Raw genomic sequence first — 230686 nt, 5'->3', positions numbered from 1 at the left:
AATCCAGCTTGCTTAAAGTGTCAAACAGCTTTTCAATTTTCGCTAGAAAATTCATTGTAAGCGTTGTTGTTTTATCGATATGAACATGATCATAATTTGTATTTATCAAGGTGGTAAAAAGCACCTCTAAATCTCCTTGAGATAAATCGCACCATTCGGCGAAATAGTTTAGAAGCTCTTCTTTTCCTGCTCCAGCTTTAGAATCGATAAAATTTTTCATCACTCGAGCAAACGAAACAACCGTACTCAACATAGAAGCGGGATGCTGATGCAATGAAAACCAGCGAAACTGCGTTAGACAATTCCCCAAGAAATAACTTGTGTTGTCTGACAATTGCATCACGGTTTGAGCAAGAACACCTGTCTGCTGGAATCGATTAATTTTCTGAGAAATTTGAACCGAATAAATCTCAATCTGACCAAACGATCTTGCAATTTCTGCCTGCATGTCGGCTAGTTTTGAATTACAGCTTACGGTAACCGAGGCAGGAATATAATTTTCATCCAGAACTGTGGTATCGCCAATCAAAATTTTTCCGATTGCCAGATAAAAACCTCCATAACCAATCCCTGAACGAAATTCTTCTGCTTTAATTAAATGAAGTTTGTATTCTGGCTGTGTAAATGGATATCTTGGCGGAACCTCATCTGGATCGGGTTCGCCAAACGGAATTCTTTTTCTGGAATTAACCGAAATACAGGCAAGCAATTCTAATTGTTCTCCTTCTTTAATTTCGTAAGTATCCTCAGGATACGGAACCTGGAGATCTAATGTATCTGTATTTGCTTTACTTATTTCGATTCTAGAACCGTTTGGCGTAATAGCATGACATTCTTCTACACGAACTCTTAATAGTTTGTGATTGTCAATCCCCAAAGTAATTTTGGTCGATTCTTTGCTGTGATTTCCTGAGTCCAGCAAACCGTAGCTAATAGGCGTAGTATGAATTCCGACTGCGTCATTGACCAATTCGGAAACGTTGTCCTGCATGGCCAAGAAATGATTTTTATTGATTTTCATTCCGTCTATCCAGTTTACCGGAAAATGATTTAATTTTTCTATCATGATTTATTCTTTATACTTTTTTAAGTTTATTCCATAGTAAAATGCCTCATGTAATTAGATTATTTGAGGTTTTTAGGTAATTATTAGCAGTGGTGGCTAGTTAATTACTTTTATTTGTTTTTGGAAATTGTTTTTGGTGATGTTGTATAATATTGATTATGTGTCTATTAAAACACATAATCAATATTATTACTGTCCTCTTAATTTATTTTCTACTCTAAGTATAGCATTATCATAAACAGTATTTTCTTTTAACTCTTTAGCTAATTTGTAATAGTTTAAGGCTCCTTGAAAATCATTATCGTTTTCAAATATTTTAGCAATATTGAAATAAGCACTAGCTTTAGTTGTATTGACAGAATTTCCAGAAGCATATGTTATGGCTTTTCGATTGGCATATATAGCTTCTGCTTTAAAACCTTTTTTTATGTACATCAAACCTAAATTTCCGTAGGCCTGTCCAAAAGTTGGATAATATTCTAAAGCTTGTTTATAAAAACTTAATGCCATATCAATGTCTTTGCTCTGATAGGCTAAATCTCCTTTTTGATTTAATTGTAGTGCTTTCTTTTTATCCTCATTTGAAACATAAACCTGTTCTTCGGTATTATCATAAGAGCTTTCAATACCTATTTCCTGCTCAGATTTAGAAATTATAGTATTGATGTCTATAATCTCTCCATTACCATTGATTTTAAATAAGTTCCAAATATTTCCTTTTTTATTTTTAGGAATGTAGTACGTTTTAACTAATGACTGCCCTACATACACAAAGACTTTTGCATCACTGTTTGATAGTTGAAAAGAATTTGAATTTCCTCTATTCGAATAATCGTGTACAAAATAATGATAGGTTTGTCCAAACTTTTTATTTTCGATTGTTATCGTTTCCGGCCCATAGCTATCTGTATCATCAACATCTAAATTAGCCGAGCTTCCTTTTTTATGCTGAAAGTAAATGTGGCTCCCTGGAAAACTTAAATGCGAATCTAGATCTTCTGGATATCTACCCCAGTTCAAAACAATTCTCATTCCGTCTAAGTTTTTCATTACTGGACTTAATGCGTATGTCAAATCATTGCAGGGGCATTTTACTACCAAACTCGAATAGTTCTCTTTTTTAATGATTAATAATGTATTGGAGTCATCTTGAAAACCACCATTAATTACAGCTTTACCTTGACTATTGGTTAATTTTTTGGCTGATGATTCTCCATTACGCTGGATCATTACCTCTGCATTATCTAGTACCTTGTCTTTTTCTACTGCTGACAAAACTTGTATAGAAATATTTTGACTCATTACATTTCCTGTAATTGCCAAGGCTAAAAAGGACATTAAAAAATTTATTCTCATTTATAATTATTGTTTAATTTAATACCATAGCAAAATGCCTCATGTAATTGGATTACGTGAGGTTTTTAGTAATTATTAGCAGTGGTAGCTAGTAATTAATTTTTATTTGTTTTTGGAAATTGTTTGCGGTGGTATTGGGGAAAATGATATATTAGTCTTACAAAGTTAAAGGTTTAATCTTTTATTTAAAAGTCTTAATGAGAATCTGCATTTTTTTTAATATTAAAATAGGATTGTTAATCAAACTTATAATTTTCTCCTACTATATTATGAAGTTTTGCAATAAAAAATTTTAATTTAATTAGTAAATTAATATCAATATTTTGTGGTTTTCCAAAAGAAAAATAAACTTCTAAAGCTCTCAATGGAAAATTGAGACTAAAGCTGTCATTTATACTATTCAATTTCTTTTCTAACTTTACTAGAATGTTAAAAGTATTAATATCTAAATTCTCCATATTTAAATTAAAATGTTTGACTATGTAACTTTTATTTGATATTGGAATTTCAAAATTTGATACTACAAAAACTGCCAATTCTTTATAAGCTTCTAACATTAATTTATCTTCAGAAACATTAAAACTTCGATTCCCTACTAAGAATCTAACATCTGATATCAATATTGCTATTATATTATAATTTTCACACATAACTTTTCTTTAAAATGATATATTTAATCCACGCTGCTCCCACAAGAATCCTTTCGTGTGGTACGCTCTACTTACACATTAAACATCCTAAAAACAATTACATCATCAACTAATCATTTTAATATATTAAACCTTTTTAAAACTAGAATTCTACCGGCATAATACAACACGAAAGGATTCGTGCGGGAGCGGGGAAATTCACCATGACTATTTAATTATTTTTAACTACTATAGTACCTTTCTTATCAATAATGTAAGATTTGAAAAAAATATTCTTTTCATTTATATTTTTTCTTTTGTATAGACTGATTACATAATCCTTTGAAATATTAAATTGAGTAATTGATTTTCCATCCATTAATCCTATTTCTAAAGAAGAAATTACTTTATTACCACTAAGAACTATTAAATCATATGATTCTATATCTGAATCAGTATTACATAAAATCATAGGTTGATAATCATCAATTTTTGGAAGATACATATAATCACTTGGATGGAAATTATTACCAAAAACTCCTGCAATGATATCATCTTCTTTAAAAAAATATTTTGGATAATTATTATTGCATTTTATACTATCATATGGATTTATACATGCTTTATAATATTCATCAAATTCTATCGGTAAAACCGAATATCTAATTTTTTCATTGGAAATATTTTTTTTAATTTCCTTTTTTTCTATTTGACATAAATTGAAGATATCATTTTGAGATAATATGCTTTTATCAAAATCTAATTCTATTGGGGTATCTAGATCAGCACTTGTATTGTATAATTTATGATCATTAACATTTAGAACTAACCAAGCAATTGTACTTTCGACAATTTGTTTAATCTTAGGGTTTTCAGATACGTTATTTTCAATGTATACTTGAATAGTTATATTATCACCTTCAATTCTATCTATTTTAGTTAAAAAGTCATTTTGTCCTCTTAAATCTAATTTACTTGATTTAACAATTTGGTAAATAATGTCACCACACGTTGTTTTTTGACTCTCAGTTGAGGTATCTTTTAATGAATCATTTTGCTTTTCAAATTTGGAATTTTTACAGCTTATTAAAATCAATGATATTACTACTATAAGTATTTTTTTCATGTTAAAATTCTTTTCTACTTTCTCTTGGATTTTCTTATATGCTTTTTACTATCGATTGACTAGTAAACCTTTTTTCAGGATGAGAAAGCAAACATTTTATTCCAATCTTAATTTACTTTTGTGAACATATCCCATATTATTTTCTTTTGTACTTACATAAAACCAATCTCCTGATACATCAATAATAGAAACTTCATCTCCTGTCTTTATTTTTTGTAAAATTTTAGAGATTGTGTTTTTTTCTTTTCGCAAATTAGTATAACCGTCAGAATCCTGTATTACACGATTTGCCATCGGAGGACTTTCTCTGATATAATCATTTAATAATGGATATCCATAAGCCTTATACTTTTTCAATTTATTCAAATATTCAGGGTTATTTTCTAACACATTACTAACCGCTCCATCTTTCAAATCTCCTTTTTTTCTTGCTTGATAAATCATTTTTTCAAGTAAAAAAGAAATATCTTCTTCCCTATTTCCCTCATATCTTTTTATATAGTCTGGATTATTTTTATCAATCAAAATTTCAATAAATCCAGAATCATAAATAGGTGATTTTGGATAAATATCTAAATAACTTTCAAATAGCTCTTTTCTTAATTCCCAATTTCCACGAACTCCATGTCTTCCAAAAAAAAGATTAAATAAGTCACTCATATTTTCTTCAGAATCTTTAAATATATAATTTAGATATTCTTTTTCTTGATCCGTATTCCCCTTGTATCCAAAATATACAATTAGAGAACCTAAATAACTATTATCATTATGAAGCTTTAAATAACTAAATGCCATCTTATCATTATAGAAAATATATTTATTTAGATAAACAAACGCTAGTGGATCATTATAATTATCTCCACCTGTAGGATCAGGATACCATAAAATAAATCTTTTGTCTTTAATTGCAATTGGATACAATTCTTGTGAATCTGTAATTATTGTCCTTGGATTTATTTCTACTTCTTTTTCATTTGGATATAAATTTAAATCTAAGCCAAAAACTTCTTTTACTTTGTTATTATAAATCGTTTCAGAAGGAAAAATAAAACCATTTTTTCTTAAAATTTCATAATATTTATCTGTTTCATTTCTTTTTTCTCCTAATACTGTTTTTAGATTATCATTTTTTATTAATTTATTTTCCTTCTTTTTCGAATTACAAGAATTTAAAAAAAATAACACCAAAAAGAACAGAGTGAAAATTATTACTTTTTTCATTACATTTTCTTTTACAAATTTTCCTCAGCCGACAAAAACATAACTAGACTTTTTTATTTCTTTTATTCAACTTTTATTTTGGTTTTATAGACATATCCTTTTTTCCTTTCTTTAGTTTGTACGAGCCACCAATCTCCAGAATTATCTAAAATTTCTATTTCAGAACCAGTACTTATTTTCTGTAAAATCTCAGATGATGAATTTTTCTCTTTTCGCAAATTTGTATAACCATCTGAATCTAATATACTGCCAAACTTAGTGGGTTGATTTTCAAATTGCAGAACATGATATATTTTTGTATATTTTTTAAGTACTGGAAATTCAAAATCTTTTAATCTATTTATCAAAGTTGAATCCTCTACATAAAAATTATTTAAAGCTCTATAAGCCATATTTACATGTGTATCTTCATTATCATGTATTTTAAGAACTGTTTCTAACAGATATCCCAATGTTTCATCATATAATTTATCAGGAATAGTTTTTTTTATCTCCGTCTTCTTTTTAAATAAAAAGTATGAAAGATCAATTATAAAATCAGGATTTTTTAATGCTATATCAGAAATTATTTTTTTTCTAATTACTTCCGTTTTACCTTTATTATTATACCAAAGCAAATGAAATTTGAAATCATCATTAAAATCATCAATATTTTTAATGTTTTGTATTAAACTCTTCTTTAATAAATCATTCTTTTCATAATCAAAGTATATTACAACATTTTCTAATCTATCTTTATCGCTAATTATTTTTGATATCGTTTCTACATCATCATAAAATAGAATTTTATTGTAATATACAAAGTCTTTGTTATAGTCATCTTCCATACCTTCGTTCAATATCTCTGAAAATGCATCTCCTGCCCCATCGATGTTACCTCGATCTAATGAATAAGTATCAATAAATCTTTCACTAATAATAGCACTAACACTATTAGGTATATTTAGATCATTATATTGTGAAGTATCTAAATTAACTCCAAAATAATCAACAATTCTATTTTGAAAATCTTCATAACTTGGATATTTATAGTTGTTATCTTTTAGCAACTTATTCATCAATGGTACATATCTTTTGTATAATGTATCCTGGTATAATTTTGTCAATTTATCTGTTTCCATCTTTTCTTTTCTTGTCTTAGAATTACAACTAATCAATACACTTGTGATAATAATTAAAATAATAAATGTGTTTTTCATTACTGTTTACTGTTTTGCATTCTTTGAATAATTTCTTTTTACATCTTTTGAATCAATTTCAAAATCATATTCCTTATATACGTCCTTTATATTAGTGACTTCCTCTAAATATAAATTGATTTTTTTTCCACTATTTTTCAACTTATTATATTGCTCAACCAAAACTTTCATATCGGCATTATAAACCCTCATACATCCATAAGTAAACTCCAAATAACTATTATCATTGATAGTATTTCCTTGTCTATGAGTATGTCCACTATGTATTGCTATACCACTTCTCCCCTTTTTAGTTGCTTCTAAAGCATCCCCACTTATTCCTGTGACTTTGATTAAACCATGATTACCATAACTCGATTCTCCTATGTGTACCTTTTCATACCAAGAACTCCACAGCCCTTTGGGAGTGCTTCCATGTCCTTCTGGTATCATTATAGCATTATTAGTAGTACCCATTGCTAGTACATAACATTTGAACAAAATCTCTTTATCATCAAATAAAACTAAAAGTCCTTCATTTCTTCGATCATTAGGAACAATAACATCAATGTATGCAACTTTAGAATCTGCTACATATGCATTATCATATGTTTTTAATTTATTTTTATCCTTGTTAATATTTTTCCCCCAAGTGCAATCTTTAATTTTAAATATTTTTGATGTGACATTATCAAATACTTTTTGTTTTTCTTCATAATTTGAAGAATTGTTTCCGTTCTTGTCTTTTATCTTAACATCATTTCCAACTTTAGGACATATTTTTCTTATTACATCTGTAGTTCCGTTTGCAATTGTATTTAAACCTTTCCATTTAAAAAAAGCCATTGAAGATAAAACTGCAGTCCTTACATCTGTTCCTACTAATTCAGGATGCTTTACAATATCCGAACCCGATTTTAACGTATAAGTATTTGCATATTCGTATCCTGCCCTTCCTGTCAGTTGCAATAATCCTCGTCCTCTAAAATCCCAACCATCATTACCTCCTTTATTTCCTAAATCTTTACCAGTTTTATAATCTGGCATATAAGCCCAATTGGCAATATTTCTTTCATTTTCTAGAGTAACATCCACTGCTCTTGGATCTTTTCTATCTGCAATTTTTCTTCCCCATTCCTTTGCTTTTTTTCTGCCTTCTTCTGTTTGAAATTTACCAAAAGTGTCAATCAAACTTTGATAGTACCAATTAAAGCTTTCCCCATTTTTTAACTTCAAATTCAAACCAGTTTCAACCCTTGCCTGTGCAAAAAAGTGAGCTTTGTTCCAACAAGTATCCATTCCTAGCTCCTTCATATACGTATTGTATGTATCAGCGACAGCTTTACGCATACTAAAAGTGGCATTAGGAAATATTTCTTTTAAGTCATCTTGAGAACTATCCACTCTAATAGGTTTCTCACAATTTGGACACGTTCCTTTTTCCTTTTCCTTTTTATCATCCTCACTCCATTGAAAAAACTTCAAAACCTTATTAAAAATTTCAACAGCATCTTGTTTAAAGACCTGGTTGTCAACATCTACAACTTTGCTTTTTTTAGTGGTATGATCTTGCAATACTTCTACTTCTGCATAAAGTTCAAATTCTGAACCTTCTCCTATATAACCTCCTCCTTTACTTCTTGGGATTTGATTAAGAGGAACAACTACAGCATATAGATTTGATTTTATAGTAAATTTTTCATCAAATAATAAATCATCCGAAATCTTATCTTCATCGTATAATTTAAGTCTTATTTCTTTACTTATTAAGCCCGTAGAGTTTATCCAAACTTTAATCTGTTTTTCCTTAAAAACACCTTTTATTGCATGTCCAGCAGTGTCTGTAATACTTACAGAATTAATTTTTCCCTGAGCTGTTTTAGAAGTTTGGGATGTCTTCGGTTTTGCAGTTTCTGTTTTAGGCTGTTGTACAGGTACATTGTTTTTAGCCTGTTCTTTGGGAGTTGTTTTTCCTTTATAGGGTGTTACAGGTATATCAGTTTCTGTAACATCAACATTATTACTTGATATCTTGTCTTTTTTTAAGCCAGTTGTAGCATAGTAGGTATGTGTTTTGTTTCCCATCGAAGCAATATTGCCTATACTGGGTTTTAATACAAAATCAATATCTGCTTTACCATTTTTTACAGTTCCAGAACGGGTTTCAATTATATTTCTCGGGTTGGCATTTTCATGTCCTTTCTTCCCACTAAGGTCTTCTTCCCAAAGTGTTACGTAAACAGTACGTTTTTCCATATCCAAACAATGAACGCGTGCTTTTAGGGTTTGCCCGTAAGATAAAGGTTTTGTTACTTTTTTCCCGCTCTTGTCCAATAAGTCTATATCCTCGACTTTTGGGTTTTGAGCCGTATGTGTTTTTATATCAAGACGTGCTGTTTCTTCGCCTCTTTTTACCAAAATTCGAATGCCGTTTCTGGTTAAACTCTTTTGAAAGAATGTGTATGATATTTTCTTGCCTGTTTTATCATTTTCTTTGGTTTTGCGCCACCTTCTGTTCTCCAGCACATACACTTCCCATTTTACAGGATGCTCAAAACTAGCAGTGCCGACAGTTGCAGTATTTTGATAAGGCAGTACCGAAAGAATAGTATCACTTACTGTGTAAAACTCTTCAACTCCTACAACAGGATTAGGGTTACCAATTATTTTAAAATCTGACATACTATTTTATTTTATTTGCAAATAGAATCACTCTCGTCTAAACTCTCCTTAAATTTTGCTGTATCAACCATTGGGTTTAACTGGTTGTTTACTTGTGGCTTTGCTTTTTGGGCATTTTGCTTACTCACTTCTGCTTTTTGACCATGTTTGTAAACAGTAATGCAATCGGCTCCTCCAATAGGACAAGTGGCTTTACTGTCTTCCAGTAATATTTTTCCCTGATTGCTTAAGGTTACTTTTTCATAGAAACCGCTCCATTTTGTAATTACTGCCTGACATGGCAAATAATCGCCGCTTCCGTTGGGTTGCATTTTGCATTTCCCGAAGGTGTTTTTCTCTAATGTCTGACTAATTTCTTTGTCTGTAGCAATGAGTTTTTTATCTGCATCTTTATCATTAGCATAATGCTTTTGCTGCGATTTTACTTTTAATATATCTGCTTTTTGATCTACGCTAAATTTACATTTAAGCGAAGCTCCCTGAACTACTGCATGTTTCTCACTCATTGTCTTACATTTTTGAATATCACACTCGTTTGACTACTCTATTTTTATTCTTTAATTTTGAGTTTCTTCTTTCTTTAAAGGTTCAATTTGTATAATCACTTTTATTGGCTCATCATACTCGATACTGCATTCTAAATTTACCTTTTCGATACAATAACTATATTCATCAAGAAAATACAAAGCATGGAACTTTCCTTTCCAAGGATCAAATTCAAAACTGGTTTCGCCTTCAGTATCAACATAATCTCCTTTTTGCTCCACTTTTACCAAATTTGATTCATCTAAAACCAGATCTATCTTTTGTTCTACTGCAAACTTCGATTCTTCCTCTTTTTCTAATGGAAAAAAAACTTCATTCTGAAAGGAATAACTCGATGTGTAACCTATATAAATTCCGTTAAAAAAAGTTCTTAAAAAAAAATCAGAAGCAAGAGCATCAAATAATGTTTCAGAATTATCCAGAGCATATTCTGTCTGTTCTATATAATTTTCTGCAACCTCTCCTTCAAAATAATCTAAAACTGCTTCTTTTGCCTCCTTCCATCGGTTATCTATTTCATCATAATTGTAAATGTCAATCCACTTTCCTGATTCATCTGCAACAATTTTTAAAGGGTAAAGAACTTCTCCCGTTTTAGCTTCTAATTCATCCATAACTGTGTCTGGCATCTTATTGTTTACCTGAACATCTTTTCTGTTTATTTCAAACAAATGATATTTGTTTCTATCTGTAGCAAGCCATTTTACGCTTACTTTCATTTCAATTGTATCTGCTTCGTCTCCAAAAACAGTTGTATAGTTAACCTGATACTCTTTATTAATTTTGTCTGCAACAAATGGCAGTGTATAATTACTTGCTAAGCTTACTTTTTGATTTTTTTTCTCTGTTTTTTCCTTTCGTTCTTCAATAGTTTTTTCGGATGCCAAAATCAGAAACTTCAAGTGGCTTTTAAAATCTGCTTCTATTAAATCAGGAATTTCACAGTACATATTATGATACCATCTAAGATCCTCAGCTTCCACACCAAGATCACGAGCTACACTTTCGAGCGTATCACCTTTCTTTATTTTATAGGTACGAAACTTGTCGTATGATGACTCTTCGGGCTGATCTCTGTAATACATACTATCTCTAAAAAATTAAACTTCAGGCTCTTTTTCTTTTGTTTTAGGCTTAGGCTCAAACATAAAACCTTCTTTATCCTTATCTTTTTTATTTACTTTGATTTCTTCTTTTTTCTGTCTTTTACAGATAATAACTGAATTCTCCGTAATACCATTCATTCCTAAAGTGTATTTGGCATCTACATATTTTGCAGCTTGATACCATTTTGGTTGTAAAAAAAACACCCAGCTGCAATTTTCTCCGTCTTGCTTTAAATCAATTTTACTTTCGGCATTGTGTTCATTATAACCTGAAACAGTATGGTAGAACAAAGCTCCAAAGTCAATTCGTACTGGGCCTTTAGATCTTATTGAGGTATATTTTGTGTCGTTTTCTTTTTTCTGGATTAATAATGTTATCAGCAGTAAATCTTTCATCTGAACATTTTCAATTTCTGGGAAAGGATTTTTTCTTTCGGGAATTTTCCACGTAACATATTCTCGTGCAGGTATCTGCATCATATACTCAAAAACAATGTAAATTCCTGTAGGAACAAAAAGTAAGATAAAATGGGAGCACATTATAAATGTCATTTCGATCCCGTTTAATGCTGTATAAATAATCGCAAATAAAACACTTGAATAAAGCACCACCAATACTGCAAACAAAAGCTCTACTGCTACACTTCTAGCGTTAAACTCTTTAAAATACCAGCGATACAGCCATACATGTAAAATCCCAAATAATAAAGTAGCTATTTGGTAAAACATAAACTCGTCTGAGAGTTCATTGAATAGTTTATTATATCCTAAAAATGCTACTAAAGCATAGAGAAGTGCAAAAGAAAAAACATAGATGTAAAACTTTCTTTTATATTGTGCTGCGAATTCTTTTACTTTATCACTAAACAGTAATGTTAGTATAGCACAAAGCGCTATTACAACTACTATAAAGACGATGAGTTTTACATCAATAAGTGCTAATAAATGTTTTTTAACCATTTTTAAATTCGTGTTGTATACCCTAACACAGGCTGTTTATTAAAATTAAATTCTTCTGTTTCATGATTCATTATCAAAACTGTTTTTGGTTCTACTTCCATCGGGAAGAAATGCTCATAAAAACAATCTATAAATCTTTTTATTGATCCGTTGTGTATATAACTCTCAAAGGAATTATTCATAATTGGACCAATTTTTATTGTTACGTTCATCGAATAATCCATGTATTTATTCCCGCAGATAAAATCGACTCCTAACCTATTTTCTCCTAAATTAATCTGTTCATTTTCTTCGCTGTATTCTTTTGAACTTGTAATTATATATTCTACTTTTTCTTCAATAATAGTCTCCAGACAGCGGCAGGACAGATCAATATCTCCAACGATTTTATAAGCATAAGGCAGCAATTGTATAAACTTTGAGACCAAAACGGCGGGATAATTTTTTGATAATCCCCAAAAGTCATAGAAAAAATCAAGGGGTTTACTGCCATTTAGTTTATACAAAAAGCTTTTCTCAACACTTTCAATTTTTGTTCGGTAATGAAAAATTTCATTTTCAAAAGGATCAAAAAAACTGCGCGCTTCATTTTCCTGTTTTTTTTGATGTTTATGTTCCTTAATCATCTGGCGGACAGACTTGTCTGTTTTGTTTTCAGACAAACTATGCACAAATCCTTCAGGCAGAGAATCATACATGCTGTCACGAGACAAAAGCATTGTAACATAATCATGCCTAATATAATTATCGTCCTGAATTACAGCACTTAAAACATCTTTTCTGAAAGCTCTTGAAAACTGTCCTTGATTTGAAATGGTAATTTCATCAGCAGAAATAACCTCTTTTTCTATTAGTTCGTTAGCAATAATTTCTGCTCGAATATCATAAGAAATGCTTTCTATTTCCTGTACTATATTTTCAAGATCTTTATTATTTTTTTCTTGTATCTTCATTTATTCGCCCTGCTCCTATATATCGCAATTGAAAATATTCATCGTTAAAATTGTAAATCCCTAAACCTTTATCTGTGCAGGCCAAAATTCTGTCATTGTGCAGATACAAAGCCACATCTGAAATGGGATGATCTTTATCGTATCTAAAAAAAACCAGATCGCCTTCGGCCAAAAATGTACGTCCAGTAAAAATCTGAATAGACTTTGATTTCCACATTCCTGCCGGATCTTTAGGCAGTGTAACTTTATAAACATCACTATACAGAGATTGAAGAAAATAAGAACAGTCTATTCCTTTTTTAGAAAAACTCTTTTCCTTATATGGCGTATTAAGCCATGGGTCAAAATAAGAATAGAGTTTATAATTGGTAATCTTATTGGGCATAACTGCTAATACAATTGAGTACTTCTCTTTTAGATATAAAACTTCATCACTTAGATTTTCAGAATTATCATTAACAACGGTTTTATTTTTTAAACCTGTTTCTTCCATTTCCGCATCTTTTTTGAGTAACTCTAGTGAGTAATCATATTTAAAAGGAATTTGTGAAATATATTTTTTTCCAGTACATCCAAAGCATATAGCAACAAGCAACAGAACAAATAACTGTTTCATTTTTTAGTATTAATAATTAGAAAATTTGAATGCCCTTATTAGATTTTTTTACAACCAAAATGAGATAGAAGTGGTATTTCTCATTTATAACAAGAGACATTAAAATAGGTATAGGTTTACAAATATAAAATAATATTTTAAACATTTATAAGATTTTACATATAATATTAAAATAAATAAACTTATTTTTGCCATTATTATATACAAGCCTAAAATGAACACTAAAAAAATAGACAGCAGAATCATACTTTTTTTTAGTATTATTCTTCTTATAGCAATTGTATCTTTTCTAATACAATTTTTTAAACATGTAGATTGCAATGATGTGAAGTATTATATATTCTCTGATCATTCGCAAAGTGAAGAACCTGTTGAATTTTATGACAGGACACCCAATGCTAAGTCCTGGAAATGGGATTTTGGAGACGGCTCTAATATAGACACTAGAAGACATACTTTTCATACTTATAAAAAGCCTGGCAAATATATTGTAACCCTTACCATCAATGGAGAATGCACTCATACCAAAGAACTAGTTCTTACAGATAAATACTTATTAGACAAACTAGGAACTCCTAAAATCATAACTTCAAAAGTAATTACAGTTGGGCAGGCAACTTATTTTAATTCTATCTCAGAAAATGCAAAAACCTGGGAATGGGGTTTTGGCGAAGGAAGAGGAGTTATTGAAACATCTTCTAATCCTGTATATACTTTTTTAACTCCGGGAGAAAAGACGATCACTCTTGTTATTAATGGAGATTTCAGCAGGGTTGCAAAAAAAGTAATTTATGTACATCCAAAAGTAATTAAAAAGACAAATCCACTGGATGTAACTTCTTACGTGTATGAAAAAAATGCTGAATCTTTCAGCCTGCCAAGGGGCTCTGTAAAAAAAGATCCTCTAGACGATATGCTGCAATATGTTCCTGTAGCGCCAAAAAACAAAACTCAAAAAGACAGTATTACGCCAATTAAAAAAGCGCCTAAAATATCTGAAGATCAATTTGAGATCCTATTAAACAAAGTTGCAGAAGGAAGTAAAGTAAAAGATGATTTTGCTGATTTTTTATGTGATGATCTAGATGTTCCAGTTGTAAAAAATGATAAAGATTTATTGACTTTTTCTCAATTATGCGCTTCATTAAAAGGAAAAAAAATAAAGATAGAATCGATACGTCTTAACAAAGATAAACAGACAAATTGTGTTAAAGGAATAAACATCAGTTATAAAGTAAAAAAGTATCTGATATGGTCTAAAGATTAATTTTGGTATGGAAGAAGAAAAAAATGTTTTCAGCACAGAACTATTAAGTGCACTCGAAATTGCTAAAAAAATTGCTAAAGCCAATTTAAATAAATATTACTCAGCACCTCATTTACTCAAAGCCATTCTAACTCGTGATTTATCACTTTTGAAACGTCTTGAAAACATGAATAAAGATGTATATTATCTTGACGAATGGGCAGATGTACGAATAGAAGAAGAACCAAAAACAACAAATGTTCTTGATGCAGAACCTAGTGATTTAATTGACGAAATTATTAAAGAAGCTGAATCAATAAGAATAGCATTGAATGAAGAGGAAATTAGTCTTTATGCCATAATTACGGCTATTAGTTCTCCTGGTGTAGCATTTTCGTTTGATCAAATGAAAACGTATCCTATATCGCGAAATGAATTATTGGAAGAAATAGAAACAATTCCGCAAAATACTACATTCTCGAAACAAGAAATTAAAAAAGGTTTTTTAAGTAAATATTGTATTCATAAAAACGCCGAAAAGAAAAAAAACAAAGTTTTTGCGGTAGGACGTGAATCAGAATTAAATACCATTAAAGAAATTTTATGCCGCTTCTCTAAGCCAAATGTTTTATTAATTGGAGATAGAGGCATTGGAAAATCAATTCTAATTGACACGTTAATTCAAAATATAACTGATAACCAAGTTCCTGATATATTAATCAAAACACAGCTGTTTGAATTAGATTTATCTTCGTTAATCGCTGGTGCATCATACAAAGGTGAAATTGAGGATCGCTTAAAAAACTGTATTCACGAATTACAGCAGTTTCCTAAGTCCATACTTATTATTGAAGAAATTCATACTTTATTGGATAAAAATGGCGGTGACTCAGGAGTTTCCAACATTTTAAAAAGTGAGATGGCAAAAGGTTTAAATATTATTGCAACCTCGACGATAGATGAATTTTCAAAAAGAATAGAAAAAGAACAAGGTCTTGCTGGAATGTTTGAAATTGTCAAACTAGAAGAGGCAAATGATGAAACATTATTTCGAATGATTCGAGAATCTATCAAAATTTATCAGGAACATCATAAAATTCAAATTGACAACGAAACCATTTCAGAATCAATACGATTATCTAGAAGGTATTTAAAAGAAAAAAGTCTTCCAGAATCAGCAATTAATTTGATTGATCATACAATGTCGGTTTTAAAAACTTCAGGTGAGACTTTTTTAAAAGAAAAAGGAGCACTTCAAAACAAATTGGCTGTTTTAAAAAACAATGACGCCAATTTATCTGAAGAACAATTAATTAAAGAATGTCACTGGTTTTTAGCAGACATATTACAAAAAACTACCTTTTTAATGATTGCTGAAGAAGAAAATGAAACAAAACAATTAGAATCTTCTGCAGCTTTAATTAATCAAATAACAGTTCTTTTAAGCACTCTTGAAATAAGAGCTTTGGACAAAAGAAGCCACATTGAAGCTTTTGATCTTTCTTTAGTCATTGCTCAAAAAACGGGTATTCCCGCAGGCAAACTAAATGAAGAAGAAAAACAGAAACTAAGCACCATTGAAGAGGTCTTAAACCAAAGAGTTATTGGTCAGGATCATTGTATTTCGACCGTTGCAGGCTCAATTTTAGAATCAAGATCGGGATTGAGCAAGGCTGGACAGCCTATTGCATCATTCTTCTTTTTAGGCCCAACAGGAACCGGGAAAACAGAGTTAGCCAAATCTTTAGCTGAATTCCTTTTTCAAGATGAAAATGCTATTATCCGATTTGATATGTCTGAATTTAAAGAAGAACATTCTGCAGCACTGCTCTATGGCGCGCCTCCTGGATATGTTGGTTATGAAGAGGGCGGCTTGTTGGTAAACAAGATCAGACAAAAACCCTACTCCATTGTTTTATTTGATGAGATTGAAAAAGCACATCCTTCTGTTTTTGATGTTTTTCTTCAAATAATGGATGAAGGAAAATTGCATGACCGCTTAGGAAAGGAAGGCGATTTCTCGAATGCAATTATTCTTTTTACCTCAAATATTGGTGCAGATCATATTGTGACCACTTTTAATAACGGTGAAATTCCGACTTCAAGTTCTTTAATGGAAATTATGGCAAATTATTTCAGACCTGAATTTTTGGGACGCTTAACAGAAATTGTACCTTTTGCGCCTATCAGCAAAGAAAATGCGTTGAAAATATTTGAAATTCACCTTAAGAAAGAGTTCATGGATTTGCTGAAAAATATCAATATTAGAGTCGAAATTCCGATCGAAGCAAAACTTTATCTTGCTGAAAATGGTTACAATGCCAAATATGGAGCAAGACCAATTAAAAGCATTATTAGAACACATTTAAGAAGACCTTTAGCAAAAAAAATAATTTCTGGTGAAGTGCAAGACGGAGATACAATTTCTGTCAGCATCGAAAACAACGAAGTAAAATGGGTTAAAGAAGAAACCGTTTCTCTTTAAAATTAGACTTCGACAATTTTATATAAAAAAAACGCTAAGAAATCAATCTTAGCGTTTTTTGCTATTTATTCTAAAATCAAACCAATCTGGCCATCATCTTCTAATTCTGTTTCGACTGAATCATCTTCTGGCAATTCTGGTTTTTCTGGAACTTCTTCTACAGGTTCTTCAAAAGGAAGCGGTTCCAACAAATTAACTTGTTTTAATTTATCTGCTGTTAATTGATTCCCTAAAGCTTTAAAACCTTTTACAGCAATAAAATCTTCAACATCAATATGTAAATCTTCTTTTTGAACTCCTTTTACTTTTGCAAAAACTAATTGCGCTACAGGACGATAATCCGTTGATACAATTTCTAGCTGCGAATTTGGATGATCTGTAATAAAACTTTCTTCTTTACCTTCATTTTCTACTAAGAAACGTTTTAAGAAATAACGTTCTTTTTCTCCATCATAATAAATCGCCGAAATTGGTTTTTTAGGTTTCCATTTTTCCAAAACGATCATATCTTCCTCAAAATGAGTAGATAATTCTGGAATAATAACTTTTAATTTTCCAGTCTGACTGATTACTAAAATTTTATCACTTGGTTTAAATTCTCCAAGCAATTCTCCTCTAGCATCAACATTCAAACGTTTAACAGTATCATCAAACCAAACTTTTCTTGGCAATAAAGTCGAAATCCCCTTTTCTTTTAATTCAATTTTTTTTATCGGATATTTGGTCACTAAATTTCCTTTAGAACCACGTCCTTTAATTGCCAATTTAGCAAAATCAATATCGAATTTCAGTTTTTTAATAGTTCCTATTTGACGCAATAAAATAGTTACAACCTCAGCTTCTCCATTCGGATTATGTGAAAAATACACAACTTGCGAACCATTTGTTCCGTTTGTTAAATCGTACGCTTTATCACGCGTCACACCCGAAACATTGAAACGCTTGATATATGACGGACCAGATTTTCCATCACGATACATCATGTTATAAATAGTACGCTTATCACTCTTATCAAAAACAGCAGCGTGTATAATATCTTTTCCAATAAAAGTTTTGGCATCGACTTTTGTAATCATCAATGTTCCGTCTCGTAAAAACACAATGACATCATCAATATCAGAACAATCACCTACATATTCGTCTTTCTTTAAACTTGTCCCTACGAATCCTTCTTCGCGGTTTACATATAGTTTTGTGTTACGTAGAACTACTTTTGTAGCTTCAACGTTATCAAAAACACGAAGTTCTGTCTGGCGCTCACGGCCTTTTCCGTATTTCTCTTTTAATTTAGTGAAGTATGCAATGGCAAAATCTGTTAAATGTTCCAGATTATGCTCTACCTCTTTCATTTCTTCTTCTAACCTCGAAATCAATTCATCGGCTTTATCAGAATCGAAACGCGTAATACGAATCATCGGAATTTGAGTCAAACGCTGTAAATCTTCATCAGTAATATCTCTGACAAATGATTTTTTGAAAGGCTCAAAACGATCGTATAAATATTTGTAAAGTGATTCTCTGTCTCCATATAATTTGAAGTCGATATACATTTCTTCACGAATGAAGATTTTTTCTAAAGTAGAGAAATGCCACTTATTTTTTAATTCTTCTAACTGAATTTCTAATTCCTGACGAAGTAAATCAACTGTTCTGTGTGTTGAAATTTTCAACATTTCAGAAACACCAATAAACAATGGCTTATTATCCTCGATAACACAACCTAAAGGTGCTACAGAAGTTTCGCAAGCTGTAAAAGCAAACAAAGCATCAATTGTTTTATCTGGAGAAACCCCTGGGAAAAGATGAATTAAAATCTCAACATCGGCAGCAGTGTTATCTTCGATTTTCTTGATTTTGATTTTACCTTTTTCATTGGCTTTCAAAATACTATCAATCAAACTTGATGTATTGGTAGAAAACGGAATTTGCGTAATCACCAAGGTATTTTTGTCTAATTGCGAAATTTTAGCACGCACACGCACACGTCCGCCACGAAGTCCATCATTATAGTTCGACACATCGGCAATACCTTGTGTCATGAAATCAGGATATAATGTAAAAGGCTTACCCTTTAGAATTTTGATCGAAGCATCTATTAATTCATTGAAGTTATGAGGCAGTACTTTTGTCGAAAGTCCAACCGCAATACCTTCCGCTCCTTGCGCTAGAAGTAAAGGAAATTTTACAGGAAGATTGTTTGGTTCAGCACGACGACCGTCATACGAAACACCCCAATCAGTAATTTTTGGAGAATACAAAACCTCCAAAGCAAATTTAGATAAACGTGCCTCAATATAACGCGAAGCTGCTGCTCCATCACCCGTTAAGATATTTCCCCAGTTTCCCTGGCAGTCAATCAATAAATCTTTCTGACCAATTTGTACCATAGCGTCACCAATACTTGCATCTCCGTGTGGGTGATACTGCATGGTATGACCAACAACATTGGCAACTTTATTATAACGGCCATCATCCAGCTCTTTTAAAGAGTGCATAATACGACGCTGAACCGGTTTGAATCCGTCCTCGATAGCAGGAACTGCACGTTCCAAGATTACATACGAAGCATAATCCAAAAACCAGTCTTTGTACATTCCCGTTACTTTAGTAATAACGTCTTCTCCCTCTTCTTCCTTATTTTCGTAAAAATGCTGCCCCTCGAAATTCTTTGCATCTACATTTATAATATCATCTGAATCATCTTGATTTTCATCAAATTGATTTTCATCTGAATTATTCTCGTCGTCGTTTGGAATGATGTTATCGTCTTCTTCGTCTTTCATTATATATGCTGAATTTATTTCAGTAAACTATTTCTTTTATTCATAATCTTCGTCAAAATATTTGATTCCAGCTTTTTTAAAAAGCTCTTCCATTTGACTAAAGCAAAAGCCATTGTAATTTTCAAGGTTTTTCGATTCTCTAAAACCTCTACACGACAAACAAAGCTCTTTATAACCAATTATTCTATTTTTTTTATCTCTGAAAAGTATCACATGTCGTGGCATATAACAATCTGCAGGCAACTCTTCTACCTGACAACTATCCTGAGACATTAATTCCAGTAATTCTGTTTTCAATACTGAATTTAATAATACTCTTTCTTTTACTTTTGTACTATCAAAATTCAATTTATGATCAACAACTAGATCTTTTGTATATTTATTATCTTTTTTCGTAATTTTTCTATCCCATCGCATTCGGTCTTCATAAGACAAAACCTCAACTTTAGATAAATTCTTTAAAGGAAAATCTCTTTTATTAATTATTTTGCTTACTGATTTTACAATTGGAATTCCTTCATTTTCGGTTGACACTTCCTTTTTTTCATATTTACAAGAAACTAAGATTACAACAACTAATAAAAATATTTTTCTCATTTTTATAATCTATTTACTTTCCAGAAGTTCTTTTAAAACTTCAACACTTGGTAAAACGGTCTTATATTTACTAGCAAAAATCTGCTCGTTGTTTTCTGGCAAAGTATATTTTACAACAGCTTCACTTTTAGTCTGGCAAAGCACAATTCCGATGGTTTTGTTTTCATCTTCCAATCTCATTTCTCTATCATAATAGTTGACATACATTTGCATTTGACCTAAATCCTGATGTTTTAATTCACCAATTTTCAAATCTATAAGGACAAAACATCTCAATATTCTATTGTAAAAAACCAAATCAATTCTAAAATGCTTATCATCAAAAGTAATTCTTTCCTGTCTTCCAACAAAAGTAAAACCATGACCTAATTCTAGCAAAAATTGCTCTAGTTTACTAATAATTTCTTCTTCTAATTGCGATTCAGAATATTGATGTAATTCGGGTAATCCTAGAAACTCAAGTATATAAGGATCTTTGATAACATCTTTCGGTTTTTCAATAATCTGCCCTTGCTCTGAAAGTTTTAAGATTCCTTCTTTATCTCTGCTTAATGTTAATCTTGTATAAAGTGCGGTATCATATTGGCGTTTTAGTTCTCGTACACTCCAATTGTGTTTTTCAGCTTCGATTTTGTAAAAACGTCTTTCTTTTTCATCATCAATTCGCATTAAAAAGACATAATGAGTAAATGTTAATTTAAAAAACGAAGCCAATGTTTGGTAATCCAGACTTTTGAATTCCGCAGTCACTGACTGCGTTTTTTCAGATTTGAATTCCTCAGTCAGTGACTGGGGTTTTTGAATTTGCAAAATCCTAGTCAGTGACTCGGATTTTGAATAAGTCAAATAAAACTTTCTAATATTCTCTAAATTAACTACCGAAAATCCTTTTCCAAACTCTTTAGTCAATTGTTTAGAAAGATCTGTTAGAAGTTTTTTACCATATTCTGCCCTATCTTTTCCGTTTTGTTCTTCCTCAACAATTATTCTTCCAATTTCAAAATAAGTAATTGTCATTGTTGAATTTACGGTACGCAAAACCTGTTGTCGAGCATTTTGCAATAACTCGGCGACTTGTTGGAAAATAACTTTATTTTGAAGGCCGTCTGACATTTAGTATTCTAAAATTATTAAACTTCTTCAAGTTCATCAATCTCAACCTTCAAATTCTTGATAATAAACTCTTGTCTGTCTGGCGTATTTTTCCCCATATAAAAAGATAACAACTGTTCAATCGAAGTATGTTTATCCATCATAACTGGATCAAGGCGGATCGTGTCTCCAATAAAATTCTTGAACTCATCTGGCGAAATCTCTCCTAAACCTTTAAATCGGGTGATTTCTGGTTTTGGTTTCAGCTTTTCAATAGCATCTTTTCTTTCTTCTTCAGAATAACAATAAATCGTTTCTTTTTTGTTTCGAACTCTGAAAAGTGGTGTTTGTAAAATATACAAATGCCCTTCTTTGATTAACTCAGGGAAAAACTGCAAAAAGAAAGTAATTAAAAGCAAGCGAATGTGCATGCCGTCGACATCGGCATCGGTTGCAATTACGATGTTATTGTAACGTAATTTTTCTAATCCGTCTTCAATATCAAGCGCTGCTTGCAGTAAGTTGAATTCTTCGTTTTCATACACAATTTTTTTCGTCATTCCGTATGAGTTCAAAGGCTTTCCACGCAAACTGAAAACCGCTTGTGTGTTTACATCACGCGATTTTGTAATCGATCCGGAAGCCGAATCTCCCTCGGTAATAAAAAGCGTACTTTCTAAGTTTCTTGGGTTTTTGGTATCTGGAAGATGCGCACGGCAGTCTCTTAATTTTTTATTGTGAAGATTCGCTTTTTTAGCACGATCTGTTGCCAGTTTTCTAATTCCTGATAATTCTTTACGCTCACGTTCTGCCTGAAGAATTTTACGAAGTAAAGCCTCAGCAGTTGTTGGATTTTTATGCAGGTAATTATCAAGCTTTGTTTTGATAAAATCGTTTACGAAAGTACGAACAGAAACCGCTGGTGTTCCATCATCAGAACCCATATCTGTAGAACCTAATTTTGTTTTGGTTTGAGACTCAAAAACTGGCTCCATCACTTTAATACTAATCGCACTCACAATCGATTTACGAACATCTGATGCTTCGAAATTCTTATTGTAAAACTCACGAATTGTTTTTACAACGGCTTCACGATACGCCGCTAAGTGCGTTCCTCCTTGTGTTGTATTCTGACCATTCACAAAAGAGTGGTATTCTTCACTGTACTGCGTTTTACTGTGTGTAAGCGCAACCTCAATATCATGCTCTTTTAAGTGGATAATTGGATATTCTAAATCTTCTTCGCTAATTGTTTCTTCTAATAAATCACGAAGTCCGTTTTCTGAATAGTATTTTTCTCCATTAAAAATAATAGTCAAACCATTGTTTAAGTAACAATAGTTTTTGACCATTTTGATTACATATTCTAAACGGAATTTATAGTTTTTGAAGATTGTTTCGTCTGGCGTAAAAGTTACTTTTGTTCCTTTACGTTTTGTAGTATCAATTACATCTTCTTCTGAAACTAAATTTCCAGCAGAAAACTCCGCTGCTTTTTGTTTATCATCACGAACAGATTCTACACGGAAATAGTTCGAAAGCGCATTTACCGCTTTTGTTCCGACACCGTTCAAACCAACCGATTTTTGGAAAGCTTTAGAATCGTACTTTCCTCCTGTATTCATTTTCGAAACTACATCAACCACTTTCCCTAACGGAATTCCACGTCCGTAATCACGAACTGAAACCGTTTTATCCCTGATAGTCACCTCAATAGTTTTCCCTGAGCCCATTACGAACTCATCGATACAGTTGTCTAAAACCTCTTTTAATAAAATGTAAATACCATCATCTGGAGAAGAACCGTCTCCAAGTTTTCCGATATACATTCCGGGACGCATACGGATATGTTCTTTCCAATCAAGCGAACGAATATTATCTTCGGTATATTGATTTTGCTCTAGCATATATGAATTTAGGATTTTTTGCTAATGTACCATTTCTTAACAAAAAATAAAAGCGTATTTTCTTTTTGTTATGAATAATAACAGTTTAAAATCTATTTAAACTAATTTTTAAAAAAAACAGGGGCTAAAAAGATGAAAAAACTGCTTTTTCGGCAAAGAAATACTATTTGATTCCGAGTACTTCCTTCGCTAAAGCAATCATTTCGGGCGTTCCCGTATTTTTATTTTTTTCATCAGAAAGTTTCACTACACCCTGCCAATGTAAATTATCTGGTTTTGTATCCGTCAATTTAATCACCATATTCATGGCAGGAAGCCCTACATCATTAGTGAAATTTGTTCCGATTCCGAAAGACATTTTTATTTTGTCTTGACAAAAATCAACGATCGTTTTTACTTTTTCGTAATTAAGAGAATCCGAAAAAACTATAGCTTTCGATTTTGGATCAATTCCCATCTTGGTATAATGCGAAATCACTTTTTGAGCAAATTCTATCGGGTCACCGCTGTCATGTCGAACGCCGTCAAAAAGTTTGGAATATTTTTTATCAAATTGATTGAAAAATATTTCTGTGGTATAAGTATCCGTTAAAGCAATTCCGAGGTCGCCGCCGTATACTTGAGTCCAATGTTCCAAACTTATCAAATTAGCCATTTTAAAACCATATTGTGCAGCATGAAACATAAACCATTCGTGTGCATGAGTTCCTAACGGACGTTTATTATTGAGCATTGCAAAATGCACATTGCTGGTTCCCATAAAACTCTGACCTCCAAAAGTATTCAAGGTGTCATTAACAAGAACATGAACATCATAAGAATGACGACGTCTTGTACCAAATTCTAAAACGGAAACACCCAGCTTATTGTAATTATCAATTTTATCTTTGGTAAGATTTTTAATTGCTTCATCATTTAAGCGAATTAAATGATTTGATTTATAAAAAAGCTCTGAAATTAAAGACATTAACGGAACTTCCCATAAAATTGTTCTGTACCAAAACCCTTCAACGGTAACTTTAATTTCTGAACCTTCCTGCGAAATTTGTACTTCAGAAGGATCAAAACTATACCCTTGCAGAAAATCTAAATAAGTGGGATCAAGATAAGGGCAATAATGCGATAGATAATTTTTTTCTTCTTTTGTTAAACGAAGATCAGCCAAAGCATCAACAGAACGTCGAAGCAAATCTGCAAAACCTTCAGGAAAAATATGCTTTCCTCTGTTTATAAATCCATAACGAACTTTTGCCTTTGGAAAAAGCCGTATTACAGCATGCTGCATCGTAAATTTATAAAAATCATTATCTAAGATTGATTTCAAAAAAGTAGTCTCCATAGGTTGTTAATTCAAATCCTGAATTGCTAAGATACGGCAATTCGATAAAAGGAAAAAACACTGCTAAATAAACCTTTTCAGAATTTACTTTTTAATTATTTTAAAAGAAACAATACTGTTTGTATTAACATAAATAGTAATATAATCTCCGATATTTTTGTCGTAAGCGATTTGAAATTCTAAACTGCCTCGTTTTTCTCTTGAGTTTTGAATTTTAACAGGCTGATTCTTTTTATTAAGATAAAAAACCTGATCGAATTTTGAAATATTTTTGATTTCAAAAGTAATTTTGTCGCCAAATTTTGCACCAATAATTCCAGAAACCGGCAATTTAACTTTATAATCTTCTTCTATTGTTTTATTGTAAATTAAAGGCCCGTTAAGAAAATCTTCTTTACTTAATTTATTTCCTAAGTACGAACCTGAATCTGGAAAGTGTTTTGCAAAAAAATAATCAGGATCAGTATCAAAATAAACAGGTGTAAAATCATTTACCATTTTTCCTTTGTTGCTGTCATAATATCCTTGTCCCCAAGTAACATCAACTAAGCGCCATTTTTTATCAATCAAAACAATATTCCAAGCATGATTTGAAGAAGTTGTTTTTCTTCCAATATCAGCCAATCTGGTTTTAGAATCTCCGCGAATTATTTCAGATTTAAGACCAACCAATTCAGCCAAATGTTGATACAAAGCTGTAAATCCTTCGCAAACTGCTATTCTTGAAGTAAAAGTTTTTTGAAGCATTTTATCATTCAACGCTTTAATTTTACGTTGCTTCTCTGCTTCTGTTGAATATGAAAAACCTTGTGCTTTGGGCGGATTTAAAAAAGCATTGTAATCGTACTTTATATTAAAAGCCATCCAACTGTAAATCGCTCGTGCTTTATCATAATCAGAATTGAAGTCGGTTTCAATTTTTTCTGCTAGTTTTTCTGTTGATGCAAATTTGTTTGGATATTTTGCAACAATTCTGTCAACTTCACTAATTTTTTGTGCAAAAGCGTAATTCAAAAAAATACTGTTCAACAGCAGGAATATAAAAGCAATCTTTTTTTGCGGCATTGATTAAAAACTTGATTTGATAATATCTTTCAGTTCTTTATCTAACTCTGCATTTGAGATTTTATTTTCTTCTAAATCAAAATTGGCATTAAAAGCAGGTAATGAAAATGTCGCTTTTATTTGTGCTCCATATCTTGGTAAAGCATTATTGGCAATTTCTAAAACTGATGCTCCGCCTCGCACTCCAGGTGAAGTTGCTAATAACAACATTGGCTTTTGCTGAAAAATTTCTTTCATTATTCTTGAACACCAATCAAAAAGGTTTTTAAATGCTGCGGAATAATTTCCATTATTCTCTGCCAAAGAAACTACTAAAAGATCTGCGCTTTCTATTTTAACCAAAAAAGCTTTTGCAAGTTCATGCTGACCAATATGTTTTTCTAAATCAACACTAAACAGCGGCATTGCAAAATCATTTAAATCTAAAACTTCTACATCAGCATTTTCAAATAAACTTGATGCATAAGTTGCTAAATGTTTATTGATTGACTGTGTACTGTTACTTCCTCCAAACGCTATTATTTTCATATTGTGGTATTTTTTTTTAGTTATTCTCGATTTCAAAAATCTCTTTTTGTATTTCCACAGAGTATTCATTTGGAGAAATACTGCCGCCAAAAGTTTTCGCATAAACCTTAGTGAATTCAGCACCAAAGTATAAAATAATGGCGGAATAATACACCCAGACCAATATTATAATTACGGAACCAGCTGCACCATATACACTGGCAATTGTCGAATTTCCTAAATAAAGCCCAATCGCAAATTTACCTATCATAAATAAAACTGCGGTGCAGGAAGCGCCAATAAAAGCATCTTTCCATTTGATAACTCCATCAGGTAAAGTTCGGAATATAATTGCAAAAAGCAATGTAATACTTGCTAAAACAATTACTAAATTTATAATATAAAAGAGGTACACAGTAGTATCTGGCAAATAAAGTTTTAATCGTGCGTTTAAAACATCGAGTGTGGCATTTAGCATCAAACTCACAAGCATTAAGAATCCAACAGTTACAATCATTGAAAATGACATTATTCTGTTTTGAATAAACTTTTTCAAACCTTTATTGGGTTTTGCCCGTAATCCCCAAATGTAATTGATTGAGCTCTGAATTTCGGCAAAAACTCCCGAAGCTCCAATTAAGAGCATTATAACTCCAAAAACCGTTACAAATACATTGCTGTCTGATAATTGAACATTTTTGATTGCTTCTTGAATTTGTACCGCAGCATTATTCCCAACCAATCTATTAATTTGACCATATAATTGCCCTGTGACCGCTTCTTCTCCAAAAAAAACGCCGCAAATAGTAATTATAATTATCAATAACGGAGGTAATGCAAAAATGGTATAGTACGATAATGCTGCGCTTAACTTTATAGCATTGTCATCATTAAATTCTAAAAATGTTGTTTTTAATAAATACCAGGATTTTGAAAATATATTTTGATTTTTCATCTGCTCATTCTTTGAGATTCTCTCAAATTTAAGCATTTAAGAAAAAAAATCAATTCTTGTATTGTAAAGGAATTTTATATTTTTTCCATGTCTCAGTTCGAGACTTTTTTATATTCTTGATCGTAACCTAGATTTTTAATTTTCAAAATATTTTTAAATTCTTTTCTTGTTGGTTTTATCAAATATGACATTGAATCAATTACTCTAGCCTTTATCGCTGTAACAGAATCCAGTTTGTTTAAATCACCAGGCAAATAGATATTTTTGAATTTAAGCTTATTTTTCTCTAGAGAAAGAAACTCAATATCCCAAAAAATGGAATCCCGAGTACTTAATATCAATTCCCCATTAATCCGTTTTGCTTTTTGATTATATGAAAATCGAAAAATAGTATCTAAATACACTTCTGTCAATTCTAATGAATCGCCTTTTGGACACATGTATATACTTTGTTTAGAATCTTTTCTGATTATTTTATTTTTAAAAATTAAAAAATCGGATTTCATAGAATCTATCTTGTTTTTATGTATTTTATATTTTGCAAAGTACGTTGCTATAATACGATCTTCATCAATTTTTAAAAAAGTCGAATCTTCATTTTTGTATATCCCTCTAAATTTATGAGGAAACCTATCTAACTCAACATCATTATCTGGTTGAGGACTTTCAAAATAGAAAAAGAAACAGTCAGGACATGGACGCATTCTAACTTTTTTACAAGATCCTAGTGCAATTATTACGACGATTAATAAGATTGCTTTTCTCATAACTCAACTATTGATAATGACAAAAAATCCCTTTATCGTAAACTGTCCATAAACTCGCTTTTTGATTTGCTGCTTTCAAGGCGCAGTTTGCCCAAGTATTACAGGTATAAAAAAGACTGTAACTTCCTTTTGCTTCATAAAAAGCATCTCTTTTTCCGTAACTGTGACCTTCAATCCATTCTGGTTTTGTTGGATTATTGAAACTACCAGAAATATAAGTAACTAAGTTTTGATAATTTTCTTTCGAAATTAAAATACGCTTGCAGTCTTCTCCTTCTTGCAATTGCTTATAAAATGTAGTATGCACGGCAGATGAACTTACTCCAAATGCAGCTTTTAATGCCGTGCTTGCTTTTAAATCTGACCATTCTGGTGTATCGAGATAAAAACCTTTGTCGCCCCAGCCGAAAGCGATAAAATTCATTATTGAATCTTTTGATTGGGTTTGATTAAATTGAATTTCATTTCGCCAGTCTTTGATTTCATTTTTTATCGGAACGACAATATCGGTATGAACACCGTTTGAAAGAATGTAAATTGGAATCGCATTTTCTTCTTCGACTTTTGCAATATCTGAATTCACGGTGATTTTCGAAATAATTAAAACTGATGAAATGTACAAAGCCAGAAAAGTGAAAATTCCGAAAAGTGTCCAGCCTATAAATTTGAAAGATTTTTTTAGCATTTTGATTGATTGGTTTTAGATTAGTTATTGGTTAATTTTTCTCTAACCAATTTTTGAGCCAAAAATTTTGATCGCAGAAAATGGTACACGGATTTTACAGATTCGCTTTCGCGAAAGCGTCGATTTAAATGATTTTTTTATTTTTTTTGTCATTTCGACTGAAAGGAGAAATCACACGAGAAACTCGCTAAATATTGACGATTCTCTTTATGGATTCACGAGTGTGATTTCTCCTTTCAGTCGAAATGACAAACTTGTGGTTATTCATTTTAAAACATAAAAAAAACTGCTGAATCTCTCCAGCAGTTTTAGTCTATTCTCTTTCTTCTTTATTCTTTTCTTTAAAAAAAATTAAACGTTGAAACGGAAGTGCATTACATCTCCATCTTTCACCACATATTCTTTTCCTTCAACTTTAAATTTTCCAGCTTCTTTTGCTTTTGCCTCAGAACCGTATTGAACGTAATCTTCGTACGAAATCACTTCTGCACGGATGAAACCTTTTTCAAAATCAGTGTGGATAACTCCAGCAGCTTGAGGCGCTGTAGCTCCAATATTGATTGTCCAAGCACGAACTTCTTTTACACCAGCTGTAAAGTAAGTTTGCTGCTTTAATAATTTGTAAGCTGCACGAATTAAAACTGATGCTCCCGGCTCAGTTAATCCCATATCTTCTAGAAAAACTTGACGTTCTTCGTAACTTTCTAATTCTGTAATATCTGCCTCTGCTCCTACTGAAAGAATAATAACTTCAGCTTCTTCATCTTTTACTAGTTCACGAACTTGGTCAACATATTTATTTCCGTTTACTGCTGAACTTTCGTCAACATTACAAACATATAAAACTGGTTTTGCAGTAATTAATTGAAAAGCTTCCATAAGAACTTCTTCATCATTGTTTTGAGGAATAATTGTTCTTGCAGATTTTGCTTGCAATAAGGCTTCTCTAATTCTGTTTAACAAAGCTTCTTCTGTTTGAGCTTCTTTGTTTCCAGTTTTTGCAGCACGTTTCACTTTTTCTAAACGTTTTTCGATCGTTTCTAAGTCTTTTAACTGTAACTCGATATCGATAGTTTCTTTATCACGAATTGGGTTTACATTTCCGTCAACGTGTACAATATTATCATTATCAAAACAACGCAAAACGTGAATAATTGCATTACACTCTCTAATGTTTCCTAAAAACTGATTTCCAAGACCTTCACCTTTACTTGCACCTTTTACCAAACCTGCAATATCCACGATATCTACCGTCGCCATTTGTACACGCTCTGGTTTTACCAATTCTTCCAATTTATTGATTCTTGGATCTGGAACGTTTACAACACCAATATTAGGTTCGATTGTACAAAACGGAAAGTTAGCACTTTGCGCTTTTGCATTAGATAAACAATTAAATAATGTTGATTTTCCAACATTTGGTAATCCTACAATTCCTGCTTTCATCTGTTGTTTCTATTTACTTTTAGTAGACTCCAAATTTCTAGAGTCAAGCCACTAAGCGGTATTACTTAATGGATTATAATTTTAAGTTTTTCTTTCTCTTTATGCCAAAATGATATTTTTGGGCTTTAAAATTTTGCAAATATAAGATTTAATAGCTCTTAAGCGAAGTAAAAATGTTTATTAATAAAATTACTTTTATTCAACTGCTTATTTTTTTTTCAAAACTCGAGAAATCATGCTTCTAAATAATAATTTTACAAAAAAAATCCTGAAGTTCATTCAGGATTTTTTTTTGTTATTTTAATCAAAACTACATTTTAAACTCTAAGGAACTTACAATTGCCTTTTCTTCATCTGTAGCTGTTAATCCTGAAATATCCCAGTAATTGGTTAGGATTTTATTCTTTTTATTAAAAAGCGATTTCTCTTTAAAAACGTCACTTTCCTTATAAGTGAAATTTTGTTTACTAAAACTTGTTGTTGTAAAGCTATTACGCACTTGAATCTTTTTAACTGCGTCTTTTAAAATAAGATTATAAGCTATTTCTTCGTTTGAGCTCAACAAATAATAATTCTTGCCATCAAATCTATAATCCACTTTTACAAAAGACTTTGTAATATTTTTTGAATTTACAGTCGTGTTTTCTTCTATTTTATCAATATTTTTCGGAGTTGCATCAATTGTAAACTCTAGAATAAGTTTCTTTTCTGGATCGTAAATAATTTCAAAACTATCAATTGCTTCTTTTGCTTTCTCCAAAGGTGTAATTGTCATTACATAGTAATCTTTATTTTTGGAATGACCTTTTATAATAAAATCGTATTCTTTTTTTGCTTTTGAGCTTAAGAGCGGTTCAAAATATTTTAAGTTCGAATAATTCTCCATGATATTATTCAAATTATAACCTTTTAAATCTGCACTTACGTCTGTTTCTAATATCCCGTAAGATCTGTTTTGTTCTACCAAAAGCGTTGTTTCTGCTTTTTTCTGATTTCCAACAAACTGAAAATTTACAAGCCCGTCATTATAATAAGAATATTGATTATCGAGCATAAAAAACTCTCTTACATACACTTTCAGCCTATAAGATGCGGCCAACATATGCATAGAGTTAGAAACTATTTTTTGAAGTACTTTTTGAGGTGATTGTTTAGACAAAACAACTTCATCTAGTTTATTATTCTTACTGTTTAGATAAACCACAAAATTATTCTCTTTTAAAGAAGTCCATCGAATGGTTAAACTCTCATAATTAGTTTCAGAAACCTGTATATTAGATCCTCCGTTTAACACAAAAACAGCTTTACCATCTTTATTAGTTAATAAAATCTGTTTGGTTTTCAAAACAACAATCGTAGCATTTTCAATAGGCAATTGCGTTTCTATATCTTTTACAACTATAGAATGCTCCTCGTTTTGTGCAGAAATACTAGTACCGAATAACACAATACATAGAAGTATAATTTTCCTCATAGGCAATCTTAAATTTTCAACTAAAGTATTAATTTTATTCTTACAATTTCAAAAAATTAAAAATCAAAAACATTAAAAACCAACAAAATAGCCTATTTACAAAAGCAAAATTTTGAGCAAAAAAAATCCTGAATATTATATTCAGGATTTTTTTTATCATTTATTTAGAAAGATTATGCATCTCCATGTAAAAACGCTTGTCTGTTTAACAAAGTTTCTTCGTCTTCTACATGATTATCATCTGGTACACAACAATCAACAGGACACACAGCAGCACATTGAGGTTCATCATGAAAACCTTTACATTCTGTACATTTTCCTGGAACAATATAATAGATCTCGTCAGAAATTGGAGTTTGTGCATCTTCTGCATCAACTTCAGTTCCGTCTGGTAAAATTACTTTTCCTGAAAGACTAGTTCCGTCTTTGTATCTCCAATCATCAGCTCCTTCATAAATTGCTGTATTTGGGCATTCTGGTTCGCAAGCCCCACAATTAATACATTCGTCTGTTATAATTATTGCCATTTTATTCTTGATTTCGAGTTAAAAGTTATCAGATTTCCATTAAAAATGTCAAACATTTTATTCGGCTTTGCCTTATAACTTAATATAGCTTATTTTTGTGCAAAATTACAATCAAAACCTTTCATATACAAACATTATGACATTAGAAACAAAAAAAAGTGTTTTTGTTGAATTAGGAAAATTTTTAAGTCAGTTTTCTGAAAAGGAATCCGTGAAAAAATCTGACGTTTTACACAATGAAACTTTTTTTAATGATTTTGAAAAACTAATAACATTATCACAATCTCACAATGGCTGGTATACTCCTGAACAGGTTTTCTTTGCCATAAAATCATGGGCAGATGCTTTAACGGAAGAAAACATTGAAAAATGGCTTTCTAATTACTCGTCTGAGTTTGCTCAAAACGATAAAAAAGAAAAAACTGTTGCCTTAATTCTAGCCGGGAATATACCATTAGTTGGTTTTCATGATTTTTTATCTGTTATAATAACTGGAAACAGAGCTTTAATAAAAACGTCATCTAATGATCAGCATTTATTGCCGTTTTTAGCCAAATATTTAATTGCTGTTGATAAAAATTTAAAAGATAAAATCACTTTCGTTGAAGGAAAATTAGAAAATTTTGATGCTGTAATCGCTACAGGAAGCAACAATACAGCACGATATTTTGAATATTATTTTAAAGATAAACCTTCAATCATCAGAAAAAATAGAAATTCGGCTGCGATACTAAACGGAAAAGAAACTCATGAAGAATTAGAAGCTCTTGGTGAAGATATTTTTAGATATTTTGGTTTAGGATGCCGCAATGTTTCTAAGCTTTTTGTACCAAAAGGCTATTCATTTGATGCTTTCTTTCAAGCGGTTTTTAAATATCAGGATGTTATTCATTACGAAAAATACGCTAACAATTACGATTACAACAAAGCGGTTTTTTTAATGAGTAATTTTAAATTGCTAGACAATGGCTTTTTGACTCTTAAAGAAGATTCTAGTTATGCCTCACCTATTTCGAGTGTTTTTTATGAATATTATGAAGATATTGAAAGTTTACAAACTCGTCTTGAAGCAGACGAAGAGCAAATACAATGTATTGTAAGCAATAATTTGATTAAAAACAGTACTGCATTTGGTCAAAGTCAGAATCCTCAATTGTGGGATTATGCAGATAACGTTGATACTATAACGTTTTTGTTAACAACAAAGTAATAAAATGTTCAAATATTTCGAATAATTTATCGCTTTTTCAGCTCCTATTGCCGAAATTTGCGTCTTTAAAATTTCGACTATTAACAACAACCATGAAAAAACACAACTACAGCGCAGGACCAAGTATTTTACCTCAGGAAGTTTTTGAGAAGGCATCAAAAGCAGTTTTAAATTTTAATGATTCAGGATTATCGATTCTTGAAATTTCACACCGAAGCAAAGATTTCGTTGCTGTAATGGATGAAGCTCGTTCGCTTGCTTTAGAATTATTAGGACTTCAAGGAAAAGGATATCAAGCCTTATTTTTACAAGGTGGTGCAAGTACAGCATTCTTAATGGCTCCTTACAACTTGATGAAAGAAAATGGAAAAGCGGCTTATTTAGATTCAGGAACTTGGGCGGCAGCAGCTATTAAAGAAGCTAAGTTTTTTGGAGAAACTGTTATCGTAGGATCTTCGAAAGAAGAAAATTACAATCATATTCCAAAAGGATACGAAATACCATCTGATGCAGATTATTTTCACTGCACAAGTAATAATACCATTTTTGGAACTCAAATGAAAGACTTTCCAGCAACTAATGTTCCTGTTGTCTGCGATATGAGTTCTGATATTTTTTCACGTCAATTAGATTTCTCAAAATTTGATTTAATTTATGCTGGAGCTCAAAAAAACATGGGACCTGCAGGAACTACATTGGTAGTAATTAAAGAAGAAATTTTAGAAAAAAACGGAAGAACAATTCCTAGCATGTTAGATTACGCTAAACATATTAAAGCAGAAAGTATGTACAATACTCCGCCTGTTTTTGCAGTATATGTTTCGTTATTAACTTTACAATGGATTAAAGAAAAAGGCGGAATTGCAGCTGTTGAGAAATTAAACGATGCAAAAGCGGCTTTACTTTATGCTGAAATCGACAGAAACCCATTATTCAAAGGTGCGGCTGCTGTAGAGGATCGTTCTAATATGAATGTAACTTTCTTATTGAACAATGCTGATCATACTGCAATATTTGATGCTTTATGGAAAGAAGCAGGAATTTCTGGATTGCCAGGACACCGTTCTGTTGGCGGTTACAGAGCTTCTATTTACAATGCTATGCCAATTGAAAGCGTTCAGGTTTTAGTTGATGTAATGAAAGCATTAGAATCTAAGGTTTAATTTTTTTTCGGTTAATCGTTAATTTGTTTAACTGTTTAATCGTCAAAAAAAACTTCCTTTAAAATATCAAAAAAGAAAAATCAAATAGCTGGTTTGTCGATTAAACAATTTAACGATTAACCAAATAAACAATAAACACACAATGAAAGTATTAGCTAACGACGGAATTTCTAAAAGTGGAATTCTAGCCTTAGAAAAAGGTGGTTTTGAAGTTATAACTACAAAAGTAGCACAAGAACAAGTAGCAAATTTTGTAAACGAAAATAATGTTGACGTAGTTTTAGTTCGTTCTGCAACTAAAGTTCGTAAAGATATTATCGACGCTTGCCCTGGTCTAAAAATTATTGGCCGCGGTGGAGTTGGTATGGACAATATCGATGTTGACTATGCAAAAAGCAAAGGAATTCATGTAATAAATACTCCAGCTTCATCATCAGAATCTGTTGCTGAATTGGTATTTGGACACTTATTTTCTGGTGTTCGTTTTTTACATGATTCTAACAGAAATATGCCTCTTGAAGGAGATTCAAACTTTGACGGTTTGAAAAAAGCTTACGCTAACGGAACTGAATTAAGAGGAAAAACTCTTGGTATTGTTGGTATTGGACGTATTGGTCAAGCTACTGCAAAAATGGCGCTTGGTTTAGGTATGAAAGTTATCGCTGCTGACAGCTTTATCCCGCAAGTTGATGTAAAAGTGGAATTTTTTGACGGACAATCTATCACAACTACAATCGTTTCTCAATCATTAGAATCTTTATTCAAAGAAGCTGATTTCATTACATTACACGTTCCTGCTCAAAATGGTTATATCATTGGAGAAAAAGAACTTGAAATCATGAAAGACGGCGTTGGAATTGTAAACTGTGCTCGTGGCGGGGTTATCGATGAAGTAGCTTTAGTAAAAGCTTTAGATTCAGGAAAAGTTGCTTTTGCTGGTTTAGATGTTTTCGAAAGCGAACCAAAACCAGAAATGGCAATTTTAATGCATTCTAAAATTTCTCTTACACCGCACATTGGTGCTGCAACAGGAGAAGCACAAGACAGAATTGGTACTGAATTAGCTTCGCAAATTATTACTTTATTGAGCTAATTAATTATATCTAAATTATTTAGAAGGGATTTATTAACATCGTTTAATAGATCCCTTTCTTTTTTTGATTAAATTTGAGTTCTAATCTAAACTCTTTAAATCATGTTTGAACAATTAACTCAATTAGTACAGCAATACGGAGGTAACGCTGTTGTTAACAATACAGCTATCCCAAACGAACACAATGAAGCAGTAATAAGCGAAACAAGTACTTCGATATTTGCAGGACTTCAAAAAATTGCATCTGAAGGCGGTGGTGAGCAGCTAGCAGGTTTATTTAACGGAAGTTCTCCAATAGACAGTTCGAATCCTGTAGTACAGCAAATCTCGCAGCAATTAACTGGAAGCTTGGGCGAAAAATTTGGTTTAAGCAGTGCAGATTCTTCTGGTGTAGCTTCAAACATGATTCCACAAATCTTAAATTCGCTGGTTAATAAAGCAAAAGATCCAAACGACAGCAGTTTTCAAATTACAGATATTATCAATTCAATTTCTGGAAACAGCGGACAGGCTTCAAATATCATGGACACTATTTCTAAATACGGAATGCAGTTTGGTTTAGACCAAAATAACGACGGAAAAGTTGATATTGCAGATGCTGCAGCCTTAACCAAAAGTGGCGGATTAGGAGGTTTACTAGGAAAGTTATTTGGAAAATAAACAAGTCTTTTAGTTCCAAATTTATAAAGGAACGCAGGCTTAAAATATAAAATTCAAAAGCTGTTTTACTAAAAGTAAAACAGCTTTTTTTATAAAAAACACCTCTAAACTTTTACAGATTTGAACTTCTGAACCTCTTATACAAAAGTTAAATAGCAAGCTCTTCTGCTGATTTATTCGTAAATTTAGATTTGAATTTCAAATACTATGAAAAAATATATTTCCATATTCGTTTTTATTCTAACTATAGTTGCTTGTTCTACAGCCTCAAAAAATGTTGCTGTTACCGATAATCCTATTAAGAAAGGAAACGATACTGTTAGAATTGCAAATGATTCGTTAGAATATGAAGTTATAATAATAGATAACGGTTTTAATACTTGGCTTGCTTCTAGAGCTTATCCGCGAAATTATTACTCTTTAACGTACCTAGAAAATAAGAATTATTTGTATGTAACCGAATGGAACAACAGAGCTATGCAGCCACAACGTTACAATCCAAATTTATACGAAATGACGATCGATTACCGACGAGATATACATTATGGTTACGAAGTAAATTACCTGATCTACAATTATATGATTTATTTTCAAAATACTTACAAACAAAAGCTTTGGGGTTATGTCCCATCAAGATAATATAGTATATTTGTAATCATTACAAATAGCAATGAATAGATTAAAGAAACGTTGGGGAATTACCTCAAATTTACAAGCCATTATTATACTTATAGTTTTTGCCATTACAGGATCGGCATCTGCTTGGCTCTCTAAACCTTTTTGTATTTGGTTAGGCATTACCAAAGAGGATTTTGGTATTTGGTTTACCTTAATTCGTCTTATTATTATTTTTCCAATTTATCAAGTTTTATTGGTTGGTATTGGAACCATTTTTGGGCAGTTTAAATTCTTTTGGAACTTCGAAAAGAAAATGCTTAAAAACATGGGACTGGGATTCTTGTTTAAAGACTAAATTTTCATACGTTCTTTCGAAAAGAAATACGTATAAATCCAAGTAAGTGTAAAAGAAGGAATAATGTCTGTAAACGGAATTATCTCTTCAAGAAAAGTCAAAACTCCAGCTACTTTTCCAATACGTCCTTTATACATTCTGCTCATAATAAGAGCCGCAATTGGCGCCCAAATAACGTCTGAAAATTCGCCGATTAAAGGAATTGAAAATGAAATCATACCAATTCCATCCAAAATTAAACCAATTATTAATTTTGACATTCTGTTGTCTTCTACAACTGTTGTTTCTTCTATTTCCATCATATTCACCTTTATTTTTTTCTAACTACTGCAAATAATGCACCAAAATTTCCGTCAGTTTGAATCCACTTTTCCGAAGGCACATAAGCTCTCGATACAAAACCGTCTAAATACAAAGCATTCTTGCATCCCAAGCCTTTAAAATACGCTGCAAAATCATAAAAATTTATTTCCTTTTTAGACAATACAAAAACTACATTTCCATTTGGCAGAATTCCAACACCGTTTCTAATATTCAAGTTAGAAGAACCTTCTTTAAATTCGGGATGTATTTTTCCATCAATAACCAGCATAGGACCTGATTGCGTGGCATACTTTACTTTTGCATTATTTTGAAACTGTTCTGTTTTACAAATTACAGGTACATTTCCTGTTGTTATGTAAAATACTCCGTTAGGTTTTAAATAAAAATTTCCAACATCGTTTGTTGTATCTAATGCTGTTAATACTTTTTGTTTCTCGATATAAAGTCCTTGAGGCGAATTTTCTTTATTATACATTCCCGCATTCATCGCAAAATCTAAAACCAGATTTTGTTTTTCAATCCAGTCTTTTAAATTTTGAATGCTTTTAAATTTTTCGCCATTCTCGTTTTTCCAAAACAATCTCAAATCTTGCTTTTTAACATCGATTGTATATACTACAAAAGAATTTTTATCATAAACTTTTGCACTTATAAAAATAATCAATATTGCCGCCGTAAGCAAAAATAGCTTTAATTTCATGTTCAATAAAACCTTCATAAAAACCATATAAAATTTCATCACTAATTTATGTTGTTTTTCTCACAAACAAACTATTTACTGCATTAAAAATGTTATTCATAAAATTCTGTTACAACCCATTTTTATATCGACAGATTCTTTGTTTCTTTGTAAAAACAGTTTCACTACATGATACACGCAAAAAACATACATAAATTCTACGATAAACTTGAAGTTTTAAAGGGAGTTGATTTACATATTAAAAAAGGCGAAATTGTTTCGATCGTTGGAGCTTCTGGTGCAGGAAAAACAACTTTATTACAAATTTTAGGAACTTTAGATAAACCAGACAGTAATCCTGATTCATCATTAACCATTAATGGCGAAAATGTTTTGAAACTGCAAGATGTTGAAACTGATAATTCAAAAGAAGAAAGAAAATTTAAGATCATTACTTGGGCAAGTTCGATTTACATCATACTTCTGGCTGTTTTTTTACTGTTTTTCAGAACTAAAATCTTCGACGAAATAGTACGATTAATTACAATTGGCGCTTTATTTTTACCAATAGTTTTAATGCTTGTTTATTATACAAGATATTTCAAAAAGAAAAGCAAAAAGGACAAAATACTATCCGATTTTAGAAATTTGAATCTTGGATTTATTTTTCAGTTTCATCAATTATTACCAGAATTCACTGCTTTAGAAAACGTTTGTATTCCCGCTTTTATGGCTAACAAACCAAAAGCTGAAACGGAAAAGGAAGCTAAAAGAATCTTAGAATATCTTGGTCTATCACACAGAATCAATCACAAACCAAACGAACTTTCGGGCGGAGAGCAACAGCGTGTTGCGGTTGCAAGAGCTTTAATCAATAAACCAGATGTTATTTTTGCCGATGAACCTTCTGGAAACCTCGACACACATTCGGCAGAAAATTTACATCAATTGTTTTTTCAGCTTCGTGACGAATTTGGGCAGACTTTTGTAATTGTAACTCACAATGAAGAATTAGCGAATATGGCTGATAGAAAATTAATTATGGTCGACGGCCAAATTAGTAATTAGGTTTCCTAATTATTTGAATATTTCATTTGAACATGAACCAAAAAGAACTTAAAGAATTTCTTGACGAAAAAGTCATTCAATATAACAATCAGGATTTTATTGAAAGTGATCCCGTTCAGATTCCCCATTTATTTACTCAAAAAGAAGATATTGAGATTGCAGGTTTTCTGAGCGCTTCAATTGCTTGGGGAAATCGCAAAATGATTATCAAAAATTCGCATAAAATGATGGAATTAATGGGTAGCACACCTTACGATTTTGTCATGTCACATTCTGAAGATAATTTAGCCGATTTAGAAACTTTTGTGCACCGCACTTTCAACGGTAAAGATTTTGGCGGATTCATTAAAGGTTTACAACATATTTACAAAAACCATAACGGACTTGAAGCTGTATTTGCCAAAAATCAGGAAAAAGACAGTTTGCAAAAAAGTATAAGCGAATTCAAAAAAATATTTTTCGAAATCGATCATTTACCTCGAACACAAAAACATATTTCAGATCCGCTGAATAATTCGGCAGCAAAACGAATTAATATGTAAACAAGGATAATTAAGGAAGTTTATTTTTTAGGCCAAATGCATGATGCGTAATCAGCATTGCCATTCCCTATAGGCAATCTTTTTAAACAATGTTCCTCGGGATTGAATATTGCTTCTTTTTGAAGTATAAAATTAATTAGAGGAACAGATAATTCTGCTCCAACAGCTTTTCTTATTTTTATTAAAAGCCATCCAATATCAATAATTTGATTAAGCCAGATTGTTGCCTCTTCAATTGTTATTACTAAATGAGGTGGGTCAAAGTGCATCATATGATTTCTTAGCTCTCGTAAATTATTGACATTTTGCATGTAATCTTCTGCTCCAAGATGATTTCCAGAAATCTTATATATCCATCCAATTTTATCATCAAACTTTCTGCCATGCCTAATACCAAGTTTTTTTTCATCAAAGTTCCAATTAGGTAAAGGATTATATTGTGCCTTTATATATATTTGATGCAGTGTAATCTCAATAAGAGATATACTGTCACTAATTAATGCCCTTAAATCAAAAAAACAATCATCTGTTAATGCTTCATGAGAATTATTTATTAGTTTGGTTCTATATCTAACTATTCGATGCAATAACTGAGGTTGTAAACTTGTATACGTGTGTCCTTCTCTAATTAATTTTGGTGTAATTGGATAATCTTCTCCATATATTTGTTTGGTATATCCATCTGCAATAGTCAATCCTTCTGGAGCAGTATGGTCATGGACATGAAAATTTATTTTACCTTCAAAAGTAGAATCAAGCCAAAAACACTTAAATACGGGTAACTGAAAAACCTCTGTATCGAAATATCCTTCTTCCCTTATGAATTTAGCTATTTCTACATAATTTACTGGTTTACTTGTTATATCGTTGTTTGCGATATCCTTACCATGAATATTATATAAGTTTTTATCTTTTCGCCACTGATTAAGAGATAACTCTCTATTAAAAATCTGATTACAAATTAATAAACTTGCTTGACTCATACTTCCTGTTCGCGGAGTTTGAGAAAAAATAATATATTGATGATTGTTTAACATATTTCAAATACTTTTTTATATCTGAAATATAAACAAATATTGCATTTAGAAGAAAGTTAATATTAAATTTATCAATTATTGTAATTTAATGAATATATGAAATCATCAGGTGAAGTTGCCGCTATTTTTGGATATAATAAACAATATAATGTATTTGCTGTTGAAATTTATGACTCGTTACTAAATAACGATTTAGAATGGGTGGAGCTTGCTAGTAATGATGCGGGGAAATTAGATGATGTATTAATAGGTTCTAAAAAAGAAGTAAAGGCATATCAAGTAAAAGATATTACTGGCAATCTGACATATCAAAAGTTTACTGATTCTGATACTGAAAGTATTTTCAAAGGTTGTTATAAAGGATGGCTTTACCTAAAAGAAAAATATCCTGAAAAGAAAATATTAGCCAAATATATTTCGAATGAATTACCTTCATCAAGTGATAAAATTTCAAAATTCATTGGTACAAAAACACCTTCTTTTAAAGAATTTATTCAATTATTCTGGAATCGAATTAAAATTGAAAATCTAGAAGTAGATGAGATTTCTTCTCAGTGGAAAGAAGTCTTTAACGAATTAAAAATGAAAACTAACTCAAGTGATGCTAATTTAATTGAGTTTATTAAATCTTTTGATTTTGTGCTAAATAATGATTACAAAGTTTATGAAAATATGTTAGGGAATAATAATTCTCAACGATATAGGGACATAGAAAAAATCTCTAAACATATTTTTAAAGTTATTGGTACACAAGGAACAACAAGATACGAAAGAGTAGAATTTCTAAAAGAATTTGGGTTATTGTCACGCTATGAAACTCATTTTAAGCATTCTTTTTTTGTTGATGAAGAGCATTATCAGCCAATAACAGATACAATTCAAAAGTTAGAATTTGTAATTAATAATACCCTAAAAGGATATATTGCTGTAATTGGCAATGCTGGTTCAGGAAAATCAACTTTATTAACAAAATGGTTAAAAGACCGTAAGGAAAAAGTATTACGGTATTATGCATATATAAACAAAGAAATGAATGGCGAATACGGTTATCGAGGTGAAGCTGAAATTTTCCTTAAAGACCTTTTAATTCAAATTAGAGAGCATCAATATTCTTCAGTAGAAAACTTACCTTCAGAGACTTTGCCTGAATTACAAAAACAACTTTCCTATGAACTTGAAAAATTTAAAAATGAAGGGAGAAAGGTTTTTATAATTGTAGACGGGTTAGACCATATTGAACGAGAACAAAATGTTAATAAAAGTTTAATTGACATTTTACCTATACCAAACCAAATCCCAGATAATGTATATTTTATTTTAGGTACAAGAACCACTAGAAACTTAGCGAATTTACCTGAGCGAATTAAAATTAGCTTGGAAGATGAGGGAAGAACTATTATAATTAACCCACTTTCTCCTAGTCAAATTCAAAAATTGCTCAAATCTCATAAGATATATCTAAACAACAGTCAATTAGCAAATTTAAATACAAACACGCTTGGGCATCCTTTATTTCTTCGTTACACTATTGAAGAATTACAGAATGTTTCAAAAGAATCTTATGATAGCCTAATTGATAATAAAAGCTTCAAAGGAGATATATATGAAGAGTATAAAATATTTTGGAACAAAAATAAATTAGAAGATAACTTTATAAACATTCTTGGTATAATATCAAGATTTCGATACTCATATATTGACATAAATTTACTTCCAAAATTTGTGAGTTCGAGAGCAGACTGGAATAAAGTTGAAAAATTATCAGAACATTTCTTCTATAAGAAAAATAATATATGGCAGTTTTTTCATAATAGCTTTAAAGAATTTTTAAAGGACGAAACAGCCAAAAATTATATTACAAATCAATATGATGAAAAGATTGACACTGGATTTCATTTGAGAATTTACGATGTGATAGCTAATTCAAATGCAGACTATAAGTGGAATGTTTTATTTCATTTATATCATGGTAAGAATTACGATGAATTACTTTCTATTGCAACCCAAGATTTTTTTAGAGAGCAATGGTTTGATTTTAGAAATCATAGAAATATTTACGATGATATTAAAATCGCTTCTGATACTTCATATATACAAAACTCTTCTAAAAAACTTTTTGAATATATTTTAGCACATTCTGAATTGACACAAAGAATTAATAACTTTTATCCAAGTGATTACTTTAGAACATTTCATCAATTAAATAAAATAGATATAGCAAATTCTTTCATATTTGATAATACAGAACTACTCGTTTCAAATTCTAAAGTCCTAGAATATGCATTGGAAATTTATAAAAAAGGAAATCATGCGTTAGCTTTTGACTTACTAAAAAAAGCTGAACCCGTTTATCTCCTAAATATTACTAAAGAAGTTTCTCCTAATCGTTATGATAGAGATGAACTAGCAGAAGTAGATGAAGTAGAATTAATCAAAAATTGGGCAATTTTATCTAGTTTATTTTATCCCACAAAAAAGATTTTTGAAAAAGTTTCCACTATCAAGATAATAGTTGATGAAAGGAGAGGAAATACAGAAAGAAATATTCTACAAGAAATTAGTGATGAAATAACAGATTTTTTAGTTGAATTAGAAGACTGGGAGAAACTAAATAACCTTTACTCATTTATAAATAAAAATCCAGAAATTAATATTTTTCATTTTTGTTTTGAAACAGTTTGGCAACTTGATAATAATAATGATTTATATGGTTTATGTTTAAACGACTTACGAAAATGGAGTTATGATGAGGATGTAAATCCTATAAATAGAAGATTAGCTTTAGTTGAAATATTTATAAATAAAAATCTAGAGGAAGGGAAAAAAAGATTTGATAAACTAAAACACCCAAAAGAAATTAAAATAAATGACAATTATTTATATGGAACTCTAGATTATGTTTATGATTATTCTAGACTATTTTACATTATTTCAAAAGAGTTTGATGTTGACTCTTCATTATTAGTTCCTAATTTAAACAAAGAAATACTTCTAGGCTTCTATTCAGAATTTGCCGAGTTAGGAAAGTCAAGCGCATATATCTACTGTGGAAATAGTGATGCTTCAACAGGTTTTATATTTCGATTCAAACAAATATTAGGATATTTTAATTATTCTCATTTAGACTATGATTATGACTACAGTATTCAACAAAATAAAGCTGAACTAATTAATTTAGTGTTACTTGTCAGTTCTAGGATATCAACAGATTTTTTCAATCAAATTCTAAATGAAATATCAATTGCATGGCAAAAAAACTTAAAGCACTGGAGCAGAAAAGATAAGCAAGAAGTAATTGAATTTGTCATAGACTCAAAGATAAACATTGATTGGTGTTCTAAAGAATTAAATATATTGAACAAAGAATTGTTTGAATATGGAGATACTTATTCAAGAATTGAGAATGGTGTCAAACAGATAGAATTGCTATCATTATTAAATAAGATTGACGAAGGAGAAGAAATTCTAAATAAACTTATGGAAATTTCGTTTGATATAAATCATGAAAAAGATTCGCAACTAGATGATATCATTAATTGGTTTGAGAAAAAGGAGAATATCGATTCTAAAGAGATTGAATTTTATATTAATTGTCTTGATTCTATTAATCAAAAGACTAGTAGGGCTTCTGAAAACATTGCTAAAAAATTACTCAACTTAGCACTACCTAGAGGTAATGGTTTTGAGATTTTTAAATATCTTTTGTTTGAAGGACAAGTTAATTTTAATGATAGTTTAGAAATCTTATTAATTCATTTTTTAAATGTATTTCCTGAACACAGTACTTTATTCAGTAAAATGTTTACTCGTATAATTCTAAATTTTGACAATGATTATTCTTATAGAACTTCTTTCATTGAGGAATTATTTAATCGTAATTTATCACAATTAGAATTAAATTTTTTAGTCAATGAAATTGCCATACATAGTGTTTTTGAGCACCGTCAATCTTATTATAGTTTAATAAAAAAATATACAGAGAAAAATCATTTAGAATTTGTTATGCAAATAACCTCTACAAATGATAACAATAGAAATGATGATTATTCTCATCTAAAGCTAAAAGGAGAAGTTACCATTAATAAAAAAGATGTTCTCGAGCGAATAAATTCTTATAATGATATTATTGAACTGTTAGAACAAGAAGATAGGAATAGTTATTTTAAATGGTCTACTCCAGTTGTTAAGATTATTGATAAATTAAAAAGTAATGAGATTAGAAAAATTAAAGAGAAAAAAAACTTTGACAGTATAGAGCTCGTTAAAATTGCAAAAGCTTATGATGAGAGTAGGAATGATGTTGAATTTACAAAAGAACTTCTAGATGAAGCTATCAAAAAATCATCTTCTTCTGGATGGTTCAAGTATTATGATGGAGGAAGCAAGTTAGAGACATATAAACTACTAAAAACCATTGATAATAATACAAGTAAATTAGTTTTTAAAGATTTTGTTTCAAACATTGATATAGTAGATTCTAAGCTTATTAATGTAGTACATGAAATACTTGCCTTAATTGATGATGATTTTAGTTTTTCTAGCTATTATGATATTTTAGAGTCATATAAAAATGAATTACTGAAAACACATTACAACGAATCGACTACTCCAAATATCGATGGAAATTTAAGTAATGAAGATTTTTTTTATGAGACAATAAAATTTTTAATAGGATTTCCAACAAATTTTGATGATGTCATATTTGAAATTTTTATCGAAGAATTGGATAAAAACAAAAAAATAATAGAAAAAATTTTAAATCATCTTTATCATGAAAAATATGACTATCAATTTATAAAATTATTGTCAGCAATAAGCTTAAAAGATTTAAAATTTGTTAAATCTTATGAAACCAATGTCATAGAATTTTTAAATCATTCACGATTCGATATTCACAGAATCGCAGTGAGGATTTTAGAACGTTTACAAATTAATTATAAAAAATTATTTAATCGAAAAACTACACAGATTCCATTGGCATACAAACTAGAGTTTGAATATAAACCTGAATTAGTAGTTTCTGAAAAAGAAAAAATTAAGAGGCTTAATAAAACAGGTTATTTAAGAGAAACAAATGACCCAATCGAATATTGTAATTTATATAAATTAGAAATTAAGACTTTATCAAAAGGAACAGGGTTCCAAATTATAAATTTAGCTACACGTATAGTTGATTTAGGGGATAAATTTTTAAACCAACCCGATTGGTATAAGAATTTATCAGAAAAAGAAATCAGAGATATTTACAAGCATCGATTTGATTTAAAAGTTTCATATAGAAGACCAAGATATCAAAAGGTATGGGCTGGGTTGATGATTGTTGTTAAAGAACTTTGGGAACTGAATCTAATAGATAGAAGTCATGCTAATTTTTTATCAAACCAATTTGACGAAAACTTATATTTCGTTAAACCTGAAATGAAACCATCATTTATTTCATCAATAATAAAAGAAGATAATTATGTTCCTTTTGCAAATGAAAAATGGGTATCTGAATTATCGTTAAAGTATCTATCAGATAACTTGAAACTAACTGATAATGAGTTTTATGTCATTGCTGAGCACTCATTGATAGAAGGTCAAGGAGATGGTCACACACAAGAGACGAGACAATCATTTGTCGATTTTGAGAGAGTTGATTTTAATGATGATTTTATAATTTTTGAAAAGGTTTATAATCAACTTATTTCAGATTACGCTAATATTGAAATTGATGGGTTATGTTTCTATAATTTTCAATTGACTGTAGATAAGAAAGTAAACTGGCTAGCTTTTAACCCAGAAATTGCTGTTCTTATGGGTCTTGAATTGAGTAGAGATGGTATATTTAGATGGGTTGACAAAGAGAATACTATTGTAATTGAATCGGTATTCTGGCAGAATAATGACGAAACAAACAAAAGTAGGAATCTTCATTCAGAATGTGGTCATGGATGGTATGTTCGAATTACTAAAGCGGGAATCGAAAAATTAAAAGAGTTAGAATTATATCCTCAATATCATCATCAAAAAATATCTCGAAATTTAACTTTTATTCAAAATAGATATAATACATACATTGAAAATAAAAACGATATTGATAACATTGTAGAAATAGATTTATTAGAGTTATAAATCAAAAGATGTACTTTCAAAAACTGTACTCAATGGATACTATAATTTTCAACCTTTATTAAATAGATTATCTTTGCTGAAATTATTTATAAAAGAAGTATAAAAATGTTTGAAATAAAAAAAGACGAGTTAAAAGACTTTCTTGATTCAAAAGTAGTTCAATATAATACAATAGATTTCATAGAACCCGACCCAATAAGTGTACCTCATAGATACTCTTTAAAAGAAGACGTTGAAATTGCGGGTTTTTTAGCTTCAACAATAGCTTGGGGTAATCGAAAAATGATTACAAAAAATGGTCATAGAATGATGGACTTGTTGGGGAATTCACCTTATGATTTTGTAATGAGCCATAAAGAAAACCAGCTAGAAAGATTAGAGGGCTTCGTTCATCGTACATTTAATTCAGAGGATTTTGTATATTTTATAAAAGCTTTGAATCACATTTATTCAAACAAAGGAGGATTAGAAGCAATTTTCACTAAATATCAAACAGAAGATTCATTACAGCAATCAATTCATGAGTTTAATAAAATTTTTTTTGAGATACCTCATCAATCTAGAACTAGAAAACATGTTGCTGACCCTTTAAAAGGTTCTGTTGCGAAAAGAATAAATATGTGTTTAAGATGGTTTGTAAGAAATGATAATGCAGGGGTAGATTTAGGTATTTGGAAAGACATACCTATGTCTAAACTTTCCTGTCCTTTAGATATTCATTCTGGAAATGTGGCACGTAAGTTAGGGCTTTTAGAAAGAAAACAAAATGACGGAAAGGCTTTATTAGAACTAGATACTAATTTAAGACTTCTTGACCCTAAAGACCCTGTAAAATACGATTTTGCCTTATTTGGTTTGGGAATTTTTGAAGGATTCTGAGAAATACAGACTAGCTGGAACTTAAAAAGTTTCTATTAATTTTAATTGAATTCCTTTATCAGTAACCTTTTCAATTTTAACCTTTACTTTTTTGTTTTTTACAAATGCTTCTTTGTAAGAACTTTTTAAATGGTTTGGTAAACTATTTTTATGTAATAAGCCATCAGTACCATCTTGCATGCGAATAAAAATTCCAAAATCGGTTATATTTGTTACACTACCATCTAAAATCTTACCAATAAGATTTTTAGTTTTTCCACTAAGATGTTCTTCAATTAGAGAAATTCTTTCAGCTATATTTTTACCATCATAAGATTGCATAGTATAAAACTCAACAATTGCTCCTTTTAAATTCTCAATTGATTTCATCTTTTTTACTAAATCTTTTTTATGAAATTCTATTAAATTATTATGTTCATCTTTTATACGTCCTATTTTTCCATTTTTGTGAATTGAAATAATTGAGCCTTTTCTTTTAGGATGTTTGCCATACCTTTCATTTGACCAAAAAATATTTGCATCATGCATTATTTCTTTTATAGTTCGCAATGATGTTTTGTCAATTTTATAATAGAGAAATAACTTATTATATTCTGCTTTTTCTTTCCATTCATTTTCTTTAAGAATCGCACAAATTAATTCCGCTAATATCTTGCCTTCTTCTTGTCTTTTTAGTTTAAAGAGAATGCGAGCCTGAAGCAAATATAAACCAATAAGAAAGTGAGGTTCATTACCATGAAATATTGCATCAACGGCATGTTTCCACGCTTTTATATAATCCTTTTTTTCGAAGTAGATTTCAGAGATATCTCGATACAAAAACCATTTATCATTACCTGCTTTACTTTCCAAAAGTTCTTTAAATAATTCTTCACTTTTTTCATGATTACCTAAACCATCTTCTGACAATGCAATTCTCATTTTAAACCACAAATCATTATTATAATGAAATTTAGAAAGCAACTCTAATCCCTTTGTACAAGACTCTATACAAGATTCAAAATACCCTAATTTTAGGAGGGCTTTAGTTTTTAGCGCAAAATATTTTTCAAGGTCTGATGATAATTCTACATCTCCTCTTGATGAAGTCTCTATTGTTTTTGATTTGTTTGATAACAATGAATAATCTAATACCGATAAAAGTTCATTTATCTTAGTTGCGTTAAAGAGATTCTCCGCATGAGCATCACAAAGTTTCAAAACTGAAATAGTCGTAGGACAAGGATAAGAATCTTCTTCTATCAAGCATTTTTGAGGTGAATGATGTACTAAGTCTTCTATAAATTTTTCATTTTCTAGTAAATCGATTCTACTTTTACCTTTAACACATTTGTCAAAAATCAACCAACCGTATAAATTAGTAACTTTCTCATCTTTGATTTTTTTTGCAATTTCTGTAGCTAAAGATAAATTTAGAAAAGTTGATACTCTCATGGCTTTTAAAGTATAAAAAGCATCCCAAACACTAAATTGCTCTGGATAAACTTCCCATAATTCTTGATATACCTTTACCGCTTCGTTAGGGTTGGTACTTACTAATGCTTTTGCTTTTTCTTCAAAATCTCGTTTAGTATTCATCAATAAGCCATTTTTTAAGATTCTCACCTAAACTGTCATTAGATTTTTCTAGCATTATGAACTGACTAATAAAACCGTCATTGCTATACCACACTTTAAATTTTGCATTTTCTAAATTTGAATTAATTCTGAAAACATCTTGATTATTATGTGATTCTATTATTTTTAACTCAAAATCTTTTTCTAAGAGTTTCTTCTTCCATTTTCCATAAACTTTTCCTCTAAAGTCGGTTGGCATGGAAAGAGATTTTTCATTTTCACTTGCAGATTTAAATAAGTCTTCAATAAAATTATTAATGTTTGATTCATTTTCACCTTCACTTTTCTCTATTCTAATAGATGAAACTGTCCAATTGTCTTTTATTCCTTTATTATTTATGGCAATAATTAAATGTTTATTATCAGTACTTGGAATTGAAAAATTAATCTTAGTTAGGTATTCTCCATTTTGACTTACAGATTCTAATAAATAACCATTAAGTTCAAATAGTTTCGCTAGTTCACAAATACTACCTTTTACACTTTCTTTTAGTGTATCTGGTACTTTATCTTTAAATCTATTTTCAATGGTGTAATTATCAAATGACAAAAATGTCTTTTTAGGTTTAGATGAATTATTATTTTCTACTGTTGTGTCTTCAAAATAAGTTTCCATTAAAGGATTTATAATTTGAGGATTTGCGATTCTCAAGATACCAGAAGTTGTTGTAATCCCAGAATATAACCAACGGAAATACTCTGAATTTTTAATTCCTCTGTTTTCACCCTGATATGAGTTCATAATAACATTGGTAAAAGTAGAACCTATACATTTGTGAACAGTTAGAGCCCAACCATAATTTGCATAAACGGCATTTACGAGTGGATTTGTCTGAATTATATTTGAAAGAATTCTACTTTTGAATCTTTTTAAGTAAATATCTTGCAACTGTCTAAGCTCTCTTTGCTTTTGGTCTAATTTAGTTTTTACTTTTTCACCTTTCTTGTAATTTTCATTTAGACTTTTCTCTTCATTAAATAATTGTTTATACAATTTATCTTGTGTGAGTTGAATATGCTCGTAAGAATCTTCAAATGGTTGTTCTTTTATATTGGAAGCAACAATCTGATTTACAAACACACGAAAAGCAATTTGTTCTTCTTTTGAAAGCTTGTCATCACTATTAAAATAATTATTTAGTAACCAAACTTCTGTTGTAGACTTGTTCTGCAAATTAAGACAGTTCACTTTGATTTTCGTGAAGTGTAATGATATTGGCGCTGTAGCTTGTCTAAGTGGTATAGTTTGAGTAATTGATTCCCCAATTTCCTCAACAAGAAGAAACATACCGTTATGTAATTTGATTGGTTGTCCAAAACCACTTTTGTCAATAATATTGATATTATTATTAACAATTAGTAAATCATTTTTGGCTAATTCTCTTCCATTTTTAAGGCAATTTGTTTTAATCCATCGATTAATTCTCTTTGCATCTCTATTAGAGAAAACCAATACTGTATTAATTGGTTCCGAATTAATTGGAACAGTAAACCATTCTGTTAAATATTTAGGAATAGTATCTTTATCTATTTCTACTAGGTCATTTGGTTTCCAGGGATATTCGAGGTCATTAAACAACTTATTCTCAATTCCTTTTGCAAGTTTGTTTCTTAATTCAAGTTTACCATCAATACTTTCATTAAGTGTTTGATGTCTGTGATAGTATATTTTACCATCATATAATTCTGCTATTGTATTAAGATTAATTGCGGAATCAATATCCTTTCCATAAGTCAAAGAGTAAGGGTCACCTATACAAATTAGTTTTCGTTTTGTTTTTTCTAAATTGAGAAAGTTAAATAAGTCCTCCAATAACCTGCCCGAACCAAATCTTAATAATTCTGATTGATGTAAGCTTCTTGATACCAAATGTGCTTCATGTAATATAATTACTGCTGATTGGTCAATAGTATCATCTGGACGGATTGGTATAACTTCTTGTAATTGTTCTTCATACAATTTATCCTTTTCAGTATTATTCTCTCTTTCAAGTGTTTTAGGAGCGCCACCATAAATTGAATTGTATAAACTTTGTAATTCGAATCCCAAACGTAATGATACTTTTCTTCCAATTCTAGCAGAATGAATCCATATTTCTGTTTGTGGAATATTGAAGTTTAATGCTTCTGATAAAATGTATTGCGCCCAATTATCTCTGTCTACAGTGGACATCGATTCGAGAACTAAAATACCGCTAGTATCTGTTTTCAAAAACTCAGAGATAGCAGTTTCTACTTTTTCCTCAATTTCAAAAGTACGTTCTACAAGAGACTTAACTTTAGGAAGTTCAATGTGCTCTAACCAATCTTCAGCATTAAATATTTTTAATAATGCATCAGCAGTAGTTTTTGAATATTTGTTATCACTCGAATAATCGTAAAGAAATGTACCCAAATTAGACTCTTGCGTTACCTTATAAAATGGAATTTCCTTCGGAACACTATTTTCAATAATTAAGGAATCTGAAAATATATTTAATATACAAGTTTTGTTTTCTTGGAGTAAATTATTTAGGTAAATCTCCGAACGAATAATTTCTTTGAAAGCTTCTCTATAAGAATTTAGTTGTTTAAAAGGATTGATAAACTTATTACCAGCCTTCACTAATGTTCTTTCATTATCATAATCTGATTCGGTATACCATTGAGATGTCTCAAAATCAGTTTTATTGTTTGGAAATATTAATTTTCCTCCATAAACTTTAAAATCGATGATTATAAAACCATAGTCATAGAGTAAAATAGCATCAGCACGGAAGCGTGAATATTTTTCGTTGAATGGATTTCCAATTAAAATACCTGTCCATTCTTTTTGCTTAAAAAGTATTTTTAAAGACGATGCAACTCGGCGGAATTGTTCATTTTCATGAATATGATAAGCTCTATTATGTTTAACTTCTAATGCCATAACTTTCCATAAAGAATCTATAATTTTACAAATAATGAATTACTCACAAGTAAAGAAAAAAATATTATTTTTCAGTTGGTTTAGGCAGATAATATGGAAGTTTAACCACATAAAAGTTTATTATATAGTGTTTGAAGGTGTACAACTTCCCAAACGTTTTTCTTGATTGGTTTATATAAGCAAATATATAAATAATCAAATTTGATTTTTAATTTCACCCAAAAACACGTAATTATACCTATTACTAACTGTTAATTAAATCGTCAAAGAACAAATATCAATTTTTAACAACTAGCTCTATTATGGAAAACCATATTTTGTTCGAATAGAGAAATCTTAGTATACAGAATTTCAATAATCTTAAATTTTTGATATATCAAAAATATTAATAACAATTTCTAACATGGAAAATGCAATTCTATTAAACAATTTATCACCAGCGGAATTAGAAGAAATTATCAAAAAAGCTGTTAAAACTCAATTAGAAGAATTTAAAAAAAACAATGGTAATCCTGATGAATTACTAACTAGGTCTGAAGCCTGTAGTTATTTGAAAATCAATATGACGACTTTATGGAATTGGTCAAAAAAAGGGAAAATAATTTCTTATGGCATCGGTAACAGAGTTTATTATAAGAAATATGAGTTGTTAGAGAGTTTAGTTAGATTAAATTGAATCGTCTAATTATCAGTAACTTCTTATTGCGAATAAGGAACATGAATTCAAAAAACGACATTAATATCGACCAAAATAATATTGAAGGTTAAAAATCAAGTAATTCGCTTAAGGTTATTCCAAGCCCTTTTGAAATTTCAAGGAGATATAGGTAGGTAGGATTAAATTCTCCAGCTTCAACCTTATGAATTGACTGTTGGTCTTTTAATATGCTTAAACCAAGTTTAGCTTGTGATAACCCACGAGCTAATCTTAATTGCTTAATACGCAATCCCAAACGTTTTAAATCCTCAACATTGTCCATAAACTATATTTCAAGACAATTTGAGGATAATGCGTATTTTTTTTAACATACTATAGTATGTTAATTTTATTTTTTACTTATGTTTGCTAAAATTTTAAAATGATAGCAAAAAGTAAATGATTTGATTTTTACTAAAGTGTAATAAAGTTTTTATTTAATTCTTAAACAGTTATAAATTAAAGATAAAATGATTAAAAGTATTAGAATTGGGATTTTAGGACTAATTTCTTTACTCTTTACTTATTGCCAAGAGAGAGAGAAACCTAAAAAGATTGAAATAAAAAAAGCACAAAAGAAATATGAGAATATCAATTACTCAAAGATTGATAGCTCACTTTTTCGTTTAAGCGGTGATGGTTATCAAAGATTAGATGAAAATTGGATGAAAAGAAGAAGACTTAGATTTAAAGAATTAGGAATAGATACAACAATTTTTAATGATTGGTCAACTAATAGCATTATAGAAACGAATCTGGATGATGATAATGTAAAAGATTATATTGTTATTGCTAAGAGTCAATCCAATGCTCCAACAGATATTCATTATGCGATTATTGCTGTTTTAGGAAAATCTTTCAAGAGTTACCAGCTTCCAGATTGTTCTTGGTCAACCAAGGATTTGGAAGACTTACCAAATGAATATTCAGATGATTTCGGTTTTACTGAATATGAATTACCTATGGTGAGATTAGAGAAAAATGAAAATGTTACTACAGTATACTGTCATTCAAACCGAAATGTAGATTCTTATAATTCATATTATTATGACACTGAAAAAAAACATTTTGAAACTATTACTTATGACTAAGTTTCTTTATTTTTTATTGTTTTTAGTTTTGTTTATCTCTTGTGAAAAATCTAAAAGCTCAATTTCTTCTTTAGATGCGAAGATTAAAAATGAAGTTAAGTTAGATACTACAATTTATCCTTATGAATTAATTAATCTTGGTATTGAACCTCATATCAAAGAGTTGTCAAATGAATTAGTAGAGTACGGAAAAAAAACTCATCCCTATTGGCCTAAATGGTATTTGATAGAAAATGATTTTGATAACGATGGAAAAAAAGACAGAGTCTATTTAATAAAAGGGCTTAGGGAGAATGGTGTTGAAGACAAATATTTTTTGCTTTATTTTAAAAAGAAAAGAGTTGGTTATGAAAATTCTGTTCAAATTGATTGGTTTTCTAAACCAGGAATAGTAGAGCTAAAAAATGGCGCATTATCAGTAAATTTTGGTAATAATGAGAATGAAAGATATGGATGCAAAGATGGTAAATGGGAAAAAGTACCTATCCCTATAAATAACTATATATCACAAGATGCAGGTCAATTTTTTCAAGGGCAAAAGATAAAGAATAATGAAAAAATAATTAAGATTAATTGGGGGAAAGAAATTAGGGTAAATTACACTAGAGATATGAGCTATCAAGGTAGTCGTTATGCATCTAAATCATACAAAGTGCCAACTGGAAAAAAATGGATTTTACTTTATATAAATGAAGATTTTACATTTGAAGAAGATGGACTTGTATTAGGTTCTATTCCCAATTTATTTATCGATAACAAAGAGCAAAAATTTTATGGGAGGCAATTTTCCCACTCAAATAATATTAATTTATCAAGAGCTAAAGATGAAAACTTTAAATACTATTCAGGCTCTGTCATTAAAGCAGTTTCTAGCAGAACAAATGGAAAGGGAATGGGTAACAATTTTGTAGATTATCTTGGTGAAATCTGGTTTTTGGAAATTAATGAGTAAATTTTTCAGAATATTATATGAATAAAATACTTTTTAATTTTTTCATAGTTTTCTTGCTTATACTCTTTTTGTTAACAAGATGTAGTAAGGAAGATTTAAATATAACTAAATCTATTGGAAGTGAACAAATTGACTCGTCGTCTACCGAGATTTATAGTAAAACTTATAAAGTAAGTTGTTTGAATTGTGGAAAAGTAATTAATGGATTTGGATATGAAATGATTTCCGCAGAAAAATGTGTTAAATGTGAGATAGAAAATTCTATTGATTGTTCTTTTTGTAGTGAGGATTGCGGTTTAGAACATGATAAGAAATCAGATGCAAAATATAATAAAATACTTAATGAATATGGTTATGACTCTATAAAATCCACTAAAAACAGTCGTGATAATGTTGATGAATATAATGTTGGAAGTGACGGAATGATTTATGAGCAAAAGAAATGTTCGCTATGTAATGGAGCAGGTATTGAAACAAATATAACTACTGGAAAAGTTCAAAGTAGAGTCTGCCCTATGTGTCAGGGCAGAGGAGTTAAGAGTTATTGATTTTATTTCAATAAATTTCTGTTTTTCATTACTTTTTTCACTTTAATTATAGTTGCAGAAGAAGCACCTGTTATTTGCGAAATTTCGCGAATAGTTAGTCCTTTTATTATCTTTTTCTGGATGGCTTGGTGGCGCTCTAGTAATTTTTCATCACTTTGAACTGTTCCAATTTTTCTACCTGAATATTTTCCCAAGGCACGTGCAATTAAAATTCCTTCAGAACTTCTTTCCTTAATTTTTAAACGCTCTAATTCCGATATTGAGCCCATACAAGCTACCACAAGCTTGGCCATAGGGTTTTCTTTGCCGTCTTCAAGTAATGTTGAAAATCCTTCTTTTAAGGATTGAAGGTTAATACCGTTGTTTGTGAAAATTTGAATAGTATTTAAAATGTCTTGTAAAGACCTTCCGATTCTGTCTAAAGAATCGATGCAGATTGTGTTTAATTCTGAATTATTTGAAGTTACGGTTTCAAATAATTTTATAGCTTCTGGTCGTTGCATAAATGGAATATTGCCTTGAATCTTGTCTAAAAAAACATTCTTCGAATCATAGCCATATTGTTTTTTAAAATTCTCGTGCTGTCTGGCGCCAGATTGTGTAATTGATGAAATTCTGGAATAAAAATAAATCATAATATTTTGTTTATGGTAGATTTTGTTTCAAATTTAGGGTTCAAATTATTTTGAAACAATCGAACCGTTTTACTTGATGTTTCGTTTTCATAATAGTTTTAAAAAATGGGTATAGTCTAAAACTAAAACAGGAATCAAATTTACCTTCCTTCAATCCAATCGATAACGGGAACTAACATATCACAATATGCTCCTTCAAAGGTTTTAACGACTTCACGATTTTTGTTGATGAATATTATTGTATAATCGTCGACCCAACGAAGACAAACTTTTACCCATCCTTTGTGCTTTAATCCATTTACTTGAAAAGCTAAGCCACCTTCGAATTCTTTGCTTTCGCTGATTGCCGAAAAGTTTTTAGCTCCCCATGCCATTAAAGCACTTCTGTCTGAGTAATTAATTTGTTCTAATATTGTATGTGCAATTTGCATTGTTCTTGCTGATGTTTCCATTTTTTTTCTTAATTACGTTAGTCTAATGCTCCAAAGCTTTTTATGTATTCTTCATCTGTTTTAGGATTCCAGAAGCTTTCAAATTGGATTCCAGTTACAGAATTAGTTCTAATTAGTTCTCCAAGGTTTTTAATTGATTTTACCGATAGTGTTCCACAATCTGTCCAAACTTGATTTATTCTAAAATCATTTCCTTTTGACTCTTCGTTTAAAATAGCATTGCCAAAATCTTTTAGACTAAAATATGGTCTATAGCCATTTTTGGTTACCAATTGAAGAGTTAGTCCTTTTAGGCTTTCTTTTATTTCTCTTAATTCTAATTTAAAGTCTGTCGCTGTCATAAATCAAGTTTTGCTTTATTATTACATAACAAAGTAAAGTAATATTTTACTTAAAAGCAAATTTTACTTTATTTTTATTTTAATAAATTAAGCTGCGCTTTATTTTTTTGTTTTTTTTGATTATCTTTGGATTTGAATAAAACTGAAATGGAAATACTACGACTAAAAGAATTGATGAATTTGAAAGGAATTTCAAGAGATGAGCTTGCGAGTAAGGTTGGTGTAAGCATGACAACAATATCTAATATTTCATCAGAAAAAAATTTGCCAACAATAAATTTGTTGCTTCAGTTGGCAGAAGCACTTGATGTTGATGTAAGGGAGATGTTCGTTCCTACTAAAGGAACCTCTATCGCTCAAAGTGAGATTGATGAAGCTAAAAGTTTTATTGAAAAAGGTTTAATGATTTTAGAAGGAAATAAAACCAATAAGGTCTAAAAAGCTAGTTTAAGCTTAAAAAAATAGAAAAAATTACTTTATGGCATAAAGAGAACTCAGCTAAACGTTCAATTACCCTAAAATAAAGGGGTTTTGGAGCTAAAATTGTTTTTTAATACGTGCTCTTTTATTTCAAAATTGTATCAAAATATGCTGTTTAAGTACAGAAAATTGTCAAAAAATGTCAAAAATATTTTTTTGGCATCATGGGTCTGTATAGGGCAGTATTTTTTTTTTGTGTATATAAAAGAGAAGTAACTGATGAATTTATTTTTACCTAGTTTTTTTTACTACGGGGGGAGGGGGTAAAAAAAATCATACATAGGGAGGGGATGTTGTTTACTTTTTATGGAGATGTCATATATTTATTTTAGTGGTTTATTATCACAGCTGGGTTCCAAGTGGGTTGCTCCATTTGGTTCTCTCACCAGCATAATAATTTGAGAGGAATATTAAAGAGAGAATAAAATTATGACCAAATACAACAAGTTTAGAACTTTCTGTTTACCTAAAGAAATGGTAGACCAGCTTATTATTTCATCATATTTATCGCCACTGGAAGAGAACAAAATTCCTGAAGTTATAGTTGGATTATCTGTAATTAATGAGATTATTTCGAAAAGTAATCAAATTAGAAAATTAGAAAACTATCCTTTTCATTGTATTCCAATGGATTCAAAATTTCTTAAAGTTAAATTTGGTTATGATTATAAATTATATTTTCATTGGTTGCTATCTAATAATATAGTTTGGAGAGATACATATTATAGTGGTAAAACAACTTACTATTATTTAAATTCTATTAAATCTTATATTGATAATTCTTACTTTTTATTAAAAGAAAATGATTTAAAATTAGATGATGTTATCTATACCTATTGTATACATAAAGAGATTGAAATAACTCAGTTAAGTGCTGATATTAAAGGGATAGATGTGATTGGAAAAGATAGGATTTACAATAATTGGTATAAAATTAGAATCCCTATAACTGCCTTAAACAAGAAATTCTTAGTTAGAGATTATGAAAATGATTCAATAGAAATTAATAATGCTCCAAAGCATATAAAACAGATGGGAAGTTATTATAGAAATAATCTTTCTATTAGATTTGATGACGCAATTAAGTATGCAGAAGAAAGATATTTATACGAGCTGTCAGAAGCTAAAACACAGGAAGAAGAATACACGTCATTTAAAAGATATTCGTCTCGTATTTCAAGTATAAATGCAATTAACAACGGTAAGCAAAATAAAACATTGCGCTTCAAACGAAATGGTACAAACAAACGCTTGGACACTAATTTAACAAATATGGCTTCTGATTTGAGACCGTTTATCATGGGATATGAAAATATGTCTTATCTAGATTTAAATAACTCCCAACCAGTGCTTTTTAATATTTTATTAAATAAATACAAAAATGATGCTTCACAAAGTCTTTTACATGAAATTGATAGCTATTTTAATTTCACCACTAGTGGTAAATGGTATGAAAAACTAATGGAATTATATAGTCTTTCTAGAAATGATTGCAAAAAAATTTGGATGGAAATCGCATATTCTAAAAATCAACATTTTAAAGAGCATAAAAATATTTTTAAAAAAGAATTTCCGTCAATTTATGCTATTATTGAAAATGTAAAAAAAGTAAATTATAGCGCGTTTGCTATCGAACTTCAAAGTATTGAAAGTAAAATATTTATTGATGAAATTTCTAGAGAGTTGGTTAACAATCAAATCATACCCTTTACGATGCATGATGGATTACTTGTAAAGAAAGAAATGGAGACAAAATGTCTTGAAATAATGGAGAGAGTTTTAAAAAAACACCTAGGCGTTGTGCCTGTAATCAGTATTGGATAGAGTTCCGTAGATTTAATTCAAAATAAAATCTTCTAAAGAATTATAAAAAAGGTACCTGTTTGAAAGACATACTCTTTTGTAAATTTTAGCTAGTATCAGAGCTGGTACGAATTACAAAAGAGCATGTCTTTTAGTGCTAGTTTATATATTTTCCTCTTTTTTTGTTTTCCACCATTGTCTTAATTCAATAATTTTAGGCTCACCAATATTTATAAGTCCTTTTCCTGATTCAAGCTTTTTGATTTCTGTTTCTAATTTGTATTTACTAATCGGTGTCCCAACAAAATTAGTGATAGCTTTATAGTCCTTATTTTGCACATTCAAACAAATAGGAAGTTGTACTTGTGAAGCAAAATCAAAGTCTTTTGTTTTATAATCTTCAACACCTTGTGAGAGCATTACAATTATTACACCTTTTGACCTTAAAAGTCTTAAAAGTTCCTCAAGTGCTTTTCTAGCATTTTTGTTTTTTAAATAAATATGAGCTTCATCTATGACAATCACATAGCGTATTGGAAAAATATGGTCATGTGGTTCACAATCATTTGTAGAACTAAAATAAGTATTAAAATATCTCAATAATAAAAACACAACTAACTGTCTTAAAGTGTCAGATAAAGCTGGTGGAAGATTGAGATATAAACTTTTATCTAAAATATCCGTATTGTTTGGACTGCAATTAAAAATATTGGTTGTTAAATCTTGAATTCCTGCAAATAACGTATCTGGTTTTTTATTATTTTCTTCATAATATTCTTCAAGATTTTCAAATAATTCATTTATTGTTGGATAAGTACCATTTTTACTGTCGAATAAATCGGTAATAACATTCGTTAGAATGTTTTTTTGTGCAACTCCAACGCTAGGAACAAAAGTAGCTATTGTGTCAACAAATGCTTTAATACTAAAAGGCCTTTGTCTTTCATCCAAACTTATTGATAACAATGGGTTAAATTCAATTCCTCCATCATTTACAATATCTACAAACTTACATTTTGTAGCATCTAAAAAAGATTTTAATTGCTCTGGATTTCCTTCTCCTTTGTAATCAAAAAAGATAAATTTTAGTTCATTATTTGTGTTTTTAGAAATTTGATATAAAATATCTTTTATTAACTGGGTTTTGCCTGAACCTGCCATTCCTGCAATGGCCATATTTCTATTGTCAAACTCTCTTAAGTCATTAATTTTTATGATAATTTTTTCTCCTTCCGCAGTTTGTCCTAAGTCAAAAATTAAAGGGTCTTTAAACTCTTTAACTTGAATGTTTTTTGATGAAAAGTTGGTTTTGATTATGTTTTTTCTTAAATCAAGACCGCTTTTAACAAATTTTAAAAGAATATCAATATGGTCGCCTTTTGAAATGTTAGCATTTTCAATTTTATTATTCCAAATATCTAAACCGTGATTTAAATGAAGTTTAAATAATTTTATAAACTCATCTTCAAATGTGTTTTTACCATAATGTTGGTCAAGAATAGATTTAAAAATTATTGTATTAGACCCGCTTCCTATAACAGTCCCAAAAATAGCTTTATCATCTCTAAATTCTTTACCATCAGAAGTTGGAATGACCTCTTTTTCAATATCAAACATTTTACCTGATAACAAACTATTGGAAAATGCAATACGAGGAACTATACCGTCATTTTTAAAATTGTATAATGTTTTTAGCTTATACAATAATTCGTCATTTTCTTTACTTATTTTAATTCTCATAGCTTTGGAAATAACCTGTTTTCAAATTTGTGTTTGCCCCATCATTATATAATAGATAGGATTTGGAAATGCTTGCTGAAATATCCTTGTATCTTTTAGGTGTAATCTCACTGTTTGTAGAGAATAAAACAACTTGTTCAGAAAGAGCAGGATAATAACTTTTAGTAATATTATCTCTATGCTCTTCATCAAGTCTACCAAGAGGTGTATCTATAAATATTGGTAAACTTTGTATTGATTCGTTTAATATTGCTTTGATTAAGCACGAAATATAAATTTGTTTTTCACCAGAGGATAAACTCTCTTTTCTAATTTCATTATCGTCTTGGTCTAAAAGAGTTATTTTCATTCCTTGGCCAGATGCTAAAATGGTTACTTTTACATCTTCTATAAACTTGCTTTTGTTTTCTTCACTTCCAAGTTTATGCATCAATGCCTTAAGTTCACTTAGAATTGTTGTTTCTAGACTCTCTTTATGCTTGTTTTTTTGCTCTTCTAGGAAGAGATTTAAGCAATCAATGTATTTTTGACTTTCCGTTATTTTGAGTTTATTTAGAGCATTAATATCAACCTTTTTAACCAATAGAGACAATTGTTGGTTTAGTCTGATTATGTCTCCTTTTAATCTGTTTATTTGTTGATTGTTCTCTCCAATTTTTCTGTTGTTTTCTGTGATATTATAATCTGCTGTTTCTTTTTTGGATGAATAGTCTAAAATCAATTCATCTTCTAAATCAGCATCAACTTTACTTAAAGTTTTATTTAATTCTGCAATTGTAATTCTAGTTTTGTTGAATTCTTCAATAGTAGTTTCAAATAAATCTTTCGATTGAGAATTAACTAGATTAATGGCATCATAAATTAAATTCCTTTCGGAATTGTTTAAATCTTGTTCAAAATCTAATTCTTGGTAATCTCCATTTGCACTAAATAATTCAGAACCCAGATTTTTAGCCTTTTCATAGTAAAAAAGCTTATCCTTAAATGACATTGTAGAATTTTCTGGTTCAGGTGGCTTATTAAAAAGGAGTTCAATGAAATTCTCTATTTTTTCTGAATTTTCTTTTGATGAGTTTTGTGTGATTTTATTTTTCTCTTGAATTTCAAGATGTTCACTAACTTCTTCAAGTTTTCCTGTTAAAATAGCTAATGGAATTATTTCACTTAATTCATTAAATCTTTCAGATAGTTCATACTCTTTTGTTTTTAACTTCTCTATTTCTGATAAAATAGATTCTCTATCGAAAGTTGTATTACCTTGTTTACTGTGTTGAGAAATTAGATTATCGTATTGGCGTATTGTCTTTTTATAACCATCTATTTCTTTAAGCTTTTCTGCATTTTCTTCTTCGAGTCTATCTATATTTATGTTAGAGAGTTCTATAGCTTTTTCTTTATCTACAATTTCTTCTTGTAGATTTTTGGTTGCACCTTCTTTTTTTAGGGTGTTGATATAAAATTCAATATCTTCAATAAGTGTGTCATATGTATCTAATCCCAAAATTTTACCTAAAGCATCATTTATAAAACTACCTTCTTCTTTAATTGATAAGTTGGCAATTTCAGATATTTTTTCTGCATCAAAGAACACAAATTTCGCAGCATCTATAGGGATAATATAATCATTGATAAAATTAATCTTATCAGCTTCATCATCAAAGATTTCAATATTTGTATTTGGGTCAGAAATAGAAAGTTTTTCATTCATACTTGTAACATTAAATGTTCTAGTAATTAATACACTTTCTGAATTGGAGTTTAATTCCTTTACTTCAGGTAACTGAATATCTGATACTACTATGCTTACAGAAAATACATCCTTATTTTCTTTTCTTGCAGTCCAATTAATGGATTGTTGCATAAAAGATGAATAATTCTTTTCTTTTTGGATTTCCTTTTTAAAGTTATCGTCAATTTGTGATATTTTTTCACCATAAAGACACCAAACTATTGATAATAAAAAATTTGTTTTACCATAACCATTTCTACCGCCAATCAATATTATGTTCTGGTCAGAATTAGTTGATAAATCAATATTAACAGCATCATAATATTGCCTGAAATTGTTAATTTCTATGTTTGATAATTTCATTTTATAGCTTTTTCAATAACATCATTAATTTTTTGCTGATGATAATTATTTCTTTTCAGCAACTTTTTTGTTTTAACAGATTCTAATAGAATTTCAATTGATTCAAAATTAACTTCTGAACCATTGCAGATTTCTTTTAGTCTCTGACTTTGCAATAATTTAGTTTCTTTTATTTTCATATTTTAATTTTTTGAAAAAGTTTTGCAACTTCGATAAATTTAATTTCTTCTAGATTGTCAAGTTCATTTGCTTCAAAAAGTTTACGTTGTTTATAATAAAATTGGTATAAATTTTCCTCACCATCTTTATTTGCTGATGGTAGTCTATGATTTGTCGAAATAAACACTATTAATTCTTCGTATTTTTCCTGTGAGTTTAATCTTCTTCTACCATTTGTAATTGGATGTTTTGTCAGTAAACTATTTAATTTCTCCATCTTGTTTTCCTCAAGGTTTCCTTTTTTTTGTTTGGATTGTTGCAAATTAATCCAGCGGTAAAGTTTTATTTCCTCTTCAGGGACTCCATTTGAAAACGGAAGTCTTTGTTTAATTGAAATAAAATTTTGAAGTATTTCAAACGTCTCTTCCCAAGTCTTTATATCAGTTCTTGTTACTTCTGATAATTTTTTGAAGTCAGATTCATATTTTTTCGAAGCTAATCCAATATGAGAATCTTTATAAAAAATATATAAACCAGACTCATCAAGTTTTAAATTTTGTAAAATACTGTACTGACTAGATTTCGGGCGATATTTTAAAACGTATTCAGTTATGTTTGAAATATGTTTTGGTGTAGAAAATTGCATTAAATATTCCTCGACAATATCTCTTATAGTCCCTCCTTTAAAATTTTCTAATTCATTTTCCCATTTTTTTAATCCAAATACACTTTTTCTGCCAACAGGAACAAAACCATGTATCCGCTTCATTGAAACTCTTATTTTGGCTTCTTCAGTATTATAATTTGGATGAAGTTCTATTACCTTCTCAAAAATTTCTTTAACCTTTGATGGTTTCCCTAATTGTTGAAGAGCTTCATAAGCATATTCGTGTACTTGTCTACTGCTATTTCTTTTAAAATCTAGATTTTCATCTAAATCAAGATATATTTCAAATTCGTCATTGATTACTCTCTCACAGATTGGAGACAATAAATCTAACATTTTGATATTATTGTTTGTTAGAAATTTAGATAAATAGCTTTTAAAATTAAAAGAATAAGACTCCTCAATTCTAGCACTTAATCTGCTAGAAATATCATCCATAAAAAAAGTGAAATCAATTTCTGAAGCTAATTTTTTATCTATTAAATAGAAATTATTCCAATTGTGCTTATTGCGTGAATTAAAGTATTTGAATTGTAATATATCTTCATAATCTCCAATTAGAGTAAAACGGTTGTGTAGATATGCGGAAAGTATGTAAATGATAAATTCTCTGGAAAAATGGGTATGATTTAAATTATTGATTTTTTCCAAAATATCAGTATTAATTTCTATATAACTAGATTCAGTATCAATATTGTACTTTTGAAATAAATCGTCATTGAAATTAGAAATAAAAAGAAGGTTGCTAAATAAATCTTCAAGGCAATTTTTTCTTATTTGTCTAACCCTTTCTCTAGATAAGTCAACTTGTTCAGCAATTTCATCAAGAGTTAATTCTTTTTGATGATTGTACAGTTTTAAGCCTTTCTTAACTACTATTGTTTTTGTTTCATCAAAAAAAGCATTTTGATTAAATAGAAAGTCTGTAAGAAGAAAAATAGATTCTGATTCCAATATTTCACTAGGAACAAATGGAATTCCGAAAGTTTGTTGTATTAAATATTTGTTTTTTAGCGCAATTAAATATTTTTCATCTGTTGTTTGACTAACTTCAAATATAAAGTCTTTAATAATTGAAATATTAACTTCTAATTCAGGAACACATTTAGCTCCAACATTTTTTATGTCATTGACGTTAAAGCTTTCGGAAAGTAGTATTTTTTCAGTATAGTTTTTAACCTTTAAATTGTTTTTTAAATACATTGCTATTGCATTCTTACTTCTTACTGATAAGCTATTTGTTTTTACAAAAATGAAGCTATTTATTACTTCTCTTTGTACTCTAGTTAAATTTAATACTATCTCTTTTAAAGCATTCTCTTTTTTTATTTCAATTTCTCTATTTTCAATGTAATCGTTTTTATATTTAGTACATGTCTTAACTAATTCTAAATTTGATTTACTACCGCAGTTTCGAAGTTTTTCAAAGGATTTATTTTGGTAATAATAATTTAAAATATCTAATATAGAGTGTAATTTGTTGTATTTACAAACGTGATAAGTCCTAACGCTTATTTCGTTTCTTTTAAAGATTTCGTCAATAGTTATTATGTTTTGCAAATCAATTTTTTGTTTGGTTCTAAAATACGACTATTATATTTCTTGATTTTACGGCTTTCCGTAATTCTTTTAAACTTTTGGTAAAAAAGTTTTTTACAATTTTATTGATGAATCTAAATGTGCCGTTTCTAATGTTCATTTCAAGCCCGTTTGTAACAATTGCTTTAGTTCTACATTTATTAAGTTTATGAAAACAAACTTTCTAAGCAATACGAAAATACAGATTAAAACGATAATTCAATTAAACAAGAATTGTATTACTATCCAGTGCTTTCTTGGTAATAATCTCTTAATGTTATTATTTGTAAACTAGTGCAACTAATTTTTTTCCTCTGGAATTTTTCGCTTAGAAAAAATGAATAAATAAAAAAATTACCATCTATATTACCTTTTTTAAATATTTTATATTTTTGAGGAAATAAAAACATTTTATGCTTGCTATTTATTGTCGTACATCCAAAAACAAAGAAGAGGGAACTGACTATTCAATTGAAACTCAGCAACAGGGTGGTATAAAACTAGCTAATCAATTAGGGCTACAATACAAATTTTATATTGATGAAGGTATGAGTGGAACTTTGATTATTGAGGATAGACCAGCTCTAGCTGATATGATGTCAGATTTAAAAAAAGGTATTATAACAAATATTTACTGCATTGACCAGTCAAGAATTGAGCGTAATTCAATTGTTTGGGATATTTTTTCTGCTGAGTGCATTACACATAAATGCAATTATTATCCAAACGGAATCGAATTTGATTTAACTAATGATGAAAGTGTTTTTAATTCTAAGCTTATGTCTCTAGTCAATTCATACTATGCTAAAATAACATCCAGAAAAGTAAAATTAGCTAATTATAATAAAACACTAAAAGGAAAAACGCACGGGATGAAGCCTTACGGATATCAACGTGACGAAGAGAATAATTTTGAAATTTTTGAAGAAGAAGCTCAGTATGTTCGTAAGATGTTTGAGTTATCTCTAAAAGGAGTTGGAACTTATACAATTGCTAATATTTTAAATGAAGAAGGCGCTCCTACAAAATTTAATAGATTTAAAGGTAAAATAAAAAGAAAAGATGACTATACAAAGAATGTCATCGAATTTGAAAAAAGTGACGTAAAATGGCGTGGAAATGTTATTCATGACATGCTAAGAAATCCCATCTATAAAGGCATACGAGTATGGAATAAAGGTGAAATTGATAAAAGGATTGATGTCAAAATAAATGTGCAAATAATCGATGATGACCTTTGGGAAAAGGTTAATATGAATCTATCTACAAACATTAAGAATGTGGGTAAAAAAGCAGAATATCATTATTTATTAAATGGAATAATTACATGTGGACACTGTGGAAATGAGGTTTTAGGTAAAAAGAGACCTCAAGGGAATGATAACTCTTACAAGTGTAAAGGAAAAAGACCACCACATAAAAATTGCGACGATAGCAGAGCTATTTCACTTCCAAAACTTGAAAATTTTATCATTCAACATTTATTTAAAACAAAAAAACTTAAAGATTTATTGATTGAAGCCCCAAAGAATAACTTATCAATTCCTCTTAGAGAAAAATTAGAGAAAAAAAAGAAAGAGCTAATTATATTGGATAAGCAGGTTGAACGTTTAATAAAATTGCTAAAAGACCCTGAATTGGAGAATGATGAAATTTTCAAAAATGACTATAAATTATCGAAAACTAAAAAACTAAAAATAAGCTCAGAAATAGAAGAACTCCAGATAAAAGTTTTAGAAATGGAAAATGAAACAAGAAGTTCAAGAGCTAAAACTTTAATAGAAACATACACTGATGATATTCAATTTATTGAAATCAAGCGTTTGGTGCATTTACTAATTGAAAATATCATAATAAAACATACTAAAGAAGAGAAATCTGGATATTATTCTTTGGTAATAAAGTATAAAGGTTATTCCGAGCAATCATTTTTTTTGACAAATTGGAAAGCTTTGAATTGGATGTGGCATTCTTATTACCGAGAAAAAGCAACTGATGAAGAACAACTTACTGAAGACTTAACAATTTATGAAGAGACTCTGGCTATATTAGGAAAGCCAGCACTTACTGTTGATGAGAAAATCGATTTTATGGGATTTGAATCGTCATCTAGTGTGCTTGAAATTATAGAACTTAGTCCTAAAGAATTAATTCAATTCGATTAGTCATCCTAATTACCTTTGCTTACATGTATTTACGCTGGATGGTTCGCCAAGATACAAAAGGTGTCGATTTAGGAATCTGGAAATCTATTTCCCCATCCGTATTATCTTGTCCGCTTGATGTTCATTCAGGAAATGTAGCCAGAAAATTAGGTATTTTAGAGCGAAAACAAAACGATGGTAAAGCACTTGCTCAATTAGATCAAAAATTACGCGAAATGGATGCTCAAGATCCTGTAAAATACGATTTTGCTTTGTTTGGTTTAGGTGTTTTTGAAGGGTTTTAAGTTCCTTAAATTCGTTATCAAACTGAGTGATCCTGAAACTTCAGGCAATCGTAAAATGCTTCAGCGGGGCAAAATATCTATAGCAATTATACACACCGTGATTTCAAGCTCCAGAGGAGCGAAATATGTATTGTTTAAAAATATATCGCTCCTCTGGAGCTTTTTGTGAATGGAAACAAACTGCGCTACAAATATTCAGTTCCGGTGGAGCTTTCTCTGCAAATAAAAAATTAGTGGATAACTGATATTTAATCAAAAATTACAAAATCGACAAAAAACCATCATTTTAACGTACATTTGCACAAAATTTAATGCAAATGAGCACTTTCGAAAAATTCAATCTTCCAAAATCATTACAAAAAGCAATCGACGAACTGGGATTTGTTACGCCAACTCCTATTCAGGAAAAATCTTTCTCTGTAATCATGTCTGGACGCGATATGATGGGAATTGCACAAACCGGTACTGGTAAAACATTTGCCTATTTACTGCCTCTTTTAAAATTATACAAATTTACAAATACCAATACTCCAAAAATTGTTGTACTTGTTCCAACTCGTGAATTAGTCGTTCAAGTTGTTGAAGAAGTTGAAAAACTGACTAAATATATGTCGGTTAAAACACTTGGAATTTATGGAGGTGTAAACATCAATACACAAAAAAAAGCCGTTTACGAAGGTGTTGATATTCTAGTTGGAACTCCTGGACGTACAATGGATTTAGCTTTAGATGCTGTTGTTCGTTTTGATGACACTCAAAAATTAGTAATTGATGAGTTTGACGAAATGCTTAATTTAGGTTTTCGTACGCAATTGACAGCGCTTTTGGCAATGATGAAAGCAAAACGCCAAAACATCTTATTCTCTGCAACAATGACAGATGAAGTAGATGATATTTTGAATGATTATTTTGATTTTCCTGAAGAGGTTACACTTGCAGCATCTGGAACACCACTAGAAAAAATTACTCAAATTACTTATAATGTTCCAAATTTCAACACAAAAGTAAACCTTCTAAAACATTTGCTTCAAACTGATGAAAGCATGGATCGTGTTTTAGTTTTTGTAAACAATAAAAAGATCTCGGATATGCTTCATACCCGAATTGAAGAAGATTTTGACGGACAATTTGGTGTAATTCACTCTAATAAATCTCAAAATTACCGTTTGAGTACAATGGCTGAATTTCAAGAAGGAAATCTTCGCGGTTTGATTACTACAGATATTATGGCGAGAGGTTTAGATATTTCTGATATTTCTCACGTTATTAACTTCGAGCTTCCAGAATTACCAGAATTATACATGCACAGAATTGGTCGTACAGGTCGTGCTGATGCAACTGGAACTGCAATTAGTTTTGTAACTCCTAGAGAGGAAGAATTTAAAATTGAAGTCGAAGTTTTAATGAACCAAGAACTTGAAATCACTGATTTCCCTGAAGAAGTTGAAATTTCATCAAAACTAATTGAACCTGAAAAAGACAAGCAGCCAATTAAGTTTTTAATGAAAAAAGTAAAACTTGAAGGTGACGGAGCTTTTCACGAAAAATCTAAAAAGAATAAAAAAGTTAATCTTGGCGGTCCTTCAAAAACAAAAAAGAAAACGCACGGTTCTGTCAATCGAAATATGTTGAAAACGAGAGATAAGAAGAGAAAAGATAGTAACAAATAAAATTTTTAGACGCTAAGGTTCTGAGGGACTAAGGTGCTAAGTTTTTTTTCAAAATTATAAAAGGCTCAAAAGATTCAAGTAAAACTTTGAATCTTTTGAGCCTTTATCTTAGTATCTAAGAACCTTAGTCACTCAGAACCTCAAAAAACTATATCTTCGTAAAAACCAACCCAACAGGCGAACACAATTGCATTCTTCTTCCTGTATCCGTAATTTTTCCAGTTGCGATATCTCTTTTAAAAATAACAATATCATTGGTGTACTGATGTCCTACTAACAAGTAATTTCCAGTTGGATCAATTGCAAAATCTCTCGGTCCTTTTCCTAAAGTACTTTGCTGTTCTACTAATTCTATACTTCCATTTTTTAGAATTTTATAAACTGAAATTGCATTAACATCTACACGATCAGAAACGTATAAAAAATTTCCATCAGGCGAAATCTTTATCGCTGCAGCACCTGTGCCTCCTTTAAAACCTTTTGGCAAAATACTAGTTTCAGCAATTACTTTTAAACTTCCTGTTTTGCTGTCATAACTAAACGTTGTCAATGTTCCGTCTAATTCCTGAACCAGATAAACAAATTTACCATCTTTACTAAAAGTCAAATGTCTTGGGCCGCTTGCAGGTTTTACATCTACACTTCCTTTTAATGTTAATATTTCGTTTTTAGCAATTGGATTGTATTTATAAATAAAAACTTTATCCAAACCTAAATCATTCGCCAATACAAACTTTTTATCTGGCGAAAAACAAACCATATGCACATGTGCTTTTTCTTGACGAGCTGCATTTGGTCCTTTTCCTTGATGCTGAACTAATTGTTGTCCCTCAGAAATACTACCATCAGCATTTTTCTTAAAAACAGCGATGCTTCCACCAGAATAATTTGCTATAATCACATTTTTATCATCATTAATCAAATGACAGGGATCTGCTCCTAAAGCATCATTTTTATTCAAAAAAGTAACCTTTCCTAAAGCTGAATCATAACTAAAAGCACTTACAGCACTTTGATCTCCGTTTTCATTTACAGCATAAATAAACTTATTATCTGCTGAGACTGACAAATAGCTTGGGCTGACTACATTTTCTGAAGAGCCTTTTAATTTAAACTCTCCCGAATCAGCATTAAATTCATAAACGTAAATTCCGTTACTTGGGCAGGTATTCGTATAAGTTCCTACTAATAAATTAAATTTATTTTGAGCCTTAGCAGCTGTAAATACTAAAGCTGAAAATAACACTAGATATATTTTTTTCATACTTAATTTTTTGAATACGCTAAAATACGCATTTATATCATTTTTGTCATTACAAATAGAGCCTTAAAAGTTACATTTTTCAAAAAGGATTTCCACTATATATGTCATACAACTTCATTTTAAAATGCTTTAAATACTTTTTACTTATAATCTCTATATGAACTTATATGGTTCAATTAAAAAATTTGTATTTTTGACCAGCATCTTCGCGAAAAACAAAACGTAGTGAAGTAAATCGAAGCCAGAATGCATTTTAAACATCCCGAAATTCTATACTTCCTTTTTTTATTGATCGTTCCAATTTTGGTTCATTTATTTCAATTACGACGTTTTAAAACCTCTTATTTCACCAATGTTCGTTTCTTAAAAGAACTTGCCATTCAAACTCGTAAAAGTTCGAAAATCAAAAAACGACTATTACTGGCAACTCGCCTTTTATTACTTACATGTATTATTACAGCCTTTGCACAACCTTTTTTTGAAGCCAAAGACAGTAAAAATGCTTCAAATGAAATGTATATTATTCTAGATAATTCGTTTAGTATGCAGGCAAAAGGAAAAAAAGGAGAATTGCTAAAACGAGCTGTTCAGGAATTATTAGAAAATACGCCTGAAACTGCACAATTTTCATTGCTGACAAACACCGAAAATTATTGGAATACCGATATTAAATCGGCTAAAAGTGCCTTACAAAACTTAAAATACAGCGCAACGCCATTTGAACTCTCGTCGATTATGGCAAAAATAAAAGCACATAAATCAGCACATAAAAAGGATATTGTAATTATTTCTGATGCTGTTGGCTTGACGGAAAATGACGTAAAAAATATTGATCCCGAAGAAAAACCTTATTTCATTGTTCCTGAAGCAGAACAAAAAAATAATGTTTCTATTGACAGCGTTTACATCAATCAGACATTAGAAAATTTTTACGAAATAACGGTTGACTTATCTGGTTATGGAGAAGATTTTAAGCCTATTTCGACTTCTTTATACAATCAAAACAAATTAATTGCTAAAACAATTATCAATTTTGATGCAAAGAAAAAGAAAATCAACTTTACCATTCCCAAAGAAGCTTTTCATGGTTATGCTTCTATTGAAGACAATGGTTTAACCTATGACAACAAACTGTTTTTCAGCATTTCTAAAAACAAAAAAACTAACGTAATCAGCATCGGAGAACCTGAAAAAAGTAATTTCTTATCTAGAATTTATACTTCTGCCGAATTCAATTATAATAATTACGCAATTGGTTCTCTAGACTATAATAGTTTAGAAAAGCAAAATACAATCATCTTAAACGAGTTAGTTGAAATTCCGCAAGCCTTGCAAACTACTTTAAAGGCTTTTGTTTCTAAAGGCGGGAATTTAGTTGTAATTCCTTCTGAAAAAAGTTCAATTTCAAATTTAAATTCGTTTTTAGGAAATTTTGGAAAAGTTCAATTTAATACGCTAAAAGCGCAAAATAAATTAATTACCAAAATCAATTTTGATCATCCTTTGTTTTCAGGTGTTTTTGAGAATAAAATCACAAATTTTCAATATCCAAAAACAAGCAATTCATTTGATGTTTCAAGTCCTTATCCAGCCGTTTTATCTTATGAAGATCAAACTGCATTTGTAACAGCAATTCAAAATCAAGTTTCTGGAATTACCGTTTTTTCGGCACCAATAAATACAACAAATTCAAACTTTCAGCAATCGCCATTGATTGTTCCGTTATTTTATAAAATGGGACAAAATAATCAGAAAACAGGAGTCAATGCCTTGACTATTGGTAACAATCAACCTTATTTCGTAGATGTTTTATTAAGTAAAGATGCAATTCTAGAAGTAAAAGGAACTGACGATTCTTTCATTCCGATTCAGCAGATACTAAACAATAAAGTAAAACTGACTTTTAATGATTTTCCTGAAACAGCTGGAAATTACAGCATTTTTGACAAAAAAGAATGGGTTGAAAATTTAAGTTTTAATTACAAACGATCAGAAAGTGATTTAAGCCAGGTAAATACCAATGTCGTTTCTAACTTTAAAACTGCAGATACAATTTCGACCATTTTTAATACCTTACAAACTGAGCGCACAGACAGCCAAATTTGGAAATGGTTTGTTATCTTTGCACTGTTATTTTTAGCATTAGAAATGGCGATTATAAAATTCGTGAAGTAATTTTTTTAGCATGTTTGTCATTTCGACGAAGGAGAAATCACACAAGCTGCGAACATACTGCACAGAAAATTGGATGCGATTTCTCCTTCGTCGAAATGACAAAAGTTGAATCTGTAAATAAAAAAATAAATTTCTCTACATATGAAAATAATCATCAAAAGCGCCAAAATTATCGACTCAAAAAGTCCGTTTCATAACCAGACTGTTGATCTTTTAATTGCAGATGGTTTAATAGAAAAAATAGGCGTTTCACTTCCAAATGATAATGCAACAGAGGTAAAATTCGATAATCTTCATGTTTCTCAAGGATGGTTTGACAGCAGTGTTTCGCTTGGAGAACCAGGTTATGAAGATCGAGAAACTATCGCAAACGGACTAAACGTTGCGGCAAAAAGCGGTTTTACAGCAATTGCTCTCCAGCCAAACTCCTTCCCTATTATTGACAATCAATCTCAGGTAAATTTTGTGAAAAATAAAGCAAATGGTTTTGCAACAGAAATTTTCCCAATTGGAGCTTTAACAAAAGCCAGTGAAGGAAAAGATATGGCAGAGTTGTTTGATATGAAAAAAGCCGGTGCTGTTGCTTTTGGAGATTACAACAAAAGCATTGATAATGCCAATCTATTAAAAATTGCTTTGCAATACGTTCAGGATTTTGACGGTTTGGTAATTACTTATTCGCAAGACCCAAACATAAAAGGAAACGGCGTTGCAAACGAAGGAATTGTTTCGACTCGTTTAGGATTAAAAGGGATTCCTGATTTAGCTGAAGAACTTCAAATATCTCGAAACTTATTTTTACTGGAATATGCAGGCGGAAAACTTCATATTCCAACAATTTCTACTGCGAAGTCAGTTCAATTAATTAGAGAAGCTAAAGCAAAAGGTTTAAACGTAACTGCAAGTGCATCTGCGCATCATTTGGTTTTAACAGATGAAAAACTAGATGGTTTTGACACTCGTTTTAAAGTTACTCCGCCTTTACGTACTGAAGTTGACAGACAGGCTTTACTTAACGGAATTGCTGATGGGACTATCGATATGATTACTTCTGACCACAATCCTATTGATATCGAATTCAAGAAAATGGAATTTGATACGGCAAAAAATGGAACTATTGGTTTAGAAAGTGCTTTTGGAGCTTTATTGACTGTTTTACCTTTAGAAACTGTAGTTTCAAAACTAACTTTTGGAAGAGCTGTTTTTGGACTTGAAAATAATACAATTGCCGAAGGTTCTAAAGCAAACTTAACTTTCTTTACTCCAGAAGGAAAATCGACTTTTACTAAAGAAAATATCCTTTCAAAATCTAAAAATTCTGCCTTTTTAGGAACTGAAATCAAAGGTTCTGTGTACGGAATTTTAAATCAAAATCAACTTGTTACAAAATAATACAATGAACAATACAATTGAAGAAGGAAAATCTATCGCTATTACCAGTTATATTTTAATTATTGGCGTTTTGATAGCGATGTCTATGAATTCTGAAAACAAAAACAGCTTTGCTTCTTTTCATATCCGTCAAGCTTTAGGATTATCGCTTACTTTTATTTCTTTCGGAGCAATTATCAGCAATTTTGACAGCTTTTTTATCACTTTTCCAATGTGGATCTGCATTTCAATTCTTTGGACTTTTGGCATTTTTAATGCGATACAAGGACAGACAAAGCCTATTCCGTTAGTGGGAGAACTTTTTCAAAAATGGTTTAAATCTATCGGTTAACTTAAATTTAAAAAAACAAATCCGTTGAAATCAGCGTTTTCGCTTTAGCGAATCTGTTTTATCAGCGTATAAAATTTGAACACGGATGACGCAGATTTGCAAGCAAAAACGCTGATTTCAACAGATTTTTTATAGTAACATCACCAACAAACTTTGTCAAAGTTGAAAACTGAAAACCTAGACTGAGACTGAGAACTAACAATTCACAATTAAAAAATGAATCTATCTTTAGAATATAAAATAAGAGAACCAAAAGTTATTTTAGACAAAAACCCTCTTTTGCTTTTATTACACGGTTATGGCAGCAATGAAGCCGACTTATTTTCATTTGCAACTGAACTTCCTGATAATTATTATATCATTTCGGCAAGAGCGCCTTATGATTTACAATATGGTGCTTACGCTTGGTACGCTATTAATTTTGATGCTGACCAAAATAAATTTTCAGATAACGAACAAGCTAAAACTTCAAGAGATATAATTGCCAATTTTATTGACGAATTAGTTGTCAATTATCCTATTGATGCTAATAATGTGACTTTAATTGGTTTTAGCCAAGGTTCAATTTTAAGTTATGCAACTGCACTTTCTTATCCTGAAAAAATTCAAAGAGTTGTGGCGATGAGCGGTTATTTTAATGAAGAAATCATCAAAGATGGTTTTGAGAAAAACGACTTTAAAAACCTAAAAATATTCGCTTCACACGGAACTGTAGATCAAGTTATTCCGATTGAATGGGCTAGAAAAACTCCAGCGATTTTAGACAAACTAAATATTCCAGTCACTTATAAAGAATATCCTGTTGGTCATGGTGTTGCGCCACAGAATTTCTTCGATTTTAAGAATTGGCTTTCGGTATAAAAGAAAAAAGTGAGATGTAGAATGGTAATACCAAAATACATCTCACTTTTTTACTCTTTATTTTTTTCTTATTGTCCTGTATAAACAATCTTTCCAGCTTTTTTCAGAACGTAACCTTTCCACGGAATTAGCTCTAGATCATCTTTCTTCCAAGAATCGCCTTCGGATTTTCTTTCTAAAATGATAGATTCTTTTTGAGTATCAAGAAAAAGTTCTGCTTTGTTTCCATCAAAAATAACATATGCAGCTGTGGTGTATGTTTTTCCATCTTCTGCATGATTTAATCTTGTACCTTCAAATATTCGGATACATTCTTTTTTTAATGTTGACCAAGTGTAGCCGGCAGAAGCTTTACATCCGTGAGAATCAGAATCTCCACCTACAACTGTTTCTTTTTCTGTCTCTTTAGAAGTTACTTTATCCTGAGAAACCTTTTTTGCACAAGAAAATGTTCCGGCAATAATCAAAAACAAAAATATTTTTTTCATAATCCTATTAAATTTAAATTGATAAAAAAACAGGATAACACAATCCTATTTTTGATACAACCAAGTTTGGTTTACTTCAAAGGTAATATTATCATCATTATCAACAAAGTATTTTAACAAGACTTCCCCCCATAATTCACCATTACTGTAATCAGCAATAATCCAACGGTGGTTTAAAATCTTTACTTTATTGATAATAAATTTGTTTGGTCCAATTTGATCTTGTCCTGTATATGGATTCCCTTTTGGGTTTGCATTAAAATCTAATAATTTCTCAGTTACAACTGGAATCAATTTTTCAAATAAAATTACTTTTCCTCCAGAAGCACTGTTATCAAAGTAATTTTGGGCATTTTCATTATGTTCAAGAGAAAAATAATTTGCATCAGCCAATTGCGTTTTTACCAATTGAATACTGTCTCTTAGCTTTTTAGTCGTTTTATCATATCTTTCCTGCCCGAATTTTACTTCGCTGCTATAAAACATATACGTAAAAACATTCATTAATATCGCAAGGATAAAAAGATAAAGCATTAGGGATTTTTTCATTTTTATGGAATAATTAAATTGTAATTTCTAAGTTATCGTAAGCCAGAAAAACATTTTCTGGAAGTTGTTTCTGCACTTCTTCGTGAAAACCTAAAACATGGCTGATATGCGTTAAATAAGCCTTTTCGGGTTTTACGAGATTAATAAAATCAAGTGCTTCTTGTAAGTTAAAGTGCGTATCGTGAGGTTCAACGCGTAAAGCATTCACAACCAAAACTTTCAATCCTTTAAGCTTTTCGACTTCGGCAGTTTCAATTGTTTTCACATCAGTCAAATAGGCAAAATCATCGATTCTATATCCAAAAACCTGCAAATCACCGTGCATTACATTTATCGGAATCGCCATTTTATCGCCAACGGCAAAAGGTTTGTCATTTTCGACTTCGATCGTTTTTACGCTTGGAGCGCCTGGATATTTATTTACCGTCTCGAAAACATAATCAAAACGGCGTCTTAAATTACCTAGTACACGCTCATGTCCGTAAATAGGAATTTCGCCTTGTCTAAAATTAAACGGACGAATATCATCTAAACCTGCTGTATGATCTGCATGTTCGTGAGTAAATAAAATAGCATCGAGTTTGCGGCATCCGCAGGAAAGCATTTGCTGCCTGAAATCAGGACCGCAATCGATTACAAATGAGTGCTCGTTCCAAGTAATCCAAATGGATACGCGGAGCCTTTTGTCCTTAGCATCAGTGCTTTTGCAAACAGGATGATCCACTCCGATAATCGGAATGCCTTGAGAAGTACCAGTACCTAAAAAATAGACCTTCAATTGAACTTAATTTTTTTACAAAAATAGGATTATTTCTCTTTCATTAGAAGCCTAATTTACTAACTTTGTAACAAATCTATTTAAAATAAAATGGGTACAGAAATAAAACTCAAAGGTGACAAGGTCATCGAACAGATTCCCTCTATAAAAGACAAAGCTTTACGCATTAATTTAAACGAAAACATTTACGGAACATTTGCAGAAATTGGCGCTGGACAAGAGACAGTTAGACATTTTTTCAGATCCGGAGGTTCTTCAGGAACTATTGCAAAGGCTATGTCTGCCTATGACAAAGATTTTAGTGATGCTATTTACGGAATTGAAACTGACGGCCGTTACGTAACCGAAGAACGTTTAAAAAAGATGTTAACTCTCGAAGGACAAATCATCGAAGAGCGTTTAAGCAGAGAAAAACATCCCACAAAACTTTTCTTTAGTTATGCCAATACAGTTGCAACTATAGATTTTGCCAAACAATTTAAAGGACACGGCTGGGTAGGAATTAGATACCAAATTGAACCAGACGAAGCTTATAACGAAATTATTCTTCACATTCGTTTTAGAGAAACTGACGCTAGATTACAACAAGAAACACTTGGAATTTTAGGTGTAAACTTAATTTACGGTGCTTTTTACAAATATAATGATCCAAAACGTTTACTTCGATATTTGTACGATCACTTAGACAAAGATCAATTAGAAATCGATACTATCAATTTCTCTGGACCTCGTTTTGCTGATGTTGACAATCGTTTGATGAGTTTACAATTGGTTAAAAACGGAATGACGGATGCGGTTATGTTTAATCCTGAAGGAAAAAACATTTTGCCTGCTGCCATTTTGTACAAAAAGAACCTTTTAGCTTTAAGAGGAAGTTTTCGCCCGGTTACAAAGGTAAACATGGATATGTACGAGAAATCGTTGAAGATGTTTCTTGAAGAAAACAAGGTTGAAAAAGATAATACATTAGTTATTTTCGAAATTACACTTTCGAATTTACGTTCTGACGGTGAAATCGACGAACGTGACTTTATGGACAGAGCTGAATTACTTTGCTCACTTGGTCAAACAGTAATGATTTCGAATTTCCAAGAATACTATAAAGTGGTTGAATATTTTGCTAACTATACTAAAGCTCGTATGGGATTAGCAATGGGTGTAAATAACCTTGTCGATATTTTTGACGAGAAGTATTACAGACACTTAAGCGGTGGAATTCTAGAGGCTTTTGGGAAATTATTCTACAGAGATATGAAAGTTTTCCTTTATCCAATGCTGGATGAAAATGGAGAATTAATGAATTCAACTAATTTAAAAGTACATCCAAGAATGAAAGAACTTTACAAATTCTTCAAATTCAACGGAAAAGTGGTTGACATTACAGATTATGACCCGCACAACTTAGAGGTTTTTTCTCGCGAGATTTTAAAAATGATCAATCAAGGCAAAAAAGGATGGGAACATATGCTTCCGCCGGGTATTGCAGAAATTATAAAAGAACACCATTTGTTTGGATATCATCCTCAAACGGAATTAGAACAAAATGCTTAATTAAAAAGTCCCTTATTGGGACTTTTTTTTGTTTCATCAGGTTCTGGAATGCGTAAAATTTACCGCAAAGCACGCTAAGTTTTTTATATGGAAGCTTAAAAAAAAACGCAAGGTTCGCAAAGCTTTGTCAATAATCAGCTTTGCGAACCTTGCGTTTTTCAAAATCACACCAAGAAAACTTAGCGTGCTTTGCGGTAAATTTTTCTTCTGTTCGAAAGAACATAATACTTGAAACAAAAACTACTTCAATATCTGCGCAGCGTGTTCTTTTGTTTTTACTTTTTCGATTACTTCTTCAATAATTCCCTTTTCATTAATTACAAAAGTTGTTCTGTGAATTCCGTCGTATTCTCTTCCCATGAACTTTTTTGGCCCCCAAACTCCAAATGCATTGATTACTGATTTATCTTCATCTGCTAACAACGGAAAAGGAAATTCGTATTTATCTTTAAATTTCAATTGTGCCTTCTGACTATCTGCACTCACGCCCAAAAGTTCGTAATTATTCGCTTTAAAGCGTTCAAAATTATCTCTCAAATCACAAGCTTCAGCCGTACAACCAGGTGTGCTTGCTTTTGGATAAAAGAAAACTACTAATTTTTTTCCAGTATAATCTGCTAGTTTATGTGACTTCCCATCTTGATCTATTCCTGAAAAACTTGGTGCTTTATCGCCTGCTTTTAATGTTGTCATATCTTTTTATTTTAAATTTTAGATTTCAGATTATTGATTAAACAAAGATAATCACAACTCTTAACTCATAACTTATAATTCATTATTTTTACGTTCTTAAAAATAAGGAAATGAATAAAGAAGCTCGCGTACAATTTGTTATAAACACTTTAAAAGAACTCTACCCTACTATACCTGTACCGCTTGATCATAAAGATCCTTATACACTGCTAATTGCCGTATTACTTTCAGCACAATGTACTGATGTTCGCGTTAACCAAATTACTCCTCTTTTGTTTGCAAAAGCTGATAATCCGTATGACATGGTAAAAATGTCTGTAGAAGAAATTAAAGAAATTATTCGACCATGCGGTTTATCTCCAATGAAATCTAAAGGAATTCATGGTTTGTCTGAAATTTTAATTGAAAAACACAATGGAGAGGTTCCGCAAAGTTTTGAAGCATTAGAAGAATTACCAGCTGTAGGTCATAAAACAGCAAGTGTTGTAATGTCTCAAGCTTTTGGAGTTCCCGCTTTTCCTGTAGACACACATATACATAGATTGATGTACAGATGGAATCTTTCGAATGGAAAAAATGTTACTCAGACTGAAAAAGACGCTAAACGATTATTTCCTAAAGAAATATGGAATGATCTTCATTTACAGATTATTTGGTACGGACGTGAATATTCGCCTGCTCGAGGCTGGAGTTTAGAGAAAGATATTATAACAAAAACAGTTGGAAAAAAATCTATTATTGAAGAAATGACAAAAGTGACAAAATAGAAAAAAGGCACAAAGTTTAAAACCTTTGTGCCTTTTATATTTTTATTTCTTTATACCTTAAAAACTACATACTGCCTTTTAACGCATTATATTCTTTTGTCATATCAAGCGATCTATAAACTCCTAAAAGTGTTTTAGTCGCTTCTGAATTTTTTGGTTCAATAGTAAGCACTTTCTTTAGATACGGAATCGCACTGCGGGTTACATCATCTTTTACAGCACTCAATTTATCATATTTCTTCATTTCTGCCGGCGTTGTTCCTAAAGATGAAATTTCATCGGCTAAATCTTTTTTCTGCTGTAATTTTAAGTACGCTAAATTTATATAAGCGTCGATATAATTCGGATTCAATTCCAAAACATAATTATAAATCATTTCTGCTTTAGAATACTCTTTCTTTTCTAGATAGGAATAAGCTAGATTATTATTAATCTCAATCTTTTTTGAAGGAACTGATTCTGTTCTTGGCTTTTCATATACTCCTTGCTGAATAGCGGCTTCTCGGGCTTTTGGCGAAACAAACATGTCTTCTTCTTTTGTTTTCTTGTTTGTTGCGTAGTACAAAACTCCTTTTCCCGAAAAATTGATTTTTTTGAGCTGCTCATAATATCGTATTGCTGAATCAAAATCTCTTGCATTTACAGATGAAGATGCGGCATTAAACAAGTTCAATGTATCTTTTTTATCAAACAAATAAACTTTATAACTTTTCTCTGCGCTTTCTTTAAATTTGCCTGCATTAAAATCGGTCATTGCGCCATTGACCAAATTAGATTTCATCTCTTTTAGCGCCAAATTTGCTTTAATAGTAAATTTAAATTTACCTGATTCATTTTCGTATAAAAATACATCCTGATAAGCTTGTGATGCCAATGTAAAATTATTGGCTGCATCAATGTTTTTTCCAGCTAAATCTTTTAATACATTTCCTTTTAAAAAGTAATAATCAGATTTATCCTCATCAGAAGCATTAAGTATAAGATATTCTGTTTTATTTAAAATTGCCAAAGCTTCCGGACTTTTTCCCTTGTCATACAAGGACTGTGCTTCTTTGATTTTATCTTTTTGAGCAAATGCTCCAATTGTTACCAATAGAAGAGTTGATAACAGAATTAGTTTTCTTTTCATTTTTGGTTAGTTTTGGTTGGTTGTTAAATAGACTTAATGGCTGTTTAGTAAAAGAATGAGCATCAAAAAAGAAGATGCCAAAACTTTTATTTAATATGCTCTGGCACGCACATTAAAAAACAAAAAACTCTTTTCCATCAAAAGAATAGTAGAAACCAACAATGATCCCTGCTATTATCTATCTGACTTACAACAAACAAAACAACGGAGTGTAATTTTTTTCCATAGATTATCGGTGATTTGGGTTAAACGTTTTTCTTAAATATTAACATTTCTAGATAAAAATGAGTTTCTACACTTTAATAATAAAAACTTCATATTTTAATACTATCAATGAAATAAATAATACTTTTTAACTAAACTAAAATTAAATCTCGAACAAATAAAGAAAACCTGATTAAAATATGAAAATTTAACAATACAGAATAAAACTATACAAAAAATCTGATATTGTTTGTATAGTAAAAAAGACTGAGATTCCTTTTTTTGCCATTTAAAATTAAAAATCATCAGATTGATGCGGTCAATTACCAGTGAGTTTAGTAAAATAAAAAACTCACTATCTGTATTTAAATACAAATAGTGAGCTTTCAACCAAAACGACCATTTGGTTTTCTTTCGAAATAAACATCCGACTGGGCAAGCGGGCTGTTTAATTTGCTATAATTTCAAAACTTTTATTTTCAATTTTCACAACAGTTAAAGCTTGTGAATAATTCAACAAAAAAGAAACTACTTCTTTTTTAGGTTTTAAATCTTTAGCAGCTGCTGCTTTTTTTGAGTAAATTTTCGCCATACCAATAAAATGTTTTATACTAGTATAACGAGCTTATATTCAAAATAGTATTAGTTGGTCAAAATAATTTGATGTTTGTCGATAATTTTTCTCAAATTCATCAATGCATAACGCATTCTTCCTAATGCAGTATTAATACTTACATCTGTTAACTCAGAGATTTCTTTAAAACTCATATCCTGATACATTCTCATTACCAAAACTTCTTTTTGATCGTCTGGCAGCTCTTCGATTAATCTTTTTAAATCAACTTCAACTTGATCTAAAATCATTTTACTTTCAATGTTTAGCGAATCATCAGACATGATTGAGAAAATCGAAAACTCTTCGGTTTCTCTATACATTGGCATTTTCTTGGTTTTGCGAAAATGATCCACAATTAAGTTGTGTGATATACGCATAACCCAAGGCAAAAACTTGCCTTCTTCATTATATGAATTGCTTTTTAAAGTTTTGATAACTTTAATAAATGTGTCTTGAAAAATATCGTTTGAAATATCTCTATCAGCAATCTTTGAATATATAAAACCATATATCTTAGATTCGTGTCTTTTTATCAATGTCGCAAGGGCACTTTCGTTGCCTTCGACATAATTTTTCACTAATAGAGCGTCTGGAATATGCAGATCAGCCATAATACTTACTTTTTTAGGTTCTATAATTTTGGAGTAAATTTTCTAAAAAGTAATTTTATTGTATAGGCGTATCTTTTTTATAATGTTAATATTGTGACCAAATTTAACAAATTATTATTTTAAAAAGCAAACAAATGCAATAATAATTAACATTTAACCGTTAAGTTTTTTAACACATCGTTCTATTTTGTTTTAAATCATTAAAAAAAATGGAAATTTTAGTAAGTTTAATGCTTTTCAAAAACAAGCATAAATAACTTACATTTAAATATTTACACTGCTCAAATCTGCATTATTTCTAAATTTCGCGGTGAGTTCTTTATTGATATACCCTTACGTAATCTATATAAAACTTTTGCGGAAAAATCGCATCGTCTACTTCTGGACCTCCAAAATTTCCTCCAACTGCCAAATTCAAAATAATATAAAATGGTTTATCAAAAGGCCAGGTATCTTCGTTTTTCACAGAAGGATTAAAGGTATAAACTAAAGTTTTATCTACAAAAAAATCAATTTTATCTTTATCCCACTCAATAGCATACACATGATAACCTTCTTCAATATTTAAAAACTCAGTTCTTTTTGTGTTGATTGTATTCCCGTGACTGTCTTGCGTATGAAGCGTCGTGTAAACCATGTGAGGATCTCTCCCTATATATTCCAGAATATCAATTTCACCGCTTTTTGGCCATTGCACCTCGTCAATATTAGCGCCAAGCATCCAGAAAGCAGGCCATATACCTTGTCCAACAGGTAATTTTGCCCTTGCTTCTATCCTGCCGTATTTAAACTCTTTCTTGCCTTTAGTTGTAATTTTTGTCGAAGTATATTTATTTCCTTCTTTCCTGGCTTCGATTACCAAATTACCATCTTTTACTTCGTGATTAATTTTGGTATAAATCTGCCTTTCATTATTACCAAAACCACACGAATTCGGACAGCCGTCTCCAAGTTCAAAATTCCAAAACTTTTCATTTATCTCTTTCTTATTGAAGTTTTCTTCCCATACCAGTTTTCTCTTTACTTCTTGTGCGTATGAAAAACTACAAATGAGCATTAATAGAACTACTTTATTCATAACTATTACTTTAGAAATTATTAAAACTGTTCTAAAATAGAATATTTCCTAAACACTAGCCGTTTTTTAATCAAAAAATTTGGCATTCGAAATTGGAGCTAACAATGTGATTCTGTTAAAATTTGGAACAATATCCTTAACTAAACTCAATTCAAAATTGATTACTTTTGTAAAAATTGACATTTTTTATGCAAATCGATCTTTCTACACTCGACCCAAAACAAAATATTATAATAAAAGGAGCACAAGTACATAATTTAAAAAATGTAGATGTTGCTATTCCGCGAAATAAACTGGTTGTAATTACAGGTCTTTCGGGATCAGGAAAATCAAGTTTAGCATTTGATACTTTATATGCCGAAGGACAACGTCGTTATGTAGAAAGTTTATCTTCATACGCACGTCAGTTTTTGGGGCGTTTAGACAAACCTAAAGTAGAATATATTAAAGGTATTGCGCCGGCAATTGCAATTGAGCAAAAAGTGAATACTACAAATGCTCGTTCTACTGTAGGAACTTCTACAGAAATCTACGATTATATTAAACTTTTGTTTGCCAGAATCGGACGCACTTATTCTCCTGTTTCTGGTCAAGAAGTTAAAAAAAACACTGTTTCTGATGTGGTTTCTGATGTAAAAACATTGGAAATCGATAGTAAATGGCTGCTTCTTGCTCCTATTCATCTGGAAGAAGGGCGACAGCTCGAAGATAAACTTAAAGTATTATTACAACAAGGTTTTGCTCGTATTCTCGTCGAAAATGAAATGGTACGTTTAGATGAATTTTCAGCAGAAAACCTACATCAATTAGACAATAAAGATATTTTATTAATTATCGATCGTATTGTTGTAAAGGAAGAGGAAGAGTTTTTCAATCGTCTTGCTGATGCTGTTCAAACAGCTTTTTTTGAAGGAAAAGGAATTTGTTATCTTCAGGAATTGGGTTCAGATAAACGATTTTCTTATTCTAATAATTTCGAATTAGACGGTATTACTTTTCTAGAACCAAATGTTCACTTATTCAGCTTTAATAATCCGTATGGTGCCTGCCCTGTTTGTGAAGGTTACGGAAATATAATTGGCATCGATGCTGATTTGGTTGTTCCTAATACTTCGCTTTCTATTTTTGAAAGTGCTATTTATCCTTGGCGAGGCGAAAGTATGAGCTGGTACAAAGATGAATTAGTAAAACATGCCTATAAATTTGATTTCCCAATTCACAAACCTTATTTCGAACTTTCTGACAGTCAAAAAGACTTAATTTGGACAGGAAATCAATATTTTCAAGGTCTAAACAGCTTTTTTAAAGAACTTGAAGAGAAAAACTATAAAATACAAAATCGTGTAATGCTGTCGCGTTACCGCGGAAAAACGAAATGTCACGCTTGTCGCGGAAAACGTCTTCGCGAGGAAGCTTCATATGTAAAAATCAACGAAAAAACAGTTTCAGATTTAGTTGATTTGCCAATTAAGCATTTAGTTACTTTTTTCAAAAATATCGATTTAAATACTTACGAGCAGCAAATTGCGAAACGTTTGATGGTCGAAATCAATAATCGTTTATCGTTTTTAACCGAAGTTGGTTTGGATTATCTTACCTTAAACCGAAACTCTTCGACACTTTCGGGAGGAGAATCGCAGCGTATTAATCTAGCTACTTCGTTAGGAAGCAGCTTGGTTGGTTCGATGTACATTCTAGACGAACCTAGTATTGGACTTCACCCAAAAGATTCTGAAAGGCTAATTAAGGTTTTACTTTCGCTGCGTGATTTAGGCAACACTGTAATTGTGGTAGAACACGATGAGGATATTATGAAAGCGGCTGATATGATTATTGATATTGGTCCTGAAGCAGGAACTTTTGGTGGAAAACTAGTAGCACAGGGAACTTATGAAGAAATCCTAAAATCAGATTCGCTTACTTCTAAGTATTTGAATGGAGATTTAGAGATTTCAGTTCCGCAGAGAAGAAGAAAATTCAAAAATCATATTGATATTATTGGTGCAAGAGAGAATAACTTAAAGAATATCAATATTACTTTTCCTTTAGATATTTTAACTGTTGTAACTGGAGTTTCTGGAAGTGGAAAAAGTACTTTGATTAAGAAAATTCTATTTCCTGCTATGCAGAAAAAACTGGAAAATGCTGCTGAAAAAGCAGGACAATTTAGTGAAATTAAAGGCTCTTTCTCACAAATAAAACACATTGAATATGTAGATCAAAACCCGATTGGTAGAAGTTCCAGATCAAATCCTGTAACTTATATTAAGGCTTATGACGATATTCGTGATTTGTATGCTAAAGAAAAATTATCAAAAATAAGAGGTTATCAGGCGAAACATTTCTCTTTTAATGTTGACGGAGGACGCTGTGAAACTTGTAAAGGAGAAGGTTCTATAAATGTTGAAATGGTATTTATGGCTGATGTTTCTCTGCCTTGTGAAACCTGCGGCGGAAAACGATTCAAAAAAGAAATCTTAGAGATTAATTTTGACGATAAAAACATCAACGATATTCTTACGATGACCATTGATGATGCTATTGCTTTCTTTGAAAAAAACAAGCAGACAAAAATCACGCAAAAATTACAGCCTTTACAAGATGTTGGTTTAGGCTATGTTCAATTAGGACAATCATCCTCTACTCTTTCGGGCGGTGAAGCACAGCGTATTAAACTGGCTTCATTTTTAGTAAAAGGAGCAACAAAAGATAAAGCTCTATTTGTTTTTGATGAACCTACAACCGGACTTCATTTTCATGACATTAAAAAGCTGATGGCTTCATTTGATGCTTTAATCGAAAAAGGTCATTCGATAATTGTGATTGAACATAATCTTGATTTGATTAAATGTGCGGACTGGATTATCGATTTGGGACCTGAAGGCGGAGAAAACGGCGGTCATTTATTGGCTGCAGGAACTCCTGAAGAAATTGTTAAAGTAAAAGAATCTGTTACTGGAATTTATTTGAAAGATAAACTGTAGTTTCCTGCACTTCAAAAAAAAGCCATAAATTATATCAGCTTATGATATTAATTTATGGCTTTATTATTTTAAAATTAGGAATGTTTACGCCAGTAAACATTTTTCTTCAAAAGGAAAACCATCTTCATCGATGGCAACTAGTACTTTTTTTTGTTTTGAGGCCTCAATTGTAAGATACAGCCATGCAAATGACCATAATCCGAGGGTTAAACAAAAAATAATAAAATTCAAACCGTGGTTAACTGCTTTACCGCCCTTTGAAAGAACTGCGAAAAGTAATTCATCATTTCTTTCTTCTAATACAAATCCGTTATGAACTTTGTTTGAAATCATATTCGAAAACACCTGTACACTTTGTTCCGGACTGAGCTGATTGTTTTTCATAATCCTTCATTTTGGTTTAGTCTGTATGCGAAATTTTCTAAATTCTCAACAATTCCCAATTAAGTACTGCATTCAAAAACAAACATCAGCAGAGCCTTTTTATATTCTATTAAACCATTTAGTTTTTTTTCAATAAAATGGAACGTTAAAAATTTAACCTAAAATTATATTTTAAAATTAAAACTACAAAATAAACAACTGTTAAAATTGACTCTTTAAAACAGTATATCAATACATTAACAATAACTTAATCTTTATTTCCAATGTTAAATGATGAAGGTTTATAATCACTTTTTAAATAATTTTCAGGTATAGTAGTCATATTGCCGTCTCGTAAAGCACTATAATGCGGCGACATAATTTCGATTCCAGCTTCATTAAAAGAATCTTGAATATTTTGATGTAATGAAGAATAAATTAAAGGCTGTTTTGTAGGTTCTTTTGTATAAACGTTTATTTGATACGATACATAAAAATCGTCTAAACTAGTTTGTAAAACAAAAGGCGGCGGCGTCTGCTCGATCATTTGTGTTTTTAATGCTGCATCTATTAAAGCCTTATGAATATCTTTCCACGGAACATCATATCCAATAGTAACTGTAGTATGAATTAATAAACCATTATTAACCTGTTTCGTATTTGATGAATAATTGGTTGACGTACTTGATAAAACTGTTGAGTTGGGAATAGTTATATCTTCAAATTTAGGCGTTCTAATTCTGGTAACTAAAGCTGTTTTTTCGATTACTTCACCGCTTACATCTCCAATTTTTATAAAATCACCTATTTTAAACGGACGCATATACGTAATTACTAAACCTGCAACCATATTCGCAATTGCGTTTGAAGAACCTAATGAGAATAAAACCCCGACAAATACAGACACTCCTTTGAAAATTGGTGATTCTGAACCAGGTAAATACGGAAAAATTATAACTACCATAAAGGCAAGCAATAGAAATCTAACAATATTAAATGTCGGCATTGCCCAATCGTTGTAGAAACCGTCAATTTTAATATTCTCTTTTTTAATTTCTTCAAAAAAGAACTTAATCACTTTTATGGTATATCTAAAAATAACAACGATAACTATAATGGTGACTAAACTTGGCAGAAAGTCGACAAACCCCATAACGGCAGATTTTGCCGGCGTAAGAATCCAACGCAGTAATGTTGTCGTGTAAGCTTCTGTAGCAGGAAAAATGCTGAACAACAGCGGAAGTGAAAGGTAAACTATTAAAACTAGAATAATTCCTTTTACAAAACTATACAACTGCATTGCGAGCGCCTGCTGCTTTTGAGGCGATAAAATTTTAATATTATTATAATTAAAGCCTTTAAAATACTTGTCGCTGTTTTTTAGAATATAGAGTTTTACTCTGTTAAAAAGTTTACCAACAAAATACAAGATACTGCCAATAATCAAAATCAACAGAGCTGTGTACCCAAGTCTTTTTGGCAGCATTGAATAGTTTTCATTTTGATAAACTATTGCTTTCTTTATTAAAGACAAATTGCGTTTTGCAATAAATTCTTGTGTCTGATTTTCAGCTTTTGCATCAACTTCAAGGATTGACATAATAATAAAATCATCTTTATAAACTATGTCTTGTGAAATATCTGAAGGACTAATTACAAGCGAATCTGGATCAAAAAGTGAATCCTCATAAAGTTTTCTAATTTTTTCGGTAATCGCTTTCGCCCTGTTTTCGGCAGAAAAAGACCCTACTTTGTTATAAACAAAGAATAATGTATCCTTAAAAGGATTTATAGGATATTTTACTTGTTTTAGTTCAACAGCGGCATTTTTTGATGAATGCAGGCTGTCTTTTTGAGTAAAAGCAAATGATGAAAATAAAACAATGAAAAGCGCTAAAAAACAAAGTAATTTCTTTTTCATATGATGTTAGCTGTAAATGGTCCTTTCTAACAAATATAAAAACAAAATAGCTTCAAATTTAAATTACTTTGTTGTTTCGCAATAAAATCGTATTAAATTTTAATTCCAATTTTCTTTAAAATGGTATCTATTACTTTATTAATATCCGGCGAAATATTAAATTTATAATTCAGATAAACATATAAAATGGTTACCAAAACTGATTTCAAAGCAATACTAATCAATTGATAAAATGGAAATTCCCAGAAATAAAATAATAGAAACAAAACAAAAGTTAATACCATTGATGAAATTGTCTCTTTTGTAAAAGGGTACAAATGAAGTTTTTTTACCACAAAAAGAAGTTTTGCTAAACTGTACAGGGTAATTGACAGTAAAGTTGCAAAAGCCGAACCGAATATTCCAAAAATTGGAATAAAAATCATGTTTAAAATGACAGTAAGAACAACCAACATTAAACCAAGGTACAAAACCATTCGGTAGTATTTTGTATTAAAAATAATGGCATTATTGTTTCCTAAAATCAAGTCAAAATATTTTGATAAACCAATCATAAATACAACCGAAATTCCGCCGCTGTATTCTTTAGGCACCAATTCGTAAAGCTGATTAATATTGACAAAAATACACAGCATTACAAATCCGCCTACCATTTGTAAATTGATAGAAGTCTTTTTGTAAAGTATATTCAATTCGTCATACTTATTTTCATGCATTAATTTTGCCGTTATCGGATAAACAATTTGATGCATCGCACGACTTGGCACAGAAATCACCAAAGCAATGTAAGTTGCCACAGAATAGAAAGCAATATTCTCAATCTGCATATATTGGTTCAGCATCATCTTATCACCATCTAAAAGCAAATTAGCTACACTTCCTGATAAAATAATATAAAAGGTATATATTAATATTTCTTTTGTATTTGCCGGTATTGTAAACTGAAAAGTTGGTTTCTGAATACTGAATGCATATAACATTGTTATCAAGAATGCCAAAAAATATAAACCTGCTGTTGCGTACACAAAACCTTCTACGCTAAGCCAATCATAATAAACGCCTATTAATAGGAATAATGAAAATAATCGCAATCCAACTTCTTTTACAAAGTTTCCAAAAACGGAATGCATATTTACTCGCAGCCAGGCATAAAAAATTTCAAAATATGCCATACATAACCCTATAAATGGTATTAACCAGATATAACTTTTTACAATTGCATTCTTTTTTGATACGAAGAATAAAATTTCGTCATAAAACACAAGGCCAATCAATAAAATTGGAATTATTAACAACAGAGGAAATAAAACAGTAAAGGATAAAAAACGGGATTTTTCTTCTTCGGTTTTATACTGCGAATAAAATTTCACTAACGTATTTTGCATTCCAATCGCAAACAAAGGCATGATAACATTTGCGCAAGATGTCACATAATTAGTTAAACCATAAAAGGTTGCCCCTAAAAAAACAGGATATAAATAAAGTGTATTAATGGCTCCAATTCCGAAACCTATATAGGTAATAATAGTATTTTTGAAAGACTGATTTAAGACAATACCCATTTGCGGATTTATGAATTTAGATTTTAAATTTAGCGTACTATGATTCTTTAATCAACTGTGCTAATTGTTTGGTAAGGTTTTTTCTTGAATATTGCTGTAAACCAACACCATAAGATTGTAATTTTCCTTCCAAAAATTGATTATAAAAGTCCAAAATTACACTTTTTAGTTTCACTTTTTCAGAATAATCAAAAAATACTCCTGTATTGGTTTCTGTAATAATATCGGCAAAATCAGAACCTTGTGGACCAATCGCAATTATTGGTCGATTGGAGACCATGTATTCAAACAATTTTCCTGGTATAATACTTTTAGTATCCTCTGAGTTTATTTCGATTAAAAGTAAAACCTGTGACTTTTTTTGATGCGCGATTGCTTCATTATGCGAAACATATCCTAAAAGATTTAAATAATCATTCAGTTTAAATTCTTCGATAGAATCTAAAACTTCCTGACTTACGGCACCAATTAATTTAATTTCTAAATGCTTTTTAAAATCTGGTATTTCGTTAACTAGTTCAACAAGACATTCCCATAAAAATTTTGGGTTTCTCTCTGATAAAAATGAACCAATGTGTGCTAGAGTAAACTTCGTGTCTAGTGGTTCTTTCTCTACTTTTTCAAGATCATAACCATTTGTAATTACCGATATTGGTTTATTGGTAATCGCTTGAAATTCTGTTTTTGTAGTTTTACTTGTTACAATAATAGTATCAGCTGTATTAAGAACTTTATGTTCTAAATTTTTATGCTTTTTTGCTGCATAATTTGACAAACGAAGTGATTTGTGATAACCAATCGTTGTCCAAGGATCACGAAAATCTGCAAACCATTTTACATTTAGTTTTTCTTTTAATTCTAAACCAATTAAATGCAGACTATGCGGCGGCCCCGATGTTACGATCGTATCAATATTATTTTCTTTAATATATTTTTCCAGATAAGAAACTGAAGGTTTTACCCAAAAAACACGTGCATCGGGAATAAAAAGATTCCCACGAACCCAAAGAAAAGTCTTATCTAAAAATGTCTGCTTTTTTTTATGCGGAAAAATTCCCGAGCTAATCTTCTTCGTTTTATTTTTTGAAAAAATAGAAGCCAATTGATAAGGTTCCCAAATTTTATTTTTTAGTACAATGACTTTATCAGATATTTCACTTACCAAACCTTCATCTACAATTGGATAAGTAGGGTTCTCTGGAACATAAATAATAGGTTGAACATCAAATTCTGGAAGATATTTTACAAATTTCAACCAACGCTGTACTCCCGGTCCTCCTGCTGGTGGAAAATAGTACGTGATAATTAAGAGCTTCTTTTGTTCCAAGGAAAATTGTTTATTGTTTAAAAGTGTAAATATTTAGAAGTTATTTAAGACATGGCAATCATTTTAATTGATCTTACTCTAAATCATATGAAAACCTAATTTAAAAACAAACAAGAGTTTTAGTTTTCTGTTTTCTTACTTTTTCTTTCAAAATAAATCCCGCCAATTAAAAGCAACACCATTCCTATTGAACTAGCCAAGTTAATTATTCCTCCTGTTTTTACAACTTGAGGTTCAAACTTAAACTCAATAGTATGTTTTCCTGCAGGAACTTCCATAGCTCTTAAAACATAATCAACAGGAAAATGATCTGTCAACTGACCGTCAACATAAGCATTCCAGCCATTTTTATAATACATTTCAGAGAAAACAGCCAAAGCATCTCCTTTACTGTCTGATTGGTATTTAATATAATTTGGCTTATATTTTACCACTTTAATTGTTCCAGTTGTATCCCATTGTTTTTTTAATCGGGCGTTTCTAAATTTACCTTCATGCTCACGAACATTGAATACTGCAACTTTTTTAGTATCGATATAATTCAAAGCTTTCATTACATCGTCTGGTTTATTTACAAGTTTTACTGAACTTACAAACCAAGCGTTTCCATTTGCATCAGGGTTTTGAGTTGGAATATCTTTACCCTGCTTATCTGTTTGAATAACATACTTAACATTTAACATATTAAGTATTTCCAAATTCATGTTTTTATTTTTATTCGCTAATTGGTAATCAAATAACTGTTGTATTCTTCTTGGTTTTGCAGCATGGTAACCACCAATAGAATGATGAAAATAAGAAGCTCTTGCACTTGACATGTTTCCGCTCATTTCAAAAACTCTGTAATGTGTAGTATCCTTTAATATTTCAATATCTGAGGGTGTTTCCTGAAATGGAGCAGCAATCTGTACAGGGCTCACAAAATCTTTAGCTGAAACATATTTTTTATCGACAAAAAACAAATCAAAAATCATCAGCACAGCAACAATTATTAAAGCTGTAGTCTGAGAAAATTTATTTTTAATAAATAACCATAAAACTCCAAAAGTTACAACTATAAAAAATCCAGATCGAAGTAAATCTGCAGAGTATAATGACATTCTATCTTCCTTCAAAGCATCAACAAAAGCTGGTCCGTAACTTTCTAAAAAGTACTGATCATTCATTCCTGTAAAGTGAAAAGAACTTTTTGCAATTACTAAAATAGCTATGATTCCCAAACCAAAAACACCTGTCTGAATTAAAGCTTTTTGCTGTAGTTTTGGCTCTTCTTTAGCTTTAAAGAACGATTGTAATCCCATTACTGCAAGTACAGGGAAACATAATTCTAAAATTACTTGAATAGAAGATACTGCTCTAAACTTATCATACATGGGAACATAATCTATAAAAAAGTCTGTCAGAAAAGAGACGTTTTTTCCCCATGAAAGAACTAATGAAACCAATGCTCCTGAAAGAAATACGTATTTTATCTTTCTATCATCAATAAACAATGCTAAAACTGCCAAGAAAAAAACAACAACTCCAATATAAGCTGGCGCTGCAACAATAGGCTGGTCTCCCCAATATGCAGGCATACCTGATACAAAATCTTCAGCTTGGCTTGCCGGCACGCCCTGCTCTATCATAAACGAATACATACGACTGTCAACACCAACATTTTCATGGTTTGAACCTCCAAAAAGTCTCGGCGCAATTAAATTAAAACTTTCTGCAATTCCGTAACTATATTCGGTAATATATTCTCTACTTAAAGCATTTTCGTTTGTCTTTTTAGTTCCATCAGGATTAAAAGTTAATTCGCTGTTACTACGAGTACTAAATTTAGCATATTCGCTGGTAGCCATTAAATTAGCTGCATTGGCACCAATAGCAAAAATTCCCGCTACAGCCAGAGTACCTATCGCAGTTAAAAGCGGTTTGTATTCTTTATTCTTTATAAAAGTGAAAGCAAAATAACCTGAAAGTATCAATAAGAAAATCAATAAATAATAGGTCATTTGAAAGTGATTCGCATTAACTTCTAATGCAACCGCAAACATGGTGAGCAGACCTCCCCAAATATATTTTTTTTGAAAAACAAGTATAAATCCAGCAATAACAAGGGGCATATAGGCAATTGCATGCGCTTTTGCATTATGACCAACTCCAAGAATTATAATTAAATAGGTCGAAAATCCGAATGCAAGTGCACCGATAAAAGCTTTTAATGGATCTGTTTTTAAAACCAATAACAATCCATAAAACCCAAAGAAATATAGAAAAAGATAATCTGCAGGACGTGGTAAAAAACGTAAAAGATCGTCAATTTTACCAACAAAATCATTAGGATAATTTGCTCCTAACTGATAAGTAGGCATTCCGCCAAAAGCAGAATTTGTCCAATAAGGTTCTGTATGTTCAGCAGCCCTGAAGTCATTCTGCTCTTTTGCCATTCCGGTATATTGAGCAATATCTGACTGAAAAATCTGTTTTCCTTGCAGAACAGGATAAAAATAAACTAATGATACAAGAATAAAACCCAGAATTACAAGGGCATGCGGATAGAACTTATTTACTATTTTCAATTTTGGCAGGTTTGGTTAAATGATGAATCCTATTTTTTAGGATACAAACTTAATCTATTTCTTCGTAATCAACATAATCCCCAACCTTTTTGGTTTCGCGAGGATTTTTTGCATTAGCGGTATCGATGATTATCTCATCTTTTGTAGTATTACGAGTTTGCTGCCAAGAATTATCTTGACTATATTGTTGTTGTCTCTGAAAATTTTCTCCTGCCTTTTCAACTGCTTTTTTTACCAATACCGGCAAAAAGATTCTAGCTAAAAATTTAAAAATATAATAAAATGCTATTATATAACATATAGCTTTTATTAAACCTGAAAAAGATGCTTCTTGCATAATTGTATAATTTTTGTCAAAATTAATAAATCCATTGTTTAAAATTAAAATATCAATCTTAAATAAATAATAAAATATAGTACATTTGAAATGCGTTATAGCTTTTTAATCAAAAAATACATTTATGTTGAAAATTAAAAACTTACTTTCTACATCTATTCTTTTAATACCACAATTTTTCTTTGCTCAATACACTGATGTAATAAACTCAAACAGACCTGGCGAAACTATGTCTGCTTATGCTGTTGGAAAATCTGTTATTCAAGCAGAAATTGGTGTTTATGGTATTAAAGAAAAACACGATTTATTAAACTACGACGCAAGTGGTTTTGGCACCGATTTTACACTAAGATATGGTGCTTTTTTAGAGCAATTAGAATTTATTGTTGATTTACAATATCAAATGGAAAACTTTGATACTCCATATACCAGCTACAAAAAAAACAATTTCAGACAAACTGTTTTAGGGGCTAAATATTTAATTTACGATCCTTACAAAAATTATAAAGCCGAAGTAAACATCTACAGCTATAAAGCCAATCGCAGTTTTAAATGGCGTGAGCTAATTCCTGCGGTTTCGATATTTGCAGGAGCAAATTTTGTTGGTGCCGACAATCCTTATTATTTCTCTCCTAATGGCGAGATTTCTCCAAAAGTTGCCTTGGTTACACAAAACTTATTTGGAGGCGGAAGATGGGTTTTTGTAACCAATATTATTGCTGATTATATTGGTACTGATTATCCAAGTTATGGTTATGTATTAACTTTAACACACGGATTTAATGCTAAATGGTCCGGGTTTGTTGAAAATCAAGGATACAAAAGTGATTTCTATAGCGATGCAATTGTTCGCGGCGGTGCGGCATATCTTTTATCACCAAATATGCAGATAGATGCTTCGATAAGCACTAATTTTAAAAATACTCCATCTGTTTTATATGGCGGTGTTGGTTTTTCTTGGCGTTACGACGGCTGGTATAAAGAAAAACAAATCGAGGTTAAAAACAATGAAAGAGCTAAAAAGAATCCAGAAAATGAAAAAGAGATAGACTATCAGGCAAGAGAAAGAAAACGCAAGGCTAAATACGAGTAAATTTTAATAACCAAACTCTCTGTACTAAGAGATTTTTTATAATACCACCTTAATGATTACAATTAAAGAAGCTAAAACTAAAAAAGAACTAACTGAATATATCAAATTTCCGTTTTCGTTATACAAAGACAATCAGTATTGGGTTCCGCCTATTATTGCTGATGAATTAGAGTCTTTTGATAAAACAAAAAATCCTGCGTTTGATAATGCCGAAGCTTACTTTTATATTGCTTACAAGAACAATGAAATTGTGGGAAGAATTACAGCAATTATCAATTGGGCCGAAGTAAACAATCAGCACAAAAGAAAAGTTCGTTTTGGATGGTTTGATGTAATTGATGATATTGAGGTTACAAAAGCGCTACTCGAAAAAGTATATGAATTAGGAAGAAAACATAACCTTGAACATGCCGAAGGCCCAATGGGTTTTTCTAATTTAGATAAAGTTGGTGTTCTTACAGAAGGTTTTGATCAAGTTGGAACTATGATTACTTGGTACAATAATCCGTATTATGTAACTCATTTTGAAAAACTAGGTTTTCAGGTTGAAAAAGAATACATCGAAAGCATATTTCCTTTTTCGAATGTAAAACCAGAATTTTTCCTTAAAGCACAGGCTTTAATCAAAAAACGTTATGAACTTAGGGCTTTAAATTTCACTAAAACAAAGGATATTATGCCGCATGTCGACAAAATGTTTGATTTGTTTAATGAAAGTTATGCCAAATTAGCTTCGTTTGTGGCAATTTCAGATGTTCAAAAAGAGTATTTCAAAAAGAAATATATCAGTTTTATCAATCCTGAATACATAAAATTCGTGGTTGATAAAGATGATAATTTAGTCGCTTTTAGTATTGTTATGCCAAGTTTTACTGAAGCGCTGCAGAAAGCAAAAGGAAAACTTTTCCCATTTGGTTTTCTTCATCTTTTAAAAGCTAGAAAAAAGAGTAAAGACGTGGTTTTCTACCTTATTGGTGTTCACCCAGATTACCAAAACAAAGGAGTTACCGCAATTATTTTTGATGAATATTTTAAAACTTTCTCTGAAAAAGGAATTGTAAATTGTATCAGAACTCCAGAATTAGCAGAAAATACTGCCATTCATTTACTATGGAAAAACTTTGACCCAAAAATTCACTGTCAAAGAAAAACATATTTAAAATACCTTTAAAAGTATTTAGTTATAAAAATCAATATTTGATTTGAAAACATAAAAAAATCCATTCGCAATAAACGAATGGATTTTTTGTATCGATAACATTTTACTATTCTACTTTACAATCTGTCTTAGTCAATATGTTTTTTTGATCAAACTTCAATTTGGTTTTATCCTTAAAAGTTACTTTATCGTTAGCTTGAATAACATCTCCAAACCCTTCTATTAGCGCTCCGTCTTTTTGTAGAAATGCAACTTCTCTCACAGATGAAACTCCTTCTGAGGTAAAAGTATAATCAGCAATAAGTGTATCGCCTTTCATGTTCCCTATCAAAGTTCCTTCATTTTTATCTTTTCCAGATATACTATAATTTAATTTTCCGTTTACCTCTTGGTGCGAGTTTACATTAAAACTCAATTCAATCACATTGCCATTTGCTCTTAAAGCATAACATTGATCACCTGCAGGTTCTTCTATTTGAACCTCTTTTGGAGCGTTTGGAGCAATTTGAACCGGTTCTGTATCTGCCGTTTTTTTACAAGAAACTAAAACAGTCAAAATTAGAGTCGTTAGTATAAGTAGCTTTTTCATAATTATTTATTTAATTTTCTGATTACAAATTTAAAGTTACTTCAAATAAAAAAAATCCATTCGTATAACGGAATGGATTTTTTTACATAATTTCCATTTAAGGAAACATTATTTTTTAAATTAACTACGAAACGTCAACAGTTGTACGCTCTGCAATTTCTTTATAAGTTCCGCTAACTAATTTTTCACGAATCGCTTCAAATGCAGTTAATGTTTCTTCGATATCAGCTAAAGTATGTGAAGCTGTTGGAATCATTCTTAACAAAATAATTCCTTTTGGAATAACTGGATAAACAACAATAGAAAGGAAAATACCGTAATTTTCTCTTAAATCGTTTACCATTACCATTGCTTCAGGAATACTTCCTTCTAAATAAACTGGTGTAATACAAGTGTTTGTGTCACCAATATTAAACCCTTTATCTTTAAGTCCGTTTTGCAATGCATTTACATTTTCCCAAAGTTTATCTTTGATTGAAGATGAATTACGCAATAATTCTAAACGTTTCAATGAACCAATTGTTTGGATCATTGGAAGCGCTTTAGCAAACATTTGCGAACGTAAGTTGTATTTTAAATAATCAATAATATTTTTATCTGCTGCAACAAAAGCACCAATATTAGCCATTGATTTTGCAAAAGTAGAGAAGTAAACATCAATATCGTCTTGAACTCCCTGCTCCTCACCTGCTCCAGCACCTGTTTTACCAAGAGTACCAAAACCGTGTGCATCATCAACTAATAAACGGAAATTGTATTTTTGCTTCATTGCAACAATTTCTTTCAATTTACCTTGTTGTCCGCGCATTCCAAAAACACCTTCAGTAATAAATAAAATACCTCCGCCAGTTTCTTCGGCCATTTTTGTAGCACGCTGCAGGTTTTTCTCCATACTTTCAAGATCATTGTGCTTGTAAGTAAAACGTTTACCCATATGCAAACGAACTCCATCAATGATACAAGCATGCGAATCAACATCATAAACAATGATGTCATTTTTAGTTACCAATGCATCAATGATAGAAACCATTCCTTGGTAACCAAAATTTAATAAATAAGCTGATTCTTTCATTACAAAAGAAGCCAATTCATTTTCTAATTGCTCGTGATAAGTTGTGTGTCCAGACATCATACGAGCTCCCATTGGATAAGCTGCTCCAAATTGAATTGCTGCATCAGTATCTGCCTTACGAACTTCTGGGTGATTTGCTAAACCTAAATAATCATTTAAACTCCAGTTTAGGATATTTTTTCCGTGAAATGTCATTCTAGGACCTAACTCTCCTTCTAACTTTGGGAAAACATAATAACCTTCTGCTTGAGAAGCCCATTTTCCTAAAGGTCCTTTATTTTCTTGAATTCTTTCGAATAAATCTTTTACCATAATATAGTGTAGTAATATTTTTAACTTAATCAGCGAGCAAAAATAATCATTATTATTCTAAAATTCAGACAGTCATTTATTTTTATTTTAAAAAAAAGCCTTGATTCATAAATAAATTTGCTCCCATTTGAATTCTGCAAATCAAGAAAAAAAAACTCAAAAACCAAAGTTATCAATGTTGTAGTTTTTGGTATTTTTTTTATATTTGATACACAAAGCATTCTTTTTATATTTTTTTAACAGTCTGATTTAGTTTTTTAGTGCTGTTTTTTATTTCTGTTTTTTTATCCCCGAATAGTTGCCTTTTTTTTTGAATAGTATAACCATTTTGAGTTAATATAATTTTACCAAAAAATGATAATTCTACAATTAATTAAGCGAAATATTAGTAACCGTTCTATGACTTTTATCATAATAAAAGACAAAATAGTCTTTTATTTTTGATTAAAATTTAAAATGAAAACAAAACCAATTACTTATGGAAAAGAAACATACCATTCAGATTAAAATGAGTCTCTTTTTAAGCGTACTTTTTATTGCTCTCTTTTTTGGAAGCTGTAAAAAAGAAGAAGCTAAAAACTATGCAGATATCATGACCGAAGGAGAAATGAATGCAGAACTTACTGCCCCTCCTATGGTTCCAAAACCAGTTGGAAACAGAACTGCTATGAAGCTAAAACTTAACATGGAAATTAAAGAACAAGAAGGTACAATGACCGATGGCGTAAAATATACGTATTGGACTTTTGGAGGATCTGTACCGGGAAGTTTTATTAGAACACGTGTTGGAGATGAAGTCGAATTTCACTTAAAAAATCATCCAGACAACAAACTGCCTCATAATATAGACTTACATGCCGTAACTGGTCCGGGCGGTGGCGCAACCTCATCACTTGTGGCTCCAGGACATGAAAAAGTTTTTAGTTTTAAAGTAATTAATCCAGGCTTATATGTTTACCATTGTGCTACTGCTCCGGTAGGAATGCATATTGCAAATGGTATGTATGGTTTAATTCTAGTGGAACCTGAAGGCGGACTTCCTCCTGTTGACAAGGAATACTACGTTATGCAGGGAGATTTTTACACTCAAGGAGAATATGGCGCAAAAGGATTGCAAGCATTTGATATGAACAAGGCTGTAAAAGAAACTCCAGATTATGTAGTATTTAATGGAAAAGTAGGGTCTTTAACAAACGGCGGCGAATTGACTGCTAAAGTAGGCGAAACTGTTCGTTTATATGTTGGTAATGGAGGTCCTAACTTAGTTTCTTCTTTCCACGTTATTGGTGAAATATTCGACAGTGTTCATGTTGAAGGCGGAAGTACAATCAATAAAAATGTACAAACAACCTTAATTCCAGCGGGTGGAGCTGCCATTGTCGATTTTAAAGTTGAAACTCCGGGAACTTTTATATTAGTTGACCACTCTATTTTTAGAGCCTTTAACAAAGGTGCTTTAGGAATGCTGAAAGTGGAAGGAAAAGAAAATAAAAACATTTATTCAGGAACAATTCAAGAAGGTATTTATTTACCTGAAGGCGGAACTATTCAGAAAATGCCGGGAAGCTCAGCTGCAAAAACAGCAATTCCAAAACGTACCGTTGCTGAAAAAATTAATATTGGAAAAGAAATTTTTGGAACGACTTGTTTTGCCTGTCATCAATCTGAAGGACAAGGAATCCCTGGAACTTTCCCTCCTCTAGCAAAATCAGATTATTTAAATGCTGATCCAAAACGTTCTATCAATACTATTTTACACGGTTTAACAGGTGAGGTAACTGTGAATGGCAAAAAATACAACAATGTAATGCCAGCTCAGAATTTATCTGATGATGAAATAGCAAATGTTCTTACTTACATCTATAACAGCTGGGGTAATAATAAAACGGAAGTAACGCCAGAAATGGTAAAAGCGCTAAGATAACAGCAACATTTTTCGCATGAAAAAAAACATTTTCATTCTTATTCTTTTCTTGATGCTTACAGGATTAAAAGCGCAAGAATCTGGAATGGTTCCGATAAAAGAGGGTTCATTTGTCCCTCTTTACGGAGCCACCTCCAAAAAACCTGTAGTTGTAAAATCGTTCTACATGGATATTTATCCTGTTACAAATAGTGAGTTTTTAAACTTCGTCAAAAAAAATCCTTCGTATGCAAAATCTAAAATAAAAGGGATTTTTGCCGACAAAAGTTATTTGTCGTATTGGACTAATGATTTTGATTTTGGAAGTGCAAATCCTAAATCACCTGTAACAAGTGTTTCTTGGTTTGCTGCCAAAAAATACTGCGAATGCCAAGGAAAACGATTACCTGCAATGGATGAATGGGAATATGTGGCTATGGCCGATGAAAAAAAAGTTGATGCCAGAACTAAAAAACAATTCAATGAATACATCTTATCTTGGTATGAGAAATCGAGAACTTACGAAAATCAAATTGGAAAAACTTTCAAAAATTATTGGGGAGTTTACGATATGCATGGTTTAGTTTGGGAATGGACGTCAGATTTTAACAGCATTTTTTTATCTGGAGAATCAAGAAAAGATAAAAGCAGTGACAAGAATTTATTCTGCGGAAGCGGTTCTGTAAATGCAACAGATTTGATGGATTATGCGGCATTTATGCGTTACGCTTTTAGAGGAAGTCTTAAAGCACAGTATTCTACTCGAAATCTAGGTTTTAGATGTGCCAGCGATACAAACCCAAAATGATAACTTAAATTACTTTCAAATGAAAAAAACAATTATCGCTGTATTTATTCTCTTATTCTCTTTGCAAAGTTGTAAAGAGTCTGACAAGAAAAAAGATTCAGTACCTGTAAACAAAGAAATTAGTGATTTATCAATTTACAATTTGCCCTCAAAATGGACAACTCAGGACGGAAAAGATATTGAATTGAAAAGTCTAAAAGGAAACGTTCTTGTTATGGTTATGATTTACACCAGTTGTAAAGCTGCCTGCCCAAGATTAGTGGCAGATATGAGAGATATTGAATCGAAACTTAATAAAAGTACAAAACAGCATGTAAAACTTATTTTAGTGAGTATTGATCCCAAAACTGACACTCCAAAAAAACTAAAAGATTTCGCAATTGCTAATAAAATGAATCAAGATCCCTGGTTGTTTTTACGATCATCAGAAGAAAACACTCGTGAGTTTGCCGCAGTTTTGGCCGTTAATTACAAGCAGATCTCTCCAATAGATTTTTCGCATTCCAATATTATAAGCGTTTTTAATCCAGATGGAGAATTAATATTTCAGCAGGAAGGTTTGGGCGTAAACAATGACAAAACCATAACAACAATAAATCAAGAAGCAGAAAAAATTTAGAAATAGTAAATAGGTTGATTAGTAGAAAAACAAGAGTAGATTTTAGGAATGGATCGGCTCTTGTTTTTTGTTTATAAAGCCTTTAGATATATGTCGCCCTGCTGGGGCTTTTACATGTCGCAGACGAACATTCTATAAATATACCGTCCCTCTGGGACTTCTCATCTGAATGTTTTTTTATTATTGAAATTATCATTAAAATATATCTGTCTGATCAATAGCTTCGGAGAAGCTAAATATTTATAGACAATATTATATTCAGGTTTTAAAGCTCCAGCGGAGCGATATATCCTATTCAATACAATTCCAAAATGTGTTGCTCCGCAGAGGCTTTTACGTGTCGCAGACAAACATTCTATAAATATATTGCCCCTCTGGGACTTTTTTATTTTACGAATGATCTTTTCTTATTGAAGTCATCATTAAAACTAATCCCAAAACAAGAAGCAAGCTGAATATCAAGATACTTTGATAATAAAATGCTATCGTGCCTTTTCCAAAAAAGAAAAACCCACCTTGAAAAAACAACAAAACTTCTGTCGCAATATATCCTAAAATAAAACACTTTGCTCCATTTTTCATTACAGAAGAATCACCTGAAAGCATTTTATTTTGGACTAATATTCCAAACAAAAAACCTGTTATAATTCCTAAAGTTGTTAAGTGAATAAAGCCAATTACAAAATTTCTAATTTGATGTGAAACTTCGGCAATATTTGGTAAAATTGTCAATAATTGAATCCCGATTTTCAGGAATAAAGAACACAAAGCTAAACTATAAAATAACGTTGCCGTTCGATTCAAATTGGCTTTAAAATCGATTATTTGAGGTTTAAGCATTTTGTAGAAGTAAATAAAAGCGAGCAATTGCAATACAACTCCAAGAGTATTAATCCAATTCAAAATGTTATTTTCTACAAACCATCGAATAGGAAATGCAACTGTTAAAAAGATAGAAATAATCAAAAGAGAGTAAAACATCTTGAACTTTCGTTTATCAATTGCATGTTGAAATTGTTTTAGAAACAACGCTAAAACGGCAAACAAAAACCAGCCGTTAAACTGAAAATGAAGAAAAAACTGAATGGCTATTTGATAAAATGCACTTTGTTTGCCAAGTGTACTAACTGCAGGGCCTAAACACCAAACTCCAAAGGTAGACAAAACCATAAACAAAACAGACGATTTTAAAAATCTGACGGCAGGAGTTTTATCTTTAAAACTATCTTTCCAAACCAATCTGCAAAAAAGATAACTCAATAAAATATGCATTGTCGAAAAAATGATCGAAAACAAGGCATAACCCTTAACAGGAAAAGTAACCATCATTCCGATAACCGCAATTTCGGTACACCAAAACAAACGGCCATAAATAGGCTTCTCACTTTTTTCTTTCGGAATAAAAAAGTGTACAATTAAAACATAAACCATCATATAAACCCAGCCCAGCATTGCCACATGAGAATGTGCATGAAGCAGAAAACTATAGTTTATAAAGTCTAAAGGAAAAAGATATACATACCGCATTAACAACCCGAAAACACAAGCAATCAAGAAATTAAAAAAGCAGCAAATAATCCAGTTTTTTTGAGAATACATTTTAAAAAATTCCATTTTAAGAATATTAAAAGTAGTAAATAGTTGCCATAAAAAACACCGATAATACTCAATACTTTGACATTTATCGGTGTTTTCGACTATTAAAATTTAATCGTTATTCTACTTCAACAAATTCTTTCTCCAGAGCAACAGCTTTGGGAAACAAGATATTATTCTCTAAATGAATATGTTTATGTAAATCTTCCTCAAACTCTTTAAGCATTGCAAAAGTTACTCTGTACGTTGTACAAGCATCTGCAGGAGGTGTATAATTATTTGTCAGACTCGCAATTTCTCTAAAACGTTCTCCTTCATTGTCATGTTCATGCATCATCATTGCAATTGGGTTTGATACAGTACCAAACGAAGGCTGTGATAAAACTCCATCAGATTCTTTTGTTTTAACCATTCTCTTTACAAAAGGGAATAAAACTAATTCCTCTTTTTTCATATGCTGAGACAATTCTCCTGCACAACCTATAAACAACTCATTTATTCTAAATAACTCAGGATGGTTTGCTCCGTGTACTTTGCATAATTTATCTAAAAATGCCAGAAGAGTCTGCGATTTTTCTTCTACATAACGATGATGTGTTTTCTCAATATAATCTGCCAATAAATCTAAAGGCCAAGAATTAAAGTCTATCGAACCATTATTTTCAGATTGTAAAACCTCATAAACACTTTGCAGTAAAGCATCAGAATCTATTTTTTGTTTTTCGCATACTTCAGTAACTGTTCTGTTTCCTTTACAGCAAAAATCAATTCTATATTTTGAAAATACTGCAGCTGTTCTAAAATCCTGAGCTACAAAAGATCCGATTGTTTTATTTTTTAAATTTTCCATGATAATCAATTTTTAATTTTTATTTGTTTTTATTTTTTAAGGTCAGGTCAAATACAAACCAAGCCATTGTTATAAATCCGATTCCGAATATAGAATCTCCTATTGCACGAAGCCATTTTAAGGTAATCATTGCCGGTTGCTGCATTAACTCAGAAGAACGAGCATACCACATACCGTGATCAATACTTTCGATTGCCTGCCAAACTCCAATTGGAAGTAAACTCAATATTGCCATCAAGAACAAACCAATATTTAAGCTCCAAAAAGTAATTTTAAGCAGTTTAGTATTCCAGTTTACATTTCTATATAAACTTCTCAATACAAATAATACTAAACCTATTCCTAGCATTCCATAAACCCCAAACAAAGCGGTATGTCCGTGTAATGGCGTAGTATTTAAACCTTGTACATAATAAAGTGCGATTGGAGGATTGATAATAAATCCGAAAATTCCAGCTCCTAGAAAATTCCAAAATGCTACAGAAATCATAAAATAAATCGGCCATTTGTAATCAGCAATCCATTGTGTTGATTTTGAAATTTTATAGTTTTGATACGCTTCAAATCCAATTAAAGTTAAAGGCACAACTTCTAATGCGCTGAAAGTAGCTCCTAATGCCATAATTGCGGTTGGAGTTCCTGAGAAGTACAAATGGTGAAAAGTTCCCAAAATACCTCCTGACATGAAAATAATCGTTGCAAACAAAACATTCAATGTTGCCGTTTTAGTTTTCAATAATCCTAGGCGAACAAACAAGAAAGCAATAACCACCGTTGCAAATACTTCAAAGAATCCTTCAACCCAAAGGTGAACAACCCACCATCTCCAATATTCAGCAATAGCCAGATTGGTTTGTCTTCCCCACATTAAACCAGCTCCATAAAACATTGCAATTGCAGTACAAGAAACTAGGAATAAAATGATTAGATTTTTTTCTTCTGTTTTTTTCTTTAAAACTGGTATTAATGGACGAATCATTAAAGCAAGCCATAAAAATAATCCAACCAAAAGGAAAATCTGCCAAAAACGACCTAAATCAACATATTCATAACCTTGATGACCAAACCAGAAGTTTTGTACTAAATTCAGTTTCTGCATTACACCAAACCATTGTCCAGCCATTGAACCCAAAACAATTATCAATAAAGCAACGAATAAGAAGTTTACTCCAAAACATTGAAATTTAGGATCTTTACCTGAAACTGCTGGCGCAATATACAGTCCAGTTGCCAGCCAAGCTGTTGCGATCCAGAAAATAGCCAATTGTGTATGCCATGTTCTTGTTACGGCATAAGGTAAAATTTGATCGATTGGAATACCGTACAAACCATTTCCTTCAACACCATAATGAGCCGTTATTATCCCGAACACCATTTGTAAAATCATTAACAAACTAACGATCCAGAAATATTTTGTAACCAACCCCATTGATGGAGTTTTACCTTGTTTAATGATTGGATCTTCTTTTGGAAGCGGAAATTCTTCCTCTTCACCTGATTTTGCATGATAAAACACTAAAATACCAACACTTAAAATCAATAAGATGATACTAACACCAGACCAAGCTAAAAGTTCTTTTGTTGCTTTATTGCCTACTAATTCATCTGCCGGCCAATTGTGCGTATACGAAATATCCGCATCAGGACGATTTGTAACCGTTGCCCATGTTGCCCAGAAGAAAAACGCATTCATTTTATGCATTTTCTCTTCATCTTTAATAGAGTTTTTAGGAATTGCATATTCCTCTCTCAGTTTATCGAATTTTGGATCATTGGTAAAAAGACCTTTATAATATTCGCTCAAACCTTCAATTGCCGCAACACGGTTTTCAGATATAGTAAGAACTCCTGTATTGGGATCATATCGATTAGTTCGTACATCTTTTTGCAAACGAACTTTTAAGGCCGATTGTTTTTCCTCATCAAGTTCATCAAACTTTTTATTAAAGTCTTGTTGGGCAAATTTATCCAGTATAAAAACTGCCTCGCGATGCAGCCAATCTGCCGTCCAATCTGGCGCAACATAAGCACCGTGACCCCAAATTGAGCCAACTTCCTGTCCGCCTATACTCTGCCATATATTTTGTCCGTCCTTAATTTCTTCTTCAGAAAAAATAACTTTACCGCCATCAGAAACAATCTCTTTTGGTACCGGTGGAGCTTGTTGATAAATTTCGTAGCCGTAATAACCTAATACAGAAAACGATATAGCCATTACTAAAATAAAGACTATCCACAATTTTTTTTCTCTTTTCATTTCTTTTCAATTCAATAAAAGACATTTTTATCTTTTATTTGTTTTTAAAAAAACTCCAAATCTTGTTTAATGGATTCGGAGTTTTGGTTATTTACTCAACAATCAATACACCTTTCATCATAGCCACGTGACCAGGGAAAGAGCAGATAAATGGATATGATCCTTTTTTATCAATTGTAAACTCAATTGTATCCTCTTCTCCTCCTCCTAATAATTTAGTGTGAGCAATAATTGAAGCTTTTTCAGATTCTGGAATAAAATCAGTTGCTTTAGCATCATTCGCTTTCAAAGCAAAAGCCGCTTGATCTGTACCTTCTTGAAGAATAACTAGATTATGTCCCATTGCTTCTTTTGGGATTTTACCAACATGTTTTAAAGTAAGCGTTATTGGTTTTCCTGCAACTGCTTTCAATTCATTGGTGCTAAACTGCATTTGGTCGTTTCCTTCAATAACTAATACATTTTCTGCAGTTGAAGTTACTGGAGCAGCTTCTCCTTCTGTTGAAGTTTCTGTTTGCTCTTCAACTGGTGCAGTTTCTTTTTTACCGCAAGAAGTTATTGTTAAAAATCCCATTAGGATCAATAGTGAAATTTTGGTTTTTGTATTCATTTTTTATAGGTATTTATTTAATATTAATCGTTTATATTCAATGTCTTTAAAAAAAAGTCTCCTGATTTTACTCCTAATGCCAGCTGTTCGAGAGTAGTTTTAGTCAACATCTCTAAAAGCAAGCCTCTAATCTTTTTAAAATCATGATGAACTGGACACGGATGCTCTTCAGAACATTCTTTTAATCCAATACCGCAGCCTCTATAAATTTTATCCCCATCAATGGCATCTACAATCTGAATTAATTTTATTGTTTTTAATGCCTCATTCGAAACTTCAAATCCTCCCCCAACTCCTTTAGCCGAATGAATTATTCCGCTTTTAGTCAAAATCTGCATAATCTTAGCCGTAAACGGTTCCGGAGAGTCAATTTCCTTTGCCACATCCTTTATTCCAACCCTTATTCCCTTTGTAGATTTCGTTGCAATAAAAATAGAAGCCCTAATTCCGTACTCACACGCTTTTGAAAACATATCTCATTAATTAATTCCATACAAAATTATCTAATTTTATTATAAAAGACAAATTTATCTTTAATTAATTTTCTAAAACAAAAACTTATTTATAACCAAAATAATTTAGAACCGCTAAAACACTTATTTGACCTAAAATTCATATAAAAACCAATTTTAATTTTAACTTTGAGAATACTAATTTTTCTAATATTGAAATAATGGCTTTAAGCAACTCAAAAGATCTAAAATTAGCTGTTCTTATCGATGCAGATAATGTTCCTTACAGCAATGTAAAAGGCATGATGGAAGAGATCGCAAAGTTTGGCACACCAACTACAAAACGTATTTATGCTGATTGGACGAAGCCAAATGCAAACGGATGGAAATCTGTATTATTGGAGCATGCCATTACTCCTATTCAACAATATAGTTATACAGTTGGAAAAAATTCATCGGATTCTGCTTTAATTATTGATGCCATGGATTTACTTTATTCAGGAAAACTCGACGGCTTTTGCATCGTATCAAGCGACAGCGATTTTACCCGTTTGGCGGTACGACTTCGAGAATCTGGTATGAAAGTAATTGGTATAGGCGAAAAGAAAACTCCAAGTTCTTTTATTGCTGCCTGCGACAGATTTATCTATATTGAAGTTTTAGACGGTGCAATTCAGAAAAAGAAACCGAAAACGGTTGTTGCTGCTGATACTAAAAAACTGGTTGAAAAACCTGCAGAAAAAGCATTGCATAAAATTGATAAACAAACTATTGAACTTATTGAAGCTACTATTGAAGACATTGAAGATGATGACGGCTGGGCATTTTTGGGTGATGTTGGAAATCTGATCGTAAAAAAGAAACCTGAATTTGATCCAAGAAATTACGGATTTTCTAAGCTTACGCCAATGCTAAAATCACTTACGGATATTCTAGAAATCGATGAAAGAGAGTCTGACAAAAAAGGTATTAAACATGTCTATGTTAGATTACGATTCAACTAATTAAAATTTTACCTTATTAATACTTTAAAAACATGAGAAAAAAATTCTTTATCTACGGATTCTTATTGTTTCTAATTGTTGCAGCAATTTACTATTATACTGGACGCGGTTTTTTATTAGTAATAATTCTTCCAATATTATTACTTGTTGGTGCTTACAATGCATCTCAAGAAAAACATGCTATTTTAAGAAATTTCCCGGTTTTGGGATATTTCAGATATTTATTTGAAATGATCGCGCCCGAAATTCAGCAATATTTTATTGAAAGATCTACTGACGGAAAACCTTTTTCCAGAAACCAACGCTCATTAGTTTACCAAAGAGCTAAAAATATCGATTCTAGTACTCCTTTTGGAACACAGCAAAATTTAAACACTGAAAGCTATGAGGGAATAAAACATTCAATTTTCCCTGCTAAAGTTAACGAAGAATTACCTCGTGTTTTAGTAGGTGGAAAAGATTGCAAACAACCTTACTCTGCTTCTTTATTTAATGTTTCTGCAATGAGTTTTGGTTCGCTTAGCGAAAATGCCGTTCGTGCTATAAATATTGGTGCTCAAAAAGGGAATTTTTATCAAAATACTGGAGAAGGCGGATTAACTGAATTTCATCTTGCCGGCGGAGGCGATATTACTTGGCAAATTGGTACAGGCTATTTTGGCTGTCGTGATGCCGAAGGAAATTTCAGCCCAGAAAATTTCTCTGAAAAGGCAAATCTTCCAAACGTAAAAATGATTGAAATTAAACTTTCTCAAGGCGCAAAACCAGGACATGGAGGCGTACTTCCAGCAAAAAAAAATACGGAACAAATTGCAAAAATTAGAGGAGTTCAACCGCATACAATGATTCTTTCACCTCCGGGTCATCATGCTTTTTCTGATTCTAAAGGTTTGATTCACTTTATTGCACAGTTACGAGAATTATCAAACGGAAAACCTATTGGTTTTAAATTATGTATTGGTAACACGGCTGAATTTGAAGCAATCTGCCACGAAATGATTGCGGAAGATATTTATCCTGATTTTATAACTATTGATGGTGCCGAAGGAGGAACTGGCGCTGCTCCTTTAGAATTTGCTGATGGTGTAGGAATGCCATTTGAACCTGCTTTAATATTCGTAAACAAAACATTGATTGGATTAAATATTCGTGACAAAATACGCATTATTGGAAGCGGAAAAATTATTTCTGGGTATTCTATTCTGCACGCCATTGCTTTAGGTGCTGATATCTGTAACAGTGCTCGAGGTTTTATGTTTTCTTTAGGCTGTATTCAAGCTTTACGTTGTCATAATAACGAATGCCCAACAGGAGTTGCTACACAAAACAAAATGCTGATGAAAGGTTTGGTCGTTACAGATAAATCAGATCGTGTGTATCATTTTCATAAAAATACACTTCATTCTGCCAACGAACTTTTGGCTGCAGCAGGAAAAACTTCTTTTGCCGATGTAGATATTAATATATTTATGCGTGGTGATGAGTTTACCAATTTATCAGAGCTCTATTTTCCAGATAACCTGACAAATGTTACCAAAATAAATTAAACAAAAATGCCTCTTTATTATTAAAGAGGCATTTTTATTATAACTCAAACTTTACCAAAATAACTATTGAGTACACTCAATAATTATTTTATAAAACGCATCGAATAAGTTTAATTCAGTAGTTCTGGCAACGTTTCTTTATTTATAATCTGTTTTACAAAAACGGTATTATCATCTGCCAAAAAATAGGCATCAAACTGAATCCCTTCTTCTACCAGATCTTTAGGAATTTGATTTTTCTTTATCATTTCCTTCAATAATTTATCAAACGCAATACCTGCCGCTAATTTGTTAGGAGCGTTTTGTTCTAAATTAGTTTCAAATCGCAGTTCAATTTTATCATCATTAATATATCCTCGAGCTGTTGTCAGTGTAACATTTTCACTTTTAAAAGCTGGTGCCGCAGCATTATAAGAAGTAACAAACTCCTGAAGTTTTTGTTTCGCATTTTTACAGCTTACAACCATTAATACCATTATAACCGCAAGCGAAATTTGAGTGATTTTCTTTAGCATAATCTATTTTATTTAATTTTTTGAAGTCTTAAAAGTGCTTCAAGATAATAATAATCTGTGTAATTTATCGAATTTGTAAATTCATAAAATAAAGCAGACCTGTTTATAGTTTCATTTATTTCTAACTCCTTTTCATTATAATTTAAAATTTTGCAAAGAGAGACAACTTAAAAGATTAATCGTAATTTTGCTTGAAGCAAAAAAATAAACTTGAACAAAACCCGAATACAATATTCCGTTTTACTTCTGACCATTATTCTTTTGGGAATTCTTTCAAGGAAAATCTCATTTATTCCGTTATGGATTGGTGATTTTCTATATGCGATTATGATTTATTTTCTGGTTCGAATCTTGTTTATCGGTAAAAAAACCATTTTTATAATAATCTATTCTCTACTAATATGTTACAGCATTGAGTTCTTGCAGCTTTATCAAAGCGGCTGGATCACAGCACTCAGAAAAACACTTTTTGGAAGATACGTTTTAGGACAAGGTTTTCTTTGGAGTGATATTCTTGCTTATACATTTGGAATAGCTTTTATCTTTTTAATCGAAAAATTCACTTTAAAATATTACACCCATGAAACTCGTTTTCGCTTCAAATAATTTAAATAAAATCAAAGAAATTCAAAGTATTCTTAACGGATCTATTCAGCTTTTAAGCTTAGAAGATATTGGCTGTCATGAAGAAATTCCAGAAACAGCAGATACAATTGAAGGCAACGCGATTTTAAAGGCTAATTATGTAACTGAAAAGTATGGTTACGACTGTTTTGCAGATGATACTGGATTAGAAGTAAAAGCTTTAAATGGAGAACCAGGCGTTTATTCGGCAAGATATGCAGGTGAGCAAAAAAATGCTGATGATAACATGAATAAACTTTTGGATGCTCTGAAAAAAGAAGAAGATCGCAGTGCACAGTTCAAGACCGTTATTGCATTAAATTTAAATGGTGCTCAACATCTTTTTACCGGCTTGGCAAAAGGAACTATTACTTTGAATAAAACTGGAAATCATGGTTTTGGGTACGATCCTATTTTTCAACCCGAAAATTACAGTGAGACTTTTGCTGAATTATCAGCTGAAGTTAAAAATAAAATCAGCCATCGTGCAAAGGCAACCGAGCAACTTATTGATTTCCTGAACAGAACAAAATAATTGTTTAAAATACAACATTTTAAGGAACAAAATTGATATTTCAAGACGTTTTTTTTTCGATTTCTTTCAAAAAATCATTTTACACTAAACATAACTTTTTGATAATCAAATCATAACAAATACATAATTCTTAAAATTGCATTAGTTTATCTGAATAATTAACAGTAATTTTGCACCCTATTTTAAAAACACATATGAATAAATTTGAACAATTAGGATTGAATGAATCGTTACTGAAGGCGATTTTAGATCTAGGATTTGAAAATCCGTCAGAGGTACAGGAAAAGGCGATTCCCCTATTATTGGAAAAAGACACGGATATGGTTGCGTTGGCTCAAACAGGGACAGGGAAAACGGCAGCTTTCGGTTTTCCGCTAATTCAAAAAATTGATGCCGACAACAGAAATACACAAGCATTAGTTTTATCGCCAACACGCGAGCTTTGTTTACAGATTACTAACGAACTTAAAAACTACTCTAAATACGAAAAAGGTATTAATGTGGTAGCAGTTTACGGAGGAGCTAGTATTACAGAGCAGGCAAGAGAAATAAAAAGAGGAGCACAAATTATTGTAGCTACTCCAGGAAGAATGCAAGACATGATTAACAGAGGTTTAGTTAACATTAAAAACATAGATTACTGTGTTCTTGATGAGGCTGACGAAATGTTAAACATGGGATTCTACGAAGATATCGTATCTATTTTATCAGATACTCCAGACGAAAAAAGCACATGGTTGTTCTCTGCAACAATGCCGCAAGAGGTTGCTAGAATTGCAAAACAATTCATGAGCGAGCCTGTAGAAATTACTGTTGGAGCTAAAAACTCTGGTTCATCTACAGTTTCTCACGAATTTTACTTAGTAAATGCTCGTGATCGTTACGAAGCTTTAAAACGTTTGGCAGATGCTAACCCAGATATTTTCTCTGTGGTTTTCTGTCGTACAAAAAGAGATACTCAGGCTATTGCCGAAAAACTTATCGAAGATGGATACAGCGCGGCTGCATTGCACGGAGATTTATCTCAAGCACAGCGTGATGGTGTAATGAAATCTTTCCGCGGAAGACAAATTCAGATGCTTGTTGCTACTGATGTTGCTGCACGTGGTATTGATGTTGATAACGTAACTCACGTTGTAAACTACCAATTACCTGATGAGATCGAAACGTACAACCACCGTTCAGGACGTACTGGTAGAGCTGGAAAATTAGGAACTTCTATTGTAATCGTTACAAAAAGTGAGTTACGTAAAATTTCTTCTATCGAAAGAATCATCAAACAAAAATTCGAAGAAAAAACAATTCCATCTGGAATTGAAATCTGCGAAATTCAATTATTACACTTAGCTAATAAAATTAAAGATACTGAGGTTGATCACGAAATTGACAACTATTTACCAGCAATCAACAATGTTCTTGAAGATTTATCTAAAGAAGAATTGATTAAGAAAATGGTTTCAGTAGAATTTAATCGTTTTATTGCTTACTACAAAAAGAACAGAGACATTTCATCTCAATCTTCAGGAGAAAGACGCGAAAGAAACGATTCTGAGCCAAGAGAATTCAATAATAATGGAGCAGTTCGTTATTTTGTAAACATTGGATCAAGAGACAATTTCGATTGGATGTCACTTAAAGATTACCTGAAAGAAACATTAGATTTAGGTCGTGATGATGTTTTCAAGGTAGATGTAAAAGAAGGTTTCTCTTTCTTTAACACAGATCCTGAGCATACTGATAAAGTAATGGAAGTATTAAACAACGTTCAATTAGAAGGACGTCGTATTAATGTTGAAATCTCTAAAAATGACGGAGGCGGAAGACGCGACCACAATAACCGTGGCGGCGGAAGAAGTTCTGGACCAAGAAGAGAAGGGAACTTTGCTCCAAGACGCGAAGGTTCTGGCGGAGGATTTAGAAGCGACAGAAACTCTGCTCCTAGAGAAGGTGGTTTTAGAAGCGACAGAAACTCATCTGCTCCTCGTAGAGAAGGTGGCTTCAAAAGAAACGAAGGTGGTTCTGATAGAGCTCCAAGACGTTCTGAAAGCTTTGGTGATTCACCAAGACCAAGAAGACCAAGAAGAGATTAATTCTTTAATATCTTAAAATATAAAATCCCAAATTCCAGACATAATTGGAATTTGGGATTTTTTTTACTTTTAAGAATCTAATCACTAAAAATGACTTTTGTAATCCAAAACAATGTAATTTAAACTTCCTTATCCTTTTTTATTTAAATACTAAAAGCAACGCTGCTGTCTTTGTTAATTTTCTTATAATTATATTCGAAGACTGCGAAATATTTAATCTCTATTTACTACTTTTAGTGCTTTAAATCAGGATATGAAATATTTCGCAGTTTTCTTTTTTATGCTATTCTCTACCGTTAGTTTTGCGCAGGACATCGAGCCTACAACCCCGCAAAGAGTTTCGGGTTATATTATAAACGACGATAGTAAACAACCTCTTCCAAACGTAAACATCATCAACACCAACAAGGTACGCGGCGCAAAATCTGACGCAAAAGGGTATTTTGAAATTGATGTGCAGCCTAATGACACTATTCACTTTTCTTTACTAGGATTTCAATCTCTTAGAATTAGAGTAACAAATGACTGGATAAAAAATAAAGTTACCCGCATTCAGCTTACCGAAAAAGCGATCGCGCTTGAAGAAGTTATTATCGCTCCTTTTACTTTAACAGGATATCTCGAGGTTGACTCAAAATTAATTCCTACAAAAGAAAATTATCGTTACAGTATTTCTGGTCTTACGCAAGGTTATGAAGCGGGTGAATATTCTCCAAATGCTTTTGGAAAAGTATTAGGTTCTATTTTCAATCCAGCCGATATGCTTTATAATTTCTTTGGAAAAAATGGAAAAGAACTCAAGAAACTGAAGGATATGAAGAAAGATGACACGATTAGAAACTTGCTAGAAACTAAATATGACCGTGAAACCATTGCTGTACTTTTAGGAATAAGCAAGGATGAAATCCCTGAAATTATGCACCGTTGTAACTATTCAGATGCTTTTATTCAAACAGCAAATGACCTTCAAATTTTAGATGCCATCAGCGGTTGTTATGAACAATATAAAGTACTTAAAAGGAATTAAAATTTTACTCTTACCATAAATACAGAAATCCTCAATTTTAAATTGGGGATTTTTTTATGCTCTTTAGGATTTTAAAAAGCTATATTTACCTATTAATCAATTAAAAAACAACTACGAATGGCAAAAGGTCAGGATGCTAAAAAAACAGCAAAAAAAGAACCGTTAAAAACGGCTAAAGAAAAGAAAGAGGAAAAAAGAGAAAAGAAAAATTCTCCTAAAAGAGACTAGAAACTAGTGTTCAGTGGGCAGTTTTTTTAGTGTACAGATTTATTGGCACTAAAAAGTGTTCAGTGATCCGTTTTTTTTAGTGTACAGAATTTAAAAAGTGTTCAGCTTTTAAGATATCAGAAAACTGATTACTAAAAAACTGAACACTAAAATACTATTATTTAACTGGAATATTAGAAAGAATTTCTAATACAAATTTCCAATATTTTTGAGCAGATGAAATACTAGCTCTTTCATCTGGTGAGTGTGCACCATGAATTGTTGGTCCAAAAGAAATCATATCCATTTCAGGGTAATTTGTTCCTAAAATTCCACATTCTAAACCGGCATGACAAGCTACAACTTTTGGCTGTTCACCATTTTGCTTTTCGTAAATTTCTTTTAAAACTTCTAAAATTTCTGAATTCACGTTTGGCGTCCATCCAGGATAAGATCCAGAAAGATCTACCTCGCATCCAACCAATTCAAATGCTGAACGCAAAGAATTTGCCAAATCAAATTTAGAAGATTCAACAGAAGAACGAGTTAAACATCCTACCAATATCTCACCGTCTTTTATGATTACACGAGCAATATTATTTGATGTTTCAACCAAATCAGCCATATCAGCGCTCATTCTATAAACACCATTGTGAGCTGCATAAATTGCTCTAATAATACCTTCCTGAACACCTAAATCCATTACTTTTTCAGGTAAATCAGTCTTAACGATTTCTATCGATAAGTTTGGTTCAGTAGTTTTATATTCAGCTTTAATATCATTAATGATTTCCTGCATATCAAAAAGATACGCTTCATCAAACATTTCAGAAATAATCACCTTTGCAACACTTTCTCTTGGAATTGCATTTCGAAGACTTCCTCCGTTGATTTCTGCAATTTGTAAACCAAAGTTTTCAAAAGCATCAAATAACAAACGATTCATAATTTTATTAGCATTCCCTAATCCTTTATGAATATCCATTCCTGAATGACCTCCATTTAATCCTTTTACAGTAATAGAATACCCCACAGAACCTTCTGGAACTTCTTCATCGTGATATGTTCTTGTAGCTGTTACATCAATTCCTCCAGCGCATCCTATATCAATTTCATCGTCTTCTTCAGTATCCAAATTCAATAAAATTTGACCTTGAAGAATTCCTCCTTTTAGGTTTAATGCTCCGGTCATACCCGTTTCTTCATCGATTGTAAACAAAGCTTCTATTGCAGGATGTGCAATTGTTTTACTTTCTAAAACTGCCATGATTGTAGCAACTCCAAGTCCGTTATCTGCACCAAGCGTTGTACCGCGAGCACGAACCCAGTCACCATCTACATACATATCAATTCCCTGCTTATCAAAATCAAAAACAGTATCTGCATTTTTCTGGTGCACCATATCAAGATGCCCCTGCATTACGATTGCTTTTCGATTCTCCATTCCCGGAGTTGCAGGTTTTCTAATGATTACGTTTCTAATTTCGTCTTCAAAAGTTTCTAAACCTAAGCTGTTTCCAAAGTTTTTCATGAACTCGATTACACGCTCTTCTTTTTTTGATGGACGTGGAACTGCATTTAAATCTGCAAATTTGTTCCAAAGTTCTTTTGGTTCCAGATTTCTTATTTCCTGACTCATTATATTTTGTTTGATGTTTAACAATTAAGATTGTCAAAGTTACAAAGTTTATACTTTTTTTCGCCACGAATTTCACGAATTAGCACTAATTGTATTGAATTAAAATACAATTTCAACAACACTAAAGACTCTTGCGTAATTTGAAAAACATTAATTAATGAAAATTATAGGAATTCGCATTTAACTTTTTTATCAATCGATATTGTATTTATATTTACGTATTCAAAATTTAAACTGTGAAATCAAAATACATTCTGCCATTATTTTTACTTGTACAAATTATTGTTTTAAAAATTCTGCCTTATTTTTCAGATTATGTCGAAGGTTTTTACAGCAACAATTTGTTTGTTAGAATTTCGCACTTCTCAAGAACACTTTTAGGAAAAATTCCCTTTTCTGTAGGCGATTGTATTTATGCAGTCCTTATACTTTCCGCAATAACTTGGTTTTGGAAAATACGTAAAACATGGAGAGCTGATTGGAAAGATCATATTTTAACGATTTTGGGTAAAATTTCAATCTTTTATTTTTTCTTTCATCTTTTATGGGCTTTCAATTATTATCGTGAGCCTCTTTTCGTAAAAATGGAAATCAAAAGAGAATATACTGATGCTGATCTTTTAGCTTTCACAAAACGATTAATCGCTAAAACCAATGAAGTTCAGTATGAAATCACAAAAAATAAAAATGAAAAAATTGTTTTTCCGTATTCGCAAAAAGAATCTTTTAAAATGATTTTAAACGGCTATAACAACTTAGCACAAGAACATCCTTACTTTAAATATGAAATTCTAAGTGTTAAAAAATCACTTTTCAGTACACCATTAACTTATATGGGTTTTGGCGGTTATTTAAATCCTTTTACTAACGAAGCTCAAATTAATGATTTACTGCCAATGTATAATTTTCCGCAAACCACAGCTCACGAAATGGCACATCAGATTGGTTTTGCTAGTGAAAATGAATGTAATTTTATTGGTGTTTTAGCATCTGTTAAAAACAACAATCCTTATTACCAATATGCAGGTTATAGCTTTACATTACATTACTGCTTAAGTATTTGGAAGTATAAAAACGAAAAAATCTTTACTATTCTAAAGAGACAAGTAAATCCTGGAATTTTAAAAAACTATCAGGAAAGTCAGGATTTCTGGAAACAATATGATACTTTTATTGATGAAGGTTTCCATTTTATTTATGATAGTTTCTTAAAATCAAACAATCAGAAAGACGGAATGGACAGTTATAGCAAATTTGTAGATTTGATGGTCAATTATTATAAAAAACGAATTTTATAACTTTTACAAAAATAATTTCTGCGAAAAAATGAAAATAATAGATATAAATAATGGTAACTTCCATTTAAGTACTAATGAAATCATTACGAGCAAAGACTCTTACTCAAAAGTTCTTACTTTTGAATCTGTAGCCCATACTGAAGATATGGGAAATAGCTATGAATGGATTTATTTTAGAAACATACATATTGATAATTTTTATTTTTTCGTGGCAGTATCTTTTTATAAGAAAAAAATAAAGTCAGTAAATTTTAGTTTTACATTAAAACCTCAAGAAAAAGATTGGGACAATTGGAATGAAAAAGAAGAGTTACAGCTAAAAAAAATGTTTGATCTATGGCTAGATAATAATATTGGAGAAAAAACAAATTTTAATTGGGGTAAGATTAACTCTTATTATGATAAAAGAGAGCAAACCTCAGGAATAAGAATTGAGTATAATTAAAAAGTCATTTTATCTGTAACAAAATTAATTCCAACACTACTAATACTTTTATGACCGAAAACCTAGAACAATCATTTGTTACGCAATTGCAGGCAAATCAGAATATAATCCACAAAATTTGTCGATTATATACTGCCGGCGAAGATGCACACAAAGATTTGTTTCAGGAAATCACCATTCAGCTCTGGAAAGCGTATCCAAAATTTAGAGGCGACAGTAAATTTTCGACTTGGACTTATCGCGTTGCTTTAAATACAGCAATTACTCTCTATCGCAAAACCAAAAGGACTATATCTACCGTAGATTACGAAAGTCATCAGCATTTTGTAAAAGATGTTGACTACAACTATGAAGAAGAAGAGCAGATTAAATTAATGTACAAAGCTGTTTATCAGCTAAACGATATCGAAAAAGCATTGGTCTTTATGTATTTAGAAGATAAAGACTATCAAGAAATAGCTGAAACTCTAGGAATCAGCGAAGTGAATGCGCGCGTGAAAATGAACAGAATTAAAGGGAAACTTAAAAAAATATTAAATCCTTAAAAATTATTATGAAAGAACTGGATTTACTAAAAAAAGACTGGAAAAAGAACTCGGATTCTTTTGAGCAAATTTCTGAACAAGAAATCTACAAAATGATTCATAAAAAATCATCTTCTATTGTGAAGTGGATTTTAATTATAAGCATTCTGGAAATTTCCTTTTGGACTTTCTCCAATTTATTTATCAATACTGATGATGTTTTACAAAAAATGAATCATCCGGAAATTGTGGCTGCACTTGAATACTTGACTTATATGAATTATTTAGTGGGATTAATTTTTGTATACATTTTCTATAAAAACTATACAACAATTTCGACTACAGTGGCTACCAAATCTTTAATGAGTACCATTTTAAGAACTAGAAAAACAGTTCAATATTATGTTTGGTACAATTTAGGAATGATTGTAGTTTCCTCTATTTTCAGTTTTTTTATAGGATATGTCTACAATCCAGATATGGCTTTTTTCCAAGAAAAACTTGCCCAAGATGGTAAAGCGATGCTTTTTACAGTTGGAATTTTAATTTTTGTAATACTTGGCTTCTTTGGATTATTCTGGTGTTTCTATAGATTACTGTACGGAACTCTTTTACGAAGATTATACGCAAACTACAAGGAATTGAAGAAAATTGATTTTTAGTTTAGTGGCAAAGGTGCAGAGAGGCAAAGGCTCAAAGGTTTTTCTTTAAATAACTGGATTAAGATACCAAGCTACTAAGCCATTTTTTAAACTTGAAACTTGACACGAGGCTTTAGCCGAATTGGCGAAGCAAACAAAAAAAAATTAAAATTTAATATCCATTTTCTGGAGCTTTATAACTCCATCTTCTCATTTCATTAAGTTCTTCCTCAACTTTAATCTCTTCGGCAGGAATTACTTTTAAAAATGATGGATGCTGTTCGATTGCATATTCGACTTTTTCTACAATTTGTTCAATTGTATCGTTTTCATAATCAATCTCAAGTGGTTCTTTTATAATAAAAGACTGCAGAATGTTTTTCTTTTTTAAACGAAGTCCTTTTTTATCAAACGAACGACGAAATCCATCAATAACAATAGGAACCACAATAGGTTTATGCTGTTTTATAATATGCGCTGTTCCTTTACGAACGGGCTTAAATGACTTAGTTGTTCCTTGCGGAAATGTTATAACCCATCCATCCTCGAGAGCAATACGAATATTTTCGGTATCGTTTGGATTAACATCACGTTTTTCAGTAACATCGACACCTTTTGAGCGCCAAGTTCTTTCAACTGTAATTGCTCCAACATAAGCTAAAATTCTTGGCAGTAAACCAGCCTGCATTGTCTCTTTGGCAGCGACATAATACAAATTCATTTTAGGCTGCCACAAATAACCAATGTTCTTAATAGTGTCTTGACGTCCGCTTAAACTTGCGTTAAACACATGAAACATTGCTACAACATCGGCAAAATAAGTTTGGTGATTAGAAATAAACAATACATTATTATCTGGCAATGTTTTAATGATTTCAGATCCTTCAATCTGCAATTCATTAAAACCTCTGTATCTTCGGTGCGTCATAGCTCCCAAGATTCGGATTAACCATTTCTTGATAAATAATATATGTCCGAAAGGATTTCGTTTAAACAATCCCATAACTTTATTTTCTGTTTTTGAGGTTAGGACGCAAACATACAAAAATAAATCGTTTAGCAGTACTTTTAGGCAATTTCAAAAATAAACTACTATAAACATGAATATCAAATTGTTAAATTAAAAATTTCATAATTTATTTTCAAAACTAGTTTTTAAGACATCTCTCAATTCACTTAAAATCATTGCTGTTGCTCCCCAGACAATGTGATTTTGAATATTAAATGCAGGAACTAAAACATCATTTGCATAAGAAGTTGATAATGTGGCTTCGATTATAATTTCGTCGCTTAAAAAAACAGACAATGGCAGTTCTATAATTGCAGCGACTTCGCGAATATCTGGATAAAACGACAATTCTTCATTTGAAATTCCTAAAAACGGATGCACCAAAAAATTACTTGGCGGAATATACATTGGTGTAAAATCCTTTATAACTTCTATTTTTTCTGGAGCTACACCAATTTCTTCATGCGTTTCTCTTAATGCGGTTTCTCTAAAATCTAAATCTGTGTTTTCATATTTCCCGCCGGGAAAAGCAATTTGCGATGAATGTACACCATTATAGGCGTTTCTAACAATCAAAACCAAATGTGTTTTATCCTTTTTTGGATACAACAGCATCATAACAGCTGCTATTCTGGGATTCTTTGTCTCTAGATTAATATTTTTTAAAGCTTCAAGACGTTCTTTTGGAGCCATTTTCATGTGTGCTAATTCTGCCGGCAGTTCAATCGGAATTAAATTAGGAACAAATTTCAAAAAGTCTTGAAAATCCATATTCAAAGTTTATTTTTGTATTATTAGATTCTGTTTAGATTTTATCTCTCCTTTTTTTACTGATTATTTCTCGCTATATTTAGTTAAACTAATAAAAAATAAATTCATTATTCTTTCTAAATTTGCCTCATCTATCAAGAAATAATCTCATACAAATTCTGATATATAAAATCTAAACAGAATCTCAAATTAAAATATAAATATACTCTAGAAAATGCGGTTCTACAAGTTTTCTAAAGCAAAGCCATAAAAATAAAATGTATAGTAAAGAAGAATCACAAAGAATAAAAAGAGAATTTTGGGTTGCTTTTGCCGAAAAATACCCAAGAAAATGGGTTCTTTATGATACCAAGATAAAAGATTTCTCTTTTAAATTTTATGTCGATAATAAAAAAGCTCAAGTTTTAATTGACATCGAGCAACGAAGTGATGAAAAACGAAATGCTTACTTTGAAAAATTAGAAGCTTTAAAAAATATTCTTGATGAAGAATTCATCAAAGATTTAGTTTTTGAAAAAAATCACACTTTAGAAAGCGGTAAAACGATTAGTAGAATCTGGGTCGAGAAAACTGGAGTAGGTTTCAGTAATCGCAACAATTGGGACGCCATTTTTGATTTCTTCAACGAAAAAATGCATGCTCTCGAAATGTTTTATCTAGAATATGATGAATTTATTAAGGATGTTGATGCTTAAGGAAGGCGCTAAGGTTCTGAGATGCTAAGGTTCTAAGGTTTTTTTATACATTAAAAATATTGTAAACAATTATATGATCGTCATAATTGATGTACAGCTGTTTGCGATAATCTTGCTTTTTACGTGTTATAATTGAAAGTTTGCACTCCTTTCCGTCATTGTCTTTGCACATAAAGGAATACACAATATCAGTATCATTTTCTTCGCGTTCGATATAATCTAATATCTTAAAAAGCTGAATTTCTTGCGAGTACACCACAATTCTGTGTTTGTCTGTATCTAAAACAACCGAAAGATTTACTAAATCAAGATTGGACCACTCGCCCCATTTTCCTTTTTCTGTTTTTTCTAACACACTAAAACCCGAAGTTTTAAAATGATACGATTGACCTTGAGCATAATGCATTCCAAAACCTAAAAACAATAATAATACTAAATAAGTGCGTATAGAATTCATATAAATTTCTTGCGGATAATTAAAACTCAAATGTAGCTTTTTCTTTGCGGGCAGATTCAAAATCGGCTATCATTTCTTGAATAATTTGCTCTACAGGCAAAATTTCGTGAATTAATCCTGCGACCTGTCCAATCTCTAATTCGCCTTCTTCAAGATCACCTTCAAACATTCCTCTTTTTGCTCTGGCTCTGCCTAATAGCTGAACTAATTCTTCTTTAGATGGACATTTTTCATATAATTCCTGGACATCTTGATAGAATTTATTTTTCACTAGTCGAACAGGAGCTAATTCCTTCAATGTCAATTGAGTTCCTCCTTCTTTTATATTAACTATCGTTTGCTTAAAATTATTGTGAGCAGAAGATTCTATTGAAGCGGCAAAACGACTTCCAACCTGAACACCATCGGCACCCAAAATCATTGCTGCAAGCATTCCTCTTCCTGTTGCAATTCCACCCGCAGCGATAATAGGAATCTGTACTTTTTCTTTCACCATTGGAATCAAAGTTAACGTTGTCGTTTCTTCACGTCCATTATGACCTCCAGCTTCAAAACCTTCAGCAACAATAGCATCAACTCCGGCTTCTTGGGCTTTTAAGGCAAAAACACTGCTGCTTACTACGTGAACTACCGTAATTCCTTTTTCTTTTAAAAATGAAGTCCATGTTTTAGGATTTCCAGCAGAAGTAAAAACGATTTTAACGCCTTCTTCAACCACAATATTCATTATATCTTCAATATTTGGATACAACATAGGAATATTAACCCCAAATGGTTTGTCTGTCGCTTTTTTACATTTCTGAATATGTTCTCTTAAAACTTCAGGATACATTGATCCAGCGCCTATTAGACCTAAACCGCCAGAATTACTAACAGCCGAAGCCAGTTTGTAACCGCTGTTCCAGATCATGCCGCCTTGTATTATTGGATATTTTATACTGAAGAGTTTGGTAATTTTGTTCATGCAGATTGGGCTGTTATTGTTTAATTATTTTTCCTGTTTTATGCAGACCTTCACTATCAAAAATATAAAAGTAAAGTCCGCTGGTTAGAGTTTCTACAGAAAGTAATGGATTTTGATTGGTGATTTCTTTTTCTATCAATTTCTGCCCTAAAATAGAGTAAATTGATACTGATGCTTTAGGATTAGTAAATGAGAAAGAAATATTTGTTTGAACTGGATTTGGATAGACCAAAAAATCGGAAGTAGATTGAAACGCTTCTACACCCAGAGTTGAGCCAAAGTTTGGAATTCCATACCCATAATTATTATCAGGATTTGTATAGCGATCTGCAGACTGCAGTATCATTTGTCTAATTTCTTTGTTGTTTTTTAATGGAAAAGCCTGCCATAAACAAGCTGCCATTCCTGCCATTATTGGACAAGCAAAAGAAGTTCCGTTTGCTGTTCCAATATTTCCTGCTGCATTAGAAACAACTGCCGCAACACCTTGTGCCATAACATCCGGCTTAATTCGATTATCAAAACTTGGTCCGATAGAACTTGAACCGGCTTTTGTTTTTGAAGCATTAACTGAACCTACGGTAATAACTGAAACTGCATCTGCGGGGCCGCCAATATGCGGTTCTGCAGTTGTTCCTTCGTTTCCGGCTGCAGCCAAAACAATTATTCCCTTACTAAAAGCTATTTCTGCACCTCTTGAAATAAAATTTGTTGTGCCATTCATATCGCTGTAGGTATGACTATAACTTGGCTCGTCATATCCAAAATACCCTAATGAGGTTGTAATAATATCAGCTCCAAAAGCATCTGCCTGCTCAGCCGCTTCAACCCAATACGATTCTTCAACAGGATTCTCGCTGGCATTATCTTCTGTAATAAACAAATAATAAGAAGCATCTGGTGCAGTTCCCACCAAAGAATTTTCAGTATAACCGCCCATTGTAGATAAAACTGAGGTTCCATGACTATTCCCAGAATAAAAATCAGCACTTCTATTTACATAGTCGTAACCGCCTAAAATCAAATTATTATCTCTTAATCTCTTAAAAGGCTGTGTTGTATTTACTCCCGGAAAACCTCCGTCTAAAACAGCAATTATTTTACCTGAACCTGTATAGTTTTGTTGATGCAGTACTTGCCCATTCAACATTTGAATTTGATTTGCAGAATTCCCGTAAGCGTAATCAATTGTAGTATTTAGCTTTTCTTTTGTTTTTGCCGCAGCATGAGCCGCCGCAGGTTTTGCTGTTGTGTTCAAAGCTTTATTAGCAAAAACTATTTTATCAATAAAGGTAAATGATTTTAACGCCGTTATATTTACTTGCGTTCCTCTAACGTGAATTGCATTAAGCCATTTTGACTGCGCCATTACAGAAATCCCCGTGCTTGCTTTAACCTGATTTACATAGGTTATCTCAATAGGAACATCTGAAACATTTAAGGCAATATTTTGTTTTGTACGACGGTCTAAAGCTCGTTGTGATAATGTTTGCGATGGATTATTAAAAAAGTCCTGAGCATTTGGCTTTCCTGTAAAATATACCCAAGCATCTTCACCTTGAGCAAATGCCAAAGTGGAAACGAATATTAAAAGAAAAACAAAATAATGTCGCATAAATACTTTTTTAAAAGGAAAACCCCGTAAAAAAGTATAAAGCTAAGAAATTACTCCCGAACCAACTAATTCATTTTCTAAATACCAAGCTACAAACTGACCTTCGGTAATGGCAGATTGAGGCTCTTCAAAACGAACATACATTCCATCTTCAAATTGATGCAAAGTGGCTTTTTGCAAAGGCTGACGGTAACGAATTCTAGCCATTACTTCCATCGTTTCACCAGTTTTCAAAGTCAAATCTGTGCGAATCCAATGTATTTCAGATTTCCCAACAAACAAGGCTTTTTTAAATAAACCTGGATGATTGCTCGTTAATCCTGTATAAATAGTATTGGTATCAACATCAGTCGCAATAACAAACAAAGGATCTGTGGTACCTCCAACATTTAAACCTTTTCGTTGTCCGTTAGTAAAATAATGTGCTCCTTGATGATTACCCATTATTTTTCCCATTGTTGGAATATATTTCGGTTTTTGAGCTTCTAATTTTAATTCTTCTTCAAGTGATAAACCAGTTGGTTTTTCGATATTGTAAATTGGATCGTTTTTATCGATCTGAACAATTTTACCTTCTTTTGGCTGTAATTTTTGCTGTAAAAATTCTGGCAGGCGTACTTTTCCAATAAAGCATAATCCTTGCGAATCTTTCTTTTCGGCTGTAACCAATTCCATTTCAGCAGCTATTTCACGAACTTCTGGTTTAGTTAAAGCTCCAATTGGGAACAAAGCTTTTGATAATTGTTCTTGCGATAATTGACATAAAAAGTAAGATTGATCTTTGTTTACATCATTTCCGGCAACTAATTGACATACCGTTTTTCCATTAACTTCAATTTCACTTTTTTGGCAATAATGTCCAGTTGCAACATAATCTGCACCAAGACTTAATGCAATTTTCATAAAAACATCAAATTTGATTTCGCGATTACAAAGAACATCAGGATTTGGAGTTCTTCCTTTTTCATATTCATTGAACATATAGTCAACGATTTTTTCTTTGTATTGTTCGCTTAAATCAACAGTTTGAAACGGTATGCCAAGTTTTTCAGCTACTAATAAAGCATCATTACTATCTTCTAACCAAGGACATTCGTTAGAAATAGTAACTGAGTCATCGTGCCAATTTTTCATAAAAAGCCCAATAACTTCGTATCCTTGCTGCTGTAATAAATAAGCTGCAACACTAGAATCTACTCCACCTGAAAGACCAACAACTACACGTTTCATTTTAAAATGTTTATATTTTACAAGGGTGCAAAGGTAAGCCAAATTATAGATAATTGCAGTAGTTTTAATTGGTTTATATAATCCTGCGGTAGATAAAACTTATTGTTTAATTAATTACTTTTATTATTCAATAAAATCGTCATGCAAAAATACATTTACACTCTGTTATTCTATTTTGTTTTGATGTCTTTAAGTGCTCAAAAGCACTCGTCAACGCTATCAGATTATGAAGCTTTTAAGGCATTTAGAGGAAAACCTTTGTCTGATAAATTTTCGAATATAGAATCTGTAAAAGTAATCTATGATTTACGAAAACAGAAAATGTATTATTTCAACAGTACGTTGATTCCTCTTCATTATGATTTCGCACTAAATTATCTGCATTACAATCAAGATTTAGAAGTTTTTAATAATGAAAACTACAGCAATACTCAAAAAGACCGTGATTTTTTACTCGGAAATTTAAATCATATTAAAGGAACTGACAAATGGATTTTTGAATTGGCAGCTTCAGATCATATGCCGATTCCGCTTATAGAACGTTTTTTTAATCTTGTAACAAACTCGACTTTTATTGGAAAAAATTTAAAATTCTATTTGAACAATCCCGAGCAAATGGAATGGTTTCAGCAGAATAAGTTTAAAATTCCCTGCGTAAAATCAGATTATATTTTTAATGAACTTATCTACCAAGAAGTGGTTTCTGGGAATAATGTCGGCATTTTAAAACAATACAAAATCAAAGATTTAGGAAGCCGAAAACCAAACTCAAACGAAATTGTAATTTTAGACGGTACACCCGATGTTTTACCCAACGTAAGAGGGATTATTGTAAATGAGCTGCAAACACCGCTGAGCCATTTAGTTCTATTAGGCAAAAACCGAAAGATTCCTATTATGGCTTATACAAAGGTTTTTAAAGATGAAAACATCAATAAACTGCTTTCAAAAAAAGTGGAATTAAAAATTGAGGTTGATACTTTTTTCATCAAAGAAACCGATAAAAAGATAGTAGAAAAGGTAAATTCAAAAAAGAAGAAACTTACTATTGACAACACCGTTACTGATCTCGTTGATTTATCAAAAATCCCAAAAAAGGGAGTGAATTATATTGGATCAAAAGCTCAAAATATGGCATATTTGATAGCTGTTTCGAAAGAAATTCCATTTAAAACACCAGAAAATGCACATGCAATTCCGTTTTATTTTTATACAAAACACATTCAGAAAGAATCAATTTCACCATTAATAAATGACCTTTTAAATTCTTCAAAAAAAGATTCAACTGTTTGGGTAAACAAGCAATTGAAAAAAATTAGAGATGCCATTAAAAAAGAACCTGTCGACCCTGAATTAATAGCAAAATTAAATCTTGTTTTTAAAAATGCTCAATTCAAAAATTTTAGATTTCGCTCCTCAACTAATGCCGAAGATCTTGATGATTTTAATGGCGCAGGATTATACGATTCTAAAACCGGAATTTTAGGCGACAGTATTAAAACTTTTGAAAAAGCGATTAAACAAGTCTGGGCAAGTGTTTGGAACGAGGCTTCCTATAACGAAAGAGAACTTTTTGGAATCGATCAGCATAATATTGCAATGGGAGTTTTAGTACACCGCTCTTTTCCTGATGAATTAGCCAATGGTGTTATCATTACAAAAAACATCTTTAGAGAAAACTTTCCAGGTATTACAGTCAATATCCAAAAAGGCGAAAACTCTGTTGTAAAACCCGAAAAAGGCGAAATCTGTGAGCAATTTGTTGCTTATCATTTTAATTCTGGAACTAATGATGACGATTTTGATATTGATTATACTTCGATTTCAAATTTAAACAATAACGAGCCTTTGCTGAGCCGAAAAGAAATGAGCAGGCTTTTTCTTGTGAGCAGTAAAATTGAAGAAAAAATGTATCGTTACTGGCGAAAAAACACCTATCATCCAGTTGATATCGAATTTAAAATTGTGGGAGAAAACAGAGATCTTTATATCAAACAGGTTAGACCGTTTAACGAATAATCAATAAAAAACCAACAGATCGATTTCGTTTGAAACGGTATTGACCAAAACAATTTTAAAGTCAAAATCTTCAAGATTAATTTTTTCTTGAATTGCTTTTCTAACATTTCCATTCTCTAAAGAAAAATTACTTATCAGCGGGATTTTTACATCTACAGTATTCAAATACTTTGAAGCTTTTTTATTGACTATCATCGAAGCTGCGATATAAAAACCGATTATTATAAGTTGAAAAAATAAAAGAATCTCTATTTTTTCGAAAGGATACATAATATCTAAAATCGAAAGCGTTATGGTAGCAAAAAGAAAAATTATTGCATTTACAGTAAAAGATTGTGTTCTAAATCTTAGAATAGAAAAAATGGCAAACAAGCCAAAACCAATTCCAACTCCAATTTCAATTTTAGTAAACAAATAACATAGTGAAAAAGTACAAAGTCCAACAATAACCATCAGTGGATTTATGGTTTCATTATCTTTTCTGTTAGAGAAAAAATACAAAAGCAGAATTGAAAAAAACAATAGTAAAAATCGTCCAACAAGTTCGTTTAAATCCATTTACTTAAAGTATTAGTAAATCAAATTTAGAAAAAAGTTTGCTACAAATTTCTAATTTTAGATTAAACAAAAAAAGTCTGCCACGAATTACACCAATTTGCACAAATTTTCATTAAAAAAACAATTCGTGGAAATTAGGGAAATTCGCGGCAAAAAAATACGCTGCAGTAAATTCTTTATTCTTTTATTGGTTTTGAGTCTGCTTGATAACTACTTTTAGGATCACTCATATTAACTTCTTTCAATAGCTTTCCGTTGGTATAAAACTGCCACATTCCAGCTTTTTTACCGTTTACAAACTTCCCTTTTGAAGCTACTGCTCCATCAGAATCATAAAAAACAGCATCTCCGTTATACAAATTATCTTTATAAGTTGTTTGTTCTAAAAGTTTTCCATTTTGCCCGTATTTTTTATAAACCCCATCTTTAGATCCATTCTTATAGGTCATTTCTTCGGCAATTTTCGAATCAGGATAATAAATTAATTTCATCCCTTCCAATTTTCCATTTTTGTAGTTTTCAAGCATCATAACTACTTTAGAAGCTTTATGATAATACTTCCATTCGCCTTCATGCGCTTTTCCAACCTCTTTGCCTTCGCTTACCTTATTTTTACTCTGATCAAAAAATGTAGTGTACGAACTTCCATCATTTGCTGTAAAATCACGTGTTGCAATAACATCGCCTTTTTTGGTATCATCAAAAAATTTAAAAACACCTGTCTCTTTTCCGTGACTGAATGTTCCTTCATAACGAGGACGTTTAGATACTTCATAAACTCCTTTCCAAACTCCATCTTTCTTACCATTTGCGTCATTTTTATTAAAATCTTGTGCAGATAAAAAACAGGTGCTTAAGAAAAGTAATCCTACTATTATTTTTTTATAAATCATATTGTAATCAATTTTAAACTTTAACGAAAATGAGGTTCATAAAGTATAGCATAGATATAAAAAAATCTCGACTGAATCGAGATTTTTTTACTTTCTTATTTCTTTTTATTCTGTGCTTTTGCAGCTTCTTGCTGCTCCATTACATCTTGAAGACGCTGCTGAAACTTACTTGGTTTCTTTGGCTCTCTCAATTTGTTTTCTTGAATTTGAGCATGAATTTTATCGCTGTCTACAATGTAGTTTTTAATTACAAACATGATTCCTATTGTAATTAAATTAGAGATAAAGTTGTATAAACTTAAACCAGCACCATAACTATTGAAGAAAATTAACATCATTAATGGCGAAACATAAATCATGATTTTCATCATTTTTGCCATGTCCGGCATACCTTCTTGCTGAGGCGCTGCCATTTGTTGATCTCCTGAAGTCATTTTCATATAGAAGAAAATTGCAATTGCCGCCAAAATTGGGAACAAACTAATATGATCACCATACAATGGAATATGAAAAGGCAGCTTTGCAATTGCATCAAAAGATGATAAATCGTCTGCCCAAAGGAAACCTTTTTGTCTCAACTCAAAAGCTGATGGAAAGAACTGGAATGATGCATACATAAATGGAAGCTGGATCAATGCCGGGATACATCCTGCCATTGGGTTAACCCCTGCTTTATTGTAAAGTTTCATTGTTTCTTGTTGTTTCTTCATTGGGTCTTTTTTGAATTTTTCTCCCAACTCTGTAATCTCTGGACGTAAAACTTTCATTTTAGCCTGTGACAAGAATGACTTATAAGTAATTGGCGACATAGCCAATTTAATAATTATTGTAAAAATGATAATAGCAATTCCTAAAGACAATCCAACTGTTGAACTTAAGAATCCAAATAATGGAATAAAAATAAGTCTATTAATCCAACCGAAAATTCCCCAACCTAAAGGAATGATTTTCTCAAAATTTTTATCGTACGATTTTAATACTTTATAATCTGCTGGTCCAAAATACCAACTCATTTTATAATCAACTTCACCATTAGAAAACGCTAAAGGCACATTGGTTTTAAATTGTTTAGTGAAAACAGTATCGATTTTTTCATCATTTACCAAATTAGTAGACTCTAATTTAGAAGTTGCAAATGGTTTTTCAGTTAACAAAATAGATGTGAAAAAGTGTTGTTTGTAAGCTATAAAACTTACTTTTTCAACAGTTTCTTCTTCATGTTTACCTAAACCTGCATAATTTATCTTACCATCTTCATGCTCATAATAAATTTCAGCATAACGGTTTTCATAAGAAATACTCTTTTCGTTTCTATATGTCTTTAAATCCCATTCTAAATCCAATGGCTTAGCAGAATTTAAAACTCTATTTAATCCTTGAGAACGGATATCAAAACCAACTAAATAATCGTTTGGTTTTAATACATATTTGTACTCTAAGAATTCATTAGCTCCCGCTTTCAAACGCATCGATAAAACCTGATCTGCACCAATTTTTTCTAAAGTTGGTTCAAAAAATAAATCTTTAGAATTTAAAGTTCTATTGTCAATCGTTTGTAACTTAATATTTAAACTAGCATTATTATCTTTGATTAATTCAACTAATTGTCCTGAATTTTTCTCAAATTTTTTGAATTCTTTAAGCGTAGCTTCAACTATATAACCACCTTTATTAGCGATTTTAAGTTTAATCTTTTCGTTTTCAATTGTTGTAAAAGACTCTTTTGCAGAAGGAAGTGCAGCTGAATATGCGAAACCACCTAATGTTTTTTGCAATTGCGCTAATTGTAATGTATCACCAGGAGTTGATGCAACGGTTGATGCAACAGCAGTTTTTGCTTTATCGGCCTGAGCTTGAGCTTCTTGTTTAGCAACTAATTCTTTCTTGGCTTTCTCAGCAGCAATTTCTTTCTCAGAAGGCTGATTTTGATACATTATCCAAATCAAAATTCCGAATATCAATACAAAACCAATGATTGAATTAAGGTCTATTTTTTTTTCTTCCATTATAATTTAAAAAAGTTATTCGTTGAAGCTATTAGTAATGAGTTTAACTCAAAAGTTACATCTTCTAGAATATTAATTATTATTTTTTATGCGCATTTACTGCAGCTGCCACAAAGTTTACGAAAATTGGATGTGGGTTTGCAACTGTACTCTTATATTCTGGATGGTATTGTACACCAATAAAGAATGGGTGATTTTCCAGCTCTACAATCTCTACTAATCCTGTATCAGGATTAACTCCAGAAGCTTTTAAACCTGCTTTTTGCAATTCATCAGCATATTTGTTATTGTACTCATAACGGTGACGGTGACGCTCTGAAATTGTTGTTTCACCATATATTTTATGTGCTAAAGTATTTGGTTTAATATCACATTTCCAAGCTCCAAGACGCATTGTACCACCTTTGTCCGTAACTGTTTTTTGCTCTTCCATTAAATTTACAACTGGATGAGCTGTTTTTTCATTCATCTCTGTTGAGTTAGCATCTGCATAACCTAAAATATTTCTAGAATATTCGATAACAGACATCTGCATTCCTAAACAAATTCCGAAAAACGGAATGTTATTTTCACGTGCATAACGAACTGCTTCAATTTTTCCTTCAATACCTCTTTCTCCAAAACCTGGAGCAACTAAAACTCCATCAAGAGTTCCTAATTTCTCTTCGATATTATCAGCATTAATATGCTCTGAGTGAATAGAAATTACGTTTACTTTAGTTTCATTTGCAGCTCCTGCATGAATAAACGCCTCTAAAATAGATTTGTAACAATCCTGCATTTCTACATATTTTCCAATCAAACCAATATTAACGGTATGTTTTGGATTTTTTAATCTGCGTAAAAAAGTATTCCAGTTTTTTAAATCTGGAGACGCTTTTTTAGGTAAATCTAATTTTTTCAAAGCCACAACATCTAATCCTTCTTCAAGCATTAAATTTGGAACTTCGTATATTGTTGAAGCATCGATCGATTGAATTACTGCTTCTTTTTTAACATTGCAAAACAAAGCTAGTTTTTGACGTAATTCCTGAGACAATTCATGCTCTGTTCTACATACTAAAATATCAGCTTTAATACCGCTTTCCATCAATGTTTTTACAGAGTGCTGTGTTGGTTTTGTTTTCAACTCACCTGCGGCAGCCAAATAAGGAACTAATGTTAAATGAATAACAATTCCGTTATTTTCACCTAATTCCCAAACTAATTGACGAACAGATTCTATATAAGGTAAAGATTCAATATCGCCTACAGTTCCACCAATTTCAGTAATAACAATATCGTAATCGCCAGATTTACCCAGCAATTGCATTCTGTCTTTGATTTCGTTTGTAATATGAGGAACAACTTGAACTGTTTTTCCTAGAAACTCTCCTCTTCTTTCTTTTTCAATTACCGAAAGATAAACTCTTCCTGTAGTTACGTTATTTGCCTGAGAAGTAGGAACATTCAAGAAACGTTCGTAGTGACCTAAATCTAAATCTGTTTCAGCTCCATCATCAGTTACATAACATTCTCCATGCTCATACGGATTCAAAGTACCTGGATCCACGTTAATATACGGGTCAAATTTTTGAATTGTTGTACGATATCCTCTTCCTTGTAACAATTTTGCTAAAGATGCCGCGATAATACCTTTTCCTAATGAAGAAGTCACACCTCCTGTAACAAAAATATATTTTGTTTGATTCATTCTGTTGTTGTTTGTATGTAGTTGTGTAAAAAACTTGGCAAAAGTACAAATTTAATTAGACAATTTATCAATTCGAGAATGAGATAATTTGCAAATTTTTAAACAGAACGATTACTTGGTTTTGTAATCGATAATTTTAACTTTTTATTAGAGATTTTTTTGAGGATTATCTCTAAAAAGATATTGTGTAGTTTATTTTTCTATAAAATTCGATTTTAATAAAGCTTGCTTTTTTCATGAAACGAAAGTACTATTCTAAAAACTTAATGGAATAGCCCATTTTTCCCATAAATCTACATTTACACCTTTATTTTTAGCTGAAATATAGCTGGCCGAATTTTTAAAAACAGACATAACCTCATCTTTGATAGCTGAAACATCTTCCTGATTTCCTGTAACTTTAAGCACTTCTATATTTAAAGCATCAGCCTTACTTATTCCTATTTGTACATATACCTTTCGACCTACTGCTTTCTTCCCTAGTATCTTAGAATTCCTTAATTCCTTTGCGATATAATTAACGAATTTTGAACTTAACACTCCTTTTTCACAAAGTAAATACTCTTTATCTTTATAGATAAATTTAGGCTTTTCGTCAACATCGTTTACTGACATGATTGAACCATTTCTAAAATTCGGGCAATTTTCTTTTATTGCCTTTAATGCTTCTCCGTCATTCAATAAATAAGCCTGATAAAAATGTTCGCAGGCATTTTCGCGCTCTCCCAACGCTAGCTCAGAAGCGGCTAGATTATACCAAAAATTTCTATTTTTCTCATCAAGCTTTACTGCTTGTGAATAAATATCTTTTGCTAATGTAAAGTTATTTTCTGAAAAAGCTTTTTCGCCATCAATCATAATTTTCTTTTCATCACTAGTCTGAGAAAAAGAACTTTGAGTAAACAAAATAACAAATAAATGCAACTTTAAAAAATTTCCAACATTTCTTTGCTTTAATTTAAAAACTGATATTTTCACTTGTCTATTTTTTTTAAAATAACTCTTTTCATTTCCAAATTAACAAAGACTATTTCAATTTATATCTCAAATTATCAAAAAATCGTTCTATTAATCTTCTATCTTCCGTAACAATTTCTGCAGTTCCTTTTGCTTCGGCATGAAAGTTTAATTCTACCCCATAATTGGTTTTCAAACCTGATGGCAGAATAACATCTACAAGATAAGAATTGATTTTATTCTGGTTATCTGAAAGCGTTTGTTGATTTGTTGCAAGTGAAATCCTTTTCACCTTTCCTTTTATTGAGCCATACTCATTATACGGATAATTATTCAACTTAATAATTACACCTTGCCCAGCCTTTACTTTTCCTGCACCATTTTCTGGTAAATTAACCTGACCTATTAATTCATTATTGTCTGGCACGATTTTAAACAATTCTTGTCCCGATTGAATATAGTCGTTACTTTTAATAAAATTCAAAAAATCGACTTTACCATTAATAGGAGAGACAAAAACATAAGTACGTTCCCATTTTTTTACGGCATCTATTAAATCATAGTAACTGTTGAACAAATTAACAACTAGTTCTCTTTCTTTTACCGCTTTTTCAATTGCGATAACTTGGCTTTTGTTTTGAGTTTCTTTTATTTGATAATTTGTATTATTAATTTCTTTGTCAATAGCATTGTAGTCCAAAATACTATTGGCTTTTGCAATAATAGATCGCTCAATATCTGCTTTTGAAGTTACCTCTTTCTCAAACAATATCGAATCCTTTTTGAAAAGACTCTGCGATATTTTGTATTTGATTTCTTGATTTTTAAAATCGCTTTTTAATTGAGAAAACTTACTTTGCTGTAACTCCAATAACTTTTGATTTATCTGCTTTTGAAACTCATAAGGCTGTTGTACTGAGTAATCTAAATATTGATATAGTGAATTTAAAAAATTAAAATATTTGTTGTTTATTTCACCCAAAGATAAATTTTCAGGAAACAAATGACGATGTTCATTGTAAGTAATCTGGTGAATATTAGTCTTAAAGAGCAACTTATCTAATAATTGAACATCATTTAAATTTGCTTCATTCTTTATATACGCTAAATATGTTCCTGCATTTACTTTTACTCCTGATTTGTTTTTTAATAAAATGATATTTCCCGAAGTCGAAGCAATCAGCTTTACTGGAGCTTGTTGTGTATTGATAACAATCTGCCCGGATAAAATTGATGGATATTTAATTAACCAGCCAAAGAGAAGCAAAAGCAAAACCAATCCAATAACAATTCCGCTGATTGTTGTACCAAATTTAGTTGGCATTCTTTCGATTATTGAAGCAGCTTCTTCAGTTCTATTTTCATTAAGTGTTTTATGAAATCCTTTACTAGCCATTTACCGTATCTCCCATTTGCGTTTTAACTAATTGATAATAGTGCCCGTTTTCGCGAGTCATTAACATATCATGATTTCCTATTTCGGTGATATATCCATTTTTCAATACTATAATTTGATCTGCTTTGCGAATTGTACTTAATCTATGCGCTACAACAATTACAGTTTTATTTTTAAATATTTCTTCCAATGCAACAACAATTTTTTGTTCATTAATGACATCAAGTGAATTAGTTGCTTCATCAAAAAACAGATAATCGGGATCTTTATACAAAGCTCTTGCAATAAGAACACGCTGTTTTTGTCCGCCACTCAGGCCTCTTCCATTTTCTCCCATCATTGTTTGATACCCTTTTGGCATTGCTTCAATTTCAGTTGCTATGTTTGCAGCTGTTACTGCTTTTTTCAATCTTTCATAATCAATATTTTCATCGTCTAAAACAATATTATTTTGAATAGTATCACTAAAAATCTTACCATCCTGCATTACTGCACCACAACTTTCTCTCCACTGTTTTAAATTAATATTCTGGATATTTAAATTTCCCATCGAAAGTTCTCCATGAGTAGGTTTGTACAATCTTAGAATTAATTTCAACAAAGTGGTTTTTCCGCTTCCGCTGTCACCAACAATTGCAGTAACCTTACCTTCAGGAATCATGAGCGATAGATTACTTAAAATATAATCACCATTACGACTATACTGAAAACTTACATTTCTTAAAAACAAACTTTTATTCTCTGGCAGTTTTATATTATTATTAATATCATTTTCTTCTTCGTTCTCCAATTCATGAATTTCATTTAAGCGTAAGAAACTTATCTTAGCATATTGCCCTGATTGTATAAAAGAAATAAACTGCATAACGGGTCCATTTAACATTCCAATTATAAATTGAGTAGAGATCATTACCCCAAAAGTTATATCGCCTTTGATTACAGATTTTGCGCAATAAAAGGTAATTACCAAATTGGTTAATTGATTGATAAATTGTGCTCCCAGATTTTGGGCATTTGTAATTCGTAATATCTTTTGATCAATTTTAAACAATTGAACCTGCAAAGCTTCCCATTTCCATCTTTTCTGCTTTTCGTAATTATTGATTTTAATATCCTGAATACTTCCTATTGTTTCTACCCAATAACTTTGATTTTTAGTATGAACATCAAAATACTCCCAATCCAGTTTTTTTCTAAATCTCAAAAAGAATAAGACCCAGCTAATAAATAATATACTCCCAATGACATAAATCAAACATAAAATAGGGCTGTATATAAACAAAATAATTCCAAAAATGAAAAAGGTTAAAATGGAAAAAATAAAATTAAGAGAATTATTCATTATAAAATCACGAATACGTTCATGATCTTGTGCTCGCTGTAAAATATCTCCAATTAATTTATTCTCGAAGAAAGTAATTGGCAGTTTCATTAATTTAATTAGATAGTCTGATATTAATGAAATATTGATTCTTGAGGTAAGATGAAGCAAGATCCAATCACGTATCATATTGCTTAGCAGAATACTGACAATGATTGTGATATTAGCAATTAGAACAAGATCAATAAAATCTAAATCGTTAGTCTGAATTCCAACATCTATAACGGCTTTTGAAATAAAAGGCAAAAATGCCTGTAAAACTGTTACGATCAGCATTACCACAAATAAGTTTATAAAACTTTTTTTGTAAGGGGTAAAATAACCTAAGAAATTTTCAAATGTTTTTCGTCTTTCAATTTTATCATTTATTGAACGCTGTTTAAAATCAGCCATTGGCTCTATTGCTAAAACTGCTCCGGTTTTAGATTCTTTCAGCCAGCCATTTTTAAAATTTTCATGAGAGTATTTCAATAAACCCTTTGCAGGATCTGAAACAAATACTTGCTTATGATTTATTTTGTAAACTACAATAAAATGATTATCCTGCCAGTGTATAATACATGGCAGTGGAATTGTTTTTAAGGTATTAAAATCTGTCTTAATACTCTTAGTACGCAGACTTATTTTTTCGCAGGCATCACTTAAATCTAAAAAACTAACTCCTTCTCTAGTAATGCCGCATAAATCGCGTAAAAAAGGCAGGCTGTAAAACCTGCCGTAATATTTAGCAATTATTTTTATACAAGTAGGCCCACAATCTTTTGCATCCAGCTGGTACTCGTGAGGAAAATTGAACATTTATGTATCTTATTTCTTTAGTAATTCAAAAATCTCTCCTTCACTTGTATCATAACGGATCAACCCTTCCTTTTTATCCCAATAAAAAGATTTTAGATATCCTCTTCCAAAGCTTTTCGCATTTATTCCATCTTCAAAAACATATACGTTTGTATATTTTCTTTTAGTTGTTTTTAGTACACACCACGTTTCTTTGGAAAGTAAATTTGCAAATGCTTGTGAATAAGACAAACCAAAAAGCCTAAAACTAGGATTAAAAATTTTATCTGCTTCGTCTTTACTTATAAAAATTCCTCCCTCACAATATGATTCATTATTACAGTTTTTTAACTTAAAAGTAATAAACATTATTTCAGGTTGCATTGGACCTATTCCATAATAATTACAATCACTATTGTTATGTTGTTTTACTTTTTCGGCAACTACAAGAGTATCCAAATGACCTAAATTACTTTTAAAAATCATAGTTTGTCCTTTTTCATAAACTGAAAACCATTCTTTCTCTTCATTGGTCAAGTTTGTTTCTATGCATTTACCACAAGAATTTAAAAGCAGCAGAAATAAAATTAAAATCCAAAATATATTATTTTTCATCTTACCTTGGGTTTGGAACTACTTTTAAGGCTGCTATCATCGTACCTAAGCTATGACCTCCTAAATTATCGCCATTTGTATCCAGTTCATCTCACAACAGAAGCTTATTTTTTACTTTTTGATAAGTATTCATTTGCCAACTCTTTTGTTTTTCGATCTAAAATTTTATTATTAGAAGTAAGAATATCATAAACATCAAATGAAGCTTTCTTATAATTGTATTTGTTAGACATTATCATCGCATGATATAAGAAACCTGTAAACTTTTGCTCTCCAACATAGTATATACCCTTTAATTCATTATATGCAATGGTATCTCCATTATTTAAGGCTAAATTATCTAGACTATCCATTAATTTTTTATTGTATAATTTTTCTCTAAAATAACTTGCAGAATTTGTCGTTTTTGTAGTATCTATACTTTTCTTATTACAAGAAATAATCAGAAAGCTTAAAAAAAGAATATAAAATTTCATGTCTTTTTATCTTAAATTATTATAAATTCTTTTTAAACGCTTCAACTACTAAATCTTTATATTTTTTTGTCTACAGAATATAATGTGCAGAAATTATCATTATTGATTATATAACCTTATAAAATCTTTTATTAACAAAAAAATCAGACCGAGCATAATAATTGTTGTAGCTATATAAAACCTTACAGACAAACTCTTTGAATAGCTGTTTTTCTTACTGAAATCCTTTGGATTATGAACTTTAATTAGCATTATTAACCAAAAAATTACATATACTAATACTAAACAAAAATGCATTATCCAATCTTCATATTTATATTTCATATGTTTTATTGTTGTATAGATCTCATATAATCAACCCAGTGATTTGAAGCTACAGTGTACATCTCTATCAACGCATTATCAGCACCAGCAACTACTCCTCTTTTCTGAATAATCATTTCACAATTTTTAACAACTCAAAAACTTCTCCATCAACCATATCATAGCGAATCAAGCCAGCCTTTTTTATCCCAACAAAAAGATTTCAAAAAATTACTGCCATAACTATTGCAATTTAAGTTATCTTCAAAATAACAAACATCTGAATATTCAAGTTCTACATAATCAAAATTTACTTTTTTAGTTATCATTTTATTTGATCCTGAGTTAAGGGAGAATTCTAACCCAAAAATTCTAAAAAAAGGTAGCGCTTCTTGATTTGGTTGATCTTTACTAATCATTATAATCGCTTCACAGAAATCTTTATTTTTACAAACCTTTGACCTTAAATTAATATTTAACATATTATTCTGAATAGTCCCTATTTCAAACCAGTTACAATCTTTATTCCCAAAAGTTTCCATTTTATCCGTTACTAAAAGAGAATCAATATTACCTAAGTTACTTTTAAAAACTATTGTTTGTCCTTTTTCATAAACAGAGAACCACGCACGTTCTTCTTTTGTCAGGTTGGTTTCTACACATTTACCACAAGAATTTATGACAATAGAAAACAGAATAATGACTAAAACAATTATTCTTCTTTTTAGAACAATCATTTTGTAATTTTTAACAATTCAAAAATCTCCCCCTCATGAGATTCATATCTAATCAAGCCCTCTTTTTTATCCCAATAAAAAGATTTTAAATAATTATTTCCAAAATTATTTGCATTCACTTTATCCTCGAAATATAAAGCATAGGGATATGTTTTATTATTAGAAGTCAATTTTACAGATTTCATTATAGGCTCTTCTGTTTGATATATTTTAGAATACATCAAACCTAAAAAGCTAAAACTAGGAAAACTTTTTTCATCCTGTTTATCTTTACTAATTGAAATCCCACCTGTACAATAGGGCTCATTCCTACAAATTTTAGATTTTAAATCGATATTGATTATATTATTCTGTATTGTTCCAATTTCATACCAGTTACATTCTTTATTTCCAAATATTTCAGTTTTATTAGTTACAACTAAAGTATCAATATTACCTAAATTACTTTTAAAAACTATGATTTGCCCTTTTTCATATGCTTTGAACCATATACGCTCTTCATCTGTTAAATGTGTTTCAACACAATTACATGATGCAAGAATAATTAACATCAAAAAACTCAACCTTTTTATCATCATATAAAATATTATGGATTCTTTTTAAGTGATTCAATCACAGAATCAATACTATGCCCATTTATTGTTCCTGCTGTATTTGTCGGCGATAAAAAATGTTTTTCACCTCCCGCAGTCGGCAATAATAAACTAGATGATTGCAATGCATTTAGTGGATCTGTAGTCATTATATATGCATTAGTATCAGAAATAAATCCAATTCCTAAAACTATTGCTGTTGAATAACTTAAGCCTGCTGCATTAAAAGTCGTTGCACTTTCTCCCGTAGCACGAGCATTGGCTTCCGCCAATCCCCCTCCTAATGAATGACCTGCAAAAGACAAAGCATCTCCAAATAGGGCTTTTAGTGCCTTTGCATTATTTACAGATTCTTGATATTGCAACGAAATTCCTGCCTGTTGAATCACATCAGCAGCTACATCTGCTACACTGCTTTCTGTCCCTGCAGTTACATAACAATATTGCTTTTTTCCGTTTATTGTCTTTTCATACAATTGTGATCTAAAACCAGAACCTAGATTATTGTAACTTAAACCAGTTGCAATTTTTGAAACTTCCCAACCATTAAGATCTTTTTCAGTTACTGCATCTCCATAAACAGCTTTAGACAGGTATGCAGCTTCAAGAGCCGTGGGCTTAAAAGCGCTTCCATGAATAGCCATACCCAACGAAGTTGGCGTCGAAGCCCCATTACTATAAGTATCACTTGTTACACCGGAATTGTTTATAAAAAGTGTCACATTATCAATTACTGTCCCTATAGGTATAGTACTTGGTCCTTTATAGTTGTTTTGTACATTTACATTATCTAATATCGTACCATACAACTGAATATTATTTTGCTGCTGCCCTGCGAGGGTTGTTTCATTTAAAATAAAAGTGAGTGCCTGATCACCAGAAAGCATACCATTATTTTTAAAAGCAAAAGTCAAATAACGATCAATAGCATATGGATCATTTGTTGTTAAACCATTATTAGTAAAACTCCAACCTGCATTGTAATTACTTCCTGAACTGCTTCCTCCATATGAACCTCCTCCATAAGAACCTCCAGTATATGATGAGTTATTATAAGAAGAACTTCCATAAGAACCTAATTGGGAAAAATTATTAGCACTTCCGCTAACAAAAGGACCTTGTCCAAATCCAGTCATCCCAAAGCCGCTGCCACCACTAGAATAATCAAAATCCGTATCATCTGAAGGTCCTAATTGATCCAGTTTATTAGCACCACCTCCAAGAATATTCCTTCTTTCTTCTCTTTTCATATTATTTTCTAATTCTGAAAAATTTACCTTTCTAGTTCTCATACAATATCAAATAAAAGTTAATTCCTACAAACATATACTTTTTTTGGATATAAAAAACAATAAATGTATTTTTTTTCTTATTTTATTAAACAAAAACCATAATGAACCAAATCAAAAGAAGTTTTAAAATGACAATTAATATTATTCCAAAACAAAAAAATCTCATCGTACTTGATGAGATTTTGAAAAATTAAATTTTATTTTAATGACTTAGGATACTGCTTCTTTATATTTCGAATCAGTTCTTCTAACCCGTTTAACTTCAATTCGTAAATAAGCTGTAATTGCTGCCCTAATTCTCCTTTTGGAAATCCTTTATTATGATACCAAACCACATAATATTCAGGTAAATCTATTAAAAAACGACCTTCGTATTTTCCGAAAGGCATTTTGGTATGGGCTAATTTTATGAGAAGTTTTTTGTCTTGTTCCATTTTTTTTAAGAAGAAAGAAGCAAGAGAAGAGAATATAGATTCATTCTCTTTCTTGCTTCTATTTTGTACAAAGCTATTATTATTTTTTATTATTCCACTACTCCCGACAACTATCGAGATAGAAGATTTTAAAAAATTTTCGCCACGAATTCACGAATTAAGTTGAGTACAATTCGTGAATTAGTGGCGAATAAAAACTTAATCTTAGTGCCTCAGAACCTTAGTGCCTTAGCATCTTAGTAATGCCATCTCACAAAAGCTTCCATAGCTGCATAAGTAGCCAAACCTAATTGGTGATACAAAGCTGCTGTTTCTGCATTTCTGTCTTCGGCTCTCTGCCAGAACTCTCTAGCATCTGTTCCTTGAAAAACAACACCGTCTTTTTGAGATTGGTGTTTAAAGATTCCGTGACGTTTAGCTAAAACTTGGTCTGGACTCATTGGTACGGCCATTTCAACCTCGTCAATTCCCCATTCCTGCCAAGCTCCGCGGTATAACCATAACCAACAGTCATCCATGAATGATTTTGGTTTTAAAGCTTTTACTGCTTCAAAAATAGCATCTAAACAAACTTTGTGTGTTCCGTGTGGATCTGCTAAATCTCCTGCTGCATAGATTTGGTGCGGTTTAATTTTTTCAATTAAATCCATTGTTAACTGAATGTCTTCCTGCCCAATTGGTTTTTTCTCAATTGTTCCTGTTTCATAAAACGGAAGTTCCATGAAATGAATCTGCTCGTCTGGCAATCCAACAAAATGACTTGTTGCTCTCGCCTCACCTTTTCTGATCAATCCTTTAATGTAACGTACTTCAGGAATATCAATTTCACTATTCTTTTTATTCTCTAAGAATGTTTGTGCTTTTTTGTAGATGTTATCAGCCTCTTCGCTTTTGATTCCGAATTTTTCGTTGTAATCAATTACGAATCTAGCAAAACGCAGTGCTTCATCATCAGCAACAGCAATATTTCCAGAAGTTTGATATGCTACGTGTACTTCATGTCCTTGCTCTTGCAAACGCATGAAAGTTCCTCCCATACTAATGATGTCATCATCTGGATGCGGGCTGAAAATCAAGACACGTTTTTTAGCAGGCTCTGCTCTTTCAGGACGATTTGCATCATCTGAATTTGGTTTCCCGCCTGGCCAGCCTGTAATTGTATTTTGTAATTTATTAAAAATCTTAATATTAGTATCGTATGCCGGACCTGAATCAGCTAATAAATCGCTCATTCCGTTCTCGATATAATCAGCATCAGTAAGCATTAAAATTGGTTTTTTAAGATCTAATGCCAATCCTAAAACTGCTTTTCTTGTTAATTTATCAGTCCATTCAATTTTCTCAACAAGCCAAGGTTTGTTGATTCTTGTAAGTTTTGAAGATGCTTCTTTATCTAAAATAAAAACGGCATTATTGTGTTCTTGCAAGAAAGAAGCTGGAACACGATTTGTAACTTCGTCTTCAACTGATCTTTTTACAATATTTGCTTTTCCTTCACCCCAAGCTAGTAAGATAACTCTTTTGGCTTCCATGATTTTTTTAACTCCAAGCGTAATTGCAGTTCTTGGTGTATTGTTCAATCCAAAAAAGTCTTTACTTGCCGCTACTCTAGTAATATGATCTAAAGCTACTAAACGTGTTTTAGAGTTTTGAAGCGAACCTGATTCGTTAAAACCGATATGTCCGTTTCCTCCAATTCCTAAAATCTGTAAATCGATTCCGCCTAAAGCTTCAATTTTTGCTTCGTATTCGTGGCAATAGTCAGCAATTTGTTCTTTAGTTAAAAGTCCATCAGGAACATGGGCGTTCTCTGGTAAAATATCGACATGATCAAAAAGTAATTCTTTCATAAAACGAACATAACTATTGATAGAATTTGGTTCCATCGGGTAATATTCATCTAAGTTGAAACTGATTACGTTTTTAAAACTCAAGCCTTCCTCTTTATGCAATCGAACTAGTTCAGCATAAAGTCCTTTTGGAGAAGAACCTGTTGCAAGACCTAGAATACAAGGTTGATTTTCTTTTTGTTTCGATTGAATTAAAGCTGCAATTTCTTGAGCAACTGCTTTTGAAGCTTCGTTCGAATTTTCAAAAACAACTGTGTTGATGTTTTCGAATCGCTTTTCGAAACCTGTTGCTTTGTCGATTTTACTTTTTAACATGATATAGTAGTTTATTATAATTTCTCATTATTCACCAACTTCTATATTTATGACCTTTTACTGCATAAAAAAGAATCATTAAATAAGATGGCAGCAGCATTAAATAAGCAATTTGGTTTCCGCTTTTAGAAACCGCCTGCGTTCCATCTGCGATATTTGATGCGTTTATAGTTTCTGTAATCAGACCGTAAAACAAAGGAAAGATTGCACCGCCAATGATACCCATAATCAAAATGGCACTTCCTATTTTTGTATATCCGCCTAGATCTTCAAGCGCCATTGGCCAAATTGCAGGCCAGCAAAGTGCATTTGCCAAACCTAGTAATGCTACTAAAAGTATTACAACTGGCAAATTTGGAACTCCCGGCAATTGTACCATTATATTTGGCGAGATCAAAACGATTGCTAAAACCAAAATTATACCTAAAACTCCTGAAGCTTTTAAAGCAGTTACCTGAGAAAGGTATTTTGGGATTAGTGATATTCCTAAAATATATCCCACAACCATTGCCGACATTGTAAATGAAGTTAATTTTAAATAAAAATTCCCATCATCACCATAAACTCCCAATTGTTTTCCGAAACCTCCTATAGAATCTCCGGCTAAAACTTCGGCTGCTAAATAAAGCATCAAAGTTACAACTCCTAATACTAATTGTGGGCGTTTAAATGCGTTTTTAATTTGCTTAAAAATACTCAAATTTGTTATATTTCCATCTTCATCCAAATCAATTTCAGGAAGCGGTGATAATTTTACCAATATTGCAAGAACCACAATAATTAGCCCCATATAAATATACGGTGTCTGTAATTGCAAAGCTAAAGCATTTAAAGCGTTTGCTTTTGAAGCTGAATCCAACAGCGCAATTTTATCTGCAGTAAAGTCCTGCATGTTTGACAACACTAAAGCTGTTAATATAATTGGCGCAACAAATCCGGCCATCTTATTTGCAATTCCTAAAACACTAATTCTTGCAGCAGCACTTTCTCTAGGTCCTATTACAACTACATACGGGTTTGCTGCTGTTTGTAATATAGCCAAACCAGTTCCCATGATAAATAAAGCGATCAAAAACAATAAGAAAGTTCTGCTTTCTGCAGCTGGGTAAAACATAAATGCTCCAGCGGCTATGATAAGTAATCCTAATGAAATACCATTTTTATAACCTACTTTTTCGATTACCCAAGAGGATGGAACTGCCATTACAAAATAGGCAATGTAGAAAGCAAAAGTTACAAAATACGCTTGAGAAGAGGTTAATTCGCAAGCTAATTCAAAAAACGGAATTAGTGGTCCGTTTAACCACGTTACAAATCCGAGAATAAAAAACAAAGCGGTCAGAATGACCATTGGAATAATTGCACTCCTTTTGTTTATTTGTATGGCGCTTTCAATGTTTGACATAATACTTTTGGGTTGATAGTTAATAGTTTTTTTATTTTCAACCTAAATTTAGTACCAACACTCACAATCGGTATGCGTATTTTATGCATTTTTATGCATTTTTTTTGCATTGCAAAAGTAATCTAATATGTTGTATTCTGCCCTAAATTAGATATAAATTTTTTGTTAATTTTTATTCCCAGTTCAAAACTGGGTAATACTTTTTAAGATATTCTTTTACTTCTGCAATATCTTCTTTTGCGGTTAAATCGGGAACATGTTCTGAAAATGGAATTCCTAATGTTGTTCCAGGGTTTTCTTTTACTGAGTTCAAAAGCACTGTAGGAAGCTCTTTTTCATCGCGTTCTGGATTTACCGGACAATTTTTAAGATGTGTATACAAAGTACTTCCGTTAAATTTAAAAGCATTCATACTTACTCTTATTTTTCCATCAACGTCTTTATAATTTTCTAAATCGGCTGCTGTTGGTTTCTCTAGAATATCCAATAACTGATTATTCTCGTCTAATTTAGCGATTGCAAAACGCGAAATTCTTTCAAGCGGAAAATCGAGCGCATCACGATCGTAACTGATAAATGCATTTGGACTATTTGTTTCACGAAGTGCTCGCAAGGCTTCTGCTGAATATAAATTATCGCTGTTGCAAACTGAATATTCTTGCAGGTTTAACTCAGGAAACTGCATTACGGCTTGAAACAAAGCATCAGCAGTGCCAAATGGTTTTACTCTTCCTTCAGGAATATATTGTACTGCAAATGAAATATTGAGTCCATGAAAATCATTATCTACATTTTTACTTCCGTAAAACTCTTTAAATAACTCTCCCTGTTCTCCTATAATAATATAGATATTGGTATAACCTGCTTTTTTTGCATTTAATAAAAGATAATCTAATAAAGGTCTTCCGCTTGAACCAACTCCTATTAGACCTTTACTTCTTTCATTGGCTTGCGCTATTTCTTCGGGTGATAAATTATCTAAAACTGCTTCTTTTTTCATACGGGATGATGCTCCGCCCGCAAGAATAACTAAATTGTTGTGCATACTTATTTTTTAAATTTCAATGTTTTCTATAGTTCTTACTCCCGGATCTACATTTACAGCATATGCCTCCTGTGCTCCAGCGTCTAAAATAGCTTTGATTACTGAGTCTTCAATTTGCGGATCTGCAATTACCACAATACTTCCGCCGCCGCCAGAACCTACAATTTTAGCTCCGTAAGCACCAGCTCTCAAGGCAGCATTAATCATAGCATCAATTCGAGGAACTGTAATTTTTAATAAATCACGTAAAACTTCGTGATGCTGATTCATTAATTCTCCAATTTTTTTAAGATCTAAAACTGGTTTTTCAAACTCTTTTAAAGCTTCTTTTGTATAGTGATAATTTTTAAGAGCAGCTTCAAAAAACGGAATTAAACGATCTGGCAGACAATTTCGATAGCGATCAAAATCTTCAATTTTTGAGGCATGCAGATCAAAATCTGGGAAATTTTGTTTGACAATACCTATTGACATCAATGCATTTCCTTTTATTTCTCCGATCAAACCAATTGTTTCTTTAGGAACTCCCGAAACTCCCGTGATTAAGCCTTTTAATCCTGTTCCAATAATTCTATAAGAAAAAGGTTGTTTTGTATTAATATACACGATGTTTCCTACTCCAATACTAAAATGATCCATCATTCCGCCCGGTTCTCCATGTTCTAAAACTTCAGATTCATATCCCAATTTCGACAGGAATTCAGGAGTCACTTCATGATCAATTCCAAAGGCATCGATTAAAAAACGAATCCAAGCCATCAATAAGGCTGACGAACTTGATGTTCCAGAGTTTATTGGAATATCGCCGGTAATTGTAATATTATAACCTGTGTTTGGCACACAACCGTATCTGCGCAGTACGCGCAGTGATGAAGCAAAATAATCACGAGGCTCTAGTTTCTCAAAAGCAGCGTTAATATCAATGGTTCTAACTTCATCAATGTCGATCATGTTTAGAACAAAAGTATTGGAGTTATTTTGTTCTGCGGTTAGTTTTATATTTCGATCTATTGCACAGGCAATAACAGGCAATCCTAAATAATCTTGATGATCTCCAAAGAGACATGTCCGACCTGGGGCTAATGAAGTAATTTTTTTCATTTAAAAAGAGTCATTAAATCATTATATAACAATAGTTTATAATGATTTCTTGGTTATGGATATTTTTTTGATTTTCAATTTTAACTCCACGAAACTATCGATTATATTTTTATAAAACAAGTAAAATTAAAAAAATGTGCTCGAACACACTTTAAAAATGTCCTCGAGCACACTAAATAATTATGAAGTGCTATTTTAAATAATCAAATCAAAGTTTCTATATTTGCTTATATGGATAAAAAGTACACAATTAAGGATATTGCAAAAATGGCAGGAGTTTCTAAAGGAACTGTTGACAGAGTCTTGCATAACAGAGGGAAGGTTTCTCCTACAGCACTTGACAAAATAAACGAGGTTTTGAATGTGATTAACTATGAACCTAACTTAATTGCTCGCAATTTAAAAAACAATAAGATTTATCGTATTTGTGTTTTGCTGCCTGATCCAGAAATAGATCCGTACTGGCTGCCATGTGTAAATGGTATTCAAGATGCAAAAACCGAGTTTAAGGCTTACAGCGTTATTATTGAAACGCACTATTTTAATCCAGAAAGTACTAAATCATTTTTAAGCACTAACGAAAAAATTATCAATCAATCGCCTGATGCTGTTTTAATAGCGCCTTTATTTCATAAAGAAACTCTTGAAATTATTAAACAGTACGACGAATTGAATATTATGGTTAATACTTTTAATAACCAGGTTGAATCTTCTTCTATCAAGAGTTTTGTTGGGCAAGATTTGTACAAAAGCGGTCGTGTTGCTGCTAGTTTAATGAATTTGATTTTGCCAAAAGGTCAAATTGCAATTATACATATTGACGAGAGCCTTAAAAATGCAGTTCACATGCAGAAAAAGGAGCAAGGTTTTAGAAATTATTTTGAAGAGAAAAATCTTTCTGATTTCAATTTAACGACTTTAAAATTAAAACACTCTAACATCGAGACTAAATTCACCGCTTTTTTAGAGGAGAATCCTAATTTGAGCGGTATTTTTATCACGACTTCTAAAGCGTATCAAATAGCTTCTCTATTGACTTCTACAAAAGATAAAAAAATCGCAATTATTGGTTATGATTTAATTGAAAAGAATGTAAACTTCTTGAATCAAGGATTAGTTCATTTTTTAATTCATCAAAATCAAAAAAGACAAGCTTATTTAGGTGTCAGCACTTTAGTCGAACACTTTTTATTTAGAAAAGATATTCCTGAAACTATTTTACTGCCTATCGATATTATTAATGTCGAAAATGCTTCGTTTTACGCTTAATCCGTTTTGTTGCGAAGACACTACGTTTTTTTTTGAAATCATATATACACTAAAAGTCTAATCTGCTAAATCTGCAAACCAAAAATGGCACGCAAATTTAGCAGATTAGTTTTTTTTTATTAAAACCTCTGAACCTCTGCCTCTTTGAACCTTTGGACCTTTTTTTCATAAAAACCTATTTCATCAAAATAAATCTGCCAAAAGAAGAAGCAATGTGAAAATTAGGCGTTTCGGTATTTGGATTTACCCATGAAATCCAGGTTGGCTCGTATGCTCCATTTCCTGCTTTAGAAAATTTAGCTCGGTACACACCGGTTTCAATTACGTTATTTTGAATCAAATCTAATTCTTCAAGTGATTTTATACTAATCTTACCTTCCACGGTAAAAGACTTTTCATCTTTTAAAGCTTTTAAGTGTAAATTATCTTTTGGCCAATTCCAATTAAAATCAAATTTTCTGTCTGGGTAAGCCTCAAAATCCATAGTTCTTGTTTCAGCATCCATTTCGAGACAATAATAAGGACTTAATTTCTCATCTTTTCTAAAAAAGAGCTCTACTCTATCTGAGTTTCCGATACTATCAATACTATCATCTTTTTTATCAATATAAACATCAGTATCAAAAACTCTAAAATTAAAAAAGAGATTTTCAAGATCCCAGCAAGCTCTAAATTCAATTTTAGAAATAGAATCACTTTTCCAAGGAGAACAAAAATCAGTCAAACAGTTTGCTTTTTCCCAGGTCTTAAAATCTAAAATTTCATCAGAATTTTGCTCTTGTTTCTCTACTAAAATTACTTGATATTCTTTCACAATTATATTTCTTAAAATTTGTTAATTTTTTATTTCTTCAAAAATAGAAAATGACACAAAAAAGGTCATTTTTTTTTGCTTTTTTCGAGATTACTAAAGTAGTTTAAAATTCAAGAAAAAAAACACAACTCAAATAAAAATAAAATTGCCTAAAATTGTTTTAAAGCAATAAGAAAAGCCTGATGAATTATCATTTGACCTATATTATCATTACGAATTTCATAAAGTTTTAATAAAACAACACCAACAATAGCCACAAACAACCATTTCAAGTAAAAAACCCTCAAATTTGCTGATCTTTTTAATCGCTGCTTAATTTGTAGATATTCTATCTTTTTAAGTAAAAAAAAATGTTTTATGTAATTTTATGTGCTCGAGAACATTTTTTTTATGTGTTCGAGCACATTTTTTATGTTTTTTCTTGTTTAGTAAAAATATAATCGATAGTTTCGTTATATAATAATCTTAAAAATAAGTTAATTAAAGTCTTTTTTAAGCATTTTTAACTCTTATAAAAATGACCAAAAACGAGTAAAAACGCTAAAATTAGGTCAAAAATAAAGGGTGTATTTATAGACGAAAAACGACTCAATTATAATTCAAAAAAAGAGGAAACCTAAATTTAAAACCAAGTAAAAAGAAAAGAAAACCTACAAAACAAAAAACACAATTTTTATTAACCAAAAAAACCAATTAAGAGTATGAAATTATTAACCCAAAAAAAACCAAGAGACTTTCGGATTAACAATTTATCCGGGAAAGAAATTAAACTCACGATTCTTTCGTTGTTAGTTTTCACATTTCAAGCTTCGGCAGCGACTTCTGTAAGTGTGTCTTCTAAAACCAATACTTCGTTGTTTTTTGAAAAAACGGTAAAGGGTAAAGTAACAGATCAAAACGGACTTCCCTTGCCAGGTGTAAACGTAACCATAAAAGGCACCAAAACGGGCGTTCAAACTGATGTTGACGGAAGTTTTGCTATTACAGTTCCAGATAGTGCTACTAAACTTGTTATAACATACATTGGTATGGAAGACCAAGAGGTAACAATAGGAAGTGCACCTCTTAAAATTGTCATGAAAGAAGCTGGTCAAAAATTAGAGGAAGTTGTTATTGGATATGGAAAAGCCAGAAAAAAAGACCTTACTGGTTCTGTGAGTTCTGTTGGAAAAGACAATTTAAATTTAGGAGGAACTATTGCTAATGTTGGACAAGCTCTTCAAGGTCGTGCCTCTGGAGTTCAAGTACAGCAAAACAGTTATGCTCCAGGAACTACTCCAAATGTTGTCATTAGAGGAGGAAACTCTATTAACAATTCAAATGGGCCATTATATGTTGTTGATGGTTTTATTACAAGTTCAGGAGGTTCTATCAGTCCAAACGATATTGAAAACATTCAGATATTAAAAGACGCTTCTTCTACTGCTATTTATGGTTCAAGAGGAGCAAATGGTGTAATCTTGATTACGACTAAAAAAGGAAAATTAGGTAAAATGCAGGTTGAAGCAGAGATTTCTGATGGTTTTCAAAACATCATTAATAAACCTACATTACTAACCGGTCAGCAATTTGTTGATATTCAAAATGCAATTCAACTTGAAAACGGAAGACCTCCTCTTTTTCCAGCGAGTCTTCCTGTAGCGAATACGAATTGGTTTGATGCTGCAACACGCCCAGGTGAAGTACTAAACAGATCTCTTACTTTTAGCGGAAGCGATCAAACATCTAAATTTTTTCTTTCTGGAAATTACATCAAACAAACCGGAGCCATTGAAAATACTGATTTCGAAAGATACAGTGTGAGAATGGGAGGCGAAAAAAGATTTAACAGCAAATTAAATATGGGTACCAATTTTTATGGTGCCGCAACAGAAGGAAACAATAGTGACTTTGGAGATAATATTCTATCGCCAATGTTTTCAATTCAAACTGCCTACCCTAATCTCCCGATTTATAATGCTGACGGAACTTACAATAAGTACTTAGGTAAGGATAACGCACTAGCCCTTTTATTAGAGCCTACAGATCATATTATCAATAGAATGGTTAACGGTAATATGTTTTTAGACTATGAAATCATCAAAGGCTTAACGTATCATTTTGGCGCAGGCGCTGAATGGCAGGAAAATATTGAAGGAAAATATACACCAAGAACATTAACAGCAGGAGCTGCTTTGAAAGGAACTGGTTCTGAAGAAAATAAAACTTATTTTAGATGGAGTACTGAACAATATTTGACTTATAAGTTTAATATTAAAGAACAGCATGCTATAACAGCAATGATTGGTACTTCTAATCAAAAAGATACTTACGAAAGAATGAAAGCTTCTGGATCTGGATTTTCTAGTGATGTATTGACTTACTATAACCTGCAAGGTGCTGAAGTGTATTTGAAACCAGAAACACAAAAATTGGAGACAAAATTAACTTCTTACTTCGGAAGGTTAAATTATGCCTTTAACGATAAATACTTAGCTTCATTTACACTGAGAAGAGACGGTTCTTCTCGTTTTGGACCAAATAATAAATACGGAACATTCCCTTCTGGTGCTATTGCATGGAAAATCTCTAATGAACCTTTTATGCAAAAAGTAAATTCTGTTTCAGAACTTAAATTAAGAGTAAGTTACGGTATTACAGGAAATGACGGTATTGGAGATTATGCGTACATGAACACATTAAAATCTTGGGGTGCAACAATTGCTCCTGATAGTTTCGTAGGTGCCAATGAACCTGAAAACTTACCAAATCCTAATTTAAAATGGGAAGAAACAGCCCAAACTAACATAGGTTTAGACATGGGATTTTTAGACAGTAAAATAACGGCAACGATTGATGTGTACAAAAAGAGAACTACAGATGCGTTGATCAGAGTGCCTGTTGGCGGATGGTGGGGTTTTAACAATCAAACCATGAACTCTGGAGTTATTGACAACCAAGGTATTGAACTAGGAATTACCACTACAAACTATAGAAATGATAAATTTCTGTGGACAACTTCCTTGAATGTTGCTTACAATAAACAAGAAGTTATATCTCTAGCTGATAATGTTAAAATTATTAGTACTAATACTTCTAACCCAAGCGGAACGGTTTCTGGAAGAGAATTTACAAGATTAGAGCCAGGAAAAGAAATGGGAGTATTGTACGGATTTAAATATGCCGGCGTAATCAAAACTGGAGAAGTTTATGCACCGCAGCCTTTGTCTAAACCTGGAGATCCAAAATATGAAGATCTTACGGGAGATGGAAAAATCACTGCTGATGATAGAACATACTTAGGAAATTCTACTCCGCATTATATCGCAGGTTTCAACAATGATTTTAGATTTGGAAATTTTGATATGAACATCTTTTTCCAAGGAGCCTTTGATTATTCTGTTTATAACATGACTAAAATGGTAGGAGAATCCAGCACAAGCACTGACGCTCTAAATCGTTGGGTAGCTGGAACTAATGAAAACACAGATATTCCGAGAGACGGTTACTACAAAAGTACTTATGGCAGTTATGTAAATTCAAAATTTGTTGAAGATGCCTCTTACATTCGTTTGAAAAATGTTTCTATCGGATATTCTATTCCAGAAAGTGCATTAAGACAAGTAAAATTTATAGACAATATTAGATTGTATGCCATAGGACAGAATTTATTGACTATTACAAATTATTCTGGAAACGATCCTGAAATAAATGGGCATACAAGCAGCTCTACTGCACAAAACATTGGTGGAGGAATTGATTTTAACTCTTTTCCAGCTTCTAGAACGTTTATTTTAGGCATAAAAGTGACTATTCACTAGTCTAAAAAGCTTTTTTAGTAACATTTAAATTTATTAAAATGAAAAAACATACAATATTATTACTATTACTAGCTGCTGGAGTACAATTTTCCTGTAATCAGGATCTTGAACCTACGGTATATAGTAGTTTGACCAATACCAATGGGTATCAAACAAAGTCAGATGCTATTGCTGCAGTCAATTCCGTTTATGGCAGACTAAAAGGTCCTTCTGTGGGCGATAACTTTTCGTACTGGGCTACAAGACACTTTGCTCTAACAGATATTGCTACAGATTTAGGTCATTGCCAATTTGGTGGAGATCCAGGACAATTATCACTAGGAACTTGGAATTCTAGTAACGGATTGCTTCAAGAAGACTGGAATGCGATGTATAAATTGATTGCCAATGCAAATAATGCGATTTTTAATATCGCCAAAATGTCTGGAATAACTGCTGCCGAAAAGGCACAATTTATTGCTGAAGCCAAATTTTTGAGAGCTTCTTCATATATGGATTTAACGGATGCTTGGGGACCTGTAGTTTTAATTACAGAAGCTAATTTAGGAAACCCTGGTTATTTAGAACAAATAGCTCCCTCGTCAGTAGAAGAAATAGATGCTTTCCTGATCAAAGAATTAAATGAAGCTGCAGATGTACTGCCTTTAAATTACCAGAATAATCCAATTTATGGTACTAATGATGTAGCACGTGCTACAAAAGGCGCCGCACTTACTTTATTGGCAAAGTTATACCTGCGCAGTCATGATTGGCAAAAAGTAGCAACACTTACGCAGCAAGTAATGAACTTGAACCAGTACAGTCTTTATCCGTCATATTTAGGATTATTTAAAGAAAGTAACAAATGGTGCTCAGAAAACATCTTTTCTTCGCTTAGTGATGCAAATGTAAACGGAACAGAATTATTGAACCATTTTGGACCAACAGATCATCCAGTTGTACAAAACAGATGGCAGTATTACACTGTAAACTGGGATTTCTTTAATACATTTGGTAATGAAGATGATAGAAAAAAATGTTTCTTTCCAGAGTTTATGGGATCAGATGGTTTATTGCACAAGCAAGCACCAACTTTGGGCGCGCAGCCGCCTGCTGGTGTACTTTATATGCCGGATGTAGCGACTAGAAAATATGCTGATGATGAAACTACAACCTATTATGATGGTCATAGTGTGAATATTTTACGCTATGCAGATGTATTACTGAGCAGAGCTGAAGCCTTAAACGAAATCAGCGGACCAACAGCTGAAGCTGTAGATCTGATTAATCAAGTAAAAGGAAGATCGCATGCAAAACTATTAATTCTATCAGAACATACTCAAGCTTCTTTAAGAGATGCTATTTTACAAGAAAGAGGATGGGAACTTTTCTATGAAGGAAAACGTCGTGCCGATTTGATTAGAATGAACAAATATGATGTTCTGGTAAATGCTTATCATCTTAGAGTTGGCGAAGCAGCGTTAATCAAAATGCCGCAAAACAAGTATTATACTTATCCACAAAGTCAAGTTGATCTTAATCCAAAATTGAGTAATGCTGACAGGCAATAAATAAATTTTAAATCAGGAATAGACAGTTAAATAATCTGTCTATTCTTGATTTTTTTATACAAAAAAGCACTTTTCTGTTTCATTCAAAAAAGCCTTTATAATGATCAAAAAACTAATTTTAAAATGGAGCTTTATTTTGGTAATACTTGCATTTGCAAGCTGTTCCAAAAAACAAGGTAATTATATCACAAAAATTAATATTGGGACTCATAGTAACAACGAATTGAAAATTCAAATCGATGTTACTACGAATGACGATGTACAGGTATATGCCGAATATTGGACTGCAAAAAATGGAACTAAAAACAAGATAATTTCTCCAATTTCAAAAAAAGGGCTTTCGCATTCTTTAGTGCTTCTTAATATAATTCCTGAAACCGATTATAATTTTAAATTAATTACAGTACAAGGAAATGAAAAAGACAGCAGTAAAGTGTACAATTTTAAATCACGAAAACTGCAGGAATGGCTGCAAAAAAAGTTCAAAGCAAATTCTCCAAAACCAGAGCTTTTACCGCAAAACTTCAAAAAAGGGTTTATGCTTATGGCTAAAAGAGAAACGCCTGGAACAGCATTTATTGTTGATTACAAAGGAAATATTAGATGGTATCATACAGTAGAAAATACTGGTTTTAAAGTAACTCATTTCACAAAAGAGCAAACTATACTTTCCATTCTAGGAACCAATGATGAACCTACAAGTTATGGCAGCGAAATTCTAGAAATTAACCTTCAAGGCGATACTTTAACACATATTAAAAAAGGACAAGGTGATCTTAAACAAGTTATCCACCATGAAATCATAAAAAAATCAGCAAATGAAATTGTTACTTTATTTGTTGATACAAGAATCACAGATTTATCTTCAATTGGTGGAAAAAAGAGAGATACTATAAATGGTGATGGAATCCTAATTCTAGACAAAAAAGGAAAACAAATTTGGAAATGGAGTGTTTTTGATGATCTGGATCCAATGAAAGACAAAGCTTTATTGAAAACTAAAAAAGACTGGATGCATGCCAACAGTCTAAATTATGATAAAGACGGTAATTTTTTAATCTCGTTTTACAACAACGGACAAATTTGGAAAGTCGATGCTAAATCAGGTAAAGTAATTTGGAAATTAGGACGAAACGGCACTATGAAAATGGCTAAGGACAGCGATTTCTCGCAAGCACACGCTGCCCACATTAATCAAGACGGAAGTTTGATGTTTTTTGATAATGGTGTAGACAAAAAGCAATCATCGGTTTTTGCACTTAAAGTAGACGAAAAAAATAAAGCAGTACAACTTGATTTCCATGTAAACCTGCCAAAAGATATTTACAACGATAGAATGGGAAGCGCCTATATGATCAATAAAGATCTCATATTGGTTTGCTGCTCTAAAAGACATATAACGGTTTTAACCAACAAAAAAGGAGTATTACTTTGGGCTTTAGAGTCAGAAATACCTCCTTATCGCGTACAATTTATTCCAGAAGAAAATATGAAACCTTTTCTTTTAAATTAAAAATTTTAGTCATGAAAAAAATAATTCTTATTGGACTCTTTTCAGCATTGTCACTGGCTGTTTTCAATTCCTGCACCAAATCAAATTCTCAAACTTTGGCTTCAAAAACAACCGAAGACAGAGAAGAAGACGAAGGTTATATCACAATTGACACTTCTGAAATTCCTGACGATCAGTTTGGAAAATCAGTTCGTTACGGAAGAGAATTAATGCTTAAAACGGCTTATTATATTGGCCCAAATGGTATTAACGGAAAATATTTAGGCAACAAAATGAATTGTACCAACTGTCATCAAGATGCTGGTACAAAACCTTATGCCTTCAACTTAATGTCGTCGCACGATAATTATCCTCAATATCGCGGGCGCGAAAACAAAGTGCTTACACTTGCTGAACGTGTAAACAATTGTGTAATGAGACCACATTCAGGAAAACCACTTCCGCTTGACGGAAAAGAAATGGTTGCTTTTTTATCTTATTTTAAATGGATCAGCAAATATGTTCCAAAAGACGGACAATTTAAAGGCGCAAAAAATCTAGAAATAGAGTTTCCAGACGTAGCCGCAAGTCCGGAAAGAGGAAAAGCATTATTTGCTGAAAATTGTGCTCGCTGTCACGGAAATAATGGCGAAGGAGTTTATAATGCAGACAAATCAGGCTACACCTACCCGCCTCTATGGGGAAAATATGCTTATCAGCCCGGCTCAAGTATGCACCGCGTTATCAAACAAGCGCAATGGTTAAAAAGCAATATGCCGTATGATAAAGTAACTTTAGGAAAACCATATCTTACTGATGCCGAAGCACTCGATATTGCTGCCTACGTAAATAATGATGCCATTCATGAAAGACCAAATCCTAAAACATTAGATTATCCTAATAAAATGGGAAAACCTATTGATTATGCACACAGCCCTTTTAGTGACAATTTTTCTGAAGAACAGCATAAATACGGACCATATAAACCTATTATCGCGTATTGGAAAAAAAACGGATGGAAAGCCGTTTACTAAATATCAAAGCACACTTTTTAACTTGAACATAAAAACACAATGAAACTAAACCTAAAAAATAACGAAATACTAAGCAGCATATTGATTATGTGCCTTTTCATTTTCAGTATTCCATTGACTGCACAAATAAAATATACAGACGGCAACGACAGTTGGAATCCTAATTTACTGGGAAATCATCGTGTTCTTGTTAACTTTTCCGGTACAGGAAATATCGCTAAAACGACCATAGAATGGCGTAGAAGAGATGAAAAACCTGAACTTAAAAAAGTTATTGTTCAAGATGCTGCAGGCAAAGAAGTTCTTAATGTAAAAACAGAAAACATCAACCGAGAAAACGGAACAATTTACTTTGAACCAATTTCTGGCAAAGGAACTTATTATGTTTATTATATGCCTTACATTGACGAAGGCACAGCCAATTATCCAAAAGGAATTTATGCTAAGGCTGAATACAAATCTGATGCGCAATGGATTTCTAAAATAAAAACAGGTTTAAAAGACAATTGTACCGTTACAGAAATTCAAAGTGTAAATGCTTTTAATAGTTTTTATCCAATGGAAGTAATTGCAACAGCTACCGAAACTTCTGCAATTATTGCTAAAAACAGCGGCAGTACTTTTTTGGTTTTCCCAGAAGATAGACTGCATTCTATTCGAATGAAAAATGATTTACCACAACGCTGGATCGAAAAAGGTGTACAAAACAATTTTTCTGATACGGCAAAGAAAGGCGAATATTTGGCTTTTCAATTAGGAGTATACGCTCTTACAGATTTAAAAAATGTAAAAATATCTTTTACGAATTTAGTAAGTACAACTGGAGCCACAATAGAAGGGAAAGATATCAGCTGTATCAACACTGACGGAACAAAATATGACGGCACTCCTTTTACCAATACTGTTTCTGTTTCAAAAGGAAAAATTCAGGCAATGTGGTGCGGCATCGATGTTCCGCAAACTGCTGCGGCTGGAAATTATACAGGAAAAGCAACAGTTACCGCTGACGGAAAGTCTACAGCAATCACACTTCAAATAACAGTAACCAATGAAGTTACAAAAAACGGAGGTATTGACAGTCCTGAAAAAATGACGCGTTTAAAATGGTTAAACTCTACATTAGCTCAAGAAAATACTGTTATTGCACCTTATACTCCACTTGTGGTAAAAGATGCTGAAATTTCTTTATTGGGTCGTAAAGTGGTTTTAGGAACTAATGGTTTCCCAACTCAAATACAAACTTTTTTCACGCCAGAAATGACAACTGTTACTACAAAGGCAAACGATATTTTAAGTGCTCCAATAACATTTCATTTTGTAGATGCAACAGGAAAAGAATCATTACAATGGAAAAATAACGGCTTAAAATTCACTAAAAAAGAGGTAGGAACCGTAGCTTGGGAAAGCACATCTACATCAAAATCAGTTCAAATGGATGTAAATGCTGCCGTTGAGTTTGATGGTTTTTTACATTATACCGTTAAAATTACTGCTTTAGAAGACGCTTCATTCAACGACATTAATTTTCAGTTACCAATGCAGCCAACATCTGCAAAATATATGATGGGACTTGGTCAAAAAGGCGGAGATCGTCCTGCATCTTTTGACTGGAAATGGGATGTTGCACACAAAAATCAAGACGGCGCTTGGATTGGTGCTGTAAATTCTGGGTTGCAGTTTTCATTAAGAGACGAAAAATACAGCCGTCCGTTAAACACCAATTTCTATTTACAAAAGCCATTATTATTACCCACTTCTTGGGGTAACGAAAACAAAGGCGGAATCACCATTACACCAAACCAAAAATCAGTTTTGGTAAATGCCTACAGCGGTGCTCGCAGCATGAAAAAAGGAGATGTTTTGTATTATAACTTTACATTATTGATCACTCCGTTTCATACCATCAATACAGATTTTCAATGGGATAATAAATTTTATCACAAATACAGCCCAATCGATTCTATTGCTCAAACTGGTGCAACTGTAATCAATATTCACCATGCAAATGCGATCAATCCTTACATCAACTATCCTTTTATCGAATTTAAAAAGATGAAAAACTATATTGATGAAGCGCACCAAAAAGGTTTAAAAGTAAAAATATACAATACCGTTAGAGAAGTTTCGAATAAAGCTTATGAAACTTTTGCTTTAAAAAGCTTAGGTCATGAAATTTATTCTCCAGGAAAAGGCGGCGGATTTTCTTGGCTTCAAGAACACGTAGGCGATGATTATATCGCAGCTTGGTTTGTTCCTGAAATTAAAGATGCGGCAATTGTAAACAGCGGTATGAATCGTTGGCACAATTACTACGTAGAAGGAATGAATTGGTTAACACAAAACGTTGGTATTGATGGAATTTATTTGGACGATGTTGCTTTTGACAGAATCACAATGAAACGTATTAAAAGAGTTTTAACCAAAGACGGTCACCCAGGAATTATCGATTTGCACAGTGCGAATCAGTACAACAAAAGCGATGGTTTTAATAACAGCGCCAATTTATATATGGAGCACTTTCCATACATCAATAAACTATGGTTTGGAGAATATTTTGATTACGAAAAAGGACAACCTGACTTTTTCCTAACTGAAGTGAGCGGAATTCCTTTTGGATTAATGGGCGAAATGCTGCAAGACGGAGGAAATCCATGGAGAGGAATGGTTTATGGAATGACAAACAGACTTCCGTGGAGCAATAATGCTGATCCAAGAAATATCTGGAAATTATGGGATTCTTTTGGAATCAAAGGTTCTGAGATGATTGGATATTGGAGCGAAAACTGTCCAGTAAAAACAAATAATGATAAAGTATTAGCAACCGTTTACAAAAAGAACGGAACAGCTTTAATTTCTATTGCAAGCTGGGCTGATACTGACGTAAATGTAAAATTGAACATCGATTGGAAAAAACTAGGAATAAATCCTGCCAAAGCAACAATTACAGCTCCAGAAGTTATCAATTTCCAGCCTTCAAAAACTTTTACTGCAAAAGATGAAATTCCAGTAGCAAAAGGAAAAGGATGGTTATTGATTGTTAAATAAATTAAAGACAGTAAGTATACCACGTCCAGTCTGTCATTTCGACGTAAGGAGAAATCACACTTGTATATCAACAAAGATTAGCAATTTTCTACGCGGAGTTTCTAGTGTGATTTCTCCTTACGTCGAAATGACAAATTACTATAAAAATTAATGCCTCAGATTTTAATGATTAATATAAAATTAATATTTATCCCTTCAAAAAAATCATTAAATCTGTGTAATCTGTAACAAAAAAACTCAACAACGTTACTGTTAAAACAACTAACCATAATAAATAGCTCTCCACATGAAACTAAGGCCATTTTTATCGATTTTACTTTTTGGAAGCCTGTTTGTCAATGCACAAAATAAACCAACTATAAAGGAATACAAAAAGGTGTTTACAACCTATCCTTTTTCCGATCCAGATCCAATTCCTAAACCAGATACAAAAGTTTATCCGTACTATCGTTTCGATGGTTTTACTGATAAGCCTGTACAAAAGGAATGGAAAGTTGTTGAACTTGAAAACGATTATATTAAACTGACGATTCTGCCGGAAGTAGGCGGAAAAGTTTGGTCGGCAATAGAAAAATCGACTGGAAAAGATATTGTTTACAACAACCATGTTATCAAGTTTAGAGATATTGCGATGCGCGGTCCGTGGACAAGCGGTGGTGTTGAAGGCAATTATGGGATCATCGGACACACTCCAAATTGTGCAACTCCTGTAGATTACACCACCATAACTAGAGAAGACGGCAGTGTAAGCTGCATTATAGGTGTTTTAGATTTACTAACCCGCACCTCATGGAAATTAGATATAAACTTACCTAGAGACAAAGCTTATTTTACCACTAATTCATTTTGGTTTAATTCGACCGAGTCAGAACAGCCTTATTATACTTGGATGAATACTGGTATAAAAGCAGCAGGAAATTTACAGTTTATATTTCCAGGTCAAAGCTACATTGGTCATAATGGGGAACATAACGAATGGCCAATCGATAAACAAAACGGCAAAGATCTATCGTATTATAAAAACAATGATTTTGGCGGTTACAAATCGTATCATGTTTTTGGGAAATACAATGATTTCTTTGGAGGCTATTACCATGATGAAGATTTTGGAATGGGAAGATATGGTAATTATGATGACAAACCCGGCAAAAAAATCTGGATTTGGGGACTGTCGCAGCAGGGAATGATTTGGGAAAAACTGCTTACAGATACTGATGGTCAATATGTAGAAGTGCAAAGCGGCAGATTATTCAATCAAGCAAGCGAAGGCAGTAACTTAACTCCTTTTAAGCAGCGTTCTTTTGCGCCGTATCAAACAGATTCTTGGACAGAATATTGGTTTCCTGTAAAACAGACGAAAGGTTTTGTAAAAGCAAATAATTATGGCGCCGTAAACGTAAAAAATGAAAACGGCTGGTTGAAAATCTACTTCTCTCCGCTTCAAAAATTAAATGAAAAATTGGAAGTTTTTGACAATGAAAAAAAAATCTATTCCAAAAATATTTCAGTTAACACCTTACAAGTATTCAAAGATTCTATTCAAGTTGCGGTTGATCAAAATAAATTAAGAGTAACAATTGGAGACAATAAACTGGTTTGGAATTCGACACCAGAAGACGGCAATTTAAACCGTCCTTTAGAAGTTCCAAAAGATTTTGACAACAATTCAATTTACGGATTATATCTGCAAGGTAAAAACTATATCAGTTTTAAAGATTATATAAAAGCTGAAGAAAAATTGAGCGAGTGTCTTAAAAAAGATCCTAACTATGCTCCTGCCCTTTCTGATCTTGCTTTATTGCAAATTCGTAAATTTCAGTATAAAGATGCAATTGCTTCAGCCAGTAAAGCTTTAGCCATAAATACTTACGATCCCGCTGCAAACTATTATTATGCTTTAGCAAATATGCATTTAGGCAACAACATCGATGCAAAAGACGGATTTGATATTGCTGCCGCAAGTGCCGAATACCGAAGTGCTGCTTATACGGCTTTAAGTCAAATTTATTTCAGCGAAAATGAGCTGACAAAAGCCATTGAATATGCAGAAAAAAGCTTGCTGAATAATAAAAATAATCTAGAAGGATTACAGCTTTTAGCCGTTATCTATCGTTTGCAAAACAATAAAGATAAGGCGGTTACCATATTGAATAAAGTAAACAATGTAGATCCGTTAAATCATTTTGCAGGATTTGAAAATTTCCTTTGGGCAAATTCAGATGCCGCAAAAAAACAATTTACTTCATTGATACGAAACGAAATGCCAGAGCAAACTTATCTTGAATTAGGAATCTGGTATCAGCATCTGGGCCGCAAGGACGAAGCCTTAAAAGTTTTCTCGACAGCGGCTCCAAGTGCTGAAATTATCTATTGGAAAGCATTTTTAGAAAACAAAGCCGTTGATTTAAGTAAGATTCAGCCTGGACTTAGTTTTCCATTTCGCCATGAAACCGCTGTTATACTTGAAGATCTTATTCAAAAAAATGACCAATGGCAGTTAAAGTATCATTTGGCTCTAATTGAGTGGAATCGCAATAATCTTTCAAAAGCAAAAGAATTGTTCAATCAATGCGGTTCTAAACCTGCTGATCCTGCTTTTTATGCTGCAAAAGCGTCTTTAATGAAAGACAATCCTGAAGTTGTAACGGCAAGTTTACAGCAAGCCTTAAAACTAGACAATCAAGGATGGAGATACAATAAGTTGTTAGCAGAACATTTCATCACTTTAAAACAATATGACAAAGCACTTGCGATAACAGAACCTTTTTATAAAAAGCATAAAGAGAATTATTTAATGGGAATGTTGTATGCTAAAACCTTGCTTCTCAATAAAAAATACAGCGAAGCAGATGCTTTTTTGACCAAACTAGAAATCCTTCCGTTTGAAGGTGCAACTGCAGGAAGACAATTGTATCATGAAGCTAAATTGATGCAGGCTTTAGCCGAAATAAAAAACAAACAGTACAAAAAAGCACTACAGCTAATTGCTGATGCCAAACTGTTTCCAGAAAATTTAGGTGTTGGAAAACCTTATGACGAAGATATTGACGAAAGGCTTGAAAACTGGCTGGATTATCAATGTTATACCAGTTTAGGCAATACAGATAAAGCTAAAGAATCGTTACAAAAAATTATCTCTTTTACGCCAAAGATCGACAATACTGTTATGAACTTTTTACCTGCCAATCAACTTATTTCAGCTTGGGCTGTCGAAAAAACTTCTTCATCAAAAAAGGCAGAAGAATGGATTCGAAATCAAGCTAAATTATATCCTGAAAACAAAATTGTTCAATGGAGTTTACAAATGTACACTCAAAAACAATCCGATATTTTAACAGCTGATGAAAAGGACGGCGAAGTTAGAATTATAGAAAAGCTTTAAAAAACATATAACTTACACAAAATGAACAAGCTATTTTTAAAATGTACTCTTTTTAGCATTGCTTTATTAGCATGCCAAAACATTCAGGCTCAAAATGCTGAGAAAGATAAAGAGCAATTAGCTATTTACAGAGCAACTCCAATAAAAGTTCACGATCTAGTACACACAAAATTGGAAGTGTCTTTTGATTATGGAAAAAGACATTTGTATGGAAAAGAATGGCTTACTTTAAAACCACATTTCTATGCAACAGATTCGCTTACTTTGGATGCGAAAGGGATGGATTTTAAAGAAATTTCGATCGTCGAAGGAAAGAAAAAAACACCTTTAAGGTACACTTACGACAACGAACAGCTTTTTATTAAACTGGACAGAAAGTATAAAGGTTCTGAAAAATATACCCTTTTTATTGATTATACGGCAAAACCAGCAGAACTGAAAAGTAAAGACGGCGAATCGATTACAAACTCAAACGGATTGTATTTTATTAATCCTGACGGAAAGGGAGATAAACCAACACAAATATGGACTCAAGGCGAGACTGAAGCTTCATCTTGCTGGTTTCCGACAATTGACAAACCAAATCAGAAAACAACTTCTGAAATCGCTATGACAGTTCAGTCAAAATATACCACTTTGTCAAACGGTAAATTAACTTCACAAAAAGTAAATAAAGACGGAACAAGAACGGACACTTGGAAAATGGAACAGCCAAATGCACCTTATTTGTTTATGATGGCTGTTGGTGATTTTAAAATCTATAAAGATTCTTATAATGGTAAAGAAGTCAGCTATTATTTAGAACCAAAATATGCGCCTTATGCCAAACAGATTTTTTATAAAACGCCAGATATGATGAATTTTTACAGTAAAATGCTTGGCGTAGAATATCCTTGGGCAAAATATGCGCAAATTGTTGTGAAAGATTATTTTGGAGGTGCTATGGAAAATACTTCAGCGACCGTTCATGGTGAATATGTTCAAAAAACAGAACGAGAATTATTAGATGATAATCAAGAAAGTACAATTGCTCACGAACTTTTTCATCAATGGTTTGGAGATTATGTAACAGCTGAATCGTGGTCAAACTTAACCATGAACGAATCCTTTGCCACTTTTGGAGAAGTACTTTGGCACGGTCATGATGCCGGACAGGATGCAGAAGACAGATCACGTTATGAAAAACTTCAAAACTATTTTCGTTCTCAAAAAAATGGCAACAGTCCAATTTTAGCACGTTTTCATTACAAAAACGCCGACGATATGTTTGATAATATCAGCTATTCTAAAGGTTCTATTATTTTGTATGCCATGAAAAACCAAATGGGTGATGAAGCATTTTTTAAAGGATTAAACCATTATTTAACAACTAATGCTTATAAATCTGGCGAACCGCATCAGCTGCGTTTATCGATGGAAGAAGTGACTGGAAAAGATTGGCTGCCTTATTTTGATCAATGGTATTATAATGCTGGAAGTCCGATTCTGGATGTGAATTACAAATATGTTAACGGAAAAATCATCATTACTATCACTCAATCTCAAGATAGTGCTGTGCAAACCTTTACATTGCCTTTAAAAGTTGATTTTTATGCAAACGGAACTAAAATAAGAAAGGATATTTTAATTAATAAAAGAGAACAAAGTTTCAGTTTTGACCTTCCTTCAAAACCTGAATTTATAGATTTAGATCCAGATAAAATCTTAGTTGGTGAAGTTAATGTAGATAAAAAAAATGCTTCTGATTATTTGTATCAATACAAAAATGTGCCTTCTTACTACAACCGAATTGAAGCTATAAAATTTGCATCAAAAGATAAAAGCCATGATTCGCAGCTTGTGTTATTAGCAGGTTTAAAAGATCAGCAAGACGATTTACGAACATTAAGCATCAAAGGAATTGATTTAGGTGATCGCGATGTAAAAGATGAGGCTGTTAAAACTTTGCTTGACATTGCAAAAAATGACAAAAAAACAAACGCCAGAGCTGCGGCAATTGTAAAATTGGCTTCAACAGGAGATTCATCTTATAAAGCGCTGATGATTGAGAGTACAAAAAATCAATCTTATAATGTAATTGCTGCTGGAATTTATGGCTTATCAAAATTCTCAACTCAAGAATCAGATCAAGCTTTAAGTACTTTAGATGATGATACAAAAAAACACGTGACACCAATAATTAAGAAATTTAGTAACCAAAAATAGACCTCAATCCTTTATTAAATTAACTCCAATTGCAGATACAATTGAGACATTTAATAACACGGTTTTTGAAATAAAGTAAAAAACATGCATAAACTTTTTCTAACATATGCCTTATTCTCTATAATAACCATTTGTACCGCACAAAATAAAGTCAAAAAAATAAATGTAAAAGACTACGGTATTATTTCTGGCACTAAAGAAAATCTAACCTCAAAAGTCAACAAACTTATTGAAGGATTAGGCAGCGAGCCCGTAGAAATTATTTTCCCGAAAGGGAGATATGATTTTTACCCGGATAGCAATTATTATAAAACTTACTACGAAAGTAATACTTATGATGCAGTTGTTAGAAAATTAGCCATACTTATAAAAGACAAAAAAAATATAACTATAAATGCACAGCAATCCGATTTTGTTTATCATCAACACATGCAGCCCTTTACTTTAGACAATGCCGAAAATATTACGATTAAAAATGTAAATATTGATTGGGATGTTCCTTTGACTTCTGAAGCTGAAGTTATAGAAGCCGATGAAAACCACATTGTTATGAAGATTGATATTATGCAATCTCCATATAAAATTCATGATAAAGGATTAACGTTTGTGGGCGAAAATGCCAATGAAAATTGGGCATTGTCTGGAGGTTCCTGGTTAATTGAATTTGATAAAAACCATATAATTCCTGCAAATACAGGCGATAATGGTTGTGTGAAAGGGGATTTAAAAAATGTAAAATACAGCGAGATTAAACCCGGATTGGTACTAATGCAGGGAAAATTTGCAAAAACTCCCTCAGTTGGAAATTTTCTTATACTAAGACATGGCACGAGAGATCACGCTGGAATGTTTTTATTTCACAGCAAAAACACCAAATTAGAGAATATCAATGTGTATCACACTTCTGGTTTGGGTATTCTATCGCAATACTGCGAAAATATCGAAATGCGAAATGTAAACATGATTCCAAACCCGCATAAAAATCGCTATTTGAGCGGTCACGATGATGGATTGCATTTTATGGGATGCAAAGGAGAAATCGTAATTGACGATTGCGATGCACAGGGTTTAATGGACGATCCTATTAATATTCACGGAACTTATGTGCCAGTGATACAAAAAATTGATGACTATGCTGTAAAATGCAAATTTGGGCAGGATATGTCGCACGGATTATTATGGGCAGTTAAAGGCGATAAAGTAGGTTTTATACAGAAGAAAGAAATGGGAACTTTGGCTTATGGCACGGTTTCAAGTTTTGAACCTTTAGATGTGGATCATTTCATTATTAGATTTAAAGAAAAAATCCCAACTGATATTGATACTGGTTTTGTTTTAGAAAATCTAAGCTGGACTCCTAATGCAACAATTACCAACTGTTTTGTTGGCAGTAATCGAGCTCGAGGATATTTAATCTCAACTCCAGGAAAAGTAATTATCGAAAATAATATTTTTGAAACCAGCGGTTCAGCAATTCTTATTGCAGGAGATGCTAACTATTGGTACGAAAGCGGCGCTGTAAAAGACATTACAATCAAAAACAATGAGTTTAGATATCCTTGTAATTCTTCCTATTATCAATTCTGTGAAGCTATTATTAGTATTTATCCTGAAATTCCACAGCCAAATGCGTCACAGCCATTTCATAAAAACATAAAAATAGAAAACAATAGTTTTAATCCGTCAGACTACCCTATTCTGTATGCTGTATCTGTAGATGGATTAAGCTTTAAAAACAATACTATTAAACGCAGTTTTGCATTTACACCTTGGTATCCTGAAAAGTACAATTTTAGAATCGAGGCTTGTAAAAATGTAGAAATCAGCGGTAACAAAATAGGAAAAGAGGTTTTAGGAAAAAATATTCTTCTAAAAGGAATGAAACGAGAAGAGTTAACCTTAAAAAATACCGAATTGAGTGTTGAAATCGCAAAATCGATTTAAAATTTCATCATCCGTATTTCTAAAAAACAAACCATTCTGTTAACTATAATTTGATACATAGAAAATAGATTTAAATTCTGAAAAATAAAGAATTATCTATTTTCTATGCGTCAAAATTATGATGCACTTTTTAAATTAATTGATAGACAAATAAACGTATCGTTTTTATACAACAATTTTATGGATAGAAAACATACTATTAAGGACATTGCTAAAATGGCAGGGGTTTCAAAAGGAACTGTTGACAGAGTATTGCACAAACGAGGCAAAGTTTCACCGCTTGCCCTCGAAAAAGTAAACGAAGTTTTAAGTGTAATTAATTACGAACCCAATCTTATTGCCCGAAATTTAAAAAACAATAAAGTTTATCATATTTGCATCCTCCTTCCCGATCCAAAAATAGATCCATATTGGCTTCCTTGTCTAAAAGGAATTAAAGAAGCTGCACAGGAATTTAAAGCCTACAATTTACTTATTGAGACTTTTTACTTTAATCCAGAAAAAACAAAATCTTTTTTAAGCATCAATGAAACTATTATCGAGAAATCGCCTGATGCCGTTTTGCTGGCTCCGCTTTTCCATAAAGAAACACTTGATGCAATAAAAAAATATGAATCCTTAAATATTATTGTAAATACGTTTAACAATCAGGTCGAATCGGCAGCTGTCAAAAATTTTGTCGGACAGGATTTGTATCGAAGTGGTCGTGTCGCTGCAAAATTGTTAAGCACAATTCTTGACAAGGGACACATTGCTATTATACACATTGACGAAACCTACAAAAATGCCATTCACATGCAGGAAAAAGAAAGAGGCTTTAAATCCTTTTTCAGTCAAAAAAACAGTTTAGAGTATAAGATTACTACTTTAAAACTAAAAAATCCCAATTTAGAAGTTGCTTTAAAAAACTTCATCAACGAAAATCCTGACTTATCAGGCGTTTTTATAACTACTTCAAAAGCGTATCAAGTTTCTAAGATTATCAGCAAAATTAAAGACAAAAGAATACGCATGATAGGCTATGATTTGGTTGATGAAAACGTAACTAATTTGAATCAAGGAGTAATTGATTTCCTAATTCATCAAAATCAAAAAAGACAAGTTTATTTAGGCATTATATACCTTATAGAGCATTTTCTGTTCCGTAAAGAAACTCCGGCTGTAACATTATTGCCAATCGATATAATTAATTCTGAAAATGCTGATTTCTATCGCGCATAATTTTCAATCAAGCTTTCTTGTTTCTTATTCTATTTTAATTACTTCACGTAACGATTTATTTTAGGATCGACCGATCTAAAATACACTATCCTATTTCAAATTATAAGACTGAAAAATCAGGCTGAAAACACTCAAAAATTCATGCCTGATTTCAGTAAAATTTCAACCCTAAATAAAAAAGAAATCTGGTCATTTTTTAAACTCTAAAATTTAGAAAATACGTGCTGTTCTATCTTTCTAAAAAGCAGCTGACATTCAAACTTTTATTTTTGAATTAACTTCAGTTTCAGATTCTTTTTACCTGTATCAAAAAAACTTAATAATGCAAAAAATCGTATAATTAAAACTCTCAAAAAGTTTATTTTATTAGTAGTCTTTTTGATTCATAATTGCGATATTCTCATAAATACAAACAACTATTTTTTATTTTTTAAATATTAAATATTCAGACTGAAAATCTGACTAAAATAAAGAACTCACCTTGAAAGCAATTTTCTTAAAAATATCGTATCTATTTAAGTCAAAAAAAACAGTTTGCATAATTTTATGTGCTCGAGAACACAAATATCGTGTGTTCGAGCACATTTTTTGTGTTTTTTCTTGGTTAATAAAAATATAATCGATAGTTTCGTCAAATAATAAAGTTTTCGAGCGATTTTTTTCGCCTTTTTTTGATCTATTTAAGTCTCTTTTTAGTCAGTAAAAAACCAAAAAAATAAAGACTAAAAAACTTAAAAAATTAAAATAAAAACGACCAGACAAAAAACACATTTAGTAACCAAAACCAAATCAAGAGTATGAAGAAGGTATTCTCAAAAAAACCTGAAAATTTCAGGTTGCATACTGTACTTGAAAAAACTTTAAAAACAACATTATTATCTCTGTTGTCCTTAAGCTTTCAAATTACAACTGCGGCACCTGCAAAAGAAATTTCGACAAACGACACCAGTTTTCTGGCATTTCAAAAAATTGTAAAAGGTAAAGTTGTAGATGAAAAAGGAATTCCTGTTCCGGGAGTAAATGTTAATATAAAAGGCACTACAAAAGGAGTGCAAACTGATATGGATGGAAGTTTTGCCATCGATGTTCCTAATGACAGCGCTATTTTGGTCTTTACCTTTATGGGAATGCAGGATCAAGAAGTTCCAGCTGGAAACGGTATTCTGAAAATTGTTATGAAAGAAGCCGGACAGCAAATGGACGAAGTTGTTGTAGTAGGATACAGCAAAGTAAAAAAAGAAAGTTTGACAGGTTCTTTGCAAACTTTAAACAATAAAAAAATTGTCGACGTTACGACACCAAATGTTGAAAACATGCTTGCTGGTAAAGCAACTGGTGTTTATGTAAACACTGGAGGCGGACAGCCTGGAGCGCCAGCCAAGATAGTTATTAGAGGTAAAACAACCGTCAATGGAAGTACAGATCCTTTATGGGTGATTGATGGTGTTATCGTGGGGAATAGCTCTGCCAATATGAATCCAGCTGATATTGAAACCTTGACGGTTCTTAAAGATGCCGCTTCTACTGCTGTATATGGATCACAAGGTGCAAATGGTGTAATTGTAGTAACTACAAAAAGTGGAAAAGCAGGTAAACCTGTAATCAATTTTTCTGCAAAAACAGCCATGACAACCTTAAACAACGGAAATTTCAAAATCATGAATGGTGCTGAATTGTATGACTTATACGATTCGTTTGCCAACAAAGAAACTTTTCAAAACGTTTGGTGGTGGAATCCTGAGCTAAGAAACAAAAACTATGATTGGTGGGATAATGCAACCCGTACTGGTATTGCAGAAGACTACAACTTGTCATTCAGCGGCGGAGGAGAAAACTTCAAAAGCTATGTTTCTCTAGGTCTTTATAATGAAACTGGTGCTGTTAAAGGTTATGATTACAAGAAATACAATGGTCTTATGAAGTTTGAGTACAAACCAAGCAGTTGGTTCACACTTCGTCCGCAAGTAAACTTAACTAGAGAAACTACTTACGATCAGCAGCATTCTGTTGGTGCATTATATGGAAATATGCCATGGGACAGCCCGTATTTACCAGACGGTACTTTGGTAGGAAACGCTCCAAACCCGACTTGGGTTAACACTACAGGTTCAAACTACTTGTACGATTTACAATGGAATTATGGAGAATCTGAATTGTATACAGTAAGAACCAATCTTGATTTTGATATTAAATTTACAAACTGGCTGACTTTCGCATCTGTAAATAATTTCATTTTTGGAAATTCAAACTCATCTTATTACACAGATCCAAGATCATCTAATGGTGAAGCTGTAAAAGGAAGAATCGAAGATAATTTTGATACTTATAATAGAATCTACACCAATCAATTATTAAAATTTAATAAATCATTTGGTAACCATTCTATCAATGCTGTTGCAGGTTATGAGTGGAATGAATACAACCGAAAATTCAGCCAAGCAATTGCAACAGGAATTCCTCCTGGAATTGTAGCTCCAGATGCTGCTGCGGTTCCTGAAAAAGTAGCGGGCGGAAGATCACAATGGGCAGTACAATCATTGTTATCAAATGTAAATTACTCTTATGACAATCGTTATTTAGCACAAGTATCTTTCCGTCGTGATGGTGCGTCAAACTTTGGAAAAAATGCACAATATGGTAACTTCTACTCTATTAGTGCAGGATGGAACATTCATAATGAAGCTTTCTTTAATGCAGATTACATCAATAATTTAAAACTTCGAGCTAGTTATGGTTCAGTAGGTAATCGTCCTAATAGCTTATATCCTCACTTACCATTATATTCTTTCTCTAAAAACAGTTATAATGAAAGTCCTGGAGCCTTAATCTCGCAATTAGCAAATCCTGATTTAAGCTGGGAAAAAACGTTTACGGGCGGTGTTGGTCTTGATGTAAGCTTCTTTAAGCGAGTAAACCTTACTTTTGATTATTACAACAAAAACACTTCTGATTTGTTGTACCAAGTACCGCTTCCAGGGGTAATTGGAGTTACCAGTATTTGGAGAAACGTAGGTGCAGTAAACAACAGAGGTTTTGAAGCTTCTCTTAACGTAGACATTATTAAAAATGAAAACTTTAACTGGTCTGTAGATGCCAACATTGGTACTAATAAAAACAAGGTAACAAAACTTTACGGAGACAAACAGGAAATCATTGTGGGTGACGGAAGTGGTGTTGCAGGTTCTGCAAACAAATTATTAAAACCAGGAAATGATGTTGACAGCTGGTACGTAACGGAGTGGGCAGGTGTTAATCCTGAAAACGGAAAACCACAATGGTACACTACTGATGCTGCTGGCGAACGTGTAAAAACGAGCAACTATGGTGAAGCTTCTAAATACAGAAAAGTAATGGGAACTTACACTCCTGACTTTTTTGGAGGATTCTCTACAAGTTTAAGCTATAAGAAATTTGATTTTGCAGCTATTTTCAGTTATTCTGTTGGAGGTCAAATCTACAATTATGCGAGAGCAGAATTTGACTCAGATGGTGCTTATAATGACAGAAACCAAATGAATCTTCACAGTGGATGGAGCCGTTGGGAAAAACCAGGAGATATTGCAACACATCCGCAGGCTCTTTATGACAACAACAGCCAATCAAACAAAGCATCATCACGTTTCTTAGAAACGGGTACATACTTAAAAATGAGAAGCGTCACTTTTGGATACAACATGCCAATAGAAAGCCTTAATATTTCAAATTTAAGATTGTACATCGCTGGAGAGAATTTATTTACCATCAGCCATTATTCTGGAGTAGATCCTGAACTGCCTCCTACATACAATGATGCAACGAAGCAATATTCTATTACAGGTGTAGCAACACAAGTATATCCTTCAACACGCAAAATTGTACTAGGACTTAACGTAACTCTATAAAACAAAATCATGAAAAAAATATTTATATTATGTATGGCAATTAGTTTTCTGTCCTCATGTGAGTTAGACAGAGAACCCTTTAACGCATACACAAAAGACAAAATTGAAGAAGATAAAGTAGCAGCAGTAGCCGTATTATTAAACGGTTGTTACGCACAATTAAAAGGATGGTCTGATGTTATGCATCGTGTTGGAGAATATCCTGGCGACAACATCATGATTAGAGGAACATCTACAGATTCTTTCTACTCTTTTATTTCGTATCAACACATTCCAGATAATGATCGTTTATCTGTTTTTTGGAACAATAGTTATAAGATTATTTCGCAATCAAGTGATTTGATTAAAATGATTACAGAAGGCGAAAGTGCAACTGTAAATCAACAACTAGGTGAAGCTTATTACTTAAGAGGTATGATTTATTTTTACTTATGCCGTACTTATGGAAGACCTTATTCTCAATCGCCTGAAACTAATTTAGGTGTGCCAATTGTAAATGGTTTACCAGCAGATTTAAATAACCTTGTCTTACCAGATAGATCAACGGTAAAAGATACTTATGCACAAGCCATCAGCGATCTAAAAAAAGCAGAATCTTTAATGACGGTTGACAGATCTGCAGCTTATGCAACAAAAGAAGCAGCTCAAGCAATGCTTTCAAGAGTATACTTATATATGAGTGGTACTTATGAAAATCCAAATCAGGATTATGCAACGCAATCTATAGAATATGCTAACAAAGTAATTGCTAGTGGAAAGTACAAATTATTGAGCCGTGAAAGTTTCATGAAATCTAATACTTATGCACCAGATTCTGATGAACAAACCGAAACTATTTTTGCTGTTAAACGTGTAGCATCAGAATTTTCAGGTTACGATCACTATTACGGAATTGGCGGTATGTATGCAAACATTCAAGGTCAAGGATGGGGAGAAATGTATGCAAGTGCAAAATACTTGGATTTATTAAGAAAATCAGGTTTAAAGAAAGATGCTCGTTGGGCTTTTATTGATCCGCAATACGATACAGACGATGCTGGAAATAAAACTCAAGCATTCCGTTTTATCTACGACATTAAAAATACTGCAGGTACTCAAACTGGTTATAACTATATGCAGCAGCCTCTTAAAACAAATTCTAATGGTTCGTATTATATCACAATCGGAAGTACAAATTACAACTTAACCGTAGTAAATGCAGCCGAAAATCAATATTCAATTGTGTACGAAGGAAAAACGTATATAGGAGAAAAGGATTACATGATGTTGTTAAACAGAGTTTATCCTATGTACTATGTTACAAAATGTTCTTTGCAAAACAATGATTCTCACTTATACTCTCCTCCTATTTCAAAATTAGATGAGTTGTATTTGAATATGGCAGAAGCCTATGTTAAAAAAGGAGACTACAACAGTGCATTAACGAACTTAAATATTATTCGCTCACGATCAATCGTTGGCGGCGGCTATAACTCATTAGACAATACAAATGCTGCACAGCGTGTAGACGAAGAACGTCAATTAGAGCTAGCTTTTGAAGCACATCGTGGTTATGATGTATATAGAAACGGACAAACTATGACACGTCACTATCCAGGGCCTCATTTACCAATGGTCGACTGGCCTGCTTCTAGCCCAAGAGTAGTACAATACATTCCGCAGTCAGAAATAAATGCTTACCCAGGAACACTGACTCAAAACCCATAATTGTTTAGAATTGTTTTTGTTTTTGAAGCCTCTCTAATTTGGTTCATTAGAGAGGAACTTCAAAAAAAGAAAAACCTAAATTACCTATAACTATGAAAAACATATTCTGCTTAATTCTCGCTTTAACCGCTTTTTCCTGCACAGCCAGTAATGATGCTTTTAGCGAAAAAACAAGTTTAGAAAATCCAAAAACAAAAATTTCACTCCCTCTAGCCGGTAATGCATACAGTTCTAAACATGTAGACGAAAGCAATACAATTACGGATAACGGTATTGAAAACTGGACTAATTCTGACGAATATTTTACAGCTTATTTTAGAGTTTCGAAAGCAGGAATTTTTCAAATTACTATAGAAGAATCAGTACAAGTTTTTGGAAAATCAGAACTTGAGTTTTCCATCAACAATGAAGCTAAAAGAGTCAAATTTACAGCATCAAAAAAAGCAGTTACAGCAGGAACTTGGAAAATAAACCAAGAAGGATATGTTGCAGTCAAAATAAAAGGAATCAGCAAAACAGGTGATCGTTTTCCGTCAATTAATCGTCTAACGATTTCAAGTGATGATTACGCTGCAAAAATAGCTTTTGTTCCTAACAACGAAGGAAACTTCTACCATTGGGGTCGTCGCGGACCATCTGTGCACTTAAACTATCAAGTTCCAGAAAACACCAATGCAAAATGGTATTACAACGAACTTACTGTTCCTGAAAATGAGGACAAAATTGGTTCCTATTTTATGGCAAATGGCTTTGGAGAAGGATATTTTGGAATTCAAGTCAATTCCGCTTCCGAAAGAAGAGTTTTATTCTCAGTTTGGAGTCCATTTACCACAGATGATCCAGCAAGTATTCCAGAATCACATAAAATAAAAATGCTTAAAAAAGGTGAAAAGGTACATACTGGCGAATTCGGAAACGAAGGTTCAGGAGGACAGAGTTACCTAAAATACAACTGGAAAGCAGGAACAACTTACAAATTTTTACTACAAGGATTTCCACTAAACAACAACACAACAACTTATACAGCCTACTTTTACGCACCAGAGCAAGGAAAATGGCTTTTGATTGCGAGCTTTAACCGCCCACAAACCAACACATATTTAAAAAGATTTCATTCATTTCTAGAGAATTTTATCCCAGAACAAGGTGATTTTTCTCGTAAAGTCTTATTTAACAATCAATGGATTTGCGACGAAAAAGGAGTTTGGTCAGAAATTAATTCGGCGCGCTTTACAACAGACAATACGGGTGCTAAAGAATACCGAATGGATTTTGCAGGCGGACTTGACGCTAACTCTTTTTATTTAAAAAATGGAGGCTTTTTTAATAACTATACAACACCAAAAACAATTTTTTCAAGACCTTTAGCAAATAAAAAGCCAGAGATAAATTTTGAAGCTTTACCTTAACTGGTCTTAAAAATCACAAATACAAAAACAATAATTCCCGATAATCAGCATTTAGATTATCAATCATTTTCAAATCAAATTAATTCAAATTATGAAAACTAGTATTTTAAAATTCATGTTAGCTGCCTGTCTTTTGTTTGGATGCACAATCGCGTCGGCACAAATGATCAAAACCAAAACGCCGGCTCGTGCAAAAGGACAGCAAGATGTACTGCAATTAGCAACTACTCCAATTCCAACTGTTCGAGTAGCCTTTATTGGTTTAGGAATGCGTGGTCCAGGAGCTGTAGAACGTATGACACATATACCAGGTGTCGAAATCGTAGCACTTTGCGATATGCTTGAAAAAAACACACAATCGTCTAACGAAATTTTAACTAAAGCTGGTTTTCCTAAAGCACAAGAATTTTTTGGAGATGAAAATGCATGGAGAAAAGTTACAGCATTACCAAATGTTGATTTAGTTTATATCGCTACAGATTGGAAACACCACGCACAAATTGGTGTTCAAGCAATGAAAGACGGAAAACACGTTGCTATTGAAGTTCCAGGTGCAATGACAATGAAAGAAATCTGGGATCTTATCGATACTTCAGAAAAAACTCGTAAGCACTGTATGCAGTTGGAAAACTGTGTGTATGACTTCTTCGAGCTTACGACTTTAAACATGGCACAACAAGGTTTATTTGGAGAAATTCTTCATGCTGAAGGTTCTTACATTCACGGATTACAGCCATTTTGGGGAGAATACTGGAACAACTGGAGAATGGATTACAACATTAAACACCGTGGAGATATCTATGCAACACACGGTATGGGGCCAGCTTGTCAGGCATTAAACATTCACCGTGGAGACAAAATGAATTTCTTAGTTTCTATGGATACTAAAGCAGTTGGAAATCCTGCTTATATCAAAGAAAAATCAGGTAAGGAAATTAAAGATTTTAGAAACGGTGATCACACGATGACTATGATTCGTACTGAAAATGGAAAAACTATCCAAATTCAACACGACGTTACTTCTCCTCGTCCGTACAGCAGAATGTATCAATTAAGCGGTACAAAAGGTTTTGCAAACAAATATCCATTAGAAGGATATGCTTTAGACGGTAAATCATTAAGTGATGACGTAAAACCAAATCATGAAAAATTAAACGCTCACTCATTTGTACCAGAAGATGTAAAAAAAGCATTAATGGAAAAATACAAGCACCCAATTGTAAAAAATATCGAAGAAAAAGCTAAAAAAGTAGGTGGTCACGGCGGAATGGATTTCGTAATGGATTACCGTTTAATTTACTGCCTTCAAAAAGGACTTCCTTTAGATATGGATGTTTATGATTTAGCAGAATGGTCTTGTTTAGGACCTTTGACAGAAATTTCTCTTGATAATGGTTCTGCACCTGTAGAAATTCCTGATTTCACACGCGGCGGATGGAATAAATTAAAAAAATTAGAATTCGCGGAATAAATTTATTGGTTAGTTAGTAGAAGCAAGAGGGCGCAAATTTATAGCGCTCTTTTGTTTATTAAAAAGATTTTTAATTACTTTGAAAAATGAAAAAAGTTTACTACACCCTCCTATTTGCCTTTTTTACACTGCTCTCTGCATCAGCACAGCAAAAACAAACTTTCGCTATAAGCGGAGGAGATTTTTTATTGAATGGAAAACCAATACAGATTCACTCAGGTGAAATGCATTATTCGCGTATTCCACAGCAATATTGGCGTCATCGTCTTAAAATGATGAAAGCCATGGGATTAAATGCCGTTGCTACTTATGTGTTTTGGAATTACCACGAAACTGCTCCCGGTGTATGGGATTTTAAAACAGGAAATAAAAACTTAGCAGAATATATAAAAACAGCTCAAGAAGAAGGATTATTTGTAATTCTTCGTCCAGGTCCGTACGTATGTGCTGAATGGGAATTTGGCGGTTACCCTTTTTTCTTGCAGAATGTTCCTAATATGGTTATTCGTGGCTACAACGCAGCATATTTAGCAGCTACAAAAGCTTACTTCACACAATTATACAATCAGGTTAAAGATTTACAAATTACCAAAGGCGGCCCAATTATTATGGTTCAGGGTGAAAACGAATTTGGTTCGTATGTTGCACAGCGAAAAGATGTTCCGTTAGAAGAACATAAAAAATACAGTGCAGCAGTATTTCAGCAATTAAAAGACCTTGGTTTTGAAGTTCCTTTTTTCACTTCAGACGGAAGCTGGTTGTTTGAAGGCGGTGCATTACCAGGCGCATTGCCAACTGCAAATGGTGAAAGTGATATTGCAAAATTAAAAGAAGTTGTAAATAAATTCAATAATGGTCAAGGTCCTTATATGGTTGCTGAGTTTTATCCAGGCTGGTTAGATCATTGGGCAGAACCTTTCCCAACGCAAAAACCAGAACAAACCGCTCGTCAGACTAAAAAATACTTAGACAATAAGGTATCATTCAACTATTATATGGTTCATGGCGGTACTAATTTCGGATTCACTTCTGGAGCTAATTACGACAAAGAACACGATATTCAGCCTGATATGACATCATACGATTATGATGCTCCTATAAGTGAAGCAGGATGGGCAACTCCTAAATACAATGCTTTAAGAGAATTGCTTAAAACAAGCGAAACTCCTGCCGTTCCAGAAAAAATGCCAATTATCGAAATTCCGAAAATAGCATTAACAAAAACGGTTGATTTAGCCGATTTAAAAGCAAAAATAAGCCCAGTATACGAAGATACTCCACAAACCTTTGAACAATTAAATCAAGGTGATGGTTATGTTTGGTACAGCAAAAAATTCACACAGCCAATCAGTGGAAAACTGGAATTAAAAGGATTACGTGATTATGCAATCGTTTATGTTAACGGAAAAAAAGTAGCAGAATTAAACCGATACTATAAAAAATACGATTGCGACATCGAAGTTCCTTTTAACGCTACTTTAGATATTGTAGTCGAAAACATGGGACGTATTAATTATGGTTCTCAAATCAACGAAAATAATAAAGGAATTATAAGCCCGGTTATTATTAATGGTCAGACTATTACAGGCGATTGGGAAATGTATAAATTACCTATGAGCCAAGAACCAGATTTGACTGCCTATAAAAATTCAGGTAAAGTAAATCGTCCTACTTTATACCAAGGAACTTTTACACTTAGCAAAACAGGAGACACCTTTTTAGACATGCGTGATTGGGGTAAAGGGATTGTGTTTGTAAACGGAATCAACATTGGTCGTTATTGGAGTGTTGGACCACAGCAAACTCTATACCTTCCGGGATGCTGGCTTAAAAAAGGCAAAAACAATATTGTAATTTTTGAGCAAAAAAATGAGACGTTGCAAAAAGAACTTAAAAGTATAGCAACTCCAATTTTAGAGGATTTAAGACCTGAAAAAGGACAATAATATACAAAAGCAAAAAAGCCATTCACAACAATGAATGGCTTTTTTTATGTGAATAAAAGATTACTTCCAGTTGAAAGTAACTCGTTTTTCAATTTCAGGATTTAAGCTAAATAAAACCGGGCAAGTCATTGCCGCACGCTCTAGGATAGTTCGGTTTTTCTCATCAGATACACCGTTCATTTCAAAAACAATTTCGATTGCACCAATACGACGTGGTTCTGCATTCATAATTTTAGTTACTTCGGCAGTCGAATCGATTAGATCTACTTCCATATCACGAGCTTTAATCCCCATAATCGTCATCATGCAGCTTGCTAAAGCATTTGCAACAAGATCTGTTGGAGAAAACGCTTCTCCTTTTCCGAAATTATCCACAGGCGGATCAGAGATAACTTCGCTTCCTGATTGCACATGTATTGATTTTGTTCTTAATTCACCTAAATAAGTTACTTTTGATGTCATAATGTTGTTTTACAATATTTATATTCTTTTTTTTATGTTTTTAGTTATTGAGGAGATTACTGATCTAATCCTAATTTAAAAAGTTTTCCATAAGCCAATGCTGCTTTATGAACCTGAACCAGCCAGTCTTCTGCTGCATTATCATCCGCACCATCCGAAATGTATTTTAAACATAAAAACGGAATATCCTCTTTCATAGCAATCAGTGCCAATGCATAAGCTTCCATATCTACAACATTATACAAAACCTCAGAATGCCCCATTTCAAAACTATCTCCAGTTCCGCAGATTCCTTCCTGTAAACCATCCATTTTTAAGCCATATTCAAAAACTGTCGGCAGACCAGAAAATGGAGTTTCGTAGAGCTCATATCCTAAACCTCGAACATCCATATCTCTTTGTATAAATTTCGTACAGCAGACAATATCACCTTTCTTAAAAAAATTACTTCCAGCAGATCCAAGATTAACAATTAATGAAGGCTTTTTATGCTGCAAAACTTTCGACAATTCGTAAGCAGCATTCACCTTCCCTATTCCGGTCATAATCGTATTACATCTTTCAAAAACGTCGGCAGCTTCGGCTTTCAAAGCAAAAGAAAATAATATATCCTCTATTAAAAATGACTGTTCGTGGTTTATTTTTACCATCAATTTATTTTAATTTTTGAGATACAAAAATACCATTTTTAATCTGTCACGATAGTCTATATCACGATTCTTTTAAAAAATCATAAATAAAAAATCCGTGTTGCAAAAAAGCAGCACGGATTTTTTATTCTATATCCTAAATTAAATAATTAGTAAACTTTCACATCTAATTTACTGGATTAATACTAGTATTAATTTGCAGTTTTTAAAGTTAAATCAGAATCATAATATAAAATGTAGACCCCTTTATTAGCATGTCCGCCATCTTCTTTTTTATAAAACTGAAACTTATTCTCCACTTGTTGTGTAGTCATTAAATCTGCTGTTTCTCGATATGTTTTTCCTTGAACCAAACGCATCATCGTATCAAAAGTTACATCAAAACCTCTTGTCGCATATGTATTTGGATAGATTTTGTTTTTTAATCTATAGTCTTTCTTAAAGATTGAAACCGCCTGATCATCGCTGTCACGAGTAACCGATGGATACATCAATTTAAGTTTTACCAGATTATCAAAATTAATCTCATCTGTATCAAGCGTACTGTTTGGTTCTAAAATTACCAATTGCACCTGACACGTTTTTTGTGCATCCAACAACGCTTTTATCGTTGTTTTTATCATTGCCGTATTCCCTGTTTCCATCACCACATAATTCATTCGATTTGGCAGTAATAAGCTTTTTAAATTAGCAGCGTCTAAACCTCCTGCCTCAGTCAAAGCTGCAAAAACAACTCCTTTTTGATTTTGTTTAATATAACTAATTACTGATTCTTTTTTCTTGTCTACAACGGCAACAATATTACCATTTTTAGCACGCATATAATCAAAAACAGTATTTCGAACAACCTCATTTGACGGTATAGTTTGATATAAATTTTCGATTGGGTTCGCCGCATCTTTTGATAATGGCGAAATAACTGGAACATTATACAATCTTAATGTATTAGCAGTAGATTCGGCATTATTTTGATAAAATGGGCCTACAACAGCATCAGCATCTTGCAATTTTGGAATTAAACTTGAAATATTTGACGTTGTTTTTGTTTCCTGCGAATCATAAATTGAAACATCGATTGGAAGTTTTAAAACTTTCGCTGAATCGATCGCCATCATTGCTCCTGAGTAAAAATCAAGAGTCATATTTAGAAATTTATCCGTTTTCAAGCGAGCAGCAGTTCCCGTTGTGTCGCTTTGTAATTTAGCCAAATTAAACGGAAGCAGTAAAACCACTTTTTTACGATCACCCTGACTTCTTTTTTTACTAAGTTCTACTATTTCAGGATTTACAGAAACAGTTTCAGATTTTACTTTGTCTACAATTTGTATTCCTCCAGAGCTTTTATTTTCAAGCACTTTCTCAATCGGCTGCTGTTGTGCAATAATTGGAGTCGGCGCTAAATATCCTGTTGGAACTTTTAAAACCATTCCTTCTTTTACACCTTCTGAAAGTGCAGGATTAAGTGCCGTTAATTCTTCTTGCGATATATGAAACGTTCTTGATAAGCTGTAAAAAGTTTCTTTTGGTTTTACCTGATAATCCATGTAGCTGACTGCTTTTTTTGCAGGTTCAGCAGGCTTTTTAACTTCTTCATGCTTAACAACATTTGCAGCAGTACTTTCTGTTTTTGGTGCTGTTCCTTTAATCGTTAATCGATATCCAACTGGCAGATTTGAAACGATATCTGGATTTCTTTTTTCTAAATCTTCAACCGTAGTTTTATATTGTTTTGCAATAGAATATTTAGTTTCTTTTGGCTGAACATCATGGTATACGTACTTTTCTTGTACTTTTTCTTTCGTTTTTTTATCTGCTGCAACTACAGGTTTTGAAGCAGATCCTTTTGCAGGAATTACTAATTTCTGACCAATTTGCACGCCTGTTTTTTCAAGAAACGGATTTGCTGCTTTTAAAGCTTCATCAGAAATATTATATTTTTTTTCGATGCTGTAAAACGTCTCTTTTGGTTGTACTTCATGAATAATTTCTTTTGAACTTTCGGTCGTTTTTACCGCAGCAGTTGTAGTTTTTACCGCACTTTTAACAGCAGTTGTAGGAATTAATAAAACCGAATTGGGTACTAAACCTCTTCTTGCATCTGGATTTAATTCGTAAATATCAAAAGGCGTAACCTTAAATTTCTGTGCAATCTGATTTATTGTTTCTCCACTAGAAACAGTATATTTTACTACCTTTTCCTGAGAAAAAGCAGAACAGGTTACAAAAAAAACAAGGAATAATAAGGTCGAAAAATACTTCATAATATGGCTTAAAACAATTTAATTTCTAATTCAATTAACAAGATAATAATTTCTTTTATACAAGATTCAAGCCACTTGTTAAATCTTGCAGTTATTATCTAAGATCAACTTCCAATTTTGCAATAATAATGTTCTTATATAACTCATCTTCTTCTTTTTTCTTGCATTGATATAAAACTTCTTCCATGTTTTTAAACTTATCTGAGTAAACATAATACGAAAGACTGTTTATATTAAAGAAAAAGCTGGCGTTAAAATCTCCAGAATCAATGAGTTTCATAATAAACTTATCACGCAGCATTGCGTCTGTAAATATACCTAAAACTAAGTAATAGCCGTTTGAAACTTCTCGAAGATTATCATAAACTTCAACTTTTACTGTTTTGTCGCTTTTAAGCGGGTTTTCTTCCAATTCACGCTTCATTTCTTCTAATGAAACTACTTTTGAAACACCTGTAAAATTTGACTTTTTAACTGCTTCATCCTGATACTTTTTCAGTTTTACAAGTGCTAGTTTATCATCAAATTTTCTAGCTTCCATACTATAATAAGAAGCTTTACTAATGTGACGTTTTACTTCGATTTTTTTCTGAGTATCCAGAGAATCTATTTTTGCAATCAATAATTGATTTTGTGCATCTCCTTTTTCCTGCTCAATCTTATAACGCTTTACCTCCTCCACCGAAAGTCTTTGCTGTATAGATGATACATTGTTATTTTTTTCGCTTTCGCGGATTTTCTTTTTGTACTCCTGATTTTCTTCAACAGCAATTTTCTCGACTTTGTTCATCAAACCGGCATATGCTTTTCGATTTTCAGCCAGTTCTTTTTTTAACTGCGACGACAACTCACTTGTTTGCGAAATACTCGCATAAGATTGCTTTTCTAAACGTTTAGATTCATCAACATTTAAAATATCCATTCGTTTTAATTCGACCAAATCACTATTCATTGTATTTACCAGTGAATCCAGCTTAGCCATTAAAACATCCTGAACATTTTTATTAGCCTCCAGAACCAATCGTAATTTTTCGACTGAATTTTCTTTTGAACCATTCATATCATTCAAATTAACCTTTAAATCATTAATTTTAATAATCTTCTGATTCATCTCTTTTTGAATAACAAGTCTGTCTTTCAAATCAGTAATTTCTACCGTTTTAGCTTTAGTTTTTTCAACTACGACTTGTTTTTCCGCCAAAGCAAGCATCAGTTCCTCATTTTCATTTGTTGGCTTAATTTCTTTTGTATTAATGGCTAACTTATTACCAACAACTAATCCGTTTACAATTTCAGGATTTTGTGATTCTAATTGATCTATAGAAATTCCATATTTTTTTGCAATTGAATATTTAGTTTCTTTTGGTTCAACCAAATGAAAAACAGTTTCCTGATTAATAACACGAACTCTTCCGTCTAAAGTTTTTCGCTTGTTCGGAATTACAATTGACTGCCCGATCTGCAATCCGTTTTGCAATAAATCCTTGTTTTCATTTTCTAAATCAGAAACTGAAACATTGTATTGTCTGGCAATACTGAAAAGCGATTCTTTGGCCGCAACCAAATGTGCAGCTTTTGAAGAACTTACATTCTCTGTTTTTGAAAGATTTAAAGGATTTGGAATACTTAATTCTTGACCTATTTGAAGTCCGTTGGCAAGAATTGGATTTGCATTTTGAATAGCTTCTACAGAAACATGGTATTGTTTTGATAAGCCAAAAAGAGTTTCTTTTGCGCCAACAACATGAGTAATCTGCTGGTCTTGTTTTATTTTTTCTGCAGAATGAATAGGGATTTTAATAATCTGATTGTCCTGGATTCCATTTTGCGATTCGGGGTTGAGTTTGTAAATCTCATCTACAGAAACTTTATACTTTTGGGCTATAAAATAAGCAGTTTCTCCCTTTTGAATTTTGTGCTCAATAATTGAGTCTTGTGCAGTTATTTTGTTAAAAGACAAAACAAACACAAGAGAAATCGTTAAAAATTCTCTCATAAATAGTAGGTTTAAAAATTAAGGCGTTACAAATGTAACGCCTTAATTTGAAAAACAATACTATTCCCACTCAATTGTTGCTGGTGGTTTTGAGCTGATATCGTAAACCACACGGTTCACGCCTTTTACTTTATTTATAATGTCGTTTGACACTTTCATCAAGAAATCGTACGGTAAATGAACCCAGTCAGCAGTCATTCCGTCTGTTGATTCTACAGCTCTAAGCGCTACTACTTTTTCATAAGTACGCTCATCACCCATTACACCAACACTGTTTACAGGAAGCAAAATTGCTCCAGCCTGCCAAACTTTGTCATATAATCCCCAAGATTTTAACCCTTCGATAAATACAGAATCTACATCTTGTAAAATTTGTACTTTCTCTGGAGTAATATCTCCTAAAATTCTAATTGATAATCCTGGTCCTGGAAAAGGGTGTCTTCCTAATAATTCAGGATCTATACCTAAAGTAGCTCCAACTCTACGAACTTCGTCTTTAAACAACATTCTAAGTGGTTCTACAATTTGTAATTTCATATAATCTGGCAATCCACCTACATTATGGTGTGATTTAATAGTTGCCGATGGTCCTTTTACCGATACAGATTCGATTACGTCTGGATAAATAGTTCCCTGTGCTAACCATTTTACATCTTCGATCAAATGAGATTCATCATCAAAAACTTCGATAAATACACGTCCGATAGTTTTACGTTTCGTTTCAGGATCGCTGATTCCTGCTAATTCAGAAAGAAAACGATCTCCCGCATCAACACCTTTTACATTTAATCCCATTCCTTTGTATTGATCTAATACACTTTGGAATTCGTTTTTACGCAAAAGTCCGTTGTTTACGAAAATACAGTACAGATTTTTACCAATTGCTTGGTTTAATAAAACCGCAGCAACTGTAGAATCTACTCCGCCTGATAATCCTAAAACTACTTTATCGTTTCCTAATTTCTCTTTTAATTCTCCCACCATTTCTTCAACGAAAGCATTTGGTGTAAAGTTTTGAGGAACTTCGGCAATTTTTACTAAAAAGTTCTCCAGCATTTTTGATCCATCTGTAGAATGGAAAACTTCTGGATGATATTGAATTCCGTAAGTTGTTTCGCCTTCAATTTTATAAGCGGCAAATTCTACGTCATGTGTGCTTGCTAATTTTACAGCATTTGTTGGAAGTGCTTTAATACTATCACTGTGGCTCATCCAAACTTGGCTGTTTTCTGAAACGCCTTCAAAGAAAACTTCGTTCTCTTTTATATAAGATAAATTAGCTCTACCGTATTCTCTAGTGTTTGAAGCTGCTACTTCTCCACCGCTGAAATGAGCTAAATACTGCGCTCCGTAACAAACGGCAAGCATTGGAAGTTTACCTCTAATTTGAGATAAATCAGGATGTGGAGCATCTTCTGCACGAACAGAAAATGGGCTTCCGCCTAAAATTACTGCTTTGTAAGCTGATAAATCACTAGGAAAGTGATTGTATGGGAAAATTTCGCAGAATATATTTAATTCGCGAACTCTACGCGCAATAAGCTGAGTATATTGCGATCCGAAATCTAAAATAAGTACGTTGTGTTGCATGCGCAAAAATACTTTTTATATTCGAAATTGAAAAATCGGAACGTTGAAAAATAAATATTTTTTTTCAACGTTCCGATTTTTAGGCTCAAAGGTTCAGAGTAACAGAGGTTCAGAGGTTTATAATTTTATTAAAAAACATTTGCTTTTTTTCATTGAACCTTTGCATCTTTGAACCTAAAAACAAAAAATCCAAAAACCAAAATATTTCGTATCTACCGAAAAACCCAAACTAATTTTAAATATGAAATCAAAATTTATTGCAATCGCCCTTTTATTAGCAGTAGCATTAACGTCTTGCGATGCTGTTGATGACTTACTAAGTTTTAATATATCAAATGAAACTTCTATTAAAATTAACAGCACATCGCCAATCAATCTGCCATCAGAAATAATTACTCCAGAGGTAACCACTAATTCATCGGCAGAATTTGAAAACAATAAAACAAAGGCAAGTTTAGTAAAAGATGTAAAACTTCGATCTTTAAAATTAGCCATTACTGATCCTTCAGACAAAACTTTTACTTTTCTAAAATCTGTTCACTTATACATTTCAACAACAGATTCTGATGAAATAGAATTAGCGTATCAGGATAATATAAATGCAACAACAAACACGATTGATTTAATTTGCACGGATAAAAAATTAGATCAATACATCAAGGCAGATAAATATAAAATTAGAACTAAGGTTACTTTAAAAGAAACGCTTACAAAAGATGTTACTATAAAAGCCGAAATGAAGTTTAGAGTTACGGCAGATCCGTTTTAGTCTAAGATACTAAGAAGCTAAGATTCTAAGGTTCTGAGTTTTTTCTTGGCTTTTTAATTTCAGTTTTAAGCTGCTAAGGTTCTAAAATACTACTTTTTTCTTAGTATCTCAGAACCTTAGCTTCTTAGTATCTTAAAAAATTACTCTTTTGTAACAATAATCGAAGCCTTAAAACCTGCAGCCAGATTATCCCAATAATCATTGGTTACTAATTCACCTTTATCGTCGTATACTCTAATTTCGGCGGTATTTCCTCCTAGAGAACCAATATTTAGAGCTTCAAAATCTAATTTATTGAAACCGTTTACCAGATCAATTTTTACATCTTTAAAATTAGAATCTAAAAATATCTGATCTCTAATTACTTTATCATTAGAAGAAACTTTCACTAAATCGCCATCAATAGCACCAAAATCACGGAATTTCACAATAAAATACTGTGACTTGGTTCTAAAATCTCCTAAGGAAATATTTTTCTTCACCAGCGTTCCTCGACCTTCTCTTAAACCAGCATCTTTTAAAGCTTTGTTTATATCTTTTTCCATTTTTGCCACATATTGATCGCCTGGATTGGCAAAATCTGTTTCTGTAGACATTGTGAACTTGCTCTTTTCCTGTCCGATCTGGAATTGAGATGTTGGCGTTATACTTTTATTTTCAAAAATATTTGGAGCTTTTATACTAGGTACATCTGCAGTTTCTGCCTGCGGATTTTTGACTTGCGGAATTGGTTCTTTTTTCTTTGCGCCAAACTTAGGTGCCGGAATTGGCTTCATCTTGCCTCCAAATTCAGTCTGCGCTGAAACTGTTAGAGCTGTAAAAAATAATATGAAAAATAAAAGATGCTTCATTGAAAAGGTGTTATCGAATCGGCTTTAAAATTTTTATAAAATCGTAAGTCAAGCATCACAAAAATAATATAAATAAGTTTGGTGCGACAACTTTAAGACTATTATAACAATATATTAGGCTAATTTTTGGAAGCAAAAAACCTGCCAAAAATCTCTAGCAAATATCTGACAAAACTTTCATAACCAAAATTAATCCTACATTTTACAAATAAAAACTAACATTATTTCTTTGATAGTAAACAACTTATTACTAACTTCAAAACTTTAAAAAAGTTATTCTAAAATTTCAAAAAAAATAACTTCTTCCAAAATAAAACCAAGCGGCTAATTCTTTTAATATTATAAAATTCTAAAAAATGGATTATATCGATTATTATAAAATATTAGGCATTACCAAATCTGCTACTGATGCCGATATCAAAAAGGCATATCGAAAACTGGCACGAAAATATCATCCCGATTTAAATCCGAATGATAAAGAAGCCGAACAAAAATTCAAAGAGATAAATGAAGCAAATGAGGTTTTAAGCAATCCCGAAAATCGTAAAAAATACGATAAGTATGGAAAAGACTGGAAACATGCCGATGAATTTGAAAAGGCAGGCTATGACCCAAATCAGCAGCAATATTCGAGACAACAGCAAGGCGGAAATCAAAGTTATACTGATTTTGGCGGAGGTAATTTTTCTGAGAGTGATTTTTCCGATTTCTTTAATTCTATGTATGGCGGTTCTGGAAGAGGTTCAAGAGCTCAAGCAAAATATCGTGGACAGGATTTTAATGCAGAATTACAGCTTGATTTAGCATCTGCTTATACCACTCACAAACAAAACTTAAATGTAAACGGTAAAAATATCCGAATTACGATTCCGGCTGGTGTTGAAAACGGACAGATTATAAAAATTCCAAATCATGGAGCGCCTGGAGCAAACGGCGGACCTAACGGCGATTTGTACATTACTTTTATAATTAATAACAGCTCCGATTTTAAACGTGAAGGCAATAATTTATATGCCGATGTTGATCTGGATTTATACACGGCAATTTTAGGCGGAGAAATTTATGTGAATACTTTTGATGGAAAAGTAAAAATAAAAGTAGCACCCGAAACTCAACCGGGAACCAAAGTAAAACTAAAAGGAAAAGGATTTCCTGTTTACAAAAAAGACAATCAGTTTGGTGATTTATATATAACGTATACTTTAAAATTACCAACTAAATTATCTGAAAAAGAAAAAGAATTATTTGCAGAATTAGCTAAACTAAGAAATCATGAATAACAAAAGCTTAATCTTAATAAAACAGTTTTGTTTGTATAACGAAATTGAAAATACTTTTATAAAAGAGCTGCATAATTATGGCTTAGTCGAAATTGTTGTCGAAGAAAACGAAGAATATTTACAGCCTGAACAACTGCCTGCCATAGAAAAAATGATTCGTATGCATTATGACCTAAAAATTAATTTTGAAGGAATTGATGCTATTTACCATTTACTTAACAAAATTGAAATTTTGCAGCAGCATCTTACCAGCACACAAAATAAACTTAGAATTTATGAAGAGCATCAAATATCATAAAATTCAAGAATTATAGCCCTTTTCACGTAATTAATTCAACAATTAGAAACATAGACTATAGTTTATCAAAAAAAGGCGTTTCACTTATTTAAAATACGCATAGCACAGCTATGTGAGAGAAATATGTTTCTTTTTGTATTCTTTTCGAAATATAAAATCTATGCTTCTATGTGTTTAAGTAAATTTTTAGAAATTACATCCAACAGGTAAATTATCCTTTTAAAATATCACAAAAAACAATAATTACCAAAGAGATTTCAAACAATTACGACTCTTTTTACCAAGCATATTTTATAAATTGCAGCACATTAATTAACCTGAATTTGTTTTTAAAAACGTAAAGAACAATTCAAAAAAACACACAAAATGAAAAGAGAAAATATCTTAACAGGATCACCGTGGGAAGACAAAATGGGATATTGCCGCGCTGTAAGAATTGGCAATATCATTGAAGTTTCTGGCACTGTTGCAATTGTTGACGGCGAAAATGTTAAAGCAGACGATGCTTATGCTCAAACTTATAACATTCTTGAACGTGTAGAAAAGGTTTTAGAAGATTTGAATGTTGGAATGAAAGACGTTATTAGAACACGAATTTTCACTACCAATATTTCTACTTTTGAAGATGTAGCCAGAGCACATTCTGCTTTCTTTAAAGATGTAAAACCAACTACAGGTTTTTATGAAATAAGTAAATTAGTTGCTCCTGAATATTTAGTTGAAATTGAATTTACAGCTGTTGTTCAATAGTTTTTTTGCCGCTAATTTCACGAATTCCCACTAATTATTTTTTTTTGTTTTATCACTGATTAAAAGATTTTAAAAGATTTCTTTTGTTTTCTTCAATAAAAAAAACATTAATTCGTGAAAATTCGTGAAATTCGTGGCTAAAATATTTTTAATCTTTGGATGGCTTTTCAAAACCCAAAACAACTACTACTTGATATCCCTAAATGGATTCTTATCTGTGCTTTAATAGGTATACTTTCAGGATCTGCTTCTGCATTTTTTCTTGTTTCTTTAGAATGGGTTACGCAGTTTAGAATACAGCACGATTGGATTATCTTCCTTTTACCATTTGGCGGTTTATTAGTTGGGTTAAGTTATTATTATTGGGGAAAATCTGTTGTAAAAGGCAATAATTTATTGCTTGAAGAATATGAAAAACCCAAAAAAGTAATTCCGCTTAAAATGGCTCCTTTAGTACTTTTAGGAACCTTAATTACACATTTATTTGGAGGTTCAGCGGGTCGTGAAGGGACTGCTGTACAAATGGGAGGCGCTATCGCTGACCAATTCACCAGAATTTTCAAATTAGACAATTCTGAACGCAAAATTCTAATAATTCTGGGTATCAGTGCAGGTTTTGCTTCTGTTTTTGGAACACCTTTGGCGGGTACCATTTTTGCTCTCGAAGTTTTATACTTCAGCAAAATCAATTTCAAAAGCATCCTATTATCATTTCTAGTCGCATATGTCGCTTATTTTACGGTAGAATTTTGGGAAATAAAACATACCCATTACAGCATTCCTGTAATACCAGAATTAAGTATTTTGAACATCTTTTACACTTTACTAATTGGTCTTCTTTCAGGTTTTGCGGCTTTACTTTTTTCAAGAAGCACCCATTTTTGGAGTTCGCTTTTTTCAAAAAACATCAAATATCCTCCGCTTCGTCCTGTTATTGGAGGAACAATTTTAGCCATTGCAATTGCAGGATTTGGTTTTACTAAATTCTCTGGACTTGGTGTTCCTGTTATCGTTGAATCATTTTCAAACCCAAGTCAATGGTATGATTTTTTGCTTAAAATTTTATTCACAGGATTCACTTTAGGAGCTGGTTTTAAAGGCGGCGAAGTAACTCCATTATTTTTTGTAGGAGCCACTTTAGGCAGTGCCTTATCTTTAATTATCCCGATGCCTATCGCTCTTTTAGCAGGAATAGGATTTGTGTCTGTCTTTTCAGGAGCAACCCATACTCCTATCGCCTGCACCATTATGGGAATGGAATTATTTGGCATTCAACCCGGAATATTTATCGCACTTGGCTGTACAATTGCTTACTTTTCTTCAGGTTCAATTGGTATTTACAAATCACAGATTGTTAAAGGAGCTAAATATAAGCTGTACCAAAAATGGCTTTAATTTAGTCTTTATCAACGTTTTCAATAATCATTTGCAATAAAAAACAGGATCAAAAACTAACAACTGATAAAAGTGTGTTAATCTATAAAATGATTTCAACATTACATTAAAAAAATGTAAATTCGCACACTATGAAAATACAAGATATTCAAGCAATACAATTGTTGCTTGCCGCCCCAAAGAAAATCGTAATAATTCCGCATAGAGGTCCAGATGGCGATGCTATGGGATCTACATTAGGTTTATATCATTTTTTACTCAAAAATAACCATCAGCCAACTGTAATTGCGCCTAATGATTTTCCTGATTTTTTAGCTTGGCTGCCAGGCTCAGAAACCGTTAAAATCTTTGAAAAAGATACTGAAAACTGTACCAAAATATTAGAAGAAGCCGAGTTAATTTTCACACTTGATTTCAATGCTCTGCATCGTGTAGGCGAAATGGAGCACACTTTGGCTCGATTAACTGCACCTTTCATTATGATTGATCATCATCAAAAACCTGATGATTATGCAGCTTATACTTATTCTGACACTTCGTACGGATCTACTTGCGAAATGGTTTATAACTTTATTTCCTTTTTAAACAAAAAAGAAGATATTGATAAAACTATCGCAACTTGCATTTATACAGGAATTTTGACGGATTCTGGTTCATTCCGTTTTCCGGGAACAACAGGAAACACGCATCGAATTATTGCAGAATTAATTGATTTAGGTGTAGAGAACACTCAAATTCCAGTTTTATTATTTGATAATAGCTCGTACAGTCGTCTGCAATTATTAGGACGCGCACTTCAAAACATGAAAGTTCTAGAAGAGCATCAAACATCATACACATCACTTACACAGGACGAATTAGATTCGTTTAATTATGTAAAGGGTGATACTGAAGGAATTGTAAATTACGGATTAAGTATAAAAGGTATTGTTTTTACAGCTATTTTTATAGAAAATAAAGACGAAAAAATCATCAAAATTTCATTCCGTTCACAAGGAGGTTTTGATGTTAACCAATTTGCACGCGACCATTTTAACGGCGGAGGCCACAGCAACGCAGCTGGCGGAAGATCTGAAACTACAATGGAAGAAACACTTAAAAAGTTTGAAGATTTAGTAAGTAAACTAAAAATATAACCCCGTATGAACTACTTAAAAATTAGTATTTACACACTGCTTTTTACTGTTTTACTGGCAAGCTGTAAACATCACGAAGAAGCTCGAAAACCAATTTCAAGAGCTTCGGGTACTTTTATGAAAAAGTCAGCCGACAGAAACAAAAAACTGGTTGCAAATGAAGAAGATGTTATCAAAAAGATCATCAAAACAAATCCAAAAGTAAAGTACTATGCTACTAGAAAAGGATATTGGTTTTCTTATGATGAAAAAAACAATACGGATACAGCTACACCAAAAAAAGGAGATATTGCCTATTTTAATTTAGAAGTAAAAGACATCAATGGCAAAATCATCTACTCAGAAGCTGATCTTGGCCCTCAGACGTATTATGTAGACAAACAGGATATTATGATGGGATTACGTGACGGAATCAAGTACATGAAAAAAAATGAAACTGTTACCTTTTTATTTCCATCACATATTGCTTACGGCTATCATGGCGATAATAAAAAAATAGGAACAAACCAACCTTTAATCTGTACTGTTACGCTTCGTAATTTTGTTCCTGATCCAGCAGCAGCTTCAAAAACTGCGGCAGCTCCAAAACAAACTGTAAAAAGTACAACAGCAGCTCCGGCAGCGACACAAAAAAAAGATACAATAAACCCATAAAAAAACATTTTAAAAATGAAAAAAAGTATTTTAGTATTATTACTAACCGCTGCTTCGTTTTACTCTTGTAAAAATGAAAACAGCAGCCTGCCTGATGGTTTATATGCCGATATTGAAACGAACAAAGGACATATAATTGTTGAATTAGATTATAAAAAAGCACCTGTTACAGTAGCTAACTTTGTAACCTTAGCCGAAGGCAAAAATGAGTTTGTTACCAAAGATTACTTGAAAAAGAAACATTTTTATGATGGTTTAAAATTTCATAGAGTTATAGAAAATTTCATGATTCAAACTGGAGATCCTGAAGGAACTGGTTCTGGAGATGCAGGTTATAGATTTAAAGATGAAATTTCAGATTTGAGATTTGACAAAGCTGGTGTTTTAGCAATGGCAAATAATGGTCCTGGCACAAACAGCAGTCAGTTCTTTATTACTCATACTGAAACTCCTTGGTTAGACGGAAAACATACTATTTTTGGTCACGTTGTCGACAAAGGTCAAGAAGTAGTAAACAAAGTGGTACAAGGTGATAGTATTGTTTCTGTTACTATTGTTAGAAACGGAGAAGCTGCCAAAAAATTTGATGCAGAAAAAGTACTTCATGATTATTTTGCAGAAGCTTCAAAAGAGAAAAGTAAGTTTGCGGGAGTGCAAAAAGAAAAAGTAGATTATTACGCTTCTTTAAAACCAAAAGCAACAAAAACCCACTCTGGTTTAGAATTCATAATCACTGAAAAAGGTACAGGTAAAAAACCAGCTACTGGCGCTCAAATATACATTCACTATGCTGGTTTCTTAGAAGATGGAACTTTGTTTGATTCAAGTATTGAAGATGTAAACAAAGCTTTTGGAAAATTTGATGCAGCAAGAGCTGAAGCAAAAGGTTATCAGCCAATTCCTTTTCAAGCAGGTCGTAAAGACGGTATGATCCCAGGTTTTATCGAAGGTATCGAGCAGCTATCATTTGGAGATAAAGCAGTTCTTTTTATTCCTGCACATTTAGCATACGGAGAAACTGGAGCCGGCGGTGTTATACCACCAAATGCAAATATTATTTTTGAAGTTCAATTATTAGAAAAACCATAATTATAAAACTTGTAATTATATTTCTTGACTTAAATTTAAAATGCAATGAAGTTTAAACTTTTATTTTTATTTTGTTTAGCGGTTGTAAATATTCAAGCGCAAACCACTAAAAAACCAGCCGCAAAACCTGCTGCTAAGCCAGCAGTAACGACTGCAAAACCTACAGCTAAACCTGTTGCTAAACCAAACCCGGATGAGGGAATATTTGCTACTATTTCTACAACAAAAGGAGACATCGTTCTATCGTTAGAATATGTAAAAACTCCTGTAACAGTGGCTAATTTTATTTCTCTTGCAGAAGGAAAAAATCCTAATGTAAAAGTAGAGAGACTTAAAGGAAAACCATTTTACGATGGTTTAAAATTTCATAGAGTTATTAATGATTTTATGATTCAAGGAGGAGATCCTGACGGAAATGGTTCTGGAGGCCCTGGATATTCATTTAAAGATGAATTTGTCGAAGAATTAAAATTCGAAAAAGGAGGCGTTCTTGCAATGGCTAATTCTGGACCTGCAACAAATGGCAGCCAGTTTTTTATTACTCATAAAGAAACTCCATGGCTTAATGGTAAACACACTATTTTTGGACATGTTGTATCTGGAATGGATAATGTAAATAAGATTGTTCAAGACGATATTATGACAAAAATTACTATTACTCGTAAAGGTGCTGCTGCTAAAAAATTTGATGCGGTAAAAGTCCTTACAGATGATGCAAAAAAACAAGAAGCTAAAAAAGCCGAAAGTCAAAAAGTAATTAAAGATAAGGCTGCTTACTTTGCAGCAACAAAAGCTAAAGCAACTACAACAGCTTCTAACTTAAAATATGTAATTACACAAAAAGGAACTGGCGTAAAAGGTGCTGAAGGTTCTTCAATTTACTTTCATTATGCAGGTTATTTTGAAGACGGAAGTCTTTTTGACAGCAGCATGAGCAATGTAGCAAAAGCTTATGGCAAATACGACGCAAACAGAGATGCTCAAGGCGGATACAAGGCTTTTCCTTTTACAGTTGGTAAAAAAGATGGTATGATTCCTGGTTTTATTGAAGCTCTAGACATGATGACAGATGGAGAAAAAGCAATTTTCTTCCTTCCTTCAAACTTAGCTTATGGCGAAAAAGGAGCTGGAGGCGTAATTCCGCCAAATGCAACTTTAATTTTTGAAATTGAAACCTATCAAAATCAACCAACAAAATAATACTTTCAAATTCCTTTTTTGAAATAACAATTAAAGTTCCCAAAAGTTCAAATCTTTGGGAACTTTTTTTATTTCTGCCAAAAATATCCTTCTGAAGAATCCCTAAAATAATACTAAAATAAAAAACCAAAACACGCACAATGATAACGTTTGCGTATATTTTCTATTAATTCCTAAACAAAATACCTTACCTTTGCCCGCTTAATTTTTTCAAAACAAATCATAAAGATGTTACAAAACAATGTATTAAAAGGAGTATTTTTAGTTGCTTTAGGAGCTACAACTTACGGAATGTTAGCTACTTTCGTAAAAATGGCTTACACTGAAGGATATACAACAGCCGAAGTTACAACTTCTCAATTTATACTTGGTATACTTGGTATCTTGCTTATAAATGCTTTTCAAAAAGCAAAAAACAAAGGAACCGTTGTAAAAGCTTCATCAAAAAACATATTCAGTTTAATGCTTGCGGGAACATCGTTAGGAATGACAAGTTTATTTTATTATCTGGCAGTAAAATATATACCAGTTTCTATAGGTATCGTGTTATTAATGCAAACTGTTTGGATGGGTGTTTTACTTGAAATGATTCTAGAAAAAAAACTGCCTTCAAAACAAAAAGTTATTGCCGTTTTAATTGTCCTTGTTGGAACGGTTTTAGCCACTAATATCATCAATAATGATATTGCACTAGATTGGCGCGGAATTGTTTGGGGTGTGTTAGCTGCTGCATCTTTTACTACAACAATGTTTACTGCTAATCGTGTCGCTACAGAAATTTCATCGGCTCAGCGAAGCTTATATATGCTTTTGGGCGGTGCTGTAATTATATTCTCCTTTGCTTTTTTTACGCAGACTGGTTCTTTTAATCTTGATATTTTCTTTAAGTGGGGAATCATTCTAGCTTTGTTTGGCACTATCATCCCTCCTATGTTATTGAACTTAGGTTTTCCGTTAACCGGAATTGGATTAGGCAGTATTGTTTCGGCATTAGAATTACCCGTTTCTGTAATGATGGCTTATGTTTTATTGAATGAAAAAGTGATTTTTTCTCAATGGATTGGAATTGTTTTAATTATTCTGGCGATCATTATTATGAATGTAAATTTTAAACGCAGCAAATAAGCTTTTAATATACCGTTAAAAAAAAGCGCCTTGTAATGTTATAATTGTTAATTTTTTTATAAATTCGTGATAAACTACTATCTATCATGAATTTACCTTGGCATTTATATTTGATGGCAATTCTTTATATACTTGCAGGACTAAATCATTTTAGAAATCCTGGAATGTATATTAAAATTATACCTCCTGTATTCAAAAACCCCAAAGTAATAAATATTTTAAGTGGAGCTGCCGAAATACTATTAGGCATTCTTCTAACACTTTCTTTTTCGATACATATTGCGGCTTGGGGAATTATTGCATTATTAATTGCAATTTTTCCTGCCAATTTGTATATGTATCAAAATAAAAAAGCAAGTTTTGGTTTACCAAAATGGATTTTATTTGTACGTTTGCCCTTACAGATCGTCTTGATTTTTTGGGCATATCAATACACCCAATATTAATCAAATCTATTAATCTAAAATTATTTAATTATGAAAAAATTATTTGCTGAATTTTTTGGAACTTATTGGCTGGTTTTTGGAGGTTGCGGAAGTGCACTTTTTGCAGCAGGAATTCCAAATCTAGGAATTGGATTTGCGGGCGTTGCTTTAGCTTTTGGTTTAACCGTATTAACAATGGCGTATGCCGTAGGGCATATTTCAGGAGGACATTTTAATCCAGCCGTATCGTTTGGATTATGGGCTGGAGGAAGATTTCCTGCAAAAGATCTTTTACCTTATATCATTTCGCAATGTATTGGTGCACTTGCTGCTGCTGGAACATTATTTATTATTTGGACGGGTAAAGCAGGAAACGCAATTAACAATACACAAGCAGGTGCTTTTGCATCAAACGGATATGGAGCATTCTCTCCTGATGGATATTCACTGCAATCTGCTTTTATAGCTGAGTTCGTTCTAACATTATTCTTCTTGTTAGTAATTTTAGGTGCAACAGATAAGTTTGCAAACGGAAGATTTGCCGGCATCGCAATTGGTTTGGCTTTAACTCTTATTCACTTAATCAGTATTCCTATTACAAATACATCGGTAAATCCTGCGAGATCATTATCGCAAGCTATTTTTGTTGGCGGCGAGCCTCTTTCTCAAGTTTGGTTATTCTGGGTTGCCCCAATTTTAGGTGCCATTGTAGCTGGATTTATTTATAAATCGTTGTTGCAAAATCACGACGCAGCATAATTCAACTTTTGTAACTTTTAAATTTAAAACTATGGAATTTTTATATTTCTTACTTATAGGAGCCATTTCAGGCTGGCTTGCGGGTCAAATCTGGAAAGGTGCAGGTTTTGGATTATTTGGTAATATTATCGTTGGAATTATCGGCGGTTTTGTTGGCGGCTGGATTGCCGGCAAACTCGGAATTGGCGGCGGCGGACTTTTATGGCAGATTATTGTTGCCATAGGAGGAGCTTGGGTATTACTTTTCATAATCAGCTTGATAAAAAAAGCTTAAAAATAGTACAGCTAAAAAAACACATTCTAAGAGGAAATCAGATATTCAAGTATTTGGTTTCCTCTTTTTTTAAAGAAAGAACATTTCAAATCTATTTAAACCAATTTGTTATGAACGAAATTATTTCTTATTTCAGCACCATTCCATCATCGCATCGCAGTTTAATTTTAGTGGGAGGCATTACCTTTTTTTGGATAATAGAGAATACTTTTCCTCTTTTTCAAATGAAATACCACAAATGGCAGCATGCAGGAATCAACTTCTTTCTAACATTTACCACTATAATCGTCAATTTTGTACTGGCTTTTATTCTAATAAAAACTGCAAGCTGGACAACCGAAAATCATTTTGGCATTCTACAATGGCTGCCCGAAATTCCTATTTGGCTGTATACCATTATCGGACTGCTTTTATTAGATTTAATAGGTGCTTATTTAGTACATTTTATTGAACATAAAGTAAAGTTTCTGTGGCGCTTTCACATTATACATCACACAGACACTTGGATCGATACAACAACTGCAAACAGACATCATCCGGGAGAAAGTATAATTCGATTTGTATTTACTACTCTTGGCGTTCTTGTAGTTGGCAGTCCTATGTGGATGGTTTTTCTATACCAAACATTATCTGTAATTGCAACTCAATTTAATCATGCCAACATTTCGCTGCCAAACAAATTAGATGTTTTCTTAAGTTACTTTTTAGTTTCTCCAAATATGCACAAAGTACACCATCATTATGTACTGCCTTACACAGATAGCAATTATGGCAATATTTTCTCTGTTTGGGATCGACTATTTGGAACTTTTACCACTTTACCAAAAGAAGAGTTAATTTACGGAGTCGACACACATATGCTGCCTGAAGAAAACAATCAATTAAGAAATTTATTAAAAATTCCGTTTCAAAAATTGCGATCCTTTAATTCCGAAAAAAAACAGTAAAAAAAACATACTTGATCGAACCAACTAATTATTTTTTTTATTAATATTGATACATAAAATGAAAATCAATCTATTAATCATTAACCTCTATTTTTGAATTAATTTTCACGAGATGAAAAAGAGTAACCGCAAAGAATTGAATTGGGAACAAACCGAGAAGCTTGTTTCATTAGCCTTAGAAGAAAAAAATCCATTTGAAGTCATAAAAAAAGAATTTGGGTTGGCAGAAAAAGAAGTTCTTGAAATCATGAAGAAGAAAATGCCTCTTGAAAAATTTGAGATGTGGAAAAAGAAAGCCATTGCCAATAAACCAAAACCGAAACCCGTTAAAATTGATGATTTTGATGAAGATTTAGATGGTAAATATTATATAAAAAACAAATTCGACTAAATTAAAACTCCTGAGCGTCAGGAGTTTTTTTTTTATTTTTTACTTTATTGTAACAATTTTACTTTTTTTAGTCAAATACGAATAACTAAACTTAAACAAATGAAAAAAATACTTTACACTTTAGCTCTTGCTGTAACGCTTTGGAGCTGTAAAACTGGAAGTACTTCAGCAGGAAAAAGCAATGTTGTAGATGTTAACATCAATCTTGTAGATGTAAAAGACGACAAAGTTTTAGTAACGGTAACTCCTCCTCAAATCAAAACAGACGAGATTGTTTACAGCATTCCGAAAACGGTTCCAGGAACTTATTCAACTGATAACTACGGAAAAAATTCAGAAGACTTCAAAGCTTTTGATGCAAAAGGAAACGCTTTAACTGTAAAAAGAATCGACGATAATTCATGGTCTATTTCGAATGCAAAAGCGTTAAAAAAAATCACGTATTTAGTTAATGACACTTTCGATACTGAAAAAGGAACTGGTTTTGGCAATGATGATATTTTCTCGCCTGCAGGTACTAACATCAATGCAGGAGTTAATTTCTTAGTAAATACACATGGCTTTGTAGGGTATTTTCAAGACAAATTAGAGATTCCTTATAAAGTTACTATTACACATCCTGAAACACTTTGGGGAGCAACTTCTATGACAGATCAGGATCCAAGCAAAACAAGCGATGTTTTTACAACTCCACGTTATGCTGTTTTAGTCGAAAATCCTATTATGTATTCTAAACCAGATTATACTGAGTTTAATGTAAATGGTATGGATATTTTAATTGCTGTTTACTCGCCAACTGGAAAATTTACTGCCGAAAGCATCACGCCGGAAATGAAAACAATGATGACGGCGCAAAAAAACTTTTTAGGAAAAGTAAATGCAAATAAAAAATATACTGTTTTATTGTATTTATCAACCTTAGCAAAAGATGATGCACACGGTTTTGGAGCTTTAGAGCACCCAACTGTAACAACTGTTGTACTGCCAGAATCAATGCCAAAAGAAAAACTGGTAGAATCAATGAAAGATGTCGTTTCTCATGAGTTTTTTCATATCGTAACGCCATTAACTATTCACTCAAAAGAAATCCAGTATTTTGATTATAATGCACCTAAAATGTCTGAACATTTATGGATGTACGAAGGTGTTACAGAATATTTTGCCAACCTTTTTCAAATCAATCAAGGTTTAATTAACGAAGGTGAGTTCTACACTCGTATTGCAGACAAAATTGAGCAGTCTAAAAGTTTAGATGATACTATGTCTTTTACTAAAATGAGTGCCAATGTTTTAGAACAGCCTTATAAAGATCAATACTTAAATGTGTACCAAAAAGGAGCTTTAATTGGTATGTGTATTGACATTATTATTAGAGAAAAAAGCAATGGAGAAAGAGGAATTCTTGATTTAATGCATAAATTATCTAGTGAATATGGTGTTGATAAACCATTTAATGATAATGAATTATTTGCAAAGATCACGCAGTTAACTTATCCTGAAGTAGGCGAATTTTTAAACAAATATGTAGCAGGAACTACTCCTATTCCTTATGACTTTTATTTGGCAAAAGTTGGTGTAACTAAAGCCGTTGAGAAAAAAGCGGCGCCAGTTTTTATTAAAGGACAAACTCCATACATTAGTGTAGATAAAAAGACTAAAGAAATCGCAGTTCGTTCTGATATTGGAACTAATGAATTCTTTAAAAATATAAATCTAAAAGGCGGTGATATTATTCTTTCAGTAAACAACAAGCCTTACTCTCTAGATAATATCTACGATCTAATAACTGAAAGTGAGAACTGGAAAGAAAACGATCCTATTACTTTAAAAATTAAACGCGGCGGTAAAGAAGAAACGATAAAAGGAACAGTAAAACTGCCTTACGAAGAATCTGAAACTTTTAAAGCTACTGATGCTTCAAAAGAAAAACTTAAAAATGCTTGGTTGAAAGGTTAATTCCCTTTTGACTGAAAACAAAAAAACCGACAAGTGATTGTCGGTTTTTTTATACTATAGTTTGTAAGGTTTGTCAGGCTGAGCGAAGTCGAAGCCATCGCAAATTAAATTAGCACTGAGTTGGGCTTCGACTCCGCTCAGCCTGACAAAAAAAGAGTTTATTTCTTCACTGGAAATTTCCAAGCAAATTCATCCTTATCATTGATGATTGCTCCAATTTCGAATTTCACTACTTCATCAAATTCTGTTTGAAGAATAAACCAATTGTCTTCGTTGAAATAATTCTCAAACGTATCAAAAGTTTCTTGGGTATATTTTGTTATTCCTTTTGCAGCAAAATCTTTCTTTACATCAGCAATTTTTCTTCCGATTAACTTGAAGCCAAAAACTTCTAAATCATTACTAGAAGCCACTATATAACCTAATTTCAAGTCTTCTTCTTGATAAAATGTTAATCTCATTTTGTATGCATTATATACAAAAATCACATTATCATCTTCGTCGTTATAGTTTTTATCAGGTTTTCCTAAAACAGCTGTTACATCGTTCTGCTTCATCCCGAAAAGCAGTTTATCAATTCCTGATTTTAAATTTATTTTCATAATGATTTTTCTAATATTTGAAATGCAAATTTCGTGAACTTTTTTGTTGTTTAGCCACGAATTACGCAAATTTTCACGAATTTTAATATTACACCGTTTGGCTCATTTACAAACTTTTGTCAGGCTGAGCGGAGTCGAAGCCCATTTTCGTTATAAAAGCCCTTCGACTACGCTCAGGGTGACAAACATAAAACTAATTTTAATATTGTTTCTTATTCGGTTTACTGCTCATATAAAATGTTATTTTCCCGCCATTCATAACATCAGCATGTTTTAAAAATGGTTTTTCTAATTGTTTTCCGTTCAGCAGAACTTTACTCACAAATACATTTTTATCAGATTGGTTTACGGTTTCTACTTCGAAAGTTTTCCCGTTTTCTAAATTTAAAACAGCATTTTTCAGCAACGGACTTCCTAATGCATATTCATCAGAACCGGGAGCGACTGGATAAAATCCTAAACTGCTAAAAATATACCAAGCACTCATTTGTCCGAAATCATCATTTCCTCCTAAACCATCAGCACCATTTCTGTACATTTTTTTCAAGATCATTCTAATTTTATCTTGAGCTTTCCATGGAGAATCTGTCCAATTATACAAGTATACAACGTGATGTGAAGGCTCATTTCCATGTACATAATTCCCAATTATTCCTTCTCTTGTAATGTCTTCTGTATTCTCAAAATATTTGTCCGGAAGATGCATGTTGAATAACGAATCTAAACGAACTTTAAACTTCTCATTTCCGCCCATCAATTTAATCATGTCAGCAGGATCTTGCGGAACGTACAAGCTGTAATTCCAAGAATTTCCTTCAATAAAACCTTGGCCGTGCGTGTCAAGCGGATCAAACTCTTTCTTAAAAGTTCCATCGTTTAGTTTCGGACGCATAAAACCTGTTTTTTCATCATAGACGTTTTTATAATTTTTCGATCTATTGATGAATTCATTATAAATATCTGTTTTTCCCAATTTCTTCGCAGCTTGTGCAATAGCCCAATCATCATAAGCATATTCTAAAGTTTTAGAAACCGAAGCACCGCTTTTGTCTTCTGGAACATATCCTTTATTCATGTAAAATTCTAATCCATCATAATACGGCACTTTTGCAGTATTTACACAAGCCTGAAGTGCTTTTTCAGCATCAAAATTAATATTTCCTTTTACAATCGCATCTGCTACAACTGAAACAGAATGATATCCAATCATACACCAATTTTCGTTTGCATAATGCGACCAGATTGGAAGCATTTTATGAACACTTTGATCTGAATGTGCCAGCATTGAACTTACCATATCTGCATTTCTTTTTGGCTGAACAATATTAAATAAAGGATGTAAAGCACGATACGTATCCCAAAGTGAATAACTGGTATAATTGGTAAAGTTTTCGGCTTTGTGAACATTCATATCTAAACCTTTGTAATTTCCGTCTAAATCCATGTATTCGGTCGGGCCTAAAAAGGCATGATACATTGCGGTGTAAAAATTAACTAAATCTTCTTTTTGAATGGTTTCAATCTGAACTTTATTCAATTCTTTATTCCAAACTTCCTGACTTTGTCTTTTTACTTTTTCAAAATCCCAATCTGGTGTTTCTTTTTTCATGTTTTCTAATGCTCCAGCCGAACTAACAGGAGATAAAGCCATTTTAATTTTGATCTTTTCGCCTTCATTCGTATCAAAATCAAAAAACAATTTTAGGTTCTGACCTGCCATTTCTGGAAAGTTTTTCGTTTGATCAAATCTTCCCCAAAAACCTCTGTACACACTTTTTTCTTGTGCTGCCTGTCCGTAACTTTTAATTGGTTTATTGAAAGACATAGCAAAATAAACCGTTCTGGTTCTCGCCCATCCATTTGTTTGACGGTATCCTGTTATTAACGTATCATTTTCTATACGAACAAAAGTCCATACATTTTTTTTATCATAATTATAAATTCCAGAAGTTAAGTCCAGAATTATATGTGCTTCATCAGATTTTGGAAATGTGTATTGGTGCATTCCAACGCGAGTTGTTGCCGTAAGTTCTGCTTTTATTTTATGATCTTCTAGAAAAACACTGTAATAAGCCGGCTCTGCTTTTTCTGTCGAATGAGAAAATGCCGATCTATAGCCCGATAAAGGTTTTGATGCAACTCCTGGATTTAATTGTAATTTTCCCGTTGTAGGCATAATTAAAAAATCACCTAAATCTGAATGTCCCGTTCCGCTGAAATGCGTATGACTAAAGCCTACAATCGTTTTGTCTTCATACTGATAGCCTGCACAGTATTTATAAACTTCACCATTATATTTTCCGTTTAAACTGTAAGCAATCGTATCAGTTTCCGGGCTTAATTGTACGCTTCCAAAAGGCACTGTAGCACCTGGGTAAGTATGTCCCATTTTTGCGGTTCCTATCATTGGATCTACATATTGAATAAGATTTTGTTTTCCGCTTGCTTTCTTTTGTGCGTTTATAGTGTTGGAAAAAACGAGCAGCAAAATTGATATTCCGAAAAGACAATTTTTGAAGTTTATTTTAGTCATTTTATAGTTTTTCTTATTTATTAATTTCATTACTTTTTGACAAGCGAATTTTCACTTAAAGTAATCGTGATCCGTTGGGAGTAATTATTCAAAATTAAAAGTTCATTGAACTATAACTTAGAATTTAATAATGGTATTATTCAATTTTCTTAAAAACTAAAATTTGAGTACAATTGTCATCGAGACAATGAATTTCTAACATTGAACCAATAGTTACAATTGCATTTTGTAAACTATTTTTTGGATTACCAATAAATCTATTATTTGAATTAATACTGAAGCCAAGGTCTGTTGTAAATTCATGAATAGCATTTAACTTTTCAATTTTATTATAACCAAGTCCTGTTGTACTTTTATCATAATTTGTTTTGACATTTAAAACACGTGTTTTTATTACCCACTTATTTTCTTGCTTACTGTTTTTATAAGATTCTGTATAAAAAGGTACAACGTATTTGATGAAAAAAAAGGAAGGAAAAATTACAAATGCTGATCCGAAAAAAAACATGAAATCATAATTAGACAACAAAATTTGATCAATTAAACTCTTGATTACACAAAATAGCAAAATGCACACGGGAAGAACTACAAAAATAATTGCAAAAATATGTGTTCTAAATCTGCTCTTAAGAATAACTTTTTCTTCTTTTGTTAAAGGAATTTTTTGAATGCTCATTTGCAAATAATCTTAATTTATTCAAATGTATTATTCTTTCTCCAAAAAAATCATTTTATTCAACGTCAATTCTACTATCTTAACCTTTAGAATTATCGATAAAATTAAGTATTGCTTGCACGCAATGAGTTAATAATAAATATATCAAACAATTAGAGCTGCGCAGAATAGTAAATTCCTATGAAATATTTGTCTTTATTCTGACTTTATCTCGATACCTTTACTTTTTATAAAAATCAATGTATGAAAAAAATATTCTTTATATTCTTTGTTTTAAACTCTCTTTTTTGTTTCTCTCAAAAGGCTGAAAGCAGCAGATTGTCAAAAGAACAAATAATTCAAAAAGAACTAAACCAGCTTTCAGATTTCCCAATCTATAGAGCATTTGAATATAAAGATAAAGGCGGTGTTTATGGTTTGGTTTTAACCGAAAATCAACAAGCTGTATCTAAAAAAGACACTTTAAATACAAAAATAAAAGCTATTTGTGTGCTTAATGATCATGGCGGATTTTTAGAAAAATGGAGAATCAACGATTTACTTGAAGATTATGATCCTAAAGAAACCAATATTTGGTTCTGGACAAAATACTGCAGCACAAAAGATCTTGACGGCGACGAATATATAGATCCTGTTATTGTTTACGGAACAAGAACGGAATACGATGAAATAAGACGTGTAAAAATCATTACAGTTTACAACAACAAAAAGTATGTAATTCGTGCTGTAGAATGTGATCTAGATTATTGCAGAAGCTTTAAAAAGGATGCAAATTGGAACTTATTACCTCAAAAAATAAAAACTTACATGGACCAATTAGTTGTCAAAATAAGAAAAGAGCAAAATTTATTATTGAAGGATGGATAAAAGGTAAATTAAAATTATAACTTTTGTTTTAGATTTTCTTTTACCTCATCAAACCATTCGTTTCTAAGAATACTCAAAACAATAGAATCACGACGAACATCACTGTTTGCTGTTGGCATATGACTGCGCAAAACGCCTTCGACTTTACAGCCAATACTTTTCATTGCGGCAACACTTCTTTCGTTATTATTGTCTGCACGAAATTCTACGCGCTCCATTCCTAAAGTTTCAAAAGCAAATTGAAGCAGTAAAAACTTGCAGTGTTTATTAAGTCCTGTTCCTCTAAAAGCAGAACCGTACCAAGTGTACCCTAATTGCAGGGTTTTATATTCGAGATTAATATCGTAAAAACGGGTTGAACCTGCGTATTTTTTAGCTTTTTTATCGAAAACTATAAAAGGGAATTCTTTTTGATTTTCTCTCGCTTTTACAGCGAACTGAATGTATTTGATCAAATTTTCTTTACCATCGGCACCAATTAACGAATATTTCCATGTTTCAGGTTCATTAAGCGATATTTCTAATAAATTTTCGACATCTGATTCTTGAAGTGATCGTAATAAAACAACCTCATCTTCTAAAACTAAAGTATCTGTAAAAGAAAAATTGGAAACAGTCATGGTTTGCTTTTTGGTTGTTCTTTGTAAAATCTTCGGGTTTTTAGCAAAACTTTTATCGCGACGAAATTCATAAACTTATTGAACTAAAAAATTTATTCACTCATTTCATCATAACGCTCCGGAACTTGCGGATCGTAAAGCGGACATTTAAATTCCAGCATCAAATCGACCAATTGATTCATAGTTTTTCCTTCGGTGCCATAACAATCTATTTTGACACTTTGCGGAGTTGTAATAACTTGAAAAGCGCCTTTTCCTGCATTATTTTTCCAGCTGTTTTCATCAATTCTTTCCCATTTTGAAAAAACAGAATTAATGCGATTTATAATTACCTCAACAGGAAGTTTCTCCAAGCCGATAACTCCTTCTTTTTCAACAAGAGCTTCGTAAACCTCATGATGGTTTAGGTAAATTTCGTCTAAATATCTCCAAAAAAGCAGTTCGTACATAATGAAGTGTTTTTAAAACATATAAGTGATATAAGTTCATATTAAAATCGCTTGAAAAGTAACTAAAATGAACTTATACCACTTATATGGTGAATTATTTTAATATTCGAATGTTCCGTATTCGCTGGTAATTGTTAGTTTTTTAGCATCAGCTGCTTCTACTCTACCTACGATTTGTGCATCAACATTAAATGATTTCGAAATGGCAATAATATCTTGTGCAATATTCTCAGGAACATAAATTTCCATACGGTGACCGCAGTTGAAAACTTGATACATTTCTTTCCAATCTGTTTTTGATTGTTCTTGAATTAACTTGAACAATGGCGGAACTGGAAATAAATTGTCTTTTATAATGTGTAAATCTTTTACGAAATGTAAAATTTTAGTTTGCGCGCCTCCGCTGCAATGCACCATTCCGTGAATATCGCTTGGTGTATAAGTATCTAAAATTTTCTTGATAATTGGTGCATACGTTCTAGTTGGCGAAAGCACTAATTGACCCGCATTTATTGGGCTGTTTTCAACTTCATCAGTTAAACTAACCTGACCTGAATAAATTAATTCTTCTGGAACTGCTGCATCGTAACTTTCTGGATATTTTTTAGCCAAATATTTCCCGAAAACATCATGACGTGCAGAAGTCAAACCGTTGCTTCCCATTCCGCCGTTATATCCTTTTTCGTAAGCTGCCTGCCCAAAAGACGCTAAACCAACAATTACATCACCAGCTTTAATATTAGCATTATCTACAACATCGCTGCGTTTCATACGAGCCGTAACTGTCGAGTCTACAATTATTGTGCGAACAACATCTCCAACATCGGCAGTTTCACCACCTGTTGAGTGAATAGTTACTCCAAATGATTTTAATTCGTTGATTAATTCTTCTGTTCCGTTTATAATTGCCGAAATAACCTCAGCAGGAATTAAGTTTTTGTTTCTTCCAATTGTAGAGGAAAGCAAAATATTATCTGTAGCTCCTACACATAATAAATCGTCAATATTCATGATTAAAGCATCTTGAGCAATTCCTTTCCAAACCGAAATATCTCCAGTTTCTTTCCAGTACATATATGCCAAAGATGATTTTGTACCTGCTCCATCTGCATGCATAATCAAGCAATGCTCTGAATCTTGCGTTAAGTAATCTGGTACAATTTTACAAAATGCTTGCGGAAACAAGCCTTTGTCAATATTTTTTATAGCGTTATGTACGTCTTCTTTTGATGCCGAAACACCTCTTTGTGCATATCTTTTGCTAGAATCTGAACTCATGAAAATTAGTTTGTGTTGATGTGGTGCAAAGATAATCCCTTTTTTTAATTCTTTGACTTATTCGATTATATGATTCACAAAAAAATCGGCAGAAACTAATTTCTGCCGATTTCCCCTGATTAACTATTTTGAAAAAATTGGTCTTTTAAGTTTATTTCCAATCTGGCATTGCTGCGTTTTGGAATAGAGTTGTCCTTGTTGAACTATCGGATATACTTGCTGTTTGAATATTTTTAGCAGATAATCCATCATTCGACGTATTAACAAAGATGACTTTTGCTTCGTTTGGTGAGAATTTGACATCTAAGTCATTAAAACCATTCTCTTTTTGAGTGTCTAATTCTGCCGAAGTATTTGTTGCTACTGTGTAAATAAATATTCTAGAATCTAATCGTCTGTAAGTCGAATTTTCGAAACCAGAAACATCTTTGGTATAAACTACTTTACTATTATCGATCGTAATACCAAGACCGCTTGCAGCACCTTTTTCTCCAGAAAGTATTTGATACAAGACATCTCCAGCCATATTTATAGCATATATTTCGACATTATAACCCGAGGCGTCATTTACTTTTAGCACAATCTGGCTTCCGTCCTGACTCCATTCGCACTCTGATATAAACTTACCATTAGGGGTTTTAAATATCTGGACTAAACCTGAACCATCTGAGTCTATACGAAGGAGCTGATCGAAATTAGGATAAATTATCTGTCTTCCGTTGGTGCTCCAGCAATAATTAACATGATCCATATTAAATCCAGCGATTGGAATAAAGTTGGTCACTTTTTTTACATCTGTACCATCAGGATTCATGGTAAAGATTTGATTTAATGAACCGTCAGAACTTATGTAAGCAATTCGATTGATACTCAAATTTTTTCTCGGCCTATAACTATTAACTGATGATGGTGACAACTGAAGTTCATTTCCAGCTTCATCTGCGGTATAAATGACATTATTATTTTTTACTTTTTTAACATACAAATATCTCGGATTTGGAAATGCTAATGTTGTAAAAGAAGTTATTGCACTATTTGTAGGTTTATTGATTCCGTCATTTGCCGATACTTGCCAATAGTATTTTGTACTATAATCTAAACCTGTAATTTTTAAAGTTGTAGCCTTAAGATCAGAATAAGTTTTAACTTCATCAGTCGTTCCGTTTTTAACGGTAACTTGAAACGTCATTGGATCTTTTTCCGGATCTGTTGAAGTCCAAGTTAAGTCTAGACTTAAAGCCTGAGAAGTAGCATTATCCAAAGGAGCTGTAAGCGTAGGAATTTCAGGTGGTTTATTATTTGCTGTAGATACTTCTAACTCAAAAATAATTTCTACCGGAACATCTTTTTCAACAGTAGCGGGTTGAAATCTGGCAATAAATCCATCTTTCTGCGCTTGAAAAGAATATTTTCCTACTGGTACTTTTTCCATAATAAAGTAACCATCTTTATCTGAGAATACAGTGCTTGTTGTTGGGCTCGATAAAACCCGGGCATTTGCGATTCCTTCGTAGGTTCGAATGTCAACAACTCTTCCTTTTACTACTGCCGTTCCTGTGTCGTCAACTTGTTCTTCACTACAAGACATCAAAAGAATAAAGCACGCCAAAATTTTTAATCCTATTTTCATTTGAGACATAATTTTATTAAACTTACATTGTATTTACTCCTGTAATCATTTTATAAAGAACCTGGAAATATCACGAGGTTTTATTATTTCTTCTTGTACTTATAACTTTTTGGGAAATAATAGGTCAATCCTAAACCAAACCGCCAGTAGTAATCATCTCGAACGCCGCTGACTAAGTAATCTACATTATCACTAAAGGGAACATTAAACTCGCCAAAGGCTTTTATTCCCAGATAATTTGTTGCGAGATATTCGACTCCGCCGCCAAACTGAACTTTACTGGCTATGTTTTCGTATTTTTTATTGAACTCAACCCCGGTTCCAGCAAAAATATAAGGGGTAAATACATCACGAGGTAAGATTAAACATTCTAAATTGAGGTCTAAGGAAACATATCCTGCATCGAGTTTATTTTTGTTTGCCAGCCAAAATGCATTTGACGATGCACTTAAAGCAAATGTTGGTGTAAAGAAAAATTTTGCGGCACCTCTAATCAGTGGTTTTGGAACTGGATTTGCATAATCACCCTGCATTAAGGCAACTCCTCCCGAAGCTTCCAAGCCAAAACGGGCTCTTCTTTCACTCAAATTTCTATTGTATAATTGTGCCAAATCGGCTTCGCTTTTTTCCTTATCATATTCAGCGACAAAAGCATCAATTTTATTCTGAGGAGCATTTACTTCCCATAGTTTATCTTTAATTCCGTCTACAATAAGACCTTCAACGGCTTTTTCGATTGCTTCTGTTACTGCTAATTGAATAGGTTCGTTTCGAGTAAAACCGGTTTCTACTTCTAAAAGTCGGTTTAGATTTACATATCTAAATAAACTCGCATCTACACTTTGAGACAAGATAGTTTTAGAAACATAAACCGTATTTAAGATTTTTCCGTTAGAAGTTGAAACTAACCTTAAGTATACTGTTACACGATCTTGTCTGTAACGAGTGGAACCACCCGCACCAAAGTATCTTGCACCAAAACCACCTGTAATAATATTAGTATCATAAGAAATAATTCCACCCTCAAGTAAAACGCCTGCAAATAAAAGCGGTGTTAAAACGGCTTCATTAGCTTCTGTTTTTGAGGCATATTCCTGACGTGTCGAACGGATAATATTTCGTTCATTTAAAAGGTTACCCAGATTTTCACGCTCTATAGGAATAAACCACTTAGAGTCTTCCAGCGCTTTAATTAAAATTGAAGTTGCACCTTGAGTAACCGCAGTGCTAAAAGTACTTCCTAACTCAGTAGCTTTATACTGCCCGGTCTGATCTTTAAATTTGTAAACCCCAACAACAATTTGTTCTTTAGGTTTAGGCATATCGACTAATGCGGTAGTTGCAGGAGTATTTTCTCCAAATACTGCCTTTTGAACTCCTACTGGCTGGTTAAAATAAGCTCCACATCCTGAGAATAGGCAAGTTATTAAAAGTATAAAAAGGGGACTTTTATTCATAATAAGTTATTTACAGTAAAACATGAACCTAATTGACGTATAAGAAAAAAAACAAGGAACCAGAATTTATCGAGCTGGTATAATTACTTGTGTTTGTTCGCCTGTATCGATATCTAAAATATCTACTACCATTCCTAAATTAGAATTATAAATATCTACAGACAATGTTCCAAAGACATATGTTCCTGGTTTTAGTCCGCCGCCAGTTCCTGTTCCAGTACCTGTGCCTGTCCCCGTTCCTGTTCCGGAACCTGTTGCTGATCCAAATTGATCATCGAATAACGAATTTGAAATCCTATTTAACAGCTGATTATTCAAAGTACTTTTAAAACGTTCCAAATCAGTCTGTGGTTTATATCCTGTAGTTGGATCTTCTTTAAAATCATTTTGTGCTTGGGCAGAACTAAGCAGCCATTGATAATTAAAAGTATCACCACCGCTAAAAGCAGGATTAATAGGCTTATAAGCAAGATCCTGCGCATTTGAGACTGCGCTAAAACCTGCTAGACAAACTAGTAAAGCTAAAGTTTTCATATTGATAAATTTTATTTCCTACATTAAAAACACAACTCTTCTTGACACAAAACGTTCCTCAATTTTAGTATTGAGTTATAATTTTGCTTTGTTTTTCAAGATCCTTAAAATATTTAAATGCTTTAGAAGCAGCTGTATCAGCCATATATTTTAAGAAATCTTCATCTGGACGTGAAATAAATTCTTCTATTATTTCGCCATCCACTAAAATCGTAATCTTTGTTGTACGCCCAAAAGTCAATTCCTCTTGAACTGTTACGATTTTACTGGTATTGATCTTTAATTTCGAATATTGCGAATAGAAATAATCGTAAAAGTCATTTCCCAGTTTTGTTTTAGTGTCATTAGCAACAATTCCAATCATTTCGATTCCGTCTTGTGGAATAGCTTTACCGGAATCTGATTCATTTTTCTCTCCAAAAACAACTCTATCTTTGCCTATAATGGCATTATTTTCATCATAAATTAATAACAGTATTATGATCTCATCCTCTTTTGTAAAATTGACCTGTGTTTTTGATAACTCAACTTTTTGAATGGGCTCTAATGTGACTCTGCCGTCTTGTCCGTTATTTGATTTATTTGAACCTGATTTGCTTTTTTTGAATACTGTCAACTTATACGAGATATTCTTGAACTCAGATTTTAAATTCTCTACGGTTCCAGTAATAGCAAGAAGATTTTCAATTTCTTTTACTTCTATCTTAGCTTTTACTTCTTTATAAACTACCTGCGAGAATCCTGATTCAGAAAAAAAAAGGGCAAAAAAAACAATTCCTATGTTCCAATACTTTTTCATAATTCTAACGATTGAATATAAATATTGTTCCTGAATTTCCAGATTGATTAATAATCAAATCTTTAGATATAGAATTTGAACCTGAATTAAAAACCGTTAAATTACTGCCGTTCTGATTTATTGACATTGAAGCGACTCCTCTTGTGTACAAGGAATAATCGCTTATATAATTATTGTTGCCTGTCTGCGTGTAGGATTGATTGATTTCGTCAGCTTTTTTGTAAACATTCATATAATTGGTATTGCCTGTTTGCTGAGCGGTTACATTTGCATTATTACTGATGATGGTTAAATTGGCTTGATTGTAATTTCCAATTTGTGAAACCGTTACAATATTTCTGCTTTTAATGTATTGATTTATTTGATTTTGATTGCGATTGTTCATTTCATTTAAAACGTAATCACTTCTATTCCCATCAATTGATTGAGAGAATAAAATTCCTGTAATGAATAGGAAAATATAAGTGGCAAAACGTTTCATAATTGTGGTATTGTGGTAAAAAAGAATTCTAAGAAAAAAAAGGAAGAACTTAATAAATCAAATTCTTCCTTTTCTTGGTTCTATTTAGTTAGATTGGATTACTATACTTCCGTTTAGGAATCCAGTTTGAGTAACTGTACTAATATGGTCGTTTCCAAATTGAGCAGTTGCTGCAAAGTTTCCAATTCCATATTGTTCAATGCTAGAGTAGTTATCCCATCCTAATTGCAATGTAGCGGCATTGTTGAAGAAACCTACTTGAGTAGTTGCTGCAGTGTTGTCATCTCCAAATTGCAATGTTGTTGAATTATTGAATGCTCCAAATTGAGTAGTGTAAGCATCATTAAAATTACCTACTTGCAATACATCAGAATTATTGTAAGCTCCGATTTGAGTAGTAACTGCTAAGTTTCCAACCCAGATTCCTTGTGCGATAGTTGAACTGTTGTCATCTCCAATTTGAGTAACTACAGCAACGTTTCCTGCTCCTAATTGCGCAACACTAGACTCATTATCATCTCCGTATTGTCCAACAATTGCAACGTTTGCAATACCTATTTGATCAACATCTGAATTGTTTGATGATCCCACTTGGATTACCAATGCACCATTTAACAAACCTAACTGATCTACATCACTCACATTACCTTGAGCGAACGCTACACCTGCAAATAGCATCGCGGAGATGCTTAAAATTACTTTTTTCATAATAAATATATTTAATTGGTTATTAATACAAATTATTATGTAGGTATATGCAATTTGGGGAGAAAATCTGGGGGATTTTAACCATCATTTGAGAATAGTTTTTTCTGCTAATTCTCTCATTTTCATATTCAAAATTAGAAAACTTCTCGATAATCAAAACAGGTATAAATACGTATTTTACAAGATCTTAATCTGTTTTCGATGAAATGCGAAACTATAACGACGAACTGCTGTATTTCAATTTTACCTTAATAAGAAAAAAGTTACTTTTTACATTTTCCTTACATTTATGCCAAAACAAAAGATATATTTCAAACCTGAAACAGTTATATTAACATAATCACAAAAAAAGCCTGTCTTTTTACAGACAGGCTTTAACTTAATGTTAATGAAAGTTATTTAGTAAACAACAATTCTCTGTATTTGGTTAATGTCCAGCTTTCATCATCAACCAAAAGCTCCAGTTTATCACAATGGTTACGAATGTCTTCGAAATAAGGTTTTACCTTATTACAATAAGCTTCTGCCATTTTTTGTGCATCAGTTAATTGATTTGCTTTCTTTCTTTCGTTTGTCATTGCCAATACTTTAGAATTGATTCCTTCTATATGACCTGAAATTTCTTTTATTAAAATAATTTGCTCTTTTGCAATCGTTTCAAATTCTTTTCCAAAGATCTCTTTTAAACCTTTTACATTCTCAATCAAAGTATTTTGATAGCGTATTGCAGTAGGAATAACATGATTTCTAGCGATATCACCTAAAACTCTTCCTTCAATCTGAATTTTCTTAGTGTATTCTTCTAATTCTATTTCGTAACGCGCTTCAGCTTCAACATGATTAAAGATGCCTAGTTCAGAAAATAAGTCCAAAGCTTGCTTAGAAACTTTAGCTTTAATAGCCTCTGGAGTGGTTTTAAAATTACTTAAACCTCTTTTTCCTGCTTCTTTTTCCCAAGCTTCGCTATAACCGTCGCCTTCAAAAAGTATTTTTTTAGACTGTTTGATGTATTCTCTTAAAACGTTAAAAATAGCATCATCTTTTTTCATGTCTTTTGACTCAATCAAATTCTCCACTTCCTTTTTAAAGTCAAACAACTGTTTTGCTACAATAGCATTTAAGGTTGTCATGGCATTAGAACAGTTAGAATTTGAACCTACAGCTCTAAACTCCCATTTATTTCCTGTAAATGCAAAAGGCGAAGTTCTGTTTCTGTCTGTATTATCTAATAATACGTCTGGAATTTTACCAACTACATTTAATTTAAGATCTGTTTTTTCTTCTGGAGATAATTTTCCAGTTGTTACACTTTCTAATTCAGACAATACTTTTGTTAACTGTGCTCCAATAAATACAGACATAATTGCCGGCGGCGCTTCGTTTGCTCCTAACCTATGATCGTTACTTGCTGTAGCTATAGAAGCACGAAGCAAAGTTTCGTTATCATTAACTGCTTTGATGGTATTAATAAAGAAGGTTAAAAACTGTAAATTGCTCATTGGCGTTTTACTCGGACTTAATAAATTAACTCCTGTATCTGTCGCCAGCGACCAGTTATTGTGTTTTCCCGAACCGTTTACTCCTTTAAAAGGCTTTTCGTGAAATAAAACTTTAAAATCATGACGTTCTGCAACCTTCTGCATTACATCCATTAATAAAGAGTTATGATCTACAGCAAGATTGGTTTCCTCAAAAATAGGTGCAAGCTCAAACTGATTTGGCGCAACCTCATTATGACGCGTTTTTACAGGAATTCCTAAAAGCATACATTCCTGCTCTAAATCTCTCATATAAGTAAGTGCACGAGTTGGAATAGATCCAAAATAATGATCGTCTAACTGCTGTCCTTTTGCCGAAGTATGTCCTAATAAAGTTCTTCCAGTCATCATTAAATCAGGACGAGAATTTGCCAAAGCTTTATCAATCAAGAAATACTCTTGCTCCCAACCTAAAGTTGCTGTTACTTTTTTTACGTTTTTATCAAAATATTTACACACTTCTGTAGCTGCTTCATCAATTGCAGACAATGCTCTTAATAAAGGTATCTTATTATCTAAAGCTTCTCCTGTATAAGCAATAAATACAGTAGGAATACATAAAGTTGTTCCATATATAAAAGCTGGCGAAGTTGGATCCCAAGCTGTATAACCTCTTGCTTCGAAAGTATTTCTGATTCCGCCGTTTGGAAAACTTGAAGCATCTGGTTCTTGTTGTACCAATTGTGCACCTCCAAATTTTTCTACAGGATCACTGCCATCATACGAAGTTTCAAAAAAAGCATCATGTTTTTCAGCAGTTGTTCCTGTAAGAGGTTGAAACCAATGTGTATAATGTGTAACACCTTTTGCCAACGCCCACTCTTTCATTCCCATGGCAATATAATCTGCCAGTTTTCTTTCGATTTTAGTTCCATGCTGAATAGCATCTCTTACTCCTTTTAAAGCATCTGAAGTTAAATATTGCTTCATGGCTTTTTCATTAAACACATTTGAACCAAAAAGATTTGATTTTCTACCAATCTCTTCAAAATGTACCGGCTTTCTTGTAGAAGCTTCTTGCAAAGCTTGGAAACGTAATGTTGACATGTATATAATTTTAAAAATTCGTACTAATTTTCATTGAAAAATGATCGACAAATATAAACAATAAAATCCCCTGTTTTAAACATAAATTTAAGAATTTTGAACAACGATTTCTCAACAGAAGACACTTTTTTCAAAGAATAATGAATCTCTCGCAAAGAATTATAACAAAAAACAACAGTATTGCTCAATAAATAAACATTTTTTCATAATTCCTTAACCTTAAAATTCAAAAAGAGCCCCAAATTATTACGAATTTATTTTTTTATGGTGTTAAAAATTGCTTTTTTAAAAATATACCCCTCTCAAAATTGCGCTTCTCAAAAAAATTATAGTCCGATAAACAAAATAGCCCCCTAATTTTTAGGACTAAAAAAATAAATCTATATTTGACCCAGCGAAAAAACAAAAAAACAAAATTATATTATTATGGCTAAAATTAAGTTAGAGTACATTTGGTTAGATGGATACGAGCCAACTCAAAATCTTAGAAGTAAAACTAAAGTTGAAGAGCATGAAAATTTCAAAGGAACATTAGAAGAACTTGGAAATTGGTCATTTGATGGTTCGTCAACAAGACAAGCTGAAGGTGGATCTTCTGACTGTTTATTAGTTCCTGTTGCAATTTACCCAGATCCAACTCGTATTAACGGATATTTAGTAATGTGTGAAGTTATGTTTGCTGACGGAACTCCACATCCTTCTAACGGAAGAGCTACGATTGATGATGATAATGATGATTTCTGGTTTGGTTTCGAACAAGAATATTTCATCATGGATACTAAAACTTTATTGCCATTAGGTTTCCCTGTTGGAGGTTATCCTGCTCCACAAGGTATGTACTACTGCTCTGTAGGTGGAAAAAACACTCACGGAAGAAAATTAGTAGAAGAACATGCTGATTTATGTATCGCTGCCGGAATTAACTTTGAAGGTATTAACCAAGAGGTTGCTTGCGGACAATGGGAATTCCAATTATTCGCTAAAGGTGCTAAAAAAGCTGGAGACGAAATTTGGGTTGCTCGTTACTTATTAGATCGTTTGACTGAAAAATATGGTTACTATATTGAATACCACCCAAAACCACTTGGAGATACAGACTGGAATGGTTCAGGTATGCATGCTAACTTCTCTAACGAAGTATTAAGATCATGTGGAGACCAAGCTACTTACGAAAGAATTTGTGAGGCTTTCCGTCCTGTTACTGCTGAGCATATCGCGGTTTACGGTGCTTACAATGACCAACGTTTAACTGGTAAACACGAAACTGCTTCTATTCACGATTTCTCTTATGGAGTTTCAGACAGAGGATGTTCTATCAGAATTCCTTTAATGACTGTTCAAAAAGGATGGAAAGGATGGTTGGAAGACAGAAGACCAGCTTCAAATGGAGATCCATACAAAATTGCTGCTAGAATTATCAAAACTGTTAACTCAGCGCTATAATTCAAAGCTTATATTATATTATAAAAAGTGCCTTCATAATTGTTGGCACTTTTTTATTTACCAACAAATGAACTTGTTTGTCAGTTCGAGCGGAGTCGAGAACCCGTACAGCATTTCGACTTCGCTCAATGTGACAAAACCATAAATTTGAAAGTAACTTTTCAATAATTAATTTTCAAGTTAAACTTCAAAACTTATCTTTGTACATCATTTAAAAAATTCATCATGATAGTCTGGACTTTCTTTTTGTTAGCCGTAATTTTTATTCTTGCTTTAGATTTAGGTGTATTCAATAAAACACCCCATATCATCAGCACCAAAGAAGCCAGCAAATGGACCTTAATTTGGGTTACTTTATCTTTTCTTTTTTCAGGAGTTATTTATTGGCTGTACACTACAGACTATATCGAAAACCCTGATAATTTAAAACCAGCTGTAGCCGCAATGAAATTCATTACCGGTTACCTAATCGAGTTATCCTTAAGTGTAGATAACATTTTTGTAATTGCTATTATTTTTGCTTCATTCAAAATTCCGCAAAAATACCAGCACCGCGTATTATTCTGGGGAATTTTGGGTGCGATTGTTTTCCGTGGTCTAATGATTTTCTTCGGAGTAATGTTGATCAATAAATTTACTTGGACGACTTATTTATTTGGAGCTTTCTTATTATTTACAGCGATAAAAATGTTGTTCTCTGGCGAAGACGAAGATTTTCAGCCAAAAGATTCTTTTGTTTACAAAGCATTAGGAAAAATCATTCCGATTACCTCTCATATGGAAGGCGAAAAGTTTTTCATTTCGACAAAAACTGCCAAAAGAGCTGCAACACCATTGTTTGTTGCTTTGATTGTAATTGAAGTAATGGATGTTTTATTTGCTGTTGACAGTGTCCCTGCCATTCTAGCCATTACATCTGATCCATTTTTAGTATTTAGTTCTAATATTTTTGCCATTCTTGGACTGCGTTCTATGTACTTTTTCTTAGCCAATATGCTGGCGAAATTCAGTTATTTAGAATACAGCTTAGTTGCTATTTTAGCCTTTGTGGGATTAAAAATGTTACTGCACGATTTCATCCACGTACCAGAATGGGCTTCTTTAGGATTTATTGCACTTTCGCTTTTAGTTGGAATTATGGTTTCACTTAAATTTGGTAAAGAAAAAGAACTTACTGATAACAGCGAAGAATAATACTTTTCGAAACATATAGACATAAAAAAAAAGGAAATCTTGCGATTTCCTTTTTTTTTATGTATTATCAAACTATTTATTAATTTAACTTTTTAACATTACTATCATCAATGTTATACTTTTCAATAACAGCATTGTAATCTAAATTATCAGCCTTTACTTTTTTCGCATTAACTCCATCGTTACCAATAATAATTACTACTCTAAAAGTTTTTCCTAATCTAAAACTACTTGGCAACTGTGAGTAATCACTTAAACTACCTTTAATAAAAATTTTAAATTGATTATAACTAAAAGTATAATTATACTGAGCACTCTCTAGACCATTATTAAAATAATAAACTTGAGGCAACAATGCCCAAGTATCCACTCCACTTGTACTGACCAATTCATAAACTAAAATATTGTCACCTGAAAGCATAACAGGGTTTAGTGGATAAGTGACAGAATAACCGTTAGCTGCTGTAAAATCTGGTCCAACTTCAAAAACTTCTGCTTCATGTGGAGGTCCTTCTGGTCCCGGAGGCCCTTCTGGTCCTTCACAACTTGTAAAAGCGATTAATCCAACAACCGCAAAAAGGGTAAGTATCTTTTTCATAATTTTTATTTTTTAGATTTATAAAGGTATTCCAAAAACCAAACCAAAAAAAGCTTTTAGTTGGCTTTGAAACGAGATTTTCATTTATTTTTTTGCAACAACCTGATTTTTAAGCAGTATTTTATTAAAAAATAACACATGATACGGCAGCGAATTTTCCCAATATTCCCAAGTATGTGCTCCCGGACGCTCTGTATAATCGTGTTCTATTTTATCGTAAACCATTCTGCGATGCAATTCTCTATTCGGTTCAATTAAAAAATCATCAACACCGCAATCAATTATTAACGGCAGTTTATTGTCTTTTATTTTATCCAGCATTCCCATAACGGCGTGTTGTACATATAATGCCGAATTATCGCTTTTGTCTCCAAAAACGGGCTGCATCAATTTTACCACTTGTGCCGAAGATTCGCGATTAAGCATTGTACCCATATCTACTGCTCCGCTCATACTGCCCGCAGCACAAAACAAATCAGGATGTTTGGCTGACAAGTACAAAGCCCCGTGTCCGCCCATTGAAAGTCCCGTTATTACTCTTCCGTTTCTATTACTGATCGTTTTATAGGTTTTATCGACTTTCTGAATTACTTCCTGTGTAATAAACGTTTCAAACTGACTTCCTGGATTTACAGGGCTGTCTAGATAAAAACTAAACGTTTCGCCCTCTGGCATTACAATAATTATATTGTATTGATCTGATAAATTTTGAACTAATTTTTTATTTGGGGTATTTTTTAACCAATCACCAAAATGTCCGTAAGCGCCGTGCAGTAAATACATTACTGGAAAAGCCGATTTACTTTTAGCATACGAATTGGGTAAAACCACAGCTGCTTTGTACGTTTTACTCATCGCTGTACTGGCAATTTGCAGCGTGTCTACTTTTGCCGCGTACGACATTGACGAAACACACAAGAAAACGGCAAATACCCAAATTTTAAAGTTTTTCATTTTTATCATTTTTCGATTAAGGAATGTAAATATACCTTTTTTCAAAATAATTATATGAAAAATCCGACCAGTTTTCACTAATCGGATTTATTTTCTTTTGCCACAGATTGCACAGATTTAATAGATTATTTTCTCTTAAAGCTGGTTTGCCACTAATTACACAAATTTCCACGAATTTATTTTTTTGTGTGACTTATATAAAGATTCTAAAAATCAATATAATCCTTTAATCAGTGGCAAAAAGTGTTACGCATTCTCCACAAACTAATTCGTGAAAATTCGTGTAATTGCTTCGCCTATTCGCTATCGCTCGGGTCGTGGCAGTATAAAAAACTAACTAATTATAATTTTATGCTCGTGGCGGTATTGTGAAGCACTTTTGCCTGTATATTGTTTAAATGATTTACTAAAGTGACTGAAATTATTAAAACCGCTTTCGTAGCAGACTTCGTTTATACTAATTGCTTTTTCAGCCAATAATTTTGAAGCATGAACCAAACGATATTCATTCACAAACTCTGTAAATGTTTTATTTGAAATCTTTTTGAAATAACGACAGAATGAAGGCGTAGTCATACTCACCAAATTCGAAACCTCATCGATAGCAATCGATTCTTGAAAATGATCTTTTACATAATTAAAAATCACATTCATACGATCACTGTCTTGCGTTTGAAGCTCTAGCGAAAAACCATCAGCATTTAAAATGGTGTATTCTTCAGAAGATTCAAGTTCATCCAAAACACTCAAAAGTGTCAGCAAACGTTCAAACGGAAGCTGATGTTCCATCATTTCTATTTTCTTTCCAATTTGTTTTTTAGTCTCACCGCCAAAAGCAATTCCGCCTTTAGACTGACTTAAAATATTTTGGATTTTCTTCATCTCTGGAACTACAAAAAAGTCATTTCCTAAAAATTCAGGTTTAATATGAATGACCGTTTCGTTTGTATTTCCCGTATTTTCATTTGTAAAACCGCAATGCGGTAAATTAGAGCCTATCAGAATCAAACTGCCATTTGTGTAATAAGAAACGTGGCTTCCTATTTGTCTTTTTCCTGCCCCGCCGTTTATATAAACCAACTCAATTTCTGGATGATAATGCCATAAATGAGCTTTGCTATTGGTCTTTTCGGCGTGTTTAGTATAGGTAAAAGAACTTCCGTATGAGCTAGTTATCACTTCAAGAGCTGGGGCAATTGTCTTCATGATAAAATCTTTAAAAAATAATAGCAAATTTAACAAAATCACCTAAAATAATTCAAATTTTAACCTATAACGGTTTCGTAACTGAGAATTTTGCACAAAAATACAATTCAAAAACAGGAGAAAATCGTCGTTTTTTTCATAACTGATATTTTTCTGAATGTTTTTTTTCCAAAATCGTATTTAATCAAACGTTTTTATAGTCATCTGGTATTTTTTGTAAGAATACAGGAGTTTATAAAAAATATTAACAATCTTAAATCATTAAAAAATAACAACTGAATTAACAAAAACACCTACAATAATTCAAATTTTAACCTATATCGGTTTCGTAAATGAGAATACAGCATATAAATTGGAAAATAGAGTAAATAAAAAACAGGAATCACTGAAGTAATTTTACATCAGAAAATTAGTGATAACAATTTAAAACGAAATACTATGAAAGCGATTTTAAAATTAAGTTTAGTATGTGCAGTACTTTTATCAGGATTCAGTACTTATGCAATTGATGGAAATGAAGACTTTAATCTTCATGTATTGAAAAACGGAAAAATGATCACTTTTGGTCTTAACCAAGTTCAAAAAGCAAAATTAGCAATATACGATAAAGAAGGAAATTTGTTCTACTCTGAAAATGCCGCAGGTAAAGATGGAATTTTAAGAACTTTTGATTTACAAGATTTTCCAAACGGAACTTACTTTTTAGAAGTTGAAGACAATTCTAAAAAAGTGAGATATGAAATTATCGTAAACGATGATTTTACAACATTATCATCAAAAGCAATTTCGGCAGTATACAAATCAGATTCTTCTGCAAAAAATACAAGCGTAGCAATACGCTAAAAAAGTTTATACTCTCATACAGTATAAAAATGAGGTTAGATAGTTAGTAAAGTTAAAAAACGTAAGTTTTAGAAACAGCTCTTTGTGGTTATTGAGCTGTTTTTTTTGTCCTTATATTGAACTAAGATTTTAACTGGTAAGATTTAACCTTAAAATATCCAAAGAGTTTTATGAAGATCATTTTTCTAAGAAACTTCGGTAAATCAACCCTATCTTATTTTTAAACAAAACATTAAACAATAACAAGTTAATTAACCAAAACGTAACAAATAACGCAAAATTTAACCTATAACGGTTTCGTAAATGAGAATATAGCACATATATTGGAAAATAGAGTAAATAGAAAACAGCAATCTAGAGCCTAATTTTACATTCAGAAATTGGAGATAAATAATTAAAACTAAATAGTATGAAAAAGATTTTAAAATTGAGTTTAGTATGTGCAATACTTTTATCAGGAATAAGTTCATATGCAATTGACGGAGGTAACGCTTTCAATTTGCACGTATTAAAAGCTAATGGAAAAGTAATCACTTTTGCTTTAAATCAAACTCAAAAAGCAAGCCTTAGTATATACGACAAAAACGGAAGTTTAATTTATTCTGAAAATGCTTCTGGTAAAGAAGGAATTCTAAGAACTTTTAGCTTAGAAGAATTTCCTGCTGGTACTTATTTCTTAGAAATTGAAGACAGCGTTAAAAAAGCAAGACATGAAATTACAATAACAAACGAAAGTTCGCTTTTATCTTCAAAAGCTCTTTTGACTGCTTATTAAACAAAAAATAAGCGCCGCAATGCGCTGTAAAAATTTATACTTTGTTTGAAGTATAAGGTTAGATAGTTAGTAAAGTTAAAAAACGTGATTGTTTTAAAACAGCTCTTTGTGGTTATTGAGCTGTTTTTTTTGTGCTTTATTGAAATGAGATTTTAACCGCAAAGCACGCAAGGATTTTTAATATGCTAAATTTATAAAAACGCAAAGTTCGCAAAGTATTGTGTTGAAATTGCTTTACGAACTTTGTGTTTTCTGAATGTAATACGAATTAAAACTCATTGCGTGCTTTGCGGTTAAATCTACATAATACATGTAAATAAATTCTTAATTCAACGTAAATTCAAAATCAAGAAAATCATTGAAAAATAACAACCAAATTAACAAAAAAAGTAAATAATATTCATATTTTAACCTATAACGGTTTCGTAAATGAGAATACAGCATCGAAATTGGAAAATAGAGTTGTTAAAATACACGCACTTCTGTAGTAATTTTACATCAGAGAATTAAACTAATAATTTAAAACTAAGTATTATGAAAAAGATTTTAAAATTGAGTTTAGTATGTGCAGTACTTTTTACTGGAATGAGTACGTATGCAATCGATGGAAATGAAGACTTTAATCTTCATGTAATAAAAGCTAACGGAAAGCTTATAACATTTGCTCTTAATAAAGTGCAAAAAGCAAATCTGGCAATTTACGACAAAGACGGATCTCTAATTTATTCTGAAAATGCTTCAGGTAAAGATGGAATTTTAAGAACTTTTAATCTTGAAGAATTTCCAGAAGGAACTTACTTCTTAGAAGTTGAGGATAATGTAAAAAAAGTAACGCATCAAATCACCATTACAGATGATGCAACTGTATTATCAAAAAAAGCGGTTTCATCAGTTTACAAAGCAGGTTTTTCTGCAAAAAATACAAGCGTAGCAGTACGCTAAAAAAGTTATACTTCTCATAAAGTATAAATCAAGGTTAGATAGTTAGTAAAGTTAAAAAACGTAAGTTTTAAAAACAGCTCTTTGTGGTTATTGAGCTGTTTTTTTTTGTTTTAAACTCAAGCAGATTTCATTGTTTATTATTTTTTGAAAAACTATTCTTAATAAATGTATAACACTGGTTTTTATGTCATTAAAAAAATGATGTAAAAAAACATCCAAAACACCAGTAATTACGTATATAGTGTAAACAAAATACAAAAATAGTTTTAAATCAGCATTTTACACCATTAAAAAAGAGCTTTTTTTGCATAAAATTAAATTTGTATTTGTAGTTTTGCGCGTTCCACATTAGTAATAAACATTAAAAAAAACATGACAAGATTTACCAAAACAGGGTTAGTTGCGGCCTTTTTTTTAGCAACTGTATTTTCTTATGCCATTGATGGAAAAGGAGATTATATTTTGAACATTAAAACCGGAGAAGGAAAAGTAGTAAGTTTTACTTTAGACGCTGTTCAAAAATCATCATTTTCTATCTACGACGAAAATCACAATTTACTTTATGCTGGAGAATCTGCAGCAAACAAATTAGAGGTTTCAAAAACAATAAGTCTTGAAGGTTTTCCAGCCGGAACTTATGTTCTTGAAGTTAAAGCAAATGATAAGGTTGCAAAACATGAAATTAAAGTTGCTTCTAAAAAAGTAAAAACCGTAAAGTTAGACGAATCAGTAAATGAAAGTCCATCTTTTCGCCGCTAATTTTTTGCCCTAAAAATTAGAAAGCATCAGCCATAGCTGATGCTTTTTTTTATTTATTCCCTTTCTTGATTTCGCAAAGTACTCCCAATTTGAATCAGTTTCCAAAACACGTTAGAATCCATAGGAAGAGGGATTTTCTGAATATCATTCTCTAAATCCTTATTATATAGTGACGAATGCAAAACAGCATAACATAAATCTAATAAATCAAATGCGGTAAAACTTTGTTTATACTCTAAACGCAGTTCTTCGCTGTTTGCAAAACACACATTTCCCGTTTCTTTTTTATCAAGAAACAATAAACCGTATCGATTTGTAATACTCTTTAGCAATTCAGAATTTAATTCTGATCTTTCCTGAAAAAGACTATTAAGCGTAAAATAAATTGCTTTTTCATCTAATGAAATTTTTAAAACAAGCCTTTCTAAGTCAACTTTCAGAAGATCTTTTTCCTTGCTTTCATCAACACGAAAATTAATTATTTTATCTAAATATTGTCGAACTGTCATAATATTCTTAACTTTATAACTCTAAAGTTATAATTTATCCTTTGCATAAATGAAATATTTATTCTGATAAATCGTTTTTCATTATAAGAAATTTTCTATTTAATATGTTAATTCGTTTCTAACAGCCGTAAAAAATCGATAAAACTAAAAATAATACCGTCTAAATACACGTTATATAGTTGATTTAGATATATTTGCAAAAATAAAAAATAATAACCAAACCATTCATTTAAACCAATATTCATGAAAGAAAAACTAGCTGTATTAGTGCTGTTGACTGTTTTTTCACTTCGTGTTTCTGCTCAAAATGAAAAGCCTTTCATAACAGACAAGATAAGCGACAAGTATGCTTATGTTGACGTGATTAAAACTTACGAACGTATTGCGGCAAAAGGATACAAATCTGTCGACTTGTTTCAAAAACTAGGAAATTCCTCTTACTCAAACTACAAACTAGATAAAGCTGCTGCGTGGTACGGTGAACTTTTCGCTATAACATCAGATTTAGAACCTGTTTACTATTATCGCTACGCAGAATCTTTGCGCTTTATTTGCCAAAATGAAAAAGCCGATGCTGTTATCGAAAAACTAAATCGTAAACCCAAAGTTACTACCAGAAAAAAGGTTTAAAAGAAACTGATATAAATAAAACCTCTCAGAAATGAGAGGTTTTATGTTTTATTCCGCACCAGCACACAATATTGTCATTTCGACCAAAGGGAGACTCGAGCGTCAGCGAACTGGCGAAGCAAATCACACTCGGGAATCGACAAAGCAAATCGCCAATCTTTGTAGAAATACGAGTGTGATTTCTCTCCCGAAGCCTCGGGATCGAAATGACAAAATAATGCGATTTTCTTTTTTGTTGTTTCAAAATGGTCTAAACATAGCCCGTGGTTTCAACCACGGGAACGTAATATTGTCTTGCTCGTATTGTGTACCCGTGGTTGAAACCACGGGCTATATTTGACAAAAGGATTTTGTCTGTCATTTCGATCCCGAGGCTTCGGGATCGAAATGACAAACTAGAGAGATAAACTTTAGATTTATGAGCTAAACCTTATTGAACGTAACAAAAAACCTCTCATTTCTGAGAGGTTTTTTATTATTCAAAAGTTTGCTATTTCTGATTTAGTAATTTTTCTAAATATTCGATTTTATCTTGTTCCGCTTTCAACAAACGTTCATAAAGCTTTTTATTTTCTTCTACTGTTTCCATTAATTTATCTAATGGATTGAAAGTGCAATGATTATTACTTCCAAAATGACTATTATGCACCGCTTCATGAAAACTATTAAAATAATTTATTGCAGCTTCGTCCGAAAAATTCTTAATAGCTTCAACCGTTACACCAAGCGCTTTTGCAACCTCAACAAGTTTTTCGTCATCAATGGTTTCGCTATTTTCCATAGCCGAAATCGCCTGTTGATTTGTTCCTAAAGCTTGCGCCAAAGCTTCCTGCTTCATATCTCGAAGTTCACGTATACGGCTTATTTTTCGCCCTATATGATTTGGTTTTGTTAGTGTGCTCATAATTCAAAGATAATAATAAAGTATCAAAATCGGCAAAATGTAAAAAACAGATTTTACGCCGTGCAATACAGCAAAAAATGATTTCGTACAGCAAAATCTATTTCTTCCTTCGCCGAACCAATACAAAAGTACAATTTTTCTTGTAATAAATTTTACAAAAGCCAAATTGTAACGTAATTATCAAACAAAACTAAATACAAGCCTTATGGAAACAAATGAAACTGAAATTGTAAAAAACCTAAAAAGATTAACAACCCTTCATTTCCGCACTCTAAAACCCGCCAATGATGAATCTAAAACTTATACAGCTCAAATTGAAGTTTTAAATTATCTAGAATTAGGCTGCGTAATTACCGATATGCTACAATTATGCATCCTAGCACTCGATCACGATATGCAAAATGTTCCCGAAAAGAAAAACCAATCTATAAATGTGAGCCTTATTTTAGAAACTGTTTTACAGATGTTTCCTTTAAGTGAAATGGAGTTTTTGAGTTTTGTTGGAGAGGCTGTTTGAGAATGATTTTCTTTTTTTGCAGATACAAAGATGAAAGCTCTAATCTTAAAAAATCTCGCAAAGACACAAAGTCGCAAAGTTTTTACGCAATCTTGTCATTTCGACATAAGGAGAAATCTCCACAAGTAGCTCCGCAACAGTACGTGCTCAGCGTGCGAAGATTTCTCCTTACGTCGAAATGACAAAATAATGCGATTTTCTTTTTTGCTATTCCAAAACGTTATAAACATAGCCCGTGGTTTCAACCACGGGAACGTAATATTGTCTTGCTCGTATTGT

At 32.0% G+C, this 230686-nt stretch carries 192 protein-coding genes and 4 pseudogenes (1 of these 196 cut by a window edge); 86 read left to right on the top strand and 110 right to left on the bottom strand.

Annotation, left to right across the window (positions count from 1 at the left end; translation table 11 throughout):
• From ACHRV0_RS09015 to ACHRV0_RS08960, 12 genes are all read right to left on the bottom strand, one after another.
• On the bottom strand, positions 1-1066 hold the 5' portion of the coding sequence (locus ACHRV0_RS09015) for a hypothetical protein (RefSeq protein ID WP_395440596.1). The gene continues 104 nt to the left of window position 1, outside the view; 1066 of the gene's 1170 nt are visible here — the first part of the coding sequence; its start codon is at positions 1064-1066; its stop codon lies beyond the left edge, outside the window.
• A 189-nt stretch (positions 1067-1255) separates the two neighbouring features.
• Entirely contained in the window at positions 1256-2422 is a 1167-nt protein-coding gene (locus tag ACHRV0_RS09010; protein WP_395440594.1) for a hypothetical protein, read from the bottom strand.
• A gap of 236 nt (positions 2423-2658) precedes the next feature.
• On the bottom strand, positions 2659-3072 hold the full coding sequence (locus tag ACHRV0_RS09005) for a hypothetical protein (protein ID WP_395440592.1): 414 nt from the start codon (positions 3070-3072) through the stop codon (positions 2659-2661).
• A 211-nt stretch (positions 3073-3283) separates the two neighbouring features.
• The gene (locus tag ACHRV0_RS09000) at positions 3284-4177 is read right to left on the bottom strand and encodes a hypothetical protein (protein ID WP_395440590.1); all 894 of its coding nucleotides are present in this window, start codon (positions 4175-4177) and stop codon (positions 3284-3286) included.
• A 96-nt stretch (positions 4178-4273) separates the two neighbouring features.
• Positions 4274-5398, bottom strand: coding sequence for an SH3 domain-containing protein (locus ACHRV0_RS08995; RefSeq protein WP_395440588.1), 1125 nt, complete (start codon positions 5396-5398; stop codon positions 4274-4276).
• A gap of 62 nt (positions 5399-5460) precedes the next feature.
• Positions 5461-6597 carry an SH3 domain-containing protein gene (locus tag ACHRV0_RS08990; protein ID WP_395440587.1) on the bottom strand — a complete coding sequence of 379 codons (1137 nt, stop codon included), beginning with the start codon at positions 6595-6597 and terminating at the stop codon, positions 5461-5463.
• Positions 6598-6603: 6 nt separating this feature from the next.
• The gene (locus tag ACHRV0_RS08985; RefSeq protein WP_395440586.1) at positions 6604-9258 is read right to left on the bottom strand and encodes a glycoside hydrolase family 19 protein; all 2655 of its coding nucleotides are present in this window, start codon (positions 9256-9258) and stop codon (positions 6604-6606) included.
• 11 nt (positions 9259-9269) lie between these two features.
• On the bottom strand, positions 9270-9764 hold the full coding sequence (locus tag ACHRV0_RS08980; protein ID WP_395440584.1) for a DUF4280 domain-containing protein: 495 nt from the start codon (positions 9762-9764) through the stop codon (positions 9270-9272).
• Positions 9765-9815: 51 nt separating this feature from the next.
• A complete protein-coding gene (locus ACHRV0_RS08975) occupies positions 9816-10889 on the bottom strand; it encodes a peptidoglycan-binding protein LysM (protein ID WP_395440583.1) in 1074 nt (357 codons plus the stop codon).
• A 15-nt stretch (positions 10890-10904) separates the two neighbouring features.
• Positions 10905-11870 (bottom strand): TssN family type VI secretion system protein, encoded by a 966-nt coding sequence (locus tag ACHRV0_RS08970; RefSeq protein ID WP_395440582.1) that lies wholly within the window; start codon positions 11868-11870, stop codon positions 10905-10907.
• Positions 11871-11872: 2 nt separating this feature from the next.
• A complete protein-coding gene (locus tag ACHRV0_RS08965) occupies positions 11873-12823 on the bottom strand; it encodes a type VI secretion system baseplate subunit TssG (RefSeq protein ID WP_395440580.1) in 951 nt (316 codons plus the stop codon).
• Positions 12801-13439, bottom strand: a complete 639-nt coding sequence (locus ACHRV0_RS08960; RefSeq protein WP_395440579.1) for a C40 family peptidase — start codon at positions 13437-13439, stop codon at positions 12801-12803. The genes ACHRV0_RS08965 and ACHRV0_RS08960 overlap by 23 nt, the downstream gene beginning before the upstream one ends.
• 214 nt (positions 13440-13653) lie before the next feature.
• Between ACHRV0_RS08960 and ACHRV0_RS08955 the strand changes: the two genes are divergently transcribed.
• Both ACHRV0_RS08955 and ACHRV0_RS08950 read left to right on the top strand, forming a co-directional pair.
• Positions 13654-14706, top strand: a complete 1053-nt coding sequence (locus tag ACHRV0_RS08955) for a PKD domain-containing protein (protein ID WP_395440578.1) — start codon at positions 13654-13656, stop codon at positions 14704-14706.
• A 7-nt stretch (positions 14707-14713) separates the two neighbouring features.
• Complete coding sequence (locus ACHRV0_RS08950; RefSeq protein WP_395440576.1) at positions 14714-17170, top strand: AAA family ATPase; 2457 nt, start codon at positions 14714-14716, stop codon at positions 17168-17170.
• A 65-nt stretch (positions 17171-17235) separates the two neighbouring features.
• Here ACHRV0_RS08950 and ACHRV0_RS08945 read toward each other — a convergent pair whose 3' ends face one another.
• The 13 genes from ACHRV0_RS08945 to ACHRV0_RS08885 form a co-directional block, all read right to left on the bottom strand.
• Positions 17236-19953 (bottom strand): DNA gyrase/topoisomerase IV subunit A, encoded by a 2718-nt coding sequence (locus ACHRV0_RS08945; protein ID WP_395440575.1) that lies wholly within the window; start codon positions 19951-19953, stop codon positions 17236-17238.
• 36 nt (positions 19954-19989) lie between these two features.
• On the bottom strand, positions 19990-20550 hold the full coding sequence (locus ACHRV0_RS08940; protein ID WP_395440574.1) for a hypothetical protein: 561 nt from the start codon (positions 20548-20550) through the stop codon (positions 19990-19992).
• Between the two features lie 9 nt (positions 20551-20559).
• On the bottom strand, positions 20560-21663 hold the full coding sequence (locus ACHRV0_RS08935; RefSeq protein WP_395440573.1) for a YhcG family protein: 1104 nt from the start codon (positions 21661-21663) through the stop codon (positions 20560-20562).
• 17 nt (positions 21664-21680) lie between these two features.
• Positions 21681-23549 (bottom strand): DNA topoisomerase IV subunit B, encoded by a 1869-nt coding sequence (locus tag ACHRV0_RS08930; protein ID WP_395440572.1) that lies wholly within the window; start codon positions 23547-23549, stop codon positions 21681-21683.
• A gap of 163 nt (positions 23550-23712) precedes the next feature.
• Positions 23713-24888, bottom strand: a complete 1176-nt coding sequence (gene pncB / locus ACHRV0_RS08925; RefSeq protein ID WP_129025132.1) for a nicotinate phosphoribosyltransferase — start codon at positions 24886-24888, stop codon at positions 23713-23715.
• Between the two features lie 84 nt (positions 24889-24972).
• Positions 24973-25953: a transglutaminase domain-containing protein gene (locus ACHRV0_RS08920; protein WP_395440570.1), complete on the bottom strand. Its 981-nt coding sequence runs from the start codon at positions 25951-25953 to the stop codon at positions 24973-24975.
• 3 nt (positions 25954-25956) lie between these two features.
• Positions 25957-26481, bottom strand: coding sequence for an NADPH-dependent FMN reductase (locus ACHRV0_RS08915; protein WP_395440568.1), 525 nt, complete (start codon positions 26479-26481; stop codon positions 25957-25959).
• Between the two features lie 16 nt (positions 26482-26497).
• Complete coding sequence (locus ACHRV0_RS08910; protein ID WP_129025138.1) at positions 26498-27415, bottom strand: YihY/virulence factor BrkB family protein; 918 nt, start codon at positions 27413-27415, stop codon at positions 26498-26500.
• Between the two features lie 92 nt (positions 27416-27507).
• Positions 27508-28182 (bottom strand): hypothetical protein, encoded by a 675-nt coding sequence (locus ACHRV0_RS08905; protein ID WP_395440567.1) that lies wholly within the window; start codon positions 28180-28182, stop codon positions 27508-27510.
• A 7-nt stretch (positions 28183-28189) separates the two neighbouring features.
• Positions 28190-28867 (bottom strand): TIGR02117 family protein, encoded by a 678-nt coding sequence (locus ACHRV0_RS08900; RefSeq protein WP_395440566.1) that lies wholly within the window; start codon positions 28865-28867, stop codon positions 28190-28192.
• 351 nt (positions 28868-29218) lie between these two features.
• A complete protein-coding gene (gene ychF / locus ACHRV0_RS08895) occupies positions 29219-30313 on the bottom strand; it encodes a redox-regulated ATPase YchF (RefSeq protein WP_089052424.1) in 1095 nt (364 codons plus the stop codon).
• Positions 30314-30623: 310 nt separating this feature from the next.
• Positions 30624-31787: a hypothetical protein gene (locus tag ACHRV0_RS08890; protein ID WP_395440565.1), complete on the bottom strand. Its 1164-nt coding sequence runs from the start codon at positions 31785-31787 to the stop codon at positions 30624-30626.
• A gap of 173 nt (positions 31788-31960) precedes the next feature.
• On the bottom strand, positions 31961-32314 hold the full coding sequence (locus ACHRV0_RS08885; RefSeq protein ID WP_089056634.1) for a 4Fe-4S dicluster domain-containing protein: 354 nt from the start codon (positions 32312-32314) through the stop codon (positions 31961-31963).
• A 136-nt stretch (positions 32315-32450) separates the two neighbouring features.
• Here ACHRV0_RS08885 and ACHRV0_RS08880 point away from each other — a divergent pair, with 136 nt between their 5' ends.
• The 6 genes from ACHRV0_RS08880 to ACHRV0_RS08855 all read left to right on the top strand — a co-directional run bounded on the left by ACHRV0_RS08880 (position 32451) and on the right by ACHRV0_RS08855 (position 37413).
• Positions 32451-33524 carry an acyl-CoA reductase gene (locus ACHRV0_RS08880; RefSeq protein WP_395440564.1) on the top strand — a complete coding sequence of 358 codons (1074 nt, stop codon included), beginning with the start codon at positions 32451-32453 and terminating at the stop codon, positions 33522-33524.
• A gap of 92 nt (positions 33525-33616) precedes the next feature.
• Positions 33617-34687, top strand: a complete 1071-nt coding sequence (gene serC / locus ACHRV0_RS08875) for a 3-phosphoserine/phosphohydroxythreonine transaminase (RefSeq protein ID WP_129025349.1) — start codon at positions 33617-33619, stop codon at positions 34685-34687.
• A 142-nt stretch (positions 34688-34829) separates the two neighbouring features.
• Positions 34830-35780, top strand: a complete 951-nt coding sequence (locus ACHRV0_RS08870; RefSeq protein ID WP_089052428.1) for a D-2-hydroxyacid dehydrogenase — start codon at positions 34830-34832, stop codon at positions 35778-35780.
• Positions 35781-35882: 102 nt separating this feature from the next.
• A complete protein-coding gene (locus tag ACHRV0_RS08865) occupies positions 35883-36440 on the top strand; it encodes a DUF937 domain-containing protein (RefSeq protein ID WP_129025348.1) in 558 nt (185 codons plus the stop codon).
• A gap of 207 nt (positions 36441-36647) precedes the next feature.
• Positions 36648-37079 carry a DUF6146 family protein gene (locus ACHRV0_RS08860; protein ID WP_395440562.1) on the top strand — a complete coding sequence of 144 codons (432 nt, stop codon included), beginning with the start codon at positions 36648-36650 and terminating at the stop codon, positions 37077-37079.
• 31 nt (positions 37080-37110) lie between these two features.
• Positions 37111-37413: a DUF6787 family protein gene (locus tag ACHRV0_RS08855; RefSeq protein WP_129025344.1), complete on the top strand. Its 303-nt coding sequence runs from the start codon at positions 37111-37113 to the stop codon at positions 37411-37413.
• Here the strand turns inward: ACHRV0_RS08855 and ACHRV0_RS08850 are convergent.
• Entirely contained in the window at positions 37410-37712 is a 303-nt protein-coding gene (locus tag ACHRV0_RS08850; RefSeq protein ID WP_164973679.1) for a hypothetical protein, read from the bottom strand. The genes ACHRV0_RS08855 and ACHRV0_RS08850 overlap by 4 nt on opposite strands.
• An 11-nt stretch (positions 37713-37723) precedes the next feature.
• Positions 37724-38437, bottom strand: coding sequence for a phosphodiester glycosidase family protein (locus ACHRV0_RS08845; protein WP_395440561.1), 714 nt, complete (start codon positions 38435-38437; stop codon positions 37724-37726).
• A gap of 168 nt (positions 38438-38605) precedes the next feature.
• On the opposite strand from ACHRV0_RS08845, the pseudogene ACHRV0_RS08840 reads away from it, so the two are divergent.
• The 3 pseudogenes from ACHRV0_RS08840 to ACHRV0_RS08830 form a co-directional block, all read left to right on the top strand.
• A pseudogene (locus tag ACHRV0_RS08840) lies at positions 38606-38830 on the top strand (ATP-binding cassette domain-containing protein); the annotation flags it as partial.
• Positions 38831-39034: 204 nt separating this feature from the next.
• Positions 39035-39484, top strand: a pseudogene (locus tag ACHRV0_RS08835) (ABC transporter ATP-binding protein); the annotation flags it as partial.
• A gap of 32 nt (positions 39485-39516) precedes the next feature.
• Positions 39517-40023: pseudogene (locus ACHRV0_RS08830) on the top strand (DUF2400 domain-containing protein); the annotation flags it as partial.
• Positions 40024-40046: 23 nt separating this feature from the next.
• On the opposite strand, the gene ACHRV0_RS08825 reads toward ACHRV0_RS08830, so the two are convergent.
• A complete protein-coding gene (locus tag ACHRV0_RS08825) occupies positions 40047-41063 on the bottom strand; it encodes a hypothetical protein (RefSeq protein ID WP_395440560.1) in 1017 nt (338 codons plus the stop codon).
• Between the two features lie 96 nt (positions 41064-41159).
• On the opposite strand from ACHRV0_RS08825, the gene ACHRV0_RS08820 reads away from it, so the two are divergent.
• Together ACHRV0_RS08820 and ACHRV0_RS08815 are read left to right on the top strand one after the other, a co-directional pair.
• Entirely contained in the window at positions 41160-47177 is a 6018-nt protein-coding gene (locus ACHRV0_RS08820) for a hypothetical protein (RefSeq protein ID WP_395440559.1), read from the top strand.
• Positions 47178-47291: 114 nt separating this feature from the next.
• Positions 47292-48056 carry a TIGR02757 family protein gene (locus ACHRV0_RS08815; RefSeq protein WP_395440778.1) on the top strand — a complete coding sequence of 255 codons (765 nt, stop codon included), beginning with the start codon at positions 47292-47294 and terminating at the stop codon, positions 48054-48056.
• Between the two features lie 21 nt (positions 48057-48077).
• Here ACHRV0_RS08815 and ACHRV0_RS08810 read toward each other — a convergent pair whose 3' ends face one another.
• Positions 48078-49634, bottom strand: coding sequence for a S1 RNA-binding domain-containing protein (locus ACHRV0_RS08810; protein ID WP_395440557.1), 1557 nt, complete (start codon positions 49632-49634; stop codon positions 48078-48080).
• Complete coding sequence (locus ACHRV0_RS08805) at positions 49624-52581, bottom strand: NERD domain-containing protein (RefSeq protein ID WP_395440556.1); 2958 nt, start codon at positions 52579-52581, stop codon at positions 49624-49626. Before ACHRV0_RS08805 ends, ACHRV0_RS08810 begins: the two co-directional genes overlap by 11 nt.
• A gap of 403 nt (positions 52582-52984) precedes the next feature.
• On the opposite strand from ACHRV0_RS08805, the gene ACHRV0_RS08800 reads away from it, so the two are divergent.
• A complete protein-coding gene (locus ACHRV0_RS08800; RefSeq protein WP_395440555.1) occupies positions 52985-53257 on the top strand; it encodes a helix-turn-helix domain-containing protein in 273 nt (90 codons plus the stop codon).
• 88 nt (positions 53258-53345) lie between these two features.
• On the opposite strand, the gene ACHRV0_RS08795 is transcribed toward ACHRV0_RS08800, so the two are convergent.
• On the bottom strand, positions 53346-53561 hold the full coding sequence (locus ACHRV0_RS08795) for a helix-turn-helix transcriptional regulator (RefSeq protein ID WP_395440554.1): 216 nt from the start codon (positions 53559-53561) through the stop codon (positions 53346-53348).
• A gap of 187 nt (positions 53562-53748) precedes the next feature.
• Between ACHRV0_RS08795 and ACHRV0_RS08790 the strand changes: the two genes are divergently transcribed.
• From ACHRV0_RS08790 to ACHRV0_RS08780, 3 genes are read left to right on the top strand one after another with little or no spacing between them, the layout of a single operon-like run.
• Positions 53749-54369 (top strand): hypothetical protein, encoded by a 621-nt coding sequence (locus tag ACHRV0_RS08790; protein ID WP_395440553.1) that lies wholly within the window; start codon positions 53749-53751, stop codon positions 54367-54369.
• Positions 54362-55321 (top strand): hypothetical protein, encoded by a 960-nt coding sequence (locus tag ACHRV0_RS08785; RefSeq protein ID WP_395440551.1) that lies wholly within the window; start codon positions 54362-54364, stop codon positions 55319-55321. The genes ACHRV0_RS08790 and ACHRV0_RS08785 overlap by 8 nt, the downstream gene beginning before the upstream one ends.
• Positions 55322-55338: 17 nt before the next feature.
• Positions 55339-55869: a hypothetical protein gene (locus tag ACHRV0_RS08780; protein ID WP_395440550.1), complete on the top strand. Its 531-nt coding sequence runs from the start codon at positions 55339-55341 to the stop codon at positions 55867-55869.
• 2 nt (positions 55870-55871) lie between these two features.
• Here ACHRV0_RS08780 and ACHRV0_RS08775 read toward each other — a convergent pair whose 3' ends face one another.
• The 3 genes from ACHRV0_RS08775 to ACHRV0_RS08765 all read right to left on the bottom strand — a co-directional run bounded on the left by ACHRV0_RS08775 (position 55872) and on the right by ACHRV0_RS08765 (position 57297).
• Positions 55872-56504, bottom strand: coding sequence for a recombinase family protein (locus tag ACHRV0_RS08775; RefSeq protein WP_395440549.1), 633 nt, complete (start codon positions 56502-56504; stop codon positions 55872-55874).
• 140 nt (positions 56505-56644) lie between these two features.
• Positions 56645-56956 carry a hypothetical protein gene (locus tag ACHRV0_RS08770; RefSeq protein WP_395440548.1) on the bottom strand — a complete coding sequence of 104 codons (312 nt, stop codon included), beginning with the start codon at positions 56954-56956 and terminating at the stop codon, positions 56645-56647.
• Positions 56957-56973: 17 nt separating this feature from the next.
• Positions 56974-57297 (bottom strand): hypothetical protein, encoded by a 324-nt coding sequence (locus ACHRV0_RS08765; protein ID WP_395440547.1) that lies wholly within the window; start codon positions 57295-57297, stop codon positions 56974-56976.
• A 147-nt stretch (positions 57298-57444) separates the two neighbouring features.
• On the opposite strand from ACHRV0_RS08765, the gene ACHRV0_RS08760 reads away from it, so the two are divergent.
• Complete coding sequence (locus ACHRV0_RS08760) at positions 57445-57735, top strand: helix-turn-helix domain-containing protein (protein WP_395440546.1); 291 nt, start codon at positions 57445-57447, stop codon at positions 57733-57735.
• A 471-nt stretch (positions 57736-58206) separates the two neighbouring features.
• Complete coding sequence (locus ACHRV0_RS08755) at positions 58207-59601, top strand: hypothetical protein (RefSeq protein ID WP_395440545.1); 1395 nt, start codon at positions 58207-58209, stop codon at positions 59599-59601.
• A gap of 141 nt (positions 59602-59742) precedes the next feature.
• Here ACHRV0_RS08755 and ACHRV0_RS08750 read toward each other — a convergent pair whose 3' ends face one another.
• Genes ACHRV0_RS08750 through ACHRV0_RS08735 form a run of 4 tightly spaced genes read right to left on the bottom strand, consistent with a single transcriptional unit; the run spans position 59743 to position 65798 of the window.
• Entirely contained in the window at positions 59743-61320 is a 1578-nt protein-coding gene (locus tag ACHRV0_RS08750; protein ID WP_395440544.1) for a DndE family protein, read from the bottom strand.
• A complete protein-coding gene (dndD, locus tag ACHRV0_RS08745) occupies positions 61310-63412 on the bottom strand; it encodes a DNA sulfur modification protein DndD (RefSeq protein WP_395440542.1) in 2103 nt (700 codons plus the stop codon). Before dndD ends, ACHRV0_RS08750 begins: the two co-directional genes overlap by 11 nt.
• Complete coding sequence (locus ACHRV0_RS08740) at positions 63409-63591, bottom strand: DNA modification system-associated small protein (RefSeq protein ID WP_395440541.1); 183 nt, start codon at positions 63589-63591, stop codon at positions 63409-63411. The genes dndD and ACHRV0_RS08740 overlap by 4 nt, the downstream gene beginning before the upstream one ends.
• Positions 63588-65798 (bottom strand): sigma factor-like helix-turn-helix DNA-binding protein, encoded by a 2211-nt coding sequence (locus ACHRV0_RS08735; protein WP_395440540.1) that lies wholly within the window; start codon positions 65796-65798, stop codon positions 63588-63590. Before ACHRV0_RS08735 ends, ACHRV0_RS08740 begins: the two co-directional genes overlap by 4 nt.
• A gap of 431 nt (positions 65799-66229) precedes the next feature.
• Between ACHRV0_RS08735 and ACHRV0_RS08730 the strand changes: the two genes are divergently transcribed.
• The 3 genes and pseudogenes from ACHRV0_RS08730 (at position 66230) to ACHRV0_RS08720 (ending at position 69935) form a co-directional block, all read left to right on the top strand.
• Positions 66230-67981, top strand: coding sequence for a recombinase family protein (locus ACHRV0_RS08730; RefSeq protein WP_395440539.1), 1752 nt, complete (start codon positions 66230-66232; stop codon positions 67979-67981).
• A 23-nt stretch (positions 67982-68004) separates the two neighbouring features.
• Positions 68005-68265: pseudogene (locus ACHRV0_RS08725) on the top strand (DUF2400 family protein); the annotation flags it as partial.
• A 317-nt stretch (positions 68266-68582) separates the two neighbouring features.
• Positions 68583-69935, top strand: a complete 1353-nt coding sequence (locus ACHRV0_RS08720; protein WP_395440538.1) for a DEAD/DEAH box helicase — start codon at positions 68583-68585, stop codon at positions 69933-69935.
• 148 nt (positions 69936-70083) lie between these two features.
• On the opposite strand, the gene ACHRV0_RS08715 is transcribed toward ACHRV0_RS08720, so the two are convergent.
• Positions 70084-71199, bottom strand: a complete 1116-nt coding sequence (locus ACHRV0_RS08715) for a lactonase family protein (RefSeq protein ID WP_395440537.1) — start codon at positions 71197-71199, stop codon at positions 70084-70086.
• A 246-nt stretch (positions 71200-71445) separates the two neighbouring features.
• Between ACHRV0_RS08715 and ACHRV0_RS08710 the strand changes: the two genes are divergently transcribed.
• The 4 genes from ACHRV0_RS08710 to ACHRV0_RS08695 all read left to right on the top strand — a co-directional run bounded on the left by ACHRV0_RS08710 (position 71446) and on the right by ACHRV0_RS08695 (position 75958).
• Positions 71446-73374: a BatA domain-containing protein gene (locus tag ACHRV0_RS08710; RefSeq protein ID WP_395440536.1), complete on the top strand. Its 1929-nt coding sequence runs from the start codon at positions 71446-71448 to the stop codon at positions 73372-73374.
• A gap of 141 nt (positions 73375-73515) precedes the next feature.
• The gene (locus tag ACHRV0_RS08705; RefSeq protein ID WP_395440535.1) at positions 73516-74766 is read left to right on the top strand and encodes a dihydroorotase family protein; all 1251 of its coding nucleotides are present in this window, start codon (positions 73516-73518) and stop codon (positions 74764-74766) included.
• Positions 74767-74770: 4 nt separating this feature from the next.
• Positions 74771-75097 carry a hypothetical protein gene (locus ACHRV0_RS08700; RefSeq protein ID WP_099720305.1) on the top strand — a complete coding sequence of 109 codons (327 nt, stop codon included), beginning with the start codon at positions 74771-74773 and terminating at the stop codon, positions 75095-75097.
• Positions 75098-75313: 216 nt separating this feature from the next.
• On the top strand, positions 75314-75958 hold the full coding sequence (locus ACHRV0_RS08695) for an alpha/beta hydrolase (protein WP_395440534.1): 645 nt from the start codon (positions 75314-75316) through the stop codon (positions 75956-75958).
• A gap of 68 nt (positions 75959-76026) precedes the next feature.
• Here the strand turns inward: ACHRV0_RS08695 and ACHRV0_RS08690 are convergent, their stop codons facing one another.
• Genes ACHRV0_RS08690 through ACHRV0_RS08680 form a run of 3 tightly spaced genes read right to left on the bottom strand, consistent with a single transcriptional unit; the run spans position 76027 to position 77773 of the window.
• Positions 76027-76446, bottom strand: coding sequence for a hypothetical protein (locus ACHRV0_RS08690; RefSeq protein ID WP_244281242.1), 420 nt, complete (start codon positions 76444-76446; stop codon positions 76027-76029).
• Between the two features lie 45 nt (positions 76447-76491).
• Entirely contained in the window at positions 76492-76995 is a 504-nt protein-coding gene (locus ACHRV0_RS08685; RefSeq protein WP_089052439.1) for a hypothetical protein, read from the bottom strand.
• Positions 76996-77008: 13 nt separating this feature from the next.
• Positions 77009-77773, bottom strand: a complete 765-nt coding sequence (locus ACHRV0_RS08680; protein ID WP_129025326.1) for an MBL fold metallo-hydrolase — start codon at positions 77771-77773, stop codon at positions 77009-77011.
• A 90-nt stretch (positions 77774-77863) separates the two neighbouring features.
• Between ACHRV0_RS08680 and ACHRV0_RS08675 the strand changes: the two genes are divergently transcribed.
• Positions 77864-79324 carry a TonB-dependent receptor gene (locus tag ACHRV0_RS08675; RefSeq protein WP_089052441.1) on the top strand — a complete coding sequence of 487 codons (1461 nt, stop codon included), beginning with the start codon at positions 77864-77866 and terminating at the stop codon, positions 79322-79324.
• 240 nt (positions 79325-79564) lie between these two features.
• Here the strand turns inward: ACHRV0_RS08675 and bcp are convergent, their stop codons facing one another.
• Entirely contained in the window at positions 79565-80017 is a 453-nt protein-coding gene (gene bcp / locus ACHRV0_RS08670) for a thioredoxin-dependent thiol peroxidase (RefSeq protein WP_395440533.1), read from the bottom strand.
• 110 nt (positions 80018-80127) lie between these two features.
• Between bcp and nth the strand changes: the two genes are divergently transcribed.
• On the top strand, positions 80128-80784 hold the full coding sequence (gene nth, locus ACHRV0_RS08665; RefSeq protein WP_089056618.1) for an endonuclease III: 657 nt from the start codon (positions 80128-80130) through the stop codon (positions 80782-80784).
• A gap of 64 nt (positions 80785-80848) precedes the next feature.
• Here the strand turns inward: nth and ACHRV0_RS08660 are convergent, their stop codons facing one another.
• From ACHRV0_RS08660 to ACHRV0_RS08645, 4 genes are all read right to left on the bottom strand, one after another.
• Positions 80849-81913, bottom strand: coding sequence for a tetratricopeptide repeat protein (locus tag ACHRV0_RS08660; protein ID WP_129025322.1), 1065 nt, complete (start codon positions 81911-81913; stop codon positions 80849-80851).
• A gap of 652 nt (positions 81914-82565) precedes the next feature.
• A complete protein-coding gene (locus tag ACHRV0_RS08655) occupies positions 82566-82709 on the bottom strand; it encodes a hypothetical protein (RefSeq protein ID WP_164973677.1) in 144 nt (47 codons plus the stop codon).
• Between the two features lie 50 nt (positions 82710-82759).
• On the bottom strand, positions 82760-83344 hold the full coding sequence (locus tag ACHRV0_RS08650; RefSeq protein ID WP_395440532.1) for an RNA polymerase sigma factor: 585 nt from the start codon (positions 83342-83344) through the stop codon (positions 82760-82762).
• 319 nt (positions 83345-83663) lie between these two features.
• Positions 83664-84422 (bottom strand): family 16 glycosylhydrolase, encoded by a 759-nt coding sequence (locus ACHRV0_RS08645; RefSeq protein WP_395440531.1) that lies wholly within the window; start codon positions 84420-84422, stop codon positions 83664-83666.
• Positions 84423-84610: 188 nt separating this feature from the next.
• On the opposite strand from ACHRV0_RS08645, the gene uvrA reads away from it, so the two are divergent.
• Positions 84611-87406: an excinuclease ABC subunit UvrA gene (uvrA, locus tag ACHRV0_RS08640; RefSeq protein ID WP_395440530.1), complete on the top strand. Its 2796-nt coding sequence runs from the start codon at positions 84611-84613 to the stop codon at positions 87404-87406.
• Between the two features lie 84 nt (positions 87407-87490).
• On the opposite strand, the gene ACHRV0_RS08635 is transcribed toward uvrA, so the two are convergent.
• The 6 genes from ACHRV0_RS08635 to ACHRV0_RS08610 form a co-directional block, all read right to left on the bottom strand.
• Positions 87491-87790 (bottom strand): hypothetical protein, encoded by a 300-nt coding sequence (locus ACHRV0_RS08635; RefSeq protein ID WP_089055078.1) that lies wholly within the window; start codon positions 87788-87790, stop codon positions 87491-87493.
• Positions 87791-88037: 247 nt separating this feature from the next.
• Entirely contained in the window at positions 88038-89690 is a 1653-nt protein-coding gene (locus ACHRV0_RS08630; protein WP_395440529.1) for a mechanosensitive ion channel family protein, read from the bottom strand.
• Between the two features lie 92 nt (positions 89691-89782).
• Positions 89783-91252, bottom strand: coding sequence for an oligosaccharide flippase family protein (locus ACHRV0_RS08625; RefSeq protein WP_129024613.1), 1470 nt, complete (start codon positions 91250-91252; stop codon positions 89783-89785).
• 37 nt (positions 91253-91289) lie between these two features.
• A complete protein-coding gene (locus tag ACHRV0_RS08620) occupies positions 91290-92579 on the bottom strand; it encodes a glycosyltransferase family 4 protein (protein ID WP_395440528.1) in 1290 nt (429 codons plus the stop codon).
• 119 nt (positions 92580-92698) lie between these two features.
• The gene (locus tag ACHRV0_RS08615; protein ID WP_395440527.1) at positions 92699-95146 is read right to left on the bottom strand and encodes a YfhO family protein; all 2448 of its coding nucleotides are present in this window, start codon (positions 95144-95146) and stop codon (positions 92699-92701) included.
• A gap of 49 nt (positions 95147-95195) precedes the next feature.
• Positions 95196-95483 carry a DUF4834 family protein gene (locus tag ACHRV0_RS08610; RefSeq protein ID WP_089055084.1) on the bottom strand — a complete coding sequence of 96 codons (288 nt, stop codon included), beginning with the start codon at positions 95481-95483 and terminating at the stop codon, positions 95196-95198.
• A 124-nt stretch (positions 95484-95607) separates the two neighbouring features.
• Between ACHRV0_RS08610 and ACHRV0_RS08605 the strand changes: the two genes are divergently transcribed.
• Positions 95608-96576, top strand: coding sequence for a transporter (locus tag ACHRV0_RS08605; RefSeq protein WP_395440526.1), 969 nt, complete (start codon positions 95608-95610; stop codon positions 96574-96576).
• 52 nt (positions 96577-96628) lie between these two features.
• Complete coding sequence (locus tag ACHRV0_RS08600; RefSeq protein ID WP_395440525.1) at positions 96629-97747, top strand: GTP cyclohydrolase; 1119 nt, start codon at positions 96629-96631, stop codon at positions 97745-97747.
• Positions 97748-97841: 94 nt separating this feature from the next.
• Here the strand turns inward: ACHRV0_RS08600 and ACHRV0_RS08595 are convergent, their stop codons facing one another.
• Entirely contained in the window at positions 97842-98324 is a 483-nt protein-coding gene (locus ACHRV0_RS08595; protein ID WP_395440524.1) for a hypothetical protein, read from the bottom strand.
• Positions 98325-98448: 124 nt separating this feature from the next.
• Positions 98449-99708: an aminotransferase class I/II-fold pyridoxal phosphate-dependent enzyme gene (locus ACHRV0_RS08590; RefSeq protein ID WP_089056606.1), complete on the bottom strand. Its 1260-nt coding sequence runs from the start codon at positions 99706-99708 to the stop codon at positions 98449-98451.
• A 508-nt stretch (positions 99709-100216) separates the two neighbouring features.
• Here ACHRV0_RS08590 and nirK point away from each other — a divergent pair.
• Genes nirK through ACHRV0_RS08575 form a run of 3 tightly spaced genes read left to right on the top strand, consistent with a single transcriptional unit; the run spans position 100217 to position 103038 of the window.
• On the top strand, positions 100217-101632 hold the full coding sequence (nirK, locus tag ACHRV0_RS08585) for a copper-containing nitrite reductase (RefSeq protein ID WP_395440777.1): 1416 nt from the start codon (positions 100217-100219) through the stop codon (positions 101630-101632).
• Between the two features lie 16 nt (positions 101633-101648).
• On the top strand, positions 101649-102419 hold the full coding sequence (locus tag ACHRV0_RS08580) for a formylglycine-generating enzyme family protein (protein WP_395440523.1): 771 nt from the start codon (positions 101649-101651) through the stop codon (positions 102417-102419).
• 19 nt (positions 102420-102438) lie between these two features.
• A complete protein-coding gene (locus ACHRV0_RS08575; RefSeq protein WP_395440522.1) occupies positions 102439-103038 on the top strand; it encodes an SCO family protein in 600 nt (199 codons plus the stop codon).
• A gap of 390 nt (positions 103039-103428) precedes the next feature.
• Here ACHRV0_RS08575 and ACHRV0_RS08570 read toward each other — a convergent pair whose 3' ends face one another.
• The 5 genes from ACHRV0_RS08570 to ACHRV0_RS08550 all read right to left on the bottom strand — a co-directional run bounded on the left by ACHRV0_RS08570 (position 103429) and on the right by ACHRV0_RS08550 (position 108824).
• A complete protein-coding gene (locus ACHRV0_RS08570) occupies positions 103429-104652 on the bottom strand; it encodes a hypothetical protein (protein ID WP_395440521.1) in 1224 nt (407 codons plus the stop codon).
• Between the two features lie 100 nt (positions 104653-104752).
• Positions 104753-105484, bottom strand: a complete 732-nt coding sequence (gene ric, locus ACHRV0_RS08565) for an iron-sulfur cluster repair di-iron protein (protein WP_089056602.1) — start codon at positions 105482-105484, stop codon at positions 104753-104755.
• A 19-nt stretch (positions 105485-105503) separates the two neighbouring features.
• Positions 105504-107741, bottom strand: coding sequence for a nitric-oxide reductase large subunit (locus tag ACHRV0_RS08560; protein WP_395440520.1), 2238 nt, complete (start codon positions 107739-107741; stop codon positions 105504-105506).
• Between the two features lie 91 nt (positions 107742-107832).
• Positions 107833-108351 (bottom strand): azurin, encoded by a 519-nt coding sequence (gene azu, locus ACHRV0_RS08555; protein ID WP_089055095.1) that lies wholly within the window; start codon positions 108349-108351, stop codon positions 107833-107835.
• Positions 108352-108374: 23 nt separating this feature from the next.
• Positions 108375-108824 carry an RrF2 family transcriptional regulator gene (locus ACHRV0_RS08550; protein WP_395440519.1) on the bottom strand — a complete coding sequence of 150 codons (450 nt, stop codon included), beginning with the start codon at positions 108822-108824 and terminating at the stop codon, positions 108375-108377.
• 200 nt (positions 108825-109024) lie between these two features.
• Between ACHRV0_RS08550 and ACHRV0_RS08545 the strand changes: the two genes are divergently transcribed.
• Both ACHRV0_RS08545 and ACHRV0_RS08540 read left to right on the top strand, forming a co-directional pair.
• A complete protein-coding gene (locus ACHRV0_RS08545; protein WP_089055097.1) occupies positions 109025-109807 on the top strand; it encodes an NYN domain-containing protein in 783 nt (260 codons plus the stop codon).
• A gap of 32 nt (positions 109808-109839) precedes the next feature.
• The gene (locus tag ACHRV0_RS08540) at positions 109840-111354 is read left to right on the top strand and encodes an FMN-binding glutamate synthase family protein (protein ID WP_395440518.1); all 1515 of its coding nucleotides are present in this window, start codon (positions 109840-109842) and stop codon (positions 111352-111354) included.
• A 110-nt stretch (positions 111355-111464) separates the two neighbouring features.
• Here ACHRV0_RS08540 and ACHRV0_RS08535 read toward each other — a convergent pair whose 3' ends face one another.
• Entirely contained in the window at positions 111465-111869 is a 405-nt protein-coding gene (locus ACHRV0_RS08535) for a hypothetical protein (RefSeq protein WP_395440517.1), read from the bottom strand.
• A gap of 210 nt (positions 111870-112079) precedes the next feature.
• Here ACHRV0_RS08535 and ACHRV0_RS08530 point away from each other — a divergent pair, with 210 nt between their 5' ends.
• The 4 genes from ACHRV0_RS08530 (at position 112080) to ACHRV0_RS08515 (ending at position 116145) form a co-directional block, all read left to right on the top strand.
• Positions 112080-112475, top strand: a complete 396-nt coding sequence (locus tag ACHRV0_RS08530; protein ID WP_395440516.1) for a DUF2809 domain-containing protein — start codon at positions 112080-112082, stop codon at positions 112473-112475.
• Entirely contained in the window at positions 112450-113028 is a 579-nt protein-coding gene (locus ACHRV0_RS08525; RefSeq protein WP_395440515.1) for a non-canonical purine NTP diphosphatase, read from the top strand. Before ACHRV0_RS08530 ends, ACHRV0_RS08525 begins: the two co-directional genes overlap by 26 nt.
• Positions 113029-113222: 194 nt before the next feature.
• Positions 113223-115118 carry a DEAD/DEAH box helicase gene (locus tag ACHRV0_RS08520; protein WP_089055102.1) on the top strand — a complete coding sequence of 632 codons (1896 nt, stop codon included), beginning with the start codon at positions 113223-113225 and terminating at the stop codon, positions 115116-115118.
• Between the two features lie 253 nt (positions 115119-115371).
• Positions 115372-116145, top strand: coding sequence for a carboxypeptidase-like regulatory domain-containing protein (locus ACHRV0_RS08515; RefSeq protein ID WP_089055103.1), 774 nt, complete (start codon positions 115372-115374; stop codon positions 116143-116145).
• A gap of 385 nt (positions 116146-116530) precedes the next feature.
• Here the strand turns inward: ACHRV0_RS08515 and ACHRV0_RS08510 are convergent, their stop codons facing one another.
• Complete coding sequence (locus tag ACHRV0_RS08510; protein WP_129024629.1) at positions 116531-117991, bottom strand: aminoacyl-histidine dipeptidase; 1461 nt, start codon at positions 117989-117991, stop codon at positions 116531-116533.
• A 236-nt stretch (positions 117992-118227) separates the two neighbouring features.
• On the opposite strand from ACHRV0_RS08510, the gene ACHRV0_RS08505 reads away from it, so the two are divergent.
• Genes ACHRV0_RS08505 through ACHRV0_RS08490 form a run of 4 tightly spaced genes read left to right on the top strand, consistent with a single transcriptional unit; the run spans position 118228 to position 120920 of the window.
• Positions 118228-119289: a DUF3810 domain-containing protein gene (locus ACHRV0_RS08505; protein ID WP_395440514.1), complete on the top strand. Its 1062-nt coding sequence runs from the start codon at positions 118228-118230 to the stop codon at positions 119287-119289.
• Positions 119290-119317: 28 nt separating this feature from the next.
• On the top strand, positions 119318-119734 hold the full coding sequence (locus ACHRV0_RS08500; protein WP_395440513.1) for a hypothetical protein: 417 nt from the start codon (positions 119318-119320) through the stop codon (positions 119732-119734).
• A gap of 50 nt (positions 119735-119784) precedes the next feature.
• Complete coding sequence (locus ACHRV0_RS08495; protein ID WP_129024631.1) at positions 119785-120279, top strand: RNA polymerase sigma factor; 495 nt, start codon at positions 119785-119787, stop codon at positions 120277-120279.
• Between the two features lie 8 nt (positions 120280-120287).
• Complete coding sequence (locus ACHRV0_RS08490; RefSeq protein WP_129024632.1) at positions 120288-120920, top strand: hypothetical protein; 633 nt, start codon at positions 120288-120290, stop codon at positions 120918-120920.
• A 151-nt stretch (positions 120921-121071) separates the two neighbouring features.
• On the opposite strand, the gene ACHRV0_RS08485 is transcribed toward ACHRV0_RS08490, so the two are convergent.
• The gene (locus ACHRV0_RS08485) at positions 121072-121902 is read right to left on the bottom strand and encodes a 1-acyl-sn-glycerol-3-phosphate acyltransferase (protein ID WP_089055109.1); all 831 of its coding nucleotides are present in this window, start codon (positions 121900-121902) and stop codon (positions 121072-121074) included.
• Positions 121903-122028: 126 nt separating this feature from the next.
• On the bottom strand, positions 122029-122679 hold the full coding sequence (locus tag ACHRV0_RS08480; protein WP_395440512.1) for an NUDIX hydrolase: 651 nt from the start codon (positions 122677-122679) through the stop codon (positions 122029-122031).
• Between the two features lie 257 nt (positions 122680-122936).
• Between ACHRV0_RS08480 and ACHRV0_RS08475 the strand changes: the two genes are divergently transcribed.
• On the top strand, positions 122937-123374 hold the full coding sequence (locus ACHRV0_RS08475) for a DUF4268 domain-containing protein (RefSeq protein WP_129024634.1): 438 nt from the start codon (positions 122937-122939) through the stop codon (positions 123372-123374).
• Positions 123375-123417: 43 nt separating this feature from the next.
• On the opposite strand, the gene ACHRV0_RS08470 is transcribed toward ACHRV0_RS08475, so the two are convergent.
• From ACHRV0_RS08470 to mnmA, 4 genes are read right to left on the bottom strand one after another with little or no spacing between them, the layout of a single operon-like run.
• Positions 123418-123831 (bottom strand): hypothetical protein, encoded by a 414-nt coding sequence (locus tag ACHRV0_RS08470; protein ID WP_129024635.1) that lies wholly within the window; start codon positions 123829-123831, stop codon positions 123418-123420.
• A 19-nt stretch (positions 123832-123850) separates the two neighbouring features.
• Positions 123851-124795, bottom strand: a complete 945-nt coding sequence (locus ACHRV0_RS08465; protein ID WP_395440511.1) for an NAD(P)H-dependent flavin oxidoreductase — start codon at positions 124793-124795, stop codon at positions 123851-123853.
• A 13-nt stretch (positions 124796-124808) separates the two neighbouring features.
• The gene (locus ACHRV0_RS08460; RefSeq protein WP_395440510.1) at positions 124809-126410 is read right to left on the bottom strand and encodes a S8 family serine peptidase; all 1602 of its coding nucleotides are present in this window, start codon (positions 126408-126410) and stop codon (positions 124809-124811) included.
• Positions 126411-126452: 42 nt separating this feature from the next.
• The gene (gene mnmA / locus ACHRV0_RS08455) at positions 126453-127640 is read right to left on the bottom strand and encodes a tRNA 2-thiouridine(34) synthase MnmA (protein WP_395440509.1); all 1188 of its coding nucleotides are present in this window, start codon (positions 127638-127640) and stop codon (positions 126453-126455) included.
• A 141-nt stretch (positions 127641-127781) separates the two neighbouring features.
• Between mnmA and ACHRV0_RS08450 the strand changes: the two genes are divergently transcribed.
• Positions 127782-129659, top strand: coding sequence for a PEP/pyruvate-binding domain-containing protein (locus ACHRV0_RS08450; RefSeq protein WP_395440508.1), 1878 nt, complete (start codon positions 127782-127784; stop codon positions 129657-129659).
• Here ACHRV0_RS08450 and ACHRV0_RS08445 read toward each other — a convergent pair whose 3' ends face one another.
• The 17 genes from ACHRV0_RS08445 to ACHRV0_RS08365 form a co-directional block, all read right to left on the bottom strand.
• Entirely contained in the window at positions 129660-130217 is a 558-nt protein-coding gene (locus ACHRV0_RS08445; RefSeq protein WP_395440507.1) for a DUF4956 domain-containing protein, read from the bottom strand. It abuts the gene before it with no gap.
• A 176-nt stretch (positions 130218-130393) separates the two neighbouring features.
• On the bottom strand, positions 130394-131110 hold the full coding sequence (locus ACHRV0_RS08440; protein ID WP_395440506.1) for a toxin-antitoxin system YwqK family antitoxin: 717 nt from the start codon (positions 131108-131110) through the stop codon (positions 130394-130396).
• A 95-nt stretch (positions 131111-131205) separates the two neighbouring features.
• Positions 131206-133116 carry a membrane protein insertase YidC gene (gene yidC / locus ACHRV0_RS08435; RefSeq protein WP_395440505.1) on the bottom strand — a complete coding sequence of 637 codons (1911 nt, stop codon included), beginning with the start codon at positions 133114-133116 and terminating at the stop codon, positions 131206-131208.
• Positions 133117-133195: 79 nt separating this feature from the next.
• Positions 133196-134809, bottom strand: a complete 1614-nt coding sequence (locus tag ACHRV0_RS08430) for a CTP synthase (protein ID WP_089055120.1) — start codon at positions 134807-134809, stop codon at positions 133196-133198.
• A gap of 255 nt (positions 134810-135064) precedes the next feature.
• Positions 135065-135787: a tetratricopeptide repeat protein gene (locus ACHRV0_RS08425; RefSeq protein WP_395440504.1), complete on the bottom strand. Its 723-nt coding sequence runs from the start codon at positions 135785-135787 to the stop codon at positions 135065-135067.
• Positions 135788-135836: 49 nt separating this feature from the next.
• Complete coding sequence (locus tag ACHRV0_RS08420) at positions 135837-137162, bottom strand: HlyD family efflux transporter periplasmic adaptor subunit (RefSeq protein WP_395440503.1); 1326 nt, start codon at positions 137160-137162, stop codon at positions 135837-135839.
• Entirely contained in the window at positions 137155-139341 is a 2187-nt protein-coding gene (locus tag ACHRV0_RS08415; RefSeq protein ID WP_395440502.1) for a peptidase domain-containing ABC transporter, read from the bottom strand. The genes ACHRV0_RS08420 and ACHRV0_RS08415 overlap by 8 nt, the downstream gene beginning before the upstream one ends.
• A 9-nt stretch (positions 139342-139350) precedes the next feature.
• A complete protein-coding gene (locus tag ACHRV0_RS08410) occupies positions 139351-139935 on the bottom strand; it encodes a hypothetical protein (protein WP_395440501.1) in 585 nt (194 codons plus the stop codon).
• Between the two features lie 104 nt (positions 139936-140039).
• Entirely contained in the window at positions 140040-140288 is a 249-nt protein-coding gene (locus ACHRV0_RS08405) for a hypothetical protein (RefSeq protein ID WP_395440500.1), read from the bottom strand.
• Between the two features lie 605 nt (positions 140289-140893).
• A complete protein-coding gene (locus tag ACHRV0_RS08400) occupies positions 140894-141451 on the bottom strand; it encodes a hypothetical protein (RefSeq protein WP_395440499.1) in 558 nt (185 codons plus the stop codon).
• Positions 141448-142005: a hypothetical protein gene (locus ACHRV0_RS08395; RefSeq protein WP_395440498.1), complete on the bottom strand. Its 558-nt coding sequence runs from the start codon at positions 142003-142005 to the stop codon at positions 141448-141450. The genes ACHRV0_RS08400 and ACHRV0_RS08395 overlap by 4 nt, the downstream gene beginning before the upstream one ends.
• 32 nt (positions 142006-142037) lie before the next feature.
• The gene (locus tag ACHRV0_RS08390; protein WP_395440497.1) at positions 142038-143336 is read right to left on the bottom strand and encodes a hypothetical protein; all 1299 of its coding nucleotides are present in this window, start codon (positions 143334-143336) and stop codon (positions 142038-142040) included.
• 197 nt (positions 143337-143533) lie between these two features.
• Positions 143534-143770: a DUF3820 family protein gene (locus ACHRV0_RS08385; RefSeq protein WP_395440496.1), complete on the bottom strand. Its 237-nt coding sequence runs from the start codon at positions 143768-143770 to the stop codon at positions 143534-143536.
• Between the two features lie 236 nt (positions 143771-144006).
• Positions 144007-145935, bottom strand: coding sequence for a glucosamine-6-phosphate deaminase (gene nagB, locus ACHRV0_RS08380; RefSeq protein WP_089055122.1), 1929 nt, complete (start codon positions 145933-145935; stop codon positions 144007-144009).
• A 31-nt stretch (positions 145936-145966) separates the two neighbouring features.
• On the bottom strand, positions 145967-147340 hold the full coding sequence (locus ACHRV0_RS08375; RefSeq protein ID WP_395440495.1) for a sugar MFS transporter: 1374 nt from the start codon (positions 147338-147340) through the stop codon (positions 145967-145969).
• 172 nt (positions 147341-147512) lie between these two features.
• The gene (locus ACHRV0_RS08370; protein WP_089056566.1) at positions 147513-148385 is read right to left on the bottom strand and encodes a sugar phosphate nucleotidyltransferase; all 873 of its coding nucleotides are present in this window, start codon (positions 148383-148385) and stop codon (positions 147513-147515) included.
• A 9-nt stretch (positions 148386-148394) separates the two neighbouring features.
• Complete coding sequence (locus ACHRV0_RS08365; RefSeq protein WP_395440494.1) at positions 148395-149486, bottom strand: mevalonate kinase; 1092 nt, start codon at positions 149484-149486, stop codon at positions 148395-148397.
• Positions 149487-149717: 231 nt separating this feature from the next.
• Here ACHRV0_RS08365 and ACHRV0_RS08360 point away from each other — a divergent pair, with 231 nt between their 5' ends.
• Positions 149718-150755, top strand: coding sequence for a LacI family DNA-binding transcriptional regulator (locus tag ACHRV0_RS08360; RefSeq protein WP_395440493.1), 1038 nt, complete (start codon positions 149718-149720; stop codon positions 150753-150755).
• Between the two features lie 175 nt (positions 150756-150930).
• Here ACHRV0_RS08360 and ACHRV0_RS08355 read toward each other — a convergent pair whose 3' ends face one another.
• The gene (locus ACHRV0_RS08355; RefSeq protein WP_395440492.1) at positions 150931-151569 is read right to left on the bottom strand and encodes a sugar-binding protein; all 639 of its coding nucleotides are present in this window, start codon (positions 151567-151569) and stop codon (positions 150931-150933) included.
• Positions 151570-152270: 701 nt separating this feature from the next.
• On the opposite strand from ACHRV0_RS08355, the gene ACHRV0_RS08350 reads away from it, so the two are divergent.
• The 14 genes from ACHRV0_RS08350 to ACHRV0_RS08285 all read left to right on the top strand — a co-directional run bounded on the left by ACHRV0_RS08350 (position 152271) and on the right by ACHRV0_RS08285 (position 181656).
• Positions 152271-155369 (top strand): SusC/RagA family TonB-linked outer membrane protein, encoded by a 3099-nt coding sequence (locus ACHRV0_RS08350; protein WP_395440491.1) that lies wholly within the window; start codon positions 152271-152273, stop codon positions 155367-155369.
• Between the two features lie 38 nt (positions 155370-155407).
• Positions 155408-156919 carry a RagB/SusD family nutrient uptake outer membrane protein gene (locus ACHRV0_RS08345; protein ID WP_129025543.1) on the top strand — a complete coding sequence of 504 codons (1512 nt, stop codon included), beginning with the start codon at positions 155408-155410 and terminating at the stop codon, positions 156917-156919.
• A 100-nt stretch (positions 156920-157019) separates the two neighbouring features.
• Positions 157020-158432 (top strand): aryl-sulfate sulfotransferase, encoded by a 1413-nt coding sequence (locus ACHRV0_RS08340; RefSeq protein WP_395440490.1) that lies wholly within the window; start codon positions 157020-157022, stop codon positions 158430-158432.
• An 11-nt stretch (positions 158433-158443) separates the two neighbouring features.
• Positions 158444-159445: a c-type cytochrome gene (locus ACHRV0_RS08335; protein WP_395440489.1), complete on the top strand. Its 1002-nt coding sequence runs from the start codon at positions 158444-158446 to the stop codon at positions 159443-159445.
• 39 nt (positions 159446-159484) lie between these two features.
• A complete protein-coding gene (locus tag ACHRV0_RS08330) occupies positions 159485-162490 on the top strand; it encodes a glycoside hydrolase domain-containing protein (protein ID WP_395440488.1) in 3006 nt (1001 codons plus the stop codon).
• Between the two features lie 286 nt (positions 162491-162776).
• Positions 162777-165872 (top strand): DUF5107 domain-containing protein, encoded by a 3096-nt coding sequence (locus ACHRV0_RS08325; RefSeq protein ID WP_395440487.1) that lies wholly within the window; start codon positions 162777-162779, stop codon positions 165870-165872.
• Positions 165873-165893: 21 nt separating this feature from the next.
• Complete coding sequence (locus tag ACHRV0_RS08320; RefSeq protein ID WP_395440486.1) at positions 165894-168077, top strand: M1 family aminopeptidase; 2184 nt, start codon at positions 165894-165896, stop codon at positions 168075-168077.
• Positions 168078-168161: 84 nt separating this feature from the next.
• Positions 168162-170021 carry a hypothetical protein gene (locus ACHRV0_RS08315; protein ID WP_395440485.1) on the top strand — a complete coding sequence of 620 codons (1860 nt, stop codon included), beginning with the start codon at positions 168162-168164 and terminating at the stop codon, positions 170019-170021.
• 180 nt (positions 170022-170201) lie between these two features.
• Entirely contained in the window at positions 170202-171242 is a 1041-nt protein-coding gene (locus ACHRV0_RS08310; RefSeq protein ID WP_395440484.1) for a substrate-binding domain-containing protein, read from the top strand.
• 797 nt (positions 171243-172039) lie between these two features.
• A complete protein-coding gene (locus ACHRV0_RS08305) occupies positions 172040-175123 on the top strand; it encodes a SusC/RagA family TonB-linked outer membrane protein (RefSeq protein WP_395440483.1) in 3084 nt (1027 codons plus the stop codon).
• Positions 175124-175132: 9 nt separating this feature from the next.
• The gene (locus ACHRV0_RS08300) at positions 175133-176830 is read left to right on the top strand and encodes a RagB/SusD family nutrient uptake outer membrane protein (protein WP_395440482.1); all 1698 of its coding nucleotides are present in this window, start codon (positions 175133-175135) and stop codon (positions 176828-176830) included.
• 92 nt (positions 176831-176922) lie between these two features.
• Positions 176923-178239, top strand: a complete 1317-nt coding sequence (locus ACHRV0_RS08295; RefSeq protein WP_395440481.1) for a DUF3472 domain-containing protein — start codon at positions 176923-176925, stop codon at positions 178237-178239.
• Between the two features lie 115 nt (positions 178240-178354).
• Entirely contained in the window at positions 178355-179710 is a 1356-nt protein-coding gene (locus ACHRV0_RS08290; protein ID WP_241686538.1) for a Gfo/Idh/MocA family protein, read from the top strand.
• Between the two features lie 86 nt (positions 179711-179796).
• On the top strand, positions 179797-181656 hold the full coding sequence (locus tag ACHRV0_RS08285; protein ID WP_395440480.1) for a beta-galactosidase family protein: 1860 nt from the start codon (positions 179797-179799) through the stop codon (positions 181654-181656).
• A 60-nt stretch (positions 181657-181716) separates the two neighbouring features.
• On the opposite strand, the gene ACHRV0_RS08280 is transcribed toward ACHRV0_RS08285, so the two are convergent.
• The 5 genes from ACHRV0_RS08280 to guaA form a co-directional block, all read right to left on the bottom strand.
• A complete protein-coding gene (locus ACHRV0_RS08280) occupies positions 181717-182118 on the bottom strand; it encodes an OsmC family protein (protein WP_129024114.1) in 402 nt (133 codons plus the stop codon).
• Positions 182119-182174: 56 nt separating this feature from the next.
• A complete protein-coding gene (locus ACHRV0_RS08275) occupies positions 182175-182768 on the bottom strand; it encodes a nucleosidase (RefSeq protein WP_395440479.1) in 594 nt (197 codons plus the stop codon).
• Between the two features lie 191 nt (positions 182769-182959).
• Positions 182960-185029, bottom strand: a complete 2070-nt coding sequence (locus ACHRV0_RS08270) for a LysM peptidoglycan-binding domain-containing protein (RefSeq protein WP_395440478.1) — start codon at positions 185027-185029, stop codon at positions 182960-182962.
• Positions 185030-185123: 94 nt separating this feature from the next.
• Positions 185124-187025 carry a LysM peptidoglycan-binding domain-containing protein gene (locus tag ACHRV0_RS08265; protein WP_395440477.1) on the bottom strand — a complete coding sequence of 634 codons (1902 nt, stop codon included), beginning with the start codon at positions 187023-187025 and terminating at the stop codon, positions 185124-185126.
• Positions 187026-187085: 60 nt separating this feature from the next.
• Positions 187086-188615, bottom strand: a complete 1530-nt coding sequence (gene guaA / locus ACHRV0_RS08260) for a glutamine-hydrolyzing GMP synthase (RefSeq protein ID WP_089055145.1) — start codon at positions 188613-188615, stop codon at positions 187086-187088.
• A gap of 241 nt (positions 188616-188856) precedes the next feature.
• Here guaA and ACHRV0_RS08255 point away from each other — a divergent pair, with 241 nt between their 5' ends.
• Positions 188857-189384 (top strand): hypothetical protein, encoded by a 528-nt coding sequence (locus ACHRV0_RS08255; protein ID WP_395440476.1) that lies wholly within the window; start codon positions 188857-188859, stop codon positions 189382-189384.
• Between the two features lie 140 nt (positions 189385-189524).
• On the opposite strand, the gene ACHRV0_RS08250 is transcribed toward ACHRV0_RS08255, so the two are convergent.
• On the bottom strand, positions 189525-190235 hold the full coding sequence (locus ACHRV0_RS08250; RefSeq protein ID WP_129024119.1) for a hypothetical protein: 711 nt from the start codon (positions 190233-190235) through the stop codon (positions 189525-189527).
• A gap of 356 nt (positions 190236-190591) precedes the next feature.
• Between ACHRV0_RS08250 and ACHRV0_RS08245 the strand changes: the two genes are divergently transcribed.
• From ACHRV0_RS08245 to ACHRV0_RS08175, 15 genes are all read left to right on the top strand, one after another.
• On the top strand, positions 190592-191515 hold the full coding sequence (locus ACHRV0_RS08245; RefSeq protein ID WP_129024120.1) for a DnaJ C-terminal domain-containing protein: 924 nt from the start codon (positions 190592-190594) through the stop codon (positions 191513-191515).
• Positions 191508-191813, top strand: a complete 306-nt coding sequence (locus tag ACHRV0_RS08240; protein ID WP_129024121.1) for a chaperone modulator CbpM — start codon at positions 191508-191510, stop codon at positions 191811-191813. Before ACHRV0_RS08245 ends, ACHRV0_RS08240 begins: the two co-directional genes overlap by 8 nt.
• Positions 191814-192179: 366 nt before the next feature.
• Complete coding sequence (locus ACHRV0_RS08235; RefSeq protein ID WP_099719842.1) at positions 192180-192563, top strand: RidA family protein; 384 nt, start codon at positions 192180-192182, stop codon at positions 192561-192563.
• Between the two features lie 159 nt (positions 192564-192722).
• Positions 192723-193958, top strand: a complete 1236-nt coding sequence (locus ACHRV0_RS08230) for a voltage-gated chloride channel family protein (RefSeq protein WP_395440475.1) — start codon at positions 192723-192725, stop codon at positions 193956-193958.
• Between the two features lie 131 nt (positions 193959-194089).
• Positions 194090-195094: a bifunctional oligoribonuclease/PAP phosphatase NrnA gene (locus ACHRV0_RS08225; protein WP_395411539.1), complete on the top strand. Its 1005-nt coding sequence runs from the start codon at positions 194090-194092 to the stop codon at positions 195092-195094.
• Positions 195095-195100: 6 nt separating this feature from the next.
• Positions 195101-195748: a gliding motility-associated peptidyl-prolyl isomerase GldI gene (gene gldI, locus ACHRV0_RS08220; RefSeq protein ID WP_395440474.1), complete on the top strand. Its 648-nt coding sequence runs from the start codon at positions 195101-195103 to the stop codon at positions 195746-195748.
• A gap of 15 nt (positions 195749-195763) precedes the next feature.
• Complete coding sequence (locus ACHRV0_RS08215) at positions 195764-196837, top strand: peptidylprolyl isomerase (protein ID WP_129024125.1); 1074 nt, start codon at positions 195764-195766, stop codon at positions 196835-196837.
• A gap of 45 nt (positions 196838-196882) precedes the next feature.
• Positions 196883-198037, top strand: a complete 1155-nt coding sequence (locus ACHRV0_RS08210; RefSeq protein WP_395440473.1) for a peptidylprolyl isomerase — start codon at positions 196883-196885, stop codon at positions 198035-198037.
• A gap of 228 nt (positions 198038-198265) precedes the next feature.
• Positions 198266-199162, top strand: coding sequence for an EamA family transporter (locus tag ACHRV0_RS08205; protein WP_129053611.1), 897 nt, complete (start codon positions 198266-198268; stop codon positions 199160-199162).
• 86 nt (positions 199163-199248) lie between these two features.
• Positions 199249-199608, top strand: coding sequence for a DoxX family protein (locus ACHRV0_RS08200; RefSeq protein ID WP_395440472.1), 360 nt, complete (start codon positions 199249-199251; stop codon positions 199606-199608).
• Positions 199609-199638: 30 nt separating this feature from the next.
• Positions 199639-200346 carry an aquaporin Z gene (gene aqpZ, locus ACHRV0_RS08195; protein ID WP_129024128.1) on the top strand — a complete coding sequence of 236 codons (708 nt, stop codon included), beginning with the start codon at positions 199639-199641 and terminating at the stop codon, positions 200344-200346.
• A 31-nt stretch (positions 200347-200377) separates the two neighbouring features.
• Entirely contained in the window at positions 200378-200620 is a 243-nt protein-coding gene (locus tag ACHRV0_RS08190; RefSeq protein WP_395440471.1) for a GlsB/YeaQ/YmgE family stress response membrane protein, read from the top strand.
• 110 nt (positions 200621-200730) lie between these two features.
• Positions 200731-201567 (top strand): sterol desaturase family protein, encoded by an 837-nt coding sequence (locus ACHRV0_RS08185; protein ID WP_395440470.1) that lies wholly within the window; start codon positions 200731-200733, stop codon positions 201565-201567.
• A 112-nt stretch (positions 201568-201679) separates the two neighbouring features.
• Entirely contained in the window at positions 201680-201958 is a 279-nt protein-coding gene (locus ACHRV0_RS08180; RefSeq protein WP_089055159.1) for a DUF2805 domain-containing protein, read from the top strand.
• A 99-nt stretch (positions 201959-202057) separates the two neighbouring features.
• Positions 202058-203914 (top strand): peptidase M61, encoded by a 1857-nt coding sequence (locus ACHRV0_RS08175; protein WP_395440469.1) that lies wholly within the window; start codon positions 202058-202060, stop codon positions 203912-203914.
• A 158-nt stretch (positions 203915-204072) separates the two neighbouring features.
• On the opposite strand, the gene ACHRV0_RS08170 is transcribed toward ACHRV0_RS08175, so the two are convergent.
• The 3 genes from ACHRV0_RS08170 to ACHRV0_RS08160 all read right to left on the bottom strand — a co-directional run bounded on the left by ACHRV0_RS08170 (position 204073) and on the right by ACHRV0_RS08160 (position 207725).
• The gene (locus tag ACHRV0_RS08170; RefSeq protein ID WP_089056530.1) at positions 204073-204516 is read right to left on the bottom strand and encodes a hypothetical protein; all 444 of its coding nucleotides are present in this window, start codon (positions 204514-204516) and stop codon (positions 204073-204075) included.
• Positions 204517-204715: 199 nt separating this feature from the next.
• Complete coding sequence (locus ACHRV0_RS08165; protein ID WP_395440776.1) at positions 204716-207049, bottom strand: GH92 family glycosyl hydrolase; 2334 nt, start codon at positions 207047-207049, stop codon at positions 204716-204718.
• Positions 207050-207185: 136 nt separating this feature from the next.
• A complete protein-coding gene (locus tag ACHRV0_RS08160) occupies positions 207186-207725 on the bottom strand; it encodes a hypothetical protein (RefSeq protein WP_395440468.1) in 540 nt (179 codons plus the stop codon).
• A 243-nt stretch (positions 207726-207968) separates the two neighbouring features.
• Here ACHRV0_RS08160 and ACHRV0_RS08155 point away from each other — a divergent pair, with 243 nt between their 5' ends.
• Positions 207969-208592 (top strand): M949_RS01915 family surface polysaccharide biosynthesis protein, encoded by a 624-nt coding sequence (locus tag ACHRV0_RS08155; RefSeq protein ID WP_395440467.1) that lies wholly within the window; start codon positions 207969-207971, stop codon positions 208590-208592.
• Between the two features lie 14 nt (positions 208593-208606).
• Here ACHRV0_RS08155 and ACHRV0_RS08150 read toward each other — a convergent pair whose 3' ends face one another.
• The 10 genes from ACHRV0_RS08150 to ACHRV0_RS08105 all read right to left on the bottom strand — a co-directional run bounded on the left by ACHRV0_RS08150 (position 208607) and on the right by ACHRV0_RS08105 (position 219133).
• Entirely contained in the window at positions 208607-209212 is a 606-nt protein-coding gene (locus tag ACHRV0_RS08150; RefSeq protein WP_395440466.1) for a GNAT family N-acetyltransferase, read from the bottom strand.
• 92 nt (positions 209213-209304) lie between these two features.
• Positions 209305-209661: a hypothetical protein gene (locus ACHRV0_RS08145; RefSeq protein ID WP_089055166.1), complete on the bottom strand. Its 357-nt coding sequence runs from the start codon at positions 209659-209661 to the stop codon at positions 209305-209307.
• A 99-nt stretch (positions 209662-209760) separates the two neighbouring features.
• Complete coding sequence (locus ACHRV0_RS08140; RefSeq protein WP_395440465.1) at positions 209761-210939, bottom strand: AIR synthase related protein; 1179 nt, start codon at positions 210937-210939, stop codon at positions 209761-209763.
• Between the two features lie 151 nt (positions 210940-211090).
• Positions 211091-212569 (bottom strand): carboxypeptidase regulatory-like domain-containing protein, encoded by a 1479-nt coding sequence (locus tag ACHRV0_RS08135; RefSeq protein WP_241686535.1) that lies wholly within the window; start codon positions 212567-212569, stop codon positions 211091-211093.
• 83 nt (positions 212570-212652) lie between these two features.
• Positions 212653-214026, bottom strand: a complete 1374-nt coding sequence (locus ACHRV0_RS08130) for a CsgG/HfaB family protein (protein WP_129024136.1) — start codon at positions 214024-214026, stop codon at positions 212653-212655.
• 66 nt (positions 214027-214092) lie between these two features.
• Entirely contained in the window at positions 214093-214560 is a 468-nt protein-coding gene (locus ACHRV0_RS08125) for a curli assembly protein CsgF (protein ID WP_129024137.1), read from the bottom strand.
• Positions 214561-214624: 64 nt separating this feature from the next.
• Complete coding sequence (locus ACHRV0_RS08120) at positions 214625-215359, bottom strand: curli production assembly/transport protein CsgE (protein ID WP_241687409.1); 735 nt, start codon at positions 215357-215359, stop codon at positions 214625-214627.
• Between the two features lie 4 nt (positions 215360-215363).
• Entirely contained in the window at positions 215364-215840 is a 477-nt protein-coding gene (locus tag ACHRV0_RS08115) for a hypothetical protein (RefSeq protein WP_395440464.1), read from the bottom strand.
• A gap of 84 nt (positions 215841-215924) precedes the next feature.
• Positions 215925-216548: a hypothetical protein gene (locus tag ACHRV0_RS08110; RefSeq protein ID WP_129024139.1), complete on the bottom strand. Its 624-nt coding sequence runs from the start codon at positions 216546-216548 to the stop codon at positions 215925-215927.
• 395 nt (positions 216549-216943) lie between these two features.
• On the bottom strand, positions 216944-219133 hold the full coding sequence (locus ACHRV0_RS08105) for a glutamine synthetase III (RefSeq protein ID WP_395440463.1): 2190 nt from the start codon (positions 219131-219133) through the stop codon (positions 216944-216946).
• 426 nt (positions 219134-219559) lie between these two features.
• Here ACHRV0_RS08105 and ACHRV0_RS08100 point away from each other — a divergent pair, with 426 nt between their 5' ends.
• A complete protein-coding gene (locus ACHRV0_RS08100) occupies positions 219560-220576 on the top strand; it encodes a glutamine synthetase beta-grasp domain-containing protein (protein WP_089055173.1) in 1017 nt (338 codons plus the stop codon).
• Between the two features lie 225 nt (positions 220577-220801).
• Positions 220802-221770 carry a TerC family protein gene (locus ACHRV0_RS08095; RefSeq protein WP_129053600.1) on the top strand — a complete coding sequence of 323 codons (969 nt, stop codon included), beginning with the start codon at positions 220802-220804 and terminating at the stop codon, positions 221768-221770.
• Between the two features lie 79 nt (positions 221771-221849).
• On the opposite strand, the gene ACHRV0_RS08090 is transcribed toward ACHRV0_RS08095, so the two are convergent.
• The 3 genes from ACHRV0_RS08090 to ACHRV0_RS08080 form a co-directional block, all read right to left on the bottom strand.
• Positions 221850-222368 (bottom strand): hypothetical protein, encoded by a 519-nt coding sequence (locus ACHRV0_RS08090; RefSeq protein WP_395440462.1) that lies wholly within the window; start codon positions 222366-222368, stop codon positions 221850-221852.
• 84 nt (positions 222369-222452) lie between these two features.
• Positions 222453-223322 (bottom strand): alpha/beta hydrolase, encoded by an 870-nt coding sequence (locus ACHRV0_RS08085; RefSeq protein ID WP_395440461.1) that lies wholly within the window; start codon positions 223320-223322, stop codon positions 222453-222455.
• 333 nt (positions 223323-223655) lie between these two features.
• A complete protein-coding gene (locus ACHRV0_RS08080; protein WP_089056518.1) occupies positions 223656-224528 on the bottom strand; it encodes an AraC family transcriptional regulator in 873 nt (290 codons plus the stop codon).
• 438 nt (positions 224529-224966) lie between these two features.
• Between ACHRV0_RS08080 and ACHRV0_RS08075 the strand changes: the two genes are divergently transcribed.
• The 4 genes from ACHRV0_RS08075 to ACHRV0_RS08060 all read left to right on the top strand — a co-directional run bounded on the left by ACHRV0_RS08075 (position 224967) and on the right by ACHRV0_RS08060 (position 227847).
• Positions 224967-225371 (top strand): T9SS type A sorting domain-containing protein, encoded by a 405-nt coding sequence (locus tag ACHRV0_RS08075; protein WP_089055177.1) that lies wholly within the window; start codon positions 224967-224969, stop codon positions 225369-225371.
• Between the two features lie 409 nt (positions 225372-225780).
• Entirely contained in the window at positions 225781-226146 is a 366-nt protein-coding gene (locus tag ACHRV0_RS08070) for a T9SS type A sorting domain-containing protein (RefSeq protein WP_089056516.1), read from the top strand.
• Between the two features lie 534 nt (positions 226147-226680).
• The gene (locus ACHRV0_RS08065; protein ID WP_089055179.1) at positions 226681-227088 is read left to right on the top strand and encodes a T9SS type A sorting domain-containing protein; all 408 of its coding nucleotides are present in this window, start codon (positions 226681-226683) and stop codon (positions 227086-227088) included.
• A 372-nt stretch (positions 227089-227460) separates the two neighbouring features.
• The gene (locus ACHRV0_RS08060) at positions 227461-227847 is read left to right on the top strand and encodes a secretion protein (RefSeq protein WP_395440460.1); all 387 of its coding nucleotides are present in this window, start codon (positions 227461-227463) and stop codon (positions 227845-227847) included.
• 53 nt (positions 227848-227900) lie between these two features.
• Here the strand turns inward: ACHRV0_RS08060 and ACHRV0_RS08055 are convergent, their stop codons facing one another.
• A complete protein-coding gene (locus ACHRV0_RS08055) occupies positions 227901-228356 on the bottom strand; it encodes a type ISP restriction/modification enzyme (RefSeq protein WP_395440459.1) in 456 nt (151 codons plus the stop codon).
• 243 nt (positions 228357-228599) lie between these two features.
• On the opposite strand from ACHRV0_RS08055, the gene ACHRV0_RS08050 reads away from it, so the two are divergent.
• A complete protein-coding gene (locus tag ACHRV0_RS08050; RefSeq protein ID WP_395440458.1) occupies positions 228600-228986 on the top strand; it encodes a flagellar motor protein MotB in 387 nt (128 codons plus the stop codon).
• 490 nt (positions 228987-229476) lie between these two features.
• Here the strand turns inward: ACHRV0_RS08050 and ACHRV0_RS08045 are convergent, their stop codons facing one another.
• Complete coding sequence (locus tag ACHRV0_RS08045) at positions 229477-229890, bottom strand: helix-turn-helix domain-containing protein (protein ID WP_395440457.1); 414 nt, start codon at positions 229888-229890, stop codon at positions 229477-229479.
• A 205-nt stretch (positions 229891-230095) separates the two neighbouring features.
• Between ACHRV0_RS08045 and ACHRV0_RS08040 the strand changes: the two genes are divergently transcribed.
• Positions 230096-230407 (top strand): hypothetical protein, encoded by a 312-nt coding sequence (locus ACHRV0_RS08040; RefSeq protein ID WP_395440456.1) that lies wholly within the window; start codon positions 230096-230098, stop codon positions 230405-230407.
• Positions 230408-230686 lie beyond the last annotated feature (279 nt).

The organism is Flavobacterium sp. FlaQc-30 (assembly GCF_044005885.1).
Taxonomy (GTDB): Bacteria; Bacteroidota; Bacteroidia; order Flavobacteriales; family Flavobacteriaceae; genus Flavobacterium.
Note: the sequence above shows the minus strand (reverse complement) of the source record. Positions and strands in the feature narration are given on the sequence as shown.

What these genes read in the sequence shown, in the direction of transcription:
- ACHRV0_RS08990 (WP_395440587.1), bottom strand. Translation starts at nt 6,597, where the DNA reads ATGAAAAACACATTTATTATTTTAATTATTATCACAAGTGTATTGATT.
- ric (WP_089056602.1), bottom strand. Translation starts at nt 105,484, where the DNA reads ATGGAAAATTTAAAAAATAAAACAATCGGATCTTTTGTAGCTCAGGAT.
- ACHRV0_RS08945 (WP_395440575.1), bottom strand. Translation starts at nt 19,953, where the DNA reads ATGAAAGACGAAGAAGACGATAACATCATTCCAAACGACGACGAGAAT.
- ACHRV0_RS08410 (WP_395440501.1), bottom strand. Translation starts at nt 139,935, where the DNA reads ATGAAAAATAATATATTTTGGATTTTAATTTTATTTCTGCTGCTTTTA.
- ACHRV0_RS08715 (WP_395440537.1), bottom strand. Translation starts at nt 71,199, where the DNA reads ATGAAAAAAATATATCTAGTGTTATTTTCAGCTTTAGTATTTACAGCT.
- uvrA (WP_395440530.1), top strand. Translation starts at nt 84,611, where the DNA reads ATGCAAATCGATCTTTCTACACTCGACCCAAAACAAAATATTATAATA.
- ACHRV0_RS08245 (WP_129024120.1), top strand. Translation starts at nt 190,592, where the DNA reads ATGGATTATATCGATTATTATAAAATATTAGGCATTACCAAATCTGCT.
- ACHRV0_RS08520 (WP_089055102.1), top strand. Translation starts at nt 113,223, where the DNA reads ATGAATAAATTTGAACAATTAGGATTGAATGAATCGTTACTGAAGGCG.
- serC (WP_129025349.1), top strand. Translation starts at nt 33,617, where the DNA reads ATGAAAAAACACAACTACAGCGCAGGACCAAGTATTTTACCTCAGGAA.
- ACHRV0_RS08070 (WP_089056516.1), top strand. Translation starts at nt 225,781, where the DNA reads ATGAAAAAGATTTTAAAATTGAGTTTAGTATGTGCAATACTTTTATCA.
- ACHRV0_RS08060 (WP_395440460.1), top strand. Translation starts at nt 227,461, where the DNA reads ATGACAAGATTTACCAAAACAGGGTTAGTTGCGGCCTTTTTTTTAGCA.
- ACHRV0_RS08550 (WP_395440519.1), bottom strand. Translation starts at nt 108,824, where the DNA reads ATGTTTTCAAAAGCGTGTGAGTACGGAATTAGGGCTTCTATTTTTATT.
- guaA (WP_089055145.1), bottom strand. Translation starts at nt 188,615, where the DNA reads ATGCAACACAACGTACTTATTTTAGATTTCGGATCGCAATATACTCAG.
- ACHRV0_RS08880 (WP_395440564.1), top strand. Translation starts at nt 32,451, where the DNA reads ATGACATTAGAAACAAAAAAAAGTGTTTTTGTTGAATTAGGAAAATTT.
- ACHRV0_RS08885 (WP_089056634.1), bottom strand. Translation starts at nt 32,314, where the DNA reads ATGGCAATAATTATAACAGACGAATGTATTAATTGTGGGGCTTGCGAA.
- ACHRV0_RS08775 (WP_395440549.1), bottom strand. Translation starts at nt 56,504, where the DNA reads ATGATTTATTTTTATTCCAGAATTTCATCAATTACACAATCTGGCGCC.
- ACHRV0_RS08810 (WP_395440557.1), bottom strand. Translation starts at nt 49,634, where the DNA reads ATGAATACTAAACGAGATTTTGAAGAAAAAGCAAAAGCATTAGTAAGT.
- ACHRV0_RS08750 (WP_395440544.1), bottom strand. Translation starts at nt 61,320, where the DNA reads ATGAGAATTAAAATAAGTAAAGAAAATGACGAATTATTGTATAAGCTA.
- ACHRV0_RS08180 (WP_089055159.1), top strand. Translation starts at nt 201,680, where the DNA reads ATGAAAAAGAGTAACCGCAAAGAATTGAATTGGGAACAAACCGAGAAG.
- ACHRV0_RS08920 (WP_395440570.1), bottom strand. Translation starts at nt 25,953, where the DNA reads ATGCCGCAAAAAAAGATTGCTTTTATATTCCTGCTGTTGAACAGTATT.
- ACHRV0_RS08690 (WP_244281242.1), bottom strand. Translation starts at nt 76,446, where the DNA reads ATGAAAAAAATATTTTTGTTTTTGATTATTGCCGGAACATTTTCTTGT.
- ACHRV0_RS08315 (WP_395440485.1), top strand. Translation starts at nt 168,162, where the DNA reads ATGCATAAACTTTTTCTAACATATGCCTTATTCTCTATAATAACCATT.
- ACHRV0_RS08095 (WP_129053600.1), top strand. Translation starts at nt 220,802, where the DNA reads ATGATAGTCTGGACTTTCTTTTTGTTAGCCGTAATTTTTATTCTTGCT.
- ACHRV0_RS08420 (WP_395440503.1), bottom strand. Translation starts at nt 137,162, where the DNA reads ATGGCTAGTAAAGGATTTCATAAAACACTTAATGAAAATAGAACTGAA.
- ACHRV0_RS08340 (WP_395440490.1), top strand. Translation starts at nt 157,020, where the DNA reads ATGATCAAAAAACTAATTTTAAAATGGAGCTTTATTTTGGTAATACTT.
- ACHRV0_RS08525 (WP_395440515.1), top strand. Translation starts at nt 112,450, where the DNA reads ATGAAACTCGTTTTCGCTTCAAATAATTTAAATAAAATCAAAGAAATT.
- ACHRV0_RS08760 (WP_395440546.1), top strand. Translation starts at nt 57,445, where the DNA reads ATGGAAATACTACGACTAAAAGAATTGATGAATTTGAAAGGAATTTCA.
- ACHRV0_RS08605 (WP_395440526.1), top strand. Translation starts at nt 95,608, where the DNA reads ATGTTGAAAATTAAAAACTTACTTTCTACATCTATTCTTTTAATACCA.
- ACHRV0_RS08660 (WP_129025322.1), bottom strand. Translation starts at nt 81,913, where the DNA reads ATGAAAAGAAAACTAATTCTGTTATCAACTCTTCTATTGGTAACAATT.
- ACHRV0_RS08045 (WP_395440457.1), bottom strand. Translation starts at nt 229,890, where the DNA reads ATGAGCACACTAACAAAACCAAATCATATAGGGCGAAAAATAAGCCGT.
- ACHRV0_RS08655 (WP_164973677.1), bottom strand. Translation starts at nt 82,709, where the DNA reads ATGGCGAAAATTTACTCAAAAAAAGCAGCAGCTGCTAAAGATTTAAAA.
- ACHRV0_RS08300 (WP_395440482.1), top strand. Translation starts at nt 175,133, where the DNA reads ATGAAAAAAATATTTATATTATGTATGGCAATTAGTTTTCTGTCCTCA.
- nth (WP_089056618.1), top strand. Translation starts at nt 80,128, where the DNA reads ATGAATAAAGAAGCTCGCGTACAATTTGTTATAAACACTTTAAAAGAA.
- ACHRV0_RS08075 (WP_089055177.1), top strand. Translation starts at nt 224,967, where the DNA reads ATGAAAGCGATTTTAAAATTAAGTTTAGTATGTGCAGTACTTTTATCA.
- yidC (WP_395440505.1), bottom strand. Translation starts at nt 133,116, where the DNA reads ATGGAAGAAAAAAAAATAGACCTTAATTCAATCATTGGTTTTGTATTG.
- ACHRV0_RS08040 (WP_395440456.1), top strand. Translation starts at nt 230,096, where the DNA reads ATGGAAACAAATGAAACTGAAATTGTAAAAAACCTAAAAAGATTAACA.
- ACHRV0_RS08800 (WP_395440555.1), top strand. Translation starts at nt 52,985, where the DNA reads ATGGAAAATGCAATTCTATTAAACAATTTATCACCAGCGGAATTAGAA.
- ACHRV0_RS08855 (WP_129025344.1), top strand. Translation starts at nt 37,111, where the DNA reads ATGAATAGATTAAAGAAACGTTGGGGAATTACCTCAAATTTACAAGCC.
- ACHRV0_RS08150 (WP_395440466.1), bottom strand. Translation starts at nt 209,212, where the DNA reads ATGACTGTTTCCAATTTTTCTTTTACAGATACTTTAGTTTTAGAAGAT.
- ACHRV0_RS08145 (WP_089055166.1), bottom strand. Translation starts at nt 209,661, where the DNA reads ATGTACGAACTGCTTTTTTGGAGATATTTAGACGAAATTTACCTAAAC.
- ACHRV0_RS08055 (WP_395440459.1), bottom strand. Translation starts at nt 228,356, where the DNA reads ATGACAGTTCGACAATATTTAGATAAAATAATTAATTTTCGTGTTGAT.
- ACHRV0_RS08280 (WP_129024114.1), bottom strand. Translation starts at nt 182,118, where the DNA reads ATGACATCAAAAGTAACTTATTTAGGTGAATTAAGAACAAAATCAATA.
- ACHRV0_RS08100 (WP_089055173.1), top strand. Translation starts at nt 219,560, where the DNA reads ATGGCTAAAATTAAGTTAGAGTACATTTGGTTAGATGGATACGAGCCA.
- ACHRV0_RS08535 (WP_395440517.1), bottom strand. Translation starts at nt 111,869, where the DNA reads ATGCTAAAGAAAATCACTCAAATTTCGCTTGCGGTTATAATGGTATTA.
- ACHRV0_RS09010 (WP_395440594.1), bottom strand. Translation starts at nt 2,422, where the DNA reads ATGAGAATAAATTTTTTAATGTCCTTTTTAGCCTTGGCAATTACAGGA.
- ACHRV0_RS08890 (WP_395440565.1), bottom strand. Translation starts at nt 31,787, where the DNA reads ATGAGGAAAATTATACTTCTATGTATTGTGTTATTCGGTACTAGTATT.
- ACHRV0_RS08465 (WP_395440511.1), bottom strand. Translation starts at nt 124,795, where the DNA reads ATGAACAAAATTACCAAACTCTTCAGTATAAAATATCCAATAATACAA.
- ACHRV0_RS08135 (WP_241686535.1), bottom strand. Translation starts at nt 212,569, where the DNA reads ATGAAAATAGGATTAAAAATTTTGGCGTGCTTTATTCTTTTGATGTCT.
- ACHRV0_RS08860 (WP_395440562.1), top strand. Translation starts at nt 36,648, where the DNA reads ATGAAAAAATATATTTCCATATTCGTTTTTATTCTAACTATAGTTGCT.
- ACHRV0_RS08510 (WP_129024629.1), bottom strand. Translation starts at nt 117,991, where the DNA reads ATGAGTCAGGAAATAAGAAATCTGGAACCAAAAGAACTTTGGAACAAA.
- ACHRV0_RS08580 (WP_395440523.1), top strand. Translation starts at nt 101,649, where the DNA reads ATGAAAAAAAACATTTTCATTCTTATTCTTTTCTTGATGCTTACAGGA.
- ACHRV0_RS08625 (WP_129024613.1), bottom strand. Translation starts at nt 91,252, where the DNA reads ATGGGTATTGTCTTAAATCAGTCTTTCAAAAATACTATTATTACCTAT.
- ACHRV0_RS08160 (WP_395440468.1), bottom strand. Translation starts at nt 207,725, where the DNA reads ATGAGCATTCAAAAAATTCCTTTAACAAAAGAAGAAAAAGTTATTCTT.
- ACHRV0_RS08375 (WP_395440495.1), bottom strand. Translation starts at nt 147,340, where the DNA reads ATGTCAAACATTGAAAGCGCCATACAAATAAACAAAAGGAGTGCAATT.
- ACHRV0_RS08360 (WP_395440493.1), top strand. Translation starts at nt 149,718, where the DNA reads ATGGATAAAAAGTACACAATTAAGGATATTGCAAAAATGGCAGGAGTT.
- ACHRV0_RS08385 (WP_395440496.1), bottom strand. Translation starts at nt 143,770, where the DNA reads ATGGAACAAGACAAAAAACTTCTCATAAAATTAGCCCATACCAAAATG.
- ACHRV0_RS09005 (WP_395440592.1), bottom strand. Translation starts at nt 3,072, where the DNA reads ATGTGTGAAAATTATAATATAATAGCAATATTGATATCAGATGTTAGA.
- ACHRV0_RS08805 (WP_395440556.1), bottom strand. Translation starts at nt 52,581, where the DNA reads ATGGCATTAGAAGTTAAACATAATAGAGCTTATCATATTCATGAAAAT.
- ACHRV0_RS08295 (WP_395440481.1), top strand. Translation starts at nt 176,923, where the DNA reads ATGAAAAACATATTCTGCTTAATTCTCGCTTTAACCGCTTTTTCCTGC.
- ACHRV0_RS08230 (WP_395440475.1), top strand. Translation starts at nt 192,723, where the DNA reads ATGGCTTTTCAAAACCCAAAACAACTACTACTTGATATCCCTAAATGG.
- ACHRV0_RS08125 (WP_129024137.1), bottom strand. Translation starts at nt 214,560, where the DNA reads ATGAAAACTTTAGCTTTACTAGTTTGTCTAGCAGGTTTTAGCGCAGTC.
- ACHRV0_RS08570 (WP_395440521.1), bottom strand. Translation starts at nt 104,652, where the DNA reads ATGGAATTTTTTAAAATGTATTCTCAAAAAAACTGGATTATTTGCTGC.
- ACHRV0_RS08710 (WP_395440536.1), top strand. Translation starts at nt 71,446, where the DNA reads ATGCATTTTAAACATCCCGAAATTCTATACTTCCTTTTTTTATTGATC.
- ACHRV0_RS08645 (WP_395440531.1), bottom strand. Translation starts at nt 84,422, where the DNA reads ATGAATAAAGTAGTTCTATTAATGCTCATTTGTAGTTTTTCATACGCA.
- ACHRV0_RS08795 (WP_395440554.1), bottom strand. Translation starts at nt 53,561, where the DNA reads ATGGACAATGTTGAGGATTTAAAACGTTTGGGATTGCGTATTAAGCAA.
- ACHRV0_RS08650 (WP_395440532.1), bottom strand. Translation starts at nt 83,344, where the DNA reads ATGGCTGATCTGCATATTCCAGACGCTCTATTAGTGAAAAATTATGTC.
- ACHRV0_RS08980 (WP_395440584.1), bottom strand. Translation starts at nt 9,764, where the DNA reads ATGAGTGAGAAACATGCAGTAGTTCAGGGAGCTTCGCTTAAATGTAAA.
- ACHRV0_RS08275 (WP_395440479.1), bottom strand. Translation starts at nt 182,768, where the DNA reads ATGGTAAAAATAAACCACGAACAGTCATTTTTAATAGAGGATATATTA.
- ACHRV0_RS08440 (WP_395440506.1), bottom strand. Translation starts at nt 131,110, where the DNA reads ATGATTTATAAAAAAATAATAGTAGGATTACTTTTCTTAAGCACCTGT.
- ACHRV0_RS08635 (WP_089055078.1), bottom strand. Translation starts at nt 87,790, where the DNA reads ATGAAAAACAATCAGCTCAGTCCGGAACAAAGTGTACAGGTGTTTTCG.
- ACHRV0_RS08970 (WP_395440582.1), bottom strand. Translation starts at nt 11,870, where the DNA reads ATGGTTAAAAAACATTTATTAGCACTTATTGATGTAAAACTCATCGTC.
- ACHRV0_RS08900 (WP_395440566.1), bottom strand. Translation starts at nt 28,867, where the DNA reads ATGCTAAAAAAATCTTTCAAATTTATAGGCTGGACACTTTTCGGAATT.
- azu (WP_089055095.1), bottom strand. Translation starts at nt 108,351, where the DNA reads ATGAATACAAAAACCAAAATTTCACTATTGATCCTAATGGGATTTTTA.
- pncB (WP_129025132.1), bottom strand. Translation starts at nt 24,888, where the DNA reads ATGGAGACTACTTTTTTGAAATCAATCTTAGATAATGATTTTTATAAA.
- ACHRV0_RS08780 (WP_395440550.1), top strand. Translation starts at nt 55,339, where the DNA reads ATGAATAAAATACTTTTTAATTTTTTCATAGTTTTCTTGCTTATACTC.
- ACHRV0_RS08170 (WP_089056530.1), bottom strand. Translation starts at nt 204,516, where the DNA reads ATGAAAATAAATTTAAAATCAGGAATTGATAAACTGCTTTTCGGGATG.
- ACHRV0_RS08630 (WP_395440529.1), bottom strand. Translation starts at nt 89,690, where the DNA reads ATGAAAAAGAAATTACTTTGTTTTTTAGCGCTTTTCATTGTTTTATTT.
- ACHRV0_RS08985 (WP_395440586.1), bottom strand. Translation starts at nt 9,258, where the DNA reads ATGTCAGATTTTAAAATAATTGGTAACCCTAATCCTGTTGTAGGAGTT.
- ACHRV0_RS08120 (WP_241687409.1), bottom strand. Translation starts at nt 215,359, where the DNA reads ATGAAAAAGTATTGGAACATAGGAATTGTTTTTTTTGCCCTTTTTTTT.
- ACHRV0_RS08910 (WP_129025138.1), bottom strand. Translation starts at nt 27,415, where the DNA reads ATGAAAAATCAAAATATATTTTCAAAATCCTGGTATTTATTAAAAACA.
- ACHRV0_RS08905 (WP_395440567.1), bottom strand. Translation starts at nt 28,182, where the DNA reads ATGAGAAAAGCAATCTTATTAATCGTCGTAATAATTGCACTAGGATCT.
- ACHRV0_RS08200 (WP_395440472.1), top strand. Translation starts at nt 199,249, where the DNA reads ATGAATTTACCTTGGCATTTATATTTGATGGCAATTCTTTATATACTT.
- ACHRV0_RS08560 (WP_395440520.1), bottom strand. Translation starts at nt 107,741, where the DNA reads ATGAAAAGAGAAAAAAAATTGTGGATAGTCTTTATTTTAGTAATGGCT.
- ACHRV0_RS08065 (WP_089055179.1), top strand. Translation starts at nt 226,681, where the DNA reads ATGAAAAAGATTTTAAAATTGAGTTTAGTATGTGCAGTACTTTTTACT.
- ACHRV0_RS08675 (WP_089052441.1), top strand. Translation starts at nt 77,864, where the DNA reads ATGGGTACAGAAATAAAACTCAAAGGTGACAAGGTCATCGAACAGATT.
- ACHRV0_RS08975 (WP_395440583.1), bottom strand. Translation starts at nt 10,889, where the DNA reads ATGTATTACAGAGATCAGCCCGAAGAGTCATCATACGACAAGTTTCGT.
- ACHRV0_RS08610 (WP_089055084.1), bottom strand. Translation starts at nt 95,483, where the DNA reads ATGCAAGAAGCATCTTTTTCAGGTTTAATAAAAGCTATATGTTATATA.
- ACHRV0_RS08450 (WP_395440508.1), top strand. Translation starts at nt 127,782, where the DNA reads ATGCAAAAATACATTTACACTCTGTTATTCTATTTTGTTTTGATGTCT.
- ACHRV0_RS08165 (WP_395440776.1), bottom strand. Translation starts at nt 207,049, where the DNA reads ATGACTAAAATAAACTTCAAAAATTGTCTTTTCGGAATATCAATTTTG.
- ACHRV0_RS08335 (WP_395440489.1), top strand. Translation starts at nt 158,444, where the DNA reads ATGAAAAAAATAATTCTTATTGGACTCTTTTCAGCATTGTCACTGGCT.
- ACHRV0_RS08705 (WP_395440535.1), top strand. Translation starts at nt 73,516, where the DNA reads ATGAAAATAATCATCAAAAGCGCCAAAATTATCGACTCAAAAAGTCCG.
- ACHRV0_RS08085 (WP_395440461.1), bottom strand. Translation starts at nt 223,322, where the DNA reads ATGAAAAACTTTAAAATTTGGGTATTTGCCGTTTTCTTGTGTGTTTCG.
- ACHRV0_RS08265 (WP_395440477.1), bottom strand. Translation starts at nt 187,025, where the DNA reads ATGAGAGAATTTTTAACGATTTCTCTTGTGTTTGTTTTGTCTTTTAAC.
- ACHRV0_RS08050 (WP_395440458.1), top strand. Translation starts at nt 228,600, where the DNA reads ATGAAAGAAAAACTAGCTGTATTAGTGCTGTTGACTGTTTTTTCACTT.
- ACHRV0_RS08490 (WP_129024632.1), top strand. Translation starts at nt 120,288, where the DNA reads ATGAAAGAACTGGATTTACTAAAAAAAGACTGGAAAAAGAACTCGGAT.
- ACHRV0_RS08955 (WP_395440578.1), top strand. Translation starts at nt 13,654, where the DNA reads ATGAACACTAAAAAAATAGACAGCAGAATCATACTTTTTTTTAGTATT.
- ACHRV0_RS08740 (WP_395440541.1), bottom strand. Translation starts at nt 63,591, where the DNA reads ATGAAAATAAAAGAAACTAAATTATTGCAAAGTCAGAGACTAAAAGAA.
- gldI (WP_395440474.1), top strand. Translation starts at nt 195,101, where the DNA reads ATGAACTACTTAAAAATTAGTATTTACACACTGCTTTTTACTGTTTTA.
- ACHRV0_RS08345 (WP_129025543.1), top strand. Translation starts at nt 155,408, where the DNA reads ATGAAAAAACATACAATATTATTACTATTACTAGCTGCTGGAGTACAA.
- ACHRV0_RS08950 (WP_395440576.1), top strand. Translation starts at nt 14,714, where the DNA reads ATGGAAGAAGAAAAAAATGTTTTCAGCACAGAACTATTAAGTGCACTC.
- ACHRV0_RS08210 (WP_395440473.1), top strand. Translation starts at nt 196,883, where the DNA reads ATGAAGTTTAAACTTTTATTTTTATTTTGTTTAGCGGTTGTAAATATT.
- ACHRV0_RS08390 (WP_395440497.1), bottom strand. Translation starts at nt 143,336, where the DNA reads ATGAGAACTAGAAAGGTAAATTTTTCAGAATTAGAAAATAATATGAAA.
- ACHRV0_RS08720 (WP_395440538.1), top strand. Translation starts at nt 68,583, where the DNA reads ATGAGCACTTTCGAAAAATTCAATCTTCCAAAATCATTACAAAAAGCA.
- ACHRV0_RS08545 (WP_089055097.1), top strand. Translation starts at nt 109,025, where the DNA reads ATGGCTTTAAGCAACTCAAAAGATCTAAAATTAGCTGTTCTTATCGAT.
- ACHRV0_RS08500 (WP_395440513.1), top strand. Translation starts at nt 119,318, where the DNA reads ATGAAAATAATAGATATAAATAATGGTAACTTCCATTTAAGTACTAAT.
- ACHRV0_RS08480 (WP_395440512.1), bottom strand. Translation starts at nt 122,679, where the DNA reads ATGGATTTTCAAGACTTTTTGAAATTTGTTCCTAATTTAATTCCGATT.
- aqpZ (WP_129024128.1), top strand. Translation starts at nt 199,639, where the DNA reads ATGAAAAAATTATTTGCTGAATTTTTTGGAACTTATTGGCTGGTTTTT.
- ACHRV0_RS08470 (WP_129024635.1), bottom strand. Translation starts at nt 123,831, where the DNA reads ATGAATTCTATACGCACTTATTTAGTATTATTATTGTTTTTAGGTTTT.
- ACHRV0_RS08730 (WP_395440539.1), top strand. Translation starts at nt 66,230, where the DNA reads ATGCTTGCTATTTATTGTCGTACATCCAAAAACAAAGAAGAGGGAACT.
- ACHRV0_RS08320 (WP_395440486.1), top strand. Translation starts at nt 165,894, where the DNA reads ATGAACAAGCTATTTTTAAAATGTACTCTTTTTAGCATTGCTTTATTA.
- ACHRV0_RS08695 (WP_395440534.1), top strand. Translation starts at nt 75,314, where the DNA reads ATGAATCTATCTTTAGAATATAAAATAAGAGAACCAAAAGTTATTTTA.
- ACHRV0_RS08595 (WP_395440524.1), bottom strand. Translation starts at nt 98,324, where the DNA reads ATGAAAAAGCTACTTATACTAACGACTCTAATTTTGACTGTTTTAGTT.
- ACHRV0_RS08205 (WP_129053611.1), top strand. Translation starts at nt 198,266, where the DNA reads ATGTTACAAAACAATGTATTAAAAGGAGTATTTTTAGTTGCTTTAGGA.
- ACHRV0_RS08845 (WP_395440561.1), bottom strand. Translation starts at nt 38,437, where the DNA reads ATGAAATTAAAGCTATTTTTGCTTACGGCGGCAATATTGATTATTTTT.
- ACHRV0_RS08790 (WP_395440553.1), top strand. Translation starts at nt 53,749, where the DNA reads ATGATTAAAAGTATTAGAATTGGGATTTTAGGACTAATTTCTTTACTC.
- ACHRV0_RS08105 (WP_395440463.1), bottom strand. Translation starts at nt 219,133, where the DNA reads ATGTCAACATTACGTTTCCAAGCTTTGCAAGAAGCTTCTACAAGAAAG.
- ACHRV0_RS08305 (WP_395440483.1), top strand. Translation starts at nt 172,040, where the DNA reads ATGAAGAAGGTATTCTCAAAAAAACCTGAAAATTTCAGGTTGCATACT.
- ACHRV0_RS08090 (WP_395440462.1), bottom strand. Translation starts at nt 222,368, where the DNA reads ATGAAAAAGATACTTACCCTTTTTGCGGTTGTTGGATTAATCGCTTTT.
- ACHRV0_RS08190 (WP_395440471.1), top strand. Translation starts at nt 200,378, where the DNA reads ATGGAATTTTTATATTTCTTACTTATAGGAGCCATTTCAGGCTGGCTT.
- ACHRV0_RS08960 (WP_395440579.1), bottom strand. Translation starts at nt 13,439, where the DNA reads ATGAAACAGTTATTTGTTCTGTTGCTTGTTGCTATATGCTTTGGATGT.
- ACHRV0_RS08590 (WP_089056606.1), bottom strand. Translation starts at nt 99,708, where the DNA reads ATGGTAAAAGATTTATTCGAAAGAATTCAAGAAAATAAAGGACCTTTA.
- ACHRV0_RS08225 (WP_395411539.1), top strand. Translation starts at nt 194,090, where the DNA reads ATGAAAATACAAGATATTCAAGCAATACAATTGTTGCTTGCCGCCCCA.
- ACHRV0_RS08240 (WP_129024121.1), top strand. Translation starts at nt 191,508, where the DNA reads ATGAATAACAAAAGCTTAATCTTAATAAAACAGTTTTGTTTGTATAAC.
- ACHRV0_RS08325 (WP_395440487.1), top strand. Translation starts at nt 162,777, where the DNA reads ATGAAACTAAGGCCATTTTTATCGATTTTACTTTTTGGAAGCCTGTTT.
- ACHRV0_RS08445 (WP_395440507.1), bottom strand. Translation starts at nt 130,217, where the DNA reads ATGGATTTAAACGAACTTGTTGGACGATTTTTACTATTGTTTTTTTCA.
- ACHRV0_RS08485 (WP_089055109.1), bottom strand. Translation starts at nt 121,902, where the DNA reads ATGGGATTGTTTAAACGAAATCCTTTCGGACATATATTATTTATCAAG.
- ACHRV0_RS08600 (WP_395440525.1), top strand. Translation starts at nt 96,629, where the DNA reads ATGATTACAATTAAAGAAGCTAAAACTAAAAAAGAACTAACTGAATAT.
- ACHRV0_RS08255 (WP_395440476.1), top strand. Translation starts at nt 188,857, where the DNA reads ATGAAATCAAAATTTATTGCAATCGCCCTTTTATTAGCAGTAGCATTA.
- ACHRV0_RS08400 (WP_395440499.1), bottom strand. Translation starts at nt 141,451, where the DNA reads ATGATTGTTCTAAAAAGAAGAATAATTGTTTTAGTCATTATTCTGTTT.
- ACHRV0_RS08515 (WP_089055103.1), top strand. Translation starts at nt 115,372, where the DNA reads ATGAAATATTTCGCAGTTTTCTTTTTTATGCTATTCTCTACCGTTAGT.
- ACHRV0_RS08870 (WP_089052428.1), top strand. Translation starts at nt 34,830, where the DNA reads ATGAAAGTATTAGCTAACGACGGAATTTCTAAAAGTGGAATTCTAGCC.
- ACHRV0_RS08130 (WP_129024136.1), bottom strand. Translation starts at nt 214,026, where the DNA reads ATGAATAAAAGTCCCCTTTTTATACTTTTAATAACTTGCCTATTCTCA.
- dndD (WP_395440542.1), bottom strand. Translation starts at nt 63,412, where the DNA reads ATGAAATTATCAAACATAGAAATTAACAATTTCAGGCAATATTATGAT.
- ACHRV0_RS08460 (WP_395440510.1), bottom strand. Translation starts at nt 126,410, where the DNA reads ATGCGACATTATTTTGTTTTTCTTTTAATATTCGTTTCCACTTTGGCA.
- ACHRV0_RS08185 (WP_395440470.1), top strand. Translation starts at nt 200,731, where the DNA reads ATGAACGAAATTATTTCTTATTTCAGCACCATTCCATCATCGCATCGC.
- mnmA (WP_395440509.1), bottom strand. Translation starts at nt 127,640, where the DNA reads ATGAAACGTGTAGTTGTTGGTCTTTCAGGTGGAGTAGATTCTAGTGTT.
- ACHRV0_RS08350 (WP_395440491.1), top strand. Translation starts at nt 152,271, where the DNA reads ATGAAATTATTAACCCAAAAAAAACCAAGAGACTTTCGGATTAACAAT.
- ACHRV0_RS08155 (WP_395440467.1), top strand. Translation starts at nt 207,969, where the DNA reads ATGAAAAAAATATTCTTTATATTCTTTGTTTTAAACTCTCTTTTTTGT.
- ACHRV0_RS08930 (WP_395440572.1), bottom strand. Translation starts at nt 23,549, where the DNA reads ATGCTAGAGCAAAATCAATATACCGAAGATAATATTCGTTCGCTTGAT.
- ACHRV0_RS08115 (WP_395440464.1), bottom strand. Translation starts at nt 215,840, where the DNA reads ATGAAACGTTTTGCCACTTATATTTTCCTATTCATTACAGGAATTTTA.
- ACHRV0_RS08915 (WP_395440568.1), bottom strand. Translation starts at nt 26,481, where the DNA reads ATGAAAATAATAGCGTTTGGAGGAAGTAACAGTACACAGTCAATCAAT.
- ACHRV0_RS08940 (WP_395440574.1), bottom strand. Translation starts at nt 20,550, where the DNA reads ATGAGAAAAATATTTTTATTAGTTGTTGTAATCTTAGTTTCTTGTAAA.
- ACHRV0_RS08850 (WP_164973679.1), bottom strand. Translation starts at nt 37,712, where the DNA reads ATGGAAATAGAAGAAACAACAGTTGTAGAAGACAACAGAATGTCAAAA.
- ACHRV0_RS08080 (WP_089056518.1), bottom strand. Translation starts at nt 224,528, where the DNA reads ATGAAGACAATTGCCCCAGCTCTTGAAGTGATAACTAGCTCATACGGA.
- ACHRV0_RS08365 (WP_395440494.1), bottom strand. Translation starts at nt 149,486, where the DNA reads ATGAAAAAAATTACTTCATTAGCCCCAGGTCGGACATGTCTCTTTGGA.
- ACHRV0_RS08825 (WP_395440560.1), bottom strand. Translation starts at nt 41,063, where the DNA reads ATGTTAAACAATCATCAATATATTATTTTTTCTCAAACTCCGCGAACA.
- ACHRV0_RS08430 (WP_089055120.1), bottom strand. Translation starts at nt 134,809, where the DNA reads ATGAATCAAACAAAATATATTTTTGTTACAGGAGGTGTGACTTCTTCA.
- ACHRV0_RS08995 (WP_395440588.1), bottom strand. Translation starts at nt 5,398, where the DNA reads ATGAAAAAAGTAATAATTTTCACTCTGTTCTTTTTGGTGTTATTTTTT.
- bcp (WP_395440533.1), bottom strand. Translation starts at nt 80,017, where the DNA reads ATGACAACATTAAAAGCAGGCGATAAAGCACCAAGTTTTTCAGGAATA.
- nirK (WP_395440777.1), top strand. Translation starts at nt 100,217, where the DNA reads ATGAGTCTCTTTTTAAGCGTACTTTTTATTGCTCTCTTTTTTGGAAGC.
- ACHRV0_RS08700 (WP_099720305.1), top strand. Translation starts at nt 74,771, where the DNA reads ATGAACAATACAATTGAAGAAGGAAAATCTATCGCTATTACCAGTTAT.
- ACHRV0_RS08235 (WP_099719842.1), top strand. Translation starts at nt 192,180, where the DNA reads ATGAAAAGAGAAAATATCTTAACAGGATCACCGTGGGAAGACAAAATG.
- ACHRV0_RS08270 (WP_395440478.1), bottom strand. Translation starts at nt 185,029, where the DNA reads ATGAAGTATTTTTCGACCTTATTATTCCTTGTTTTTTTTGTAACCTGT.
- ACHRV0_RS08175 (WP_395440469.1), top strand. Translation starts at nt 202,058, where the DNA reads ATGAAAAAAATACTTTACACTTTAGCTCTTGCTGTAACGCTTTGGAGC.
- ACHRV0_RS08405 (WP_395440500.1), bottom strand. Translation starts at nt 140,288, where the DNA reads ATGGATAGTCTAGATAATTTAGCCTTAAATAATGGAGATACCATTGCA.
- ACHRV0_RS08370 (WP_089056566.1), bottom strand. Translation starts at nt 148,385, where the DNA reads ATGCACAACAATTTAGTTATTCTTGCGGGCGGAGCATCATCCCGTATG.
- ACHRV0_RS08785 (WP_395440551.1), top strand. Translation starts at nt 54,362, where the DNA reads ATGACTAAGTTTCTTTATTTTTTATTGTTTTTAGTTTTGTTTATCTCT.
- ACHRV0_RS08965 (WP_395440580.1), bottom strand. Translation starts at nt 12,823, where the DNA reads ATGAAGATACAAGAAAAAAATAATAAAGATCTTGAAAATATAGTACAG.
- ACHRV0_RS08140 (WP_395440465.1), bottom strand. Translation starts at nt 210,939, where the DNA reads ATGAGTTCAGATTCTAGCAAAAGATATGCACAAAGAGGTGTTTCGGCA.
- ACHRV0_RS08685 (WP_089052439.1), bottom strand. Translation starts at nt 76,995, where the DNA reads ATGAAAAAATCCCTAATGCTTTATCTTTTTATCCTTGCGATATTAATG.
- ACHRV0_RS08110 (WP_129024139.1), bottom strand. Translation starts at nt 216,548, where the DNA reads ATGAAAAAAGTAATTTTAAGCATCTCCGCGATGCTATTTGCAGGTGTA.
- ACHRV0_RS08540 (WP_395440518.1), top strand. Translation starts at nt 109,840, where the DNA reads ATGAGAAAAAAATTCTTTATCTACGGATTCTTATTGTTTCTAATTGTT.
- ACHRV0_RS08475 (WP_129024634.1), top strand. Translation starts at nt 122,937, where the DNA reads ATGTATAGTAAAGAAGAATCACAAAGAATAAAAAGAGAATTTTGGGTT.
- ACHRV0_RS08765 (WP_395440547.1), bottom strand. Translation starts at nt 57,297, where the DNA reads ATGACAGCGACAGACTTTAAATTAGAATTAAGAGAAATAAAAGAAAGC.
- ychF (WP_089052424.1), bottom strand. Translation starts at nt 30,313, where the DNA reads ATGAAAGCAGGAATTGTAGGATTACCAAATGTTGGAAAATCAACATTA.
- ACHRV0_RS08495 (WP_129024631.1), top strand. Translation starts at nt 119,785, where the DNA reads ATGACCGAAAACCTAGAACAATCATTTGTTACGCAATTGCAGGCAAAT.
- ACHRV0_RS08935 (WP_395440573.1), bottom strand. Translation starts at nt 21,663, where the DNA reads ATGTCAGACGGCCTTCAAAATAAAGTTATTTTCCAACAAGTCGCCGAG.
- ACHRV0_RS08770 (WP_395440548.1), bottom strand. Translation starts at nt 56,956, where the DNA reads ATGGAAACATCAGCAAGAACAATGCAAATTGCACATACAATATTAGAA.
- ACHRV0_RS08330 (WP_395440488.1), top strand. Translation starts at nt 159,485, where the DNA reads ATGAAACTAAACCTAAAAAATAACGAAATACTAAGCAGCATATTGATT.
- ACHRV0_RS08865 (WP_129025348.1), top strand. Translation starts at nt 35,883, where the DNA reads ATGTTTGAACAATTAACTCAATTAGTACAGCAATACGGAGGTAACGCT.
- ACHRV0_RS08820 (WP_395440559.1), top strand. Translation starts at nt 41,160, where the DNA reads ATGAAATCATCAGGTGAAGTTGCCGCTATTTTTGGATATAATAAACAA.
- ACHRV0_RS08285 (WP_395440480.1), top strand. Translation starts at nt 179,797, where the DNA reads ATGAAAAAAGTTTACTACACCCTCCTATTTGCCTTTTTTACACTGCTC.
- ACHRV0_RS08755 (WP_395440545.1), top strand. Translation starts at nt 58,207, where the DNA reads ATGACCAAATACAACAAGTTTAGAACTTTCTGTTTACCTAAAGAAATG.
- ACHRV0_RS08290 (WP_241686538.1), top strand. Translation starts at nt 178,355, where the DNA reads ATGTTAGCTGCCTGTCTTTTGTTTGGATGCACAATCGCGTCGGCACAA.
- ACHRV0_RS08215 (WP_129024125.1), top strand. Translation starts at nt 195,764, where the DNA reads ATGAAAAAAAGTATTTTAGTATTATTACTAACCGCTGCTTCGTTTTAC.
- ACHRV0_RS08310 (WP_395440484.1), top strand. Translation starts at nt 170,202, where the DNA reads ATGGATAGAAAACATACTATTAAGGACATTGCTAAAATGGCAGGGGTT.
- nagB (WP_089055122.1), bottom strand. Translation starts at nt 145,935, where the DNA reads ATGTTAAAAAGTAAAATCGACAAAGCAACAGGTTTCGAAAAGCGATTC.
- ACHRV0_RS08415 (WP_395440502.1), bottom strand. Translation starts at nt 139,341, where the DNA reads ATGTTCAATTTTCCTCACGAGTACCAGCTGGATGCAAAAGATTGTGGG.
- ACHRV0_RS08250 (WP_129024119.1), bottom strand. Translation starts at nt 190,235, where the DNA reads ATGAAGCATCTTTTATTTTTCATATTATTTTTTACAGCTCTAACAGTT.
- ACHRV0_RS09000 (WP_395440590.1), bottom strand. Translation starts at nt 4,177, where the DNA reads ATGAAAAAAATACTTATAGTAGTAATATCATTGATTTTAATAAGCTGT.
- ACHRV0_RS08575 (WP_395440522.1), top strand. Translation starts at nt 102,439, where the DNA reads ATGAAAAAAACAATTATCGCTGTATTTATTCTCTTATTCTCTTTGCAA.